Origin of the sequence: Gilliamella sp. WF3-4, assembly GCF_001690275.1 — a bacterium.
In the GTDB taxonomy this organism is placed as follows: domain Bacteria; phylum Pseudomonadota; class Gammaproteobacteria; order Enterobacterales; family Orbaceae; genus Gilliamella; species Gilliamella apicola_C.
This window is the reverse complement of the sequence record NZ_LZGW01000017.1, coordinates 1-230,686: the sequence shown is the minus strand read 5'-3', so window position 1 is coordinate 230,686 and position 230,686 is coordinate 1. Positions and strand designations below refer to the sequence as shown.

Here is a 230,686-nt window from a genome sequence, read left to right as displayed (position 1 = left end):
TTGTTCTAGTGTGAGTTTCCAATCATGCTCGCTCGGTGATCCTAAATCTAACCAAAGTTGCGGCTCAATAGTAGATTGAGTTAAGTAAGTAAGATCCAGACAAACATGACCAGATCTTACCTCTTTACTTAACGATAGCACCAAAAAACTAAAACGTTTAGCCGTAATATCATCATTTAGCTTCGCTTTATTGGTTAGAAAATATGCCAAATGAATATCCAGCAAACTAATTTGGCTGTCTTGTTTAAATTGGCTGAGCCACTGATTTAACATATTTTACGTCTATTATTAACTTATCTACAATCCAATTATATCGCTAACTTTATCTTTTGGATAAGTAAGTTTAAAGCTTAAATTAAGATTTTTATTTTCGTTTGGATTTAATTTAAATTGCCATATTAATGTGCCAGTCTTTTTATCATAATTTGCATCATCATATTTAGCATCATCAAGCACTACTGTCTTGTTTATAATATTCGGTAGCTGATCATAAACAATAATATCAATTGGTAGCGATTTGGCATTTTTTACATCAATGGTATAAGCATATTTTTGTGAAATATCATTACCAAATAACGAAGGTTTTGATGTTTCATTAATATTACGATTACGCGATATAAAAATGTTTTTATCTTTTCCTAAAGAGATATCCAATGTTTCTTTTAAATCTTTAGTAGTAATAAAACTCTCACCAATATAATTGCCATCAAAAAATACTGTCGATTTTCCAGGCAAAAGGTCTAATTTATCCCAATCAGTAATTTGTGCTTGTAAGTACACGCTACTATCTAATTTAGGAATGGCAATGTAATGATATTTTGCTTCAACTTCTTTGTTCTGTAACGTAAGGATATTACTTTGGGTATTCGATTTAATGGTATAGGGCAATTTAACCTCAAAGCGCGTGTTAATGCCTAAAGTATTGGTTAATGCATTATCATCAGGGCCAACGGATCTTGATACTTTTGCACTTATATCATCATGTTTAGAAAAAAAGAAGCCACCTTTTTCAGAATAGATATCAATATGCCAAGGCAATAAATCAGGCGCCGTTATTCCGTCACTTGGATTAGAAGTCGATAAACTAAAATCGATATTCTGCCAATTCAAGCCACTATTTTGATAAATATCTGCTTTATAAGTTAATTGTAACGGGGAGTTGATATCAGCAACACGCACATCATAAACTGGAACCCAACCAGCTTTATTGGTGACATAAGATAAAGTAACTGGTAATGTCATATCTTTGTCAGAATAAACCTTAACGATAATTGCACTGTTAGGACTGTTTGTTAATGCTTTTCGCTTATCAATTTTATCTTGACATTGCCTTATTTGGACATCTATCTGATCGACCTCTTTTTGACGTTTATTTTGTTCATTTAGTGTTGCGATTAAATTGGTTTTAATGAAATCTAAGGTATTTTTCATTCCACTTAAACTATCATTGTCACTTTTTACTAATAAATCTAAACGATTTCCTTGTAAAAGAGCAACTTGTTCAGATATGGCTTTTAATTGAATATCAGCCGTATCACGTTTTTCATGTAATTGCTGTAACTCTTCAAGTAAAGGCTTAATTTCGTCATTTTGTTTATCATTGTTAGAATAATCTTCATTTAATGACGTTGAGAGTACTTTTACATTAGCATTTTTACCAAATCCCACATTAATTGAATTAGCTCTAACACCATCAGCAATTCCAGTTAATGCAATTTCGCTTTCACCTTTAGTTAACGACACCGTTGACTGCCCTTGCAATTCAGCACCTTGCAAAAACAGGGTTATTTTATTGAGTGTTACATTATTGCTGGCAAAAACGCTACCAGAAGCGAATGCGATTAAAAAAGCAATTTGTTGAATTTTCATTTTCATTTTTCTCTTTTATAAAAAATTAATTTCACCTATTTTAATATCTCATGTTATCAGTTAATTAAGTTATAGCACAATTATTAATACTCAAAAGAGTATTTATTCTTTTTAATTTAATTGTTATAAATTGCCAATAACCTATATCAAAATAAATTATTTTTGTTTAATATATTGAACAAAGTGCAGAATTGATTTATATTGTGTTTAAGATAAAAAACAAAATATAAGGAGATCTTATGTGTGACTTCAGTTATTTAAAAACAGTAATAAAGCGAAAAAACATATCATTACAAACAGTTGCCGATGCCTGCCACATGACTAAAGGCTACCTAAGCCAGCTAATTAATAATAAAATTAAAAATCCAAGTGCACAAAAATTACAATCACTTCATCAATATTTACAAATTGAAGAATCAACCCAAAACAAAAAAGTGGGGGTTATTTTTGGTAAGTTTTATCCTTTACATACAGGACATATCTATCTCATTCAGCGCGCAATCAGCCAAGTGGATGAACTCTATGTCGTACTTTGTTCTGATACAACTCGTGATATGACACTATTTGAACAAAGTGCTATGTCCCGCCAACCAACAATTAACGATCGTATTCGCTGGTTACTGCAAACTTTTAAATATCAAAAAAATATCCACATTGAATTACTCGAAGAAGACGGTATTCCAGCTTATCCTAATGGTTGGCATGAATGGAGTGAGCGGGTAAAAAAATTATTTAAAACCAAAGGAATTAACCCTGATCTTGTGTATTCAAGCGAACCACAAGATGTTGCTATGTATAAAGATTTGTTTGATCTAGAAACCGTCTTAATTGATCCAAAACGACAATTTATGCAAATAAGTGGTACTCAAATCCGTCAAGCACCGCTAAAAAACTGGCAATACATACCAACCGAAGTTAGACCATTTTTTGTTAGAACCGTTGCCATTTTAGGAGGTGAATCTAGTGGTAAATCGACTTTAGTGAATAAACTAGCAAACGTATTTAACACAACCAGTGCATGGGAATATGGTCGGGATTATGTATTTTCTCAACTTGGCGGGGACGAACGCGCATTACAGTATGCTGACTACGATAAAATCGCATTAGGGCATGCACAATATATCGATTTTGCCATAAAACATGCCAATAAAATTTCATTTATTGATACCGATTTTGTGACAACTCAAGCTTTTTGTAAAAAATATGAAGGTAAAGAACATCCATTTTTACAAGCTATGATCAATAACTATCGTTTTGATTTAGTGATTTTACTTGGCAATAACACGCCATGGGTGGCTGACGGTTTACGTCATTTAGGCAGTCCAAAACAACGTAAAGATTTTCAAAAACTATTAATAACGTTATTAGAAAAAAATAATATCAAATATATAGAAATAGAATCGCCCGATTACGAAGAACGTTATTTACGTTGCATTGAACTAGTTAATCAACTTATTAATGATGAAGAGTAATGAATTATGAATAAATTAAGCAATCTTGCCATTTTAATTGGACGCAGTAAATTCTATCCATTTTTTTGTATATTATGTGTAACGCTAGCATTCTTATACACTGACCCATTTACTGAATTTGATTTACGCTATGCTACTTCTTACATAGGCGCTTTTTGCGGTCTGCTATGTGTTATCTTATTAGCAAAACGTAAAAACATGGGGAATGTATTAGGTATGTTTGCCGTAGTTGCAGAATGTTGTGCTAATGTTCTTGGCGGCAATATTGGTGCAGGACTACCGCCAGTCTACTATTTTTGTTCACACATCTATGGTTTATTCACTTGGAAAAAGAACCTTGATAATAATAAAAACGTTAAAGTTCGCTCACTCAATGAAACCACATTTTTATATACAATCATATTTCTTATTATTGCCGCTTTTATTAATATTTATTTAACGGATAAAATTGGTGCAACTAATACAACCTACCAACTAATAACTAACTGTTTTATATTTGGTCTAGGTATTGTTGCTCAATTATTATTGATGATGCGCTATGCGTTTAACTGGTATTTATGGGTTATATTAAATGTACTGGTAATTGGTTTAAATATCTATACCGACAATATCGTTATTGCAACACAATACTTAATTTACTTGTTTAATGCTATTTATGGAATCTGTGAATGGGAACGTTCTAAACTGAAACAATAAATATATTAGATATTGTCAAAAGATTTTAGGACCAAATGTGTTTCAAATAGAAAATAAATATTTTATTTCCTATTTGAAATGCAGACCTATTATTCTATATCACCTTTAATTAAAGGAACAAATATTACCTCACCCATATCTTTCACGATAAAATTATGTCCATCACGCTCAATTAATTGGAGAGTCTGTTTATTTTCACCAACAGGAATAACTAGCCGGCCTTTATCTGCTAATTGTTCTAATAAACATTGTGGTACTTCGGATGCGGCGGCAGTAACGATAATACCGTCAAATGGCCCTCGCTCTGGCCAACCTAACCAACCATCACCATGGCGTGTCGAAATATTATGAATATCAAGTTGTTTTAAACGGCGTTTAGTATTCCATTGCAAACTCTTGATACGTTCCAGCGAACAAACATGTTCAACTAATTTTGCCAAAACCGCAGTTTGATATCCCGATCCTGTACCAATTTCGAGCACTTTTGAGTGAGGCTCTAACCTTAATAATTCGGTCATCTTTGCTACAATATAGGGCTGAGAAATAGTTTGCCCATTACCTATTGGTAAGGGACAATTATCATAAGCTTGATGGGACAACGCCTCATCAACAAAATGTTCTCGAGGAATTGAAGCGATAGCATCTAAAACTCGCTCATCTTTTATTGCTTGTTGACGCAAAAATTTAATTAGGGACTGCATTTTTGGGCTTTGCATTTTGGCTACTCATTTTCTATTATTAATTCACGTATCACACTTGTTGCATAACAACCTGATGGCAAATAAAAATCAAGTTCAAGACTATGACAATCTAACCATTGCCAATTGAGTTGATCTGCTCGTAACAATAGTGAGCGCCTTGCTGTCTCAACGCGCTCTTTTTTAAATAGATCATAAAATTCAGACCAATTTTCTAAACATTCTTGTTCAAACTCCAACGCTTTAAATTGTGTACCTAGTGGTGAATCCCCCATCATTGGTGCTGTAACATTAATCTCACCGTTTTCTAAACGTGCTTGTAACAATGCTAGCTCATCTGTTTGTGCAACAAACCAACTACTGCGTTGTGCTAGTTGTAATATATCGCCATCAATAACAGTTTTATGAAGCTGTTGTCCAATTCGTTTACTCACAATGTCGTTAAAAATAGCACTTCTCGCTGCAGAGAGATAAAAACTTCTTTTTTTTCTATCTTTAACCGTAATAGCCCCTTTTGCCCAGTTTATAGCTTGGGTAATATTATTTTCACCACGGCCAAAGCGTTGCTCACCAAAATAATTAGGCACACCATGTTGTTTGATCAATGCTAATTTAGATTCGATTTCAGATTGAGCGGTTAAATCTCTTAAAATAATTTTAAAATAGTTACCTTTTAACGCCCCTATTTTTAATTTTTTATTATGCCGGGTAACTTTTAATATCTGACAATTTGCTAAATCAAATCCTGAGAAGTCTGGCGTTTGTTGACCTGGCATATGTAAGCTAAACCATTGCGTTGTTATCGCTTGACGATCTTTTAATCCTACATAACTCACTAACTTAGTTGAAATACCAACATATTTAGCTAACTGTTCAGCCACAAAAATAGTGTTACAATCACGTTTTTGCAAATAAACTAAAACATGCTCACCCTCACCAGTCAACTCAAAACCAAGATGTTCTGTAACGACAAAATCTTCGTATTGTTGCTTATATTGCCCTGTGGCTGTCGGTTTTCCATATAAATAATTAAGTTGTGTTAACACTTGTATTGCCTACTTTTAAATTTAATCTGTTTTAGTTTTTCGAGCTAATAATACTACTGCTTGGCAAGCAATGCCCTCTTTACGTCCCGTAAAGCCTAACTGCTCGGTTGTTGTTGCTTTTACACTAATTTGCTCAAAATGAACTTTTAAATCTTCAGCTATATTAACTCTCATTTGATCAACATGCGGTCTCATCTTGGGTTCTTGCGCAATGATAGTGGCATCTAAATTCACTAATTCATAACCTTTAACTTGAACAATACTGTACACATCTTTCAATAAGATCCGACTATCTATGCCTTTATATTTTGGATCTGTATCGGGAAATAGCTTACCAATATCGCCTAATGCTAATGCACCAATCAGCGCATCTGTTATTGCATGTAATAAAACATCGCCATCAGAATGAGCAATAAGTCCATATTGATAAGGAATTTTTACACCAGCAAGCGTAATTGGACCTTCACCACCAAACTTATGGACATCAAATCCATGACCTATTCTCATATTTTTACCTATTTAAAATTTGCTTAGTTAAATAAAAATTAGCCAACGCTAAATCTTCAGGACGCGTTATTTTTATATTGTCTCGACGACATTCAATTAATAAAGGATGCCCCCCACAATACTCAATAGCTGAAGCTTCATCAGTAATTGCGATATGGTTATTTAAAGCATGTTGTAAGCAAGATTTTAACTCACCAGCATTGAATAATTGAGGTGTTGCTGCGCCCCATAAATAAGTTCGATCTTCAGAGTAATCAATAATAGTGTCATTATCTTGGCATGCTCGTTTTATCGTATCGCTAATACGCATAGCCAAAATACCACCTTGCTTTTTATTAATCACCGTTTCTATCAAGCGAGATATGTCATCATGATCCACACAAGGTCTTGCGGCATCATGAACTAATGCCCATTGCTTATCATTTAATAATTGTAATCCAGCTAACACAGAATCAGCACGAGTTTTACCGCCTAAAGTGATACTAATGTTATCGTGCGAAGCTATTGAGAGCGAGCTAAAGATGTTATCCTCAGGGCTAATAACAACAATAACTTTCGCTATTTGAGGGTGTGTTAATAATTTATTTAGTGTGTGCTCTAAGATTGTTTTTGAATCGATTTTTAAATACTGTTTAGGGATTTGGCTATTCATGCGACAGCCAATTCCTGCAGCTGGCACAATAGCGATAATATTATTAAGATTATTCATGTTATGCATTATCGTTTTTTTGAATCTGAATCAATAATAATTCGATAAAAATATTCATTAGCTTTTACCATACCTAAATGACTGCGAGCCCTCTCCTCTATCGCTTCAGAACCACGTTGTAGATCGTTAATTTCAGCAAACATTTGCTCATTACGAGCCTTCAATTTCTCATTATCAGCCCGCAAACTGGCTAACATCTCTACATTATCTCGATAATCGTACACATTATTTTTGCCATACCATAAAGAATATTGGAGATAACCAAACACAACTAATAGTAATAAAGGGAGCTTCCATCTTATCATGAATGTAACGTTATCCTTTATCTATATACATTTAACGGGCTTTGGTAAGCCTGCAAGTTTAGTCGCTTGTTTAGCTGGGCCATCAGGAAATAACTTATACAAATAGCGACTATTACCCTTTTGTGCACCGAACTTCTTTTCCATCGCTTTAACTAACGCACGTATAGCTGGTGATGTTTTATATTCTAAGTAAAAATCACGGACAAATAAGATAACCTCCCAATGCGCATCAGTTAACTCAATACACTCATTAGCAGCCAGTTCAGGAACCAAATCAATAGTCCAATCCTGCCAGTTTTTTAAATAGCCTTTATCATCGGTTTCTATTTGCTCTAACATTTTTAACATACGCTAATTCATTTGCGTTTTATTATACTCAATTAATCAAAATCCAACACTAATTTTGAAAGAGAAAGCGCTATTATTGTATATTTTCTATATAATTTGATTGAATTTAAAGCAAACGATAAAAAATATTAAAATAGCTATTTACAAATAAGCAAGTCTACTTTAATATTCACAGCCATTGCGGAAGTGTGGCTGAGCGGTTGAAAGCACCGGTCTTGAAAACCGGCGAGGGGCGACCCTCCCAGAGTTCGAATCTCTGCGCTTCCGCCATCTTCTCTCAAGGCATAGAAGAAATCAATATCTAAAAAATCATATCAAATAAAACACCATGTTTTAATATTTTGTTAGAGACTGTCAAGTTAGCTTTTAATGGTAAATTGTAATTTGATAGCTATCTTCTAATTCAAACCCATGTTAGAAAATTAATTTGACAATATCCATACAAGGGATGGGTTAAATTGATAGCACCAAATCGTGTTAAAAAACTTCACTAAACTCTAAATAGAATTATTATCTAAGCACATTTGTACTATAATTGAGCTAATTTGTGCAGAATTTTTATTATTTTCTATCTAAAATAATTTCACTCTAATTTATGATAAGAGAAATAAAGTGAAAAAGATAATAATTTTTATTTTGTATTTAGTCAGTTTTAATACTTTCGCACAAAGCTTTAGCATACAAAGTAGTGATCTGTCCAAGAATGGTTTTACTAGTCAATATATTGCTAATGAATTTGGCTGTAAAGGTGAGAACATTTCACCTAGTCTTAGTTGGAACGATCCACCTCAAGGTACAAAAAGCTTCGTCATTACTATGTATGACCAAGATGCGCCAACTGGTTCTGGTTGGTGGCACTGGGTAGTCGCCAATATACCTGCGAATGTAAATTATATTGTAAGAAATGCAGGTAATAATACCTTGCTATTACCAAAAGGAAGCAAAGCTGTGCGCAATGATTTTGGTAATGTTTATTATGGGGGGCCATGCCCACCCAAAGGCACAAGTCATCGCTATATTTTTACTATTTATGCTTTAAGTATTGAACATATTAATGTTAGTGATTCAACATCCCCCGCATTAATAGGATTTATTGCAAATACGAATCTATTAGGTAAAGCGACAATAATGTACAATTATCAGCAATAAAATATTGCTAATAGGATATTTTTTGAATCAGGTAATAAAAAAATCACAGCAGCTTACTAAATTAGGTCAGTACTCACGAGTTTCACAAAGTTGTAATTATAAATTATCGCAGGTGAGAATAGTTGATCCAATGTTAATTCGCGTAGTTCAAGGATCAAAGGTTATCAGCTATAAAGGTGAAATTTATGAGATATTAGCAGGAGAATTATTAGTTGTTCCTGCTAACAGTCTTTTAGATATTACTAATCAAAATATTCAAAATAAAATTTATTTGGCCGACTGTTTTACTTGGCCACAAGAAATACTAAAACAGTATGAGTCTTTAAAAACCACACAGTCAACAGACTTTACCCATCAGATAAAAATCGTGCGATCTGTTCCCAATATTTTTAATGCATCAATAAATTATACAATCAGTATTATTCAAGATCCTCTCTCAAATTATGATTTGCTTTTACATCAATTTATACAATTATTACGATGCTTAGAAATAGTAAATATTAATTTTCCTATCTCAGTAAATGAAGGTCTTAAGCAGAAGCTGGAACGATTAATTTTAGGTGCTCCTACAAAAAAATGGCAATCAAAAGCAATTGCAAAACATTTTGCCATGAGTGAGTCAACATTAAGGCGACGCCTATCTGATGAAGGAACAAGTTTGTCTAATATACTGTTTGAGGCAAGAATGAGTTATGGATTAAAGCTACTACAAACCACTCATTTAAATATTACACAAATCGCACAAGAAGTTGGATATGATTCAGGATCTAGATTTGCAATTTATTTCCGTAAGCGGTTCGGTTTTTCACCAAAGCACATGAGAGATAGATAATTTTGAACCAGAGTGTTTTGTAATTCTTTGGTTGGCACCGTCAAATTAACTTTTTTCATAAAGCTAAATTTGATGATCATCACTCAGAACTTCGGTTTGACTTTGATTGAACACCATATTATTTTAGTCCATAGCAATCCAATATAGTCCACTTTTAAAAGGCAGAACAGAGTTATATAGATGAGATGAGGCGATTAATAAATAAATTATATTAAATCAATTATTTGAAATTAACTGGGATATTTTTATTTTCTCCTGTGCTTCTGTCATCTTCTTTAAGTTTACATTAGAAATAAATATATTAAAATCCAGTATACTATTTCACATTAGTTCTTATTATCTTGAATTGTCAATTACTTCTTTATTTGCCACTTTCTTACATACTAAATCTACCAATATAATCGCAAGTAGTAGCAAATAATCAAAGATGTGTTATTGATAGATTATCTGTATTAAGATTACTATAAAAAAATAGTTAACTTGACAGTATTGAACTGCCCGCTAGGATGGTGATAATTCAGGCTGAAAGCCCTACAAATAAACGCGTATTTTCCTTGTATTATTATTTTTATTCAATTGGTTATTATTTCTCATTGACTAGAAAAGGGTAATAACTTCATACTTAGTAAGGATTAAAATCTAGCAACTATAAAGATAGAGCTTGTTCAAAAACAGGTCAGGCAAAAGTAGAATATGAACCTGCTTTTGACTCATCAGAGCTAAGAAAAATGATTGCTGAACAGTATGAAAATGATAATCAATGGCCTTATGATCAGTGCGTGTTTTTTTATTATGAAAGTTTATTAAAAACCAATTTTGGCAATTATTTAAGAGTATCCATTGCCCATGTAAAAAATGAGGCTCTAGTCGCATAATGTGTTGTGGAAGTGACAGATCAAAAGTTTACTGCAATAAAAAAGCAAACTAGGCTGAAAACAGATGGAGCCCTCGTAATACATTGAAAAATTAACTTGATAACATAATAAAAAACCCTAGATAAACTAGGGTTTGATTAATAATTAGATGAATAAATCTAAATAATTAGTTATTTTTTCTTTGCTTTACCTTGATATTCATCATAATATTCTTCCGCCAATTTACGCATTGATAAGCCAATCGCTGCATATTGATATTCATTTAAGTTAGCTAACGATGCTCGAGCAGAAGGATGTTGTACAGCAAATCCTTTACCTGGTAATAGAACGACCCCCGCTTCGTCTGCTATTCTAAATAACATTTCAGACGGATTTTTATTTTTTAATATCCATTGAGCAAATTTATCGTCATATAATTCTCGGCAAATATGCTCAAGATCAACAAGTGTATAATAATCAACACTGTTTTCATCGGTGGTATGTTTAAGCCCCAAATGTTGGTAAAGTGATGCTGCACGGCGGCGGATAAGTGATTTTAATGCGTTTTTATAGCTTTGATCACTATCCATCATTTCACACAATGCAAATAAGACCATTTGTACTTGTTGTGGTGTTGAAAGACCGGCAGTGTGGTTTAATGCTACAGCACGGCTATCAGCCACTAAGCGATCGATAAATTTAAGATTTTCCGGATCAGTCGTAATTGAGCTATAACGTTTATTTAAGATCTGTTTAGTTTTGCTTGGTAATGCTTTAATAGTTTTATCTATCACATTATCATTAGCCGTTGCTATAACACCTAATCGCCAACCTGTCGCACCAAAGTATTTAGAAAAAGAATAAACTAAAATAGTATTTTGCGGACAGATTGCAAATAAAGATTGGAAATCATCGGCAAATGTACCATAAACGTCATCGGTCAAAATAATCAATTCAGGACGTTTTTTAACAATATCAGCGATAATTTTTAAGCTTTTATCGTCAATTTTAACTGACGGTGGATTAGATGGGTTAACAACAAAAAAGGCTTTAATTGCTGGATCTTCTAATTTACGCAATTCTGACTCAGGATATTGCCAATTTGAATTAGGATCAGAATTAATTAATACCTCAACCAATTGATAATCATTAAGTTCTGGAATTTCAAGATAAGGTGTGAATATAGGCGCACCAATAGCAATTTTATCACCTTTTTGGATTAATCCGTTTTCTTTCATGGAGTTAAAAATATAAGCCATGGCGGCTGTACCACCCTCAACGGCAAATAAATCGATATTATCACGATCTAGATATTGGGCCCCCATTTGCTGTAACACATAGGCTTTAACAATATCTTCACTAAAGTGAAGCATTCTATCAGGTACAGGATAATTACATCCTAAAATACCTTCTACCATTTCTTGTAAAAAAGCGTTTTCATCAAGCCCAAGTTGATCTCGGATGTAAGAAAAAGCTTTACCTAAAAATGCCACACCAGGGGTATTATAATTTTGACAAATAAAATGTTCAAAGCGTCCAGTTAATCCTGCTTTAATTGGCATACCGCCAACACCTTCATTTAAATATGAAAATGACATTTCGGATTCTTGAGTGGCAAACACACCTAATTGGAAAAATGCTTGACGAGGCCAAGTAGCCAAAAAGTTTGGATTACCTCTACCCGCATTTAACATCACCCGATCAGTATGGCTTTGTGCCAGTTTAATTAAGTTATCTTTTAATTCAAAAGGACTTAAATTAGCATATTGGCTATATTCTGTTTTGTTTTTCATACATTAGTACCCTTAATTTGATATATCAATTAAACAAAAGCAACAACTAATGGACCTAATAAAGTTAGGAAAACATTAGCTAAAGCGTAAGTAATAGCAAAAGAGTTAGTTGGCGTTGAATTGCCAGCTTTATTGAGCACTTCACCAAAAGCGGGGTTAGCACTTCGCGATCCTGCTAAAGCACCAGCAAATACTGCTGCGTTTTTATAGCCAAGCACATATTTTCCGAAATAAATGGCAAGTAGCATTGGTAGCAAAGTAACAACCACACCAATTAAAAATAGAGATAAACCTTGTTCTTCAATTGTATTAATTGCTTGAAGACCAGAACTTAATCCCACAACAGCAACAAATCCAGCTAAGCCAAAATCTTTTAAAAGTTGCACTGCACCAGTAGGAATATTACCGATAGTTTGGTGAACCGAACGATACCAACCAAATAATAATCCTGATAAAAGCGCTCCACCTCCAGCACCTAATGTGATAGGAATATTACTTACACGAATCACAATTAAGCCAATAATAAGGCCAACAACAAGCCCTAAACCATGGAATATCCAGTCAGTTTTTTCACTTTTGGTAATGGGTGCACCGATTTTGTCAATAACACGACGAAGATCACTATCAGCACCATAAATAGTAATAACATCACCAAGTTTTAAATAAATATCGTTATTAAGGGGAAGAGGTTGTCCATCACGATTAATCGCTAAAAGATAGATGCCATGTTTTAACTTCATCACTTCATCTGATTGAAGTACTTGAGTAAGATTTTCACCCTCATAACGGTTATTACGCATTTCAACATCTAACTTATTCATTACCACATCCATTCCAGATGCTGAATTCACTTCACTACCAAGTAGATCATGTGCTTTAATCATTGAATCACGATGACCCACAACAAGAATAATATCTTTCGACTTTAATACTGTTTCTGGCATTGCTTCAATGATTTTATTGCCACGTTTGATACGCTCAATACTAATGCCATTAATAGTTTGTTCAACTTGCGCCACTGTTTGATTAATTTTATTGGTAATACGATACAACCGACCACTAATATCAGATAAAGCTAGATTTTGATCAGAGCTTAATGAAAGCGAACCATGAAGTTGCTCAGCCTGTGCTTTTATTGCATCATCACCAATATCTTTACCCATGATTTTTGGCAGAATATTGACGCAGACAATAATGGCACCTAGTGAACCAAATATATAGGTCACAGCATAACCAATAGTTACATTTGCTTGCATTTTTCTTAATTCATCTGCGCTTAAACCTAATTGGCTTAATGCATCAGAGGCTGTGCCCATAATTGCCGATTGTGTCAAACCACCCGCAGCTAATCCAGCTGCAAGACCTTTGTCTAAATGGAATAATTTGGCTAGTACGATAACAGTCACAAAACTTGCAACTGCAATAAATAATGCTAAGAAGATTTCACGTAAGGTTTTTATACCAAGTGAACGGAAAAATTGCGGACCACTTTCATAACCCACTGCATAAATAAATAACGCAAAAAGAATCGCTTTAACACCAGCGTCAATAGTCACACCAAAAACGCTTAAAGCGACAGCAACAAGCAACGAACCAGCAACACCACCGAGTTGGAATTTGCCTATCCTAATGCCACCAATCAAATACCCTAAACTCAACGATAGAAATAATAAAATTTCGGGGGAATGTTTTAGTCCATCTAAAATCCAGTTTGAAAGCCATTGAAACATAATAATTGTCCTCAAGCGTAATGATTTATGAATTAAAAAAAGAAATGTAATAAGGTGGAGCTATATCCATCAAACTATATGAATATAGACTTATATTAAATTGCAATTAGATTAATAGATAGTCAGTTTTAACAATTAATATTATCGTTAGAAATTAGTAAAAAACTACTATTTTTATCAAATAATAAAGCGGATCATTGTTAAATATAAAACTAAGTGAAGTGAAATCAATTAAGAGCTTTTGTATTTTAAATAAAGTGTTACTTAAAATCGAACTATTTTATCACTCGTTTAATTAAAGGTAAGAGATCCTTAGACGTAAATCGATTCTGATGGGTATAAGCTCAACTTGTAAATTGAGCTTGATTTTCAGGCAATAAATCTGAATTGATGCTATTCTGTTTTATCGCCTATTCCATAAAAAATAATTAGCCCAAAATTGCTTTATTTTGTTCTAAAAATATTTTCTTGAATTTTAGCATCAAGATTATTTATCCAACGATTATAATTTCGATGAATTTGACCATGTCCATTTTTTAAGTTATTGCTAACCGAAACATAATTAATAGAATAGTTTTTTGCAGAATAAGGTATATTGACCACTACTTCAAATTTACGATTGAATAAACGTCCACGAATTGTATTACTATCTATCACATCCATTTTCCATGTACCAAAAGCTGCCCGACCATTAGTGGCAGAAGCTAAAATAGCTTTTTTTACTTGTTCTTTTGTTAGTCCATCTACCGAAGTGGTAATATTTTTAGGTTCTTGATATTTACCAGCACAGCCAATTAATAATGAAAATAGTAATGCACTAACGACATATTTTAAAAACTTCATTGTTTACTCCTCGTGTTTTGTTTGTTTATTGATTGCTAATTAATTTTTTTACAGATTAACAAAGTATGACCATAACTTAAATTATCAATATCCTTTTCAATATAAAATCCTGCATCGTGAAGACACTGATAAAATACTTTAGAATGATAAAAACGGCTATTACCATTTGCTAAACACGTAAAATATAAAGAAGTGGCATTCAAACTCAGTGCGCCAGCTTCAAAGCTCTGCCTATCCCAAAATAGATCCATAATACATAACACCGCATCATCTTTCATACTACGGTGAATCAATTTCAGAATATAGATAATTTGTTCAACACTGAAACAATCTAAAAATTGGCTCATCCACCAAAGATCAGCTTTATTCGGAAGCATTTTTGCTGTCAACAAATCAATAGGATAGCTATCAATACGCTCATCAAGACCTGCTTTATTAATGTTTTTTTTAGCAACAGTAATCTGCTCTGGTAGATCTAATAATGTAACTTTAAGATCTGTCGAGTGTTGGGCGCAATAAATTGCCCATTTACCCGTATTGCCGCCAACATCGTAAATATGTTTGGGATTTAATTGCTCAATATGAGAAAAAGCAATTGGAAACGAATGATCCGAATAAAAATGGTCAAATTCAAACCAACTTTTTTTAGCTTTTTCAGGCAATGATTGTAACGCAGGGTATATAGTTTTCCAGTCACCAAAAACTTTTAACCCTTCGGGAGTACCAGATTCTAAAGCATCTTGCAAATAGAACATACTTTGATAACAAATATCTTGAGTAAAATTAAGATTTACTTCTGTCATTTTATCGTGTAGTAGATAATGTCCAACTTTACCTAGGATATAATATTGATCACTTTTATAAATGACATGCATGCTTAATCCAATATCCAATAACAGCTCGATTGCATAGGAAGACAACGAAATTTTCTTTTCTATTTCCTCAAAAGTAATACCCTTTTTCCCTGCTTGATCTATGCACGTTAATATGCCTGTGTTTCTCATACTAACTATTGCTTGAAAAAAAATAGGATAAAATGCAATTTTTTGAGCTTCTGTTATTGCATCTAATGCGGTATACCTATCTCTATGATACCCATATCTTATAGTTTCTTGTTCAGTCAATCTCTTGCCTTTTTTTTAATTTAATGTATTGTATCAATATATTGCAAATTTATGTAAATTTGTTACAAATAATATTATAAAATATTGTTAAGTAAAGAACTAATTAAAAATTATTAACAAAATGAATTTTTCTTTTTCTATTGAAAATTGGTTTGCCTTATCTGCGGGATTATCTAATAAAGATGATTGGCTCTTATGGTCACAAAAAAATCAGCATGATTGGAGTTTACCAATACCTAAGTCAAATAGACTTCCTATGATGCAAGCCCGCCGTATGAGCAGTTCATCACGTTTAGCGGTTGAAGTTGGACTTGAGCTTGTAAATGATGGCAGTTTTAATTTAGCCATTTTTACTAGTCGCCATGGTGAATTAGAAAAAACGTATAAAATATTATCTGCACTTAGCCAGAACAGAGATATTTCTCCTACTGATTTTGCCCTATCTGTTCACAATACAACAGCTGGATTACTGACAATTATTGCGAATCAAACAATTCCTATCACTTCGTTATCGGCGCATAGTGATAGCTTTCAACAGGGTTTAATTGAAGCCTTACCTGTATTAAATCAGGGGAAGAAAAAAGTATTATTAATTGATTTTGATGGTATCATCCCTGAACCGTACCAGACTGATATCAAACAGTTACTGCCAATTTATGCTGTTGGGTACGTATTAACAACTGGTAGCGAAATCAATTGTCAAAGCATTGAAAAAACTTCTGAAGTTTATCACTCAGAGTATCCCCAATCTATCGCTTTTTTACACGCTTACTTAAATAAACATAAACAATTTATAGTACAAGGAAACGCTCAAGATTGGCAATGGACACTAAATTATTAACAAAAAAAAATACTTACAGTCTAAATCAGTATTGGCGCTTATTAATTACTGCTCTGGGATTTACGCTATTCGGTTTTTTTGGTCTTTTCATAATTTCACTATTATGGTTTACTTTGTTAAGATTATTTGTTTGGAACAAATATCAACGAAGTATTATTGCGCAAAGAAGTATTTGTCTTAGTTTTAAAGCTTTTGTTTGGATAATGAAATCACTAGGGGTCATCCATTATCAATTTGATGGACTTGAAAAATTAAAACAAGACAAAAGCTGTTTAATTGTAGCCAACCATCCTTCTTTGCTTGATGTTGTATTGCTAGTATCGGTTATGCCTCGTTGTGATTGTATAGTTAAAGGTGAGCTACTTAACAACATTTTTATCAGCCGTATAATAAAAACTGCAGGATACATTTTAAATGCTGAATCAGAAAAAATATTACCGCAGTGCAAACAAATATTAGCTAACGAAGGACGAATATTGATATTCCCTGAAGGTACTAGAAGTGTACCTAATAAACCAATTAAATTACAACGAGGTGCTGCTAATATAGCATTGCGTTGTCAAGTTGATATTCGTATCGTTCATATAAAATGCACTCCACCTTGTCTTATTAAGCAGCAAAAATGGTATAATATACCAGCAAAAAAAGCTTGCTTTAATATCACTATTGGAGAAAAAATTTCAATTACTGATTTTGCCAGCCCCAACACTACTGTGGCGGCAAGAAAATTAACAAGATATTTAACTTCAGTACTGACTGAAACGGCAACAAATTAATATTGCTTCGATAAAAAGGAAAACTAATGGAAAATTTACATAATGAAATTAAGACGCTCATCATTGATGTACTTAATTTGGAAGCTATCACGCCTGATGATATTGACTCTACGGCACCATTATTTGGTGAAGGATTAGGGCTAGATTCAATTGATGCGTTAGAACTTGGACTTGCTATTAAAAATAAATATGGAATTGTGCTCTCAGCTGAAAATGAAGAAACGAAAAAAGCATTTAGCTCAATTCAATCATTAGCCAATTTTATTTCATCACAAAAATCATAGGAGAATTATAGCATGGAAAAGCAACAAATTTTTGAGCAAATTCAATCCGCACTAGTACAGCTTTTTGAACTGCCAGCTGAAGATATTAAACCTGAATCTAAACTCTTTGAAGAATTAGATCTCGATAGTATTGATGCTGTTGATTTAGTTGTACATCTTCAAAAAAAGATTGGCAAAAAAGTGGATCCCGAAACATTTAAATCTGTCAGAACAGTACAAGATGTTGTTGAAGCTATTAATAATTTAGTTAATACTAAATAATGAATAGAAGTAAAGCTAAGTTAATAATAAATATTGTGACAAATATCTTATTTGTCGGTTATCCTTTTATTATTTACTTATCTTTACGCTACAACTGGGTTAATTTAGCTATTTTTTATTTAGCTATTTCATTTATTTTACGACTAATAACTTTACCCAAGCTATTTTCTAATATGCGTTGGATAGCGAAGCTTGTTGCGTGTGTAGGTTTATGTTTGGTGCTAATAAGTTGGTTGTGCGCTAAATACCAAATGCTCCTTTTTTATCCTGTATTAGTTAATGTCATTTTTTTTATTGTTTTTAGCTACTCATTATATCAACCACAAACGATAATAGAGAAATTTGCCAGATTAAAACACCAAAATTTACCTGAAAATGCTATTTGGTATACTCGAAAAGTAACATGGTGTTGGTGTTGTTTTTTTATTTTTAATGGAACAATAGCTTTAATAACTTGCCTACTAAATAATACGTATTGGTGGACTATTTATAACGGCTTAATTAGCTATATTTTGATTGGCGCCTTTATGGGGGGAGAATGGTTAATACGTCAGAAAGTACAACATTAATTTCGCTATCAAAACAACTATTAAGACCAAAACATGAAATTGTAGCATTTAGAAATAACCAACCATTGACCGTAGGCGAATTAAAAAAACAAGTTTTAAACATCACTCATGCATTAAATAATACACCCAAGAAGTTTTGGGCTTTATACATGCAAGATAGTTTTAATTTTGTTGCTGGATTATTAGCGCTTCTTTACTCGGGTAAACAACCTATTTTAGTAAATCCTCAATTAAAAGAAATGAATCAACACTACGACGCGCTATTAGTCGATGATATTCAATTTTCAAATCAACATTACCCAAATAAACAAATTGTTAACATAAATAAAATTGAAGAAAATGATATAATTTCAGAACATCGATTAATCGCCTCTGGTTTTAAACACCAGACATTAACACTATTTACTTCCGGATCGACAGGACTCCCCAAACCCATTGAGAAGTCAATTTCTCAACTCGAATTAGAGATTCATATCATTGAATCTAACTGGGGAAAATTTAAAAACAATCTATTTATTGCATCTGTTTCTCATGAACATATGTATGGTTTAACATTTAAAATAATGTTACCACTGAGTTGTAGAATTCCATTTGTTTGTGAACCAGTACTTTATCAAGAGCAGCTAGCCACTTATTATCACAATCGAATTATCTATATTACAACACCATCAATTATCAAGAATTTAGATGATAAATTACCTACAATAAATTGCGATAAAGTAGTTTCATCGGGTGGTAAACTTGCTTATGAAAATGCCTTATTATGTAAAAAAAGTTATGGCGTATTACCCAATGAAGTATATGGTTCAAGCGAAACAGGCGTTATTGCAACCCGACAACAAACCCAAGGTAATATGCCTTGGCAATTGTTTTCATCAATACGGATACAACATCAAAACTCAAAACAACCTTTATTAATTTCGCCTTTATTAACGCAACCAGAACCATTAAGTGATGAGATCAAGAAAATAGATGAAAACTTTTTCTACCTAAACGGGCGAATAGATAAGATTGTAAAAATATCTGAAAATAGAGTATCTTTGACATTTATTGAGAAACAACTTAATCAACTTAATGAAGTAGCCGAAAATATTGTTATTCCACTAGAACAAAATAATCGCACTATACTTGGAGCAATTATTGTACTATCTCATCCATACAAAAAAATATTACAACAATATAACCATTTCGAATTAATACAATATTTTCGACTTTTGTTAAAAGATGAATTATCATTGATCGAAATACCTAAAAAATGGCGATTTGTTGAATCTTTGCCAAAAAACACTCAAGGGAAAAGCGCTTATATTGATTTAAAAAAATTATTTGACGCTCAAAAAAGCAATGGATAAAAAGTTTGTAAAAGAAAAGACAATCAATATTAGCAAAACCTCGGTTGATATTGAACTAACTATCTCTCCTGATCTATTTTGGTTTGAAGGTCATTTCAAATCCCAACCTTTGTTACCAGGAGTGGCTCAACTTAACTGGGTAATTCATTACACAAAGAAATATTTTGATAAATCACTGAACTTACGGTCTGTTGATGTAATTAAATTTCAATGCCCAATTATTCCGAAAGATCGTTTGATGTTACGCCTAACATGGCATGAAAGCATAAAAAAATTAGAATTTACCTATACATTTATAACAAAAAACAACAGCAATAAAATAGCAAGCACAGGAAAGCTCACGTTATGTCATTAAAACAATTACCTTTAACTAACTATTGTTTTATTATACCTTGTTATAACCACAGTGAAGCTTTACCTACCGTTCTGAAAAATATTGAACCTTATCAGTTAACATGCATTTTAATTGATGATGGAAGCTCTTCAGATGCAGCATTTAAGCTGAAACAACTTTCAGCATTATACCCTTGGATAACGTTATTACAGTTAGCAACTAATCAAGGAAAAGGTGCAGCGGTTATGACTGGCCTTGAATACGCATTTAATCAAGGTTTCACTCATGCAATACAAATTGATGCAGATGGTCAGCATGATAGCCAATTTATTGAACTACTAATAGAAAAGTCAGAACTTAATCCCGATGCGTTAATATCAGGCTATCCAGTTTATGATAATTCAGTCCCTAAGCATCGATTAATAGCTAGATATATAACACATTTTTGGGTATGGGTTGAAACCTTATCATTTACCATCAAAGATAGCATGTGTGGATTCCGCGTATACCCAATAAAACAAACCGTTAGCCTTATAAAGCAGTTTAAGATAGGCAAAAGGATGGATTTCGATACAGATATCATGGTTAGATTATACTGGCAAGGTACCCCATCAATTTTCATACCAACACATGTCACTTACCCTAAAGATGGCGTATCACATTTCAACGCATTTAAAGACAATGTACGGATATCTTGGATGCATACTCGACTATTTTTTGAAATGATCCCACAGATACCTTCGCTATTAAAAAGAAATAAGCAGAAAACAAAAGATCAAAGACATTGGTCACAAACACCTGAAAGAAAAGGGCTATTTGGCATTAAGTTCATTTTAAAATTTTATCGAATTTTTGGGAGAAAATGTACGAAATTAATCATGTTTCCAGTTATCACCTATTTTTGGCTAACAGGTAAAACACAACGACAAGCATCTAGAGCCTATTTAGAAAGAATAAAGAATGACTATGAAAATATCCCTTATATCGAAAAAAAATGGCTAACAACTTTTCATCATTTTCAACGATTTGGAGAATCTCTTCTTGACAAAATAGCCAGTTGGCAAGGCGATATTAAACTTGATCAACTCTATTTTCCTAACAATCAGGAATGCTTAGATATTATGTCTGATAAACGTGGCATTATTTTGATTTGTTCGCACCTTGGTGATATAGAAGTATGTCGAGCACTTGCTGAGCTATCATATAATATCAAAATTAATGCGCTTGTTTTTACAAAACACGCTATGCGTTTTCAGCAAGTTTTAGAAGAGGCCAATCAAGCATCTACAATTAATTTGATTCAAATAGATACATTAGGGCCGGATACTGCAATTCTACTCAAAGAAAAATTAGATAATGGCGAATGGGTTGCGATTGTTGGCGATCGAACTTCAAGTAACCCATATCATAGAATATCTGATAATTCGATTTGCTGGGCCAATTTTTTAGGAGCGCCAGCGCCTTTTCCTAAAGGACCTTTTGTTTTATCTTCAGCTTTAGGAGTTCCTGTGTATTTAATTTGGGGATTAAAACCTAATGGGCGCTTTCAAGTCTATTTTGAACATTTTGCCGATAAAATTCAGCTACCAAGACAAAATCGTCAAGATGAATTAAATAAAATAATACAAGATTATGCAAAAAGATTGGAGCATTACTGCCTTATTTCGCCATTGGATTGGTTTAATTTTTATGATTTCTGGAAATTTAACCCACCAACACGAAATAACTCAACCAAAGACATAAATAAACATGAAAAATAATGATAAATATAGCTCAACCATTGAATATACCACTTCATTCCATGATACAGATGCAATGGGCGTGGTTTGGCATGGTAACTATTTAAAATTTTTTGAAAAGGCCAGAGAGGCTTTATTCAAAAAATTCAATTATGGATATAAGCAGATGATAGAATCTGGTTATCTATGGCCTATTGTAGATGCTCGAGTGAAATATATTGCCCCCACAATTGCTGAACAAGCATTGCAAATTACTGCAACTTTAAAAGAATACGAGCACCGTATAAAGATAAATTACACAATCATAGATAGTTTAACAGGAAAAAAAACCACATCTGGCTACACAATTCAAGTAGCAGTTTCGGCAACAACACAAGAAATGAGCTTTGTTACTCCCTCAATTTTCTTAAAACATTTTGGGTTATAAATATGAAAAAATACTTATCCGCTGTCATTACACTATTAGTTATGTGTTTTTCCACATTAACTTACGCCGTTACATTAGAAGATTTGCAACAACAATTCAGTAAACATAAAACTGTTCGTGCTAACTTTACACAAGATCGTTACATAAATGGGCTTACAGCACCACTACACTCAAGCGGTAAAATGATTATTTCAAAAGATTTAGGGTTATGGTGGCAACAACAAACTCCATTTACTATGACACTAAAAATGAATCAAACAAGAATGGAACAAAGCATTGAGGGGCAACAATCTCAAATTATTACAGCTGAAAGCCAACCCCAATTGTTTCAATTTAATCACTTATTAACCGCAATCTTTACTGCGGATAAACAAATGCTGGAAAATAATTTTGAAATAACACTGTCAGAACAAAATCAACAATGGACACTGACACTTTCTCCTAAAATTGCACCATTAAACAAAATTTTTAAACAAATTATATTAAATGGCAACATATACCTACAAACTATCACCATAGATGATAAGCAAAATGATAAAACTGTAATTGCATTTATAAATCACAAAACATCACCATTAACACAACATGAACAATTACTATTCAAATAATATAAAAAGACTTAAACAGATTGCCATTCTATGGGGAATTACTGTTATCTGTCTGCTCTTTTCTGTCGGCTATCTTATTTCAAACAGTAGAATTAATAGTAGCATTTTATCTTTACTGCCAAAAGAGCAGGCGAACCACGTACCAACTGAACTCATTAATGGTTTTCAAGATAGGCTTGATAAACAACTTGTTTGGCTAATAAAACCTGCTAATCCCGATAATTTAGAACCGATTAAATGGTGGTATCAACAATTAAAAAAGCACCCTATTTTTAGTCAAATTAATGGATATTTTGATGAACAATTTCAACAAAATTGGGGAAAGTTTGCTTACAAATATCGTTATCAGTTAATGGATAAAAAAACGATTAAAAGGCTAGAAACACATAAACAATTTGCTTGGATTCAAAGTCAAATATATTCGCCATTTAGCGGTATTAGCGCAACAGAATTAAATAAAGATCCATTATTACTTACCCGCGCCTCACAATTAAGCCAGCTTAGTAATACAGGCAATCTAACCATTAAAAATAATTGGTTAACAGGTCAAGATAAACAAGGTAATGTGTGGTACATGATTCACGCACAGCTGAAAGGATCTTCATTCGATATAAATAAATCACATCAAATTGTTACAGAGTTGGAGGCATTAGCTCAACAATTACAAAAAAATTATCCTGGCACAGAAATATTAAAAAGAGGGGTAATTTTTTATAGTGATAATGCAAGTATTGAAGCTAAAAAAGATATTTCAACAATTAGTGGCCTTTCTATTATCGGTATTATCATATTAATTATTGCAATATTTCGTTCAGTCACGCCTATTCTTCTTTCATTACTATCAATTTTAATTGGTATTATTTGCGGACTAGCCGCGGTATTGATGATATTTGGTGAAATTCATGTAATGACATTAGTCATGAGCACGAGTGTTATTGGAATAACTATTGATTATTCCTTACACTATTTAACAGAACGATTACTTCATGGCAACCATGAATCTTCCTATGATAGTTTAAAAAAATTAATATCTACCTTAGCTATAGCATTGTGCACTAGCTTTATTGCCTACCTGATTTTGTTAATTGCACCATTCCCTGGATTAAAACAACTATCTATTTTTGCTGTATTTGGTTTACTTGGTGCTTTTTTAACTGTCACGTGTTGGTACCCTTTTTTAATAAAAAAACTTCCTGTCCGTGAAAACGTCGGGGCTAGCTTCTTCACCTTTTGGCTTAAGCCGTGGGAAAATAAAAATGTGCAATGGATAACAGTATTGCTAGCTATAGTATTTATTGGCTATGGTGCCTATAATCTAAAAATTGATGATGATATCAGCAAACTACAAGCTTTACCTATCGATCTCCAGAAAGAAGAGCAAGATATAATAAATATTACACATCAATCTTCAGATCAAAAGTGGTTTATCGTATTTGGTGATACAGCAGAACAAACATTACAACGCCTTGAATCATTCTTACCTAAATTAGAACAAGCAAAACAAAAAGGTGTTTTTCAACAATACCAATCGATTAACCTCCCCTCAATAAAACAACAGCAACATAATGTTGCTTTGGTAGAGAAATATATGCCAGAAATTGTCTCTTCTCTACAACAAATGGGAATTAATATTAGATTACCTAGCACTGAAAACACAAACGTCTTTATCACACCAGAAATGTGGGTAAAAAGCGAAATTAGTCAGGGTCAAAATTTATTGTGGTTATCACTACCAAATGGAAAAAGTGCAACATTAATCCCAATTGGAAATATTAAGCGTATAAATGATATCCGTACATTATCGCATGTAGATGATGGCGTTTATTGGCTCGATCGCCATACTGAATTTAATACTATGTTTACCAATTATAGGGTTTATTTATCCCAGTTAATGGCTGGTGCAATTATTATTATTTGTGTGTGTTTCATTTTTTACAATCGTAAATATGGTTTGATTACAGCATTAAAAAGCACACTCCCTACTTTACTATCAGTTGGCGTTGCATTATCTGTACATGGCATAATTCATCAGCCATTAAATTTATTTTCAATGTTAGCACTCATTCTTGTCATTGGTATTGGAATTGATTATAGTCTTTTTCTAGGTAACGTTAAAAGCCAAACTAAGAGCGCCTTATTAGCAGTTACAATGGCTGCACTAACTACATTATTATCCTTCGGATTACTAATTATTAGCCATACAAATGCAATAAAAGGCTTTGGTATAGTGCTTACAAGTGGAATTTTTGCTGCCTTTTTATTTGCACCATTAGCAGTAAAAAATACAAAAATCATAAAAAAATCTACAAGACATTAACAATAGGTAATACTGGATGAAAAAATATTTAAGTTTAATAATGCTAATGCTAGCAATTTTAGCCTCTGGATGCGCAAACAATAGGCCATCGCAAGCGTGGCTTACTAAAGAAGTTAAAATTAATCTTCCTAAAGTAAATACACAACAAAATTATCATGATCAGCAACTATTGAAATTTAAATATAATAATATTGAAAACTCAATTATTTCTCTCGTTGATATTAATAATAATCATTTAAAAGTAATCGGCCTTTCTGCGCTAGGATTTAGGCTATTTGAAATCAATTATGATGGGAAACAAGTTACAACCAAACAGAATATTTTTGTTAAAGAACTACCACCACCAGAACAAGTATTATCAGACATTATGTTGAGCATTTTGCCTATCGATGAATGGCAAATAGTGTTACCACAAGGTTGGCAACTCATTGATAGCGAGTTACATAGAACATTACGCAATGATAAGCAAGAAATCATAATAGATATAACCTATATAGATAACCCATCAACAAAAATAAGAAAACCGATTCAAATTGAGCATCACATATTCGGTTATAAAATTGCAATACAAGGTATGGATACAAAATAAATGATTTATATTACGGCTTTTGGAGCAATCAATAATTTAGGTAATTCTTTAAGTGAAATTAGAAAAACGTTAACTAGGCAGTATTGTGCCCAGCACTATTTAGTTGAAGAGAACAACTGGTTACTAAACAATCAAAACACTTGGTTAGGTAAAGTTACAGCCGATTTACCTAATATACCTTCACATTTATCACAATATACAACACGAAATAACCGTTTACTATATGGCGCTTATTTACAAATTCAATCCGAGATCGATAACGCTATTTCTCGCTATGGAGATAAACGAATTGCAATTATTATAGGGACAAGTACCTCAGGAATCCATGAAGGAGATATGAATTTAAAAAACTACTTGCAAACACATGAGCATCTACCTGCATTTTCGTATAATCAACAAGAACTAGGGGATCCATCATGCTTTTTAACTGCTTTACTAGGCTTAAAAGGTCCCAGTTACACAATATCAACAGCTTGCACATCAAGTGCTAAGGCAATTATTAGTGGTAAAAAATTAATAGAATTAGGCATTATTGACGCAGCTATTGTCGGAGGAGCTGATAGCTTAAGTCGAATGCCAATTAATGGATTTAATGCACTAGAATCACTTTCAGCAACCCCATGCACACCTTTTTCTCAAAACCGAAATGGCATAAATATTGGGGAGGCAAGTGCTCTTTTTTTACTTACAAAAGATGAAACAAGCAATATTGCAATTTTAGGTACTGGGGAGTCATCCGATGCGTATCATATTTCATCGCCCCATCCAGAAGGGGTAGGAGCAGAAAAAGCAATGCAGATAGCGCTAGATGATGCAAAATTAACAATCAATAACATTGGCTATATCAACCTTCATGGTACAGCAACAATATTAAATGATCTTGCTGAAAGCAAAGCTGTTTATCGCTTATTCAATCAAAATTTACCGCCTTGTAGCTCAACTAAACATTTAACAGGGCATACATTAGGTAGCGCAGCAGCAACAGAATTAGCTATTAGCGCTCTATTACTTAAACAAGATATTTATTTACCACAACAAGATTTTTCAATCTCTCCATTTGATGAGACTCTAGATAAAATTAATCTCGTTACAAGCAGTATGCTATTGAATACCCCTGTTGTCATGTCAAATTCCTTTGCATTTGGTGGTAACAATGCATCTTTAATTATTGGAAAAATATAATGCAATATTACCCAGCTATTCATTATTTACCACATGAAAACCCTATGGTTATGGTTGAAAAGGTTCATTTAATTAATGATGAGCAATGTATCTGTAGTGTTCAAGTCAATAAAAATGGCATCTTGGCTCCTTTTCTAGATGAAAATAATACACTCCCCAATTTATACGCCATTGAATTAATGGCTCAAACCATTGGTGTATGGAATGGCTATCATGGAATAATTAATAATAGAAAACCACAATTAGGTATGTTATTGGGTGGAAGATCAATAAAAACATCATTATCTAGCTTTCCTCACTACAGCCATTTAATTATCCATGCAAATTTAGTTCTTTTTGATACCAAACTAGCTAATTTTGATTGCCAAATAAAGATAGGTGATCAATCTGTCGTTTCAGGGAAACTCAATGTTTATGAACCAGATAAAACTGAATTAGCCTTTCTATTTGGTGAAAAACGATTAGGAGAAGAAAATAAATGAAACGAACGATTTTAGTTACTGGCGCAAGTAAAGGAATTGGCAAAGCTATTGCTTACAAGCTATCACAAGATGGTTTTGCCATTGCTATCCATTACCATAATGATAAACAAGGCGCAATTGATACAAAAAAAGCTATTGAGCAATTAGGCGGATCTGCCCGATTAATACAATTTGATGTGAGCAACCGAGAACAATGCCAACAAATTATCGAGGCAGATATAGAACTTTATGGAGCCTATTATGGTGTTGTCAATAATGCAGGTATTATTCGCGATGGCGCCTTTCCCGCTTTAACAGAAGATGATTGGAATAGTGTTATTCATACCGATCTTGATAGTTTTTATAATGTATTACATCCTTGCATAATGCCAATGATAAGGCTTCGCAGTGGTGGAAGAATTATCATTATATCTTCAGTTTCGGGATTAGTTGGTAATCGTGGTCAAGTTAATTATAGTGCTGCAAAAGCAGGTCTAATTGGAGCAAGTAAAGCTCTTGCTCTAGAGCTTGCAAAACGTAAGATCACTGTAAATTGTATTGCGCCAGGCTTAATTGATACAGGTATCTTAGATATGGATCCTATTGCATTACAAGAAGCAATGAAAATGATTCCTTTAAAAAGAATGGGGCATGTTGAAGAGGTCGCCGGGCTAACAAGTTATTTAATGTCTGATATAGCGGGATATGTAACACGTCAAGTAATTTCAATCAATGGAGGGATGATATGATAAAAAGAGTTGTCATCACAGGAATGGGGGGCGTTACTGCATTTGGTAATGATTGGCTCAGGATACAAGAAAGATTAAAAAAGTTAGAAAATGCAGTGAGATATATGCCTGAGTGGGAAATCTATGATGGGTTACACACCAAATTAGGAGCTCCGATCGATAACTTCACTATTCCAGAGCATTATACGCGAAAAAAAATACGCTCTATGGGGAGAGTATCTTTATTATCAACAAAAGCAACAGAAATAGCTCTTGAAAAAGCAGGATTACTTGATGACCCGATTATTACAAATGGTGAAACAGGAATTGCTTTTGGTTCTTCTACAGGTAGTACACAACCTGTCGCTTCGTTTGCAACAATGCTCAATGAAAAACATACCAACAATATCACGGCGACAACATATGTACAAATGATGCCACATACTACCGCTGTCAATACTGGTTTGTTCTTTGGGTTAAAAGGACGAGTTATTACCACATCAAGCGCTTGTACATCAGGTAGCCAAGCTATAGGTTACGCTTATGAAGCAATTAAATATGGTATGCAAACAGCTATGGTTGCAGGTGGAGCAGAGGAACTATGCCCTTCTGAAGCAGCAGTTTTTGACACTTTATTTGCCACTAGTCAAAAAAATGACACACCAAAAAATTCCCCTCGTCCATTTGACAAAAATCGAGATGGCTTAGTTATTGGTGAAGGTGCTGGCGCGTTGATTCTTGAAGAGTATGAACATGCAAAAGCTCGAGGAGCAAAGATATATGGTGAAATAGTCGGCTTTATGACTAATTGTGACGCCAGCCATATTACTCAACCACGTACAGAAACAATGAAAATATGTATCGAAAAAGCATTAAAGCGAGCACATCTATCACCATCTGATATTGGTTATATCAGTGCCCACGGTACTGCAACCGATCGTGGAGATATCGCTGAAAGTAATGCGACCGCAGACATTTTTGGCAATCAAACACCAATTTCATCGTTAAAAAGCTATTTTGGACATACCCTTGGAGCTTGTGGCGCAGTAGAAGCTTGGCTAACACTTGAAATGATGAATTCAGGTTGGTTTAACCCAACTATTAACCTAAATAATGTTGATCCTGCATGTGGTGAACTTGACTATATTGTGGGAGCTGGTCGTAATTTAGACATTGAATATTTTCAAACCAACAATTTTGCATTTGGTGGAATAAATACTTCTATTATTATTAAACGATTTTAAACCAAGCAAATACAATAAAGATATATGGCAGCTAATTATAACTGCCTATGTCATTGTATATTTTAAATAAATCATAAACAATTTATTTAAATGATAAAAAAGTTATCACAACCCGTTTCCTTGCCTTAAAAACAGTCTTTCCACACCTTTTATTACATTTTTAGCTAACTTTTCAGATAGTTTTTGCCGACGTAAATAACTAACAGAGATAATTTTATGTGTATCTAAGTGAGATAAGATAAAGTCATCACTCGTACTGATTTCGTCAACTAAGCCTTTATCTTTAGCTTGAGTTGCAAACCAGTGCTCGCCAGTTGCAACTTGTTCGATATCAACATTTGGGCGGTATTCTTTAACAAAATCTTTAAATAAAAGATGGGTTTCTTCAAGCTCTTGTTTGAATTTTTGTCGACCTTCATCGGTGTTTTCACCAAACATGGTTAAAGTACGCTTATACGCACCTGCTGTTTGCAATTCAATATCCACATCATGCTTTTTAAGCAAGCGATTAAAGTTAGGAATTTGAGCAACTACCCCAATAGAGCCCACAATAGCAAATGGTGCGGCAATGATTTTTGACGCAGTACATGCCATCATATACCCTCCACTGGCTGCAACTTTATCGACGACAACCGTAAAAGGAATATTACGCTGTCTAAACCGTAACAACTGTGATGCCGCAAGCCCATAACCATGGACTACACCACCAGGGCTTTCAAGTTTTACTACAACTTCATCTTCTGGTTTAATAACAGCTAATACAGCGGTAATTTCTTGGCGTAATTCTTCAACTTCGTGCGCATCCATACTACCATTGAAAGACAATACAAATAATTTAGGTTTGACTTGTTGATCTATATCGTTTTCTGCCAACTTTGTTGCATTATCTAGCGCCGATTTTTCTTGGTTTTTGACTTGTTTCTTTTTTTGCTTAGCCGCTAATTTTGCCTGCTTTTTTTCACATTTTTTCTGTTTTTTAATATCTTTCATAAACAGTTTAGCTTCTAGCTCACCCATGCTTGACATTAGCATATCATCTTTGACTTGCTCGTATTCTTGACTAATATCTTTGACAGATAAACGTCCACCAACCGTTGCTGATTTACGACGTTGGCTTAATATAAAAATCAGTATTGCTAAAATGGCAATAACGACTGTCGCCGTCTCGGCTAAGAAAAGCGAATATTCGGAAAACCAATTCATTTAACTATTATCCTTTTATTGAATGTTTTTAATTATTATAACAAGATAATTACCAATTGTGCCGAAAATAAGTAAAGATAAAATTGTCTCTTTATTCGGCAATTCAAATTCTTTATACTGACATTCCAATTTATTGTTAGATGAGAACTTATATGCCATTACGCCCAATTACCGAAATAGCAAAACAATGCAATATCCCTGAAGAATTTGTCCTACCTTATGGCAAACATGTGGCAAAAATCGATTTGTCTATTCTAAAAGCGAATCAAAACAAGCCTAGTGGCAAATTGGTATTAGTTACCGCTATCACACCAACCCCACTCGGTGAAGGGAAAACGGTTAACACAATTGGATTAAGTGAAGGACTAAATTATATTGGTAAAACAGCAATTGCTTGTATTCGTCAACCCAGCTTAGGACCTGTATTTGGTGTCAAAGGCGGAGCTGCTGGTGGCGGTCAAGCTGAAGTATTACCGATGGAAACGTTAAATTTGCATTTAACGGGTGATATTCATGCAATTACTGCGGCTCACGACTTGGCGTCGGCAGCATTGGATTCGCGCCTTTATCATGAAGCGCGTTTAGGCGATGAATTTACTGCGCAGACTGGTTTACCTCGTCTAAATATTGATGAAAACCGCATTGTTTGGAAACGAGTAATTGATCATAATGATCGCTCGCTTCGCAAGATTACTGTTGGTGTTGGCGGTGGTGTTAATGGAATCACACGGCAAGATGGATTTGAAATTACCGCAGCATCAGAGCTTATGGCAATTTTAGCATTAGCCTCAGATTTACACGATATGCGTAAGCGCATTGGCCGCATAATTCTCGCTTATAATACTCAAGGCGAAGCGATTACCGCAGAACAACTTGAAGTTGCTGGTGCAATGACAGTCTTACTTAAGAACGCAATTAACCCAAATTTGATGCAAACCGTTGAACATACTCCTGTGCTTATTCATGCAGGACCTTTTGCTAATATTGCCCATGGTAACTCATCAGTCATTGCTGATCGCATTGCTTTACAACTTGCTGATTATGTTGTAACCGAAGCTGGATTTGGCTCAGATATGGGCATGGAAAAATTCTTCAATATTAAATATCGCCAAGCGGGTATTAAAGCTTCGTGTGTAGTGTTAGTTGCCACCGTGCGTAGCTTAAAATCAAACAGTGGTAAATATAACATCAAACCAGGACAAGCAATCCCGAAAGAAATTTCAGAATCAAATGTTGAATTACTTGAAATTGGTGCAGCTAATTTAGCGTGGCACATCAACAATGCTAAAAGTTATGGGCTACAAGTGATTGTTGCCATTAACCGTTTTCCACATGATAGCGAAGAAGAGTTGGCATTTTTACAAAAATATGCAATTGAGCATGGTGCATTTGCCTGTGAAGTAAGTGAAGTTTTCACTCAAGGTGGTAAAGGCGCAGAAAAACTAGCTAAGCATGTGATTAAAGCATGTGATACGCCAAACGAAATCAAACTACCTTATCCTGACAACATGCCTCTAGTAGATAAAATTCAAACTATGGTGAAAAAGTATGGTGCCAACAAAGCTAATTTATCGGCTACTGCACTTGAAAATATCAAAGAGATCGAAGCACTAAAACTGGACCAGTTGCCTCTTTGTATTGCTAAAACACCAATGTCAATTAGTGCTGATGCAAACCTAAAAAATGTACCTACCGATTTTGATGTCGATATTAGTCACTTAGCGATTTCAGCTGGGGCTGGTTTTATTCGTGTTTATGCTGGAAACGTGATGACCATGCCGGGATTAGGCACTAACCCTGCTTATCGGCAAATCGATATTGACAAAGATGGTAATATAGTAGGTTTAAGTTAATGCAAGAAATGATTATGCAAACTAAACAAGAATATAAAGCGTTTATTGATGAAGAAAACTGTATTGGTTGTGGCAAATGCATTCGTGTTTGTCCAACCGATGCCATTGTCGGCAGCAAGCAAGTATTGCACACCATTTTGCCACAATTATGTACCTCGTGCAGTAATTGTATTAATACCTGTCCAACAGACTGTATTACATTAAGCACACTAGGTACTGCATTGACTGAATCAGAGGAGTTAGTACTAACTCAGAAAAAACAACAACGTTTAAGCCATAACCAACTCGTACCGCCCACAATATTATTTCCTCGCGCAATGCCAGTTAATAATACCAATACAATTGCGCCAAAGGATCGTAAACAATCCATTGCTGATGCTATTGCCAGAGTTAAAGCCAAAAAAAACCTCGCTAAATAGCGAGGTTTTCATATTACGGTAAAACTACAACAATTAGTCTTTATTACCACTTCTAAACGCACGTTTGCGATCATTTTCAGTTAAATGACGTTTACGTAGACGAATAGATAATGGCGTTACTTCAACTAATTCATCATCATCAATAAACTCTAATGCTTGTTCTAATGACATTTTAATTGGTGGTGACAGTGTTGTTGCTTCATCTGTGCCTGATGCTCGCATATTGGTTAATTTTTTACCGGTTAGACAGTTAACAGTTAAATCGTTTGAGCGAGTATGAATACCAATAATTTGACCTTCATAAACTTCAGCACCATGACCTAGGAATAACTTACCACGGTCTTGCAAACCATAAAGCGCATAAGCCAAAGCTTTACCTGTACCGTTTGAAATCATTACACCGTTATTACGTTGACCTATTTCACCTGGGCGCACATCATCATAATGACTAAAGGTAGAATAAAGCAAGCCAGTACCTGATGTCATGGTCATAAATTCCGTTCTAAATCCAATAAGCCCACGGCTTGGAATAACGTAATCTAAACGTACACGGCCTTTACCATCTGGTAACATGTTTGTTAAGTCACCTTTACGTAAGCCAAGCGCTTCCATCACGGATCCTTGATGTTGTTCTTCAATATCAAGTGTAACTTGTTCAAATGGCTCTTGTTTTTTACCATCAATTTCTCTAAAGATAACTTTAGGACGAGAAACCCCTAATTCATAACCTTCGCGACGCATATTTTCAATTAACACTGACAAATGTAATTCACCACGACCAGACACTCTAAATGCATCAGGATCAGGGGTTTCTTCAACGCGCAACGCAACATTATGTACCAGTTCTTTATTTAAACGCTCAAGAATTTGGCGAGAAGTCACATACTTACCTTCTTTACCAGCAAATGGTGAGCTATTAACATTAAAGAACATAGTCACTGTTGGCTCATCAACAGTTAACGCTGGCAGAGCTTCAACGCAACTATTGTCACAAATTGTATCAGAGATACCGAGCTCACCAAGACCTGTTAATGCTATAATATCACCAGCCTCGGCAACTTCAGCTTCATAGCGTTGCAGACCTAAATGACCAAGCACTTGCCCCACTTTACCATTGCGTTTATTGCCTTCACTATCGACAATAGTCACTTGTTGATTTGGTTTAACACGACCACGTTTAATACGACCAATACCAATAACACCAACATAGTTGTTATAATCAAGTTGAGAAATTTGCATTTGGAATGGACCGTCTAAATCAACTTGTGGCGGTTCAACATGTTTAACGATCGCTTCAAATAACGGTGTCATATCTTCCACCATATTTTCATGATCTAAACCGGCTATACCCATTAAAGCTGAAGCATAAACAATAGGGAAATCTAACTGTTCATCAGTCGCCCCCAAGTTAACAAACAGATCAAAAACTTGGTCAACAACCCAATCAGGGCGTGCACCAGGACGATCGACTTTATTGATAACCACAATCGGTTTTAAACCATAAGCAAATGCTTTTTGCGTTACAAAGCGTGTTTGTGGCATCGGGCCATCCATTGCGTCAACAAGCAACAATACAGAGTCAACCATTGACATAACACGTTCAACTTCACCACCAAAATCAGCATGCCCAGGGGTGTCAACGATATTAATTCGGTAACCATTCCAATCAATAGCGGTGTTTTTCGCTAAAATGGTAATACCACGCTCTTTTTCAAGAGCATTAGAATCCATAATACGTTCGTTATCGTCACCGCGCAGATTATCTAGCGTACCCGACTGTTTTAATAATTTGTCAACCAAAGTTGTTTTACCATGGTCAACGTGAGCAATAATGGCAATATTTCTTAAATTTTCAATCACAATTAAAATTCCAATTAGGAGACATATTCTATAGGCGCGATATTGTACACCTTTTTAACCGAAATGTTGATCTATATCACAAAGTTTATTGAAAAGAGCTTGATAATTTGGTAAACCCAACAAAATATCAATTTCCATGTAAAAAATTTTAGCAAATGGCTACGTTTGAATGTAAAAATTGCTCAGCAAATTTATCTACCTTTTTCCAATCAGTATATTCAATAACTGGTTTTGTTACATCTGTATCACCTTTTCCTAACCACATAATAAAGCGGATCATATTACGATCAAACCAATTATATTGAGGATAATAAAGTGCACCAGCAAAAACCGCGGTAATAGTTGGCTTCCATGCTATTTTTGCCAGAAATTTTTTGGTATATAAATTGGTTTCTGGGGTATTTTTATTAGGTTTTCTAGCCACCATATTTACTCCAAAAAAACCAGATTTCATGGCATTCAATTGCTGATAATGTTCATCTATAAACGCTTTCATTACCTTACTATAAAACCCGTAACGAATTGAACTACCTAATAATACCGCTTGGTATTGTGTCAAATCGATTTTTGTATCGGGCAATAGTTCAATTACCTCACAATCACACTTACTATTAAGTTGCATGTTTATGCGCTGCATAATTTTAAAAGTTTGCTTTTCGTGTGTGGTATAAAGTAATAAAACTTTCATAATGGAACTCATGCATTACTTCCTTTTTTGTTAAACCCTTTGGTAAATATCAATATTACTTTTTTTATGATAAAAATTAAAAGATTGTGGGTGATTTCATTAAAAACTTTGATTATAGTATTAGGCTAATTTAACCTGAACGGAACTGATTATGGCAATTGCACCTCCAAAACTGAATGCGATTATTTTGGCGGCAGGAAAAGGCACACGGATGTATTCCAACCTACCTAAAGTTTTACATAAAATTGGCAATAAGCCGATGTTACAACATGTTATTGACACAGTTCAACAACTTAATACCAATTGCATCAATATTGTTTATGGCCATGGCAAAGCACAGCTTGAAGAGGCTCTTAAAGATCAGCATGTACAACTGATTTACCAAGCAGAACAACTTGGTACAGGCCATGCTGTTCAACAAGCTATCCCTCACATTCAAGATAACGAAGATATCCTAATTTTATATGGCGATACCCCCCTTATATCGACTCAAACACTGGAAACTTTAATTGCTAGCAAACCAAAGCAAGGTATAGCATTATTGACAGTAATCCTTGATGACCCAACTGGGTACGGGCGCATTGAGCGCAGCAACGGTAAAGTTGTTGCCATTGTCGAACAAAAAGATGCCACGCTTGAGCAACAAAAAATTAATGAAATTAATACAGGTATCATGTTTGTTAACGGCAAATTATTGAAAAATTGGCTATCACGGTTAACCAACAATAATGCGCAAAAAGAATTCTACTTAACAGATATTATTGCTTTTGCACACCAAGATGGTTATGAAATATTAACCTCACACCCAGTACAACAATTTGAAGTTGAAGGTGTTAATAATCGCCAACAATTAGCCACATTAGAACGACAATATCAACACCAACAAGCGCAAAACTTGTTACTAGCTGGTGTGACGCTACTTGATCCAAACCGTTTTGACTTACGAGGAACCCTCTTGCACGGCAAAGATGTTACGATTGATTGTAATGTGATCATTGAAGGTAACGTCAAACTTGGCAATAACGTATTTATTGGTGCAGGTTGTATCTTAAAAAATTGCACAATTGATGATCATTCAAACATTAGCCCATATAGCATTATTGAAGATTCAATTATTGCTAAACAGTGTACCATTGGCCCTTTTGCCCGTTTAAGGCCTGGCTCAAAGCTTGACGAGCAAGCTCATGTTGGCAACTTTGTTGAACTAAAAAAAGCGCACCTTGGCAAATTAACTAAAGCGGGACACTTAAGTTACCTTGGCGACAGCGAAATTGGCAATAATGTCAATATTGGCGCAGGCACTATCACCTGTAATTATGATGGTGCAAATAAATTTAAAACCGTTATTGAAGATGATGTGTTTGTCGGTTCGGACACACAATTAATTGCACCAGTAAAAGTCGGTAAAGGCGCAACCATTGCAGCTGGTACAACGGTTACCAACAATGTCAATGACAATGAATTGGTAGTAAGCCGAGTTAAACAAAAACAGCTTGCAAATTGGAAACGTCCAACGAAATTAATTAATGGGGAATAAAATATGTGTGGAATTGTGGGAGCTATTGCCAAATGTGATGTTGCAGAAATATTACTAGAAGGCCTAAAACGATTAGAATATCGTGGTTATGATTCTGCAGGTCTGGCAATCATTTCACCACAAAGTGTTTTACAACGTGTTCGCCGTGTTGGTAAAGTGCAAGCATTAAAAGATGCAATAGCACAATATCCAATAAAAGGCTCTATTGGCATTGCACATACTCGGTGGGCAACCCATGGTGAACCAGTTGAACATAACGCCCATCCACATGTATCTAGCTTTATTGCTGTCGTGCATAATGGAATTATTGAAAATTTTGAACCATTGCGTGAAAAGCTGATCGCCAAAGGCTACCAATTCCGTTCAGAAACCGATACCGAGGTTATTGCCCACTTAATTCATGACATTATATCAACCGAAGATTGTTCCTTATTTGACGCCGTGCAAAAAGCTATCCCGCAACTACGAGGGGCTTATGGCACAGTCATTATGGACACGCGCAATCCAGATATATTAGTTGCAACGCGCTCTGGCAGTCCTTTAGTTATTGGTTGTGGCGTAGGCGAGAACTTTATCGCATCAGATCAATTAGCGCTATTACCCGCCACCCGCCAATTTATCTATTTAGAAGAAGGTGATATTGCTCTTATCACTCACAATTCAATAACAATCTTAGACAAAAGCCATAATGAAGTAATCCGCCCATATATAGAATCTGATGCAAAATATGATGCGGGTAATAAAGCTGGCTATAGTCATTACATGCAAAAAGAGATCTACGAACAACCCAATGCAATTAAAAATACCCTTGAGGGTCGCATGACACATGGTAAAATCGATTTATCAGAACTGGGAGCTGAAGCAAAAAGTATCTTAAGACAAGTTGAGCATATACAAATTGTTGCCTGTGGCACGGCTTATAATGCGGGTATGGTAGCACGTTACTGGTTTGAAGCCTTAGCCGGTATACCGTGTGATGTCGAAATTGCCTCTGAATTTCGTTATCGTAAACCAGCTCGTCGCAAAAATAGCCTATTTATTACTCTTTCACAATCAGGTGAAACCGCTGACACATTAGCCGCATTGTGGCTAGCAAAAAAAATAGTTACTTAAGTACTCTTGCTATTTGTAATGTAGCAGCATCCACTCTTGTGCGTGAAGCGGATTTAGTATTATTAACTAAAGCTGGCGTTGAAATTGGCGTTGCATCAACCAAAGCCTTTACAACACAACTCACCGTATTATTATTACTAGTTGCTAAATTAGGACGTTTAAATAATATGGCAGAAAGCACTGAGCAGGCTATTGTGCATGCACTACAAATCTTACCCAATCGCATTGAACAAGTGCTGACGTTTGAATCAAAAATAAAAAAATTAGCTGAGCAATTTGTTGATAAGCATCATGCACTATTTTTAGGCCGTGGTGATGAATACCCAATAGCCATGGAAGCAGCATTAAAACTGAAAGAAATATCTTACCTTCACGCCGAAGCTTACGCCGCTGGCGAACTCAAACACGGTCCATTAGCATTGATTGACTCTGACATGCCTGTGATAGTTATAGCGCCAACTAACAAAATGCTAGAAAAACTCAAATCCAATATCGAAGAAGTCAAAGCTCGCGGTGGTAAACTGTATGTCTTTGCTGAACAAGGCGCAGGGTTTGTTAGTGATGACACCATGCAGATTATCAACCTACCCCATATCGAAGAATTCACCGCACCAATCTATTACACTGTGCCCACACAACTGCTAGCGTATCATGTTGCTTTGATCAAAGGTACCGATGTTGATCAGCCTCGAAATTTGGCAAAATCGGTAACAGTGGAATAATCATCATCCCCTTCTAAAATAGACAAATGTCACCTCTATGCTATAAATAAAAATCATAGAAGAACACATTATGATCAAAAATTCCATACAGCGCATCAAAATGCGCTTGATTATACTCATCTAATGTGCGTTTTTCATTAACTGAAATCACTAACCATTTAATTATAGATAAATCAACGCTTGATAAAAGGGTTAAGTTAAGCAAATCAATCCCAACAACACAAAAACGAGAACTAACTAGTGAGTAGCAAAAAATTATCACTCTAGAAAAAGAAATAAAAAAACGGGAAATGACAGATGAAATCTAAAAAACACAGGAATACTTCATCAACAATCCTAATTACGCTACCGTTAACTTTATTGATGATGTATACTTAATAATAAAGCTTCTTAATTAGTTAGCTTTGAGGCAATTGAAAATAAGCGATAATTTTCGCTTATTTTCATCTTTAAATACCTTTATAGCATTTATCGATCTTTCTATCAATCCTTTATCTGTGCTTTATTCAAAAACAGATAAGCAAGTGTGGCAACAACAAAATTACCGAATGCTGCTAATATCGTTACACCGTTAATACCAAAATGGATAAACAAAATAAATCCTGTTAAAAACGCTCCAGCGGCTGCACCAAAAGTATTAATAGCATAAAGATGTCCTGTTGTTTGACCAATGTTTTTCCAAAACTGTGCAATATAAGTGATTAAAATTGGCAATGTTGCTCCCATCAAGAGCGCTGGAACAAGCACCAATAAAAAATTAACAATGGCAACAACAATTAAATTGTAACTAATAAAAATATCACCCACAAATAAAATAAGTGGATAACTAATTATTCCAAATAAACCAATTCCAAATTCACTAAAACAAAAAAGCTGTAGTGCTTTATTTGGGTATTTATCAACAATTCTGCCACCACCAAGAGCTCCTAGGCCAAGTCCTAACATAAATGCCGATACAATAATTGCAACAGAATCAACATCTGAACCAAAAGCAGAATAAAGCACTCGTTGCCAAGCGACTTGATAAGTTAAACCACTCATTCCAGAAATAAAAAATAGCGTACTTAATAGTAATAATTGTTTTTTGCTTAACATAAACGGTTCCTTATTTCTCTTTCGTTGTAAAAATCCCATACTTGTATTCTGTTATCATGTTGTTATCAGTAATAACTTCTGTCTCTCTCCCTAAATTATAAAGTTTTTCAACTTCGTTTAAGCTTAATAGTTTTGCCTCTAATGTTTTTTTGTAAGCACCGTTTTCCAGTTGTTTAGATTCTTCATTAAACAACGGTCTACTATCTAAAACTAACTTATCAAGCCGAGCTTTAGCTACATTTTCATCAATTTTCATCATTGAATCAGAGGCATAAATAAAGCCCATTGGACCCCAATAAGCATGTTTAAATACCGATTGTGCTGTTTTTAATGTATCAAGTGAACGGGTACTGTTAAATGCCAAAATACCATTAGGATTTAATGAATGTTGTAGTATTTTCATCATTTCTTGCGATAATAAATTAGTTATACCTGAACGCCAATGGTAAGTCGTGTTCATAATGATTAAATCATATTTTTTATCACTATTGCGTTTAAGCCAACGTCGTCCATCATCAATATAAATATTTATTTTAGGATCATCTAATAATGGTGAGACCGTAGGATATTGCTTAATAATATCTAAATAACCTTTATTAATTTCAATAGCATCAATGGTTTCTAATGAAGGAAAGCTGGACAATGTTCGAGTCCATGCACCAGCGCTCATACCAATAACCAAAGCTGTTTTAGGGTTGGGATGAGCGGCCGCTAATAAGTAAAGGCGATTTAAGTCATTGATGTCATTATTTGGATCCATATTTATAATACCATCATACATATGATTGCCTAATACAATATTTTTCCTTCCATCGTTATCATCATTGACTATATGAATTACCCCGTAGCGATTTTCAATATAAGAGTTGATAGATATATTTTTTTTAAACGTATTTCTAAAAATATAATCAGTGTGTTTATCTACGAAACAAAAGCAAAAGCTACCAAGTACAGCAACAGCAATAACAGAAACGGCCGATTTTTTAATAATCATCAAAATGCCTAATAAAACACAAACGATACCAATGAAAATAAACATTGATGAAATGGACACATAATCAAGGAAAACACCACCAATTAATAAACTACCGAGTGTTGAACCAATAATATTAAAAAAATAAACTTTAGAAACTGATGCCCCTACATTACCATTAGCAATATTTGTACCTAAATGGTGTACGATTGGAAATAATATTGCCTTTAAAGCCGCAACAAGCAATATCAAAATACAAAATATCGCTAAACGAAATGAAATATTATCCGGTTGGTTTATATTTTGAATAATAAATGGAATTAATATATCGAGGGCACCTGCGAAGATTAAAACTCGCCCCCCAGTTAATAATAGATTAGAACTATATTTACAAATGATCTTCCCTCTCTGTGCCCCAAAAGCAATGCCTAATAAGAAAAAAACTAACACAATTGCAAAAGCATAAGGTGCACCACCCAAATTAAAGCTAACTATTCTAAACCATAGCATTTCTTGCCCTAAGCTCATAAGTCCAACTAAAAGCGAAATGCCCCAAGCAAAATATTTCATGTCAATGTTACCTCCCAACACTCCTTGAGTTTAAGTTTAATATTTAGTCAAATATTACTATTTATTTTTATTTAATCATCTTCTTCAGAAGAATTTTGCACTTAATTATTAAGCATTCAAATTAACCACAAATTGAATGATTATCATACCCTAAATTGATCATCTTTGCTAATGCTAGGTATTCTTTAATATTTTTTAATTTGATACTCACACACCAACCCATTTTCACCACTAATTGTCATGTTGATTAATTCTGAAGCGATTAATCTTTAAACATAACCAAATATCACTTTTATGGTATAAATAACAATCATAAAACAATACGTTGTGGTGAAATTTAGTGCAGACATTTGGAGGTATGGGCTATAATGGAACAAAAAGAGCAATAAATCGAGCATTATAAAAATTCTGCCAGAAAGCATATTGATTTTTCATTTTACAAAATGATAGCAAACAATAACCTTAATCCTTTTGCTACAAGCCTATTTCATGATACATCACCCAATACATTAAATAAGCAGTTTAATCCTGATAAACCCAATCATATTTGAGTAACCAATATCACTTATATCAAACTGTGAAGGTTAATTATATCTCTGTGTAATTATTGATTCGTTTAGAAGAAAAGTAATTAAGCGACAAACAACATACACTTAACCAAAGCATAAACAGCACTGAAAATTGTTGGGATAGTATGATCACTAAAAATTTTTTCAATATATTAGAAACACACTTTATTTATGATCGTAATTACAAAATTAAGAAAATACAAAAATAAAACACTATGCGAATATATTAAAATCTATTATAAACTAGCCTTTCAATATTTGGTTAATGCTCACTTCTGGTTAGAGCAATATGGAAAAAAGTATTACCTTAATAACACATTTATAGAGGTGAGCACTGCCTGATATTTTTGATAGAATTAAGTACAATCATTTATTTGCAACATTAATTAATAATAAAAAGGAATAAGAAATAATTATGAAAACATGTAAAATTATAAAAAATAATCAACGGCTAATTTTATTGCTAGTTTACACCGCTCTTAGTGCTATTTGGGCTTATATCGTTATAACAAAATCCGATATTCTGTTTAATAAATCTGTTTTTAAAAATCTACTATTTTATATAGACTGGATAACAACATTATGTTTTATTGTACTTGTGCACATAGGTGTTTATAATCGCCATTATTTTATTGTTGGGATTAGCACACTATTTCTATTCCTGTTTTTATCCGAAATTAGTTATTTCATTTATTATGGAGAAATAATATCAGTAGGTATACTTGATTCTATTGTCGAAAGTAATGCTAATGAAGCATTATCAATGTCTAAACAAGTTTTAGTCATAATAGTTCCCGCATTTATTGCAACTGCCCTTATTTTATTTATTTTTAGAAAAATAATTACTGTTAAATTTAAACCGATTATTCCTTTATTTTATTATATAATTAGTTTTTCTATGATAACATTGATTATAGCAAAAAACGCATCTTTCACTCGTGACTTTAAACGAGGTTACTATAAAAATAGTGCAACATTATTTCGTGTTACATATCCCGCTGCTGTAGGCAATTTATCCTACCTTTTAGCTAGTTTTGCATCAACAAACATCTATTCTAGTACAAATGAGATTGAAAAATTTAACGAAGCGATTCTTTTACCGCCAAATAAAACCGATAACGACTTAGTGGTATTAATCATGGGGGAAGCCTCATTAGTAACTCGATACAGCACCTATGGCTACCATAAACAAACAACGCCTTTTATGACCAATATTTTTAGCCAAAATGGTGCTTGTATTATTCAAAATAGCCACTCAGCAGCCGCTTTTACAAAGGATTCTTTACCATTAACTCTTTCATTTAATGTTCCAGAAAGCGATGATAATTTATTTAATAATAAGTCAATTATTGAAATGGCTAAATTCAATCATTACAAAACCTATTGGCTAGCCTCACCTGGTCAGGAGATTAAAAGTTCATTTGAAACTAAATATGGTTTTATTGCACGTAAGAGTGATGTTGTCGCTTTTGGTAAAAATACGCTTGATGTTTATTTAAGTCGGTTATTAGAGGATACGCTTCAAAAAGATAATTCACCGAAAAAATTCATTTTCGTACATTTACAAGGCAGCCATCAACCTTATGAAAATTATGATGAAATTGATAAGCAAGCTTTACCTGATGCTGAAAAATATGATCTGACCATCCATCACACGGATCGTACAGTGAAAGCGTTGTACGATGTTATTAACAAATACAGCCATAATTATACCTTAATTTATACCTCGGATCATGGCGAGATTGTTAATGTAGGGCATGGAATTGGTAATCACATTGACCAATTTTTAATTCCATTTATGTTTATATCAACAAATGATCGCTATAACTGTCAATTTATAGAGTCATTTCGAAGTCCAACCGGTTATTTAAGTGGATTGATGAATAAATATATTTTATCTAATCTTTTGGGATATGATGTTGATCAAACTATTTTGAATAAAGAAAAAAATAATGATCGTGTTTTTATGCCTAATGGCAGCGTTATGCCTTTTTTAAAAATTTCTAATGATGATTGATTGTTGCTATAACTTTTTTTGAAAAAGAAATAGCAATATCTACTATAAATTTTGTAGTATTGCGACTTTTTTTCTTATTAGTTATTAGTAATCAATGCGATAATAAAGTAAAGTTCTAATCTTTACTAAGCTCTGACATTAATGTTGGTTTGAATTGAACAAGTTCAGCCAACATTTTTTATATATAATTAATAGGGCAAGAAACGTTTGGTCATATGTCATTCCCACCTCCTGCTGTACAATAAATAATCATGCATCCAACCACATAATAATTATAATTTGAATAACGCAATCTAATATCACACTGTAATAAGCCTAAAGTGGCAAGAGACCGTTTTATTAGTTAATTTCAACGAACTTTTTGTGATATTAATGCCAATCATAAAATGATCTTAATACACAAACACTTCTTATCTTCTATCCTATTTGATGATAAAAAATAATGTATAACAACTCGAATGTTCTAAACACGCGCTATTCGCAATTAGCCATTTTATTTAATAACCGATTTTACTAATAACAGAAAAAGTGTGATTTAAATCACAAAAAATAAAAAATACCTAGGTTTAACTACGTGATATGCATCACATTTATCGATTATTTTTGATGAATTAAATAACTAAATCCTTCTACAATAATCACATAATAGTTATATCAATCAAGAAGGAAAGATTTATATTATGACAACCTCAAATATCAAATTGAAAGTTCAAAACTTTGGGCGTTTCTTAAGTAATATGGTAATGCCAAATATCGGTGCGTTTATTGCTTGGGGATTTATTACTGCTATATTTATTCCAACAGGCTGGTATCCAAGCGAAACTATTGCCAAGCTAGTTAGCCCTATGATTACTTATTTATTACCACTTTTGATTGGTTATACTGGGGGTAAATTAATTCACGGAGAACGTGGCGCAGTTGTTGGTGCAATCACAACAATGGGGGTCATTGTGGGCTCAGATATTCCGATGTTTTTAGGGGCAATGATAGTTGGTCCTTTAGGTGGTTGGGTAATTAAACAATTTGATAAAGTTGTCGATGGCAAAATCAAAAGTGGCTTTGAAATGTTAGTGAATAACTTTTCTGCTGGTATTATTGGTATGCTTTTAGCATTACTTTCATTTTTTGCAATTGGCCCTTCTGTCGTTGTAGCATCAAGTAAATTAACTATTGCTGTTAATTTTTTGGTTGAACACAATTTATTGCCTTTAACCTCTATCATTATTGAACCCGCTAAGATTCTTTTCTTAAATAACGCAATTAATCACGGCATATTCTCACCGTTAGGTATTCAACAAGCGGCTGAATATTCTCAATCGATTTTCTTTTTAATTGAAGCAAACCCTGGTCCTGGATTAGGGTTATTATTAGCCTATATGTTTTTTGGTAAAGGCTCAGCCAAAAGTTCAGCCAGTGGTGCAGCAATAATTCACTTTTTTGGTGGGATCCACGAGATTTACTTTCCATATGTATTAATGAATCCTCGCCTTATTATTGCAGTGATTTTAGGTGGAATGACAGGCGTATTTACTTTAACACTATTTGGTGCAGGGTTAAGCTCACCAGCATCACCAGGTTCAATCATTGCCGTTCTTGCCGTAACGCCGAAATCATCAATGCTTGGTGTCATTTTTTCTGTCATTGCGGCAACAATGGTTACGTTTATCACTTCAGCTATTTTATTAAAGACAACCAAAGAAGCAGACAAAAGCTTTGAAGATGCAAAATCCAATATCTCTGCAATGAAAAGCGAAGCAAAAGGCATGATGAACGGCACACTTGACCTTGCGAAAGTGAAAAAAATCATTGTGGCTTGTGATGCAGGAATGGGCTCAAGTGCTATGGGTGCAGGAGTATTACGCAAAAAAGTTCAAGATGCCAATTTGGATATTTTTGTCACTAATTTAGCGATTAATAATCTTCCAAACGATGTTGATATCGTTATTACGCATAAAGACTTAACTGATCGAGCCAAACAACATGCGCCAAACGCACATCATATTTCATTAACTAACTTTTTAGATAGCCAACTATATAGCCAGCTCGTAGTTGATCTTTTAAGCTCGCAAAATTCTAGCATAGCAGAAGAAAAAGCAATACTTGTAAACAATACATCCACAGATAATACCCCGCTCTTTAAATTATCAGAAAAAAATATCTTTTTAGGGTTGACCGCTAAAAATAAAGAAGAAGCGATTCGTTTTGCAGGTCAACAGTTAGTCGATAATGGTTATGTGAAACCGGACTACATAGAAGCCATGATTGAACGTGAACAACTTACATCAACTTACCTTGGTGAATCAATTGCTGTTCCTCATGGTACGATTGAAGCAAAAGATGATGTCATTACAACAGGAATTGTATTTTGCCAATACCCTTCAGGTGTGCAATTTGGTCACGAAGAAGACGATAAAGCAAAAATCGTGATCGGTATTGCTGCTCGCAATAATGAACACCTTGATGTAATAGCAAAACTGACTAATGCATTAGATGATGAAACAATTATTGCCAAACTAGCGACAACAAATAACGTTGAAGAAGTTTTAGCAATATTAAGCTAAACAATATTGATTAAATCCCGAAAATATGGGATTTAATTTTCTCTTTTTAAATTTAAACTCAAATAAAGGTTAATTATTATGCAAGCATTACATTTTGGCGCAGGTAACATTGGACGCGGTTTTATTGGTAAATTATTGTCAGATGCTGGTGTGCATGTTACGTTTGCCGATGTCAATCAACAAATTATTGATGATATCGCTAAACGTCATGAGTATCCAGTTAATGTTGTTGGCGAGCAATCGACAACCGAAATAGTTAAAAATGTTGACGCAATTAATAGCACATCAAGTGAAGTTATCGACCATATAGCAAAAGTTGACTTACTAACAACAGCCGTAGGACCGCAAATTCTAGCACGCATTGCCACCATCGTTGCACAAGGCATTATTGCTCGCCATAAGCAAGGTAATGCTAAACCGCTAAACATTATTGCTTGCGAAAATATGGTGAAAGGTACCCATCATTTTAAACAAGAAATTTTTAAAACATTACCAGTAGAGTTGCATGAATGGGTAAATACCCATATAGGTTTTGTGGATTCAGCGGTAGATCGCATTGTCCCACCAGCCACATCAAAAACAGGCGACATTTTAGAAGTAACGGTTGAAACATTTTCGGAATGGATCGTCGATGAAACACAGTTTATTGGCAAAATTCCACACATAAAAGGCATGGAGCCAGTAGATAATTTAATGGCATTTATTGAGCGCAAGTTATTTACTTTAAATACAGGCCATGCCATTACGGCTTATTTAGGGTTTTATCATAATATTGCAACGATTCGAGATGCTATTTTAGATGAACGCATTCGTTTAATCGTACGGGGTGCAATGGAAGAAAGCGGTCTAGTTCTTATCAAACGTTATAATTTCGATGATCAAAAACATATAGCCTATATCGAAAAAATCTTATCTCGTTTTGAAAATCCTTATTTACAAGATGATACAGCACGTGTGGGCCGTCAACCAATAAGAAAATTGGGCGTTAATGATCGTTTAATTAAACCATTACTTGGCACTTTTGAGTATCAAGTACAAAATACTAATTTATTGATTGGTATTGCCGCTGCGCTGAACTATCGTAATGATGACGATGAACAAGCCGTTGAACTTGCAGATCTTATTGCTAATAAAGGGGTAAAAGCCGCATTTACTGAAATTTCAGGTATTGAAAACAACAATATTATTGTTCAAAAGGTAGAAGAACTTTATACTGCAATGCAAAATCGTCAATTTGTATAAAAAAATGTCAGGAACGATATTACAAGAAGATACTATTTTAGAAAAACTCAACCAACAGGCTGATATTCACAGCTTGTTGGCTGTTGCAATTAATCTGATTAGTGATAGCGTTAACCATTTAATCCAAAAAGCCTTTCGTAAAGAACCGCACGCAATAAAATTTGTTATCCCCTCGTTAATGGGTAAAAATGGACCGTTGAATGATACCTCTGTTTGTTTAAAACTGTTATATGTGCTAGGTATTATTACACGCGAAGAGTTTGAAGATATTGAGCTACTCATGGCCATTTTAGATGAATTAGATAACGATGAAAAAAAATATACTTATCTTGATGATGAAATTTTAGGACCGATTAGCTTATTGCATGACATGGTTTTACCGCCTAATTGGGATCACAAGCAAGAGCATGAAAAAGCGGCAGGAATTGTAGATGGTTTAAAGTCATCTATGTATCAAAATCGTTATCAACAAATGATCCGCTCTGCATTAATCATCGCAATTACCGATCTCACTTTACGCATCAGTAATAAACAAAAATTAGATTACTTTCCATAACAATCGTTAATTGATATTAAGATTTTTATTTAATTTATAACATTTTTATATAAAAATTATTATGACAATGAAAACGAATTTGTATTTAATTTTACAAAAAATCATAATCAAAATATATAACTTACCCTTTTGTTTAAACGCTTTTGTCAAAAGCTAATAAATTTTGATTAACAAAAATAGATATAAGCGTTGCCTTTATTTCCCACTATTGCAATTAGTCGGTATAATGCCTGCAATTTTATTGTAAAGTGGATTATACATGAAAACGCTATTTGCCAGCACATCTCGTGGGCTTGAAGAGTTATTAAAAAAAGAGTTAGAACAAATAGGCTCACCCAACTGTAAAATTACCCAAGGTGGAGTTTATTTTGATGCTGATGAAAAAACATTATATCAATCATTATTATGGTCTCGTTTAGCCTCACGCATTTTGTTGCCAATAGCTGAATTTGATATTTATAGTGATTTAGATCTCTATTCTTGTGTATTTAATATTAAATGGACAGATATTTTTGCGGTCGATAACGCTTTTGTGATCAACTTTGTTGGTGTTAACGAATTTATTCGCAATAGTCAATATGGCGCACTTAAGATCAAAGATGCCATTGTTGATCACTTTTTACGCCATACTAACGAACGCCCCAATGTTGCTAAACAAGATCCAGATATTCGACTTCATGCGTATTTAAATAAAAACCGAGTCACCTTATCTTTAGATTTAAGTGGCAATAGCTTACATGAACGTGGTTATCGTCAGCAGACAGGGCAAGCACCATTAAAAGAAACCCTTGCTGCCGCCATTATTATGCGTTCAGGTTGGCTGAGTGATGAACCGTTGCTTGACCCCATGTGTGGCTCAGGCACGCTACTGATTGAAGCCGCTATGATGGCGTCAAAAATCCCACCAGGATTACAACGCAAACAATGGGGATTTTTTGCATGGAAAGGATTTAATCCAACGCTATGGAATGAGTTATTATTTTCAGCAAAACATAATGCCTGTAAACCCAATATTCCTTTTATTGGTTACGATAATAATCCTACCGTACTTGAGCGAGCCAAACAAAATGCAATCCAAGCCGGTGTGGGCGATTTAATTACCTTTGCTTTACAAGATGTAACACAACTTACTAATCCATTACCAATGCAAACAACAGGTATGATTATCAGTAATCCACCTTATGGCGAGCGGCTAGAAAGCGAGCCCGCACTTATTGCTTTACATACTGCTCTCGGTCGACAAATTAAACAACACTTTGGTGGTTGGCGATTATCACTATTTAGTGGTGCACCGCAACTATTAGATTGTTTACAAATGCGAGCAGATAGACAATTTAAAGCCAAAAATGGCCCTCTCGACTGTATACAAAAAAATTATGCCATTGCTAAGCGTGATGCTCAACAACCTATCACGAACCCAACGGTGCCGGCTGCCGACTTTGCAAATCGGTTACGCAAAAATAAACAAAAACTGGAAAAATGGGCTGCTCAAGAACAACTTGAATGTTATCGACTTTATGATGCAGATTTACCCGAATATAATGTTGCTATTGATCGCTATAAAGATAAAATAGTTATACAAGAATACGCCGCCCCTAAAAATATTGATCCACAAAAAACACGGCAACGGCTATTTGATATTATCAATGCCACCATGTCAGAGCTTAATCTGACTGCCGATCAACTAGTATTAAAAACCCGAGAAAAACAAAAAGGTAAACAACAATACCAAAAATTAGGGCAAAAGCAGGATTATTTTTTAGTCCATGAATACGCCATTAATCGCCAAAAAACCCAATTTTGGGTCAATATTACCGATTATTTAGATACAGGACTGTTTTTAGATCATCGCTTAGCACGCAAAATGATTGGTGAAATGAGTGCTAGCAAGGACTTTTTAAATCTATTTGCTTACACAGGGAGTGCAACTGTTTATGCAGGACTTGGTGGTGCTAAATCAACCACTACCGTTGATATGTCACGCACCTATTTAGAATGGGCAGATCGTAATTTAAAACAAAATGGTTTAACAGGTAAAAAGCACCGATTAATTCAGGCTGACTGTTTGCTTTATTTATCTCAATCCGATGAACAATTCGACTTAATTTTTATCGATCCGCCAACATTTTCGAATTCCAAACGTATGAATAATACCTTTGATGTGCAACGAGATCACCTAAAATTAATGGCGGATCTAAAACGCTTGCTAAAACCTAATGGCACTATCCTCTTTTCGAATAATAAACGTGGTTTTAAGATGGATAGCAGTGGTATGCAAAATCTAGGACTTACCTATCAAGAAATTACCAATAAAACGCTTTCGCTTGATTTTAAACGTAACAAGCAAATCCACTGCTGTTTTATTGTGAAGCATCAATAATTAACCGCCTACACGGCGGTTAATTCCGCCCCAAAAAACTTCAATAAAATCAATAGGTTTTCTGAACGTTTTTTACAGCGGTAACCATGCCTAAACAATGCAATATTGAACAATACATCACAAGCTAAATCTTTAAATCCTAGATTTGAATTATCATTACATATTGGCACTATGATATAAATAAAAATTATTTTATGGTTAGTTGCTCTTACGCATTAATTAGTTGTTTCTGTTACTACATATATCATAACGTCGCTCCTAAACCAAAATAAATCATTTTAATATTACCTTTCTATCTACAAAGTATTACTCTATCTGTGTTAAATCACTCGTTGTTGTTGCTGTGCGGCTGCCGTTTAAAGATTACGGTGAAATACAAAGTGCATAGCCAATTTGTTCTGTTATTGGTTCTGAAAATATCAATCCATAAGCATCAACTAAGTAGTAGTTATCATTCTTATGGCGATTATTCGACCAAAATTTTCTATAAATATGACGATCTAGCCTAAAAACATCAGAGCCCCATTCTGGAATGATTCCCCCTCCAAGTTGTACCTTAGAGAACCCTTCTTTGCCAGTAGGGTATCCTTGATGCCAATTTAGCTCAACATTTTTAACATTGGTTAATTCAGGTACAGTAGGAAGGCGGTACCCAATGCTTTCACAATACTCTCTACTTTCTTTAAATGTTCGTTTACCATCCTCTAATAAAATAAACCATTTGTTAATTGTAAAACTATATATAGGTTTAGTTTGCGCTTGATCAGCATAAATAATAAACGTTGTGGGAGAAAACGACGTATTTGGCTGCCCTGCTTTTGGTCCTAATAGCGTAATTGTCGCTTCATTAGGGTAATTTCCATAATATCTAAATTCTTCTGCTTTTCTAATAGTTAAATTAATAATTGAATCCTTAGGCTGCTTACTGTAGCTTAGTTCATGAGGAAAAGACCCTGCGACTGTTAAATTAAACGGAAATGAATCGCCTGCCGTGGTTGGAAAATTAGCTGAAGGGCTATTAATATTTTGAAGTTGATATCCTTTTTTTGCCCCTGACTCCCTATACAGATCGGACGCTACCCATTCATTACCTATATGCTCACTGTGTGGGGTTGGTTGAGTAAGTGGATATGCCCAACATGCATAAGGATTGGAAACAGCAGGCTTAATATGTAAAACCAATCGATCCTCAAATGCCCATGGATCATCATTCCACTCATCTTCCGTGACAGTTGCTCCAAATGATCTTCTAGATGGCACACCAAACTTACTCAAAACTGAAGAAATGCTAGATAGTAAAACCATTCTATAGCTATAACGACAAGGATCAATAAGGTCACTACGTTTATAGCTGCGCTCTCCCCACTCGGCCAAATCATCACTACCATAATCATCTGCTTCATCAAATATTTTTAGCGAAACCATACCGGCACCACTCAGAATTTCATCGCCATCATCATCAAAAAAATATTGTCTATCATAACGGCTATTAAATTCTATTTGTTGCCCATTATCTTCTGCCCACTCGGGTATTGGATAATTTTTGGGGATAATCGAATTAATATCGGCAAACGTTTTAATCGATTCAGGTAACAAAATAGGATTCTGTTGTGACGAAGTATTATTATCGAGTGTATATCGAAAAGTTTGATTACCAACTTGATAGCTCATCCAAAAAATATCATCAACGCCTAATATTTTAGTTTTCCCGCCATCAAAACTTAAATAAGGCGCAGTACCATTAATCACATTGGTAGTTTCGGCAACATGAATAACTTCTGAACTTAAGGCGATTGCTCTATTGACATAAGTCGTTAATAACAAGCTAATGCCAATAAATATTGGTGTTAATGAAAAAGACAACAATCTTGTCGTTTTAGAATAAAAGTCGAAAAGTATTTGTAGGTGAAAAACGCTTAAATTAGTTAATGTTTCTTTTATTTTTACCAATAATTTATGGCTGGCAACCAAACAACTATTCCTTAGCACGTTCTAAATCCTTTTCTACAACTTGTATTTACTTTAATTCGAGCTTTTCTATTATTAAATAGATAGAAAGTATAAGTAAATCGCTAGTATTTTGTAAACGTGTTTTTTTAAAATTTATTATAGTATATAAAAGCAAGCATAAATATTGTTGCTATTTTTCTAATTTCTGAGTGTCACTTAATTGGAAAGACAAAGGATACAAAGAATGTTTAGATTATCCCCTATCTTACTTAGCTGGAATCTTTAACAGTGATTTGGGCAAAACGATATATAATGCTAAAACCTACCTTATCATCAAACCCGAAGTTTTAGCACTCACGCCACGCTAGAGGCATTAGATCCTAAAAGATAAGTTGGGATATTAATCCACCAACACAAGCCTAAAATAATTAAATCTAGGGAAATTTCTTCCCAAAAGGGCAAGATCTTATCTGTTGAATGCTCAAACTTGATAGAAAATCATAAATTTCCACGAGATAAATTAACCGAATCAATAAGTTTTTCCAAGCATATCCCGTAACTTTATCTGTAAATTGACCAAAGAGCACAATGGGTAATGTATAAAAAAATAACTTTGGCATTAGCCAACTTAACTATCATAGTTCAATACTTTTCTTGGGTGGCTTTTTCTAATACTTGGCGTTTTTTTGATATTTTTAAAGTAAGCCTTAATCAGATAGAACGAACTACAAATTAACTCTTTTAGTTGACAAATATAAATATTTTGCTTTAATGATAATAAATATCATTATTAAATATAAATTGGCAATAAATCTATTACTATTATATTTGTCTGTATTTCCCAAGGATCGTTTTTGTATGAAAAAAGTAGTAGTATCGGCTTTACCCCTGTTTTTAATTAGTTATAACCCAACAGCATTATCCAGCCCAAATCAGATCGACCAACAGATAGCTGAAAAAAGCGAAGATGACAAAAAAGACGATGACGTCATTATTGTAACAGCGCCCTCAGCTAAATTATCAACCTCTCAAGCAATTGATTCAAATAAAATCAATCAATCAAATACGGGCGATGGTAATATCACGGATGTATTGAAAACTTTGCCTGCGATACAAATGTCGAATAGCAGTAACAACGGCATGACGCAAGGTGAAATTAAGCCTGCCGATATCTCGATTCATGGCAATACCAGCTATCAAAATAATTATCAATTAGATGGTGTAAGCTTTAATAATGATGTCGATCCAGTCGATCCAGGATTAGGCATAACCAATACGCGTGTTGATAGCGATGAACAAGGTCTTTATATTGATAGCCGCTTAATTAATGAAATTAAATTATATGACAATAATATCCCCGTTGAATATGGTGGATTTACAGGTGGTGTTGTAGATGTAATTAGCCGTCGTTGGAATCATGAAACTAATGGTAATATTTTTTATCGTAAAACCCAATCTTCATGGAATAAAACTCATGTCGATCCAGCGATTAAATTTGATAGTTCCGCCAATGATGCCAGTCATCCGAGTCGATTTCAACCTAAGTACAGTAAACAAAGTTTTGGCGGTTGGTTTGAAACAGGTCTTACTGACGATTTAGGTGTAATGTTTGCCGCATCAAGAAGAGAATCTGATATCTCTTCTGTCTCTTATCAAGGTCCATCATTATTATTAGATGGTGAAGATCTGATTGAAATTCGAAAAAACGGCGGTATGAAAAACCAAACACGTGTTTCAAATAACTATTCATCTAAATTTACTTGGTATGCAACAAACCAAACATCAGTAAATTTTTCTACCAATTATTCACAATATAACAATTACTCATTTGCCGCAACCGTTGCTAATTCTGGTTACAATACTAAGCATAATGGCTTAAGTATGGCCTTGCAATTACTGCATGAGTTTGATTTTGCCAAATTAGATTTGACAACAAGTTATCAAAAGCTAGAAGATAAAAGAACCAACGATCAAAACTATTTTATTACATTGGTTGATTATTCTGATTGGCGTAACCCCGTGCAATATCATTCGGGAGGCGTTGGTAATTTAACCACTAAACAAGATAATTGGGGATTAAAGACAAAACTTGATTTTAAACCAATTTCTTGGTTGGATACCACGCATGAACCCTCTATCGGATTCGAACTAGCAAAAACCAAAGCGCGTTATATTCGAAATGAAGATTTTTATCGTTACACCTATACTGGCACATGGGACGCCCTCCCTTGGCTCTCTTATGCCGATCATGCTTCGGTTTTCCAAGCTGGCCATTATCAAGCAAGTTACGATAATTACGCATTCTTTACCGATGACACGATCAAATACGGTCGCTTAACAGTCCGTCCTGGAATACGTATTGATTATGATAATTTTATTAAAGACGTCAACCTAGCACCAAGATTTGTGACAAGTTTAGACACCTTTGGTAACGGTAATACTGTATTAACTGCTGGAATCAACCGCTATTATGGCCGTACTATGATGGCTTATGCTTTATATGGTGCACAAAATGCGGGATTAAAGAACTGCTATTACTTTTGTACACCAGGACAAGTTGATGAAGATTGGATAAGCTCAACTGATTTTGAAGGGCTTAATTCGCTTTCTACACCTTATAATGATGAAATTAGTTTAGGTTTTGAGCAGGTTGTAAAAAACAGTCTATGGCAATTACAATATGTACATCGTGAAAGTTATGATGAAGTTCGCAGTCGCCCTAAATATGATAATGGTCGATCAAACATTCGAACCTTTGATAACTCTGGGCGCAGTACGCATGATACTTTGTCATTAGTGGTAAAAAATAGACTACCTATCGAATTTTATCACGCTGAACATACTGCATCGGCTTCAATCTCGTGGCAAAAAAGTGAAAGCAATACACCTAAAGAGCTAGGTTATGCGCATTATGATCCCGCAAATAATGTTCGCCATGATAAAGTTTGGTATAACGGTAGAATAATTAAAGCATCTGATTTACCTGCAACCGATTTTAATATTCCCGTTAAGATCAATTTCGAACTGACAAGCAAAATTCCAGACTATGATTTAACGTTTTACAACTTACTACAATGGCAAAGCCCGCGAAATCAAGCGGTTCGTTATAGTAACCAATATCACATCGATCCAAATACGGGGGATAAAATGGCAAAATACGAAAAAGAACGCTTTGCCAGTACGCTTCGTTGGGATGCTAAACTCGGTTGGGCGCCAACTTTTGCTAAAGGTGCTAATTTTTCTGTAGAAATTAATAATATTTTAAATAAAAAAAATGTTACCGATCGTTATGTTTATGGTGCTGATGCGGCAGGTAATGACAGAATTGTCAATGCTTATGCTCCTGGTCGCCAATTTTGGATTCAAGTTGGTTATGACTTCTAATTTACATAAAACGTTATACTTTTTTCGCAATAATATAAATTTTACTGCCGCATAAAAATGCAAAAAATTAAACAATTCTTATATTTAGTAAAGCCATTTTGGTGTTCTTCAGCATCAAAAATGGCTTGGTTATTATTACTTAGTGTTATCGCTTTAAGTTTATCTACTGTATGGTTTAATGTTAAATTAAACCAATGGAATGGAGATTTTTATAATGCACTACAAGCTTTAAACGAGCAAAATCTTTATCGTTTATTGGGCGATTTTATTATTCTTATTATTATGATGATTTTGGTCGTTGTGTACGCTGATTATTTACAAAAGAAGCTATTAATAATTTGGCGTTACCATATGACAGAAAAAATAACTAAGCAATGGTTATCCAAACATTCTCATCACTATCATCTTAAAATAAAACAAGTTGAACTTGATAACCCCGATCAACGTATTGCTGAAGATATCAATTTACTGATTAAACAATCACTAGATTTATTACTTTCATTTTTGCGTTCGTTTATGACATTAATCTCCTTTACTGCCATTTTATGGACACTATCTGGTGCTATTTCCTTTACCTTACTATCGATAGATATTCATATCCCTGGTTATATGGTTTTTGCTTGTGCTATCTATACATTATTAGGAATTATTTGTACTCATGCTATAGGTAAACCTTTACATAAAATTAATATCGAAAAACAGCAAAGCGAAGCTAATTACCGAGCGACATTGATTCATTGTTACCAATCTAGCGAAGCAATCGCTGGCCAACATGGTGAAAAACAAGAAACGACTAGGTTAAAAAACAAATTTACAACCATTATTCATAATTGGCAAAATTTGATGAATTATGAAAGAAATCTTTCATTTTTTAGTGTAGGTTACCAACAAGTATCTTCTTTAGCGCCGATTTTTTTTGCATTACCTGCTTTTATTGCTGGCTTAATTAATTTAGGTGGCTTGATGCAAATTCGACAAGCATTTATGCAGGTTTCCTCGGCATTAAGTTGGTTTATTTATGCATATCGAGATATTGCAATTTGGCAAGCGACAGTAACAAGGCTTTATCATTTCGTTCGGCTTTTAGATGAATTACCTGAAAATACAATTACTCAAACTACCCATAATGATACGCTACTTGATGCGCAGGTAATATTAAAAAGTGCAGATAATCAGCAAGTCCTATTATCGACTCATATCCAGTTAACTAAAGGCGATACGTTATTGGTTCAAGGACGTTCGGGTATAGGTAAATCAACACTATTAAAAACCATTAGTGGTTTTTGGACAAATTATCAAGGTATTATTCAACGTACAGATAATTATCTGTGGATCCCACAAAAAATACGCCTTAGTTACGATAGGTTGGATAATTTATTGGCTTACCCTGCTTGCTCAAAAAACTTTACACAACAAAAGTTGCTTGAAACATTATCATTAGTTGGGCTAGATAAATTGAGTCATGAGCTAGAAACCGAAAGTGATTGGGGGAACCGTTTATCAGGTGGTGAACAACAACGTTTAATGTTTGCTAGGGTGTTGCTTAACAAACCCGAACTAATCTTGTTAGATGAAGTAACTTCGGCACTGGATTTACCAAGTGTCTATCAACTTATTTCGCTATTACAGAAAAAATTACCAGAAAGCGCGATGATCTTTATTTCTCATCAACCAATACAAAATCATGTTAAACAAGTCATCAATTTAGATGATACGGCTATTTCACCAATACAAAAATTGGCACAGCAAAATGCCGAGTTTGAGACTGTGTTTATATCTAAGGTTTAAATTCGATGTTAAAAAATTTTTTATACTATATTTTCTTTTCCCTATTGCTTAGTTTTCCCCATTTATGCTGGTCAAATACGCTAATTGAATCCGATCCTACGATAGAAACTTATCAATTAGACAACGGGTTAACTGTCTATCTACAACCTCGCTCAAAAGCAGGATTAGAGTTAAGATTAATTGTGCACAGTGGCTCATTGCAAGAAAATGAAAATCAACTAGGCTTAGCTCACTTTGTTGAACACATGGCATTTAAGGGGACAAAAAATTTTCCTAATAAATCTAGTTTTAAATCGCTAGAAGAATATGGAATCCATTTGGGAACTCACATTAATGCCGCCACCAGCTTTAATTCAACGGTATATCGCTTATCGTTACCTACTAGTGAAGCTCTACAATTAGAAAAAGGATTAACCGTATTATCGGATTGGGCTTATCATATTTCATTTGAACAACAAGATTATGAAAGTGAACGCGATGTTATCATTGAAGAGTGGCGCTTACGGCAAGGCGTGGCTTACCGCATTAATACCCTCTTAGATGAACTACGTTATCATGGAAGTTTATACGCTAATCGAGCCCCAATTGGTTCGTTAGATATCATAAAAAACGCGCCCGTTCAGGAAGCAAAAACGTTCTATAACAATTGGTATCAGCCACAAAGAATGAGCTTAGTTGCAGTAGGAAATTTTGATACTAAATCAGCTAAACAATGGATTAATACACTTTTTGGTCAGCGTTCACGAGGTGATGCACCAGTTGATATTCCACAATTAAGAGCTTTTTCACCACAAAACGAGCCACTAGTTAAAGTTATCCTTGATCGCGAACAAGGGCAACGACTAATACAAATCGCATTACAACGTGATTTACCCACAGCTTTAAATACACCTCAAGGAATAAAAGAAGATATTTTTGATTTAGTCTGGCTAACGTTACTTAATCATCGGCTATCATTGTTAGTAGAAAATCAAATATTGCCTAGCGCTCAAATTAATCAACAAGGTATTTTATTTGATAACAAACGTATGCAATACCTTCTTTTTGCACAGCCAAAAGATCAACAGTATTTAGAGACAATGAGGCATCTGTTTTCCGAAGTACAACGTATGTCAACCAGCCCTGTATTAGAAATAGAATTGCAACAAGTTAAAAACCAAATTTTAACAAAATTAAAACAACAGGCAGAAAATGAAATTAACTATCAAAATGATTATTTAGCTAATCAATTAGTTAACAATATTACAAATAGTTTGCCTATACAAAATAAAACACAACAATTAACTCAAACAACACAAATATTAAAAACACTTAATGCAAGCGATCTGCAAAAAATAGTGGGTGAGCGACTAAACAGCGCTAATTTACGGATTGCAGTTATTGGTCCAGATAGTGATCAAAATTCGGTTAACGCCGAGCAAATCAAACAATTATGGCAAACGATTAGGCAAACTCAGTTAGGAAAGTTTCCATTTAAGAAAGAAGAAGTTAACCTTGATATCAAGCCTGCATTACAAGGAAAAATTACAGCAACCCACAATATTAGTGAAATCAATGCATATGAATGGCAATTAAGCAATGGGCTTCGAGTTATTGCACGCCCTGATAATACTTTATCAGGTGATGTTGAAATGTTATTACAGATCCCTGGGGGATTATCTCTTGATAGCGATCAACAATTAGGTATTATGCGTTGGTCACAAAGATTGGCGGAAGATAGTGGTTATGGAACGTATACTTCAGCAAAATTAAACCAATTTAGTCGGCAACACCAAGTTAGTGTTTCCCCTTATGCCGAACTGCTTTATCATGGTTTACGCGGAAAGGCACCGAATGATCAATTAGCATCATTATTTAAATTATTTTATTTGAAATTAACCGCCGCTAATTTTGCCCCCCAACAATTAGCCCAAACCAAACAACAATTAAGCTTAGCTTATTCCAAACAACCCGTTGAAAGGCAGTTTTTAGACTTAATCAATCAAAATGCCTTTAATCATGGTGATCGTTTGTTAGTTTCACCTGATGGTGCTTGGAGGGATTTTTCAGCAGATCAACTGAAGCAAAACTATTTACGTGCATTTGCTTTATCACCATCGGCCAATATTATTATTTCTGGACGTTTTAATATTGATGAAATTAAACCATTAGTTGAATATTGGTTTGCGGGTCTACCTACTACTGATAAAAAAGACGGATGGATAGATAACGGTATCATACCAATTCATCAATCAATGCAAAAAACATACCCTATGGCTAGTAGCGATAAATCGATGGTTAGTATACTTTACTCAGCGCAAAAACCATGGCAGCTACGTGATCAACTTAATCTTGAACTGATTGACTATATTATTAATTTAAGATTACGTTATTATGTTAGAGAGCAGGCCTCTGGCGTCTATACCATTATTTTTTCGCAGCAACTGATCAAATATCCGACTTCCTATTATTTAGCGAGGCTAAACTTTACGACTGCCCCTGACAAAGCCCATGCTATAACGGTGTTGGCTGATGAGGTAATTCAATCTGTAGCGCGTAATGGCGTGACTTTAGATGAGTTACAGCAAGCAAAGAAATCATGGTTACTTAATTACCAAGAAAAAAAGGCCAGTTCTACTTATTGGTTAACCGCAATGGCACAAACTGCGGCTGATGGCAGTCACTTTGATGAGTTAAATATGCCAGCCAATCTCATTGAAGCCATTACATTACAAGATACGAACCATTTAGCTACACAATTATTAGGTAAAAATCCAAAAATTTTCACTTTATTACCTAAAAAGGCCGATAATTCGAATCAATAAAATTATCAATTTAGTCAGGAATCAAAAGTAATAAACTAGCTAGCATATAGAGTATTACTTTTAGTTTCCTGATTTTACTGTATGGGTAAATTTACATTCCGATACGACTCAAAAATATAGAGCCATTTTGTGTTTAGCTATTGCTCAAACTGATAAAATTAAAAATTAGCACATAAATACGCCATAATGAGTTCACACTTGGTATAGAAAATTACGCTACATGTATTCAATAGGAAGCAAATATGATTTATGTGCCTTATTGGGTTGTTAGGCGTTATAGTTAATTATTCTTTGGTAATGAACGGCTTCTTTTCATTTATGGATACAATTAACTTGTTTTTTCTTGTTTTGTCTTTTCTTGTATTCAAATCCTCTTTTATTTTTATCATGAAGCATTGCCGACTCTTCACTATATTATTTTTGGGAAAGGCAAACTATATCCGTTATATCTCTATGCGAATATTAATACGGCATTCGTTAGCATATTCATGCTGGGTAATATTCGAGATATGATTACCCAGTAATAGATTTATTGTAAATAGTTGTCTACGTAAATGAAATCACCGCTAATATGCAACATATTGATTATATTTAAATTAAATAATTTCCAACTCTTTTAACGATAGTTTTATAAATGCATAAAAAATAGGTGCAAAGATTAAACCAATCACACCAAAAAGTGTTTCTAAAAATAACATCGCAATTAATAATTCACAGATGCCTGCATGAATTTTTGTTCCAACTATTTTGGCATTAAGTACATATTCCATTTTATGAATTAAAATTAAATAAACAATAATCGCCATCGCAACAGTGAATGATACTGTAAATGCAACAACAAAGATTAATGCGTTAACAATTAAGTTTCCAATAATTGGAATAAGTCCAAAAACAAATGTGGCTAAGACTAAACTTTTGCTAAACGGTAAATGAATACCAAACACAGGCAGAATAATAAATAACAAAATAGACGTCATTATTGTATTAAATAATGCAATCACAACTTGTGACATAGCAACATACTGGAATACGACAACTAATCGGTTTAAACTTGCTTTTAAGGCTTTAGTTAGTGGTCTTTGTACAACTTTGTTGTCATCAACGTTACGTTGATTTTCTTTATAACCAAGAATTAACCCAATAATCATTCCCACAATTAATATGATTAAATCGTGAAATACTTTTTTAATGATAGATTGTAGGTAGAATATATGATCTTTAAGATAAACCATTATCGTGGATTTAACTTCATCTAAATCATCTGGCAAATAATGAGTAATACTCGGTGGAAGACTATTTATTACATTGTTTACCACTAATTTCATATTTGTTAACGTTTCGGTAGGATGCTTAGCCATGTCAACAAACCAAGCAAATAAATACCAAAAACCACCAATAAAAATACCAATAATCAGAGTCGTTAGGACTAATACCGAAACTAATTTTGATCGATGGCTAAAGCGCATCATTTTTCGCGATAAGAAATCATCTAATTTCTGAGTTAAGGTATAAGTTAATAAACCTGCAATCACTGCAGGCATTAAATGAACTTGCATTAAAATAATGAAAAAAACAGAAAATAATGTAAGACAAAAAAGTCCTAATTTTTGATTATTATCAAGTATCATGGTCATTAATTCCTTTCAATAAATAGCCGATTAACTATTAATTTTTAACCTTAAATATTAACATATTCTTTTTTTGCTATTTGTGCTAAAAAAAATCGATAAAATTAAGGCGATTTAAAATAATTCTAAAATGTACTTCAAAACATAGCATTAAGTTCAAAAAGAAAGCGATTATAACAGAGGATAAATTATACGTCTGCTTTTTTGCTATAGTTAAATACACCATCCTTGTACAAAATGGCATTATATAACGATAAGGTGGAAAGACTATGTGAGAATGTTGTAGCGACCCTATCTTTACTCTATGATAAATATTGATTTATGTAGATAATAAATATGTTATCTACATAATATGGTTACTCTATTTTTCATGAAATCCTTTGCCATAAAAAACTAAACTACTGTTACCTCTTGGTACTGAGTAATGAAATTGCTGGCGTATAGTTTTATTCTGCTGATGTAAATTATTTTCATATTCAGCAAGTTTATGCACCAATAATAATTTCGCTAATCGCTTATTGGCATGTTGGCTTCGTTCGGTCTGTACTTTGACACTAATACCCGTTGCGATATGTGTTGCACGAACGGCAGATTCGGTTTTGTTGACATGCTGGCCACCAGCGCCCGATGATTTCATCGTCGTAAATTCAATAGTACTATCCATTATTTGTGAAGGGTTTTGTAAGCAGGTAATGCCTATAAACCAATTTTTACGTTTATGTGCTGGTCGATATGGGCTTTGGCAAATCCATTGTACGGTTCCAAGCCAACGCTGTATTAATTGATCACACTGTAAGCCTTCAATTGAAATAAGCACTGAACGGAAAGTATTGGGCTTATCGCCCAATACGCTTTCGACTATTTCGGTTGTTACTGATAATTTACTTGCTTCATTTAGAAATTGCGTTACGGCTTTCGCAACAGCTAAAGTGCATTCAGCAGGCCCTTTGGCAGATGAAAAAAAGAGCAATGCCATTAATGACCTCCTTGTGTTTTATAATTCAATATTGGAGTAAGTTGTGCGATCACTTTAACAATGTTTGCTTGTTGCATCGATTCAATTACACTCTCAATTGATTTATAAGCTTGTGGCGCCTCTTCAAAAATTAAGCTGCTATCTTCACAAATGACACGGCTCCCCAATTTGGTTCGTTTAAGTTCTTGCATTGAATAGCGGTTATCTAACTTGCCTTTACAGTCGGCCCGACGCCATTTACGCCCCGCACCATGGGCTAATGACATAAGAAGATTTTCATGCTGTATTGGCTTAACTAAATAACTATAATCCCCACGCGATCCGGGTACAATCACTAATTCATCTGTTGCTGAAGAGGCGCCTTTACGATGCAACCAATACGTCTGACCACTCAACATGACTTTTTCGAGAAAATTATGACAACCATTTAGCACTTCAACCCCTTGTGTATTTAGGTTTGCCATTAATCTTTCAGCGACAACTTGACGATTTAATCTAGCAAATGCTATTGCGTTATCGTGCTTAGCTAGATAGTCTAATGCTTCAGGACTGTTTTCAAGTAAACCTTGATTACCAAAACGCGATAATTGATTTTGTAAAATCGCATGACCTAATCCTCTTGAACCACTGTGCACTAATAAAAACAACTTCTTAGCATTGAGTTGGTAATCATTAAATAACGACTCATCACAAATTTTACTGACCTTTTGTAATTCAGCAAAATGGTTACCACCACCAATTGTACCAAGATTGTATTTATGATGAGTATTTGACTGATCAATATTACCAATTTGCCGTTCCAATTTATCAATACTCAATTTAGCTATATTGATTTCAGTTTGCCAAAAACCCATACCACAACCAATATCACTGCCAATTAAAGTTGGGTAGATGATTTCACGGCTTAAATAAGCAGCGCCAATAGGGTAGCCTTTTCCCGGATGAAGATCTGGCATGCCCACAACTTTAACCATATTCGGCAAATTAGCGGTTGCCAGTAGCTGTTCAATAGCCACGCCTTCAATCCATGTGTTTTTTGATGCAATATATGATGCTTTGTCAGATAGCACCTGTATAGAATTGTCCATATATCAATCCATATTAATCAATATTATTGTTATACCCTGATGATGTATAAAGACAAATTTTTTGAATAAATTACATGTAAAAAACGTTATAAATTAAAATAATACATATAAAATTCAGCTTTGCACTTAACATTGATTTGATCACAACAGTTAATTATTGTTAATCCAAAACAACGCTTACTTTAACAATGTAAAGCAAAATTATCTTTAAGTATTGGGTATAGGTTATATTGGCAGGCTAAGATCAGCAAAATGAATTGAAGTAAAAATGAGAAGTGTTACTACTTAATTATTTTGCGATAAGCCTGCAAAGGTTAGTTAAACAAATCATAATCAATTCTCCTTTGCAGTTAATAATGGTGCGTATCATAGTTATTTTTTTATAAGATGTAAATAGTAGGCGTGAAGAATTTTAATTAATAAAACAACATAAAAAGTAAAATTTTAGCCTTTTATCCTTGAGATAAAAATAGGAAGAACACTTGTCTGTAAGCTCTCGAGGCATAAAACCGTTTAAAATGATTTTACTCTTTTTAAAAGAGGTTATTTCGCAACCTCTTTTTCGATTTTTTGAAAATGATCAAGGACTATTATTTGATCACATAAAAGTTAACATCGCGAGTATCTCGAAGAGCATCAACGAATTTCCCCAATTCTTTACTGTAACTTTTCTCAGGATCGTTTTCTTCTGTACATTTTTCTTTTGAGCGATAACTTTTAGCCATTGCATCATTTGATGCCAAATTGTCGTATGGTTTTTTAAAATCACTACCTTTTAATGTCATAAGGTGATTCCAGTCATTTAATAGGCTTTCCATATATTGACGACCTGCTTCGCATTTTATGTTATTTAAGTCAATCTTAGGAATAACATATTGGCTTATCTCACTGAACTTTTTAGGATTGTAAGGGAAGCTAATGTCTTCTTTTTCATCTTCTTTTAAGAATTCAATAAAGTCGCTTTCACGATATAATTTTCTAAAACGTTCTTGATAAGATTGGTTTTTCTTCAATTTTAGGTCTTGGGTTATTTCTTTTGGAAAAGGTTGATCATAAGAATAATCCCAATGATATTGGCTGTGTTCAATAAATACATCATTGATTAATTTTGCTGGCAATTCTATTTCTTGCGCTTTACCATCAATAATGGCTGGAATGTTATTGATTTCTCTTTTTTCTCTTAAAATCTTTTCGTATTCTTCATCATTCAACTCAGACGTTGAATAGATGACTGTGTATAAATAATAGTTACTTTGTGTTGGGTTAATAAGACCTAATTTTCCAAATTGAGCCGGTTTTACAACAAAATTGAAGTCATCATTATTATACGATAAGGTATGTTTGCCGTATTCAAATGTATAATTAACACCCGATTTGGCTGGAATAGTTAATTCTTTACCATCAATAGTGACTTTTATTTCGTTAGCAGTAGGGTTGTCAATCCAACGCTCGATAGAACTAGGTTCAGAACAGCCAACAAGGATTAAACTGCAAATCCACAATAAAGAATATTTTATTTTTTTCATCATAATATTTTGTTATAAGTGTAAAAAGGAAGTAAATATTATCATCTTTATGAAAAAAACTAAATGTAATCAAATAAAATTAGTGTTATAAATAGGTATTTTGTTTGGTTGTTTATTAAATAACATTAGGAATAGAGAGATTTTTATGAAATTGATAGTCGATAATATGAATTGCCAGCATTGTGTGAAAATGATAACAAAAGCGATTAATGACATTGACCCAAACGCAAAAGTGACCGTTGATTTAACTAAGCGCCAAGTTGCTATCGAAAATAGTTCCATTACGCAAGAAGCCGCTATCACTGCGATTAATGAGGCTGATTATGAGTTTGTTGGAACTGCGAACTGACTATCTCTATATTTGATAGCACTAGGTTTCTTAGGCATCTTTGTTATGCTACCTTGCTGAAATTTTACCTTAAAAAAAGAAATAACAAAAAATTTGTTTAAAGTATCAGCATATTTTGGAAAATGCTAGAATGCGTTTATCTATTTATTAATAAGCTATTGTGAAAAGGATATAGACTATGAAAGGTAAAATATTGAGTGTTACTGTGGCTATTATGGCTTGGTTTAGTGCGGTTTTTTTTGTTAATGCTTATCAGATTGATTGCCCACAAAACATCAAAGTTAAAGAAGAAGTTGAAAACAGGCCTGATGGATGGGAGGTTTCTGATAAAGATAGCCTGAGTAGCTCTTTTCATAGCATGATTGTTTATTACGATAACCCTTCTAGAATGGGTGCTTTAAAACCAGCAAAAGGAACGGTTGCTGGTAAAAAACATGAGTTAATATGGGAAGTTAATTACCACACAGATGTTGAACCTTATTATGTTAGTTGCGCTTACAGTACAAGCAGAATTGAGCTAATAAAAAAAATTGATTCATCAATGAAAAGTTGCTGGGCTGACTATTTTGAAGATGAGCAAGGAAAAAGAGGGACACTTACCTGTAGCACAAGTGAGGCAAAGGACTTGCATTAGTTGAAATATGGGATTTGTTGTTATATGTATTGTTATATGTAATAGCCGATAACTCAAATCCCACTAAAATTTTAAACCCTAGTTTATTTTTTCAATACATTATTTTAATTTAAGTTTTAATGTTCTAATAATACTTTTCATAGAATTATATAAAACGTCTTAAATCAACTTAATGCTAATCATTTATTTGTTACCATCATTGATAAAAATAATGTGTAGGCTCAATACGTTTGCCAATGGTTAAATTAATTGCCCCTTGCAAATGTTTTATGGCTTCTTCTAGATTGCTACATTGGGGAAATAATACTGCACTTTTGGTAAAGTGTGTACAATCCGTATCGTGGATATTTTTAGTTTGAGTTTTGTATGATAGTGATGAGTCTTATTTTATGGTATAGGGCTTTTTTGGCGATATCTCCGTCATGCTACCTTGCTAAAAACTTACTCCAAAACAGAAATAATAAAAAACTCGTTTAATTTAGATAACATGGTGAAAATAGCTTAATGACTTATAAATAATTATAATTGTTTTTATTTAAGATATTAGCATGATTTTTTGAAATCTTAGAATGCTTTTATCTTTTTATTAATAGGTAATTGTTAGAAGGATAGATAATATGAAAAGGAAAATATTGAGTGTTACTCTAGCTATTATAGCTTGGTTTGGAGCGGTTTTTTTTGTTAATGCCTATCAAATTGATTGTCCACAAAACATCAAGGTTAAAGAAAAAGTTGAAAACAGGCCTAATGGATGGGAGGTTTCTGATGATATAAATAGTTTAACGGTATCGTTTAGTAGCATGATTGTTTATCACGGTAAACCTTCTAGAAAGGTCAGTTTAAAACCAGCAAAAGGATTAGTTGAAGGTAAGAAACATGAGTTAATATGGGAAGTCGATTTTAAAGCTGATGTTGAACCTTATTATGTTAGTTGCTCTTATAATGGCAGTAGAATTGAGCTAATAAAAAAAATTGATTTATCAATGAAAAGTTGTTGGGCTGATTATTTTGAAGATGAACAAGGAAAAAAAGGAACACTTACCTGTAGCACAAGTGAAGCAAAAGATTTGCATTAGTTGAAATATGGGATTTGTTGTTATATGTAATAGCTGACAACTTAAATCCCTTTTAGACTATTTATTGTGCTATCACCACCAACGGTAAAAATGGTGTGTTGGGCCAATTCCGTTACCAATATTTAAATTATCAGCATGGCTAATGGCTCCTTGCAAATAATTTTTAGCCTGCATTACGGCTTCTACTAAATTATATTTGGGTAATAATGCGGTAATTGCTGCAGATAGTGTGCAACCTGTTCCGTGAGTATTTTTAGTTTGAATTCGTGGAGAAGTTATTCTTATTACATTATCTTCGGTTATCAAATAATCAGGGCTTTGACTACCTAACAAATGCCCGCCTTTCATTAAAACCGCTTTGCAACCCAATTTGAGTAATTCATCCCCTTGCTTTTGCATATCATCTTCGTTTTTGGCCTCACCACAATCAAGTAGTGCTGCTGCTTCAGGAATATTAGGAGTAACAATGGTTGCTAAGGGTAATAATAACTCACGAATAGCAGTTATGGCATCAGATTTGAGCAAGGGATGTCCTCCTTTAGCTATCATTACAGTATCTAAGACGATAGCAGGAATAGAATTTGTGCTAAGAAGGTGGTGAACAGCTATAACTATCTCTTTATTCATTAGCATTCCCATTTTTACACTATTAATCTGAATATCTTGATATAGCGTATTGAATTGAGCTGCAACAAATTCAGGGGTAATAGCTAATACCGCATCAACCCCTCGTGTGCTTTGTGCCGTTAATGCAGTGATAACTGACATGCCATAAGCCCCGAGTGCCGAAAAAGTTTTTAAATCGGCTTGAATTCCTGCGCCACCGCTGGGATCTGACCCAGCAATGGTTAATGCAATTGTTGTCATAATGTATACCCTATTTAGCCTTCTTGATTTGAGTAATGAGCGATAACGTCGCTTGCTCAATATCTTGTTTACCACAAATAGCTGAAACCACAGCAACGCCGTCGATACCTGTTTGAATAACGTTAGTCACATTATTTTCATCAATACCGCCAATAGCTACAGCAGGACATTGCTTTAGTTCTATTAGTTCAATTAATTGTTCGGTTCCCAGTGCTACTGCTGCACCTTTTTTCGTTGCTGTTGGAAAGATAGGACCAATACCAATATAATCAACCTTATGCCATGGAACGCTATCAAGTTGCCGTCGATTAGCGATCGAAAATCCTAACCATTTATCTCTGCCAATTAATTGACGAGTAACATCAACAGGAAGATCACTTTGTCCAATATGTACACCATCGGCATCAACGGCTAAAGCAATATCGACATGATCATTAATAAACAGTGGTACGGGCGTTTCATTCAGCGCTTCTTTCAATGCTAATGCGGCATAATACCAATCTTTACCGCTAAACTTATGTTCAGATCTTAACTGTACTGCAGTTGCCCCATTAGAAACAGCAACTTTTGTGGTATTTACCATGCCACTAATACCACCACATAATAATGGATCAAGGATCAAATAAAGCGTTAAATCTAATTGCTTTTTCATCTTGTCCCTTATTGATGTAATGAATTAAATAGAGATAGTTGATCTAGTAATGATACCGCAAAGGTACCTAATCCTTGCTGTTTATTGGCACGTTGACCTGCTTTTTTCATCATAAAACAAGCTGAGGCGGTAGCTGATAAAGGATCTGGTGAATTGGCAATAAAAGCAGCTACCATAGCAGATAGTGCACAGCCTGTTCCTGTTACTTTTGTTAAAGCAATATCCCCACCAGTAATGCTATATAAGATGTTGCCGTTAGTGATATAATCAATATCCCCCGTCATTGCAACAATCGTTTGATATTTTTGTGCAAGTGCTTTGGCTGCATGTACAGCAGATGTCGTTGAGTTTTGACCATCAGGTCCTTTCGATGCTCCATTTTCACCATTTAGTACTAATATTTCTGATGCATTACCGCGTATGACTGTTGGCTTTAATGATAGTAATTGACGTACAATTTCAGTTCGATAATCAAGCGCCCCCCCCACAGCGACAGGATCAAGTACCCATGGAGTTTGTGTTTGCAAAGCTTGGGTTGTTGCTAATAACATACTTTTGGCTGTGCTACTGTTAATGGTGCCAATATTAATCAATAAACTATCCGCAATGGCGACAAATGATTCCACCTCTTGCTTGGCAATAATCATTGCTGGTGATGCGCCAATAGCGAGTAACACATTTGCGGTAAAATTTTGCACGACATCATTTGTAATACAATGCACTAATGGGTTTTGTTGTTTTACATGATGGATAAAAGGCGTTGCTTGTACTAATTGAAATGGCTTATTGTCTAACATATTTATTCCCTGTTATTTTAGAACTAAAATATTGGGAAGAATTTGCCAAATTAAAACTAAGACGGCTTAGACTTCCCTACGCTGGCATGATCCAGATCAGGTTCAACGGGTAAAATCTCAGTTTTTTGTCAAAACAAAAAACACCCCGAGTCAAAATTTACTCATTCATTATGAACTGACTATCAGTTTTTAACAAGCTATTGTAATAACTTTTCAATATCTGTTATTGCCTTTCTATCTGGCAAAAAGATGATTAGATGATCATTATCTTCTATCATCAAATCAGTATTAATAATAATCACATCTTCACCACGAACAACAGCTCCAATTGTTGCGCCTGAAGGTAGTTTTAAGCCATTAATATTTTTACCCACCAGTCTTGATGTATCATTATTGCCTTTGGCAACCACTTCGACAATTTCAGATTCGCCTTGCCTTAGCGAAACGACTTTAACCATACCAGTTTGTCTTACATGACTTAATAGTTCTGAAATGGTGGCATGTTGTGGCGATATTGCGATATCAATCACACTATCATTAATCAATTCAAGGTAGGCTTGGCGTTGAATTAGTACGATCACTTTTTTTGCGCCCATTCTTTTGGCAAGCATAGATGACATGATATTGGATTCATCGTCACCAGTGACTGCAATAAAAAGATCGGTAAGTTCGACTTGCTCTTGTGAAAGTAATTCTTGATCGGATGACTCACCATGCAACACTGTGGTATTAACCAGTTGCTCGGCAATGAGTTCGGCTCGCTCAGCATTGCGTTCAATTAACTTGACTTGGTAATCATTTTCCAAACGCTTTGCTAAAGCGACAGCAACACTACCACCACCACTAATAATGATTCGCTTATAAGGTTTTTCTAATCGTTGTAGTTCACTGGTTACAGCTTTGATATTAACTGGTGGCGTAATAAAATACACCATATCTCCCGCTTCAACCAAGGTTGAGCCAAGCGGACGAATAAAGCGGTTTTTACGATAAATAGCAACCACTCGCGCTTCAACATGAGGTAAATGTTCTTTGAGCTCGGATAATTCACTGCCAACTAAAGCACCGCCATAATAAGCCGTTACCGCCACTAGACACACTCGGTTATCATAAAAAGAAGCAAATTGCAATGAGCCAGGGTATTGAACTAATTGACTTATATGATTAGTGATAAGATTTTCTGGGGCAATAATATGATCGATATTAATACAGTCTTTATTGAAAAAAGGATAATTTTCATCATTATATTCAGGCGCTCTAATGCGAGCCACTTTTTGTGGAATACTAAATAAGACATGACCAATTTGGCAGGCCATCATATTGACTTCATCAGAGTTAGTTACAGCAACAAGCATATCGGCCGATTCAGCGCCAGCACTTTCTAATACCTGAGGATAGGATGATTTTCCACAAATTACCTGTAAATCAAAACGCTCTTGTAGCGATTGCAATCTATCATGATCTTCATCCACCACAGTAACATCGTTTTGTTTTTCGGTAACAAGATATTCCGCAAGTGCACTACCTGTTTGTCCTGCACCAAGAATAATAATCTTCATAACTAGCCTATATATTTAGATGGCTTTAACCATTATCCATTTACTTAGTATATTAAAGCCATTGCATATCATTCATTTTTTAGTCGCAATCTGTTATTGATTTTGCAATTATACAAACCCGATTGCATCATAGACTTTTTTCAACGTTGGCTCGGCTTTTGAACGTGCTTTCTCAGCCCCATCTTGCATGATTGAAAATAGATAATGCTCATCGTCACGATACTCACGATATTTAGCTTGCAAGGTAGTTAGCATGTCAATGACTTGCGTTGCAACTTCTGTTTTGAGGTGACCATACATTTTACCTTCAAACTCTTTTTCAAGCTCGGCAATAGGTTTACCTGTCACACCAGTTAAAATATCAAGTAGATTTGAAACACCAGCTTTATTTTTAAGATCATAGCGTACTACAGGTGGTTCATCAGAATCAGTCATCGCACGTTTAATTTTCTTCTCAATGTCTTTTGGATTTTCGAGTAACCCAATCACATTATTACGGTTTTCATCTGATTTAGACATTTTCTTAGCCGGCTCCTGCAATGACATAACGCGCGCACCAACCTTGGCAATAAAAGGTTCAGGAACAGTAAAAATATCACCATAAAGCGCATTAAAACGCATAGCAATATCACGGCATAGTTCAAGATGCTGTTTTTGATCATCACCAACAGGAACTAAGTTTGCTTGATAGAGTAAAATATCAGCAGCCATAAGCACAGGATAATCAAATAGCCCTGCATTGATATTTTCTGAATGGCGTGATGACTTATCCTTAAATTGCGTCATACGGCTGAGTTCACCAAAATAGGTGTAGCAATTTAAAGCCCAGCCTAACTCTGCATGTGCAGGCACATGCGATTGTACAAAAATAGTGCTTTTTTGTGGATCGATACCACAAGCTAAATAAAGCGCTAGTGTATCTAATGTGGCTTTACGTAATTTGTTTGGATCTTGACGTACGGTAATTGCATGCTGATTAACAATACAATAAACGCAATCATATTCGTTTTGCAAAGACACCCAATTTTTTAAAGCACCTAAGTAGTTGCCAAGTGTTAGTTCCCCTGATGGCTGAGCGCCACTAAATACAATCGGTTTACTCATAATTTATTCCTAATTTATACTCATTATTTTTTTGCATCAGTTTTTGGCTGAGGTAGAATTGTTAATATATCTTTAAAATCGTCAAATAAAAAATCGGGATTGCTAGTAGCAATTGAAACGCCATAGTTATAGCCATAGCTTAAGGCAACAGTTGGGCAGTTGGCATTTTGCGCAGCAGTGATATCGTTTTTCGAATCACCAACAAAAAGTAACTGATCGCTAAACAATCCAAATTTCGCCATTACTTGATACAAAGGCGCTGGGTGTGGTTTTAATTTAATCACATCTCCACCGCCAAGCACTAGCGAAAAGAACTCTTTTATACCTAGTGACGCTAGTAATGCAGGTAAAAATTGGGCTGGCTTATTGGTCACTAATGCAAGTGGATAATGATTATCATAAAGCACTTTTAAAGTTTCTTTAACATTCGGAAACAGCCTAGTTTCGGCATCAATGACTTTATCATAATGTTGGTTAAATAATATCTTGGCTTTGGCGAATAGTTCTTTTGATGGCTCAATACTAATGGCTTTAAAAACACGTTCTAGCATGACATCAATACCATTACCAACGAAATTTTTGATCTGCTCATTGCTGATGGTTGGTAAATTCAACTCCGCTAGCATATTTTGTGTCGCCAATGCTAGCCCTGGTACGCTATCAACTAATGTACCATCTAAATCGAATGCTATCGCTTGAATATTGTCTAGTTTATTCATGTATAACTCCTGCTAGCTCCTTACGCATTGCATCAATAACTGTTTTATAATTAGGCTGATTAAAGATCGCCGAACCAGCAACAAACATATCTGCACCTGCTTTAGCTATTTCAGCAATATTTTCTACTTTTACCCCACCGTCAATTTCTAAACGAATATTTAATCCTGATGCAATTATACGTTGTTTAACTTGTTGTAATTTTTTCAAGGTTGCGGGAATAAAAGATTGCCCCCCAAAGCCAGGATTAACGCTCATCAACAAAATAATATCAATTTTGTCCATGACATAATCTAAATAATCCAGTGGTGTGGCTGGATTTAGTACAATACCTGCCGTACAACCATGATCTTTAATTAATTGTAATGAACGATCTAAATGAATCGTCGCTTCTGGATGAATAGAGATATTAGTAGCACCAGCTTTAGCAAATGAGACTATTAGCTCTTCAACAGGAGATGCCATCAAATGCACATCAATAGGTGCGCTAATGCCATAATCTCGCAGTGCTTTACAAAACATCGCTCCCATTGTTAGATTAGGTACAAAATGGTTATCCATAACATCAAAATGGATAACATCGGCTCCAGCGTCAATGACCTTTTGTGCATCTTCACCAAGGCGCGCAAAATCAGCTGACAATATTGATGGAGCAATAATAAATTTTCTCATAACCTACCTCATGATAACTCATTTTATATTCAAGCCTGATTATGACTTTTTATAGAGCGCTAAAATCTCATCAATTTTTTTACGACCCTCACCTGCACAGCTAATTGAACGACGCATTTCTGCGCGATAAAGCTCGCTTGCTTTGCTATAAAGAGTCATTGTGTAATCAGTATAATGATTAGATACTAGCACGGGTATATTTTTTTTATATGCTATAGTTTCAGCCAATTTCGACAAGTTTTTATGTTCTTCAAATCCAAAAATATTTGAATAATAAGCTGTAAACCCTACTGATTGATTTGGGGATATGTAGGGCGGATCACAATAAATAACCGAATTTCTTTCTGCCTTCTTCATGACCTCATGATAAGGTGCGCAAATAAATTTCGCTTTTTGTGCTTTTTCTGCAAAAAAATAAAGTTCTTTTTCAGGAAAATAAATGGTTTTATAACGCCCAAATGGCACATTAAATAATCCACTATTGTTATAACGACATAGGCCGTTATAACAATGTCGGTTTAAATAAACAAATAATAATGATCTAAAATATCGATCTTTACTATGATTAAATACATCTCTAAGCTGATAAAACGCATCAGGTTGATTATTTTGAGTAGTAAAAAGCAATCTGAGATCACGAATAAATTGATCTGGAGTTGATTGTAACAAGGTATATAGTGAAATTAAGTCTTGATTGATATCCGCTAAAATATAGTTTTCGTAGTTTGTATTTAAAAACACAGAACCAGCTCCGACAAAAGGCTCAATCAATAGATCGCCTTCTGGAAGATACCGTTTGATTGTGTCCACAAGCTCATACTTTCCTCCAGCCCATTTTAAAAAGGCTCGTTGCTTCTTCAACGGATACTCCTATTTGTCGTTGATTGGATAAATAAACGATATTACTTATTATTTTTCTATTTTTTCTTTATTAACAACCGCACCCGATTTAACCCATGGTTTATCTTTTAAGAGTGCTGATGGTAAAGATTTAATAGCTTTACGTGCTTCATTAGCTGATGAATAATCACCTTTTACTAAAATAAACCACGTTCCTGAACTATATTCAGTTTTATATATATGGTAATTAGTTATATTGTTTTGTTTAATAAATTTTTTCAAACCCTCAACTGATTTGGATGCACTTAGCTGAATAACATAATGATCATTACTTATTTTAATTTTTTTTCCTAAATCAGTTTTTTCTTCTTTACGATTAACTGTTTTCTTATCATGATCATTATTATTTTTCTTAGTATTAGTTGATTGTGAAATATTTATATTATTAGAAATACCAGCGTTAGTTCTTCTATTTTGTGTTGTAATAGTATTAGAGTGTCCCTTAACCTCAGAATTTAGATTATCTATTGAGCTTAAACTATCATCTGTATTATCAGAACTTTCAGTTTGAGATCCATTAACAACCGCACCACTTTGTCCATTCGAAATCAAACTGTTAGTTTCTTCTGTTGCCGTAACATCATTAACGGTAGGTGGTGTTAATGCTGTTACTTCATTTTCGCGAGAAGAGTAAAAAATAGTCAAGCCAAGCAATAATAGAAAAATAATGGCTATCGAACCGAAGATAACTAACTTTTTCTTTGGAAAATTTTGAAGAAGGTTTAGCAACTTTAGTGAAGGCGTAGAGTCCTTACTCGGTTGCTCTGAAATATAACGGTCATCTTTATCTACACGCATACTTACTCCTTAACCTATAAAAAGGTTTATTACTTCATTAATAGCTATTACTTCCAAAATAAGTTGCTTAAATCTGTTCTATTTTATCAATAATATAACTGGCAACACCTTTGGCACTTTGTTCATCAGTTTTAATGGTAATATCGGCAATTTCTTCATAAAGAGGTTCACGTTCACCTGCAAGTTCTTCATAAAGCTCACGAGGTGTGTTACCGCCTTGCAGTAATGGACGACGTTTATCTTTTTGTGTTCTTGCCATTTGTTTTTCAATGGTTGTTTCAAGATAAACAACAATTCCACGCGCTGACAATCGATTGCGTGTCTCTTTTGATAAGACAGAACCACCACCAGTTGCCAGAACTACGCCCTGTTTTTCAGTCAATTCGTTAATGACTTTCTCTTCTCTGGCACGGAATCCCTCTTCTCCTTCTAGGTCAAAAATCCATGCAATATCGGCTCCAGTACGTTTCTCAATCTCTTGATCTGAGTCAAAAAAATCCATGCCTAACTGTTGCGCAATTTGTCGGCCTATTGTGCTTTTTCCTGCCCCCATAGGGCCAATTAGAAAGATATTTCGCTTTTCTGCCATTGTAGTTTCATCATCTATTAATTTTGGTTAAAATATACAACACAACATCAATTTGAATTGATTAAAAATCATGCAAAATTCAATTGTGTAACTTTTTCTTTGATCTCCGTCTAACGACAAAAATTTAGGTCGGTAATTATCTCAATAGATAGTACCTTTTGGCAATAGGTATTTATTAATAGTTTTAGCTAATACCAGCTTGATGCAAATCATGAATGTTTAAAGCACCGACTAATTCACCCTCATTGTTAACGACTGGTGCAGCGGTAATATTATGATCATTAAAGGATTTTAATGCTTCAACCGCTTTCCAATTATCAGGGATAAGGTATCCAGGGCTAGTCATAACATCCAAAATACTATCTTGTAATGTACCATTTTTCAATAATAACCGACGTAAATCGCCATCGGTAAATACTCCAATTATTTTATTATTATTCTGACAGATTGCAACTAAACCTACACCTGTTCGACTTAATTCTAGCATAGCCTCAAGAACCGTTGCTGTTTGTGGAACTTTAGGTATTCGATCGCCTGTTCGCATCACATCTCTGACATGATTAAGTAATTTAGCACCTAAACTACCTGCTGGGTGGGAACGAGCAAAATCTTCTTCTCTAAAACCTCGAGCTCGCATTACAGCAATCGCCAGCGCATCACCCATCAATAATGTGTTGGTTGAGCTTGATGTTGGCGCTAATCCCATTGGGCAGGCTTCTTTTTCTATCGAAATATTTAAAACAGCTTGAGCTGATTTAGCCAATGGTGAATCAACTCCGCCAGTAATTGCAATTACAGGTACATTCATTGCAGCGAGGATAGGCAGAATAATATTAAATTCTTTTGCCCGTCCGGAATAAGAGATTAAAATAGCCACATCATTGGCTGTTACCATGCCTAAATCGCCATGCAATGCTTCCGAAGGATGCATAAAAAAAGCGGGGCTGCCCGTGCTTGCTAACGATGCAGCAATTTTTTTTCCAATATGTCCTGATTTTCCAATACCTGAAACAACAACCTTACCTTTGGTGGTTAAGATAAGCTGGCATGCATTAATAAAATCTTTACCAAGCCGGTTAGGTAACTTTTCCGCTTCTTGTAACTCTAGTTCAAGAACTTCTCGACCATATTGTAATAATTTATCCATTTTCAATTAGCCTGTCGAATAAAAAAATCAGTGTCCGGTGAATGTATAATCGGTAAATAAAAGCAATCGATTATAAAAGTTATAATTGTTATCAGTTTAACAATTAACGAGCGAATATTCAAAAAAGAAAGTCTTTTTGTCAAAACCTTTCAGGTAAACAGGTGGTTGAAAGTAAATATGAGTTCATAACATTAGAGTAACTTAAAGTCCGAAAGCAACTTTAAGCAACTATTACGCCTAATGTAATTAAAATGTTACCGAATAATTTATCGAAAATAGATTGAATTTTAAAATAACGCCATTGTATTGTTTGATTTTGAAAAACAAACACCACAAAAGGCCACCAAAAAAAGGCTTCAATCCAAATGATAAATGCAATGATAAGTTTATCAATCATTGATGATTCAGCATCAAGCATTTGCGTAAAAATTGCCAGAAAAAATAACGTTGCTTTAGGGTTAAGTAGATTACATAAAAAACCTTGCATAAAAGCCAATTTTGCTGAAATTAGCTGCTTAGTTGGTTGGTTGTTTGCCAACTAAGCAAGTGGTCGCATTATGGGCAAATAATGCTTTAAAGCCAAGCCATATAAGGTAAGTGGCACCAGTATAGCGTAGCGTGTTATAGAGCAATGGAATGGTGCCAATCAGCACCGCAAGACCGGCAACGCAATAGCTAATATGAATCAAAATAGCCGTGATCACATCTAAACAAGTAAATAACGCTGTTTTTCGGCGATAATTTAAGCTGTTTTTAACACTAAAAAGAAATCAGACCCAGGCGAAATCATCCCTAAAAAACTGGTCGAGCCAACTAAAAGCAATGTATCACCCCCCATTTTCGGCACCTATTTAAATACCTGTGCTGAATTATTGATCGTTGCGATATTGGCTTTATTTTTTTCAATAAACTGTTTTTTATCAAAATTAGGGGCAGATAAATAGTCAGTTAGAAATTTGCCATTACTTGCAACTTGTGCCCCATTTAAAATTAAACGAGGCAAATCAATTTGGTAAATGGTTTGATCGGGTGTTTTTTGTAGATCTTGTATACTTGCGTTAGTTAATAGATAAAGCTTGCGCTCTTTTTGTGAAAGGCGATTAATGGTTGGCGTGCCAGATCCCATCATTAAATGATCTGGGAAAATATAAAATACAGTATTTTCTAATACCCCTTCATCTTTTAATTGTTGAATAAATAACCCTAAATTATGATCTAATGAAGCAGCAACAAAAGACATATTATCTGGTTTGGGTGAAATAATTGATTTCATTCTTTCGTCATCAAAACCATTTGGAGCATGAGTTGAAACGGTTGATACAAATAAGGCAAATGGTTGGTTATTTTGACGCATTTGTGTAATCTGTTTTTGCGCAACATCAAAAATATCTTTGTCATATAATCCAAATGGTGCTGCTGGGTATTGCCCAACGTAATTTTTTTCCGAAATGACTTGCATACCCAAAAGCTCAGCAGTATGCCCAATACCAGCAAAATCAGGGCTAGGCATCACATAACGGATTTGATATCCAGCTTGTTTTAGCACATCACCCAAACTAACTAAGTTTGTTTGGTTTGCACGCATTAATGGGGATGTTGTGTAACCGCCAATTAAAAATGGCATGCCTGTCATATAAGTATACATGGAAGCAGTCGTCCAAGTGCTTCCAGGGCTCATTGGCATATTGGTAAAAAAAGTATAATCTTGGCGAAGATGCCGTAAATTAGGTGTAATATCTTCAAAGTCGAGAAAACCTTGTTCAAACGATTCTAATGATAACACAATAATATTTTTACCTTGTTGACTAACAAGCTGGTTTTTATTGGTGTAATTAGTCATGTTGAGTGATTGCAATGCTTGCTCAAATGGTTCGCGCGGAGCACTAGTAACCTGATATATTTCATATAACCGGCTTAATGGTCCATTGTGGTAACTAATTGAAAATATAGCGATAACAGCGAGTAACGCACGAGGCAATAATCGGCATTTCCCTTTACACCAATTAGCGAGTTTTAATAGTAAAAAAATGAAAGAAAAAAAGACTACAATGACCAAAACTGCTTGCAATTTAAAAATAAATAGCCCTTCTATAATATCATTTATATTTAAATTCACATAAAACTGATAATCAATAAATCCACCACTAAAGTAGATAGAAGTTAGCTCCATTACAATAAAAATCGTTAATAAAGTTACGATTAAAAATTGCCATTTTTTCTTTTTAAAGAGCGAGGCAAAAACAATTGTGATAATAAAAAGAGGTAAAACAATGAATGTCGATAATGGCATAAGATTTGTTACTCAATTTCTCAAAAATCAATTTTGCTAAAGTATATACTCAATACATAAAAAAATAAAAATATCGGTTAATGCTGTTTAATTTATCACATTATCTTCATAGCCTAACTTGAAAAGTGCTAATGGCAAAAGCAGACTTTTCATATATCAAATGATAATTATTAGCATTTGATGTTGATAATTGAAACCGTTAGCAATAAGATATCGCCAATAATGTCAAATAATTAGGTATTACTATGTCGTGTTATGTACGAAAATTAGCTTTAATTCTATTATCATCGTTGATTCCTTTCGCGTTATGTTATGCCGATATTTCATTACCTAAGCCACAAATAAAAGATGGAATGAGCTTATTTGAAAGCTTAAAAAAACGTGCTTCAACATCTGGTGGCGGGTTTCCTACTGGTAAGATTTCTGATGAGGAACTTTCACAAGTGCTTTGGGCAGCAAGTGGGTTGAACCGAGGTAAAACAGGATGGACAGTACCAATGGTTAAAGGTAAGCCTCCTTATGTACGAATTTATATTGCTGGTGAAAAAGGCACTTTTTTATATGAGTGGGAAGGTCATTATTTAAGAGAAATTAATAATAAAGATATTCGCGCCGACATTGGTTTGCAAAATTTTACTAAGCGAGCCGCCTATTCATTAATTTTTGTGTCAGATGCTAATGTATTGGCTGATATAAATCCCGAAGAAAGTGCTCACTTTAATTATACTGCTGTTGGCGCAATGAGTCAGAATGCTTATTTAGCTGCGGCAGCATTGAAATTAAATGCTCGTTATATTCATTCCATCAAGTCAGATGCCATAATTCAAGCACTAGAATTGCCTGAAGATCGCAAGCCTCTTGGTATGCTGATATTAGGAAAATAAAAGGCAATTAAATAATTATGAAAAAATATTTAACACTGGTTTTATTATTTATTGCAAGCTTAATTGCTTTTGCGCCAACCTCTTATGCACAAGCAAAAAAGTATGAAAGTTGGAATGCCATTGTTGATGAAATGGATGAAATTTTAAATGATGCTTATGATATCTATTTCATGACAGATGCTGAACGTGCAAAAGCCCGCGTTAATGAAGCTTATTTTGGCTTTTATGAAAAACATGGTGTTGAGCGTGCTGTTATGTCTTATATTTCGGGCAAACGAGGCACTGATACTGAATACCAATTTGCTAAAATTAAACGATTAATGACAAATGGTGCTCCCAATAAAGTTGTTCGAGCAGAAATTGACACTATTTTAAAAATGTTGCATCAAGATGCTAACGAATTGGATGGTAAAAAAGAGAGTGGCTGGCGTGTTTTATTCGCATCGTTTATTATCATCTTTCGAGAAGGTCTTGAAGCTATTTTAGTGATTGCAGCAATATCAGCTTATTTAGTGCGTTCTGGTAATATTGCTATGCTCAAGGTGGTATATATGAGCGCAGTTGTTGCAGTTTTTGCCAGTATTTTAGCTGCTATTGCCCTTTATACTGTGTTTGATATCAGTGGTGCAAATCAAGAAATTATTGAAGGCGTCGCTATGCTTTTGGCAACGATAGTGTTATTTTTTATTAGTAATTGGATGTTTTCAAAGGCAGAAGCTGAGGTTTGGAAGAGTTATGTTGAAGGAAAAGTACAAACTGCTGTTTCATCTGGTAGTTGTTTAGCTTTAGGTTTCGCTGCTTTTCTAGCTGTTTTTCGGGAAGGAGCAGAAACAATCTTATTTTATCAAGCCATGATTACTGAAGCTAAAGAACACATACATATGGTTTGGTATGGACTTGTGATAGGAACGATTGTTCTTGCAATTATTTTTGTTGTTATTCGTTTTGGTACTATGAAGTTACCAATCAGACCTTTCTTTATAGGCACGAGTATTTTGATGTATATCATGGCGATAGCTTTTGCTGGAGGTGGAGTAAAAGAACTCCAAGAAGCAGATATTATTACTGTTACGCCTGTTGATTTTGTGCACTCTATTGAAGTATTAGGTATTTACCCAACAATCGAAACTTTATTACCACAAGTTGTTATGGTATTTATTGTGTTAGTGTCAGTTATGTATTACAAATTTCAATGCAACCATAAAAATAAAAAATGGTAAGCATGACTAATATTATTTAATTCAAACCATTTGGAATGTATGGTTAGAATATTGCATAAATATTATGAAAATAAAAAGTAGTCAAAAACAACGTGAAGGAGTTTTCAATGAAAAAATTAGTTTTATCAGCGAGTATTGCCTCAATGCTTGCTTTATCTTCATTTGTTCACGCAGCGGCGCCAACACCAGGTGAACAAAAAGGATTTGAGGAGTTTCCAATTGGTGATGAAGTCACTGTTGGCCCATTACACATTGGTGCTGTTTATTTTCAACCAGTGGATATGGAGCCAGCTAGTATGGGGGGGCTTCCTGCATCAAAATCAGATATGCATATTGAAGCGGATATCTCAGCTGCTGAAGGTAATAATTTAGGTTATGGTGTCGGTGATTTTGTACCTTATTTAACCGTTAAATATAAAATTCAAAAACAAGGCAGTGATAAAGCTATCGAAGGTAACTTTATGCCAATGAATGCATCGGATGGTCCTCATTATGGTAATAATATTAAGCTTGACGGTGCTGGTAAATATAAAGTTACATTTATTATTGAAAATCCAGAAAAGCAAGGTTATTTGTTACACGTAGATAAAGAAACAGGTGTCGAGGGGCGTTTTTGGAAAAAGCCAATCGAAGTTTCTTGGGACTTTGATTATATCCCGCGTGCATGGTAATTATTAGAAAAAACTAAGTATAATTATATTTAATAATTGATCATCAGTTATGGTGAGCTTGTGCTCACCAATAACATTTGGAATAGCTAGGCAATAAATATGCTTCAATATCTTATTAATATTACCGATAATACTTTCGTTCCTGTAATGATGATGGCACTATTAAGTGCAGCGATTGTAAAATCAACCTTTCCTTATGGTAAAAAGAATATTTTGTTCGGTTTTATATTGGGATTGATAGCATCATTGATTTATGCCATTTTAAAACGTAATACTGGCTTCGCGGTTCGTGAGTTTTATGATCTTGGAGTAATTACGCTTTGGGTTATAATTGCTATACCACTAATGGCTAGCATTTACTTACAAAAAACTATTGATAACTGCGTTGGCATAATCTTATTTTCACTCCTATTTACGCTTGGTATCGGCTCGATAAGTGCCCAGTTCTTACCCAATTTAATACTCTATCCATTCGAATTTTCAGTCGGGATGGATTCTATATTTAATAATGATTACTTGTTTAAATGGGTTGGTTATAGTTTTTCTTTGCTTGTTGTTTTGCTAACAGGATTATTTATTTACCGCGTCTGCGATCGCTTATCTGCTAAATTTGTTTTTGTCATTACTTCACTGTCTATCATTATTTTCACTATCCAAAACAGTATTAATATTCTACAAATTCTAATTGTTAGGCGCTTTATTTCATCACAACCATGGATGATGGAATTAGTCATTTTTATCCTTAGCCATGTTAATTGCTTCACTTTTATTTTTATGGCAATTGTGCTTGGTTTAGCTTTAATCTTGTTCATAAAGTCAAAAACCACCTCATTAGTAGGCAGCAACCCTGCTCAAATTCGCAAACTTAAAGCGCAATTGTGCAACGATAGAAGAAATGCGCTATTGATTATGGCAGGTTCGGCGATAACCGCTTATACCGTAACGCGTGCTCGTTATATTTTTGAAAAAGGAGTAGAACTTACACCAGCAGAACCAATATCGCCTAATAGTGATGGATTAATTGTTATTTCTCTTGATAAAGTCAATGATGGTAATTTACATCGTTATGGCTACCAAGCAACCGATGGTACCTTAGTTCGCTTTATTATCATAAAAAAAAGCGATAATGCTTATGGTGTTGGATTTGATGCTTGTGATATTTGTGGAGCAAGTGGTTATTACCAACGGGGTGATCAAGTGGTTTGTATTTTATGTGATGTAGTGATGAATATTGCCACAATTGGATTTCCTGGTGGTTGTAATCCTGTACCACTTAAATATGAAATTATTGATGGTAACATGGTGATCCGTCCTGCTAATCTTGAAGCAGAAAAAAGTCGTTTTAAATAAAAACGTATTAAAAGGAATTGGATAATGTTTAGCAGAATGTTAATAAGCGTGTTAGTTCGCCAAAAAAAGAAAGTCTTGCTTATTGCTTTAACTATCGCTTTAGGTGTTTCGCTTGCTACTGCTATGTTAAATGTAATGTTTGATGTTGGCGATAAAGTTAATCAAGAATTAAAAGCTTATGGTGCTAATTTAAACATTGTTCCTCGTGGTAATGCCATTATTAATGAAATGTATCAACTCGACAATAATGGTAGGCAACAGACATTACAATATATTAAGCAAGAAGATCTTGTGAAAATTAAAATGATTTTTTGGGCTTACAATATTGTTGATTTTGCGCCTTTTTTAACAACTCAAGCTATTTTTAACGATAAACCTGTTACAGTAGTTGGAACTTGGTTTAATAAACACCTTAATATACCGACAGGTGATCAAGTTGATACAGGTATATTAGCCATGAAGTCATGGTGGGCAATTGAAGGTAACACTATAACAGATGATAATATACAAGCCGTTATGGTAGGGGAATCTATTGCTAAACAGTGGAATTTAGAGCTAGGAGACTCAATCGATATCGTCTCACCTCAAACAAATAAAAAGATCACATTGAAAATTAATAATATTTTTCATAGTGGTGGAATTGAAGATACGCAGCTTTTTGTTTCGTTACCTGTGGCACAAGATCTTGCTAATAAAAAAGGATTGGTTGAACGAGTTGAAGTCAGCGCATTAACCACACCTGAAAACGAACTTGCCAGAAAAGCAGCACAAGATCCAAATAGCTTATCCAGAACAGAGTGGGATACATGGTATTGCACCGCTTATATCAGCTCAATTGCTTATCAATTGGAAGAGTTAATGCCCAATGTGCGTGTAAAGGCCATTATGCAGGTTGCCGAGTCTGAAGGCTCTATTTTACAAAAAACGCAATTATTAATGTTATTCCTCACTATCTTATCACTAGTTTGTTCTGCTCTAGCTATTTCGAATTTGGTAACAGCCAATGTAATAGAGCGAAGTACCGAAATTGGTTTATTAAAAGCGCTTGGCGCAACCAATACGGCTGTTGCTATGTTAATACTCACTGAAATTTTGATTATTGCCTTACTCGGCGGCATTTTGGGTTATTTTATTGGCCTTGGTTTTGCGCAAATTATAGGTTATACCGTATTTGGTTCATTTGTTGAACCTAAAATGATCATTGTTCCGTTAGTTATAATTATGGTTTGCCTAATCACTTTTTTAGGTAGCTTACCCGCATTACGTATTATGATGTTTTTACGCCCAACCGATGTGTTACATGGCCGATAAGATGAAAGGTAAGTATTATGATCAATAACAATAAACGCTTTATCATTAAAATGGTGCTGAGTTCGCTTATTCGCCGTTGTTCGCGCATCACTATTGCTTTACTTGGTGTTGCCATAGGTGCGACTGTACTGCTTGGTATGATTACACTTTGTTATGATATACCACGGCAAATGGGACAAGAATTCCGTTCTTATGGCGCCAATCTTCTATTATTGCCAACTAATAATCAACCAACTGTGGCAATAGCTGATGTCAATAAAGCGGTAAACCTTCTACCAAAAGATAAATTGCTTGGCGTCACGCCATTTCGTTATGATTTAATTCGTAGCAATCAGCAACCTTATACGATTGTGGGAACAGACTTTAAACAAATTACTAAAACCAGCCCCTATTGGCGTATTGAAGGAACATTACCGCAAAATTCACATGAAATACTTATTGGTACCGATATTGCTAATTTTGCAAAATTAACCGTTGGCAACACTATGCCCATTTTGGGCAAATCAAAACAAGATTCCCGTTTTGATGAAGAACTTAAAATTACGGGTATTGTTAAAACAGGACGGGCAGAAGATGGTTTTATCTTTATTGACTTGCATGCGCTAGAACAACTACTTGAAGAAAACGAACAAGCTGAAGTTATTGAAGTCAGTATTACTGCAACAGAATCTGAGTTACAACACTACATTGAAGTCATTAAAAACCAAATGACAACACTTGAGCCTCATTTAATTAAATGGGTAATAAAATCGGAATCTTCGGTATTAGGTAAACTATCTTCATTACTTTACTTAGTTACTTTTATCGTGCTGATACTTACCATGATTTGTGTTGCTACCACCATGATGACAGTGGTTATGGAGCGCCGTCAAGAAATTGGTCTTAAAAAAGCAATAGGCGCAAATAATATAAGTATTGCCAAAGAGTTTTTAGCTGAAGGATTAGTTTTAGGTGTCGTAGGAGGAATTATAGGTGCTATTTGCGGGCTTATTTTTGCTCAAATCATAAGCAGTAGTGTGTTTGGGCGCTCCGTTATTATTGAGTTTTATTTAATCCCAACCACGATTATTATTTCAACGATAGTAACAGTCATTGCATGTTTAATTCCAGTAAAACGTGCACTTGAAATAGAGCCTGCGTTAGTGTTGCGTGGCGAATAGGATATAAAGTATGAATATACTCGAAGTAAACAATGTGTCTAAGATTTATGGTTCGCTCCATGCGCTGTCTGAAGTGAATCTAACGGTTGAAGAAGGCAAATGGTTATCAATTATGGGACCATCAGGCAGTGGTAAAACCACTTTGATGAATATCATTGGTTGCATGGATAAGCCTTCATTGGGCTCAGTCATTTTGGATGGGCAAGATATTACTCAACTTTCTTTGCCCGAATTGACCGAAATTCGCCGAGATAAGATAGGACTAATATTTCAACAATTTCACTTAGTATCATATTTAACTGCTTTAGAAAATGTGATGGTTGCACAATATTATCACAGCATGGTTGATGAAAAAGAAGCTATGCAAGCATTAGAACGAGTTGGGCTTGCTGCACGAGCTAAACACTTACCAAGGCAGCTATCAGGCGGTGAACAGCAGCGTGTATGTATTGCCAGAGCATTGATTAATTACCCCAAATTAATTTTGGCCGATGAGCCAACTGGTAATCTAGATGAAAGTAATGAAACGATGGTCATGAATTTACTGCATCAGCTACACGAAGAAGGTAGCACAATAATAGTCGTTACTCACTCTCCAGAAGTGTCAAAACATGCTCAAACTACAGTAGTACTTGAGCACGGCAAAATTGCGCGTGTTATAAACAACTAATCAACAATGGGTTGTCGTATATGAAAAATCGTATTATTTCGTCAAGTATTTTTATCGTTATTGGTGTGTTAATTATTTTATTTCCATTATATATATTGCCAGTTTGTCCACCGCCTGAAGCTGTAACCACACCGATTGATACAATGAGTAGCACTAGTAGTGAGCTTGCGCATAGTGGGCACATGCATGCTAGTACAGGAAAAATCATGAAATGTTTTTGGACAGCCAGAGCTGAAATCGGTATTGGTTGTTTAGTGATAACTATTGGCACATTGCTATTAATTAGCAGTACTGCCTTTGTTCGCATGGGATTAAGTATGGCACTTGCCTGTATTTCGTTATTAGCCATAGCAATTCCAACCATTTTAATTGGCGTTTGCTCTAACGAAATGATGCGATGTAATATGGGGGCAAAACCAGCCTTAGTGTTATTATCTAGTTTATTATTTATTATTGCTATCATTAACACTTATTATTTAAATAAAAAGACTAAAAATCGACAATTTAACTTTTAAAGGCTAAACGCTTATTTATCTTTATTCGGCATAAAAAAAGATACTTTTTAATTACACCAGCAGGAAGTTAACATGCAAGAAAAACCGATCACTATGGCAAATTTAGCGTGGCGCAATATACAGCGACGACCATTTCGCAGTTGCTGTTTGATTATCATTATCATGCTTTTTTCTGCAACACTGTTTGGTGGTAGCGTGCTAATGAAAAACCTTAGCTTGGGTATTACTGGCATGGCTAATCGGTTAGGAGCTGATATTCTTATTGTCCCCCATGGTTATGAAAAAAATTTAGAAGTTGCCTTATTGCGTGGTGAACCGAGTAGTTTTTATTTAAAAGTTGATTTGATCGATAAGATAAAAGCAATCAAAGGCATCAATGCGATTTCGCCACAACTGTTTATTGCATCGCTAAATGCAGGTTGTTGTTCATCTAAAGTCCAATTAATTGGTTTTGATCAGCATAGTGATTTTGTGATTAAACCTTGGTTGCAATCACAACTCTCAGCGCCTCTTACTGACAATCAAGTCGTTGTCGGTTCAAAAATTAGTGCTAATGTAGGTAGTGAAATCATGTTTTTTAATCACCCATTTAAAATCGCTGCAAAAATGGATAGTACCGGTATGGGCTTCGACACGTCAGTATTTATGACCATGCAAGCAGCGCAATCATTAATGAAAGAAGCTAAGTTAATTGAGGGCGATATTGACCATTTTGCAGATTATGCTTCGTCAATTTTTATCAAAGTTAATTCTGATTATCAGTCTAAAGACATTGTTAATCAAATTATGCCTAAATATGCTATTGACTATAATATTGACTTTATCATGACTAAAGGCATGTTAAGCAATATATCTAAATGGTTAACCAGCTTTTCAACTATTGTTTATAGTCTATCGGCTATTTTTTGGATTCTGGCAATTATTGTGATCTTTGTTATTTTTTCATCTTCACTTAATGAACGAAAACGCGAAATCAGTTTATTACGAATATTAGGCGCTTCACGCCGTGATCTAGTCAAAATGTTGTTACGAGAATCTCTAATAATCAGTGCATTAGGTGGCATTGCCGGCATCGTAATCGCAACAGTGTTACTCTATGCATTTAGCCTATTAATTTGTCAATCAATCGGTTTGCCGTGTATGAATATTTCATTATTTGATGCACTATTATATGCAATAATAGTTTTTATTCTTACGTTAATCATTGCCCCGTTATCAAGTACCTATAGTGCATTATCTATGACTAAATTTGATACTTACAGTACGCTTAGAGAGGGCGAATAATGTTACTAAATGTTAAAAATCTACGTAAAGATTATTACCGTGGCAAAAAAACCTTTTCAGCAGTAAATAATGTCAGTTTTTCAATGAAAAAAAATGACTTTATTTGCATTATGGGTAAATCGGGTAGCGGTAAAACAACATTACTCAACATGATTGCAGGATTACTCACACCAACACAAGGCAAAATCACCATTAATGAAACCAACTTATTTGAACTTAATGATCAACAGGTATCGGCATTTCGCAATCAACATATTGGTTATATTCCACAAGGTAGTAGTTTACTCCCTAATTTAACCGCACTAGATAATATCCGCTTGCCTTTCTATTTAACTAAGCGTTCCAATGATAACAGCCTAAGTTACGCACAAAGCCTACTTAAAAAAGCTAAAATAAGTTATTTACAAGATGCTTATCCCGCCAATATGTCTGGTGGTGAAATGCGGAGAGTTGCTATTTTACGTGCATTAATTTGTCGTCCACAAATCATTATAGCTGACGAACCAACCAGTGATCTTGATGACGAAAGCTCGGCGGATATCATGCAACTATTAACCGAAATTAACCAGCAAGGCACAGCCTTATTAATTGTCACCCATGATAATGATGTAGCTAGTTATAGCCAAACAATTTTGAAAATGTCGGCTGGAAAATTTATTGATTAAATAAGTCGATTAACACAACGCTAAGTCAAAATGGGGGAATTTAACTTGTTTGCTTTACAACAATAGTGGATTACAACCCATTTCAATCATAATTTTATTTAGTTTTAACAGTGGTAACCCGACTAACGAATTAATATCATTACCTTCTAGTTTATCAAATAAGGTAATACCTAACTCATCACATTTAAAACTACCAGCGCATTGTAAAGGCATCTCTTTGCTAATGTAGGCATCAATTTCTGAATCAGTTAAATGTCGAAAGGTCACTTTAAACGGTTCGCAAATGGTGGTTTGTTGTTGAGTTTTGGTATTAATTACTGTCATACCAGTATAAAAATAGAAAGCTTTACTACTGCTTTGTCGAAGCTGTTTGCGGGCATTATCAACCGTATGCGGTTTACAAACAATATTACCGTCTAACACCCCCACCTGATCTGAACCAATAATTAAACTATTGGGATAGCTAGTAACTAATGATTGTGCTTTCATTTGGGCTAAACGAACGACTAACTGCTCGGCTGATTCGCCTTTAAGTGGCGTCTCGTCACAAATCGGTGGCACACATTCAAAAGGAATAGCTAATTTTTCAAGCACTTTTTTACGTGATTGAGATGTTGATGCTAAGATGATTCTCATTTTAATTTTCTCTTAAAATCCAAGCGGAAGGATGCGCATTAAAACCGATATAAGCATAATAATCAACTGACTGTGGTGCAGCCAGTAGAGTAATTGAACATGATTTACCAGTATTGTTTTTCACTTCTTGAATTAATTGCTTACCGATACCTTGTCGTTGGTAATTTTCATCCACTGCAAGATCTGCCAAATAAGTAATATAAACAAAATCAGTTAAACAACGCGCAATGCCAATCAATTTCTCATCATGCCAAGCGGTTATCACCAAATTAGCATTATCTAACATAGCTTGAAAGCGCGCAGTATCGGTAAGAGGACGACGTTCACCTAACGAACAATGACGATAAAGGGTAATTGCTTGTTTGAGTGTCGGTTTAACATCAGAACGATAAATGATGTGCCTCATATCATATACCTTTATTTGGGTTATGGCTCTTGTAATAACCAAAATTAGCAAGTTTACTTAGTTATTAACATTGGATTTAATTGCCATAGCACATTTAAAAAATATGTAATTCCAAATTTTAGCGTAGCTTTAAAATTTTATCGATCTTGTAAATAATTTTGTGTATTTGCTTATTGTTAACATATTGTAATATAAAAAACAGACAAATAAAAATGGATAAAAAATATTCATAATATCTACTAGCAAAATTAGCTAACAATAGAAAAACTCAAGACGACTTAGATAAGTTAATGGTTATTTTTAATAAACTGGCTATCGAAAAGCGCCTTAATTCAGAGATGGACGAATAGTTATGCCATGATAAATATCATAAAAAATTAGGCAGCCATCTGCGATCAGCGTAATGGCTACAACTAAAAGCTATGCTCATTGACGATGATGGTAAGTTGGAGCTACTCATCCCACAATGAGTCAATCGCCCAAAACTGGGAAAAAATACTAATTGATGATTTAATCAATTTTTCCCATACATCGGCTCGCTTATTTTAGTTGATAACTCAAATCTTTTTTAAAATAAGAGAATCTTAGCGAGCCGAAATAAAAACAACATGGCTTATTTTGGGCTTTCAGTGTTGTTGCATATTGATAAAAGGTAACTTTTGTTTATAAAAGTATTATAAACAAACAACAAAACTGCTAATTAATTTAGCTTCTTTATATAATCACCTTGAATTAGAAAAGGATTTATCAACATTTAAACAAATATTGTTATTTTTGATGTAACCACTCAGCGACTTGTTTAGCAAAATAGGTTAAAACACCATCTGCACCAGCGCGTTTAAAACAAAGTAAAGATTCCATAATTGCTAATTTTTCATCTAACCAACCGTTTTGGATTGCTGCTGTTAACATGGCATATTCCCCAGATACTTGATAAGCAAATGTGGGCACAGCGAAAGTTTCTTTCACTCTTCGAACTATATCAAGATAAGGCATGCCTGGTTTAACCATGACCATATCTGCACCCTCACTTAAATCTTGATAAATTTCTTGTAATGCTTCACTACTATTCGCTGGATCGAGTTGGTAAGTTTTTTTATTGCTGCCTTTTATATTTTTAGCAGAACCGACCGCATCGCGAAAAGGTCCATAAAAACTTGATGCATATTTTGCTGAATAAGCCATAATTTGCGTATTAACAAAGCCTTGTTTTTCTAGTTCATCACGTATTGCACCAATGCGTCCATCCATCATATCGCTTGGTGCTATAATGTCAGCACCTGCTTCTGCTTGCATTAACGCTTGTTTAGTAAGCGTTTGAACGGAAATATCATTTTGTACATATCCGTGTTCATCAATAATTCCATCTTGTCCATGTGTAGTATAAGGATCAAGAGCAACATCGGTGAGTATGCCTAGCTCTGGGAATTCTTTTTTTAATGCTCGGATAGCTTTTGGTACTAATCCATTTTCATTATACGCTTCTTGCGCTAGCAATGATTTTTTTATCGGATCAATAGCAGGAAATAATGAAAGGACAGGGATCCCTAATTTAACTACTTGTTCCGCTTCTTTTAATAATACATCAATACTCATTCGATTAACGTTTGGCATTGAACTTACCCGTTCAGTTGTATTATTCCCTTCAACAATAAAAACGGGATAAATTAGGTCATTAACTGTTAAGCTATGCTCAGCAACCATACGGCGACTAAAGTCATGAACTCGGTTACGACGTAAGCGGCGTTGTGGGTATTGACCTGTAAATGATGGCATGAAAAACTCCTGTTTATTCTTAATGAGATTTGATTTATTATCTGACGCTATATTTTGATTAGCAAATTAATTTGTAGTCTGATAATAATTCTATTTTTTACTTTACAACATATATCGATTAGGAGTAAAATTACGCACTAAATTTTAGTCCCTTGTGATATTAAACAAATTTGAGGTGAGAGGCACATGCCAGTAATTAAAGTACGTGAAAATGAACCTTTCGATGTAGCATTACGTCGTTTCAAACGTTCTTGTGAAAAAGCAGGAGTTTTAGCTGAAGTTCGTAATCGTGAATTTTACGAAAAACCAACCACTATTCGTAAACGAGCAAAAGCTGCAGCTGTTAAACGTCATGCTAAGAAATTAGAAAGAGAAAACGCTCGTCGCACTCGTCTATATTAATAGTTTTAAAATTATTTATACTGAAAATTGGAATTGATATTAAAATCAATTTGTTATCTTCTAATATAAAGAATTCTAACAAGCCGTATTTTTAATACGGCTTGTTGCCTTTCTGTAACAGCAAAATTGGTTAAAATTTATCATGAAAGGTTTTATTCCTCGCGATTTCACCTTAGATCTAATTGCTCGAACCAATATTTTGGATGTCATTAGCAAGCGCGTCAAAATGAAAAAAAAAGGGAATAATTATTTTGGTTGTTGCCCTTTTCATGATGAGAAAACCGCCTCTTTTTCACTTAATGAGAAAAAGCAGATTTATTATTGTTTTGGGTGCGGTGCCTCTGGATCTGTTGTTAATTTTTTAATGCAATATGAACGGTTATCTTTCCCTGAAGCTATTGAAGAATTAGCTAGCATGCAAGGTATTCAGGTACCTTATATTGATACTGATAATAGTCAAATAGATCAATCAAAGCATATCGAATCTAGAAATGTGCGCCGTGACTTGTATGCATTAATGGCTAAAATTACTAATTTTTATCAACAGCAATTGGCCTTGCCAACATCCATAGAAGCCCATAAATATCTTGAACAAAGAGGGCTTAATGCCGAAATTATCGCCAGATATAAAATTGGTTTTGTGCCTAATGAATGGCGATTAACATCACAAAATGTGGTTAAAACAAAAGCTGAAGCTGCACTTTATCAGCAAGCGGGTATGTTAGTAACCAATGATAGCCATAACCAATATGACCGTTTTCGCGGGCGAATCATGTTTCCTATTCGAGATAGGCAAGGAAATGTTATAGCATTTGGTGGGCGAACTATCATTAATGATCCTGCAAAATATATTAATTCGCCAGAAACTCCTATTTTTCATAAAGGTTTTCAGTTATATGGACTTTATGAAACACTTGAGGTTAATCGTAACCCTCAGCAACTTGTAGTGGTTGAGGGTTATATGGATGTGGTTTCGCTTGCTCAATATGGCATTGATTATGCTGTTGCCGCTTTAGGCACGGCAACATCAGAAGAACATATTAAATTACTGTTTAGAGCTACAGATTCGGTCATATTTTGTTATGATGGTGATAATGCTGGACGAAACGCTGCTTGGCGAGCTTTGAACGTTTTATTACCTTGTTTAATCGATGGAAAGAAAATTACCTTTGCTTTTTTACCTCAAGATGAAGATCCGGATACTTTTGTGCGTAAAGTTGGTAAAGAGGGTTTTGAAAAATATTTAAATGAAGCGCCAAATCTATCAAAATTTTTATTTGATGAGCTTTTAAAGCAAGTTGATTTAAAAACGGCTGAAGGAAAAGCGAAATTAAGTTCGCTAGCTTTACCGTTGCTTGATCAAATTAGAGCAAAAGCTTTCAGATTAAATTTATTACAAAAATTAGGTAATTATTTAGGTTTACTTGATGTTTCTCAACTAGAACAATTGTTAAATGAAAATCGTTCTAAAAAAGATGAAAAAGCCAATGAAAATACACCTAGAACACAAATAAAATTAACTACGATGCGCATTTTAATTGGTTTATTACTTCAATACCCAAATCTTGCTGAGCAAGTTTCTGATCTCAATGCAATTCGTCAAGTTAACATGGCTGGAATTGAGATTTTTATCGAATTGCTTGAATTATGCCAACGTTATCCCAATATAACAACAGCACAAATATTAACAGAATGCATAGACAGGCCGTTTTACAAACAGTTAAGCCGTTTATCAACATGGGAGCACCATTATCAAGATGATGAAATAAGCTCAACTTTTTCACATACTTTAAAAGAGTTGTATGATAATATACTCGCCCAAAGGCAAGATGAACTGATCGCAAAAGAGAGAGTCTCTGGCTTAAGTGCCGCAGAGAAAAAAGAATTGGCGACTTTAATACTTGTTTTATCAAGAAAAGACTAAATATATAGGCTATATGTAGACTCCAACTATTAGTCTACATATATAATATAGATGACCAAATAACTAAAGTGGATACCTTTTATGGAGCAAAATTCTCAATCACAGCTAAAACTCCTGATCATTCGAGGTAAGGAGCTAGGATATTTAACCTATGCTGATGTCAACGATCACTTGCCGGAAGAGATTATTGATTCAGATCAGATTGAAGATATTATCCAAATGATTAATGACATGGGGATTCAAGTGCTTGAAGAAGCCCCAGACTCTGATGAACTATTACTTTCAGATAATGTCCCTGATGAAGAGGCTGTTGAAGCTGCAACTGCCTTAGTATTATCTAATGTTGAATCAGAAATTGGTAGAACAACTGATCCTGTTCGTATGTATATGCGAGAAATGGGCGCGGTTGAACTACTAACACGCGAAGGCGAAATTGATATTGCTAAACGTATTGAAGATGGTATCAATCAAGTTCAAACTTCAGTATCAGAATATCCAGAAGCAATTACTTATCTTTTAGAGCAATATAATTTAATCGAAAGTGGCCAAGTTCGTTTATCTGATTTGATTACAGGCTTTGTTGACCCAAATGCTGAAGAAGTGACAGACGAATTGCCAGAAGATTTAGAAGTTAGTGAATCTGAAATTGAAATTGATGATAGTGACGATGAAAATGAGGATGAAGAAGGAGACTCTTCAACCGATGATGATGTTTCTATTGATCCTGAAGTTGCCAGAGCTAAATTTGCTGAATTAAAAGAGCAACACGATAAAACGTCTGATGCGATCAAAAAATATGGCCGAGCTCATAACAAAGCACAAAAAGAGATCGAAAATCTATCAGAAATATTCAAGCAATTTCGTTTAGTCGCTAAGCAGTTTGATATTCTCGTTAATAATATGCGCAGTATGATGGAGCGAGTCCGAGCACATGAACGCGTGATTATGAAGCTTTGTGTTGAACAATGCAAAATGCCGAAAAAACAGTTTATGACGTATTTTACCGGTAACGAAAATAACATGAGCTGGTATGAAAAAGCGCTCACAGCTAAAGGCGCATTTGCTGTAAGTTTGAAACAGTTTGAAGAACCAATCCAAGTTCAGGTTAACTTATTGCAACAAATCGAAACAGAAACTAGCCTATCTATTGAACAAATTAAAGATATTAATAGACGGATGTCTATTGGCGAGGCCAAAGCCCGCCGCGCTAAGAAAGAGATGGTGGAAGCTAACTTGCGTTTAGTTATTTCCATTGCAAAAAAATATACGAATCGTGGATTACAGTTCTTGGATCTTATCCAAGAAGGTAATATTGGTTTGATGAAAGCGGTCGATAAATTTGAATATCGTCGTGGTTATAAGTTCTCGACTTATGCGACTTGGTGGATAAGGCAAGCCATTACTCGTTCAATTGCTGACCAAGCAAGAACAATTCGTATTCCGGTACATATGATTGAAACAATCAATAAATTAAACCGTATTTCACGCCAAATGTTACAAGAAATTGGTCGTGAACCAACGCCTGAAGAGTTATCCGAACGAATGCAAATGCCAGAAGACAAAATTCGTAAGGTACTTAAGATTGCTAAAGAGCCAATCTCAATGGAAACACCAGTTGGGGACGATGAAGACTCGCATTTAGGTGATTTTATTGAGGATACCGCTCTTGAGCAACCGTTAGATGCAGCGACATCTGAAAGCTTGCGTAGTGCAACACGTGATATTTTATCAGGGCTAACGCCAAGAGAAGCGAAAGTATTACGTATGCGATTTGGTATAGATATGAATACAGACCATACGTTAGAAGAGGTGGGTAAACAATTTGATGTTACTCGTGAACGTATTCGTCAAATTGAAGCTAAAGCCTTGCGTAAGTTGCGCCATCCAAGCCGTTCCGATGTGCTTCGTAGTTTCTTAGAATAAAGTTATTACCTATAAAAATCGCCACAATCGTGGCGATTTTTTTTACTAATTAGACTAAAAGCAAAACTATGAATATCCTACAACGTTTTAAAATCGATCCATTTCTGTTAACGTTAATTTGTGTCGTAATTACAGCTAGTTTTTTACCATGTAAAGGGCAGACTAAAGTTTTTTTTGAAAATCTGACTACCTTTGCTATTGGCTTGCTCTTTTTTATGCACGGTGCCAAGCTTTCTTTCCAAGCGATTGTTATTGGTATAAAAAATTGGCGATTACATTTAGTTATTTTTATGACCACTTTTGTTATCTTTCCTGTTCTAGGAGTAATGATGCAAATATTGGTTCCCACTTTTTTACCGCAAAATCTTTATTTAGGTTTTGTTTATCTTTGTGTACTACCCGCAACTGTTCAATCCGCTATAGCCTTTACCTCCATAGCAAAAGGTAACGTTGCTGCGGCTATTTGTAGCGCCTCAGCGTCAACATTTTTAGGCGTATTTATTACCCCTATTTTGGTTGGCTTATTGATGCATACCCAAGCCTCGAATTCTATGAATATGCTAGATGCTATTATCTCTATCATGCTTAAACTTATGTTGCCATTTATACTGGGTCATTTATCAAGGCATTTCATTAGTAAATGGATGGATAAATATAAAAGTACCATTTCTAAAATTGATCGCCTCTCAATTTTATTAGTTGTATATGTTGCCTTTAGTGATGCCGTCGCAAATGGCATTTGGTCTCAAATTAGCTTTTTATCACTTTTAGAAATTATTTTTTACTCTATTATGTTATTAACTATTGTCTTGTTAATAACAACCTATGTTTCAAGATTACTTGGCTTTAGTAAAGAAGACGAAATTACTATTGTATTTTGTGGCTCGAAAAAAAGTTTAGCAAGTGGTATTCCAATGGCTAGTATTATTTTCCCAATGTCTATAACAGGGATAATCATTTTACCATTAATGATTTTTCATCAAGTTCAATTAATGGTTTGTGCCATTTTAGCGGAGCGTTATGCAAAACGAAAAATTTAAAATTTGTTTTGCTCATTACCCTATTCTCAAGGATAATAGGGGGGATATTAACAACAGAAAGATATATTATGTTACCTCTATTTGCTGAATTAGAATTTTCGACCATTCTATTTTTATTTTTGGCGCTGTTTTTTGTCCTTTTTTATGAAGCAATTAATGGATTTCATGACACAGCTAATGCCGTTGCGACTGTAATCTACACAAGAGCATTAAAAGAACAACTCGCTGTTTTTATGGCGGGCATGTTCAACTTTTTTGGTGTTCTACTTGGTGGACTGAGTGTTGCTTATGCTATAGTCCATCTATTGCCAACTGATTTATTACTTAATGTAAGTTCTGCTCATGGGCTTGCAATGGTTTTTTCTATTTTATTTGCAGCCATTATTTGGAATCTTGGAACATGGTATGTAGGTATTCCTGCATCAAGCTCACATACCCTAATTGGTTCGATTATTGGCGTGGCAATTGCTAACGCATTTATTATGGATACATCAATAATAAATGCCCTTAATATTCCTAAGATGATTCATATCTTTTTATCATTGATTGTCTCCCCTGCTGTTGGCCTTGTGATTGCAGGTCTAATGATATTTTTACTACGAAAATATTGGACTCGTAAAGGACAAAGTAAAAAAAGTAGTAAAAAACGCGAGCGAATATTTATGACGCCAGAGCAACGTGAAAAACTCTATGGCAAGAAGAAACCTCCTTTTTGGATTCGTATTATGCTCATTATCTCGGCTGCTGGCGTAAGTTTTTCTCATGGAGCCAATGACGGCCAGAAAGGTATTGGCTTATTGATGTTAGTGTTGATGGGCATAGCTCCAGCAGGGTTTATTGTTAACATGAGTGCATCTACCTATGATATTACAAATACTCGTAATGCTATTCACAATATTCAAGAGTATTTTGTTACCCATAATGACGATTTAACAACGATAATAGGTAAACAACCACTGTTAGATACGAGTGTTCCAGAAGGCGACTTGAATAAATATCATTGTGATTATTCGCGTTCATATACCACATTAGCGATTGCTAATAATTTATTCAATAAAATTAGTGATTATCAGTCACTTACGGTAGAACAACGTTCACAAACTAGACGTATATTACTCTGTTTATCTGACACGGTTTCGCATGTTGCTAAACAACCTAACGTGACACCAGAAGATAAACAATATTTAAAATCTTTGAATAATGATCTGCTTAAAACTGTCGAATATGCGCCTGTTTGGATTATCGTTGCCGTAGCTTCAGCATTGGCAGTTGGAACAATGATAGGATGGCGCCGTGTAGCTATTACTATTGGTGAAAAAATTGGTAAAAAAGGCATGACTTATGCTCAGGGAGTATCAGCACAAATCACAACAGCTTTATCAATTGGAATTGCAAGCTATACTGGCATGCCAGTATCAACAACCCAAGTTCTTTCTTCCTCAGTTGCTGGAACGATGATTGTTGATGGTGGTGGAGTACAAAGTAAAACAATCAAAAGTATCGCATTAACTTGGATTTTAACACTTCCAATTTCAATTTTGCTATCTGGATCACTTTTTTGGCTTGCTCAAAAATTAATTTAGGAGTAAAAATAGAGAACTGGTTTTCAATTTATTTGGGCTTTAAAAATAGGAAGGAGTAAAATATCATGGCTTATAAACATATATTAGTCGCAGTAGATTTATCACCTGAAAGTGAAGTTCTTGTCGAAAAAGCTGTTTCTATGGCTAGACCATATAATGCTCAAATATCATTGATTCATGTTGGTATTAATTATTCAGATCTTTATACTGGTTTGGTTGATATTAATATGAATGATATGAAAGACCGAATTACTCAAGATGCGCACGTTGCTTTAAATAAATTGGCCGACGATGCGGGTTATCCTATTGCTCATACTCTTTCAGGAAATGGAGAATTTGACCAAGTATTAATTGAAGCAATTCACGAATATGGCGCTGATCTTGTCGTGTGTGGCCATCATCAAGACTTTTGGAGTAAGTTAATGTCTTCTGCTCGTCAACTTATTAATAATACACATATCGATACATTGATTGTTCCATTGAAAGATGAAGAACCCGCAGAAGAACCTGCTACATGAAATATTAAATATCAACCCGCTTAATTAGCGGGTTTTTTTTAGGTATTAAATAAATATTTTGTAAAATCATTTCAAGAAATTATGTGCTTTACTCTATTTTTATTTGTATCTTTTTTGTTTATGCATATCACAGTTTATGGAAATATACGTAAACCGTTGTTTAACCGATAAGGAGGCTTATTATGAATATCGCTTTAGTTACAGGTGCTTCATCCGGATTTGGTCAAGCAATTTGTCGTAAGCTCGTTGCTGACGGCTATAAAGTGATTGGTGTTGCTCGACGTGGAGATAAGTTACAAAAATTAGCAGATGAATTAGGAATAAACTTTACCTTTTTAACTTTGGATGTTACAAAAAAAGATGCAATAGAATCAATATTGTTACAGCTTCCTAAAGCATTTCAACCTATCGATATTTTAATTAACAATGCAGGATTGGCTTTAGGATTAGAACCAGCTTACCAAGCTGATTTCAATGATTGGGAAACAATGATTCAAACTAATATAATGGGATTAATTCATTTAACTCATCAAATTTTACCTAGTATGGTTGAGCGCAACTTTGGTTACATTATTAATATTGGCTCAGTAGCTGGTACCTATGCTTATAAAGGTGGAAATGTATACGGTGCAACAAAAGCATTTGTAAAACAATTTAGCGCTAATTTACGCACTGATCTTTTAGGAAAAAAAATCAGAGTCACCAATATTGAACCAGGGTTATGTGGAGGCACTGAATTTTCTAATGTCAGGTTTCATGGCAATAATGATCAAGCAGCCGCTGTATACAAAGGTATTGATTATATAACACCAGAAGATATTGCAAATACCATTTCTTGGTTAGTTAATACGCCAGCACATTTTAATGTCAATTCACTAGAGATAATGCCAGTTGCTCAAGCTCCAGCAGGATTAGCACTTTACAAAGAAAGTGAGTAATTAAAACGTATTGACTGTGGAGGTAAATTATAAATGCTCGCTCCCTTTAATAATAAAAAATAGATTTGAAGAACAAAATAGGCTTGCACTTCTGCTTTAGGGTTGCTATTCTTTTTTCTTGTGGTTTTGATTGAGGTTAATCGTAATGGTATTTACTGAAGTAACTAAAACATTTGCGGCAAGTTTACCAGGCACAGACAGTTATGTAAAACTGCGTAACGCTATGCAAACATTAATTCAAGAAGATACAAAAAATGCAGCGGTCTATTTTTTGATTTTTGGATTTGCACGCACTTATGTCATGCTATATGAAGATCAGGAAATTTCACCAAAGTTTGCAGAAGACAATCAAAAGCTAATGTTATCGTATCTTAATATTCTTGATGAAGCGTTAAAAAAGCAAGATACTGAAAGTATCTATCAAGCATTGAATAAAGTTGTTAATGAGTACGAAAATAGCAAAAAGTTTTTTTAAAATTACAGCCTGACATGAAAATGTCAGGCTGTTTTGTTTTTAGCGTTTAAAAAATAAATTTAATTAGGAAAATGATGAAAATGATAATGATGATTTCAAACATTATTAGCACCTTAAGCACTATTATTCAATATAGGGCGGGTTAATTTTTCCTTGAAAATATAAAAAACCCGCCAAAATAGGCGGGTTTTTAGTTTTTATAAAAACAGGTTCAAAAACCATAAGAGTAAAGAAAGATAAAATTTTAATATTTTGATTTCTTATTACTACTTTTAAACCACTGATGTTTTTAGGTAAAAGGTATTTTGAATGGTAACAGGCATAAATTAGAACAATAAGTAAAGGTGTGATATGAAAGTTTTAAAATTTGGAGGAACATCTGTCGCTAACGCAGAACGTTTTTTACGCGTTGCAGAGATTATCGAAAATAATGCTAAACAAGAGCAAAACGCAACGGTTTTATCCGCACCAGCTAAAATTACTAATCATTTAGTTGCAATGGTAGAAAAAACGGTTGCTGGGCAGGATATACAAAATAATATCTGTGATGCTGAAAAAATCTTTGCTAATTTACTAGAAGGAATTGCAAAAGCACAACCTAATTTTGCTTATGAACAGATGAAGCGCTTTGCACTTGATGAATTAAACAATGTTAAGCAACTACTTAAGGGGATCGCTTTATTAGGCCAATGCCCTGATAGCATTAATGCATCAATTATCTGCCGTGGCGAAAAACTCTCTATTGCCATTATGGAAGAACTGCTTAAGGCTAAGGGGCATTTAGTTACTGTAATAAACCCAGTAGCAATGCTAATTGCTGAAGGCAACTATTTAGAATCAACCGTCGATATTGCAGAGTCTTCACGCCGACTTAGTGAAATGCATATTCCCCAAAATCATATAATTTTAATGCCTGGTTTTACTGCGGGTAATGATAAAGGTGAGCTCGTTGCTCTCGGGCGTAATGGTTCGGATTACTCTGCCTCGGTACTAGCTGCGTGTCTGCGTGCTAATAGTTGTGAAATATGGACTGATGTCGATGGTGTTTATACTTGTGATCCCCGTACTGTGCCTGATGCAAAACTCCTTAAGACTCTATCTTATCAAGAGGCAATGGAGCTTTCTTATTTTGGCGCCAAAGTTCTTCACCCAAGAACGATTTTACCTATTGCTCAATTTCAAATTCCTTGCTTAATTAAAAACACAAATAATCCTGATGCACCAGGTACATTAATCGGTGCCAATGTTGTTGATTCAACAACACCAGTAAAAGGCATTACTAATTTAAATAATATGGCAATGATTAACGTCTCTGGCCCTGGCTTAAAGGGCATGGTGGGTATGTCGGCTCGCGTTTTTTCTGCCATGTCTTATGCCGGCATTTCAGTGGTGCTTATTACCCAATCTTCATCAGAATATAGTATTAGTTTTTGTGTACCACAAACTGAGCTCAGCCGAGCTGAAGAGGCATTAAATGATGAATTTTTCCTGGAGCTAAAAGATGGTTTACTTGAACCTATTGAAGTCATTGAAAAACAAGCAATTATCTCAGTTGTCGGTGATGGTATGCGTACATTACGAGGCTTATCAGCTAACTTTTTTACAGCCCTAGCCAGAGCGAATATTAATATTGTCGCTATTGCACAAGGTTCATCTGAGCGCTCAATTTCTGTTGTGGTTGATAATGATGTTGCCATAATGGGCGTAAGAGTTGCTCACCAAATGTTATTTGGTACGGACAAAATGCTTGATGTATTTGTTATTGGTGTTGGTGGCGTTGGTGGTGCGCTTATTGATCAAATTAATCGTCAGCAAAAATGGCTAAAAAACAAACAGATCGATCTTCGTGTCTGTGGGCTATTTAATTCTAAACATAATATCCTTAACCGTGATGGTATTGATCTGACCAATTGGCGAGATCAAATCAGACAAAGTGAACATAGTTACACGTTAGACGGAATTATTGAGTTTGCTAAAAATAATCGATTACTCAACCCCATTCTAGTCGATTGTACATCAAGTAGTGAAGTATCTGATAAATATGCGGACTTTTTAGCTAATGGCTTTCATGTCGTCACGCCAAATAAGAAAGCCAATACCAGTTCAATGGCTTATTATTTGCGTTTACGCCAAGAAGCGGCAAAAAGTAAACGAAAATTCCAGTACGATACTAATGTTGGCGCTGGATTACCTGTTATTGAAAACTTACAAAATCTACTCAATGCAGGGGATGAGCTTATTAAATTTTCAGGTATATTGTCAGGTTCACTTTCTTTCATCTTTGGTAAACTTGATGAAGGCATGTTATTGTCTGAAGCAACTAAATTGGCTAAAGAGAAAGGTTTTACTGAACCTGATCCTCGTGATGATTTATCAGGCACTGACGTGGCGAGAAAACTATTAATTTTAGCTCGAGAAGCAGGATTACAATTAGAGCTTGATCAAATCAATGTCGAATCTGTTCTACCTGTTGAGTATACACAAGGTAGCCTTGATGAGTTTATGAAACAATTGCCACAATTGGATGCCGTGTTTAAAGAAAAATCAGAACAAGCCGCAAAAAAAGGCAAAGTTCTACGCTATGTTGGCAGTATAGAAAACAAGCAATGCCATGTTAAGATTGAAGCCGTTGATAGCGAAGATCCTCTTTATAAAGTCAAAAATGGTGAAAATGCCTTAGCTTTCTATACGCGTTATTACCAACCTATACCACTCGTATTACGAGGCTATGGCGCTGGTAATGATGTTACCGCTGCGGGTGTTTTTGCTGATATTTTACGTACCACATCAGGCAAAATAGGAGGCTAAATGAATCATAAATCTTTAACTGTTTATGCGCCTGCATCAATGGCTAATATTAGTGTTGGCTTTGATATATTAGGTGCAGCAATTAGCCCTATTAGTGGTGTGATGCTTGGCGATTGTATCACTGTTGAACCTGCTAGCAAATTTTTGTTAACTAGCAAAGGCTCATTTGTGAAAAACCTCCCCAATGATCCCAAAAACAATATTGTTTATCAATGCTGGCAGTATTTTTGTCAAGCAATGGGTAAAACATTGCCCGTCAGTATGACTCTTGAAAAAAATATGCCAATAGGTTCGGGATTAGGATCAAGTGCTTGCTCTGTGGTTGGCGCATTTGTTGCCTTAAATGAGTTTTTTGATAAACCATTTAATGAGTTTGAAATGCTTACAATGATGGGGAAGCTTGAAGGACGCATTTCGGGTAGCGTGCATTATGATAATGTGGCACCCTGCTATTTAGGTGGAATGCAACTTATCCTTGATGAAATAGGCATAATTAGCGAATCAATACCTCATTTTGAAGATTGGTATTGGGTGATGGCATACCCCGGTATTAAGGTTTCAACCGCTGAAGCACGAGCAATATTACCGGCTCAATATCAAAAAGCGGATTGCGTAGCACACGGTCGCTATGTGGGTGGTTTTTTGCATGCTTGTTATACCAAACAACCTAAATTGGCTTCGGCAATGCTTGTTGATAATATTGCTGAACCTTACCGCAAACAATTATTACCTAGCTTTGATGAAATACAAAAACGGGTCAAACAGCTCGGAGCTCTAGCATCGGGAATTTCTGGCTCAGGTCCAACAATGTTTGTCATTGCAGATCAACTTGAAACGGCACAACAAATTGAATTACTGCTTAAACATTGTTATTTACAAAATGATGAAGGCTTTACCCATATTTGTAAAATAGATCCCCTAGGCGCAAGAATTATTTAAGTTTATTTATTATAAAAACAGGACTAAATCTAAAAAATACGTTAACTTTTTACTGTTCAAGCTGATAGCAGTAAAAGTGAAAGATTAAAGATTAAAGATAACCGGAACATAATTATGAAATTATATAACTTAAAAGATCATTCAGAACAAGTTAGTTTTTCTCAAGCGGTACAACAAGGATTAGGAAAAGGCCAAGGCCTATTCTTTCCCCAAGAACTCCCTAAATTTTCCATAAACGAAATTGAATCATTATTAAATCTTGATTTTGTTACTCGTAGCGCCAAAATATTATCTGCTTTTATTGGTGATGAAATTAGCAGTGATGATATGTACAGACTAGTTAAAAATGCTTTTCAATTTCCTGCCCCCATAACATCCGTTGAAGCAGATATTGGCTCATTAGAGCTTTATCATGGTCCCACACTAGCATTTAAAGATTTTGGTGGGCGATTTATGGCACAAGCATTAGTTCAAGTAGCAGCAGATAAAAAAATCACTATTTTAACTGCGACATCTGGCGATACAGGCGCAGCTGTCGCCCATGCATTTTATCATTTGCCGAATATTCGGGCCGTTATTTTATACCCTGAAGGAAAAATCAGCCCATTACAAGAAAAACTCTTTTGTACACTTGGTGATAATATTCATACCATTGCCATCAAAAGTGATTTTGATGCCTGCCAAGCATTAGTGAAAAAGGCATTTGATGATGAAGAATTAAAAACTAAAATTGGTTTGAACTCTGCTAATTCGATCAATATCAGCCGATTACTCGCTCAAATATGTTACTATTTTGAAGCTTACGCTCAATTACCCCCCAAACAACGTGAGCAATTAGTTATTTCTGTTCCAAGTGGCAACTTTGGTGATTTAACCGCTGGGCTACTTGCAAAAACCATGGGCTTACCAATTAAGCGTTTTATTGCAGCAACTAATGCGAATGATACAGTACCTCGATATTTAGAAACTGGTAAATGGGAACCACATGCAACAATTGCAACGCTATCTAATGCAATGGATGTTAGTCAACCCAATAACTGGCCTAGAATTGAAGAAATTTATCAGCGTGAAGGTTGGGATCTTAAATCACTGGCTCATGCGGCGGTTTCTGATGAAGTTGCTAAACAAACCGTTTGTGAACTCGATCAAAAAGGCTATTTATCCGAACCACATGGCGCAATTGCTTATCGTGCTTTACGTGATCAGTTACAAAAGGGTGAATATGGCTTATTTTTAGGTACTGCGCACCCTGCTAAATTTAAAGAAGTCGTTGAAAATATTCTTGGCAAGCAAATTGCACTTCCTAACGCATTAGCTGAACGAGCAGATATGACACTACTTTCCCATTATATGCCGAATGATTTTACCAAATTACGTAATTTTTTAATGAAGCTAGAATGGTAAATTTTGTACTGCCGCCAAGAAATCGGCGGCATTTAATTCATTGAGTGATAATGCTCTCAATTGCCTTACTTTACCGCTTAGCTAATCTTACTCATTAAATAGCTCCCTTTATTCTTAACGCTAAAATATACATCTCATCAAGAATAGAAAATACTAATCAATCTTGTTTAAATCAAAATTTTGAGCTATTGTAATCTAAATTGTGTCATTATAAGGATATTATTATGTTTTGTCCGTTTTGTAATGCAAATGATACTAAGGTGATTGATTCTCGACTTGTTAGTGAAGGCTTTCAAGTACGTCGAAGACGACAATGTGTTGAATGTAATGAGCGTTTTACCACATTTGAAATTGCTGAATTAATTATGCCTAATGTCATTAAAAGTAATAAAGTTCGTGAGCCATTTAATGAAGATAAATTACGCAATGGTATAAAACGAGCTTTAGAAAAACGCCCTGTTAGCTTTGACTCGATTGAAGATGCTATTACACGTATAAAATCAAAAATTAGATCAACAGGCGAACGTGAAATACCAGCGAAATTAATTGGTCGTTACGTTATTGAAGAACTCAAAAAGCTTGATAAAATAGCTTATATCCGCTTTGCATCGGTCTATTTTAGTTTTGATGATATCGAACAATTTAGTAATGAAATTGCCAAATTACAACAGAAATAACACCCTAAATGATAATAAACGATAACGATTATTTTTATATGCAGCAAGCTATTGAGCTCGCTAAGTTGGGTCGTTTTACCACGTCACCTAATCCTAATGTCGGTTGCCTGATCGTAAAAAATAATCAGATTGTGGGCACGGGTTATCATCAAAAAGCAGGATTACCACATGCCGAAGTTTACGCACTTAACATGGCTGGAAAAGCCGCACAAGGTGCAACGGCTTACGTGACATTGGAACCTTGCAGTCATTTTGGGCGAACGCCTCCTTGTGCTGATGCCTTAATTAGATCGCAAATTAAACGTGTTGTGATTGCTATGCAAGATCCCAACCCCGATGTTTCAGGTAATGGAATTAAACGATTACGTGATGCGGGAATTGAGGTTATTGTTGGAGTATTAGCCGCTCAAGCTGAATCGCTTAATAAAGGTTTTTTAAAGCGAATGCGAACTGGATTGCCATATGTACAACTTAAACTAGCTGCCTCGCTAGACGGTAAAATCGCTATGGCATCAGGTGAAAGCAAATGGATAACATCAAGTATTGCAAGGCAAGATGTACAAAGATACAGAGCGCAAGCAAGTTGTATATTGAGCACTCGCATGACGGTGCAAACGGATAATGCGAGCTTAACAGTCAGGCATGCACAATTGCCTGATGACATAAAACAAATTTATCCTCCTGAAAATATTCGGCAACCCATACGAGTCATTATCGATAGTCAGAATCAACTAACAGGCGAAGAAAATATTTTTAAGCAACTGGGCGAAATATGGGTAGTGCGCAAACAAGATATTGCGATCAATAAACCCAACACTCAATTAATTATTGAATCTTCTCCCCAAAATCATATTGATTTAGTTCATTTACTAACACTTTTTGGAAAAAAAGGCATAAATTCCGTCTGGGTTGAAGCTGGTGCACACTTAGCTGGCGCACTAATAGAGCAAGACTTAGTTGATGAACTGATTATCTATTATGCGCCAAAATTACTTGGGCATAATTCGAAAGATATGTGTATATTGCCTAATTTACAAAAATTATCCATGGCACCCAACTTTCAGTTCGAATCGACTACGATGGTAGGTGAAGATCTGCGGGTTGTTTTAAAAAGAAGATGATTATATGGTTGATAAGACGCTTATTAAGACTATAGCAAATAGCTAAAATAGCCTTTAATAGCCAGTTAGTGCAAAGCAAATATTCGTTACAAAAAAGTTAGTATTCACATACGCCCAATATTTAAATATATCGGGCAGTGCATCATAAAATAGCCTTGTCGCAAAAGAAGTAATGTTATTATTTGCTATTATTTTTCAATAATAAAAACTTCAATAAAATCAATGGTTTTTCTGAATGATTTTTATACGTACTAGGTTTGTGTATTCTTTTATATTTCAAATGAAAAATAGGATGCACAATGCGTAAAAATCAGCTTAAAATTACTATTCTCCGCTCATAATTATATAGTTTGGTGACAATGTTAACATTCACCTTTAACAAAAATATAAAAACTAGATTAGCTAAATTAACAGCAACAACTAAAATCCGTCTTAATCCAGCTCCGATTTCTTCCGCCGTACTATTAATTGGTAAAACAACATTGTCATCATCTGTGAAACCGCCCCTTGCCTATCCCTCAAATTTTTCATGATAACTGGGATATATTGTTAAGACATCATATCTAATCTCGATATCCGAACTCAGCATGTTTTTAACTAAAGTTCATTTCGTTTTATAACCATATTTACTTATTAAATTCGCAACCCAAGTGTTATAACTTTTTGTATGTAACTGTCCCCTAAATGTAACTATCCCCCTAAAATAGTACAACTAAAAATAGAAAATTCTCTATGATAAAAGTAAAAAAAGATTTAATTATGAAAAAATGACTAAACATCAAATCGTATCTATTTGAAAAGAAGCTGAGGCATGCGTTCCCATTAAAGCACTATCCCGTAAATAGGGTGTGGACAATTTAACTTTTTATCAATGGTGGGAAAAATAGAGCGTATAGAAACTTGAAACATTAAACGTTTAAAAGAACTAGAGGCTGAAAATCGTAACCTTAAACATATTATTAGCGAACTATGAAAATTAAAAGAGTGCACTTGACAAAAGAAGCCATTTAAGACAATAACATGATAAAAACCTCGTTAATTTACTATGGTAAAGGCGAAGAGCAAAATATACCCCGTACGCAGTTATGACGTAAATACACATTAAAAAATTAGGAAAAACAATCACCTTGCACAACAATAGCTCCAACTGTTGTAATACTTTTTACTTTACCTCTAACTCAATTTGTAACATGATTACTGGATATTGAGATCGATTTTGATCTTCGTTTTTTGGGGAATTTATTGATTATTTTTTAACTTGTTAGCACAATTTTTTACTATATAATTAACTAGGTTAACCATATCATGGTTTATTAAATAATAGTAATAAATGGAATAAAAATGAAAAAAATCCTTCACACTGCATTTTTATTGTGCTTTGTATCGTTTTCAAGTTATGCCGATAACACTAAAAACCTTGCTACAACATCTTATAATACCGCAAACCAACCTACCCAGCCGATTTGTCAACTTAAGTTTGATAAAGAAAACATTAAACTCTGCACCGAGCTGACCGAAAAAGGTGATGCCATGGCCCAAAATACCTTAGGTGAAATCTTTTATACTATTAAACCTTGGTACGAAGCAGGGGATCACACTAAAGCACGACTATTATTTGAAAAAGCGGCTGCTCAGGGACTGGCTAAAGCACAATATAACTTAGGCTCAATGTATCGTGATGAGTTAAACAACTTTCCGCTTGCTTTAAGTTGGTTTGAAAAAGCCGCTGCACAAGGTAATGTTGATGCTCAAAATAGTATTGGTTATATTTACGAAAATGCATCGGGAGGTACCCCTCCTCGGCTATATACTTTTAATCAAAGCGGTAAAAATACAGACAAAAAAATCCCCAATATTAAAGCAAAGTTTGCAAAGTTTGATAATAACTTGCCTGTTGATTATTACCGACGTAGCATTTATCCATTGAGTGAATATGGTCAAGGACTAGAGCCTAATTTACAAAAAGCCATTGAATGGTACCAAAAAGCCGCCGACCAAGGGCATGCCCTAGCGCAAACTAATTTGGCCTATTTTTATCTGTTTGGTATCGGGGTCAATAAAGATGAAAGTCACGCCTTTAAACTCTATGAGCAAGCAGCAAACCAACAGTTTGTCCCAGCAATAAAAACGTTGGCGTTTATGTATATGCAAGGCTTAGGAACCAAAGCGGATGAATATAAAGCCTTTACTTTACTTGAGCAAGCCTACCAACTACAACCTGATGAAACCTTATGGGATTTTTTTTATAACGTAATGTATCGACATTATGGGTTAAAAACCACATTACAGCATAAAGATCAAAAAACTATTAGAATTAGCTATTACATTCTTGGAGAAGGTAGTGATGAAGATTTGATCTATGGATCCTTATATGGACTTAAAAGCTTCTACAATCTAGACATGCTGAATAGTTCACATCTGTTTATTTTAACGAAAAACCGAAGAAATACCTTAGATGTTTGGTTAGGCAAAGATACAGGCGATCTATTGAAATTAAAAGAACGTTACTTTATAAAAAAATCCATCCAAGGTTATTATAATACAATGACTTTACTAAGTTATTTTTATAAAGGAGAAGGCGGTGATATCCAAAAAGCGCTGTTATGGCGCAAATATGCATTAAAAATGGGACAAGTCAATAAACCAGAATTTTGGCCTGATTACCCACCTATTGAAGATAATGTAACGCAATAAATAACGGGCACCGCCCGTTTTTTTATTGTTGAGTCTGAAAAACAACAAAATCATCTATTTTAATACTTCTTGCTCAATTTGTAACATGATTGCAAGGTGTTGCGATTGATCTTGATCGCTTTGATCTTCGATTTTTTAAGGTATTTATTGTTTGTTTTTTAATTTGTTACCACCGATTTTTGCTATACAATTAGCGCGGTTAACCATATTAAAATTCATCAAAAATCGTTATAAATGGAATGAAAATGAAAAAAATCCCTTATGCGGTATTGGGGTTTGGTGTTGCCTTATTTGCGATGTCGGCTTTTGCCAAGGGCAATCATCATACCAATGCGCCCCAAACTCGCTTAATGTCTAGCGCCTCGGAGCAACCCACTTGCCAACTTTCACGTGATGAAGCAAACATGAAACTGTGCACTGAACTGGCTGAAAGTGGTGATGCCATTGCCCAAAATACCTTGGGCGAAATTTTTTACGGCGATAATTTGCTTTACCAAAAAGGGGATCACACTAAAGCGCGGCTATTATTTGAAAAAGCGGCCGCTCAGGGACTGGCTAAAGCACAATATAACTTAGGCTCAATGTACCGTGATGAGCTAAACAACTTTCCGATTGCTTTAAGTTGGTTTGAAAAAGCGGCTGCTCAAGGCAATGCCGATGCTCAAAATAGTATTGGTTATATTTACGAAAACGCATCAGGCGGTAAAGCGCCTCGATTGTATATTTTTGACGAAAATGGCAACAATATCGACCCTGAACTACCTAAAATCGCAGCACAATTTGCCCGATTCGACAAAATGAGCTTACCCATTGAATATTATCCCCGTGGAGTTTACCCCTTGAGTGAATATGGCCAAGGGGTCGAGCCTGATTTACAAAAAGCCATTGAATGGTACCAAAAAGCCGCCAACCAAGGGCATGCTTTAGCGCAAACCAATTTGGCTTACTTTTATCTGTTTGGTATTGGGGCTGATAAAAATGAAAATCATGCCTTTACGCTTTATGAACAAGCCGCTAAGCAACAATTTGTCCCTGCAATAAGGACATTAGCGTTTATGTATATGCAAGGCTTAGGCACCAAAGTCGATGAATATAAAGCCTTTACCTTACTTGAGCAAGCCTATCAATTGCACCCTGATGATAACTTATGGCATACCCTTAGGGTTATAATGTCTAATCAATATAAATTTAGAACACAATTAAAACATCAAACAATAAAATATCGTTCCCAATATAGTGCTCGTGAAAAGGTATGCGATGAAGATTGGATCTATGATCGCTTTCATTTTCTTAATGGGTTTTATAACCTAAATATGCAGAAAGGGTGGGAAATACACATTTATGCAAAATGGCCAAGAAACACCTTTGATGTATTACTGGGCAATACAGTTGGCGAACTGTCAAAGCTAAAAGAGCGTTATTTAACCAAAGAAGCCATTCAAGGCAACCACATTATCATAACGTCGTTAAGTCATTATTATAAACGCGAAGAGCAAGATATTCCCCGTGCGCAGTTATGGCGTAAATACGCGTTAAAAATGGGGGCGGTTAATCACCCTAATGAATGGTCTGGGTACCCACCGATAGAAGAAGATGAACTAAGAATGCATTAAAAGCGGATCATATCCGCTTTTAATTGTTTTTGTAACATGATTGCAAGATGTTGCGATTGATCTTGCTTGCTTTGATCTTCGATTTTTTAAGGTATTTATTGCTTGTTTTTTAATTTGTTACCACCAATTTTTGCTATACAATTAGCGCGGTTAACCATATTAAAATTCATCAAAAATCGTTATAAATGGAATGAAAATGAAAAAAATCCCTTATGCGGTATTGGGGTTTGGTGTTGCCTTATTTGTGATGTCGGCTTTTGCCAAGGGCAATCATCATACCAATGCGCCCCAAACTCGCTTGATGCCTAGCGCCTCGGAGCAACCCACTTGCCAACTTTCACGTGATGAAGCAAACATGAAACTGTGTACTGAACTGGCTGAAAGTGGTGATGCCATTGCCCAAAACACCTTGGGCGAAATTTTTTACGGCGATAATTTGCTTTACCAAAAAGGGGATCACACTAAAGCGCGGCTATTATTTGAAAAAGCGGCCGCTCAGGGACTGGCTAAAGCACAATATAACTTAGGCTCAATGTACCGTGATGAGTTAAACAACTTTCCAATTGCTTTAAGTTGGTTTGAAAAAGCCGCCGCTCAAGGCAATGTCGATGCTCAAAATAGTATTGGTTATATTTACGAAAACGCATCAGGCGGTAAAGCGCCTCGATTGTATATTTTTGACGAAAATGGCAACAATATCGACCCTGAACTACCTAAAATCGAAGCACAATTTGCCCGATTCGACAAAATGAGCTTACCCATTGAATATTATCCCCGTGGAGTTTACCCTTTGAGTGAATATGGCCAAGGGGTCGAGCCTGATTTACAAAAAGCCATTGAATGGTACCAAAAAGCCGCCAACCAAGGGCATGCTTTAGCGCAAACCAATTTGGCTTATTTTTATCTGTTTGGTATTGAGGTTGATAAAAATGAAAATCATGCCTTTACACTTTATGAACAAGCCGCTAAGCAACAGTTTGTCCCTGCAATAAGGACATTAGCGTTTATGTATATGCAAGGCTTAGGCACCAAAGTCGATGAATATAAAGCCTTTACCTTACTTGAGCAAGCCTATCAATTACAACCCGATGATAACTTATGGCAATTGATTGACGTAATAATGTCTAATCGATATGACTTTAATACTCAATTGAAGCGCCAAAAAACCAAATATCGCTCCCAATATAATAGTGCTCGTGAAAAGGTGAGCGATGAAGATTTGATCTATGATAATTTCTTTTACCTGAAAGATTTTTACAATTTAAATATGCTCTATGGTTCACGAATTATCGCTTTTACACTTTGGCCAAGAGACACCTTTGATATATTACTGGGCAATACGGTTGGCGAACAATCAACGTTAAAAGAGCGTTATTTAACCAAAAAAGCCATTCAAGGCAACCACATTATCATAACGTCGTTAAGTCACTATTATAAACGCGAAGAGCAAGATATTCCCCGTGCGCAGTTATGGCGTAAATATGCGTTAAAAATGGGGGCGGTTAATCACCCTAGCGAATGGTCAGGATACCCACCGATAGAAGAAGATGAACTAAGAATGCATTAAAAGCGGATCATATTCGCTTTTAATTGTTTTTGTAACATGATTGCAAGGTGTTGCGATTGATCTTGCTTGCTTTGATCTTCGATTTTTTCAGGTATTTATTGTTTGTTTTTTAATTTGTTACCACCGATTTTTGCTATACAATTAGCGTGGTTAACCATATTAAAATTCATCAAAAATCGTTATAAATGGAATGAAAATGAAAAAAATCCCTTATGCGGTATTGGGATTTGGTGTTGCCTTATTTGCGATGTTGGCTTTTGCCAAGGGCAATCATCATACCAATGCGACCCAAACTCGCTTGATGCCTAGCGCCTCGGAGCAACCCACTTGCCAACTTTCACGTGATGAAGCAAACATGAAACTCTGCACTGAACTGGCTGAAAGTGGTGATGCCATTGCCCAAAACACCTTGGGCGAAATTTTTTACGGCGATAATTTGCTTTACCAAAAAGGGGATCATACTAAAGCACGACTATTATTTGAAAAAGCGGCTGCTCAGGGACTGGCTAAAGCACAATATAACTTAGGCTCAATGTATCGTGATGAGTTAAACAACTTTCCAGTTGCTTTAAGTTGGTTTGAAAAAGCCGCCGCTCAAGGCAATGTCGATGCTCAAAATAGTATTGGTTATATTTACGAAAACGCATCAGGCGGTAAAGCGCCTCGATTGTATATTTTTGACGAAAATGGCAACAATATCGACCCTGAGCTACCTAAAATCGAAGCACAATTTGCCCGATTCGACAAAATGAGCTTACCCATTGAATATTATCCCCGTGGAGTTTACCCCTTGAGTGAATATGGCCAAGGGGTCGAGCCTGATTTACAAAAAGCCATTGAATGGTACCAAAAAGCCGCCAACCAAGGGCATGCCCTAGCGCAAACCAATTTGGCTTATTTTTATCTGTTTGGTATTGGGGTTGATAAAAATGAAAATCATGCCTTTACGCTTTATGAACAAGCAGCAAACCAACAGTTTGTCCCAGCAATAAGGACATTAGCGTTTATGTATATGCAAGGCTTAGGTACCAAAGTCGATGAATATAAAGCCTTTACCTTACTTGAGCAAGCCTATCAATTGCACCCTGATGATAACTTATGGCAATTGATTGATGTAATAATGTCTAATCGATATGACTTTAATACTCAATTGAAGCGCCAAAAAACCAAATATCGCTCTCAATATAGTGCTCGTGAAAAGGTATGCGATGAAGATTGGATCTATGATCGCTTTCATTTTCTTAATGGGTTTTATAACCTAAATATGCAGGAAGGGTGGGAAATACACATTTATGCAAAATGGCCAAGAAACACCTTTGATGTATTACTGGGCAATACAGTTGGCGAACTGTCAAAGCTAAAAGAGCGTTATTTAACCAAAGAAGCCATTCAAGGCAACCACATTATCATAACGTCGTTAAGTCATTATTATAAACGCGAAGAGCAAGATATTCCCCGTGCGCAATTATGGCGTAAATACGCGTTAAAAATGGGGGCGGTTAATCACCCTAATGAATGGTCTGGGTACCCACCGATAGAAGAAGATGAACTAAGAATGCATTAAAAGCGGGCTATACCCGCTGTTTATTAATAAAGCGATGATAAATCACCTTGTGCAACCATTAATCCAACCATTTTAATACTTCCTGCTCAATTTGTAACATAATGGCGGGGTGTTGCAATTGATCTTGATCGCTTTGATCTTCGGTTTTAGGGTGCGTTTGCGGCGCACTATTTGCTTGTTGAGTGGCAAAGATCGCATCGTCAAAAAAACCTTTTAATTCAGCAATGGCTGTAAAATGGTTAGCCTGTTGCGCGGCATTGGTAAATTTTTGCTCATCTCTTTTTTTGCCTAGTGCTGAAAATTTAAGATGAATTTGAATATCGTTATCTTTACAAATTTCATAAATCCATGTTAATAGTGCCGCTAACCCCCCAACCGCTCCAGCAACACGGAATAGTAATAATCGGCAGGCGCCTAAATTAAAGGCTTGTTGAAGCCCTTTGCGCAAGATTAGTTTCTGAATTTTTACACGGAACAGGGTTTGTACCCATTCATAACGGTACGATAACCCATATAACACATATAATCCACCAGCCGTCGTGTTTAGTCCACACGCTAACCCTCCCGACCAAGTGGCATATGAATTGCCATATTTGTAGTTGTCCTTAGCGCCTATCCCCATTTCAACCGCAGAGATAAAATAAGTTAACGCGGTAAACACGCCAAAGCCTGTTTTAGCATACCGAAAGCCCTTTATTGCCCTTGGGTTACGTGCCAAAATAGTTGATGCTACGGTGTCGGCAACGGCGGCTGCTAACGAACTAGTTGCCATGGCTTTTTCTAATAAAATGTCGGTATCGTTAGCAAATAGTGAAGGCTCTTTATTCATAATGTATCGCCAGTTATAGGCTTCGAACGCCCCTACTAAAAAACCTAACCTTGCGCTACGCAGATGAATTTGATTAGTGGTTAATTGTTGAGTTGCCTGTTCAGAAAAAATTTTAAACACCACATTAACTTGCTTTTTAAATAGGTGATCGAGCTCAACAAATTGTTCGGTAAAGCGTTTATCAAGCTGTTTAATGGCGCTGTTTAAACTGTCACGCAGTTCTTTTAAGGTTTTTTTTACTTGAGCAGGGTAAGTGCTAAGCAAAACATGCAAGCCACCACCCACAGGCACCCCCACAAAGCTTTGCGCTTTAAAGGTTTTATAAGTCGCCATAATTTGATATTTCATATGCGCATAAGTGACAGCCGTTTTCCAAACAACGCCAGATAGCGCCAAGGCAGCGGTTTCGGCAATCATTGCCCCCAAGCTGTATAAACAAGTGTTAATTGGTACACACATTGCCACCAGTTTATCATACAGTTTTAATGTGTAATTATTCATGGTGCCTGGGTTGTCGTAATTGCTAAACCAACGGGTAATAATGTTATGTTTACCAAAGCTGGTGTCAATCGCAATAGTAGTTAGCCCCTGTTTATTTTGCAGTTTCTTTAACTCCATGATATGTTCTAGCACTAGGTTGGCTTTGCGTAAATTAACGATATAGGTTGATATGTTGGATTTAATTGCTTCTGTAAGCGCATCTTCAGCATATTTTTCTTTTTTATTAGCATCTACTGCGTTATATATTTCTTTCAATACGTCCCAAGTTAACTGCCAATCATAACTGATTGTACGCCATAATAATGCCGCAATCGAGGTTCTAATATGGATATAGGTTTCGCCTTCAATACTAAATTGCTGGATATCTAATAGCTGTTCAATAAAGGCGTTGCCTTCTTCGGTTTGTTCTAATCCTTCAAAAGTGCGGTTAACCACTGCGGTAAAATAATAACCATTAAGGTTAATTTTCAGTAACTCTTGTTTTTGATGTTTTTTTATTTCTTCTTCTTTTAATGCAATATTCAATTCTTCTTCTATTTTAGTTTGGCATTTACCCCATACCGCACTGTTGTTGTCGAGCTCAATATTACGTTCGTACGATAGATCATTCACAAAGGTTAAATAATGGCTTTCTTTAATCCAATGAATAAGTTGCTTGGCTCGCTCACTGGCAATTTGCTTAATATGTTGGTTAAATTTTTTTTCCACATTTTCAAAATGGTGAGAAATCAAGCACCGTTTATATTTTTTAAACTCATTTTGTGTTTTTCTATAAAGAAGTGATTGATGTTCTTTTGCTTTGTCACAATACTCTTTTATCAATGCGTTATAAACTTTATCCAATAATTTGGCATCTTGCTTAATTTCTTCAATTGGGGCTTCATAACTAAACGAGGAATATTTTATAGCTTTAGCATAAATGCTGTTTTCTAGGTATTCTCCGTTAATTAGTTGATCGCTATACCAGGGGCTTTCATATATTGAAGGACCTTCACCAAAATAATTCAATTTTAAAAATTTCATAAATCGGTAATAGTATTCATGCCCAAGCGGTTTGCCATAAAAATACTCTTTAACCAATAAAATGTATGATTTGACTAATTGATAATAATCACGATTTATAGGTGCCTTAAGTCCATCTTCAGCTTTAGGCGTACCATATATCTTATTCATATTATCAATAATACCCCTTACTTTAAATTTACCTCCTATTTTATGTTTGTTATATTGCGAAATACTTTCATATTCTTTATCGCTTATATCTTTTAATTGTGATAATGAAAATGCTTCTTGGTAATCAATATCTGCTAACCTTTTACCATTTGCTGTCGCTAAATAGAGTTCGTCATTTGTAGGGGAAAACTTGAAATCTTCTTGCGCTACTTGATATTCGGAATAGGTTTCCACCACTTTCATCATCTCTTTAACATCTAATTCCATATCGGCTTCTTTGTTAAATTGACCCAAGTGACCAAAAATATCGGTATAGTAGTTGTTGAGATCGAGCGCTACCCCTATTGCATCATCCAATGCTAGCAACATTGGTTGCCCATGATCACCGCTATAACTTTGCATCGTGCTATGTAATTTTTGTACATATGAATCGTGCATTTCAGCTGAAAGCTGTTCCTCCGATTCATTGGTATTGGCTTTAAAAATCGCCCACGGTTGTTCAGTTGTGTTAATTTGGGTGATTTTTTGATAATCGTTATTTAATAAAATTGATTTTTTCTCATACAGCCACAGTGGTCCTTGCATAGCATTGACTGATTGGGCACTTTGATAAAATTCATGTTTTGTATCAGGCAAAGCATTTTTTTGGATAAAATCAAAATTAAAATCTAAAATATCAGTAATTGATCGTTCTGAGGCAATAGTGGCACTTTCTTGGTTATAGTTTTTATTTTGCCAAGCCTCAATATCTAATTCTTGCATACGTGGGGTTGGCGTTTTACGATATTCTTGCATCGCTTCAACAGTCCAAGGAAACTCACTATAAGCAATATAAACTTTACTGTAACGCGAAGGGTTCGGTATAGTAAGAAAAGCATTTAACGTAGGGTTACTTAATAAGTTTGGGCAGTGGTAGGATCCGTTTTCGTTCACATCAACCGATTTTGTCGACTGCATGCCATTTAATTTAGTAAACCGACCTTCATCATCAACACTATAAATTAACCAATAACGGTTTTCTAACTCCTCTTGTGCGGATTCACTTTGTGAGCTAGCGTCTTCATTAGAACTGTCTTCATTAGAACCGTCTGCGTCTGAAGGTAAATAAATATAAATAAACCCAGCTCTAATTCGGCGAACATGATACTGGTAATCCTTATTTAAGGAAACAGTGGTTACTCCGTCTAACTTTGCCCATGTTGGACAAGCACTTTTAATATAAGTAGGAACTACCGTATAACGGGTAGGAAAAATAGCCAGTCCTTCTCTTTGGCAATCACACTGTTTTTTTTCGCTTTGTTCACTCATGTCTAATCCTCATCAATCCCTTATTTTTCATTCAGTTCTTGTAAATATATTTGCCAATTATCTGATCTTATTTTATTCAATTCACCCAAAAGTCGATAATATTTACCAAGATCCGTACATTGCTTGATTTTACTTTCAATTTTGGGGTGACAATCAAAATCATGCCCCCATTTTAATGCCAATTTTGCCCATTCAAGTTTTAATTCTTTTTCGTGAATATTGTTATTCATTAAACGAATTAAACAAGGAGTAATTTTTTGTAATGATTGAATTTCATCAATATTTTTTGCTGGATGTTTTATTTGTTCTGAACGAATAATTTGATTATTAATTCCAATACAATCCAATTTTTGATGTTGATCGGTTGTGATCCATAAACTACCCATTAAGGAGAATTGTACGGGTTCGATCTGCTGTTTAATATTAAGGGTACCTTGTCGAGTTAGCATTGCCCATTTTTCAATATTGCCTAATAGTTTGTTTTGTTGTTTGCTGTCTAATATACTCATTAGCTGAAAAAAGACAGCGGGATCGTAGTATCGTAGCAGTATATTTTTATCTCTCCCTCGTTTTTGGATTGTGCGTAACCCTAAATCTTTGGCTATACTTTCGGTTTTTTTATGGGTAAATAACCAAGCACAATATTGCTGACCTGTCCCTACAGCAATCGATTGCGGAGCTAGCTGTTTGAGTGCTCGATCAAGCATAAAACTTAATACGGCTTGCTCGTATTTGTCTCTAAGATCCAGTTCTATTAGCCATGGACACTTTGTTTTTAATACTGATGGATGGCTTATGGGTACTTTATATAATCGAAGTTGATTATGAAAGTATTTCATAAAGGGCTCATCAATTGGAGTTAAAAATGGATCAAGCAGTGCTAAACAACGGTTTTTATAAACCTGCGACTCATCAACAAGTATTCGTGTTATTGCCAAGGCATTATCCGATAATTTATTTAAATCAATGGTTGTTTGTCCACATCTCAACATACTTTGACCTTTTTATTCGATATCGATTGTAGCTTGCTGATCGTTAGCCTGTTGATTTTGCGTATTTTGGCATTTTACTTCGTCGGCTAAATTATTTATGATTGACATATTATGTGCCCCCATCTTTTGCACCACATTACATTTAAGATAAATATTATCTTGCGTACCCAGTTCAATGCCTGCACTGCTGATTTTGATATAAGAGCCGCCACAGATTAGAGTCAGCGCTTTAGTAGCTGTTATCTGTGTTTCACCATCAACACTGTCTATTTTTATATCTTGCTTGGCTGCCATATTGAGGTTGGCATTTTGGGCTTGCACTGCAATATCGCCTTGGTTAGCAAATAGCTTCATGCCTAATTTATGGGCAAATAGCCCTATTGCGTCGCCAGATGATACGGTGATGTTTTTTAATGCGTTGATATCGGTTTGGTTTTCACTGGTTAGGGTTAAGCTATTACCTGTTGTCAGTTGGATGTTTTCTGGGCTGGTTAAGGCAATGCCTTCTTGCGCATAGGCCAGTAGGCCACTTTGAGTTAGCTCGCTTAAGTTGGCTTTAAGCTGGTCTTGACTGTCGGTATCCGCGCTGTGTGCGTCAGACTGGGTAGCGGCATTTTGTAGGGCTTTGGCAATCGATAAGGCATTTTCCAGTTGGTTTATTGCCGCTTGCATATCCAGTTGTTTGCCTTGGGCTTTCGGCTCGGTTTGGGTGGTTAAGTATAAGCCTTTGTTGGCAGCAATCGCCCCCCATTCATCCGTCCTCAGTTCAAAGCCTTCACCGCGTTGGCTTTTTTTATTATCGACCAAATGCCCCAAATTAAGCTGAGTTTTGCCGTATTCGGTGGCGAGTTTGATATGCTCTTGCCCGCGCTTATCATCCATGCGCAGTTTGTTGTTGGCCGGAGTGCGAATGACATTGCGGTGTTTGTTAATGGTGGTCACATGGTCAGGGTGGGCGCTGTCGTGCATTGCATGGGCAATATACGGCCTATCGGGATTGCCATTCATAAAGGCAATCGCCACTTCCGTGCCGTCAATTAACGGGAAGTGAAAACCATAAGTGTTACCCGAATAAGGTTTGGCTAAGCGTACCCATAGGCTTTCAGTACCCTTTTTCCATTCTTTTAAGTCAAAGTTGAATTTAACTCGGTAGCGCCCGTGAGTGTCAATATAGCCATAGGTGTCATTATCAGGGCTAGTGACCCGTGCAGGTAAGGTGCCACTGACTTGTGGCCAGCGTATGGGCGCTGGGCGATAAGGTTTTAAGGCTTGATAGGGAATGGCGGTAAAGGTGAGTGCATAGGCATCGGTACGGTTACCTTGTCCTTGCACACTTAAAATAATCACCCCTTCTTCAATCGATTTTAACGGACTGCCCGTGATGTTAATAAGTTGCCCTGGGGCTAATTGATAGCGATTGCTTTTACCCGTGAGGATTATTTGCTGGCTAATCGCCTGCTCATGACGAATGCGGGCATACCATTGACCGCTTTCAATGGCGTTATCTTGTTCAATACCGTCATCTTGCGGTGACGGGTTAGCGGTTTGTACTTGGTTGGGATTAGTGGCTTTATCATTTGGCTTGCTCTGCTGACCTTGTCCGCTTTTATAATGCTCTTCGTAACGGTAATCAGTGCCTTGCGTGGTGGTGGTTTTCGGTTGGGTGTTGATATCGGTGAGTAAATCGGCTTTGGCATCACGGTAGTTATAGTCTTGAACGGTCACTGAGGCCGGTACCACTTCGCTATGTAAGGTGATATCCCAAACACTTTCTATGCCCGTATCGGCCATACCACTCGGCGGTTTATAGTCGATATTGTCCACCTGTACATAGCCTTGTTCATAATCACTTAATACCATCACATCACAATCATGCTCGGCATGGGTTTCAAAGCGAAACCAGATACCGACATCGGCCAATAAGCGTTGAATAAATTCCAGGTCGCTTTCTTGCCACTGGGTGATAAACTCCCGTTCAGGGTAGCTGTCTTTGAGCGCTAACCGGTAATCAATGCCGGTAAAGCCGTGGCTGCGTAGTACTTCTTCAACCACACTGACCACGCTTTGATTTTGAAATATAGCACTATTTTTCCCCACAGCCAGCCGTGCTAAGCACGAAGATAACACAACTTGGTAATGAGCTTCATCTTTATTGACTGATAGCTGGCTAAATTCAGTGATGACCCCATGCAAGGTGCGTTTATTCGTCACGGCCGGCAAGTCGCTTAGTGAACGAATAGCGGAAGTTAATGGTTTGTTAATAACAGGATTAAAGCAGAAAGTCGATTTTTGATTAAGAAACGCATCGGGCGATAAGGTTTTGTCAGGGCTGGTAAAGGTAACCACATAATGCCAAGGTTGATTTAACTGCTCATCACCGTCAACATGCAAAACTGAAATCGGTGCGGTCAGCCCGTCAACGGTTAAGGTATAGCGATTATGGCTAACGCCCCCTAAACTATCAAGTAATCCACCCATTAATCCTTCACCTAATTGACCTAGCAGGCGATTAAGCTTGTTTTCCATGGCGTTTTCTCTCCTTTAAATGCAACTTATTAAAACTTTTAGTGATGTTATTTACAAAATGATTATGAATTATATATGATTGTTTTTCTATCTCAACAGATTATTGAAGTAATGTATATAACATTATCCAATAAACTTTCTATTTACCAATGTAAATGCTTTTAATATTAATAAGTTAATTATTTTGACAACTATATTGACACGCTAAAAGTTTGGTTGAAAAGAGATAAGATAACTTAATTTTAACCATTAAGTAGGTTTTGATCTTCGCCAAAATATTAGATAGTAATCGCCTCAATCAATTTGGCATTAAGGTAATATTGCTTTTCATATTGCTCTGACGATATTCAGCTATTATCGGAAAAACTAAATACCTATTAATAGGTGAACTTATTTACCGACCAATCACATTTCAATCCAATAAATCAATCATTACGACGAGGTATAACCCACCTTGGCTGAGTTTGATAAAGTGATATCAGTTATCCCCCGACTTGATAGGGTTTATCAGGATTAAGCAGTCTATTTTATGTATGGGGCAGTGCATCATAAAATAGCCTTGTCGCAAAAGAAGTAACGTTATTATTTACTATTATTTAGTAAAATAAAAAACTTCAATAAAATCAATAGCTTTTCTGAATGATTTTTATCATATTCGATTTGCCGTTCTTTCTGCTACATCATAGTCCTTTTTCCTTATATCATACATCAAGTTTAGTGCAACTAAACGTGCGCCTAACACCCAAATAGTTAGCTATTTTTAGCTAATAAGAGATGAATTTTAGATAAGGTATACTCCACCACCTGTTGTTGGAAATGGTGTTAAATGCTGTAGCATAATGGGTTCCTCTATGATTTTTATTTATATCATAGAGGTAGTATTTGTCGGTTTTTGGGATGAAAATCAAGTTCAACCTTATTGTATTGAAATGATCTTTTGACATGAAATAAAATAAATCTTTTAGCAACTACCTTGTAGTATTTCTAATAGATTTTCAGCGGTTTTAATCGTTTTAATACGATCGAGCGTATCTTCAGCAATTACAGCTTTTGTTAACTGTCGTAAAATATCGAGATGTTCATTAGCTTTCGCTGCGATGCCAATAACAACATAAGCTATGTTATCATCTTGATCCCAGAGTACCCCTTTTGGATAGTAAATTATTTTTAAGCCTGTTTTGATGACACTATCACGCTTATCAGTCGTTCCATGAGGAATGGCAATACCATTACCTAAAAATGTAGAGATTTGGGTATCTCGATCAAACATGGCTTGTGTATAATCATCTTTTACTAGACCTGCTTTTATCATCGCTTCTGATACTGATTGAATGGCATCTTGTTTAGAATAACGCCCGCTTATAATTCTAATATCATCGATAGTAAGTTTTAAATCGCTCATTTATTGTCCTTTTAGTTTTGATGCATCGAAAAATTATCGGTATATCAATTAGTTAATCATATCGTATTGTTAATTGTTAATTGTTAATTGTCTATTTTGGTGAATTCGAATTAAGCCTAATAATATGGCTCCGACAAGCACGCCAGTAAAAATACAAGCTACCCATAGAAAAGGTTTATTTACCAATGGAAGTACAAGAAAACCACCATGTGGTGCGGGAACTTGAATATGGCTTAAAAAAGTCAATACCGATGCGATGGCGGACGATAACATCATGACAGGAATGACACGTAATGGATCTTTAGCCGCAAAAGGAATCGCACCTTCAGTGATGTGTGTAGCACCTAAAATATAGTTTACAATTCCAGCTGCACGCTCTTCCTCAGTAAATGCTTTTCCACGAAATATCGTTGTTGAGAAAGCAATGACAAAAGGTGGCACAATACATGCGGCTGAAACTCCAGCCATAAAGTAAAAGTTACCTTCGCCTAGTAGCATAGTCCCTGTTACATAGGCGGCTTTATTTACTGGACCTCCAAAGTCAAAGGAACACATAGCACCAATGACTATGCCAAGTAAAACAGGATTAGCTGATTGTAATGATTCAAGAAATGATTTCATTGCATGGTTAACTGCTGCAATTGGGTCACCTAATAAGAACATGCCTGCACCAATCACAAAAACACCAATTAACGGCATGATAAAAATAGATTTTAGCCCTTCAAATGAACGAGGAAGTCTATCTAACCATTTTTTGACATATAGCATTAAGTAGCCTGCTGCAAAGCCTGCAATAATGCCACCTAAGAACCCTGCACCTGTAATATTGGCAATCAATCCGCCAACAAAACCTGCCACTAACCCTGGCCTACCTCCAATTGAGTAAGCAATAAAACCCGTAAAGATGGGTACCATAATACCAAATGCTTGCCCGCCTATTTTCATCAACAATGCGGCAAATTGATTATATTGTGCATTTGTCTCATCGGCCGAGTAAATCCCCCATAAAAATGAGAGTGCGATTAATACACCACCTGCGACAACAAAAGGCAGCATATTAGATACACCGCTCATTAGGTGTTTGTAAATTTGGCGACCAATTGACTCTTGTGTCACGGGTTGTTGATTTGAGGGTACCGATTTTTGTGTATTATTGGTAGCTCCGTTACGTAATGGCGCATTGCCTGAAATTATTTGCTCAATAAGCATTACAGCCTTATGAATACCATCTTTTACAGGAACCTCAATAACAGGCAAGCCATTAAAACGATCGGGATTGACATCTTTATCAGCGGCGATAATAACGCCGATAGCGTTCGCTATATCCTCATCTGTAATGGCATTATCTATCCCACCTGCGCCATTGGTTTCTACTTTAATTTCAACGCCTATTTTTTTAGCTGCGGATTTCAAAGCTTCTTCTGCCATATAAGTATGAGCGATACCGGTTGGGCAACCTGTTATAGCTAATATTTTTTTCATAATTATTCCCTCATTTTATTTGGGTAATTTCAATTTGATTCATATAAATATAGATCTTATCTAGCAAACCTAATCCATCTGATTCAGCAACATTCGCCCCCGTTGCCGATGCTTTTTTCATTGATCTTTCAATATTTTCCCTATCAGGCAACCATTCACTAAGAAAGGCTGCTAGTGACGCATCTCCAGCACAAGCGGAGCTGATTAATTTGATCTTTACAGCATTGCAAAACCAAATATGTGTTCCATTCGAAAAATAGAGCCCTTTAGCCCCCATAGTTAATAAAATATTTTGTGCACCTTGTGCGTGAATATTTTCTAATGCGGTAATAATTTGCGATGTCGTTTGGGTTTCAAAACCAAAAATTTCTTTGATTTCATCATCATTGGGTTTAATTAATAAAGGTTTATAAGCGAGTAAATCACTTAATATTGGATGGCTAATATCGAGGATGACTTGAATATTTTTGACTTTACATAGAGTTAAAATAGATAGGTAATATTCGGGTTCAATGTTATTTGGTAAGCTACCGCTAATAACTAAATAACAGTTACTGCTTAGTGATTTTATTAATCCTAGCAATTCTTGTTTTTTATTATCAGGTACAAAAGGGCCTTTACCCACCAATTTATATTCATTTTGCCCATCATTAATAAAAACATTGATACGTGTTATATCATCAATAAAACAAGGCTTTGTTTCAATCTGCATTTTTGTCAATTCATCAACGATATATTTTCCAGAAAATCCGCCAAAAAAACCTAATGCACAAGTCGGTTTTAGAAATTTGTGCAAGACAATTGAAACATTGACCGCTTTACCATTTGGGCTATATTGAGTATGCGATGTGCGGTTGACATAATTAGGATTAAACCCTTGGCAACGAATATTCATATCAATTGCGGTATTAAGTGTTAATGTATAGATCATCTTCCTAATTCCTCTATAACTTACCGGCACAACCACATGTGGCAATAATTTTCTTGATAATTTCTTTCATTGCCGCTTTAGCTGGTTTCATATAATGGCGAGGGTCATTAGCCTCAGGATATTCAATAAAGTATTGTTTTAAGGCATTTGAAAATGCCATTTTTAATTCGGTTGCAACATTGACTTTACAAATGCCACGTTTAATACATTCACGAACATCTTTATCAGGAACACCTGAAGCGCCATGTAACACGAGTGGAATATCAGTGATTGAGCGAATTTCGGATAGGCGATCAAAATCCAGTTTAGGTTCTGATTTATAAAGACCATGTGCAGTACCAATGGCGATAGCTAGCGAGTCAATTTGGGTTTTTTGTATAAATTCTAGTGCTTGTTTAGGACTGGTATATAAAGCATCTTTTGCATCCACAGCTAAATCATCTTCAACACCACCAAGACGCCCTAATTCAGCTTCAACACTAACATCATAACGGTGAGCATAATCTACTACACGTTTCACAATGGTAATATTTTCTTCAAATTGAAGATGTGAACCATCAATCATGACAGATCGAACACCAGCATTAATTTTATAAGCTATATCATCAAATTCTTCATGATGATCTAAGTGAACAGCTAAAGGGATGTTATGCTTTTTAGATAGCTCATGAGCAATAGCAATAATGTTTTCTGTTCCTGCATAACTATATGTGCCTGGTGTGCCTGCTAAAATAACGGTTGATTGCAATTCAGCGGCAGTTTTAACTACGACCTGTATAGTTTCTAGATTATGAATGTTAAAGGCTGGTACTGCATAGTGTTCTGTTTGTGCTTTTTTTAACATGTTGTGACTTGAAATAATAGACATATGACTTTCCCTTAATAATTTATTTTGACTTAATAGAGCAATTAACTTTCGTTTCGAAATTTATTTTTAATAATTATGCTTTCGAATTGTAAGTTATTCTAGTGGTAATCACGTGAGATAGATCACAAAAATCAATATTACTTTCAAAACGTAACAAAAATTATTTATAAATTTTCATTTTGATGGTTAACATGTATATATGAGATGTGCTTAGATAAAAGACGTATAAATCATTATTGGTATGATTTATAAGATAAAATGTAATGCGCTAGTTTAATATTGACCAAGCATTGGATTAATTCTATTATCACCAATCTTCATTTTATCTACGGTATAGGAAATAAAATTGGCTAGAGCATCTTCATCCCTATTAAAACGACGACTGCAAATTGCAGAAATTGTTCGTAAACAAGGCGAAGTTAAAGTTGATGAATTATCACAATTGCTTCAGGTATCGAATGTAACTATTCGTCAAGATTTAACTTACTTGGAGCAGCAAGGATATTTAAAGCGCTCTTTTGGTGGAGCAATTTATCTTGCTCAGGATGGAGGGGGAAGTCAGACAAGTGCCATTACACAAAATTATACGCAAAGTTTTAATGATAGCCATGATATTGAATTAGTCAAAACTTGCTTAAGTTATATTAATGATGGTGATACGTTGTTTTTAAGCCATGGTAATTTAATAAGAAAATTGATTCCGTTTTTACATTGCAAAAAATCATTAATACTGATTATGAATGATATTAGTAATGCAAAATTAGCAAAAGAATTTACGGATGCCGAAGTCATTCTTATTGGTGGCGTTTTACTTGAGGGTAATCTTTTACAGGATAACAAGATAATCAACCTTATATTAAATCAATTTCCTGTATCGCATTTTATTCTCGAAATAAGTGCCATCAATATGGGTAATCAATTAATTATTGAAAATTTAGAACAGGTTAAAACTTATCAACAAATAATGAAAAAAGCCGCACACAATATCGCTATTTTACCTCAAAGGCTGATTCATAATAATGATAATAATCTGGGAAAACTCGTTGATCTTGATATGGTTGTGTTATCAAGACCTGCTGTAACAGAGTATCATCAGCAACTCCTGGATGCCAATTTTGAGATACTTATTTCAAATAAATATTGTGTGACTTATCAAAACATACTGGAGAGATAATAATGCATTTGAAAATCTGCACAATTGGTGAGCTACTGGTTGAGTTCTTAGCCAAAGAACAAAATCAACGATTCAATCAAACAGGAGAGTTTATTGGTCCGTTTGTTAGTGGTGCTCCTGCAATATTTGCAGATCAAGTTGCAAAATTAGGTTTTCCCGTTGTTTTTTTTAGTTGTGTTGGTAAAGATGCATTTGGCAAGATGTGTATCAATCGGCTGAAACATGATGGTGTTATTATTGACGGTATCACCATGCATCATAAAGCCAATACTGGTAGTGCTTTTGTCACTTATAAAGATTCTAATGAAAGAGATTTTATTTTTAATATTCCAAATAGCGCATGTGGTTTACTTTCGTTTAATCATGTTAATGAAAGCTTATTAAAAGATTGTAATCATTTACATGTAATGGGCTCATCGCTTTATTCCTTTCGTGTGATTGATGCTATGCGTAAAGCATTAGATATCATCAAAAACAAAGAGGGAACAATTTCATTCGATCCAAACTTACGTAAAGAAATGTTTGATATACCAGAAATGGAGCAATCTTTTGATTACATAATGGAATATACCGATATATTTTTACCCAGTAAAAGCGAAGTTAATTATTTTTCAAATAATAATGATGAAAGTGAACAACAAATAATGATGAGATTGCTTAAAAAAGGGATTAAGCACATTGTGGTAAAAGGCGGTTGTAAAGGCGCTAATTATTATGGGCTTGACGAGCAAGGTTATTTACAAATGTTGCACGTTGATGGGTACACAGTCAACTCCGTTGACCCAACAGGAGCAGGAGATTGTTTTGGTGCCACGTTTGTTAGTTTAATGTTGGCAGGCTATTCAGTCGAAAAAGCATTGCAATATGCAAATGCAAGTGGTGCATTTGCTGTATCTAAAAAAGGTCCTATGGAAGGAACATCTTCATTGACTGAATTAAAGCAGTTCCTTTCTCACACTTTTATTAAATAATAATTAAAAGCAATGAAGTTATCAAAGTATAGGCAAAAAAAATCCCAATAACAAAGTTATTGGGAAAACATAAGGAATAGGAAAACAATGAAATAAATGCATTGTCGGGATACATTATGCCTTTATTTTTTAAAAATGTCTGTAAAGTTATGCGAATGATTGCTTAAATAGTTGGTACCTATTACGTTAAATAATCGTAAAGATAGGCTCTAATTGCCTTTGTCAGAAATTAATATTTAATTTAGCTATAAAAAGAACTCTAATAATGAGTTTAGAAATAGTTTTCCATGTTCAGTTATTTGCCAGTTTTGTTCGTCTTCAATTAAATAGCCTTTTTCAATGGCCATAGTTATTTGTTTCTCAACTATCTGTAATGATAAATGAGTCCGTTGTTCAAATTCGTATTTTGGCACTGGCTCAAATAGCCGAAATCGATTCATAAAAAACTCAAAAGGTAACTCTTGTTTTGGAACTTCATAATATTTATCCAAATAACGCCCTTCTAAATAACCTTTTGGATGGCGAGTTTTTACTGTACGAATAATTTTACCATCAGATTGGGTTAATTTGCCATGGGCGCCACAGCCAATCCCCAAATAGTCCCCAAATCGCCAATAATTTAAATTATGTTCGCATTGAAAACCTTTTTTAGCATAAGCAGAGGTTTCATATTGCTGGTAACCGTGTTTAGTTAATAATTGATGACCTTGTTGGTAAATTTCCCAAAGTTTATCGTCATCTGGTAAAACAGGCGGTTTTGAACTAAATAATGTATTGGGTTCAATGGTTAATTGATACCAAGATAAATGAGGTGGATCAATAGCAATAGCTTGTTTTAAATCATATATAGCATCATCAATACATTGACTTGGTAACCCATGCATTAAATCTAAATTAAAACTTCTTAAATTTAATGTTTGGGCTAATTTTCCTGCTGTGAATGCTTCTTTGGGATTATGTATTCTCCCTAATTTTACAAGCTTATCAGCTTGAAAGCTTTGTACACCAATGGATATTCGATTGATACCAGCTTGTTGATATCCATTAAACCTTTCTATATCAATAGAATTTGGATTGGCTTCAATAGTAATTTCAGCATCATTATCTACGGGAATGATCTTATTTATATTTGATAATAATTTATCAATGAGTTCAGCAGAAAACAGACTTGGAGTACCACCACCAATAAAGATCGAATGAATTAAGCGGTTTGAGCACAAAACAGCATCATGTTGTAAGTCTTTAATTAAATGTTCTATATAAGCTTCATAATTGGGGGCTTTTTTTATCGTATGCGAATTAAAATCACAATAAGGACATTTTTGTACGCACCATGGCATATGAATATACAAACTCATTGGAATTTTATACATAAACGCTGTCTTTCCTGAAACTTTTTGACAACAATAACCAGTATGTTGTTCTATTTTTTATAGTGTGGCATTTTACTTCAAAAAAGTAAAAAAAGCTTTTGGCATCTATTGTATTTTTATTATTAACTTAAAAAGCGTACAATTATTAATAATTTTCGGTATTAACTGTTGTTAAAATTTGTTATTTAGGAGTAAGTATGAGTATTTACAAAAATATTTTAGAAAATAGCTTATCAGGGGTCTCGCTAAGCTCATCGGTTAAGCAATTAACTTATGGCGAACTCCCTACTTTGGTGATTAACCATAAAACTTGTTGTGCAGCGGTGACATTACAAGGTGCACACTTGTTATTTTGGCAACCAATTAATGAGCAAACTCCTGTTATTTGGTTGAGCAACAAAACAAACTTTAAAAAAGGCGTGGCTATTCGCGGTGGTGTACCTGTTTGCTGGCCTTGGTTCGGTCAATCAGGAACGCCGTCTCACGGTTTTGCTCGTATTGTTGAATGGAATTTAGACTCTTGCACTGAAGATGAGCATGGTGTCGATCTCATTCTATCTCTCGTCAATAATCAACAGACAGCGCCTTATTGCAACAAACCTTTCACTGTATCATTAAACCTTCATTTAGGTAAGACCTGTGAAGTTGTTTTAAGTTGTTCTGGTGATTTTGATGTAACTAGCGCACTACATACTTATTTTGGTATCAATAATATTGAAGACGTTGTTGTCAAAGGACTAGGTGAAACCTATCAAGATCGATTAGCCGTTGAAAATAAACCTGCAAAAATAGGGCAATTGACTTTTAACCAAGAGGTTGATCGTATTTATACTAATGCTAGTGACCAAATAACTATCACAAATGGCATTCGAACAGTTCGATTAACTAATACTAATGTAAGTGATGTAGTAACATGGAATCCATGGGTAAATAAAGCTAAAACAATGAGTGACTTTGGTGATGACGAATATAAATCTATGGTTTGTGTCGAATCTGGTTGCATTACAACGCCATTGAAATTATCACCAAATAAAAAATCGACTTATGGTTTTAAAATAGAATTGATTTAAAAATTCACACTATACACGATAAGCACAACCAATGTTTTGCTCGATTGTAATATGATTATTTGATTGCGTTTATTGGGATAACACTCTATAATCTTGTGCACTTTATTAAAGTGCAAGTTTGATAGCCAACTACTGGGTCGCCTGTAATTGGTTTTATTTTAAATCATTAAGAGAAATAAATATGTTTACATTTAAAGCTGAAGTTAGAAAAGAGCATGGTAAGGGTGCGAGCCGCCGCCTGCGTCACGCTGGTAAATTCCCAGCCATTATTTATGGCGGTACTGAACCTGCAATCTCTGTGGTACTTGATCACAACCAAATTTTTAATATGCAAGAAAAACCAGAATTTTATTCTGAAGTATTGACTATTGAAGTTGACGGAAAAGCAACTAAAGTAAAAGTACAAGCAGTACAACGTCATGCGTTTAAACCAAAATTAGTTCATATGGATTTTGTTCGCGCATAATTTATTGATTGGAAAATTATCCAATTACTTGTTTTAAACAAAGGGTCACCGTGATGGTGACCTTTTTGTTTTCGAATCAATAAAGGCTAATGCCTATTGTTATGATTTATCCTGTACACTGACTACCCAACATAATAGAATGATTACATTATATCATCGTAGGAGAGAACCATGTCTGATATCCCAGCTTGCGATTTAGTTATTTTTGGTGCTAAAGGGGATTTGACAAGACGTAAATTACTACCGTCTTTATACCAATTAGAAAAATATGGAAAACTACCTGAACAAACCAAGATTTTAGGTGTAGGACGTGCTGATTGGGATCACGCTGCTTATTGTGAGGTAGCAAAAGATGCCCTAACCTCATTTATGCCAGAGCCATTAGACGATAGTATTTGGCAACGATTCAGCCAACGATTAAACTTTCATAAACTAGATGTTAATGATCGCGCTGGATTTGAAACACTGAAAAATAAACTTGATTCAAACAACCCTGCTATTTTTTATTTTGCAATGCATCCAGGGGCTTTTGGTACTATTTGCCAAGGCTTAGCTGCTGCGGGATTAAACCAATTACAAAATAGAATTGTAATGGAAAAACCGCTTGGAACCGATCTAAAATCATCTCGCGAAATTAATGATTCAGTGGCTAAATTCTTTAATGAATCGCAAGTTTATCGTATTGATCACTACTTAGGTAAGGAATCTGTATTAAACCTATTAGCTTTACGCTTTGCAAATACGGTGTTTGCGTCATTTTGGGATCGTAATTCTATTGATCATGTCGAAATTACTGTGGCTGAACAAGTTGGTATTGAAGGCCGCTGGGGATATTTTGACAAAGCAGGGCAAATGCGCGACATGGTACAAAATCATTTATTACAAATCTTAACGATGATTGCAATGTCACCACCAGCAAATCTTGAAGATGATAGTCTACGTAATGAAAAAATAGCCGTACTTAATGCGCTTAGACCAATTGATAAAACAAATATCCGTGAAAAAGTAGTTCGGGGTCAATATACAGCAGGCTTTGTTAATGGCGTTAATGTCCCAGGTTATTTAGAAGAAGATGGCGCAAATCAAAAAAGCAATACCGAGACATTTGTTGCCATTCGCGTTGACATTGATAACTGGCGTTGGGCAGGTGTTCCTTTTTATTTACGCACAGGCAAACGCTTACCAAGTAAATGTTCTGAAGTTGTTGTCTATTTCAAACCGTTACCGCTTAACCTTTTTAGCGAATCTTATCCAGAATTACCACAAAATAAATTGACTATTCGTCTACAACCTGATGAAGGTATGGATATTGAGATTCTAAATAAAGTACCAGGTTTAGATAGCACTCACAATTTGCAAACGACTAAACTTGATTTAAGTTTTAGCGAAACTTTTCATCAACAAAGTGCTGATGCCTATGAGCGTTTACTACTTGAAGTTATGCGTGGTCGCCAAGCATTATTTGTTCATCGTGATGAAGTTGAGGCAGCATGGAAATGGGTCGATTCAATTGTTAGAGCGTGGGAGTTAGACAATGAACAGCCAAAAACTTACCAAGCCGGAACTTGGGGACCTGTAGCATCAGTTGCATTGATTACTAAAGATGGGCATTCATGGCACGAATTCTAATAAAGGAAAATAAAATATGTTTACGTTAAATAAATATGAGAATAATCAGTTATTGATTGAAGATTTAACCTCACATATAGTCAACAAGTTAAAACAGGCGATTGAACAAAAAGGCCATGCTTCCATTGCTGTTTCAGGGGGTAAAACACCAATTCCACTTTTTGCTTTACTCAGCCAACAAGATATGGAGTGGAGCCGAGTTTTTATTACGTTAGTTGATGATAGATGGGTGGATAATACTGATGATGCCAGTAACGAAAAGCTTGTAATAGCTCATTTATTACAAAACAATGCAAAAGTGGCTAATTTTGTTGGCTTGAAGAATAATTGTGATAATCCATTTAATGGAGCAGAAATTACTGAAAAGATGCTAGATAAAATTCCAATGCCATTTGATGTAATAATTTTAGGCATGGGAGAAGATGGACACACTGCTTCATTATTTCCTGGTGCAGCTAATTTGGCAAGGGGTTTAGATATGAAATCCGGTCGAAAAGTTGTGGGTATGACACCATTAACCGCGCCACTTGATCGTATAACATTAACACTGCCAACTATTTTAAATAGTAAAAACATATACTTGCATTTAGTAGGAGAAAGCAAAATGCATGTGTTAGAACAAGCTGAAAAAGGTAATGATGTTAATCAAATGCCGATTCGTGCTATCTTGCAACAAGATAAAGTTAATGTCACTGCTTTTTGGGCTGCATCTTAAGTTTTTTACAGTTTTGTTTATCGACTTGCAGTGGTAATGAATTTTTACGATAAATTTTGCTTCCAAAGCACTGGATCAGTGGTGCTTTGGCCTTACCAATTAATCCCCTGAATACTCTTTTATTGGCTTTTCAGCTTGTTTTACTGTTTTTCTTTTTTTGGGATCTCTTAAATTGACTGTAACTATCGCACTGAGGTACTCGATTTATATCTATTTAATAATCTAGAACAAGCAAGAAAGGTAACCGAAGAATAGCTAACCATTTATAACACCGAAAGACCGCATGAGGCACTAAATAACATGACACCGATTGAATACAAAACACTAAAACAAGCAGCATGATTTTCTACGTGAGTTATGTACTAAGTTTGGGGTATTTATATTTACATTTACAGTACAAGGCAAGCCCCAAAACAAAGTGCATAAGTTTTAAAATAAACTTCATTTCTCCAGTTAATTTTCTACCTGATTTAGCTTGTTATCTATTTTTTCTATTTGTTGTTTTATTTGTTCTGTTAAACAACGGGTAATTTTATGGGTAAAGGTGGTCGCTTCATTATGGTAAACTGGTGGCGGTATCATTAAACAAGCTTTATTAATTTGCTTATCTATTACCTCAATAGAATCTTTGGGCTCGTTTTCTTTTGCTTGAAGTAATGCTAATTTTTTAACTAAAAGGTCATGATAATAGTTGTAAGATTCTATATTGCAAGTCGTATTATATTCATCTTGATAACAAGTTCTAAGTTTATCCGTTTCAAAATTTGATGGTTCAGATTTATCGGGCACTTCAAATTGATCTGGATAAATAATACGATATTTATAACCATCATCAAATAAAAATTCTTTAAGCTTAAATTGCAAATTTTCTTTATCAATTTGATAATATTTATATTTTACTGATTCTATATGTCTACTGTATTCATTTAATGATAATGTGTATACATCACTGTTATTAGAATCAATATAGTAATATTTTGAATGTAAATAAAAAGCTTGATGAGAATTATAAGCGTAGCTTGCTAACGTAATGGTATCTCTGATTTGTTGCTTATAAACAAGCGATAGATTCACTTCATAAACAATATCTTCAAGTGAATAATTAGGCTTATTACTAGGAATTTTGCTTTTTTTTCTATCCATAACTAATTCTAGGTCACCATCACGATATATGACCGTTCTTTTATCTATTAAATCATACAGCCTATTAAAATCGAACTCAGTAGTATTTAAAGGGCAACGGTTCCTATCAATTTCGCGTTGTTGATTGCTAAGCTTTTCCCAAAAATCTTCATGGCTATAACATTTGTTAATTAACTCATCGACATTAACTTCTTTTACAAATGAAGCCCCTGTATATTTTTTATCAATAGTAGAGAGCTGACTATAACAAAGCGGAGTATTAATAAATAATAACAAGCCAATACAATAAGATACTTTCATTATAAAAATTTGCCTTTAACTTTTGACCAATCTGTATAAATCAGATTATAAAACGGGTTTTCATTAATTTTATATAGCATTGATAATTTTTTCTTTCACTTTTTTAAACTCACCCGAAGTAGTCATTTGATATACCGATTTTTTGAGAAAATGAATATCACCATTTTTAAATTTAGGATCATTATCAATTAAGGTTTGTTCTATTTGATTTACTAAAATTTTGCCATTTGCCTGTATCTTAAAATCGCTCCACCATAATGCTTCGCCTTCAGCGCTTAATCGTGCATCTAAAACAATAGCATCAATAAAATGCCCTTTAGCATCATAACTATTTAATTGAAAAATAAATACAGGATTATCATTATCACCATAATACATATAGACTATTCCTTTATATACGATATTTTTGTAATTAAAGTAAACAGCCGGAAAATAAAAACTATTTTTATAAGTGAATCTTTGTAGTTTTGGGGTATATGAGTATTCTTTGAACTGAAACCGAAAAGGAATTTTTTCATTAGATAATAAGTGTAATGCACCTATTTCATCATCCCAATAATAGTATTTTTCTAAATCCCTAGAAGAATAAGGTAAGTCTATTTTTTGATAATGGCATAAATCATTTTTAAAATGATCAGCCATTGCCATGTTAAGGTAGCCAAATGTTATTAAATAAATAACAATAGGATAAGTAAAATATTTCACTTTTTGATTTCCTTCACTTTTTTCATATCATAAAATTGCACATGCAAATGATGATTGTGGTTATTTGTGTCCTTTGTTATATGGTTTGGAAATTTTTTAACTCCGTTTAAGGTATAACTCCAACCAAGCATATTGGTCCAACCAAATTTATATAATGCATCATTCCATTTATTTTGACGTTCCACATCTAATAATTCAGGATGGACATCAATGAAAAGACTAGTCCCTGCTCCTTTTGTTAAAATTCCATCTTTCTTTAAATATTTAAAATCACCATGATATCCATTACGATGAGATTTACTACTCCCTGACCCGCCTTTAATAGTACTAAAACCATTACAACTGATATCAGTAAAATTCACCTCTAACATTGCTCCCAAAAAACTTGCCAAGGTATCACCATTCATAAAATATCGTTGTTGGTCACTATCAACATTAAAACGGTATACTAAACCATATTGTGAGTAATCTTGAGATACATTTCTTAAATCAATAAGGTGAATATATTTGGTAAGACCATATCTTTGGTGTGGATAGAAATTATTTTGTATTTCAATATAATCATATATGCCTAATTGATGAATATTATTACGCTTATCATGATAAACATATTTATATTTTTGCTCATAACCTTCGAGTATTTCTTGTGGTATATGTTTTTCAATGTTTCCATCATGATAAATATGATAAGTAACTATGCCTATTGATTTGATGTTGAAATACCCTACCATCGCCACGGGATGAATAAACCACGCCTTCCCATCAGCATTCAGCGTGGCTGGTGGAGCTGAGTCTGTTGGGGTGGTTGTGGTATTGGTTGTCTCGCCATTTTCTGGAGGCGTGTCTTGGGGTTGATTCAACTTAGCTAAGCCTTTAGCAACATCATCCCACCATAACATTTTCTTGATTTTCTCTTTGGTCTTTTCCCAAGCTGTCACTTGTTTTTCTAACTGTTTAAGCAAAAAATAGATGTCCAATTGCCCTTTACTGAGCTTTTCTGTTGGGCTGTCTATATAGTCTGCTGGAAAACGTGCTATGCTTCTTCTTAGCTCTTCTAATCCTTTTTTGACTGATTTCTGTTCATCTGCTGCTAGTGTGTTTACATAGATATCACATTTTGCTTCATCCGCTTCTTTTAAATACGTTAATACATTTTTAGCATTTTCCGTCAGCTCGCTGTTTAATGCTTCCCATTTCGGCATTTTTCCTTCAGCATCAATTTTACTATACCATTCGCTTTCGTAATTGATTAATAAGCGACTTAATGCCGTAAATAGCATCGGTTTATCTGCAATACCTTTAAAACTCGCTTCTTTTATACTGGTATATATTTTTGTTTCAACATGGTATTGCTTATCAAGAATAGATAATGTTTCTTTTATTGTTGGTTTATATTGCGATAATGAATGGTTGTCTTTATTACGTTTTAACGATTTGTCTGCGTCAAGGTAGAGTTCTTTTAATGTGGACGTTTCTTTTATCTGCATAAAATCAAACCAATTCCAACAACTGACCCGCTTAGCACCTTCACCATTCACTAACACCCAACCACTTCTTTTTCGGTTTTTATCATCAAGCACATCGACTTTTAACCACAAGTTACCTTGGGCATCTATTGCTCGATTGTCGCTTAGCGATAACTTTGCATCATTCATCTCAACCCGTAATGCTGTGTGTACTAAAAATGGGGTATTTACATTACCACTCTCCATTTAGTTTGGTGCTACTTTTAAAATATTTTCCTTTAATTAATAATTTTCCTCTTGTCCAAAAACAATTGCTCACATCTATTGCAAGATAAAAATAACTATTTATTAATTTTCTTTTTCAGGAAGTAATTTTGCTTTCGTTGCAAAATAATATTCTCCGTTAGGAGCAGTAATTAATTCCCAAATTAAATTATCTTCTTGTAGTCTAATAATAGCTATACCATTTTTACCGCCAAAAGTACTATCAAAATGAACCTTAATTTGATTATTAATTAACTTAGATGCAAAAGGTATAGGGCAATCTATTTTATTACCATAATTAACAATAGAACATAATTTCCCTATTACTATTGTCAATTTTTAATTGTATAGAAAAAACACTATAAGATATTTCATTTTTTTCTAAATAGATTTCTTCAGCCCAAGTTTGTTCAATATTTAAAGCACAGGCATAATCTAAATGTAATAAAACAAACAAAACAAATAATATATTGCGCATAAAACTAGTCCTCTTTAATGACTAATTTAGTATAATATGCTTTCCTTATGTCAGTAATACGCGTTAATAATTTATTTTTATCAGAAATAGAATTTATAATAAGAGCTGTCGCTTCTCCCATTTTCCCATCAATAATATCGCCAATACCAACCTGCTGAATCAGCAGAATATGATAATTTATCAGAAATCCAGAAATAATTAATTACAACATCAATAACTGAAAATGAAGAATATTTTGCATAATTTTTCTTTCAAGTTAATTGCATCAATCCTCTGCATTTATATTTTGAAATTAAAATAGTCAATTAAAACTGTTTAACATCATTGGTTCAACAGAATTTTTTTCACATTTATAGTTATTTAAACGTTTTCCATTTTGGATTATTTGAATAGACTCATTTTTTGGTTGAGTATTTATCAAGTATTGAGTATTTTTATTAACAAAAGTTATTATATGAGCACTTCCATCTTGATTAGTTAATTCTTTTATTAATTCTAATTTTATATTTGATTTATTTCCAAATCGATACAGTAAATTATGAGTTACATAATTGTAGCAAATTGATAATTGATTATTACCAATTCGACAACCGAACGCATCTTTTTCATTCTGACTCTTTTTACAAAGAGTTGAATCTTTATAAAATATATTTTGATTATAAAGTGTGATAATATCTTCATATCCCATTGAAAGTAATTTAGTATAAAACTTATCTTGCCAAACTGTATCTATATTTGTTTTTAACAAATTCTTAGCTAAAAACAAAATAAAATAATCTGTATATGAAAGGGTAGCTTTGTTAATAAAAGAATCTTGTTTTTTTGATAAAATAGTTTCAATAAATTTATCAGTATTATCATCAATATTTTCAATTGAATAATCAGTAACCTGTCCAAGGGAAAAATCTAAGTATATTTCTCCTATTTTAATTAACTTCTTATTTTTACTTGTTAAATAAGTTATTTTAGCAGGGCTTTGCATACCACCAAATTTATCAAAAATGGATATAATTCCCAAATCTGAAATCTCAATTGAAGGATTCATCCCTCCTATATAAATATAATTATTTACATTTCCATCTATGTCCAAGTTCAAATCAATTTGCGAAATTATACCTTCTTCAGGTTTACTGAAACGGCAATATGTATATTTACCATTGAATTTATCGCCATTGATAAATTGCCCTTTAAGATCATTTGATTTTGTTTCACTACATATTTGAGCATATAAAGGAAAATTCAAATAAAACAAAATAATAAAAATAATTTTTTTTTTCATGTTAATTTTCCCTTTGTAATGTTGTATAGAAATCTTTTAAAGCTGTTTCAACTTCTTTTACTTTATTTTTGTTATTTTCATACCATTTACTATTAATCATTGCGCTTGTATCAAAAGAATAGTTATCAAACTTAATATCGTGATATAAAAGACAGTTCTTAATATTAAACTTATCGTATAAAGTGATAAGTGCCTTATTTCTTTCTACAACATGGTTATATCCACCATTTACAGCCATGGTAACTTTAAGAAAGTCATTATTTGCTGCAATGCTATTAATATTTCCCCACGCACTTCCATTTATCCAATACCAAAATGCAGATTTTATTGTAAAATCTAAAGTAGAACATACTATATCCGGGTTATCTTTAAGTGTGTTGTTATTAATATATTTACCGAAAGAGTCATAATTATAGTTATGGGTAATTTGAATAAGTCCTCTACCATGATAATTTGCGCCTCCTTTATAATTGTTCCAATGAGAAGGCGTTGAACCATCCTTATTTTTATATTCTTCTGCTGTTCTAAAAAAATCACTTTCACATAATATCTGCGATATAAAATGCGCTTTCTGAAGACAGCTAGTAACATTGTGTTGAGTAAAATACTTATTCAATTTTAAAAGAAACGTACTTAATGATGTATTTTTCAAATCGTTATTCATTTTATAAAATAATCCGTTACGCAAAATATCATTAGGCATTATTGATTTAAATTGATCTTCAGTTATATGCTTATTACACACACAACTTTCAAAATTAAAAATATGCATTGTTACAGGATGAATAAACCACGCCTTACCATTATCGCTAAGCGTGGCTGGTGGGGTGGTATCTGCAGGGGGAGTTGTGGTATCCGTTGTCTCGCCATTTTCTTGGGAGGTGTCATTTTGTTGGTTTAGCTTGGCTAAGCCTTTAGCAACATCATCCCACCATAACATTTTTTGATTTGTTCAGATATTATTCTTGCATAGTCAAATTAATGTACTTGTAAAGCCGACGAATGAACCCATTTAACAATTAACTTCTGGGTTTTAGTTAAATATCGAATTTGATAAAAATCGTCTCGGTACTGTAATAACTCTACCTTGTCATCTTCAATTAAATACATTTTAGTTTTTGAGTTTTCCAAAGCATCATCATATAAATAAGCCTGTTTAATAGCTATCTTTTTAATTATTGGTTTTCTATCAAGAAGATTATGCTCATTTGTCACCAATAAATAATTTAAATTTTTATTATAAATTTTACGCTGCACCATATCACAACCAATACATTGATCTTCTAATATTATTTGATAATATTTCTCCTTTTCTTTATAAAGTTTTTCATACCACTTTCCTCCATCAAGAAAACGATTAATTAATTGATCATTGGTTTTCTTATAATCACATAACTGAGAACCATCGCTTAAAATTTGTTTCCCTTTAGCTTGAATAATATGATTTTTTATTTCATAAAGCGAATAACACTTATTAGGTGTAGAATTATATTTTAATGTCATCAATAAATAATTTTGACCCAAAAATTTGTCAATTGATAAGATTGATTCATCAATTTCATCATTCAACTCCATGGGTACTTTAATTTGTTGACAATCAGAACTATTATCAAAACAATGATAAATTGATTGTTTTATTTTATTAAATTCTATACTTCCATATGAATGTGTCGTTAGGAAATAAAAAAATAATATTGATATTTTTACTAATTGCATATTATTGAATAATATTTAATTATTTAATTTACATTAATCATCTAATTCTTCTAGCTCCTGATTCTGTAATAACTTGTTATTTTTATATATACTTAATTGATTATCTCGAATAATGTAATAATAATCATTGTTTTGAAATTGATACCCTAATAAGCGATGAGATGAATAATGATTTATAGTTTCCCCTTTTAAAAATATATATAGCTGATCCTTCTTTCTCGTTCCTTCATAATAAACATTTTTACAGTCTAATTCCCCCTCTTCGCAACAATAGGATATTTTAATATTATATTTTAAAGAGTTATATTTAGTTGTATACAGACAAGAATGATTAAAATCATTAGCTAAACAAACAAAAGATAGTAATGGCATTATAATGAAAATTATTTTCATATTTCTTTATATTCTCCATCCAAATGACTATATGTAGTATATTTATTATTTTTAAATAAATAATATTCCGAACGTCTTCGATTATTAACGCCTTGATTAAATTTTCCTTGGGAGTTACTCCAAGATAACCATGCTTCCTCTAATGAATTATAAGTATAAGATCCTTTTGGATTATTTATCATTTTTACTACAGTTGAACTCTTAAATCCTCCAATGCCAATATTAAAAGAAAAAGCAACTAAAGCATCAAATTCATATTGATGAAGTGTTATTTTTATATTTTCGGAAACAACCTTAATATAACCTTTTAAATTTAAATCATTAGAAAGCAATTTTTCTGCTGTAGCTTCATTTATACCATTTTTATATAGTTCAAACTCTTCAGAAGATTTGATCAAATGCCCAATACCAATAGTAGCTCCTTTAGTATAATTTGTAATAGTTTTACCTGTTTGATCATCATACGGCTTCAATCTTAATCCTTCCCATTTTTTTAGAAATGCAATTCCTTTTTTGCTAAATTTGATTTCTTTATAAGCGGCTAGCTGCATAATAGTAACAGGATGAATAAACCACGCCTTGCCATCATCGCTAAGCGTGGCAGGTGGGGTGGTGTCTGTTGCGGTGGTTGTAGCAGTTGTGGCACTGGTTGCCTCGCCATTTTTTGGGGGCGTGTCGTTTTGTTGGTTTAACTTCGATAAGCCTTTAGCCACATCATCCCACCATAACATCTTTTTTATCTTCTCTTTGGTCTTTTCCCAAGCTGTTACTTGTTTTTCTAATGCTTCCATTTTGGCATAAGATTCAAACTGTTCTTTAGTCAGCTTTTTCGAGGGTGATTCTTTATAATCTGCAGGAAAACGGCTTATTTCTCGTCTTAGTGTTTCAAACCCTTTCGCTTCAGGGGAGTCCTTTGCTTTACCTACACGGCTTAAATATGCATCTAATTTTGCTTCGTCACCCGTTTGTAAATACGCTAATATATTTTTAGCATTTTCCGTCAGCTCGCTGTTTAACGCTTCCCATTTCGGCATTTTGCCTTCAGCATCAATTTCACTATACCATTCGCTTTCGTAATTGATTAATAAGCGACTTAATGCCGTAAATAGCATCGGTTTATCTGCAACACCTTTAAAACTCGCTTCTTTTATACTGGTATATATTTTTGTTTCAACATGGTATTGCTTATCAAGAATAGATAATGTTTCTTTTATTGTTGGTTTATATTGCGATAATGAATGGTTGTCTTTATTACGTTTTAACGATTTGTCTGCGTCAAGGTAGAGTTCTTTTAATGTGGCCGTTTCTTTTATCTGCATAAAATCAAACCAATCCCAACAACTGACCCGCTTAGCACCTTCACCATTCACTAACACCCAACCACTTCTTTTTCGGTTTTTATCATCAAGTACATCGACTTTTAACCACAAGTTACCTTGTGCGTCTATTGCTCGATTGTCGCTTAGTGATAACTTTGCATCATTCATCTCGACCTGTAATGCTGTGCCCACAATTAGTGTGCTACTGAGTATATTACTCGCTTGTAAAGGATGCTTAGTCCAAGCAGCCGTGTTTTCGGCTAAAGATAACTCCCCATTCGGTTTGGCTACTTTGGCAATAGCTGCTTCATTTTTTATCCATAATGTCTTTTTTTCTGTTTCTGATGAATAAATTTCAATCTGTAACCAAGCCACCTTCACATCTTGACTCATTACATTGATTTTGGTCTTTGCATACGGTTTACCCACTGTCGTATCCGATGCAGCTTCTTTTTCCAGTAGTTTGACCTGTTTAGCTATACCCAAAAAGGCTTTATCTCCCTCTGGGATTTTACTCGCTTCTGCTTGTGTTTGCGTGATATAGCTTGGCAAGTCTTCACAAGTGAAACATTCAACATGTAAATGAGGACAAAATTCTTTATCGTTTGAACCTTCACCTAATGGCAAGGTTTCAAGATTAGAATATTTGCTTTTGAGTATACCTTTATTTTGGTTATGACCAATATGTCCCACTAAATCACCCGCTTTAATCGGAAAGGGTTTCTCTAATACCACTACTTCGTTGTATTTTTTTCCTCTGACTATATTTTCAAGGCAATCATACCAAACTTTTTTCTTTTCTGCCGGTAACGGTAGTGTGGGGTTTCCATCTCTAACCACTTCCGTTAACTCAACATAATTTTTCGTTTTTTTCTCTCCTGATATTTTAACTTGTGTGCCCTCTGGTAGCATTGAGTAAAGTTTTTTATCGTTTTTATCCTTAAAGTCATTCCAGACTCTTAGACCTTTAGATTTAACTAAATTAGCGTTAAATTCTTTTTTTTCTTTCGCCAATGTTATATCCGTTTCACTACTCAATATTTCAAATTCTGATGTTGTTACTGCTTTGCCAGTATACACCCAACCTAAAATATCGACTTCTGTTCCTGTTTTATCACATTTGTATTTTATAGGTTTTAATTCAGGAATTGAAAAATACCCTTCGACAAAATTCGAAACAGCATACCATTCATATTTTTCATCATGCAAATCTAGATTTAAATTGACTTTTGTGCCTTTTTGTAACACGGCGCGTATATTTTTATTATTTGAATTATCGGGTTTTTCTCGAATATTTAACCCAGCTACGTAATCTAAGTCCTTATGCCCTACGCGAACACGATAAATATCCTGCTCCCAAAATGCGGGAGTTGGCTCGTTAGGATTTTTATCGTAATAGTTTGTATCAGCTAAATGCATATACAAACTATAAAAATAAAGACGGTGTCCCGGCTGTTTTTCTTTTGCTGGCTCTGTCGTGTTGGGTGTTGTCTCTGACGTTGTTGCCGCTTCAGATGAAGAGGATGTGTCGGTCGCTGTCTCTGTATTTGTCTGAGGGGTTGTAGGGGGTGTAGGCGTTGTTGTATCGGTACTATTACTTGGTGATTGCGCCTGATTAGTATCCGCCGCTGTCCCTTCTGTATTGGTGTTATTTTCGGTTGTATCGCTTTCTGATACTGGCGTTTCTTCTACATGCTCCATTTCAAGTAAGTGCCTAACCAGAACAAAACCCGTTGAGAAAAAAACAACTTCATCGCCTTTATCTATTTTTTGATAACGGTCATTAACCCGATAAGCGATAATCTCACCATCAGCAATACAATGCACTCTACGCTCTTTTTCATTCCCCAACTTTTTAAGAGCATTTAAATCAAAATGAACGCCACAGTGCATAAGCTTGTTTACACTGACAGGATAAAACCCCGTTGATGCCGACATTAATGCTTCGTAATAAGTATTGGCACTTAATTTTTCTTTTCCATTTACAATAACGGGATATTTCCATTTTTTTACTGCTGATAATGTCATTTTTTAGTTCCTTAACCTGAAAAATTAACATGGCCACTCTCTATTAATCGCCTAAGCGCGACATCAACATCACTTTTTGAGAATTTAAGTTTATTATCATCTATACGTGCCGGCCCCATCTTTTGCATCACATTACATTTAAGATACACATTATCTTGCGTGCCCAGTTCAATGCCGGCACTGCTGATTTTGATATAAGAGCCACCACAGATTAGGGTCAGCGCTTTAGTAGCTGTTATCTGTGTTTCACCATCAACACTGTCTATTTTTATATCTTGCTTAGCCGCCATATTGAGGTTGGCATTTTGGGCTTGCACTGCAATATCGCCTTGGTTGGCAAACAGTTTCATGCCTGATTTATGGGCAAATAGCCCTATTGCTTCGCCAGATGATACGGTGATGTTTTTTAATGCGGCGATATCGGTTTGGTTTTCACTGGTTAGGGTTAAGCTGTTGTTTGTTGTCAATTGGATGTTTTCTGGGCTGGTTAAGGCAATGCCTTCTTGCGCATAGGCCAGTAGGCCACTTTGGGTTAGCTCGCTTAAGTTGGCTTTAAGTTGGTCTTGACTGTCGGTATCGGCACTGTGTGCGTCGGACTGGGTAGCGGCATTTTGTAGCGCTTTGGCAATCGATAAGGCATTTTCAAGTTGGCTTATTGCCGCTTGCATATCCAGTTGTTTGCCTTGGGCTTTCGGCTCGGTTTGGGTGGTTAAGTATAAGCCTTTGTTGGCAGCAATCGCCCCCCATTCATCGGTTCTAAGTTCAAACCCTTCACCACGTTGTGCTTTTTTTTCGTTAACAAGGTGACCAAGGTTAAGTTGGCTTTTGCCGTATTCGGTGGCGAGTTTGATATGCTCTTGCCCGCGTTTATCATCCATGCGCAGTTTGTTGTTGGCGGGGGTGCGAATCACATTGCGGTGTTTGTTTACCGTAGTCACATGGTCAGGGTGGGCGCTGTCGTGCATGGCATGGGCAATATACGGCCTATCTGGATTGCCATTCATAAAGGCAATCGCCACTTCCGTGCCGTCAATTAATGGGAAGTGAAAACCATAGGTGTTACCCGAATAAGGTTTTGCTAAGCGTACCCATAGGCTTTCATTGCCCTTTTTCCACGCTTTTAAGTCAAAGTTGAATTTAACTCGGTAGCGCCCGTGAGTGTCAATATAGCCATAGGTGTCATTATCAGGGCTAGTCACTCGTGCGGGTAAGGTGCCACTAACTTGTGGCCAACGTATAGGCGCTGGGCGATAAGGTTTTAAGGCTTGATAGGGAATGGCGGTAAAGGTGAGTGCATAGGCATCAGTACGGTTACCTTGTCCTTGCACACTTAAAATGAGGATACCGTCATTAATATTCGTCAGCGGACTGCCGTTGATATTAATCCATTGACCGGGAGCAAGGTTATAGTGATTACTCTTACCTTTAATGATAATTTGCTGGCTAATCGCCTGCTCATGGCGAATACGTGCATACCACTGACCACTTTCAATCTGATTATCGTTTTGATTATCGTTATACTGGTTACTACCATTAGGATTACCATGGTTACCAACGCCATTGTTATTTGTGTTACTCGTTTGCGAGTTATCTTGTCCGTTGCTATTTAAGCCTTTATAGTGCTCGGCATAACGGTAATCCTTGCCATAGGTGGTGAGGACTTTGGGTTGGGTGTTTATTTCGCTCTGTAAGTCGGCTAGGGCATCACGGTAGTTATAGTCTTGAACGGTCACTGAGGCCGGTACCACTTCGCTATGTAAGGTGATATCCCAAACACTTTCCACACCCGTATCGGCCATGCCACTCGGCAGTTTATAGTCGATATTGGCCACTTGCGCATAGCCTTGTTCATAATCACTTAACACCATCACATCACAATCATGTTCGGCATGGGTTTCAAAGCGGAACCAGATACCGACATCGGCCAATAAGCGTTGAATAAATTCCAGGTCACTTTCTTGCCACTGGGTGATAAACTCCCGTTCAGGATAGCTGTCCTTGAGCGCTAACCGGTAATCAATGCCGGTAAAGCCGTGGCTGCGTAGCACTTCTTCAACCACACTGACCACACTTTGATTTTGAAATAGGGCACTATTTTTCCCTATCGCTAAGCGAGCTAATCGGGAAGATAACACGACTTGGTAATGGGCTTCATCTTTATTGACTGAGAGCTGGCTAAATTCAGTGATGACCCCATGCAAGGTGCGTTTATTCGTCACGGCGGGCAAGTCGCTTAGTGAACGAATAGCGGAAGTTAATGGCTTGTTAATAACAGGATTAAAGAAGAAAGTCGATTTTTGGTTAAGGAACGCATCGGGCGATAAGGTTTTATCAGGACAGGTAAAGGTAACCACATAACGCCAAGGTTGATTTAACTGCTCATCACCGTCAACATGCAAAACTGAAATTGGTGCGGTCAGCCCGTCAACGGTTAAGGTATAGCGGTTATGGCTAACCCCCCCTAAGCCGTCTATTAAATGGCTAAACTCGCCACCAAGTTGCCCCAAAAGGCGATTAAGTTCATTCGACATGTTTTGCTCTCCTATTATTCCTCATAATTTATTCCGTTTATTTTTATTTTAGTTATTATTTAATTTTACTGAGCGCAAAAAACAGACGGTTTAGCTAAAAAGTATACACCGCTTTAGTGTAAAATTTAATCTTTTTTTTTAAATTGTTAAATAAATGGTGTTTAATATTAATTGTTTATATTAGTTAAATCAGTCAGTGATAACCGTTTAATGCTTTGGCTGAATAAGGGATTTAAGCCATTTGATGCTTTATGAATAATGATTTATTAATCCCTTAAATTTAAAATGATTTTATACTGAAACGGTATAGATTCCTGAATATTTTTTACAAAAATCACTCTAATTTTGCGCCAATAAAATAGGAGGGAGTGATAATCATTATATAAATGAAAAATTTCCTCATTTGCCAATCCAGAAACGAAAGGAAAAGCAAAAAACGTGGTTTATCGTTGGATTTGTTCATTTTGAGGAAGAAAACCAATCATTTATAAATAATTAACCAACGGCCTATTATTTTGTGAGAATTTGTGGTAAAAAGTGGGGGTTAGTGGTAAAAATAGATTATTTAATTAACTTGATGATTTATATTAAATAAAAATTAACAAGAAATTTATAAATAATGGTGCCTTTATGTTTAGTGGTGCAATTTCAATCAATTTGGATAATAAAGGGCGGTTAGCTATTCCTACTCGCTACCGTGAATCTTTATCTAAAAGCATGGTTTGCACCATTGGCTTATACCACCCTTGTTTGACGCTTTATTCAATGTCTGAATGGCAAATGATCGAACAGCAACTTGCTACATTATCAACAATAGTTGAAGCTGAACGTAGAATTAAACGATTGTTATTGGGTTATGCAACTGAATGCATGATGGATAATTCGGGGCGAATTTTATTGCCATCTACACTACGGGCTTATGCAAAATTGGAAAGAAATACAATGCTTGTTGGTCAATCGAATAAATTCGAGATCTGGGATGAGACAATTTGGTATCAACAAATTCGTGATGATATTACTGCATTATCAACAGATATTGAAAACTTGTCAGATAATTTGAAAATTTTAACTATTTAATAAGAGCAAAAGATTGATGGATTATCAACATACAACGGTTTTATTAAACGAAGCTGTACAAGCATTAAATATAAAAAAAGATGGCATTTATGTTGATGGTACATTTGGGCGAGGTGGGCACTCTCGCTTAATACTTGAACAACTTGGTGCACAAGGACGATTGATTGCTATCGATCGTGATGAACGTGCTGAAGAAACTGCTTTAGAAATAATTGATCCTAGATTTACTTTTATTCGTGGTGAATTTTCAAATATATATGAGTATATTAATCAGTTAGCATTATTAGGTAAAATTGACGGTATTTTGTTAGACCTTGGTGTTTCATCACCACAACTTGATGATCCTGAAAGAGGATTCTCTTTTATGCGTGATGGACCTTTAGATATGCGAATGAATAACCAAAAAGGTTTAACTGCAAGTGAATGGTTACTAAACAGTGATGAAAACGATATTGCATGGGTGTTAAAAACATTTGGTGAAGAAAAATTTGCCAAACGTATTGCACATGCGATCGTCGAGCAAAATAAGATTTCACCCATTACTCGTACTCTGGAATTGGCTAAGTTAATTGAAAAAGCGACACCCAAAAAAGATAAAAATAAGCATCCTGCTACACGCAGTTTTCAAGCTATACGTATTTATATTAATAGTGAGCTAGAAGAAGTTGAGCAAGCATTAAATAGCAGTTTGTCGGTTCTTGCCAATCATGGCAGGCTTGCGGTTATTAGCTTTCATTCTTTAGAAGATAGAATTGTAAAGCAATTTATTAGCAAACAGAGTAAAGGCCCAGATTTACCCGCTCGATTACCATTAACAGAACAACAAATTCAACAATATGGCAGTGCTAGATTAAAATCACTCGGTAAAATTAAACCGAATACAATTGAAATTAATAATAACCCGCGCTCTCGAAGCGCAATATTAAGGGTAGCAGAAAGGAAACATGAATAGCCACCAACTCAATGATGCTTTTCGAGATAACATCTATATTGATAAAGATATTCAAAAAAAGCCAAATAAAAGCTTATTTGGCTTAATTATTGGCGATTTGTTTGGCCATCAAAAAATTTCATTATTATTACTTGTAATGATTATTATCTCTGCTGGTGCTGTATTAATAACAACGCAACAGGTTCGTAAACAGCTATTTGAGCGTGAGCAACTTTTATTAGAACAAGATGTATTAGAAAGTGAATGGCGGAACCTAATTATTGAAGAAAATGTACTTGCAGAGCCCAAGCGTATTGAAGAGAAAGCTAAGATTCAATTAGGTATGTCTTATGTAACACCACAAAATGAAACAGTTATTGTGATAAAGAGTAAATAATGAAGCCTGTTACTAAACATAAAAAAGATAAAACTAAAAAGGCAACAAAAACAAATAAGTTGAATAGTAAAAAGCAATTTTTTACTCCAAGCCGTTTTTATATTGTATATACTCTTATTATTTTTGCGATTATTAGTCTTATTGTTCGAATGGCATTATTACAAATTATTGAGCCAGACAAACTCATTGCTGAAGGTAATAAACGCTCGATACGTCATCAAGAAATGGATGCGCCAAGAGCAATGATAACTGACCGTCATGGCCGAGCATTAGCTGTAAGTGTGCCAATGTTTGATGTATGGGCAGATCCTAAAATCGTTGTACAAAAAGGCGGAGTTAAAGCAGATGATATCAGGTGGCAAGGTTTAGCTAAAACGTTGAATATTCCAATGTCGACACTAGAGCAAAAACTAGGTAATGCATCAATGCGATTTGTTTATTTATCTAGACAAGTAACACCAACTATATCTGATTATTTAAAAAAGCTAAAATTACCAGGGATATCATTTGCCAAAACATCCAAACGTTATTATCCTGCGGCAGAAAATATAGCTCAACTAATTGGTTTAACAGACATTGATGAAAATGGCGCTGAAAAGGGTTCTGAAGGCATTGAAAAAAGCTTTAATAAGTGGTTAATTGGTGAATCAGGGCAAAGAATTGTAAGGCGAGATCGAGTCGGTCGTGTTATTGAAGAATTAGAACGAACAGAAAGTGAAACAGCTGCAGACTTAACACTCAGCATAGACGAGCGTTTACAATCGTTGGTATATACCGAGCTTAGCCAAGCTGTTGAATTTAACAAAGCAGACAGTGGAACAGCAGTATTAGTTGATGTGCACACTGGCGAGATTTTAGCAATGGCAACCAGCCCATCTTATAACCCGAATAATCGTTCATCGCTTGATTATAATTTATTGAGAAATAGAGCTGTTACAGATGCGTTTGAACCAGGCTCGACTGTTAAACCTTTAGTAGTAATGGCTGCTTTAGAAAAGAAAATTGCCAATTTAAATACGATTATTGACACAAGACCATTTTATGTCAATCGCTATGAAATTAAAGATGTGTCATATCAAAAATCACTAAATTTGGCTGGTATATTAGAAAAATCCAGTAATGTTGGCGTAAGTAAACTTGCCTTACAAATGCAGCAAGGTGATCTTGTAGAATTCTATAGTCGTTTTGGGTTAGGCCAGCCAACAGAATTAGGTTTGGGTGGCGAAGTCAGTGGTTCAATTGCAGCGGATAGAACAAGAAAATGGGCTGATATTGAACGAGCTACATTTGCGTTTGGGTATGGGCTAAGAGTTACACCATTACAGTTAGCTAGGGCTTATGCGACTATCGGTAGTTATGGTATTTATCGACCAGTAACAATTTTAAAGGCCACCGAACCTGTTAAAGGCAAACGTGTTGTTTCTGAAAAAGATGCAAAAACAGTTGTTCAATTAATGGAAGCTGTAGCGGTTACTGGTGGCGGTACGAAGGCATCCGTCCCTGGTTACAGTGTTGCGGTTAAAACAGGAACTGCAAAAAAATTATCTGGTGGCCGGTATGTTAATCAATATCTGGCTTATACAGCAGGTATTGCCCCAGCAACAGGGCCAAAATATTCTCTTGTGGTTGTTATTGATAATCCTAAAGCTGGTCAGTATTATGGTGGCTCAGTCTCTGCCCCTGTTTTTAGTCGCATTATGGGAGGTGTTCTTAGAACAATGAATGTAAAACCAGATCGCCAAATTGATGGCCAAATGATTATTTATTAATAGGTGGAAAATAATGACTACAAGTTCTTTTTATACATTATTTGAGCTATTAGGTGGAGGTGAAAGTCGAAATCTAAAATTAGACAATTTTTCACTTAATCATTTGTGTATTGATAGCCGCAAAGTGAAAAAAAATGATGTATTTGTTGCTATCAAAGGGCATGCCGTTGACGGTCGAACATTTATTCCACAAGCTATTGCTGCTGGTGCTGCTGTTGTCTTGATCGAAACAAAAAGAAAATCAAATGACTTAAAAATTGATTATCTTAAGCAAAACAATAAATCTGTCATTCCACAAATAAGTGTTTTTCAACTTTCACAACGTTTATCATTAATTGCTAATGATTTTTATCATACCCCTTCAAAAAAATTATCCGTTATTGGTGTGACAGGAACGAATGGAAAAACAACCGTTAGCCAGCTTATTGCTCAATGTACAACATTATTGAATGAGAAAACAGCAATAATGGGGACTATTGGTAATGGCATTTATAATCAACTTGAACCATCTATCAATACGACGGCATCTGCAATAGATATACAAACATTATTAGCTAATTTTGTAAAAAAACAGGTGAAAATTGTAGCCATGGAGATTTCTTCTCATGGGCTTGCAATGGATCGTGTTAAAGGACTAAATTGTGCTGCCACCGTATTTACCAACCTAAGTCGCGATCATCTCGATTACCATAAAACCATGGGGAAGTACGCCAAAGCAAAATGGTCGCTATTTAGTCCTGATGAAAAAGAAAAACAAGTTTTAACCGCTGGCAAATCAATTATTAATTATGATGATAAATATGGAAAAAGATGGATTGAAAAGCTCACGCAAGTGACGGCTGTCTCATGCCAACCTAAATCATTACGACAATTAAAGGCCTTAAATATACCTTATGTTGGTGTTTCTATGATTGATTATCACGACAAAGGCGCCAAAATTTATATGGAGTCAAGTTGGGGAAACGCCATTATTAATAGTCGACTACTAGGTGAGTTTAACGTTTCTAATTTGTTATTAGCGATAGCTACACTTTTAACATTGAATTTTCCATTTTTTGCTGTAGTTAATATGGCCGCTTTTTTGAACCCCATTTGTGGGCGAATGGAGGTGTTACACGTAAAAAATAGTCCAACGGTTATTGTTGACTATGCGCATACTCCAGACGCATTACAAAAAGCCTTACAAGCAAGCCGAATACATTGTAAAGGTTCTTTATGGGTGATTTTTGGCTGTGGTGGAGATAGAGATATGGGTAAAAGGCCTTTAATGGCTAAAATAGCAGAACAATTTGCCGATAAGATTGTTCTGACAAATGACAATCCACGAACAGAAAACGAGATGAAAATTATTCATGACATTGAGCAAGGCTTAGTAAGTAAAAAAAATGTACAAGTTGTTACTGACAGAGTACAAGCGATAACCCAAACGCTTGCTCAAGCAAATATTAATGATGTGATATTGATTGCTGGAAAAGGGCATGAAGATTATCAAATTGTGGATAAAACTAAATATCATTACTCAGATCAAGAAACAGTCAAAAGACTTTTAGGAGTTGAAAGTCAATCATGATCCCATTAAAAATCGAACAATTAAAAAAAATTGTGGATGGTAAATTTTATCATATCCAAAACGAAAGTATTATGATTGATACTATTTGCACTGATTCACGAAAACTAACTGAAAAATCATTGTTTATCGCCTTAGTAGGTGATAGTTTTGATGGGCATGAATTTGCCCAACAAGCCATTCAAAATGGTGCTATTGCTGTGGTTGTCAATCGTAAACTCGATTGTCTAATACCGCAAATTGTCGTTGATGATACACGCCATGCATTAGGTAAAATTGCTTCATTTATTCGCCAGCAAAGTCAAGCAAAAATTGTCGCATTAACAGGCTCTTCTGGCAAAACTTCTGTTAAAGAGATGACAGCTGCAATTTTAGGCTTTTGTGGCCAAACACTTTATACTCAAGGGAATTTTAATAATGATATTGGTGTTCCACTTACCTTATTTCGTTTAACTCCCCAAGACAATTTTGCTGTAATAGAATTAGGTGCTAACCATATTGGCGAAATTGCTTATACTACAAATATTGTTAAGCCACAAAGTGCTTTAATTAATAATATTGCCGAAGCTCATATTGAGGGATTTGGCTCGCTTGAAGGTGTAGCAAAAGCTAAGGGTGAAATATTTCAAGGTTTGCCCAAAGATGGCATCGCTATTATTAATTTAGATAGTTGTTCAGATAAATGGTTTACTCAACTGATAAATAAAACAATTTGGACTTTCTCATTAGCTAATCCATCAGCTGATTTTTATGCCAGCAATATTACATATGCTCAAAACACTACTTTTATGTTACATACTCCTAAAGGCGAATGTGAAATTAAGTTACCACTAATTGGGCAACATAATATTTCAAATGCGATTGCAGCCTCCGCTTTGGCGATCTCTGTTGGTGCAACGTTCAACCAGATTCAGCAAGGTTTAGCCACTTTAAAACCAGTAAAAGGTCGGTTATTTCCAATCAAGCTAAATCAAACCCAATTAATTTGGGATGATACTTATAATGCCAATGTTGGTTCAATGTCTGCGGCAGTTAAAGTTTTGGCAAAGCAGCCTGGGTATCGAATTTTAGTGGTTGGTGATATGGGGGAATTAGGATGCGAAGCAGAAAAATATCATCGACAAATAGGTGAACTTGCTCATGATGAAAAACTGGATTGTGTCGTAAGTGTTGGCAAATTAAGTCAATTTATTAGCCAATATAGCGGGGTAGGTCACCATTTTAATAATAAACAAGATGCAGTAAATTATCTATTAATGTTATTACGTCAATATCCAACTTTAACTATGCTGGTTAAGGGGTCGCGTAGTGCCAAAATGGAAGAACTTATTGAAAAAATTCAAATTGAACAGCTGAAAATGAATCAGGATTAAAATTATGTTTGTGTGGATATCAGAATATTTAGTTAAACATTTTACCTTTTTTAATGTTATCTCTTATTTAACAGTAAGAGCCATTTTAGGTCTATTAACCTCGTTAGTTATTTCATTATTTATGGGACAAAAAGTTATTGATTGGTTACAAAAACTACAGATAGGACAGGTAATTCGTAATGATGGACCTGAATCCCATTTAAGTAAAAAAGGAACGCCAACTATGGGGGGGACGCTTATTTTAGCATCCATTTTATTATCGGTGTTGTTATGGGCAGATCTTCGTAATCCTTATATATGGATTACCTTATTTGTGTTAATGGGTTATGGCATTATTGGTTTTACTGATGATTATTTAAAAGTCATTCGTAAAAATAGTGCTGGTCTTATTGCCAGATGGAAATACTTTTGGCAATCAGTCATTGCGTTAATTGTCGCTTTTGGTCTTTATGTTTATGGAAAAGATAGCGCAGCAACAGTACTTGTTGTGCCATTTTTTAAAGATGTGATGCCTCAATTGGGTTTATGGTTTATCTTGTTAACTTATGTTGTTATTGTCGGTGCAGGTAATGCCGTTAATTTAACGGATGGACTTGATGGACTAGCCATTATGCCAACTGTTTTTGTTGCAGCTGGTTTTACTCTTGTCGCTTGGGCTACTGGCAATGTCAATTTTGCCGCCTATTTAAATATCCCTTATATTAAATTTAGTGGTGAATTGATGATTGTCTGCATGGCAATTATTGGCGCGGGACTTGGTTTTTTATGGTTTAACACATATCCTGCAATGGTTTTTATGGGCGACGTTGGCTCGTTAGCTTTAGGCGGGGTGTTTGGTATTATTGCTGTGTTATTACGACAAGAATTTTTATTACTCATTATGGGCGGGATCTTTGTTATCGAAACGCTCTCCGTTATTTTACAAGTTGGATCGTTTAAATTACGTGGTAAAAGAGTTTTCCGTATGGCACCCATTCATCATCACTATGAATTAAAAGGTTGGCCAGAACCGCGTGTTATTGTGCGTTTTTGGATAATTTCATTAATGTTAGTTGTAATAGGTTTATTAACATTGAAGTTACGTTAATAAACAATACTAGGATTGAATTATGGTTAGCTATCAAGGCAAAAAAGTCGTTATTGTTGGTTTAGGTATCACAGGTCTTTCATGTGTTAACTATTTTCTTGCTCAAAATGTTATACCTAAAGTTATCGATACTCGTTTATCCCCATCAGGCTTAGAGCAATTAGACAAACGCGTTGTTTATCATTTAGGTGAATTAAATATTGATTGGTTGCTAGATGCTGATTTAATCATTGCAAGCCCAGGCATTGCTTTAGCTACACCTGAACTACAATTAGCAGCTAAACAAGGGATTGAAATTATTGGGGATATAGAGCTATTTTGTCGCGAAATAAATCAACAAAATAATAAGCAGATCGTGGCAATCACTGGTGCAAATGGTAAAACGACTGTAACAACATTAGTTGGTGAAATCATTGCATCAACAGGCACTAAAGTTGCTGTTGGAGGAAATATTGGACAACCAGCATTATCGTTATTGAACCAAGATTACGATGTATATGTTCTTGAACTATCAAGTTTTCAGCTAGAAACAACTTATAGTTTACAAGCTACCGTTGCAACAATTTTAAATATTTCACAAGACCATATGGATCGCTATCCTTTTGGTCTAATGCAATATGTCGAGGCGAAGCAACGTATTTACCATAACGCTAAATATTGTGTGATTAATTATGATGATGAGCTAACTACTCCAACAAATAAACAAAGTAATTGTGTTTCATTTGGTGTGACTAAAGGCGATTATCATTTAGATCAACACTGTGAGCATCTTATAGCACAAGAGCAGGACGTATTAGCAACAAAAACCATGAAATTAACTGGGTGCCATAATTATCTTAATGCGCTTGCAGCTTTAGCAATAGCCGATAAATTAAAGATTCCACGAAAATCAAGCATAGCAACAATCGCATCATTCCATGGATTGCCTCACCGTTTTGAGTTAGTGTTGGAAAAAAATGGAGTGAAATGGATTAATGACTCTAAAGCAACTAATGTAGGTAGCACTGCAGCTGCTTTAAACAGTATTGTTTGCAAAGGAAAATTATTTTTATTACTAGGTGGAGATGGAAAATCAGCTGATTTTTCGCCACTTATTCCTTATTTACAAAATAGAAACCTGGAGATTTTCTGCTTTGGGCGAGATCGCTATTTACTAGGTAAACTAGCTGCCAATATAACAACAATCACCGAAACCATGGCGGAATCTGTAAAAATTATTGCTCAAAAAGTGGAGCCCAACGATGTGGTTTTACTTTCCCCTGCTTGTGCAAGTTTAGATCAGTTTAAAAATTATATTGAACGCGGAAAGCGATTTGCACAACTTGCTACACAATATGCTCAAGGAAATGAAAAATGACATTTTTTGGGCTAAAAAAACAAGTGAATCCACATGTCCCATTTGATAATCAATTACTTTGGACTGTGCTTGGTTTAATGATATTTGGTTTGATCATGGTGACATCGTCTTCAATGTCATTTAATGAAAGTAATCCGTTCTTTTATACACAACGAGAGCTTATTCAGTTAGGGTTATCGTTATTTTTAATGTTTATTACATTATATATTCCAATGCAACGTTGGCAACAGTTTGGGTCAATATTACTAATTATTGCTATTATTATGTTGATTGTTGTGCTAGGCATTGGTTCTTCGATTAATGGTGCATCTCGCTGGATACCTTTAGGTGTATTCAATTTTCAACCAGCCGAGCTTTCAAAATTAGCACTATTTTTATTTTTAGCGGGTTATTTATCGCGCAAATCCGACGAGGTACAAAGTGGATTTTGGGGCTTTTTTAAACCTATGGTTGTTATGGCAATACTCTCGGTATTGTTACTTAAACAACCCGATCTAGGCACTGTTATTGTTTTATTTATGGTGACTATTGGTATCTTATTTATTGCTGGAGCCCAATTGTGGCAATTTATTGCGATTTTACTAACGGGTGTTGGTACAGTGATTTGTTTGATTTTATATGAGTCTTACCGTTTAACACGGTTATTAACTTTTCTTGACCCTTGGCAAGATGCAACGGGTTCAGGCTATCAATTAGTTGCTTCATTAATGGCAATAGGTAATGGCGGCATTACTGGGCAAGGCATGGGAAATTCTATCTTAAAATTAGGCTATTTACCTGAATGCCATACTGATTTTATTTTTTCAATCATTTCAGAAGAGTATGGATATATAGGCGTAGTCGCTTTGTTGTCATTGCTTTTCTTTTTGACATTTAAGGCACTTGCAATTGGTTATCGTGCGCTTAATGATGGATCACTATTTTCAGGCTATTTAGCCTGTGAAATAGGTATCTGGTTTGGATTCCAAACATTTGTTAATGTTGGTGTTACATCGGGTATGTTACCAACTAAAGGATTAACATTACCATTTATTAGTTATGGTGGTTCAAGCCTTATTGTGATGAGTATTGCAGTTGCAATATTACTTAGGATAGATTTTGAATTTAGACAACAACAAGCGCAAGCAAGAATAAGGTTAATAAAATAATGAAAAAATTATTAGTTATGGCAGGGGGAACTGGTGGGCATGTTTTTCCCGGTATTGCTGTTGCGCATTATTTAATGAAGCAAGGCTGGCAAGTAAGATGGTTAGGCACCGCCGATAGAATGGAAGCACACCTAGTTCCTGAAAATGGCATTGATATTGATTTTATCGAAATATCAGGGCTACGCGGAAAAGGTGTTATCGCATTGTTAAAAGCACCTTATAAAATTTTAAGAGCCGTTTTACAGGCGCGGAAAATTTTAAAAAACTATTGCCCCGATGTAGTCCTTGGAATGGGAGGATATGTTTCAGGTCCTGGAGGGATCGCAGCAAAAACACTTGGCATCCCTATTGTTTTACATGAACAAAATGGTATAGCGGGTTTAACCAACAAGTGGCTAGCTAAAATTGCAACTAAAGTTTTGCAAGCATTCCCAACAGCTTTCCCTAAGGCCGAAGTTGTTGGCAATCCTGTGCGTAGTGAACTTTTAACTATTGCAAGACCTGAAGAAAGATTCAAAGATCGCCATGGGCCAATTAGAATATTGGTCATGGGGGGAAGCCAAGGCGCAAAAGTTATTAATGATATAGTGCCTCAAGCGATAACAAAATTATCAGATAAATATGTAATATGGCACCAAACTGGTAAAGGAATGTTAAATTCAGTCACTGAATCTTATCAAGATTGTAATATGAAAAATAACAAAGTGACTGAATTTATCTCTGATGTTGCTGAGGCATATAATTGGGCAGATCTTGTAATTTGTCGAAGTGGTGCATTAACCGTTAGTGAAATTGAAATTGTTGGTATCGGTGCTATTTTTGTTCCGTTTATGCATAAAGATCGCCAACAATTTTGGAATGCAAAATCATTAGCAGATATAGGCGCAGCTAACATCATAGAACAACCAGATTTTAGCGTTGAATCCTTATCAAAACTATTACTAAATCTGAATCGCGACAAACTAATTGAAATGGCGATTAAAGCTAAAAGTTTATCTATTGTAAATTCCACTGAAAAAGTGGCGCAAACCCTTAATTCAGTGATAAAATAGTAAACTTATAATATGAATTTATGTAATAATTCTGTTAAAAAAGTTTCAGGTTAGGTGTATGTTTGAGTCAATAAATTGTTTGAACTAAAAATAACAGATATAAAAATGTTCAATGATGATATGACGCTGTGCACTATGCAATGAAAAAATAATTAGGAGTTCAATAGTGAATACAAGGGAATTAGCAGAGTTAAGAGCAATTATTCCTGAAATGAAACGAGTAAAACATATTCACTTTGTGGGTATTGGTGGCGCGGGCATGGGTGGAATTGCCGAAGTTCTAGCTAATGAAGGGTACAACATTAGCGGTTCAGATATTGCTGAAAATGCTGTGACTCAACACCTAGAAATATTAGGAGCAAAGATCGTTATTGGTCATGCCGCTGAAAATGTTATTAACGCCAGTGTTGTCGTTATATCTTCGGCTATTTCGCAAGATAACATTGAAGTGGTTGCTGCCCGTGAGGCTCGTATACCAGTCATTCAACGCGCTGAAATGTTAGCTGAATTGATGCGTTTTCGATACGGCATTGCTATTGCTGGCACGCACGGTAAAACCACGACAACGGCAATGGTTACCACTATTTATGCTGAAGCTAAACTTGATCCAACCTTTGTTAATGGCGGTTTAGTTAAGGCAGCAGGAGTACATGCTAAGCTAGGTAGTAGTCGTTATTTTATTGCAGAAGCAGATGAAAGTGATGCTTCATTTCTTCATTTGCAACCAATGGTATCTATTGTAACTAATATCGAACCTGATCATATGGATACTTACCAAGGCAGTATTGAGAATCTTAAACAAACATTTATTTCGTTTTTACGAAACCTGCCATTTTATGGTTTAGCTATTATGTGTTATGACGATCCGATTAATCGTGAATTATTACCGATTGTAGGACGAAAAGTCATTACTTATGGATTTAGTGAAGAAGCTGATGTTGTTATTAAAGATTATCGCCAAGAAAAAGGAATAAGCTATTATACTGTTTGCCGTCCAGAGCGGCCAAATTTACAAATCGAGTTAAATGCACCAGGTAAACATAATGCCTTAAACTCAGTAGCTGCAATTATTGCTGCCACTGAAGATGGCATTGATGATGAATCGATTATAAATGCATTAGCTAAATTTGCAGGTACCAGTAGGCGTTTTGATTTATTAGGTGTTTTTCCTCATGCCGACGGTGGGGATATTATGATGGTTGATGATTATGGGCATCATCCAAGCGAGGTTAATGCAACAATCCAAGCGGCAAGAAATGGTTGGCCTGAACGACGGCTTGTGTTGTTATTTCAACCACACCGATATACGCGCACTCGCGATTTATTTGATGATTTTGCGCAAGTACTTTCTCAAGTTGATGCTCTTGTGATGTTAGATGTCTATCCTGCTGGAGAGCAACCCATTGCAGGGGCTGATAGTCGTTCTTTATGCCGAACAATTCGTAATCGAGGTAAAGTTGATCCCATTTATATCTCTGATTTAACTTTGTTGCCTGAAATTATGCAAGAAGTATTACAAGGTGGTGATTTATTAATTACACAAGGCGCTGGTAGTGTTGGTCGTATTGCTCGCCAATTAGCTAAAACTCAATTATCTTCAAAAGAGGATTTATAAAAATGGTTGATAAAGTTGCTGTATTATATGGTGGTACCTCTTCTGAGCGTGAAGTATCGCTTAAGTCAGGTAAAGCTGTATGTGCAGGATTATTGGCAAATGGTGTTGATGCACATCTTATTGATACTAAATATCACCCTATCACTAATTTAAAAGCGGAGGGTTACACAAAGGCTTTTGTTATCCTTCATGGACGTGGTGGTGAAGATGGTATTGCTCAAGCAATTTTGACTTATCAAAATATTCCTTATACGGGCAGTGATGTTTTGTCATCAGCATTAACCATGGATAAGTTAAAAACTAAATTGATCTGGAAATCGCTCAATTTACCTGTTGCTGATTACATCATGGTAGAAAAATCACAATCAATTGATACGGACTCTATTGTTAAACAACTTGGATTACCACTGTTTGTTAAACCAATTCATGAGGGTTCTAGTGTCGGTATGGCTCGTGTTAATGAAGAATCTGAATTAAAATCAGCCATTGATGCCGCTTTTAAATATGATAGTGCAGTAATGGTTGAGTCATTTTTAGCTGGTCCAGAATTTACAGTATCTATTGTCGGTGAAGAGGTTTTACCGTCAATTCACATAAAACCTACTACCAAGTTTTATGATTATGATGCCAAATATTTATCTGACACTACCCAGTATTTTTGTCCAAGCGGTTTACCTAATGACAAAGAGCAAGAAATTCAAAAATTAGCATTAGATGCTTATAAAGCGGTTGGTTGCAGGGGCTGGGGAAGAGTTGATATCATGTTTGATGCTAATCAAAAACCATTCCTACTTGAGGTAAACACTGCGCCAGGAATGACAGATCACAGCTTGGTACCTATGGCGGCAAAACAACATGGTTGGTCATTTAACGAACTTGTAGCCAAAATCTTAAATTTGGCAATTCTCTAATTGGCCTTATTTTATGAAACAAGTTCGGCAAGCAGCGCATAGAAGAGAAGAAAAAAATAAAAGGCGGTTGCTTATCTTTCGTAATACAGAACAATTTTTAGGTTTTTTGTTCTTTATTATGATTATTTTTATTAGCATTTGGGTGATTCAAAGCTTTAAGAATTGGATGGATGATCCCGAGCAAATGGTATTATCACAATTAACGTTAAGTGGGGAACACACCTATACAACTGAGGACGATCTTCGAAATGCGATTTTAGGATTAGGGTTGCCTAATACCTATATAGGACAAGATGTTAATGATATTCAACAAGAAATCATGCGATTTCCATGGGTTAAACAAACCAGTGTGCGAAAACAATGGCCTGATAGGCTAATTATTTATGTAGAAGAATATAAACCTGTACTTTATTGGAATGATCTATTTTTACTTGATAAAAATGGTAATGTATTTAGTGTACCTCTTGACCGTATTGCCGAATTACAATTACCAAGGCTATACGGTCCAGAGGGTAAGGCAAAAGCAGCTTTAGAAATTTATTTGAAATTAGAAGATATTTCTAAAAAATTAGCTAATAATGAGTTAGCATTACATATTAAATTCGCTATAACTGATGAACGCAATGCATGGCAATTGATGATAAAACAATGTATATCTGGTTTTTGCCTTGAAAATCAAGAAATAAAATTATTGTTAGGTAGTGAAAAAATTGAACAGCGATATCAACAATTTATTAAATTATTTCCAGAAATTCAATCAAGAGTGCCTGAAAATGAAAGAATAACGGTAGCTGATTTACGTTACGAAAATGGTATTTCAGTACAAAGAGAAAAAATAATGCTGTAAGGAATAAATTAAGGCTGAAGTATGAAAGCAACAGAAAAAAAATTGGTCGTTGGATTAGAGGTTGGCACATCCAAAGTGCTTGCTCTTGTTGGTGAAGTTCTTCCTGATGGTATTGTCAATATCATTGGCGTGGGGCACTGCCCATCAAAAGGTGTTGATAAAGGTGGTGTAAACGATCTTGAGTCTGTAGTGAAATCAATCCAACGAGCGGTTGATCAAGCTGAACTAATGGCTGATTGCCAAATATCCTCAGTATATTTAAGCCTTTCTGGTAAACATATCCGGTGCCAAAATGAAATAGGAATGGTGCCAATAGCCGACGAAGAAGTCACAGCAGAGGACGTAGATAATGTTGTTCATACAGCAAAATCAGTCAGAATTTTAGATGAACACCGTATTTTACACGTCATTGCACAAGAATATTCTATTGATTTACAAGAAGGTATTAAAAATCCCGTTGGTTTATCTGGAGTAAGGATGAAAGCCAAAGTTCACTTAATTACTTGTCATAATGATATGGCTAGAAATATTGTGAAAGCAGTTGAACGTTGCGGATTAAAAGTAGATCAGCTTATTTTTTCTGGATTAGCTTCCAGCTATGCAGTTTTAACTGATGATGAAAAAGAATTAGGTGTTTGCGTAATAGACATCGGTGGCGGTACAATGGATGTGACAGTCTATACTGATGGTGCATTACGTCATTCTGTTGTAATCCCTTATGCTGGCAATGTTGTTACCAGCGATATTGCATATGCGTTTGGCGCACCACCTATGGATGCAGAAAACATTAAGATTCGTTATGGGTGTGCTGTAGGTTCGTTAGTGGGTAAAGATGAGGTTATTGATGTCCCTAGTGTAGGAGGAAGGCCGTCTCGTTCATTGCAACGACAGACGCTTACCGATGTAATTGAACCACGCTATTCAGAACTTCTTGCGTTGGTACAAAAAGAGTTACTTGTATTACAAGAAGAACTTAAGAAACAAAATATTAAATATCAATTAGCAGCAGGTATTGTTTTAACTGGTGGCGCATCTCAAATAAAAGGAATGGTAGAATGCGCCGAAAAAGTATTTAAAAACCAAGTGCGTATTGGTCAGCCATTAAACATATCAGGATTAACCGATTATGTTCAAAAACCTTATTGTTCAACAACTATAGGGTTATTACATTATGGAAAACAAGATTTATTAAATGATGATGCTAAAGATAGCAATAAATCATCATTAAAAGGGATAGCTAAACGATTGACCGGATGGTTTAAAAAAGAATTTTAGCTAGTATATTTCAAGAACTTCGTGGACATTGTAGATGATTATCTGTACAATGTCCGCAGATCGTAAATTTGGAGATAAGTTATGTTTGAGCCTATGGTTGCAGATGCTGAGCCAGCAGCAGTCATTAAAGTTATTGGTGTCGGTGGTGGCGGTGGCAATGCTGTCGAGCATATGATTGCAGAGCATATTGAAGGTGTTGAGTTTTTTGCGGCAAATACAGATGCGCAAGCATTAAAAAGAATTAAGGTGGGTCAAACTATCCAGATTGGGACTAATGTTACTAAAGGACTTGGTGCTGGCGCTAATCCAGAAGTTGGTAGAAATTCTGCAGAGGAAGATCGCGAGGTCATCCGCAGTGCAATTGAAGGTGCTGACATGGTTTTTATCGCTGCTGGAATGGGCGGGGGCACAGGAACGGGTGCAGCTCCAGTCGTTGCCGAGATAGCAAAAGAATTAGGTATTTTAACGGTTGCTGTTGTTACTAAACCTTTTAGCTTTGAAGGTAAAAAACGTATGGCTTTTGCTGAACAGGGTATTTCTGAATTAGCAAAACATGTCGATTCACTGATCACTATTCCAAATGACAAATTATTAAAAGTATTAGGTCGTGGAGTTAAATTGCTTGATGCTTTTGCGGCAGCTAATGGCGTTTTAAAAGGTGCAGTACAAGGTATTGCTGAACTTATCACTAAACCAGGTCTTATCAATGTTGACTTTGCTGATGTAAGAACAGTGATGTCTGAAATGGGATATGCTATGATGGGCTCTGGTAGAGCTAGTGGCGATAACCGAGCCGAAGAGGCAGCAGAAATGGCAATTTCTAGTCCATTACTTGAAGATATTGATTTATCTGGTGCTCGTGGTGTATTAGTAAATGTAACTGCGGGGTTAGATATTGGTTTAGAAGAGTTTGAAACAGTAGGTAGCACAGTTAAAGCGTTCGCTTCTGACAATGCAACAGTCGTTGTTGGTACAACATTTGATCCAGATATGTCTGATGAGATTCGAGTAACAGTAGTTGCAACGGGTATTGGTATGGATAAACGACCAGAAGCTAAAATAGTTAAACCACCCGTGTCACACAATGATTTGTTTGGCCACAGCAATACATTAGGACAACAAGAAGAGAAATTAGCTAAGGTTGCTAATGAACCAACAGCTTCTCCGCTTGAGGATCATAAAATTTTAGATATTCCAGCTTTCATCCGTAAGCAAGCGAATTAGAATTGAACTTATTTGATTTTTTATTGTCAAAATCGATAGGAACAAACAAAAAAGTAGGTGTAAAGTGAAACAAAGAACATTAAAGAAAACCATTCAAGCAACTGGTGTTGGTTTACATACTGGCAAGAAAGTTACTTTGACATTACGCCCTGCGCCAGAAAATACAGGTATTATTTATCGTCGTACTGATTTGGATCCATATGTTGATTTTCCAGTGGATGCAAAATCAGTGCGAGATACCATGCTTTGTACCTGTTTAGTAAACGAAGATAATGTTCGCATTTCAACAGTTGAGCATATCAATGCTGCTTTAGCTGGGCTAGGTATTGATAATCTCATTATTGAAGTTAATGCTCCCGAAATTCCAATTATGGACGGTAGCGCAAGCCCTTTTGTTTATTTATTGCTTGATGCAGGTATTGCTGAACAAAATGCCTTGAAGAAGTTTTTGTGTGTAAAGGAAACTATTCGAGTTGAAAATGGTGATAAATGGGCCGAAATAAGACCTTATAATGGATTTAGATTAGATTTTACCATTGATTTTCATCATCCTGCTATTGATAACAGTTCACAACGTTATCAGTTGGATTTTTCATCTGAGTCTTTTATTCGCCAAATCAGCCGAGCTAGAACTTTTGGGTTTATGCGTGATATTGAAGCATTACAATCTAAAGGTTTATGCTTAGGTGGTAGCTTAGATTGTGCAATTGTGGTAGATGATTATAAAGTACTCAATGACGATGGTTTACGTTTTGATGATGAATTTGTTCGTCACAAAATGCTTGATACTATTGGCGATTTATACATGAGTGGCCATAATATGATTGGTGAAGTAGTTTGTTATAAATCAGGTCATGCATTGAATAATCAATTATTACAAGCATTATTGGCGAAACAAGATGCTTGGGAATATGTAACATTTACAGAAGAGCAAACGGTGCCACTCGTGTTAGGCACTCAACAGCTTGTTTTAGCGTAAAATCATAAATAGTTATATTTTATAAACGCTCCTATTAAAAATAGGAGCGTTTTTATTTTATATTTAAAGAGATACTAATATGAAAAATAGCCATTTTTTTGCCCATTTATCACGCCTAAAACTAATTAACCGTTGGCCTTTAATGCGTAATGTAAGAACAGAAAATGTATCAGAGCATAGCTTACAAGTTGCTTTTGTTGCACATGCTTTAGCTGTAATTAAAAATAAGAAATTTAATGGCGATGTAAACCCTGAACGCATCGCATTATTAGCAATGTATCATGATGTTTCAGAAGTAATAACTGGCGATTTACCGACGCCCACAAAATATTATAATCCGCAAATTACTGTTGAATATAAAAAAATTGAGAAAATAGCACAACACAAACTTCTTAATATGCTTCCTGAAGAGTTACAAGATGATTTTAAGACATTAATTGATGATGATTTTTATAGCGAAGCAGAAAAAAACATTGTAAAACAAGCTGATGCATTATGTGCTTATCTGAAAACAATTGAGGAATTAAGTGCGGGTAATAATGAATTTAAATTAGCAGAGCAACGTTTAAAAGAGACTTTATCTGAACGTAATAGCCCTGAAATGGACTACTTTTTAGATGTTTTTGTGCCAAGCTTTAGCTTATCATTAGACGAAATAACGATGTAAAATAACTTATTTACCCGCGTATTTTTATTTCGATCATGCTCTATAATTAAAATGGTTTTTTATATTTAGCATTCCATTTATAGTGGTCAAAAATAGATTCTCACAATAGTTATAAGTTATAATAAGCCCACTTGCTATTTGATTGTGATTAAATATTTTGGATGAAGATAACAAATATACACGTTTTTGATATCGACTCAAAGCAACCTGTAGACATCCAAAAGTAAATATTTTTACAGGCGACAGTTACCACAATGATATCTGTTTTTAGATAACTGATACAAATATATTTTAATAACTCTAACCCTGTAAGTTTTAGAATAAAAACATCAAGTAAAATTAAACCCACACAATTATCATGAGCAATGATACGCTGCAATAGGTTTTCTTAATTAGTTGAATCGCACAATTGAATATGCTCATTAAACGCATCAATGTTTGCTAACACTATAAAACCAATCTTACAATTATCTCCTTTCGCTAAATAACTTTTTTGAAATATACGTTGTGAGCTTTCTTCTAAAAGATTATCACCGTTATTAATGATTTCGATTTTATTTGGTGAAGAGATAAATTTAGTAGCGCTTTCAACTCGAGAGCGTAAACATTGTAAATATTAACAATACAACGCATATAAATATTTTATCAGCTAGAAATAAAGTGAAAACTAACAAAAGAAGCTAATAAGCTTAAATTTAAGTGTTACTTGATTAAAAGGTATTTCATTAAAATTCAATATCTTTTTCCACCACAATGGTTTGAATTGATATTCATTACAAAATCTGCTAATAACATTAGTTTATTGACAGATTATTACTAATGCAATTTAACAGACTAAATAATTTGCTTATTTTACTGCGTTATTTATGCTTTCAGTTACTAATTTAGCAATATTTGGCTCAAAAGCATTGAATAATATATATTCTACCGATACTTTATGAGCAGTCACAATACTTGCTTATATTTTTAAAATGATATTTTTAGCTTTTGCATCCAAAGATCCTTTAAAAATTCTGATAAATACTAATAGACTATTCATTTTATTTGGATAATCGCGCATCTAGCACTAATAATATAAGTATACATAGCTTTTTCTGCTTTGGAGTTGTTGAGTAATTAAGTAGGATTAAGATTGAAGTTAATAGTTTTAAACAGTAGAACGCTAAAATAGACTTAAACGCATATTGACCTAAAACTTTTTAAAAATAGCAATTAAAAATAACGTATTATTAGCGCAATAAACATTCTTGAATTTTATCAGCCTCTTTATTAAGTGCATCAATAACCAGATTCGGGTGAGCACTTTCAAGCGTTTTCACATTTTCAAATCCATCATTTACAACTGAACCTGTATATTGGTGAGCTTGTTTAATATTGCTAAATAGATAATGGATGTTATTTTGATGACGAGTTGCCGTTAGGATATAACTGATAAAATATTTAGTATGGTAAAGATAGTCAGTTACAGCATTAGCCACGACATGATTACCTTCAACTAATTTAATTGTGTCACCTCCGCTAACTGTGATTGCTTGCTGGCTCGGCACATTGTAATAAGGCCACCAAAGTGATCCAGAATAGTTTTCACTTGCTAATACCACTGGACCATTATCAAGTTCTTGCGCAATACATAAAGATAAAGAGGAGTGGAGGGCGGTAATTGGTCGTGATGTATTGTACTTATTTAATATATCAGCGCCTGACGAATTTTGAGCAATTTCAACACCGCTAGTCTGATAAATTGACAACATTTTTTGCGATGTGCAACTTGTTAGAATAGTTAAAACAGCCAAATAACCAATTAACTTTTTCATATCCCATCCTTTTTTGAATAAGCTCATCAATTCTAGCTTTTTGCATCCTAATTTACTAGTATTTATCAATAGTGAATACAAATTTAATTAAGGCTGAAGAAAAGGTTATTGATTAAGTATCTTTATAAGTGACAAAATTGCTCACAATAATAAGATAATTAATCTCCTTTACCACGGATTTTACGGGATAATCGTTTAAAACCATGAGTAAACTTTTTAATCGTCATAGCCCAAAAAGGCACCTTAATTATGATATTAAACCGTTCTTTTAATTCAATTGCATCATTGGCCTTAGTCAACCAAATAAACCCCGAATTAGTTAAATCAATGGCTTTGATTTTTCCTTCAGGCGTTAAAATAAAATTTCCACCATGCACATCATTAGAAACGAGATTATAACTGTGCAGCGTTTCTATGCACTCTTTTACTTGATCGCCATACTTTTTCATTTCATCCCATTTTAAAGAGCGACCTTCAATGAAGTTAAAAATCATATAATGGCGATTGGTTTTTTGGTCAAAAGCAACCAAATAAAGTTCATAAGCAATATCACACTTATCAAGCGATATTCTTGCCAGCTTACGAATTAAATTAAAATAAAAATCACCAGTAATTTTGGCTATCAAACGACGCTCTAAACGATGCTCAACGCCACCATCAATTTTAAAAATAAATTTGTCTTGCTTATGATTGATTAGATAAGTATATCGTTCAATTTTATCGCTTGGATCCAGTAACTCATGATGCCCTTCTTCTGCCAAAAATTGGTCAAAAAGCTCTAAATAATTGATTTCGTCATTTTGCACGTAAGCGAATTTTAAATTGCCACGTTGAACCTCAATAATTTTTGCAAAGTTATTCAAATTTATTATCCCAAAATACATCAAAAAATTTAGCTTATCTTAAACATTATCCGCGTTAAAGTAAATGGAACAGTAATGGGGACTCAGCAACATAGATTAATAACAACGATTTAGAATAATACATATTTGTTACTTAATAAAAAATGATATTATAGTGAAATTGTTTATTTATATTGCTGACATCTATGGCTAATAACGCTTCCCAATGGTTTTTATACATTATTAGAACAGCTAAACAATCACTTTATACTGGCATTACGACAGATATTACAAGGCGTTTTGAGCAACATAAAAATGGCAAAGGTTCTAAATATTTAAAAGCGCATCAAGATCTTAGCATTGTTTATCAAATTAGCGTGGGTGATAAATCCACAGCGCTAAAAATTGAGTATCGAATAAAACAGCTTTCTAAGCATAAAAAAGAGTGGTTGATTTTAAAGCAACCTAATTTTGAGCAGTTATTACAATCCCTTTCACTATAACGTAATAGAGTGTAATAAATTAAGTTTTCATAATATCAACCAAGCTTTTTATTTAATTTTTAGCCTTATATCATTGGTGCTAATTGTAGTGGTGGTGATTTGATAGCAGTAATTTGCTGTTTAAATTCAGTTAATTGCTGGTGCCAAAAATCATCATCAGTGAACCATGGAAAGGCGATTGGAAAAGCAGGATCTTGCCAACGCGCTATAACCCATGCTAAATGGTGAATCATTCTCATTGCTCTCAAAGGCTCAATAAGTTTTAATTGATGGTTATCAAAATGATAAAACTCTTGATACATCTCAATTAGCATATCTAATTGCAGACGTTGCTGTTTATGATCGCCATGTAGTAACATCCATAGATCTTGGATTGCAGGTCCATTGCGTGAGTCATCAAAATCAACAAACATCGCATTATCACGCCATAAAATATTGCCAGCATGGCAATCAGCATGTAAACGAATAGGTTGCCAATCATTGTGCCAATATTGTTCAACAGCTTTAATTAATTGCGCTAAAATTATTTTAAGATCGGATTGAACTTTATTGGGAATAAAGCGACAAGATAGCAAAACCTCTTGTGGATGATAAAGATATTCCTCTAACCCGATAGTTGGGCGATATGAAAAAGATTGTTTTGCACCTATTTGATGAATACGCCCGAGCAACATAGCAACAGACTCCATCTGCTCAATATTATCCATTTCATATTGCCGTCCGCCCATGCTTGGAAATAGGGAAAACAGGTAACCGTGGTATTCATGTAGCGTCGTATTATTAAATGTTAATGGCGTAATAACAGGAATTTCCGCATCGAATAACTGCTGGGTAAACTGATGTTCTTCAAGAATCTGAGCTCGACTCCAGCGATGAGGACGATAAAATTTAACAACATAACGGGTGTGATCTTCATCATGAAATTGATAGACTCGGTTTTCATAACTATTTAAGGCGGTAAGTCCTGAATCAAGACGAATCCCGATGGATCCCAAACTATCAATAATCAGATCAGGCGATAACGAGTTATATGAAAAAGGGGTATTATCCATTAAACTGTTACCTTTACTGTTGGCTAAACCATTCATCTAATTTTTGTTTTAAAGGCTCTAATCCCATGCGCTTAGGCGAGGAAAATGGCGCAACGATAATATCCCCTTGAAAAGGCAAAATGGCTTCTTTAACCATGTTAACTTGTTTTTTTTGTGCTCCAGAAGCAAGTTTATCGGCCTTAGTAAGTAATAACATGACAGGAATATTAACTGAAACCGCCCATTGAATCATCTGTTGGTCTAAATCTTTTAACGGATGCCTTATATCCATTAGGACAACTAACCCTTTCAGACTTTCACGTTTTTGTAGATATTCCCCTAAAGATTTTTGCCATTTACGTTTTATGGCTTCGGGAACTTGTGCATAACCATAACCTGGCAAATCAACTAAACGGCAATTTTCTTCAACCTCAAAAAGATTAATTAACTGAGTTCTTCCCGGTGTTTTACTTGTTCTGGCTAGCGTTTTTTGATTGGTTAATGTGTTAAGTGCACTGGATTTACCCGCATTAGATCTGCCAGCAAATGCCACCTCAACACCACTATCACTTGGTAAATGAGAAATATCAGGCGCACTTAAAATAAAATGAGTTTTTGCGTAATTTAATGGTCGAATTGTTGTCATAAAAAAATACCTTTAAGCGCACAACGGCACTTAATTGATTAAAATGCCGTTACTGTATAGAAAAACTCAAGCATTGACAACTTTTTCGACTGCTTTTGTCAAACGTGCCATCCCTTCTTTTATCTCATCTTCGGATATAATCAGCGATGGGGTAAAACGTAACACATTTGAGCCTGCATTTAAAATCATCACTTTAAACTCGGCCGCAACATTTAACAAATCACGGGCTTTATTATGAAATTCAGGTTGTAACTCAACACCTAATAATAAGCCTTTACCTCGATATTCTCGGAACAATTTGAATTTATCATTGATTAGCTCAAGTTCTTTAATAAATAAAGCTCGTCGAATTTGCACGCCTTCAAGTACTTCAGGAGAATTGATAATATCAAATGCTTCACAGGCCACAGCGCAGGCCAAAGGGTTACCGCCATAAGTTGTGCCATGTACGCCAGGATGCATAACAGAAGCAATTTCATTCGTTGTTAACATAGCACTAATTGGAAACCCACCACCTAATGCCTTAGCAGAGGTTAAAATATCAGGTTTTACATCATATTGCTGGTAAGTATATAAACGCCCTGTTCTCCCCATGCCACATTGGACCTCATCAAATACAAGTAGCGCTTGATATTCATCACACAGCTTACGTACCCCTTGTAAAAATTCAGGTGTTGCTGAGGCTAAACCGCCTTCACCTTGTACGGGCTCTAAAACAACAGCACAAGTATGGTCATCCATTACAGCCTTAACAGCATCCAAATCATTAAAAGGCACATGAATAATATCAGCAGGTTTTGGACCAAAGCCATCAGAATATTTAGCTTGCCCGCCAACCGACACTGTAAAAAATGTACGTCCATGAAATGATTGATAAAAGGCAATAATCTTAGTTTTATAAGGATTGTATTTTTGTATTGCGTAATAACGCGCTAATTTAAACGCCGCTTCATTAGCTTCTGCGCCTGAATTTGCAAAAAAAACACGATCAGCAAATGTGTTATCAATCAGTTTTTGCGCCAACTTTAACGAGGGTTCATTAGTAAAAACATTACTCACATGCCATAGCTTTTCACTTTGCACTTGTAGCGCTTTGACGAGTCTAGGATGACAATGCCCCAGCGCATTTACAGCTATCCCCCCCGCAAAATCTATATATTCTTCACCATGCTGATCCCAAACGCGACTACCGAAACCTTTTACAGGGATAAAATTTGCTGGTGCATAAACAGGTAAAATAACTTTATCGAATAGTTCACGGGTCATTTTTGGCTGCATGATTGAATCCTCATTTATTATTAAAGTAGTTTATGTCATTTTAAGTGAATTAATCGCGGTGTAAAGTAAATAATTATTCATTTATTTTATATTAATATTCATTTGATAACGATTTTAATTTAAAACTTCTACAATTATTTTCTTCTTATCTACAATTATTTTCAGGTATAATCAGCCATCGTTTGCTAATTGTACTTAAAAGAGATAAAAATGAGTCGTGTTATTTATTGCCATTATTTAAAAAAAGAAGCAGAAGGTTTAGATTTCCAACTATACCCAGGAGAGCTTGGCAAACGTATTTTTAATGAAATATCCAAACAAGCATGGCAAGAATGGCTTAAAAAACAAACTATGCTAATTAACGAACATAAACTCAATATGATGAATTCTGAGCACCGCAAAAAAATTGAAGGAGAAATGGTTAAGTTTCTATTTGAAGGCGGAGAGATTCTGATTGATGGATATAAACCCCAAAATTGAGATACAAAATGAAAAAAAACAAAAAAATCATTGCGTTATTTATTGCCACAAGCCTTTTAACTGGTTGCCCGAGTCAAAAATCGAATAATAACGATTATTACGCTAAAGATACTAATGCTTTCAATATTCTAATTAGCCAGTATGCCAATAACATTGAACAAATCTGGGGGCCAAAAGAAGTCCTTATTGCAGGTCCTAAAGACTATGTTCAATATGAAGATAATCTGCAAACACGTGTTCATATTAACTTTGTTTCGGGAGTGATCACAATCGAAACGCTGTCTGATTCACCAATAAATAATTTGAAAGAAGCGATAGTTTCAACATTACTGATGTCAGAGCCCGTCGATATTATTCGTCGTGATAAAATTAGCCGAGATTTATCCCAAGATCCATTTTTATACAATCAGGTATTAGATCAAGAGCACCAACCTATCCGTTGGAGTGGTAGAGCCAACAGCTTTGCTGATTATGTATTAGCGAATAATTTGAAACAGCGCAAATCAGGCTCACATCAAATTACTTATGTTGAAATTAAACTGGTTCCTAACCACATCAATCAACGAGCACGAAAATTTTTACCACTTGTCTCTGAAGCGTCTAATCGCCATTTGATTGATGAACGTTTGATTTTAGCTATTATGGAAGTTGAATCAGCATTTAACCCATATGCGGTTAGCCGCACTGATGCACTGGGACTCATGCAAGTACAACAACACACCGCTGGCCGTGATATTTTTAAATTACGTGGCAAATCAGGAGAGCCAAGCCGAAAATTCTTACTCGATCCTCGTAATAACGTTGACATGGGAACGGCCTATTTATCCTTGCTAAAAACCAAATATCTAGCAGGAATTAATAACCCAACATCATTGCGATATGCCATGATTACATCCTATAACGGTGGTGCTGGTAGTGTATTGTCTACTTTTGATAAAGATCGCAACAAAGCTATCCGTATTATAAACTCAATGACACCACAACAAGTTTATCAAAAATTAGTCACTTCTCATGTTTCTCAAGAATCACGCAACTATCTGATCAAGGTCAGTAGGATTTTAGAAAACAGATAAACACAATAGCATTCCCTCTTTACACGTAAACAATTTATACGTAAACAATAAAGAGGGAGGCTTAATGCTAAAAATACCAAACGCCCCCAAACAAGGCATTTTAGATCTTAAAAACACTTCAGAAAAGTAATTGATTTTATTAAAGTTTTTATTTTTATAAAAATCAACATTTTTACCCAAAAGGCTAACGCTGCGCCTTATTCGGCGTTAGAATGTGTTATCGACTGAACAAGATGCAGTTTTTTCAGAAACAATTCAGTCCATTGTCTTAAAACTCAGCAACAGAGCTGAATAGCCATAAGCTATATTCTACAACCATACGCAACCGTGCTAAATTTCGCCCTCTCCTGCTCGAACGTTATCATCAACCGTTAATTTTATTTGCAAACGGTAAAATCCTCAAAACAAAGCTATTGCAAAAAAACATGCCAAAACAGCAAAAAAATAGCAAAAAAAATAGTTAAAAAATAACGTAAAATCAGCTAATTACCATAAAAAACAAAACAAAAACCTCAATAAAATCAATCACTTTTCTGAACCGTTTTTAAGCGGTTATGCTTATTTTTAAAATAGCTAAGGTTATAATACGATTAATCACCGATAAACACTTTATATAAAAAAGATAATAATTTGATAGGTTGTTTTCATTTTGCATCTTTGTCTATTTATCGGTATAGTGACACCATTTTTATTGCTTGGTTATAAATCATAAAGACAATTTCATGTCTATTTATCAAAAATTTGTTATTATTGTTATTGTTGGAATGTTACAAATTCATTATTTGTATGCGGACGATAATAAGCAACTGCAATCTTTACGCCACTCTATTGAGGAGCAAGAAAAGCGTTTAGCCCAGCAAAAAAAAGAACGGTCAAAGCTTGTCAATGCACTTAAAGAGCAAGAAACCGAAATAGCTAAACTGCTAACTTCTGTGGAAAAAAATGATTTATCATTGAGAAAGCTTGATCAAGAGATTAATAGTTTAGTTAAGCAAATTGAGCAATTAACGATAAAACAAAAACAGCAACGGAGCGTATTAGCCAAACAACTTGAGAGTGCTTTTAAACTAGGTAATATGACAGGGTTAGAGCTGATTTTTTCCGGCGAGAAAAGTGAGCGTAATAATCGTATAATGACTTACTATGCTTATATTAATGATGCAAGGCAACAGCAAATCCAAGCTCTTGAAAATACGCAAGCTCAATTGACTGAAAAGCGCGCACAGTTAGAAAAAAAGCAATCTTCGCATAAAACATTACAAAGTAAGCAGAAAGAACAACAAGCAAAACTTGAAAAAAATCGAGAAAATCGACAAAGTACGATAACCGATCTTGATTCAGCGATGCAAGTTAATCAACAAAAATTAATGGATTTACGTAATAATGAAGCTAAGTTACAAGCTAAAATTGCCCAAGCAAAGCAAGAAAGCAAGCGCATAGCAGAAGAAGAAATAAAACAAGCAAAAAATATTGAAGAAAAACAAAAAAATAAAAGTTACATCCCTAATCCTGACGAGCAAGCTTTAATGGCACGTGTGAGTGGTATAGGAAAACCTCAACACCAATTTAATTGGCCAGTTAGTGGTAGTGTTGCACACAGGTTTGGTGAGCGGCTACAAGGGGAATTGTATTGGAAAGGAATGGTAATTAATGCTAAAGATGGTACTCAAGTTAAAGCCATTGCTGATGGTCGAGTTATTTTAGCCAGTTGGCTACAAGGTTATGGTTTTGTTGTAGCACTTGAGCATGGTAAAGGTGATATGAGTTTATATGGTTATAATCAACGCATGTTAGTTGAGGTAGGCGATAGGATCCTCCATGGGCAAGCTATAGCGCTAGTAGGATCCAGTGGCGGTCAACGCACCCCAGCGTTATATTTTGAAATTCGCCGTGATGGTAAGGCGCTTGATCCAAGCGGATGGTTAAAATAGTGCGTTGTTTTATAACTATTTTTATTATGATTGTCTTTGCGCTAAATACACACTCTGTTTGGGCGGCTAAGCTTGCGCTTGTTATTGATGATTTTGGTTATCGTCAGCATAATGAAGAGCAAGTTATTAGGCTTTCGCCTAATATCACTGTTGCTGTGTTACCTAACTCACCAAATGCTGCGCGTATAGCTAATATTGCTCACCAACATGGTAATGATGTAATAATTCATTTACCTATGGCACCACTTAGCAAACAGCGACTAGAAAAAGACACTTTATTTCCATCAATGGACGAAACGCAAATAAGTCGGATTGTAAATAATGCAATTGAGCGTGTGCCACATGCTATTGGTTTTAATAACCATATGGGCAGTTTGATGACAGCAGATCTTAACGGAATGACTAATGTGATGAAGGCATTAAGCGCGCATCCAATGTTTTTTTTAGATAGCAAAACAATTGGCCGAACACAAATAAAAAAGGCTGCTAGTTATTATGATGTTCCAGTGCTAGCGCGTGATGTATTTTTAGATGATGAACAAACTGAGCGAGCAATTAGCCGGCAATTTGATTTAGCCGTCAAATTAGCGCGTAAAAAAGGCGTTGCTATTGTTATTGGGCACCCACATCCACAAACGATTAATGTATTAAAAGCAAAACTTGCTAAGTTACCTGCGGATATTGAATTAGTTAAAGTTGGTAAATTAGTTACATCATCGCCTAATGCAACGCATTATCCAGCTAAATACCAAAGAATATTGAAAAATATTGCGGATAAATGCCAGAATATTATTGATAAATGCAAAGAACGATTTGAAGAATTATCAACCCATGCTACCGAGAATGAATAATCACGGTTTCTTTTCTAACGTTCGATGGCGAATTTGTACTTGTTTATTTTGTGCCTTAAAAAATTCAGCTAATTGTTCAACAATAAAGACCGAACGGTGTTGCCCTCCTGTACAGCCAATAGCAATGGTTAGATAACTGCGGTTATTTTTTTCTAACAGCGGTAGCCATTGATTTAAGTAATTAGCAGTTTGAGAGATGAAATTTGAGACTTCTTCATACCTTAATAAATAGTCTTTAACAGGTTTGTCTAATCCTGTTAGTGGACGCAAACTAACTTCCCAATGAGGGTTAGGTAAAAACCTAACATCAAACACAAAATCCGCATCAACAGGTAAACCATGTTTGAAGCCAAATGATTCAAAAATGATCGTTAATTCTCGTTCTTTTTTACCTAAAATACGCGATCTTAATATATCAGATAGTTCATGAACCGAAAGATTATCGGTATTAATAACTAGGCTTGCATGCGATTTTAACGGCTCTAGATATTTTTCTTCTAAATCGATGGCTTCTTCAAGAGAATATTGTTGATTAGTTAATGGGTGCGTACGTCGAGTTTCGCTATAGCGCCGAATTAAGGTATTTGGGCTACAATCAAAAAAAATAATTTCGGGTGTAACTGATGCGGGTAAGCGTTGAAAGATATCACTATTAAAATCAAATTGTTCAGGTAAATTTCGGATATCAATGCTAACAGCAACAGGGGTATTATTGTCTTTTAGTGAATTGGCTAATTGAGGTAATAAAACAACGGGGATATTATCAACACAATAAAATCCCATATCTTCAAGCGCTCGCAAGGCAACGGATTTGCCAGAACCAGAGCGACCACTTACTATCAGTAAAATCACAATATTAACTCCGATATCATTGATGCATTAAGTATATACTGTTTACTTATTAATATGCAATTTCGAGTATACATAATATAGTGAATAATTAATATTCAGTTTTAATTTTACTAATCAATTGTTTTAGTGCTTGACCTCGGTGCGATATTTGGCTTTTCTGTTCTTTGGTTAGTTGTGCCGCTGTACAACCCAATTCAGGCACATAAAAAAGCGGATCGTAACCAAATCCACCGTCGCCTTGTGCTTCAGTTAAGATTAAACCATGCCATTTTCCTAAGCAGATAATTGGTGTTGGATCATTTTCGTGGCGCATAAACACCAGTGCACAATAAAAGTAGGCCGTACGTTTTTCTTTGGGAACATTGTTTAATGCATCCAATAATTTTTGATTATTGCTTTGATCATTACCGTGTTCACCAGCATAACGCGCAGAATAAATTCCTGGTTGACCGCCAAGAGCATCTACCGATAAGCCAGAGTCATCAGCAATGGCCGGCAGTCCTGTTAATTTAGCGGTATGCCGTGCTTTTAAAATAGCATTTTCAATAAATGTTAAACCTGTTTCGTTAGCATCAGGTACATTAAATTGGCTTTGTGCAACAATATCAAAACCGGCATCAGCGAGTAACCGTTGCAATTCATTGACCTTGCCTTGATTATTAGTTGCTAACACAATTTTTTGCATTTTGACTTCCTTTATATTACTTGTTTATTCATTATTGACTTAAGCTAGTTGCAGCCCACGCTGGCTAATTTTATGTTGAATTTTTAAAAATCAGGTTCGCAACTAAATGTCATACTTTCACCTGTTTTAGGGTGATTAATCGTCAATAATTGAGCATGTAATAGTAGCCTTTTTGACATCGCAAAAGCATCAGGATGAGCATAGAATTTATCACCTAAAATGGGATGGCCGATGGCTTGCATGTGAACACGTAATTGGTGCGATCTGCCTGTAAATGGGAATAATTTTATGCGAGTTGTGTTGTCTGGATTTCTGGCTATCACTTGATATTCAGTTAACGCAGGTTTGCCATTTTCTAAATCAACCATTTGCCTTGGACGATTAGGCCAATCACAAATTAATGGTAACTCAACACGACCAACATCTTGCTCAAGATGTCCATGTACGACCGCGATATAAATTTTTTTAGGGATACGTTCTCGAAACTGTTTTTTTATTTCGCGATCAGCTAATTTTGACAGTGCAGCAACCATGATACCGCTGGTTGCCATATCAAGCCGGTGAACGGATTCGACATAGCTATATTTTTGTTGTAAACGATGAATAATGCTATCAATAAATTGTGGTTTATTGCCTGAAACTGACAAAATACCGGGTTGTTTATTGACAACCACGATATGGTCATCTTGATATAAAATGGACAGCCAAGGTTCGATAGGCGGGTGATATTCTAAAAGCATTTATATGTGACAATTCGTAAAATAAAATTGCCACACATTCTAACAAACTCAACAAAAAGTGCCAGTTTTATAAATAAAGTTACTTATTCCAAATTGAACCTTTTGGCGATGGAAATATCTGTGAAATTAATACAGCTAAACCAAAAATCAGGTAACAAGCAAAAATAATAATCATCCATTGTGACATTTCAATAGTTAAAAATGTCCAAATTTTATCGGCACAAGAGCCATAAGCTTTAAACATGCTAGGAAACAACGAGTCTAAGGGAAACCACGAAGGGAATTGAGCGTTAATTGAACAAGTATCACTTAAATTAGGTTCAAATTGTAAATGGGCATGAAATGTTGCTAGCAAAAAGCCTTTATAGGCGCTAACCATCCAAATTAAAATACCGATTAATCGAACAATAATGTTACGAGGAGCAATGAGCCCAACAATGCTAGCTAGCATAATGCCCAAAATAGCACAACGTTGGTAAATACAGAGTGTACAAGGTGCAAGCCCTAAGCTATGTTGAAAATAAAGTGCGGTTATTTCAAAAGCAAGCGTGGAAAAGAACAATAAGAACCAAGCAAATCTACCTTTTGAGTATTGATTAAGCAGTGATAACATACTATTTTATTCCTCCATATTCCGTTATAATCTTTCTTCTTTAATTATACTGAATATAATCTATCTTATTTTTTAATTACGATAGTGTAGTTTATTTTTTTATAATGTAAACGACTTTATTTATTGATAGCGGATTAATCATTTTCTATGGACTCAACAGTTCCACAAACAAAATTACAAGTCTCATTTGTTACTATTTCAGAAGAAAATGCGACACAGCGTATTGATAATTTTTTAATCACCTATTTAAAAGGTGTGCCAAAAAGTATGATTTATCGCATTTTAAGAAAAGGTGAAGTGCGTGTTAATAAAAAACGGATCAAACCTGAATATAAATTAAATATTGGCGATGAAATTCGTATCCCACCGGTTCGAATGACAGAAAAAGCCATGCCAGAAATTTCAACCAAGCTAAATAAAGTCGCCGATTTAGAAAAAGCGATTATCTATGAAGATGATGTCTTATTGGCGATTAACAAACCATCCGGTATTGCCGTACATGGTGGCAGTGGTTTAAGTTTTGGGGTAATTGAAGCATTACGAGCTTTAAGACCTGAAGCAAAGTTTTTAGAACTAGTGCATCGCATTGATCGCGAAACTTCAGGGGTGCTATTAATTGCTAAAAAACGCTCCGCATTAAAATCCTTACACGAACAATTACGCCTTAAACAAATGCAGAAAAACTATTTAGCTTTGGTTAAAGGTAATTGGTCTTCTGACTGCAAAGTCATACAAGCGCCATTGCTCAAAAATGTGTTAAAAAGCGGCGAGCGAGTCGTGAAAGTCGATAAAGACGGTAAGCCATCAGAAACACGTTTTAAAGTTGAAGAGCGGTTTGATTTTGCAACTTTAATAAAAGCAAGCCCCGTTACTGGGCGAACACATCAAATCCGCATTCATACACAATATGCTAACCATCCAATTGCTTTTGATGACCGCTATGGCGATAGACAATTTGATGCATTGTTAGCAGGAACAAAGCTTAATCGATTATTTTTACATGCAGCAAGTGTTAAATTTATTCATCCTAAAAGCTTACAAGAAATGCTATTAAATGCACCAATGGATGATACTTTACAGGCTTGTTTAGCCTATCTTAGAAAAGATAAATATAAGCGAACCGATTCTTAAAATAAACAAGGTAGTAAGTGCGAATGAAAGATATTAATTTATACTTAATTAGACATGGCCAAACGGAATGGAACATTAAAGATCAGATGCAAGGATCTCAAAATTCACCGTTAACCGAACAAGGCATTTTGGGTGCTAAAATAACAGGACAATATTTAAAAGATATTCCTTTTATGCAAGCGTACTCAAGCACACAACAACGTGCGATGGAAACACGCGATTATATTGTTAAAGAAAATAATCTTACTATTCCCACTTTTGAGCTTGCCGATCTGCGTGAAATGGATTTTGGCATTTGGGAAGGTAAACATGTCCCTCTGTTGAAAAAGACGTTTCCTGAATTTACGACTTATTTAACTGATCCAGCTAATTTCGACGCTTCAGTTAATCAAGGTGAAAATTATCTTGATATACTAACGCGTATGAAGCAAGGATTAAACACCATTGTTCAAAGCGCGACTCAAGATACGGGTAATATTTTGGTTGTGTCACATGGGACAGTATTACGAATTTTACTTTGTGTGTTAAATGGTGGCGATTGGCGTTTACATCGTGATGAAAATTATTTTCCTCGAATGCTAAATACTAGCATTAGCTTGGTTAATTATAAACAAAGCCATGAGCATCCTGAAGGAGCATTTACGGTAAAATTCTTCAATAATGTAGATCATTTGTCTTAAAAAATAACCTGATTTATCATTTTCTCGACTAATATTATTACAAAAATTAGTCGAGATATGATCATTAAAGCTTGTTATCGTTTATAAACAGCATAACGTTTTTGCAACTGTTTTAATTGATTAATTCTTGCATCGATTTTAGAAATCATTGTTTGATTGCCTTTGGTTTGATTTTTCGCATTTTGTAGTAATTGTATTGATTGTTGGAATTGACCTTCTAATGCAAGTAACTCTGCTTTAGCACTCATTTCTTGAGCCCTTGAACGTGATCCACCATAAGCTGTAACAAGTAAATCCCAACCATTAGTATCATCATTATGGTCAAAAGTGTAACGATGCAATAACGTGACGGCTTGTTGGTAATTTCTATTTTTTATATATGCATTAGCAAGATTCAATTGCAAAGCTGAGCTGTCTGGGGCTTTTTTTAATGCGGCTTGTAAGCGAGTAATGGCTGCATCGTTATTGTTGAGCGCCAAATCAATATCAGTCATTAAATCAATATACCAAATATTATTTGGATCGCGGTCTAATAAGGGTTGTAACTGCTGTTTTGCTTTTTGGTTATTAGCACTCAAGTTGTCAGCTAATGCGTTACCATAAATAACAGCTGTTTTAGTTTGTTCGTTATTGATCTTTTTGTAATCTTCAAGTAATCGTTTAGCAGCATTTTTATTTTTAGTTATTAAGATTGCTAATCGTGCTTTTGCTAAATAATAATTTAATGATGGCGATACACTTTTTTTACTGTATTGCATTGAGCGATTGCGAATATCCGTTAACCGACTATTGGGTAATGGGTGAGTAAGTAATATTTCAGGCGCTTTACTACTAAAACGGCTTTGATCAGCCAGCTTTTGTAAAAACTCCGATGAAGCATAAGGATCAAACCCTGCTTTGGCAAGCGTTCTTAAACCGACACGATCAGCTTCTTGCTCATTGCTTTGTGTAAAACTAATCATATTTTGAGTTGAACCTGCCATGGTGCTTGTCATCGCGGCCATGCCAGCTTCCGGATTCGCTAATGTTAGCAATAAAGAGCCTAACGTTGCCCCCCAAACATAAGGACTATTTCGACTTTGATTTTCCATCGCTCTGGCTAAATGCCGTTGGGTGACATGACCAATTTCATGAGCCATTACTGACGCTAGTTGACTTTCATTATCAGTATCTAATATTAATCGTGAGTGAATAACAACATTTCCCCCAAAAAAGGCAAATGCATTTAGCACATCACTTTTCATAATATAAAAATGGAAAGGCGTTTTTACTGATTCTGATTTAGAGACTAATTTCTTACCTAAATCATTAATATATTGGCTTAAAACAGGGTCGTTTATAATTGGAGCATCGGCTCGCAACATTCGCATATAATAATCGCCCATTTCCATTTCTTGGCCAATACTTAATGTTGTAGCAGCAGCGGTACCTATATCGGGTAGGTTAATATTATCAGCATAAACAATGGACGTGCTTTGTAATAATAACGAGGTAGATAGTGCAAATGCGATGGCTTTTTTTAACATTATTTCAACCCATTGATGTAAGATTTTTATTGATTTATTTTAGCCGAAAAAAAGAACAATATCACTTTGAATTTATACTCAACATTTTCTTTGTTAAGTATTTGTGGATGTTTATTTTTGAAAATTAAAAGTAGTTTTGTAAAAAAATCACCTTACGCTAGTCGTTAATTAGTATTGGCTTTATGGTAGCTAAATAATAACAATACAACAGTAATAAGCTAATTACTGTTGTATTGAGGGTAATGATTCCCAATTTTATTATGTTTTATAACTAGTTAGCAAGTTATCTTAATGTTAAGCTAGCTTGCAACGAGTTTTGATAAATTCAATAATATTATCAACTTTTACCATTTCTTTATCGCCACCAGCACGGTGTTTATATTCCACTTCGCCATTATCAAGATTACGCTCACCAATGACAATGGTATGAGGTATACCGATCAATTCAGCATCAGCAAACATAACACCAGGACGTTCTTTACGATCATCAAAAAGCACTTCAATGCCAGCTGCTTGCAAATCTGCGTAAAGCTTTTCGGCTGTCGCTTGCACTTTTTCTGATTTGTGCATATTCATTGGAATGATCACAACACTAAATGGCGCAATAGCTTCTGGCCAAATAATACCTCGATCATCATGGCATTGTTCAATAGCTGCCGCTACAATACGACTAACCCCAATACCATAGCATCCCATAATCATCACATGGTTTTGCCCATCTTCGCCTTGCACTGTCGCTTTCATAGCTTGTGAATATTTTGTGCCAAGTTGGAATATATGCCCAACTTCAATGCCACGTTTGATTTGTAATGTACCTTTGCCATCAGGACTCATATCGCCTTCAACCACATTACGGATATCTTCAATACGTGGTAGGGAAACATCACGCTCCCAATTAATGTTAAAATAGTGTTTGTGATCAATATTAGCGCCTGCGCCAAAATCGCTCATAACAGCAACATCACGATCGATAATAATTGGCATGTTTAAATTAATTGGACCTAATGAACCAGGACCGGCGTTAACTAAAGCACGAATTTCTTCTTCGGTTGCAAATTCAAGGGGTGAAGCAACGATATCAATTTTTTCTGCTTTGATTTCGTTTAAAGTATGATCGCCTCGAACTAATAATGCCACTAACTGATGACCGCTTTCTTTAGTTGCTTTTACCATTAGGGTTTTTACCGTTTTTTCAATTGGCAAATTAAACTGCTGAACTAATTCATCAATCGTTTTTGCATTGGGAGTATCAACTAGTTCCATCGCTTTAGTTGGCTCTGCACGTTGTTGTGTTGGTGCTAAAGCTTGCGCCATTTCAATATTAGCGGCATAATCTGATTCCGTTGAGAAAACAATATCATCTTCCCCACTATCCGCTAGCACTTGGAATTCATGAGACCAATTACCACCAATCGATCCAGTATCAGCACGTACTGCTCTAAAGTTTAAGCCTGCGCGTGTAAAAATAGCGCTATAGGCTTTATACATATCATCATAAGTTTCTTGTAATGATTCTTGTGAAGTATGGAAAGAATAAGCATCTTTCATAATAAATTCACGCGAACGCATCACCCCAAAGCGAGGACGCACTTCGTCACGGAATTTAGTTTGAATTTGATACACATTAAGAGGTAATTGTTTATATGAGCTAACTTCATTACGCAGTAAATCAGTAATCACTTCTTCATGAGTTGGACCTAATACAAAGTCACGGTCGCCACGATCTTTGATTCGTAATAGCTCAGGTCCATATTGTTCCCAACGACCGCTTTCTTGCCAAATATCAGCAGGCTGTACAACTGGCATTAATACTTCAATTGCGCCAGCTTTATTCATCTCTTCACGGACAATATTTTCTACTTTTTTAAGTACACGGTAACCAGTGGGAAGCCAAGTATATAACCCTGCGGCAACTTTACGGATCATACCGGCACGTAACATTAATTGATGGCTAATGACTTCTGCATCAGCAGGGGTTTCTTTTAACGTAGAAAGAAGATATTTACTGGTTCGCATACATTTATCCTAAAAAATAATTGATGTATTAAATATAATAAAAATGTAAGCTAGTTTAGCAGTACCTTGCATAACACTAAAGTAATTTTATTGGTAATTATTGTTAATAAAAAAATTAATAGTAAATTAACCTGTTATAAATAATAAAATAAAATCAATATGAAGAAATGATAGCGCCTATGTGAATAGGGGATTCTCTATGTTATTATCTTGGCGAATTAGAAAGTGAAGAATATCATTATGGTAAAGACTGTTCTATTTATAGGCAAATGATCCCATATGAAAATAATAATATTTATATCAATAATAGTATTTATATCAAAGTAGAGAATAGTTATATAGTTGGCAATGGCCTGATGCGAAAAGTTTATTTGAAGAAAAACCTGATTATATTTCTTTTGCGCGATTTACTGAAAGTAAGCTATATGTAAAGGATTTAGCAACAAATATAACATGCGTTTTTTATTTATGCTGATAATTTAATAAGAAAGTAAGTGGTTATAAAAATAATGAAATTAAAAATATCGCATATTATTTACCTGCTATTAGTCTTTGCTATACTCTATTACCCTGTGAAAATAACCAAATATCATTTAATGGATTTAAGTTATGATGAAATTTTAGATTTTGGCTGGCGAGGAGACGGGTGTAAAACTAAAGATGGTGATTGGGTAGATTCTATCAATTGTCCTTGTGGCACAGGATTGATAGAACCAGATGATTCTTATAAAATTAGTAAAGAAGGGTATTTTTATGACAATGATAAACTCTTTGGAAAAGCAACCCTCAAAAAAAAGCCAAGTTATTTTTCTGACGGTGGAATTTTAACAGGTGGTGAGTTAGAAATTGAGCATTTAGAGACAGGAATAACCTGTTATTATGACTCTGTTTTAGATTAATCGGTCATTGTGCCAATTTGATAATTAATACTTTGTAAAAAACGCTCAGTCGCTTACATTTCATGATTAAAATAATCGCCTAAAGACACACTTTCAGTAATGACCAACCCCCCCATTTTGATAAGCCGATATTTTCCAACCCACTATTAACTTTAGGTACTAAGCACAGTTAAACGTTTAATCTCAACAGACAACATTTTCCAAAATATTTGATTATCACCTTAACTTTCCTTTTTAATTTGCTTTCAGTTGTCACTAGTTTCGAACTTTTTGAATCAAAATTGATACTTTATTTATTTTTAATTTTACTAAGCATCAAAATAGATACCCACATAATATTGATTATATTTAATATTTTTTTATTTATGTGATAACGATCACTTTAGAAAGGTCGTTAAATTGATATCATATGTGCAGAATATTAATTAAGGAGTAGTACCCAATGAGTAAGTTAATGAATAACGAAAATGTTATCAGTTCAAACAATAAATCAACATTACCAAAATGGCGAAAAAGCGACACTTTATGGATGCTTAGTCTTTATGGCACCGCAATTGGTGCTGGAGTGCTTTTTCTACCCATTAATGCAGGTGTTGGTGGATTGATTCCATTATTAGTTATGTTGATTCTTGCCTTTCCAATGACATTTTTTGCCCACCGAGCTTTATGTAGATTTGTTCTATCAGGAAAAAACAGTAATGGCGATATTACTGTTGTTGTAGAAGAGTCTTTTGGGCGCACCGCAGGAATTTGGATAACGGTGCTGTATTTTTTTGCCATTTACCCAATATTATTGGTATATAGTGTTGGTATTACCAATACAGTAGACAGTTTTATGGTTAATCAACTAGGTATGCAGCCAATACCCCGTGCTTTGCTTTCGTTTGTTTTAGTTGCATTCTTAATGTCAATTGTTCATTTTGGTGAAGAGCTGATTGTTAAAGTGATGTCCGTTTTAGTTTTCCCTTTTATTGCGGTTTTAATGATGCTAGCTTTATTTTTAATCCCTGAATGGAATAGCAGTAATTTATCCTTTAGCCTTAATAGTGAAGGTGGACATAGTATATTAATGACACTTTGGCTGGTTATTCCCGTTATGGTCTTTGCGTTTAATCACTCTCCCATTATTTCCTCATTAGCTGTTGCTAAACGTAAAGAATATGGCAATATTTATGCAGAACCGAAATGTACTAAAATTATTGCTGCCAGTAACATAATGATGGTTGTGACTGTTATGTTTTTTGTTTTTAGTTGTGCTCTGTGCTTATCGCCAGCTGAACTTTTAGAAGCAAAAACACAAAATATCTCGACTTTATCTTATTTAGCTAATCGATTTAATTCGCCAGTTATTGAATACATTGGGCCACCAATTGCTTTTATTGCCATGGCTAAATCGTTTTTAGGTCACTATCTTGGTGGTAAAGAAGGCTTTAACGGTCTTGTGCAAAAAATATTACGTAGCCGCAACAAAACGATTTCAGAAAAGAAACTTGATAAACTAGCCATTGCATTTATGTTTGTAACAGCGTGGGGAATTGCAACAATTAATCCAAGCATTTTAGCGCTTATTGAATCACTTGGTGGACCTATTTTAGCTATATTATTGTTCTTAATGCCTATGTATGCAATTCATCAAATCCCAGCATTGGCAAAATATCGTGGAAAATTAAGTAATGTATTTATTGTTGTTATGGGATTAGTTGCAATTTCTGCGGCTATCTATAATTTATTATAAAGATTACCTAATAGGTAATAATCACCTATTTAATTAATGTATGTATGAAATCCATCAACATTCGTCGGTGGACAAAATAGTCTGTAGGTTATCCTACTAGTAAAATAAACAATGGGTACAATAAGCATTAACCACTAATGAGAATTAAAAACTTATTTTCGTAATCCCAAAATTGAGGTTATTTGTTGATACTTTTGTTTAGCATTTTATTAGCAAAGATAAATTTACAAAAATATAACTATGCCTATGATATTTATACTTGGCATTAAAAAGGAAAATTATGAGTTCAGTATTTGAAATATTTAAAATTGGTATTGGGCCTTCAAGTTCACATACAGTAGGACCAATGAGAGTGGGTAAAGCTTTTATAGATCAACTAATTAATAAACAAATGATGTCATCAGTGACAAAAATTGTGGCTGATGTTTATGGATCTTTGTCGCTAACAGGTAAAGGGCATCAAACAGATATTGCTATTGTTATGGGATTAGCGGGTGAAAAGCCTGATACTGTAAATATTGATAATATCCCAAATTTTATCGAAAAACTTAGCCAAACGCACCGTTTACCTATTTATAATCATTCCTACGAAATTGATTTCCCATTAGATAGTTGCATGGTATTTCATTCTAAATTTTTACCATTACATGAAAATGGTATGACTTTAAGTGCCTATAACGGTGATACCTTATTATTTCAAAAAACTTACTATTCTGTAGGTGGCGGTCAAATTGTTGAAGAAGAGCAATTCGGCCAGCAAGAGCAAGATGCAGTAAAACTGCCTTACCCATTTATTTCAGCTCAAGAATTATTAAAACATTGTGAAGATAATGCCTTATCAATTTCTAGCGTTATGATGAAAAATGAGTTGCAATTGCACACTTATGAAGAAATCGAAAATTATTTTTCTCGCGTTGGACAAACTATTTTGGAATGTATTAATCGTGGAATGAATACTGAAGGTTTATTACCTGGACCGCTTAAAGTTCCGCGTCGAGCATTTTCGTTATATCGTCAATTATCCACCACTAAAGACAAAATTATTAGTGACCCTATGGTAATTATTGATTGGGTAAATATGTTCGCACTTGCCGTTAGTGAAGAAAACGCAGCGGGTGGACGGGTGGTCACTGCACCAACAAATGGCGCATGCGGCATTATACCCGCTGTGCTTGCTTATTATGATAAGTTTATTAATCCAGTTACTCCTGATATTTATATTCGATTTTTCCTAACTTGTGGTGCAATAGGGCAACTTTATCAAATTAATGCATCCATTTCTGGTGCAGAAGTCGGGTGCCAAGGGGAAGTTGGCGTAGCTTGCTCTATGGCTGCTGCTGGACTTACTGAGCTGTTAGGTGGTAATCCTGAGCAAGTTTGCATGGCAGCAGAAATAGCAATGGAACATAATTTAGGATTAACTTGTGATCCAGTTGCAGGTCAAGTGCAAGTACCTTGTATCGAACGTAATGCTATTGCCGCGGTAAAATCGATAAATGCAACAAGAATGGCTCTAAGGCGAACAACTGCGGCAAAAGTATCTTTAGATAAAGTGATTCAAACTATGTATGAAACAGGAAAAGATATGAATGCAAAATACCGAGAAACATCACGCGGGGGGCTTGCCATCACCGTTCATTGTAGTTAAGTTGAAATTATTTGTTGTGTCAAATTCGCCGATTATACAATCGGCGAAACCTTAAATTATATTTCTTTGAATTATATTTTTTTAAATTATATTACTTTAAATTGTATTTTCTTAAATTGAACTTTCTTAAATTGCCTTTAATGTTTCCAGCGCATGGTATTGACTTTAGAACGCAAAAAATCATTCTCAACCAACACATCCACCTTTTCTTGTTTTATTGTACGGTATTTTCTTTTCCGCTTAAGTTGCTCCATTGATGTTTTATGAATCACTTCATTATAGGCAAGCAAATTATTCAGTTGATCCAGTTCATCTAACCCACGAAGAACCGCAATTAATGTTTGTAATGTAATGGATTCGCCTTGTTCAATGCGTTTTATTGTCGCAATACCGATTCGAGATTTGTTAGCCAGTTCTTGCTGAGATAAATTTTTTTCAATTCTTGCTATTTTTATTCTGCGACATAACATAGCAATCATTTCGGCAGTTTCATTCATAAAATATCTTTTAGGTATGATATGCCACAGTATGTGACATATCATCTACTGTTATTGAATTAATTGTTCGTTTTCATGAGCTTTGATTTGTTGCTTTTCTAAGCTTTCTAAGATCTTTTTATGGATGCCATTAAAGCCACCATTACTCATAATTAAAATGGCATCGGTTGGGCGAGCTGTTTTGGTTATCATTTCAACAAGTAAATCAATATCACCCGTCCAGTGAGCAGGTTGGATACAAGCATCAACAACATCGGCAACTAACCAAGGCAATTGTTCTGGTTGAAAGATAAAGATTTCGTCAGCACGACCTAGTGATGGTGCTAGTTCATCTTTAGATACGCCTAGCTTCATGGTATTTGAACGAGGTTCAAGAACGGCTAAAATGCGACGATTTGCACCAATTTTACTACGTAATGCCTCTAATGTTGCTAAAATTGCAGTTGGATGATGAGCAAAGTCGTCGTAGATTTCGATGTTATTTATTTCACCATAGAGTTCTAGCCGCCTTTTGGCATTGATAAATGAACTTAATGCTAAACAAGCATCGGCTGGATCAATGCCTACATTATGTGCTGCGGCGATTGCCATTAATGCATTATGCATATTATGTTCGCCCACTAAGGAATATTTCACTTCGCCTACTTTTGCATTGTTATAGTAAACTGCAAAATGGCTTGCGTCGTTATTTATGCGCTGTGCTAACCAGCCTGTTTCAGACTCAGTAAAAACTTGCTCGCTCCAGCAACCTTTTGCCAATACTTGTTTTAAATTTACATCTTCTTGTGGTGAAATAATTAACCCTTTGCTTGGCACTAAACGAACCAAATGATGGAATTGTTTTTGAATTGAGCTAAGATCATCAAAAATATCGGCATGATCAAATTCTAAATTGTTCATGATAAGTGTTTTAGGGCAGTAGTGCATGAACTTGGAACGTTTATCGAAGAATGAACAATCGTATTCATCAGCTTCAATCACAAAAAAATCCCCTTCTCCTAATCGGGCTGATACATCAAAATTACCCGGTACACCACCAATAACAAAACCTTGTTTATAATTTAATTTTTCTAAAATCCAATTGACCATACCCGCAGTTGTGGTTTTGCCATGTGTTCCAGCAACCGCAATAACCCAGCGATCGCGCAAAACGTTATCATGTAACCACTGTGGCGCAGAAATGTAAGGGATGTTATTATCTAAGACATATTCAACGCAAGGGTTACCTCTTGATAAGGCATTGCCGATGATGACTAAATCGGGTGTAGAGGCGAGTTGTGATGGATCATATCCTTCAATAATATCAATGTGCTCTTTTTGTAACAGTGTACTCATTGGTGGATAAACATTTTTATCTGAACCTGTTACTTTATGACCTAGCGAGCGGGCTATTAATGCAATCCCAGCCATAAATGTACCACAAATTCCAAGAATATGAATATGCATTTTGAATCCTTAACGTTGCGTAAATTTTATGTTGATGATGTTAGATAACCATCGTAATTAGATGTAAATTAAGCACAATTGTCAAATTATAATCCATTCTAATTGCTTAGGCGATAGGCCATAGATATTTTATCAGTAATTGTGGAGCTTGGTTACCCCGAAATTCATCTACATCCAGATGATAAACTAATTCTACTTTTTTTATCGACTGATCAGGCCATTGTTGTCGATTGACATTAAAACAGACACCTTCAATAAATGGACCACCATTTTGTGGCTCTAATACTAATTTAAGGTGTTTGTCTGCAATTAACCGTTGTTGATGAATAACAAATACGCCATCAAAAATAGGCGTATCAAACCCCTCGCCCCAAGGGCCAGATTTTTTTAACAATTTGGCGGTTGCGTAAGTAAAGTCTTGGCTATCTATTTCACCGTCTGTTTCAATAATATGTTCTAGTAAATCAGGATCGACTTGTGTATTTAAAAGTGCTTGCAAACAACGTGTAAAATACGCTAAATCTTTTTCGTGAATAGTTAAACCAACTGCCATTGAGTGCCCACCAAAGCTAACGATTAAATCAGGGTGTCGCTGATTTAATTCATCAAGTAGATCGCGTAAATGAACGCCTTTAATTGAGCGTCCAGAGCCTTTTAAAAAACCATCTTGGGTTGAAGCAAACGATATAACTGGTCGATGATATTTATCTTTCAAACGAGAAGATAATATACCAATAATACCTTGATGCCACTGTTGATGATAAAACACCAGTGCGTTAGGAATTGATATATTTTGCTCTTCAATTTCTTGAATAAACAATAAAGCTTCTTTATGCATTGTTTGTTCAATCAATTTTCTATCACAATTGAGATTATCAAGATCTACTGCTTTATTAATTGCTAAATCATAATTATCACAAAGTAATAATTCAACGCCTAAAGTCATATTATCCATTCTTCCCGCGGCATTTAATCGAGGCGCTATATAATAAGCTAAATCGGTTGATGTAATCGAAGCAGGATCTTTCTTAGCTATATGCAATAAGGCTTTAATACCTTCGCTACAATAACCAGATCGAATTCTGTTTATACCTTGGTGAACTAAAATACGATTATTATGATCAAGTTTAACCACATCAGCAACCGTACCTAAAGCAACTAAATCTAATAAATTCGTCACATTATATTCGGTTAACTTATTGTCCATGAACCAATTTTCTTGCCGTAATTTGGCTCGTAAAGCAAGCATGAAGTAAAAAGCCACACCCACTCCAGCTAAATGCTTAGAAGGAAACACGCAATTAGGTAAATTAGGATTGATTATAGCATCTGCATCAGGTAATCGTTCTGGACATAAATGGTGATCAGTAATAATCACTGGCAAATTTGACTGCTTGGCAAAATCGACAGCTTCAACAGCAGAAATACCGTTGTCAACAGTAATAATGAGTTGCGCATTTTTTAATAGCGCTTTTTTTACAATTGAAATACTTAGCCCATATCCATCATCAAAACGATCCGGAATAATATAATCAACAAATTGGCACCCCATATTTTTAAGGGCTTTAACGGTTAAAGCAGTACTAGTAGCACCATCAGTATCAAAATCGCCAACAATCATGATCCGTTGATTATTCTTCATTGCCAAATAAAGAATTTCAACTGCTTTGTTAATGCCATCTAATGTGTCGTAATTGTGCAAATTGCGTGTGGTATAGTCGAGCTCTTGCATACTAGTCACCCCACGTAATGCATAAACTCGCTGTAATAATAATGGAATATCCTCGGAAAATTCTGGAGATCCATCAGGTAATTTGCGATGTCTTAATTTATTTTTTTTCATATTTTGTATGCTAGCGCATTAGCGCTAACATTGAGTTTAATATTATATTTCAACAGCGGTAATTAGTTATTTACTTGTTTTTTTTATCTAAAACTTCAAGTAATTTATCTGCTGGTACATAACCAGAAACAAGCTCGCCATTAGGTAAAATAATTGCTGGTGTACCGCTAATTCCAAGTCGCTTCCCAACATTAAATTGTTGGGTAACGTAAGGAATCATACTACTAGCTGGTGAAATTTTATTGCCTTTATAAGCATTTTCAAACGCGGCTTTACGATCTTTCATGCTCCAAATAGATTGCATATTTTTACCAACATCACTTTTATCTCCTGCTCGAGGAAAGGCAAAATAGTGCACCGAAATACCTGCTTCTAAATATTTATCAATATTTTCGTGCAATAATTTACAGTAATGACAAGTGTAATCAGTAAAAACAGAAATGACATATCGTTCATTAGGCGCTTTGTAAACAATGGCATCTTTTGCAATTGTTTGCATTAGTTTAAGGTTATTACTGTTAGCAATATTTTCAAGATTGTCACCTTGAACATTATAAATAGGACCTTGAGTTAAATATTTGCCATCTTCTGTAACATAAAAAATACCATCAGGCGTAGAAACGCTTTTAAACCCTTGTATTGGGCTATTAGTAATTTTTAACTCTTTATTGTCGTAACCTAACTTATTTAAAGTTTTTGTTATATCAGCATTACTCGCTAATACTGAGGTTGAAATTAAAGCTAAAGCTAAACCTAATTTTTTCATTCAATTACCCTTATTTTTTTGAGTATTACGCTCGAGGATGATGTTTACTATGTAACTGTTTTAATCTTTCAGTTGCCACATGCGTATAAATTTGCGTCGTTGATAAACTACTGTGCCCAAGCAACATTTGCACAACACGCAAATCAGCACCGTGATTAAGCAGATGCGTTGCAAAGGCATGACGAAGCACATGAGGTGAAAGTGCTTCAATATTGATACCTGTTAATACGGCATAATATTTAATTCTATGCCAAAAGGTCTGACGTGTCATTTTTTTTCCTAATCGACTAGGAAAAAGAACATCAACAGGCCCTGTTTTTAGAAGATCATTTCTGCCATATTTAAAATAATATTCAAGCCAATAAACCGCTTCTTCACCCAGCGGTACTAAACGTTCCTTATTGCCTTTACCTATCACTCTTACAACACCTTGCCGTAGGCTAACATCACTAATTTCTAAATTCACTAATTCAGATACACGTAAACCGGTTGCATAAAGTACTTCAAGCATTGCTTTATCTCGAAGTTCAATCGGATCGTCTATGCTTGGCGATTCAAGTAATGCCTCCACTTGTGATTCGGTTAAATCTTTAGGTAATTTTTTGGGAAGCTTGGGGGATGATAATACCGCTGAAGGATCATCTGCACGATAGTTTTCTTGATATAAATATTGAAAAAAACGTTTAGTTGCACTAAGTAATCTTGCAGAACTACTTGCTTTATACCCATCTTGCACCCGTTGCATTAAAAATGCTTGTAGATTAACTGTTTGAGCAGACAAAAATGTGACATTTTGTTGTTGTAAAAACTGACTTAATGCCAGCAAATCTAACTTATAAGACGCAATGGTATTTTCAGCTAAATTCCTTTCTAACCATAAAGAATCTAAAAAATGTTCTATTAATATTTTATTTTGGGGCGGGGTGTCGTGATTCGACATCAATATCATCTCTACATTACATTTATTTTGACATTATATACTAACTGCCAATAAGTTGTAGATTTTGTCTATTTGTTATCTTTTAAACAGAGGTAGTTTATGATTTTTTTATTAATTACTATATACTGCACTTTTAGTTGTTTTTTGTACTATTTATATTAAAAGGCATTATGTTAAAACGAACTATTAATATTTTTATTGCGCTATTTGCAATCTCTATTATTGCCATGGAAACTTACATTTATTGGCATACTAAATTTCGTCCTTGGCAACCCGAATCTTCAATAGGGCGATTAATTTATTATTATAGTTTCTTTACAGTTTTATCAAATTTAATGTTAGCATTGAGTTGTTTTTGGCTAGCTATCAATCCTAACTGTCATCGATACAGTTTTAAAGTTATTCGTTTGAATGGATTGGCGGGTGTGATGATAACGACTATTGTATATAACCTAGTGTTAAGAAGCATCCATACACCGCCACCTAATGTATTATTGAAAATTGCGAATGAAAGTTTACATGTGATTATTCCTGTTTTGGGATTATTGAGCTGGTTTATTTTTGGACCATTTCGACGAATTAATTTAAAAGTCATTATGGGGGCGTCATTGTCAATGATTGGCTATGGTGTTTATATTTTTATTCGAGGCTACTATACCAATCTGTATCCATATCCTTTTATTAATGTTGTAAAGATTGGTTATTCCCAAGCACTATTTGCTGTAAGTAAGTTTTTTTTATTATTTTTGGGAATTGCCTTTTTATGTTGGTTGATTGATTACTTAAGGAGTAAAAATGAAACTGTATATTTATGAACATTGCCCTTTTTGTGTAAGAGCTAGAATGATTTTTGGTTTAAAAAACGTGCCAGTTGAACTACAGGTATTGCTTAGTGATGATTTTCAATCGCCAGAGCGTATGATTGGTGAAAAGATGGCGCCGATTTTACAGAAAGACGATGGCAGTTATCTGCCTGAAAGTTTAGATATTGTTGATTATGTCGATAACAATTATGCTGGCAATCCCATTTTAATTGGCGATAGATCAGCAAATATAGCTGAACTCATAAAGCAACTACAGCAATATGATTATAAGTTAGTGTGTCCACGATATATAAAATTAGGTTTAGCCGAGTTTGCGACACAAAGTGCTATTGATTATTTTGTTACTAGTAAAAAGGAAAAAATGGGATCATTTGATCAATGTATGGCACAAACCGATGCACTAGTCGCAGAGGTGTTAACGGTGTTAAATAAACTTGAATTGCTAATTATTTCACCAGAAGCATGTAATGGACAATTATCTTTAGATGATATCTGTTTGTTCCCCGTTTTACGAAATTTGACGTGTGTTAAAAGTCTAGTTTTTTCATCTAAGATTAAGGCCTATATTCAATCAATGGCAAAACGCAGTAAGGTTGATTTATTTTTCAGTAAAGCAATTTGATGATTTGTTATGTGTGGTAGGCTATTTTGATTTGATATTAAACCATATTAGTAAAACCATCTTAATAAAACTATAGCAACAGATTTATCGCTACATAACTTGCAATCATAGTAAAAGAGAACAGTAAAAATAGGAATAAAAACTGTTCTCTTTTTAGTTTGCTAATAACTTATTGCAATTAATTATTTTAAATGATTATGTTAATTACCTAATTTAACATCAATCACTTCAATATTATCTTTACCACCATAGATATCATACCAAGGAGTAGCATATTGTTTTAATATTTTGTTAAGATGCTCAACATTTTCGCGGCCAGTTTGATCTAACCAACGTTTTAATCCCTCTTTTCCACCATTTGCATAGGCTGCAACACCTTCAAACCATGTTGCTCGCCCACCAAGAATGCCACTATATTTAGCGCCATTTTCGCCGGCAAAAATGAGCTCTTGATGGAAAGTTTTTGTTGGCACACCAGCGCTTAAATAAATAAAAGGTCGTGTTGCTGCATCGCTAGCTTGTTTAAAGTAATCTGCGGCTTGCTTTTGAGTATAAACCACGACATTGTTGTCGTTAAAGCCTTCGACATTTTTAAAAAGTACAGGAACTTCGACTTTTAAAATATCGATGTAATATTGTTCTTTAGTAAACTCTTTAATGGTATTAATGACTTTTTGTGGTTTGATTTTTGCAAATTCAGGGCTTTTATCATCGGTTATCACATTATCATAAACAATAGGTTCAACAAAAACAGGAATATCCGCAGCTCTTGCTTCATTACCTAAACGCTCTAAAAATGCGTGCTTTTTATCTAAAATATCTTGAGGATCATCTGGATTATAATAAACCAATACTTTTGCAGCATCAGCCCCTTTTTTTATTAAGCGTTGTAATGAATCCTCGGGCAAAATATCGGGTAGGCGACCTGGTGTATTGGCATCATATCCCGTTTTTTCATATGACATGATTAATCCAGCATTGCTATTTTTTGCCGCCATGCCTTTAAAACCATATTCTTCATCTAACAAAATTGCGCTAACATATTTAGTTAATTCTTGAGAAACAAGCTCCTTAAATTCATACACCATATCAATATGATAACGATCTTTACCAACCGCAGATTCCATCATCTTAACCATTGAACCGCGTTGATCAATCGCTAATGCAGCAATCACGCCATCTTGGTTTGATAGCTGTTGCATACGTGTGAATTTACCACGAGAAATACATTTTCTAGCCATTTTATAGCCTCCATTTAGTTAGTTTTTTTATTATATTGCTTTTTTTTGGTTGTTTATTAATCATTTGTGCTAGTTAAAGCGATATCCTTAATTTAAGCCAATACCATTGTTATCTAATGACATTATGATTGAACTTAAGTTACCACTTGAGTAAATATCGCCTTTAAAAAATAGTTGACTTATTTTCAGCCTATATCAGTATGCTGCATATGTTTATAACAACCCCTTTTTATAACAACACCACCAATTTATTTTTTTCAAATTTCAATGAAAGGCTATGTTCAAGTATAAATTATTAAACAATGAATATTATTTAATAGAATTGTGAAACCACTCATATTTTTCAAAAATAATTCGTTTAGAATGAAAAGCAATTATGTTTTAACTTTAAAATTTATTTAGGAGAAAAAAATGAAGGCAGCAGTAATTAAGCAAGAATGCGATGGTCAAGTTGAAATTAAAGATATTCCAGTTCGCCCATTAGAAGCGGGAGAAGCATTAGTTGACGTTGAATATTGTGGTCTTTGTCATACTGATATCCATGTAGCATCGGGTGATTTTGGCAAAAAACCAGGCCGAGTTATTGGTCATGAGGGTGTGGGAATAGTGACTAAAATTGCTCCTGATGTAAAGAGCCTTAAAATTGGTGATAGAGTTAGTATTGCTTGGTTTCATGCTGGATGTGGTACTTGTGAATATTGTATTTCTGGTCATGAAACATTTTGTCGTAATGCGTTAAATTCTGGATACAGTGTTGATGGTGGTATGGCAGAGCAGTGTATTGTTAAAGCAGATTATGCGGTTAAAGTACCGGAAGGATTAGATCCCGCACAGGCAACAAGTATTACTTGCGCCGGCGTTACAACCTACAAAGGCATTAAAGTTGCCGATACCAAACCTGGGCAATGGCTTGCTGTATTTGGCATTGGAGGTTTAGGAACACTGGCTATTGAGTATGGTAAAAAAGTGTTTAACAATAAAGTGGTTGCAATTAGTAATAGCGATAGTCAATTAGAATTGTGTAAAAAGTTGGGGGCAGATTTAGTCATTAATCCTAAAAAAGTGGATGATGTAGGTGCTTATATTAAAGCGCACACTGAAGGCGGTGTACATGGTGCTGTTGTGACCTCAGTGACGAAAACAGCTTTCAATCAGGCTATTCATTCAGTACGCCCTTTAGGACGTGTTGTTGCCTTAGGTTTGCCTTCGGAAACTATGGACTTGAGTATTCCAAAAACAGTGCTTGATGGTATTCAAGTTTTAGGTTCACTGGTTGGTACTCGTGAAGATTTAGCCGAGGCATTTCGTTTCAGTGCTGAGGGTAAAGTAATACCAATGGTTGAAAAAAGACCATTGGAAGATATCAATGATATGATCGACGAAATGAAAGCAGGTAAAATTCGTGGACGTATGGTTGTGGATATGAAAATGAAGAAATAGAAATCACTTTTCAGTAATCTAGAGAATAAGAAGTCAGCTTCTAGCTGGCTTTTTATTTATGTTATCATTTTTATTTTTAGTGTTTTTAATGAGTTAAAATTAATCCTTCTTGTATTTTATAAATAAATCCCTATTATAAACAAATTTTGCTTATTGATAGATTCAAGGGGATCTTTATGTCAGATCACAATTTAGAAAATAACTTGCGGAAAGATCTTGGTTTAGTTTCTGCATTATCCCTGGTTGTTGGGATGGTTTTAGGCGCTGGTGCATTTATGAAACCACCTTCAGTATTGGAAGTTACTGGCGATTATCATTATGCTTTATTAGCTTGGATTATTGGTGGTGCTATTTCCATTTGTGGTGGATTAACGCTTTGTGAATTAGGCGTCATGTTCCCAAAAACTGGGGGCATGCTTGTTTATTTAGAAAAAATCTATGGCGCTAAAATCGCTCACCTTTATGGTTGGATGATGACAGTTATCTTTTCTCCAGCGTTAATTGGTGCATTAGTCGGTTATTTTAGTTCAGTATTTTGCTCATTATTTCAGATTGAAGACACATATAAAATGGCGGTAGGTGCAGGAGCATTAGGCTTTATTGCCTTTATTAATGCAATTGGTGTCAAAGAGGCAGGATATTTACAAACCATTGCAACGGCTTGTAAATTGATTCCGATATTACTACTGGCGGTATTTGGTCTTTGGAAAGGCAATGGGCAAGTCGCATTATTTGGTGCTAGTGGTCAAGGTATTGAAACATTTGCGCCTTTTGCTGTTGCTATCTTAGCTACATTATTTGCTTATGATGGTTGGGCACAGGTTGCATCGGTTGCAGGTGAAATTCATAATCCATCTAAAGTATTACCAAAAGCAATCATTTTTGGGATTATCTTTTTAGTGATTGTTTATGCTTGTATCAATATAGCATTCTTTAAAATCTTTCCTGTCAACGAAATGGTTTCATTAGGGCACGATGCCGCCGCGGTTGCTTCACAGCGAATGTTTGGGCATTCAGGAGGTAACTTAGTTGCTGTTGGTATTATGATCTCGATTTTGGGTGGTATTAATGGTTATATCATGACATTATCACGTACTATTTTTAGCATGGCAGAGCGTGGAACTATTGTTGGTGCACGTTATTTAAGTACAATAGATGAGGATAGCCGTTCTCCTGTTAATGCCATTTCAGTTCTTGTTATTTTTGCATTTTTATATTCAGTTTTGTTAGATGCCGATCGTTTATCTGAAATTTCTATGTTTTCGATTTGGGTATTTTATTTACTAACCTTTGTTGGTGTTATGATAGCCAGAAAAAAATACCCTAATATACCAAGATCTTACAAAGTCATTGGCTATCCAATTATCCCTATTTTAGCCATATTGGGCGCTGTTTATGTGATTTATGGTATGCTAGTTTATCAAACAGAAAATGGGCTGGCATCAATTGTGCTGACGTTAGTTGGTTTACCAATGTACTATTATTATCAACGAAAGAACAAACATAGCGAACTTTCAGTCGGCGAGGTGAAAAAGTACCGTGTAAAAACACAATATACCATTGCTATAGTAGCAATAAGTGTTGTTGCTATATTAATTATTTATGGAAGCATAATTAGTAAATAACAACCTTATTTCTGGTTAGATGATTTATTTAAGGGGGTTTATTTAAGGTTATTTATTTAAGGGAATTGCTTACTCATGTTTTTTAGTCGGTATAAAAGCAACAATAGATGTTTTTTAACTGAAAAGTGTGACTAAAAATAAGTTAAAATTAAGCCATAATGTCTTTGTTGTAAAATAGGGCTTAATTAAATGATGGGCTTTCTTAAAGATGCCTTTTCTGTGTTTTATATAGCCACTAATATAAATAGTGGCTATAGATACTTTAACTAATCCTTTGAATCAATTTTGGGTTTAGCTATGTAATTATAAATAACCAATATAGCAAAGATAGCAATAATAATGCTCATTATGATATCTTTGTTAAACCACTTAGCCATATTACCTAAGATAATTCCAACACCGCAAAAATCGACATCAGAGAAAGTCGTATTTGCAAAACCCAAAGATCCTAGCACAGGCAGTAGCATAACCGGCAAGAATGTGACTAATAGACCATTAGCAAATGCTCCGAGCATTGCCCCACGGCGTCCTCCCATTGCATTACCAAATACCCCCGCTGTTGCACCACAAAAGAAATGAGGAACAACGCCTGGTAATATCAGAACCAGATTTAATTGCCCTAAAACAAATAATCCAATTAATCCACCAAGAAAACTAAATAAAAAGCCGACGAGAACAGCATTTGGCGCATATGGAAAGACAACAGGACAATCAAGAGCGGGTTTTGCATTAGGTACCAATTTTTCTGAGAAGCCTGTAAATGCTGGCACAATTTCAGCGAGAATTAATCGCACACCTTGTAGAATGATAAACACACCAGCAGCAAATGTAATGGCCTCTATAATCGCATAAACTAAATAATTATCACCTTTACTTAGATTAGTTTCGACATAATCAGAGCCAGCGAATAGAGCTAGAATGAGATAAATAATCATCATAGTTAATGAAATTGAAATTGAGCTATCGCGTAAGAAACTTAGGTTTTTAGGTAAATTCATCTCTTCAGTTGAGCGTGAGTTTTTACCTACAACTTGTCCAAGCCAGCCAGCTAGCACATAACCTAAAGTACCAAAATGGCCAAATGCGACATCATCATTACCCGTAATTTTACGCATATGCGGTTGTGCCAAAGCAGGGAAAAAAGCCATGATAAGGCCAAGCACTAACGATCCAGTAAATACCAGTTGCCAGCCTTTAAATCCTGCAACGGTTAAAATAATACTAATCATACAGGCCATATAAAAGGTATGATGTCCTGTCAAAAAGATAAATTTTAAACGTGTAAAACGTGCAACTACGATATTAGCGACCATACCAAATGCCATAATTAATGCCGTTGCTGCACCATATTCATTTAATGCCATAGAAACTATAGCTTCATTATTAGGAATAATACCTTGTAATTTAAAAGCTTGCTCAAACATCATGCCGAGTGGCGTAATTGCACTGATAAGCACGCTTGCACCACCGCTTAATACCAAAAAACCTAAAATTGTTTTCACGGTTCCTTTTACGGTATCAGCAAATGATTTATGTTGGGCTATTAACCCAACCATGGCAATTAAACCCACCAATACGGCAGGTACTTTTAAAATATCAACAATAAATTTTACGATTTCCTGAATCATAGCAACACCTCATAGGTTGTTAATTCTTAGCAAGATGCTCAGCAAGTTTGGATTCTAGATCGTTGATATCAATAATATTGCTTAGTACCACTAATTTATCTGCCGGGATACCCGAACTGGCCGCTAAATCTTTGGTCATAACAAAAATATCGGCTTGATCGGGTGAGATAGATGCAAGATCGGCATGTGTTACTTCGGCATCAACATTTAATTTCTTAAGCACTTTTTTGATATTCATTTCAACCATAAAACTACTACCTAGACCTTGACCACAAACAGCCATAATTTTCATATTATTTATCCTTTTATAAAGTTTAATTAAATTTAATAACGATTGGTTACAGTTAAAATCTGATCGCAATGTTGAGCATTAAAAATGGCTTGCATATCATTTGATTCACCAAATAAGGTTGCCAATTGCGTTAATATTTCAATATGACTAGAACTATCAATTGCTGCTAATAACGTAATTAAATAAACTGGATCATTATCTGCCGAATTGAAATTTACCCCTTGTTTGACTAATAACATTGATAAGCCTAATTGGTTTACACCATGCTCTGGTCTGGCATGTGGCATTGCAATGCCAGGCGCTAACACATAATAAGGTCCAAGTGATTCGTGTAATTCAAAAATTTTTTCAATATAATTAGGAAAAATCGTATTGTTTGCTAATAATGGTGATGCGCAAAGCTGTATAGCTTCTTTCCAATCATTTACAGAATCAACAATATTCACAGTTTGCTGTGTTAAATAGTTAGCGAGCATTTTCTCTCCATTAAAATTCTGATAATTTATTGAAAAATTAGCATATAAATTAAAAATAGCCACAACTAAAATAATAGAAATGTGATAGCGCTATCATATTTGCATAAATTTTTATTTATTTTGTGATGTAGATAACATTTCTAATAAATTCATTAAAAATAATTATGTTGATAGAATAATATTATTAAAAAATTGAGTTTTAAAAGGTGGCTCACAATATTCATATTAATGGATAAGTCACTCATCACTGGCTTGCAGTTGTCAAAATTAGTCTTTTTTAAACGAACGGTTAGATTAAATTCAATTAGGATGAAATATGCAAAGCGCAAAAAAACGGAGGAATACAGGGCAGGTTACTTTATTTGACGTAGCGAAATATGCCGGTGTGGGCTCTATGACCGTGTCACGCGCCTTACGCACGCCAGAACGTGTTTCTGTTAAACTTCGCAAAAAGATTCAAATTGCTATCGATGCGTTAGGATATAAACCCAATGTTACCGCTAGCCAGTTAGCCTCGGCGTCATCTAGCCCAGTTATTGCAGTTATAACAACCAAAAACCACGATCATTCTGCGCAAATTTTGCTTGATGTGTTACAAGCAAATTTAATTAAACAAGGTTATACAATATTGTTTATTGAATCTGAGCATTATTATAACCGTGAACTAAAATTGTTAGATTCTTTACACAACCATAATCTCGAAGCAATATTGTTATTTTATGTCGAAAATGACGTTATTATTGAGAATGTTAATCTTAATAAAACGATACCTATTATGAATATTGGTAAGCAATATGATACAGCGGCAGATCTTTATATAGCGTTAGATAATAGTTTAGCAATGTATATGCTAACCGAACATATAATAAAAAAAGGCTATCAAAATATTGGGTTACTGTGTGCCAACCAACAAAATTATCTCTTTCAACAACGTTTACATGGTTGGCATAAGGCGATGTTGGATTATCATCTACCTACCCATCGAGTTATCAATGCTGCCAAGCCCGCTAATTTTAGTACAGGTAGCTTATTACTGCCTGACATCTTATTGAATTGGCCTGAAATCGATGCCTTAATTTGCACTACTGATGAATTAGCCTGTGGTGTGCTTTATGAGTGCCAACGACGGCATATCCGTGTGCCACATCAATTAGCAGTGAGTGGATTTGGTGATAACGAGTTTTGCCAAGTGAGTTTTCCACCTTTAACAACAGTCTCCTTACCTGCTGTAAAAATAGGGGAACATTTGGCGATGCAACTATTAAGTAAGTTAAAAGCTCAAACTCATTGCCATAAACCAGATTTATCAACGTTCGCCCCTATACTTCGTTTAAGAAACAGTACTTAGTTGCATTGAGTGCCAAGTTATATTAAATCCTAGGTTATATTAAATACTTAGCGGTCATGATATTTTGCATATACATCCAATCGACTAGTTAGCAAGGCTTAAAATAATGAAGCATGCATAGCAATCCCCAAACTGTGGTGGTGTGAAGTAGCGAGTATAAATTACCTTTCTATTTTCTTCACTTCACCGAGTTTAAAATTACACCTCATGTTTCAATCCAGAAAACAGCCAGAAAAACTTCAATAAAATCAATGGTTTTTCTGAATGATTTTTAAACTATAAAATCCTCAATCGCTAAATCACTAATCGGTTACTGATGGTTATGATTTAGCGCCAGAATATACCACGACAGCCATGCATGAAGTCAGAGATTTAGCACAAAGCCTACCCAAATCGAATGTGATAACAGTCGCTTATTTTATCCACAAAAAGCAAAACGCCCAAAATCACATAGCCCTCAAAATAAGCCATTTTGCACTGAAAAATCAGTCAGAAAAGCCATTGATTTTATTTAATTTTTTGTTGTAAAAATAAAAATGCAAAATCAAAATGGCTAGCTTTTTATAAAACTATAGCGATAAAAGGGAAAGTAGATTTTTTAATATGTCAGAAAGGAGATGGTCGGCGAGAGAGGATTCGAACCTCCGACCCACTGGTCCCAAACCAGTTGCGCTACCAAGCTGCGCTACTCGCCGTTAGGAAGCGCATAATACTGCGCTTCCTGAAAAGTGTCAATACTTATAGTAAAAAATATATAGCAAAAAATAGGCTTGAGATTTTATTTTGCTAACGGTGCTGGTGTTTTACCAATACGTTGATAAAATTCAACAACAAAATCCTCGTAACGTTTGTTAGTAACCGCCTCACGAATTTCAGCCATTAAGCGTTGATAATAACGTAAATTATGAATGGTATTTAAACGTGCACCTAAAATCTCACCACATTTATCTAAGTGATGAAGATACGATTTAGTGTAATTTTTACACGTATAGCAATCACAATGAGGATCAAGTGGTGTTGTGTCATCTTTATATTTAGCATTACGAATTTTAATCACACCATTGGTAACAAATAAGTGACCATTGCGGGCATTGCGGGTTGGCATCACACAGTCGAACATGTCAATACCACGACGTACGCCTTCGACTAAATCTTCAGGTTTCCCCACCCCCATTAAATAACGGGGTTTATCAGCGGGTAATTGTGGGCAAGTGCCTTCTAATATACGGTGCATATCAGCCTTGGGTTCACCAACCGCTAACCCGCCAACCGCGTAACCGTCAAAGCCTATTTCAGTTAATCCTTTAATTGAAATATCCCGTAATTCTTGATGAATACCACCTTGCACAATACCAAATAGTGCATTTTTGTTGCCTAATTCATCAAAGCGTTGTCGGCTGCGTTTAGCCCAACGTAAAGACATTTCCATTGATTTTTTGACATAATCCCAATCAGCAGGAAAGGGGGCACATTCATCAAAAATCATTACAATATCAGAACCCAGGTCGTATTGAATTTCCATTGAAATTTCAGGCGATAAGAAAATCGAATCGCCATTAATTGGATTACGAAAATGAACACCTTCTTCTTTGATTTTTCGAATATCGCCTAAACTAAAAACTTGAAACCCACCTGAATCGGTTAAAATAGGTCCTTTCCATTGCATAAAGTCGTGCAAATCACCATGTTTACGCATGATTTCTTGCCCTGGCCTTAGCCATAAGTGAAAAGTATTACCGAGTAATATTTGCGCACCTGTTGCAGCAACTTCTTCTGGTGTCATACCTTTTACCGTGCCATAAGTGCCTACAGGCATAAACGCTGGGGTTTCAACAGTGTATTCAACTCCACGGCGATCGAATTTCATTCGCCCACGACGAGCTAACCCGTCAGTATTATCTAGTTCAAATTTCATTTTTTGTTAACCTCTTGCGACCAAATAAACAGTTTGGCGCGAATTATTGTTATAATGCGTAATCGCATCATTAATTTGCGGAACCTAGTTTATCTTGCTTGACTAAAATAAACAATATTTGAAGGGGCTTTGAATCGTTTGAAACGTATTATTCTACTATTGTCAGGTTGGTCGATGTTTTTTCTCACTGGGTGTCAAATTCAAAGTAAAGCTTACCCCAAAGTGATTACTTCCGATCGGATTCAATTGTTATCTGAAAATGATATTTTTTCAATTAGTCAGATGGCTTGCCTTGAAACAGATAAGCGGGCAGTCATTCCTCCTGATTACCATGCTTTAAGCCAAAGACTCAATAAAATTGCTAAAACCCTGCCTAGCAAGGCTAATAATATTGAGATAAATTATCAAGTTTATATTAATACTGAACCTAATGCATGGTCTACCGCTAATGGTTGTATACGTGTAAATAGTGGTTTGATGAAATTATTGAATGATAATGAGTTACAGGCAGTACTTGCCCATGAGCAGGCTCATATCGCACTTAAACATGCTATTAGCTTGTTTAAGCAAGCGCCTTATATCGAATTTACTGATAAAATTGGCGAACTTGTTGTTATTGCTAAAGAAGACGTGGCTCAACAATATGAAATTGAAGCTGATAACTATGCTTTTGATTTATTAATAAGTAAAAACATAGATCCGATGAGTTTAGTTGACATGCTAGCCAAATTGCCTATTCACTCAACCAATAAACCAACATCACATCCTTCAAGAATAAAACGAATAAAGAATATTATTGCTAGGCTAAAGCGGTAAAAAGTGGTAAATAACTATTTGTGCGATCAGTTAAATAATAGCCAACTAGGTTTGCACTTAGCTCAATTTTATTTGGCTATTTATTTAACCGCTTTTTAAGATTTATTATCACGAAGCCGAAATAAACATAGCATCGCCGTAGCTAAAAAAACGATAGTTTTCTTTAACTGCATGCTGATAAGCATTCATGGTATTTTCGTAACCAGCAAAAGCAGAAACAAGCATAATCAAAGTTGATTCCGGTAGGTGAAAATTTGTGATAAGTGAGTCAATAACCTTAAACTGATAGCCTGGATAAATAAAAATTTGGGTATCGTCAAAAAAAGGAGCGATTTTTCCTGTCTTTTGTGCGGCACTTTCTAAAGCACGAACCGATGTAGTCCCTACTGCGATCACTTTATTGTTTCTGGCTTTGCATGCTAATACGGCATCGACAACCGAATCGGGGACTTGAGCATATTCTGAATGCATAATATGTGCCTCAATATTTTCAACTCTAACAGGCTGAAATGTTCCCGCTCCAACATGTAAAGTAACAAAAGCCATTTCAACGCCTTTTTGTTTTAATTTTTCTAATAAAGGTTTATCGAAATGAAGACCTGCTGTAGGTGCGGCAACCGCGCCAGGCACTTTACTATAGACTGTTTGATAAACTTCACGATCCTGTTCGTTGTCAGGACGATCGATGTAAGGTGGTAAAGGAATATGACCAATTTTATTCAAAATACTGAGCACATCATCAGGGAATTGTAATTCAAATAAAGCATCGTGGCGGGCTATCATGGTCACATTAATGTGTTCATTTTCACCTAATATTAACTCAGTTCCTTCTTTTGGTGATTTTGAGGCTTTAATATGCGCAAGAGCACGATTACCATCTAGTAATCTTTCGATTAATATTTCTATTTTACCTCCAGATGTTTTTTTCCCATACAAACGAGCAGGAATCACTTTAGTGTTATTAAAAATCAATAAATCACCTGGATTAATTTTATCGATAATATCAGTAAATACCTGATCTTCAATTTTACCTGTACGACTATCAAGAGATAGCAGTCGACATGCACTTCTGGTTGCTGAAGGGTGTTTGGCAATGAGCTCTTTTGGAAGCGAGAAGTCAAAATCTGATAGCTGCATAATTGTATTCCTCAAAAAATGAGGCATTAGTCTAAAGCTCTCATTATGTCTAAGCAAGTAATTATTTGTTGATTATTATAATAGTTGCGTTAAAATTCAAACGGTCTAACAGATGTTAGCCGATTACAAGTTATATTTAAATATAAGGAAAATAATATGAAAAAACATCAAAAAACATTGCTAGTTGCACTTCCTTTAGTTGCTGCAATGTCGCTAGTTGGTTGTAAAAACATGGGCGCAGATGACTTAGCTAGTCTTGGCATGAAAGGTTTAAAAGCTGCTACTCTAAGTGATAATGATGTGAAAGCATTAAGTCAACAATCATGTGCTCAAATGGATGCCGAATCTAGAATTGCACCTAAAAATAGTGCTTATACTAAACGATTAAATAAAATCGCTAAATCACTCGGTAATAATTTAAATGGAACACCTATTAACTATAAAGTATACATCACAAAAGATGTTAATGCATGGGCAATGGCTAATGGTTGTGTTCGTGTTTACAGTGGTTTAATGGACATGATGACTGATAACGAAATTCAAGGTGTTTTAGGTCACGAATTAGGTCACGTTGCTTTAGGTCATAGTAAAAAAGCTATACAAGTAGCTTATGCAACAGAAATGGCACTTGATGCAGCAGCATCATCAGGTAATGCAAAAATAGCTTCATTATCTAAATCTAAATTAGGTGCTTTAGCATCAGCAGTGATTAATGCTCAGTTCTCACAAAAACAAGAACAAGATGCGGATAACTATTCTTTCGATTATTTAGTTAAGAAGAAAATCAATCCAGCTGGTCTTGCAACGGCATTTGATAAGTTAGGTGGTGGTGATGCTTCAATCTTAAGTAGCCATCCGTCTTCAACAGCGCGTGCAGATAATATTCGTAAAAAACTTGCAGAGTTAAAAAAATAAGTTCTGTGATTGCATTATGAAAGCGTCATCCATGGCGCTTTTTTTATATCTAATTGATTGTTTTTGATAGCAATGATTTGGTGATGAATTTATTGTAAAATCCATCAACCAACAAGCAAAGGTTTAACAATAGCCTTTTAACAATAATCGTTTAACAATGACTTTTTTATTGTTTATAAGAAGATAAGAATTTAGCAAATCGTCCAATTGCATCTTCAAGGTCGCCTAAATATGGTAAAGCAACAATTCTAACGTGATCTGGCTTATGCCAATTAAAACCGGTTCCTTGTACAAGTAACACTTTTTCCTGTAACAAAAAGTCTAATACCAATTTTTGATCATTATGGATGTTAAATTTTTTCTGATCTAATTTGGGAAATAAATACAAAGCACCTTGTGGCTTAGTACATGAAACACCCGGAATATCGTTCAGTAGGCGCCACGCCAACATACATTGCTCATATAAGCGACCACCTGGCACAATAAATTCATTGATACTTTGATACCCACCAAGAGCCCCTTGAATCGCATGTTGTAATGGTACATTGGCGCATAAGCGCATGGAAGCAAGCATATTTAGACCTTCAATATAGCCTTTTACGTGATGCTTAGGACCACAAAGTGCCATCCATCCTTGTCTAAATCCCGCAACTCGATATGTTTTTGATAAACCGCTCATCGTAATAACAAATAAATCAGGCGCCAATGCAGCAATTGAATGATGTACGGCATCATCATATAAAATTTTGTCGTAAATTTCATCAGCGAAAATAATCAGATTATTTTGACGGGCGATTTCAGCAACCTCAAGCAATATTTCTTTACTATAAACAGCACCAGTTGGGTTATTGGGATTGATAATTACAATGCCTTTTGTTCTAGGTGTAATTTTTTGTTTGATATCATCTAAATCTGGTGACCAATTTGCTTCTTCATCGCACAAGTAATGAACCGCATTTCCGCCCGATAAACTCACTGCCGCAGTCCATAGTGGATAGTCAGGCATAGGTACCAGAATTTCATCACCACTATTAAGCAATGCTTGCATAGACTGGACGATTAATTCCGATACGCCGTTGCCAATGTAAATATCTTCAACATCTAAACTGTTAATACCTCTGGCTTGATAATGTTGCATAATTGCTTTGCGAGCAGAGTAAAGACCTTTTGAGTCACAATATCCTTGTGAAGAAGGTAAATTTCTAATGACATCAACTAACAATTCATCAGGAGCTGCAAAGCCAAAAGGGGCGGGATTTCCAATATTAAGTTTAAGGATTGTTTGACCTTCTTCTTCTAGCCTTTTAGCATGCTCAAGAATTGGTCCACGAATATCGTAACAAACGTGATCCAATTTGTTTGATTTTTGGAAATTTACCATAATATCGCCCTTTCTTTTTTATTGTGATCGTTTTTTAATGTAATGAAAAAAACAATCTACTCCTATTTAGATAATTTTTGAAGATGCTATTATAACTAGCTCAATAAATATTATTTAACTGTCTGAATTTTGTGCGGAGAGAGTTATGAAAACCATTTTAACCGTCATTGGTAAAGATCAAACCGGCATTATTGCCGGTATTAGTCAGAAATTATATGAATTAGATATTAATATTTTAGATGTCAGCCAAACAATTATGGATGAGTATTTTACGATGATTATGTTGCTTGACTTATCTAAAATCAATGTGGCCTTTGATGAGGTAAAAACGACATTGACGCAAACCGGTGAAAAACTAAAAGTTAAAGTCAACATTCAACGAGAAGAAATTTTTGATGCTATGCATCGTTTGTAATATCAATTCTCTATTTTTGTATAAAAGGATAGTACTAATGGAAACAAAACAGATCCTCGAAACCATTAAAATGATTGAGGAAGAAAAGCTTGATATTCGCACAATAACCATGGGTATTTCTCTCCTTGATTGTATTGATAGCGATGGCGAGAAAGCACGTCAAAAAATTTATAACAAAATTACGCTGTTAGCTAAACATTTGGTAAAAGTCGGTGAGGAGATTACCTCAGAATTTGGCATTCCCATTATCAATAAGCGTATTTCTGTCACACCCATATCGTTAATTGCTGGTGCAAGCGATGATAAAGATTATGTTGCATTTGCCAAAACACTTGATGAAGCCGCTAAAGCTGTTGGTGTTAACTTTATTGGCGGATTTTCGGCACTGGTACAAAAAGGTTATCACAAAGGTGATGAAATTTTAATTAATTCAATTCCACAAGCACTTGCACAAACAGAACGCGTTTGCGCATCAGTGAATGTTGGTTCTACACAAACAGGAATCAATATGGATGCAGTCAAGCAAATGGGGCATATTATTAAACAAGCAGCACAATTAACTGCCGATAACAGCAGTATGGCATGTGCGAAGTTAGTTGTATTTGCCAATGCCGTTGAAGATAATCCATTTATGGCAGGCGCTTTTCATGGCGTAGGTGAAGCTGATTGCGTCATCAATGTGGGTGTGAGTGGCCCAGGTGTTGTTAAGCGTGCGCTTGAAAAAGTCAAAGGGCAACCTTTTGACGTTGTTGCTGAAACCATAAAAAAAACAGCATTTAAAATTACTCGTATGGGGCAACTCGTTGGTAAAGAGGCTTCTGAGCGCTTAGGCGTTAAATTTGGCATCGTCGATTTATCGTTAGCTCCAACCCCTGCAATTGGTGATTCAGTTGCCCATATTTTAGAAGAAATGGGGCTAGAAGCAGTTGGCACTCATGGTACAACCGCAGCATTAGCTATGCTCAATGATGCAGTAAAAAAAGGCGGCGTCATGGCATGTGGTCATGTGGGTGGTTTAAGCGGAGCCTTTATTCCTGTTTCAGAAGATGCGGGTATGATTGATGCGGTAAATAATGGCGCTCTGAATCTTGAAAAACTAGAAGCAATGACTTGTGTTTGTTCTGTTGGACTAGATATGATTGCTATTCCAGGCGATACGCCAGCTGAAACCATTTCGGCAATCATTGCTGATGAAGCAGCAATAGGGGTGATTAATCATAAAACAACAGCAGTTCGAATTATTCCTGCTGTCGGTTTAAAAGTAGGCGATAACATTGAATTTGGTGGCTTACTAGGTCATGCGCCCATCATGCCAGTAAATAACTTTAGCTCATGTGATTTTATTCGCCGTGGTGGAAGAATACCTGCTCCAATTCATTCATTTAAAAACTAATAGATTAATTTTAAATAATTGATACCCCTACTCTGCCTGCACTAAAGCTGGCAGAGTATTAAACTTTTAATGCTAAACTTACTTAGCAATGGCAAAACGCGTTTCTTCAATAACATCTTCATTATTTCTAGATTCATTCCTTTTTCCTTCAACCTATCAATTTGAATGTATGGTAGCGCATTTCAGCGCTTCGTTTAGCAATACGCTCTTTACGCTTTACCGTAAGGTTAAGCTTTTATTCACCACCTGATGCTCCACGCCTATTAACAATTAAGATATAGCGATTATCATTAATATCCAAAGGCTTTAATTGGCCTTGCAATAAATCCATTATCTAAAAATTTTTTTACCGTTTGCGGCGAGCTATTTTTTAACAAATCGTGGCTATTGAACTCTCCCTATGATGCGCAATTTCATGGATATTATTTGGCATCAAATCCATTCGTCTCTTTTATCTTAATTCCCTACAATTGATGATATTAAATTAATGCTGCTTTAATTCGAGCAATAGCAAATACGCAATATTTTAGATGTTTGCTAATCACATAATGAGGGAGGATGAAATGGGAAATGAATCTAACAATCACATGTTTTTTGAAGATTTGATTCTTTTAGATAAAAACTTTCAAGATACTAATCAATTTTTTGATTTTACTTTTCCTATTTTAAAAAGTGGTGGTTATGTAAATCATTCCTTTTTAGACGCAATTAAACAACGAGAGTCTTTATTCCCTACCGCATTACCAACAGAACCTTATGTGGTAGCAATGCCACATACCGATGTTGAACATGTTATTAGGCCATTTATCTTCTTTATTCGAGCTAAAGGAACAATTCCATGGTATGAAATGGCAAACAATGACAACTTATTAAAAGCTAATTTTGTTTTTTTACTCGGCTTTAATCAAAAAAATGGGCATATTGATTTATTACAAACATTGATGTCCTGCTTTGTAAATCCCGTTTTTTTGAAAGCACTTTATCACGCAAAAACAACGCATGAAGTTTTTACATTATTGACATCGAATATAAATTTATAAGGAGGCATTATGAAAAAAGTTATTGTTGCATGTGGCAGTGGAGTTGCTACATCACAAACTGTCGCAAGTAAGGTCACTCGTTTACTAAAAGAGCGAAAGCTTGATGAGATAAAAGTAGAAGTTGTTGATCTTAAATCTGTAGATACTCACATCAAAAATAGTGCAGCTTACATTGCAATAACTAAAATTGAAAAACAGTATCCTATTCCCGTCATCAATGGTATTGCCTTTCTAACAGGAATAAATATGGAAGCGGAATTACAAAAAATTATCGATGCCTGTAAATAGGAGCACAAATATGGATTTTCTCGGAACAATTGTAAATTATATTTTAAATTTAGGTGCGCCAGTTTTTGTGCCGTTCATTATGTTAATTGCGGGTTTAATTGTGCGCATGAAATTTAGCGATGCCGCTTCAGCAGCAATTACGTTGGGTGTTGCATTTGTTGGCATGAGTATGTTGATTGGCTTTATGGTTAGTGCTATTGGTTCAGCTGCACAAACCATGATGGAACGAACAGGGATTGAACTAAGCATTATTGATGGCGGCTGGACTACCATGGCAAACGTATCTTGGGCTTGGCCGTATGCTTTTCTTATGTTCCCTTTGCAAGTGGGTATTAATATTTTAATGTTAGTACTAAAAAAAACCGATACCTTTAATGCTGACTTATGGAATGTGTGGGGGAAAATTTTTACCGCTTTTATTGTCACCGCTGTCGCCACGCCAATCTTAGGATCGATTATGGCTTTGGTCTTTGCTTTTATTACAGCTACTTTTCAGATCATATTAGAGCTTAATTCTGGTGATATTAATCAACATCGAATAGAAAAACTAACGGGTATTCCAGGTGTAACTTGTACTCATAGGATGCTATTTTTCAGTGCAATTTATTATCCATTTGATTTGCTTCTGCGCAAAATACCGATGTTAAATAAACCGATGGATGCAGCAGCATTACGTTCAAAAATTGGCGTTTTTGCTGAAAATCATGTAATTGGTTTTTTATTAGGAGCAACTTTTGGGATTATTGCTGGTTATGATGTTGCAGCTATCTTAATGCTTGGTGTGCAAGCTGCAACTGCGCTTATGTTATTCCCAATGATTTCTAAGTTATTTATGCAAGCACTATCACCAATTTCTGAAGCAATTAGTGATTATATGAATAAACGTTTTGCTGGACGTAAATTATTTGTTGGTTTGGATTGGCCGTTTATGGGTGGTTCAAGCGAAATTTGGTTTACCGTAATAGTTGCGATTCCTTTTACCTTAATTTGGGCCGTTATTTTACCTGGTAATAAAATTCTTCCTTTTGCGGGTATTATCAATGTGGCACTTATTGTTCCTGCTTATATCTTAACTAAAGGTAACACATTAAGAATGGTGATTTTAGCCATTATTGGAGTTCCTTTCTTCTTATTTGTTGGAACTCAATTTGCACCAATCATTACTGATTTAGGATTAACAACTAAAGCGATTGATATTCCATCTAATCAGTTAATTTCAAATAGTTCTATCGATGCACCTGTTTTTACCTATGCTTTTTCATTTATTTGGCAATGTTTGCAAGGCTATTTTGTTCCATTAATTTTAGCTATTTATTGGTGTATAGGTTATTTCTTTTATGCACGAGAATTGCGCAAAGAAGCTATACAAGACATAGCGAAATAATGAATAAATGGACGCTAACGTATTCGTTGAACATATTTTAAAGTACACCTGATGGTAATGTTAGTTACCATCAGACAATGAACAATAAGGTAGTTATGATATGGTTATCGATAAGCGAATTCATGCCATTTTAAAAACATTAGTTCATAATCCCAATATTAGTGGCGTTGAACTTCAATCTAAATTTGGGTTAACTCGTAAACAGCTTAGTTATACCATTAAGAAAATTAATAACTTTCTTGAATCATCTAATCTTGAATTAATTAAACGATTTAAAACTGGTAAGTTTAGTGTTCCTAAATTAGTGATCGAAACCTTTAGAGATGAGCCCGTATCGCTTGCTATTGGACGTTATATTTATTCTGAAGATGAACGAGTTCATTTACTACTCTTTTTTCTGTTAATTAGAACGGAAAGGATGTCGTTAATACATCTTTCTTCATCGCTTACTGTCAGTCAAAACACCGTTATCAATGATATCAAAAAAGTACAAGCAATGATTGTTCAATATCATTTACAAATCAACTATGACCGCGAGAATGGTTATCGTATTATCGGTAATGAAATTGACAAACGTTATTTGTTGCTAAAATTAATTCGTCGAATTATTAGTATGCCAATAGCTGACAAAATTTTTAGAGAAAATGAGATTATTACCCAAGGCCGCTTAGAACAAGTAGGACAGGTATTTAGCGAAATAGAAAAGAAATTAAAAATTGTTTTTACTGATGAGCAGTTGCAAGAGCTAACTTACTTTATTTGTTTTATGTTACAGCGCATAGAAACCGATAAAAAAATTGCGCTTTTGCCAGACAACTATACTGAAGTAGCCAATAGTCGTGATTTTCAATTATTGAAAAAACTCATTGAACGATTCGGTATTTGTGATCTTAATGAGCAAATTTTTTTAATGGTGTTAGTTCAAAGTTCTAATATACAAACGCTATCTGATAAATATTTTCATTTAGATGCGGTATTATTAGAAAGTGTTGTTGAAGTTGTTGATAGTTTCGAACAAATTAGTTGCATTACCTTTCAAGATAAAAGTGAGCTCATTGAGCGTATCTATCAGCATTGGAAACCTGCTTATTACCGTATTCGGTATCACATTACCAATATTAATAGTGTGTATGACATCGTATTGCAAGAGTTTGGTCATTTACATGAAATGGTAAGAAAAGTCATTTTCCCTTTCGAAAAAATTTTACATTGTAATATACCCGATGAAGAGGTCGCTTTTATTACCGTATTATTTGGTGGTTGGTTAACTCGCGAAGGTTTAATTAATCAAATTAAAACTAAAAAAGTAGCGATTTTTGTTTGTGAAAATAGTGCAACGGTTTCAACTTATCTTTATTTGACGTTACAAATACTACTTCCTGAATTGCATTTTTCTGATGCTATGTCTAAACGTGAGTTTGAGAAATATAACCACTATTACGATATTATTTTTTCAACTTCACATTTACTTACTGATAAATTGTTATTTATTGTTAATCCTTCACTCAATAATTTCCATAAAAATGCTTTTCGTAATCAAGTTATTCGGGCTTTACAAGGTATTGATCCTAGCATAATTCAGGTTGAAGAGCTTATGTTAATTATCGAAAAATACAGCTTTATCAAAGATCAAAAAGCATTACAAAAAGAATTAACCACTTATCTTTATAACGATGAAGTGCATGATAACCCTGTGCGAATAACGCACCAAGAGCCTCCTTCACTTGCTGATTTAATGGAAAAAGAGCATATCAATATTACACAAAAGAGGGATATAACATGGGAAAGTGCATTGGCTTTAGCTGCACAACCGCTGTTAAACGACCAATCCATAGAAAGTTGCTACCTTGAAAGAATGGTTAACAAAATCCAATTTGAACAACCTTACATTATGCTGGTAGATGGGCTAATTATTGCTCATGCAGGTATTGATGATGGTGTGAATAAAGTCGCTATGTCATTACTTAAGCTATCGGAAAGAATCAATATTTGCGGTTATATGCAGGCTGATTTAATTGTTGTTTTAGCAACAAATAATCCACAAAAACATCTTAAAGCACTTGCTCAATTGAATGAATTATTAGAGTTTCACGAAGGCGCAACTCGCATACGAAATGCCAAAAATAGCAATGAAATCTGGGAATTGTTTGCCAATTATCAATAAATAACTTGTCAAAATAGGAGCTATAAAATGTTAGAGATACAAAAACAATATGTTGTCGATATGGCTAAAAAATCAAGTGAGTGGGGACTATGCAAACATAAAGCGGGTAATTCTAGCGTACGAGATAAAGAGACAGGATATGTTCTTGTCACTCCTACAACAATTGATAAAAAATTATTAACAATACGGGATATTGTTGTAATGGATCTGGATGCAAATGTTATTGAAGCCGATTCAGGATTAAGACCAACCAGTGAGTGTTTAATGCATCTTGAGATTTATAAAGCTCGTCCAGATGTTTTTGCTATTTCACACACGCATTCTATTTTTGCAACATCATTTGCTGTATTAGCAAAACCTATTCCAGCCGTTGTTTATGAGTGTGCAATTCTTAATTTAAAAGATGCTGTGATCCCTGTTGCACCCTATGGGAGACCGGGTACACCAGACCTTTCAAATAGCGTTATAGAACCCATAAAACGAGCTGATGCCATTTTAATGGAAAAGCATGGTGCTATTGCCGTAGACAAAGATCCTTATGAAGCTGTATTAAAAGCTGCATATATTGAAGAAATGGCTGAAATATACTATCACGCTTTACTGATTAATGGCGGTAAAGATCCGGGTGGATTTCCGTCAGAGGAGTTACAGCGTTGGGCCTATCCTTCACAAATTAAATTTAAAAAATAATTTTTAGTCTATTTATTTTAATACGTTAATTGTAGGAAAACGCCGAGTTGTTTACACTTCATGGTTAAAATAATCCTCTAAAAACTCATAAGGCGTTTTCCCTGAAATCGCTTTATGCGGTTTAACGGTATTATAAAAATTAATAAAGCGTTTCAGTTTTTGTTTTCTATCTTGTGAATCGCTAAATATATGCTGATTATACCACATCGCAATTCAAAGTTCGTATCACTCTTTCGGCTTTCCCATTCGTTTGTGGGCAGGCGGGTTTGGTGAATTTTTGATTAATACGATGGCTATGGGACGTTTTAACAAATAAGTGTTCACTTTGTAAATACCCCAAACTTAGTACACAACTTACGTAGAAAATTAAGCTGCCTGTTTTAATGTTTTATATTCGAGCGGTGTCATGTTATTTAATGCCTCATGCGGTCTTTCGGTGTTATAAATCGTTAACCATTCTTCGGTTATTCTCCTTGCTTGTGCTAAGTTGTTAAAAAGATATAAATCGAGTACTTCAGTACGATAGGTGCGATTAAATCGTTCAATGTACCCGTTTTGATATGGGCTACCGGGCGCTATATAATCAATGGCTATATCATGTGATTTAGCCCAGTTTATAAAGGTTTTTCCTGTAAATTCTGGTCCATTATCGACGTGTATTTTTAATGGATAGCCATGGTATTCAGCCAGTTTATCTAAGTAACGGGTAACTCTCCCTGCCGGTAAGCTTACTGCAATATCAATACCTAACGCCTCACGATTAAAGTCATCGATGACATTGAATGTCCTAAAGCGACGTTGATTACAGCTACTATCACTCATAAAATCCATTGACCAACATTCACATTGTTTATTAGGAACCAATAGCTTTTCTGGTGTTCGTTGGGGGGTACGTTTTTTACGTTTAGCTCTAATATTAAGTTTTAACTCACAATACACCCGATAAACACGCTTATGATTCCATTTATAGCCGAGCTTTCTGATACGATTAAAGCATTTAGGAAAGCCCCAGCGTAAATGCCGGTCTGTGATAGCATTCAACACCGAAACAATCACCGAATCATCCTGTAACTTAGGTTGATAATAGTAAGCACAACAGCTTAAGCCAACAATGGCACAACTCATAGCAATAGTAACTGAATGATTTTGTTGTAGTTGCTGTGCCCACGTTTTACGTGCCCCAGTTGGCACTAAAGCTTTTTTATGATTTCTTCCTGAAGCTGGGATTTTAAGCTCAGTTCGGCAAACATCTGTTTAAGTTTACGGTTTTCGGCCTCAAGCTCCTTTAAACGTTTAATATCAGAGGTTTTCATACCACCGTATTTATCACGCCATTTATAGAAAGTTGAATTACCCATGCCCTATTTACGGCACAGTTCTTTAACGGGAATACCCGCTTCAGCTTCTTTTAAAATAGCGACGATTTGATGGTCAGTCATTTTTTTCATAATTAAATCCCCTTTACTTTTATCATAGAGAATTTTCTACTTTTTTGCTGTACTATTTTAGGGGATAGTTACACATTGTAACAATAAAAAATACTAAACAATATATTAAGGTAGCCGTTCAATGAGATATTTATATTTTTTCCTTACATTACTCTTTGTGTCATTTTTAGCCACTGGAGGGATCTTTGTCAAATTAAGTGAATTAGGACCTATTAGTACAGGTTTTTATAGGGTACTGTTTAGCATTCCAATACTATATCCTTTTTTTAAAATAGAAAAAAGGAATAAAGTGATCTGTAAAGATAAACTTTTACTCTATATTTCTGGAGGATTTCTAGCAGGGGATTTAATACTGTGGAATATATCTTTCTCATATACGACAGTCGCAAATGCAAATTTATTAGCAAATTTAGTCCCTTTTAGTATAGTGCCGGCCTGCTATTTTTTATATAAAGAAAAAATATCAAAAAAATTTTTACTAGGATTGTTTTTAGCTTTATTAGGGCTTTTTATCCTGATCACCGGTAAACAAAATACTAACGAAGGAAATGTCTTTGGTGATTTTCTTGCATTTATGACATCTATTTTTTATGCCTTATTTTTACTCATTGTTTACAAAGTAAGAACTAGAGTATCTAGCGTACAAGTTATGTATTATAGTGCCTTTGGCTCAGTTGTTGTCCTTTTATTAGCCAGTTTAATTATGGAGGGAGTTAGTTACCCTACAAGTTGGAGAGAACTATGGCCTCTTATTGGGTTAGCTATTTTTTCCCAAATACTAGGGCAAGGTGGCCTTAGCTATATTCTAGGAAAAATATCTGCTAGCCTTGCATCAATATTAGTTCTTATGCAGCCTGTTATTTCCGCATTATATGCTTATATTCTTTTTCATGAAAATCTATCTCTCCAAGAGATTCTAGGAATATTTATTGTTATAGTCGGGATTTTCTTTGCTAAAAATAAATGACTTTTTTATCCTTTTTTAAGACTGAATTCGGTACAATTTAGAATTCAGTTTTTACTTTTTGTAGTTGCTAAAGCGGATGGAAAATTAGTTACAACTTTCCATCAAAAATAATTCAAATAATTAGGGTGTATTGATCTTTCGTGATTGTTTTTTAGACGGCATGATGTGAGTTATAATAATTCTGCAAAAAACAACCCTAACTCGATTCATCATGCCAAGAACAATGCTAACAGATAAACGGTGGGAAAAGCTACTACAAATAATGAAAAATACCGGCCGAGTTTATAATAAATCCGAGCATCGGATGACGTTTGAAGGGATCCTTTTCCGAATGAGAACCGGTATTCCTTGGCGAGATTTGCCAGAAGAATTTGGTGGATGGAGCACCGTCTATAGGCGATTTAATTTGTGGTCTAAAAAGGAATATTAGTTGATATTTTCAAACATTTATCACAACTAGCGGATTTTGAATGGGTGTTCCTAGATGGCTCGATTATCAGGGCTCATCAACATAGTACAGGCGCTGCAACGGAGCATTCCGAGCAAATAGGTCAGAGCTGTGGCGGTCATTCAACTAAAATTCATCTTGCGGTTGATAGTGGTGGTTTGCCTATTTTTTTTGAGCTTTCTGAAGGACAACGACATGATATCACTTATGCAGAAAACCTAGTTGAAAAGCTCGATGAAGTGAATACAGTGATAGCCGATAAAGGTTATGACAGCGAGCCTTTTCGGTGCTTTGTTCGTCAAAAAGGCGGACGAACGGTGATTGCTAAACGTAATTATGGTAAGGATATAGATAAAAGCAGTATGGATAGGTGCCTTTATCGCTATCGTCATTTAGTCGAGAATGCCTTTGCTAGAATCAAGCAATATCGTTCAATATCAACTAGATACGATAAGTTAGAAAGGAATTATGCCAGTATGGTATCACTGGCATTTATGTTAATGTGGCTGCCAATGTATTGTTGAGTAATTTATGTACAGCAAAGATCAACAGCCCCTAGTCAATTAATAGAAAAATAGTGAATCAGTAAAAAATTTTATATTAAAAAATTAGATGTTGTTTGAATACTTAGACATTTTATCAATGATACTTAGAATATTATTTTATCGATATTGTGATGATGATGTCCGCCGATGATATCGGCGGATTTATTGTTTTATTGGGTTTGGATATATTCATTCATATATTTTAAGATATACGCCATTGAAGCCGCTCCCGGATCCATGTGACCAATTGCGCGTTCACCTAAATTTTTAGTTCGTCCAAATACAGCGATCATCTGTTTCGTTTTTTCTGCGCCTTCCATAGCAGATTGTGCGATTTTAGGTAGCGCATCGATTAACTTCGTAGATGTTAATTGACTTGCGGTTGTTGCGCTAGCGGCTAAGGCATCAACCATAGTCTTATCCCCTGGTTTGGCTTTTCCGCGTTGATAGACTGCCTGCCAACCTTCGTTAAGGAGTTTTGATAATACATCAGAATCAAACTCTGTTACGCCTGTAATACTTTTTCCGCCCGCTCTAAATAAAGTACCAAAAATAGCGCCAGAAGCTCCGCCCATACTTATCATTAACTTTGTGCCAATTTGTGTAAAAAAATCACCTATATTAGCTGGTTGAAATTTCTCGTCTTGTAGTAACACAATGATCGCTTCAAACCCTCGTTTGATACCGATACCATGATCACCATCACCGACTACTTGATCTAATGCGGTTAAAGTTGGCTCGCTTTCGACCATCTTTTCAGCAGTAAATAGCATCATTTTACGGACTTGTAGTAAATTCATTTTTATTTTCTCCATCCTAGTGTTTGGCAAGGTAAATCATAAAGGTGTCGTAATTCTTCATCTAATTTCAATAAGCTAATTGAAAAACCAGACATTTCAAGCGATGTGCAAAAATGACCGACAACAACATCGTGGCTAATTATGCCTCGTATACCAAGTTCAATGCCAACTTTGCGTGTTATGATGTACAACTCGGCGTTACTAAGCGCGCCTAAATTATTAATCAATACGCACACTCGATCGCCTTTTTTAAAAGGTAAATCATCACATAAATTGTCTATCATTTCTTTGACAACTTGATCAGATGAGGTAATCACTTGTCGGCGCAACCCTGCTTCTCCATGAATACCAATACCTATTTCAATCTCGTTATCCTCTAATTGAAAATTGAAATGACTTGATTGGGGTAGTGCACATCCATCTAGGGCAACACCTATAGTACGGACATTGCCATTTGCTTTTGATACTACTTGATAAAGATTATTAAGATCATATTTTTCAAATTGCGCAGCTGCACCAGCAATTTTGTATAAAAACATCAGGCCAGCAACACCTCGACGATCAGAAAGCTTAGATAATGGCGCAGAGGCAATGTCATCAGTTGCTCGAATCGTTTTGATTGTAATATTTTCTTCTGCTAATATTTCAGCTGAAATATCAAAGTTCATGCCATCACCAGAATAGTTGCCATATAAAAAAAGGACGCCTTTCCCTTTTTCTATAGCTTTGGTTACTTCAATAATTTGATCGGGCGATGGTGATGTAAAAACTTCTCCAAGTGCACAGCCATCAATACCTCCTTTACCGATAAAACCAGCAAAAGTCGGCTCGTGACCTGTGCCACCGCCTGATACAATGACAACTTGATCATTGGCAATATGGTTACCATAAACAGCACAATGCTCTGAAATTGCTGTTAGCTTTCCCTGATAAGCATAGATCAACCCTTGCATGACTTCTTGCCTTACATTATTGGGATCATTAAGCAGTTTTTTGGGGTTGCGCATTCTTTATTTCCTCTCTATTAATTATTGTTAACATTATTTATTGTAGGAAAAATTAATAACTCAAACGAATACAATTAATGACAAATAATATCCTACTTATTGCGCATCATCGGGATGATTTAGTTGATCTTTATGAGAGCTAGAAATTTAGTTGTTTATTCTTGAAAGAACATAATAGCACCAATACATATTAATAACTTGTTTATAAAAGAGGGTTGCAGTTATAATTTGTAAAGTTTTCAAAAAAGCTGATATTTGAGTATAACCATCATCAAGAATTATCTATGAATACAGAATCTTATCTTCAACGTTTTAGTGGCATTGCACGGCTTTATGGACAATCAGCTTTACAATGCTTTTCGCAAGCGCATATTTGTGTGATTGGTATTGGCGGCGTGGGTTCTTGGGTTGCTGAATCGCTAGCGCGTAGTGGCATTGGTCAAATCACCTTAATTGATATGGATGATGTTTGCGTTACAAATACTAACCGCCAAATTCATGCATTAAAATCCAATATCGGTAAAGCAAAGACATCGGTTATGGCTGAGCGAATTTTACAAATCAATCCTGAATGTGTTGTGAATGAAATTGATGATTTCATTAATGGAGATAATGTCAGTGAATATTTGGGCACAAAACAATCACCGCGTTATCACTATATTATTGATGCTATCGATAGTGTAAATGATAAAGCGGCTGTACTTGCATATTGTAAGCGACAGAAATTAACGGTGATTACCATCGGTGGAGCTGGTGGGCAAAAAGATCCTACTCAAATTAAAATTGCTGATTTAGCAAAAACAATTCAAGACCCATTAGCCGCTAAATTACGCGAAAAATTGAAAAATCATTATAAACTTAATAAGGACAGTAAAGGTAAATTTGCCATTCCATGTGTTTATTCTACCGAACAACTAACTTATCCAGCTAAAAATGGGCAAATATGTTTTACCAAAAGTGACGCAGACGGCCCTAAAAAAATGGACTGCGAATCAGGATTTGGGGCAATTACCACAGTCACAGCAACTTTTGGTTTTGTTGCTGTGAGTTATGTATTAAATAGATTATGTCATTTATGATTTATATTTTGAACTAAGCAAACAGCTTCTTTTTTATATATGAGTTACTTTCAATAACAACTATTTTTTATTAGAAATAGTTGTTTATCTGTTGCTATTTTTATTATTCAATTTTTTTCTCTTCTTAAAAATCATTGTTCTATTATTAAACTACTTTTTTGTTTAATATCTTATTGTATAAATTAAAAATCTGATTTAGGATAGTGCTAATTTCGTTTTGTTATTATGCTTAAGCATTAAATAGTTTCAAGGAAGACGCCAAACGATCCCGATTTATTTTTTAATTTCAAGGAGAAATCTATGGCAGTAACTAATATGAATGAGTTAAATGAGTTAATGGCTCGAGTGAAAAAAGCACAGGAGACTTATTCAACTTATACTCAAGAGCAAGTCGACAAAATCTTTGTAGCAGCCGCAACAGCCGCAGCGGCAGCACGTATCCCACTAGCACAACAGGCAGTTGCTGAGTCAGGAATGGGAATTGTTGAAGATAAAGTCATAAAGAACCTTTTTGCTGCAGAGTATATTTTAAACAAATTCCGTCACGATAAAACTTGTGGTATAGTGGCTGAAAATGAACCATTTGGTACTATTACTATAGCAGAACCACTTGGTATTATTTGTGGAATTGTTCCAACCACTAACCCTACTTCAACTGCGATTTTTAAATCATTAATTAGTTTAAAAACTCGTAACGCAATTGTATTTTCCCCTCATCCTCGAGCAAAAAAATCAACGATTGAAGCAGCTAGAATTGTATTAGATGCCGCAATTAAAGCTGGTGCACCAAAAGACATTATTGGTTGGATTGATGAACCATCCATTGAGTTATCAAATGCGTTAATGCATCACGATGATGTCTCGGCTATTTTAGCAACAGGTGGTCCGGGTATGGTAAAAGCAGCTTACAGCTCAGGCAAACCAGCATTAGGGGTTGGAGCGGGTAATACGCCAGTTGTTATTGACGAAACAGCAGATTTAAAACGTGCTGTGGCTTCTGTTCTTATGTCTAAGACATTCGATAATGGTATGATTTGTGCTTCAGAACAAGCAATTGTTGTGGTTGATTCTGTATATGATGAAGTGCGCAGTTTATTAACCCAATATGGCGCATATGTATTAAACGCTAAAGAAACTAAAGCAGTACAAGGTATTATCTTAAACGATAAAGGCGCGTTAAATGCTAATATTGTTGGTCAACCAGCGACCAAAATTGCTGAAATGGCCGGCTTCAAAGTTCCAGCTGGTTCGAAAGTACTTGTTGGCGAAGTGAATAAGGTTGACTTGTCTGAACCATTTGCTCATGAAAAACTTTCGCCAACACTTGCTATGTTTAAAGCTAAAGATTTTTCTGAAGCGGTTGATAAAGCGGAAAAATTAGTTGAAATGGGTGGGATGGGGCATACTTCTGTGCTTTATACTGATCAAGATAGCAACCGTGAACGTATTGCTTATTTTGGTAGTAAAATGAAAACTTGCCGTATTTTAATTAACCAACCAGCAGCTCATGGCGGTATTGGTGATTTGTATAACTTTGATTTGGCGCCATCTTTAACATTAGGGTGTGGCTCTTGGGGCGGTAACTCGGTATCTGAAAATGTTGGACCGAAGCATTTAATCAATAAGAAAACAATCGCTAAGAGAGCAGAAAATATGTTATGGCACAAATTACCAAGTTCTATCTATTTTAAACGTGGCTCGCTTCAAGTTGCTTTAAATGAAGTGATTGAGCAAGGCGCAAAACGTGTATTTTTGGTAACCGATAAATTTTTATTTAACAACGGTTACTCAAAACAAATCACTGATCAATTAGAAGCACAAGGTGTTATTTGTGAAACTTTCTTTGATGTTGAAGCTGATCCCACTTTAAGCGTTGTTCGTAAGGGTACGGACTCAATGCAATCATTCCAACCAGATATGATTATTGCGCTAGGTGGCGGTTCGCCAATGGATGCGGCTAAAATTATGTGGGTTTTATATGAGCACCCTGAAACAAAATTTGAAGAATTAGCATTACGTTTTATGGATATTCGTAAACGTGCTTGCCATTTCCCAAATATGGGTCAAAAAGCAAAATTAATTTGTGTCACAACAACATCGGGTACAGGCTCTGAAGTAACGCCATTTGCTGTTGTTACTGATGACGCAACTGGTCAAAAATATCCATTAGCGGATTATGCAATTACTCCGCATATGGCTATTGTTGATGCTAATTTAGTTATGAACATGCCAAGATCACTTTGTGCCGCCGGTGGTTATGATGCGGTTACTCATGCTTTAGAAGCTTATGTATCTGTGATGGCTAGTGAGTTTTCTGATGGGCAAGCGTTGCAAGCGCTAAGCATGCTTAAAACGTACCTACCTGCAAGTTATAGAGAGGGAGCTAAAAATCCTATTGCCAGAGAGAAAGTACATAGCGCAGCAACATTAGCTGGTGTTGCTTTCGCTCAAGCATTTTTAGGTGTTTGTCACTCTATGGCACACAAAATTGGTGCTGCATTCCATATTCCTCATGGTGTGGCTAATGCAATGTTAATTAGCAATGTGGTGCGGTTTAATGCAACGGATAAACCAACTAAACAAGGTACTTTTAGTCAATATGGTTATCCTAAAGCCATTAGCCGTTATGCAGAAATCGCTGATCATTTAGGTTTAACCTTAGCTACTGACAAAGATGAAAAGAAAGTCGAGAAATTAATTGGTTGGTTAGATCAACTAAGAAAAGATCTTGATATTCCATTTTCTATTAAAGAATTTGGCGTGGATGAAAATACTTTCTTAGCACAAGTTGATCAACTAGCGATTGATGCTTTTGATGACCAATGTACAGGTGCAAACCCACGTTATCCTTTAATTGCAGAATTAAAACAAATTTTGCTTGATACCTATTATGGACGTGCATATCAAGACAATGGCGATATTAGCGAAGATGTTGCTATCAATACCGCCGCTAAAGGTGTACAAACGTCTAAAAAAAAAACTAACTTCAAAAAATTAATATAAATTAATTTATTGATTTATTGATTAAAAAAAGACCTGAAATAGCTCATATTTCAGGTCTTTTTTATGTTTTTGATTTTTTTTTAATCAAACAAAATAAAATTTGTTTTTTTTGCTTGCAAGGTTGAGTGTTCTAGTACATAATGCGCAGCACTTAGGCCGGCTTAGCTCAGTAGGTAGAGCAACTGACTTGTAATCAGTAGGTCGCCAGTTCGATTCCGGCAGCCGGCACCATTTTCCTAAGTAGACAAATTTATAAAGATTCGGGGTGGGGTTCCCGAGCGGCCAAAGGGAGCAGACTGTAAATCTGCCGTGTCACACTTCGAAGGTTCGAATCCTTCCCCCACCACCATCATCTAATATTAGCAATAGCTAATTGAAGCATTTAGGTAGCCGAGTTTGAACATGCGGGCATCGTATAATGGCTATTACCTCAGCCTTCCAAGCTGATGATGCGGGTTCGATTCCCGCTGCCCGCTCCAATTGCTGATATAGCTCAGTTGGTAGAGCGCACCCTTGGTAAGGGTGAGGTCGGCAGTTCAAATCTGCCTATCAGCACCATTCTTGTTATTCTCCTAAACTTCTAAAAATATCAAATTTGACTGCTTTTAATGCTTGTCACTAGATAGCTTTATCTGTTATTATTCAGAGCTAATTTTAAGTTAGTATTATGTTGATATTAAATATGATACTTGGTTAATGTGGTGAATCGCCACCGATTTGTATTACATTTGAGGGACAATCGATGTCTAAAGAAAAATTTGAACGTACAAAACCCCACGTTAACGTTGGTACAATCGGCCACGTTGACCATGGTAAAACAACTTTAACTGCAGCAATTACTTCTGTTCTTGCTAAAAAATACGGCGGTCAAGCTCGTGCATTCGATCAAATCGATAACGCACCAGAAGAAAAAGCACGTGGTATCACCATCAATACTTCACACGTTGAATACGATACACCAACTCGCCACTATGCGCACGTAGACTGCCCAGGCCATGCTGACTATGTTAAAAACATGATCACTGGTGCGGCACAAATGGACGGTGCTATCTTAGTAGTAGCAGCAACTGATGGTCCTATGCCACAAACTCGTGAGCACATCCTTTTAGGTCGTCAAGTAGGTGTTCCTTACATCATCGTATTCTTAAACAAATGTGATATGGTTGATGACGAAGAGTTATTAGAATTAGTTGAAATGGAAGTACGTGAACTTCTATCTCAATACGATTTCCCAGGTGATGACACACCAGTTATCCGTGGTTCAGCGCTTAAAGCATTAGAAGGCGAAGCAGCGTGGGAAGACAAAATTGTTGAATTAGCTGAAGCATTAGACAGCTACATCCCAGAGCCAGAGCGTGATATTGACAAACCATTCCTATTACCAATTGAAGACGTATTCTCAATTTCAGGTCGTGGTACAGTAGTAACTGGTCGTGTTGAACGCGGTATCATCAAAGTGGGTGAAGAAGTTGAAATCGTTGGTATCAAACCAACAACTAAAAC

The 230,686-nt window shown here is 35.1% G+C and carries 193 protein-coding genes, 6 tRNA genes, 4 pseudogenes and 1 riboswitch (1 of these 204 cut by a window edge); of the genes and pseudogenes, 120 read left to right on the top strand and 83 right to left on the bottom strand.

What is annotated here, in order from left to right; all coding sequences use genetic code 11:
- On the bottom strand, positions 1 to 273 hold the 5' end (the start) of the coding sequence (gene recD, locus A9G47_RS04395) for an exodeoxyribonuclease V subunit alpha (RefSeq protein WP_065587757.1). Its footprint begins 1,578 nt before the window's first position; only the first 273 of its 1,851 coding nucleotides appear in the window; the start codon lies at positions 271 to 273; its stop codon lies off the left edge, out of view.
- A 24-nt stretch (positions 274 to 297) separates the two neighbouring features.
- Entirely contained in the window at positions 298 to 1,869 is a 1,572-nt protein-coding gene (locus A9G47_RS04390; RefSeq protein WP_176700653.1) for a DUF4139 domain-containing protein, read from the bottom strand.
- Positions 1,870 to 2,108: 239 nt separating this feature from the next.
- Here A9G47_RS04390 and nadR point away from each other — a divergent pair, with 239 nt between their 5' ends.
- Complete coding sequence (gene nadR, locus A9G47_RS04385) at positions 2,109 to 3,341, top strand: multifunctional transcriptional regulator/nicotinamide-nucleotide adenylyltransferase/ribosylnicotinamide kinase NadR (protein ID WP_065567916.1); 1,233 nt, start codon at positions 2,109 to 2,111, stop codon at positions 3,339 to 3,341.
- Between the two features lie 6 nt (positions 3,342 to 3,347).
- Positions 3,348 to 4,037, top strand: coding sequence for a nicotinamide riboside transporter PnuC (gene pnuC, locus A9G47_RS04380; protein WP_065567915.1), 690 nt, complete (start codon positions 3,348 to 3,350; stop codon positions 4,035 to 4,037).
- A gap of 89 nt (positions 4,038 to 4,126) precedes the next feature.
- On the opposite strand, the gene A9G47_RS04375 is transcribed toward pnuC, so the two are convergent.
- The 6 genes from A9G47_RS04375 to A9G47_RS04350 are packed head-to-tail and all read right to left on the bottom strand — an operon-like array spanning position 4,127 to position 7,650.
- Positions 4,127 to 4,753 (bottom strand): protein-L-isoaspartate(D-aspartate) O-methyltransferase, encoded by a 627-nt coding sequence (locus A9G47_RS04375; RefSeq protein WP_065580121.1) that lies wholly within the window; start codon positions 4,751 to 4,753, stop codon positions 4,127 to 4,129.
- 5 nt (positions 4,754 to 4,758) lie between these two features.
- Positions 4,759 to 5,787: a tRNA pseudouridine(13) synthase TruD gene (truD, locus tag A9G47_RS04370; RefSeq protein WP_065642272.1), complete on the bottom strand. Its 1,029-nt coding sequence runs from the start codon at positions 5,785 to 5,787 to the stop codon at positions 4,759 to 4,761.
- A 15-nt stretch (positions 5,788 to 5,802) separates the two neighbouring features.
- On the bottom strand, positions 5,803 to 6,288 hold the full coding sequence (gene ispF / locus A9G47_RS04365) for a 2-C-methyl-D-erythritol 2,4-cyclodiphosphate synthase (protein ID WP_065567912.1): 486 nt from the start codon (positions 6,286 to 6,288) through the stop codon (positions 5,803 to 5,805).
- Positions 6,289 to 6,292: 4 nt separating this feature from the next.
- Positions 6,293 to 7,006, bottom strand: a complete 714-nt coding sequence (gene ispD / locus A9G47_RS04360; RefSeq protein ID WP_065567911.1) for a 2-C-methyl-D-erythritol 4-phosphate cytidylyltransferase — start codon at positions 7,004 to 7,006, stop codon at positions 6,293 to 6,295.
- On the bottom strand, positions 7,006 to 7,302 hold the full coding sequence (ftsB, locus tag A9G47_RS04355) for a cell division protein FtsB (protein WP_065567910.1): 297 nt from the start codon (positions 7,300 to 7,302) through the stop codon (positions 7,006 to 7,008). The genes ispD and ftsB overlap by 1 nt, the downstream gene beginning before the upstream one ends.
- A 21-nt stretch (positions 7,303 to 7,323) precedes the next feature.
- Positions 7,324 to 7,650, bottom strand: a complete 327-nt coding sequence (locus A9G47_RS04350) for a TusE/DsrC/DsvC family sulfur relay protein (protein WP_442903037.1) — start codon at positions 7,648 to 7,650, stop codon at positions 7,324 to 7,326.
- 182 nt (positions 7,651 to 7,832) lie between these two features.
- On the opposite strand from A9G47_RS04350, the gene A9G47_RS04345 reads away from it, so the two are divergent.
- The 3 genes from A9G47_RS04345 (at position 7,833) to A9G47_RS04335 (ending at position 9,631) form a co-directional block, all read left to right on the top strand.
- Positions 7,833 to 7,920 (top strand) — tRNA-Ser (locus A9G47_RS04345).
- Positions 7,921 to 8,262: 342 nt separating this feature from the next.
- Positions 8,263 to 8,799 (top strand): YbhB/YbcL family Raf kinase inhibitor-like protein, encoded by a 537-nt coding sequence (locus A9G47_RS04340; RefSeq protein WP_065642271.1) that lies wholly within the window; start codon positions 8,263 to 8,265, stop codon positions 8,797 to 8,799.
- A 22-nt stretch (positions 8,800 to 8,821) separates the two neighbouring features.
- Positions 8,822 to 9,631, top strand: a complete 810-nt coding sequence (locus tag A9G47_RS04335; RefSeq protein ID WP_065642270.1) for a helix-turn-helix domain-containing protein — start codon at positions 8,822 to 8,824, stop codon at positions 9,629 to 9,631.
- Between the two features lie 1,045 nt (positions 9,632 to 10,676).
- Here the strand turns inward: A9G47_RS04335 and A9G47_RS04330 are convergent.
- The 4 genes from A9G47_RS04330 to A9G47_RS04315 form a co-directional block, all read right to left on the bottom strand.
- Positions 10,677 to 12,278, bottom strand: a complete 1,602-nt coding sequence (locus A9G47_RS04330) for a bifunctional aspartate transaminase/aspartate 4-decarboxylase (protein ID WP_065642269.1) — start codon at positions 12,276 to 12,278, stop codon at positions 10,677 to 10,679.
- Positions 12,279 to 12,307: 29 nt separating this feature from the next.
- Positions 12,308 to 14,008 (bottom strand): aspartate-alanine antiporter, encoded by a 1,701-nt coding sequence (aspT, locus tag A9G47_RS04325; RefSeq protein ID WP_065642268.1) that lies wholly within the window; start codon positions 14,006 to 14,008, stop codon positions 12,308 to 12,310.
- Between the two features lie 444 nt (positions 14,009 to 14,452).
- Complete coding sequence (locus A9G47_RS04320; protein WP_065642267.1) at positions 14,453 to 14,851, bottom strand: hypothetical protein; 399 nt, start codon at positions 14,849 to 14,851, stop codon at positions 14,453 to 14,455.
- 35 nt (positions 14,852 to 14,886) lie between these two features.
- Positions 14,887 to 15,975 carry a class I SAM-dependent methyltransferase gene (locus tag A9G47_RS04315; RefSeq protein ID WP_255309199.1) on the bottom strand — a complete coding sequence of 363 codons (1,089 nt, stop codon included), beginning with the start codon at positions 15,973 to 15,975 and terminating at the stop codon, positions 14,887 to 14,889.
- Between the two features lie 121 nt (positions 15,976 to 16,096).
- Here A9G47_RS04315 and A9G47_RS04310 point away from each other — a divergent pair, with 121 nt between their 5' ends.
- Genes A9G47_RS04310 through A9G47_RS04235 form a run of 16 tightly spaced genes read left to right on the top strand, consistent with a single transcriptional unit; the run spans position 16,097 to position 29,687 of the window.
- A complete protein-coding gene (locus tag A9G47_RS04310; RefSeq protein ID WP_065642266.1) occupies positions 16,097 to 16,816 on the top strand; it encodes a beta-ketoacyl synthase chain length factor in 720 nt (239 codons plus the stop codon).
- Entirely contained in the window at positions 16,798 to 17,592 is a 795-nt protein-coding gene (locus A9G47_RS04305; RefSeq protein ID WP_065642265.1) for a lysophospholipid acyltransferase family protein, read from the top strand. The genes A9G47_RS04310 and A9G47_RS04305 overlap by 19 nt, the downstream gene beginning before the upstream one ends.
- 26 nt (positions 17,593 to 17,618) lie before the next feature.
- Positions 17,619 to 17,876, top strand: a complete 258-nt coding sequence (locus tag A9G47_RS04300; RefSeq protein ID WP_065642264.1) for a phosphopantetheine-binding protein — start codon at positions 17,619 to 17,621, stop codon at positions 17,874 to 17,876.
- A 12-nt stretch (positions 17,877 to 17,888) separates the two neighbouring features.
- On the top strand, positions 17,889 to 18,137 hold the full coding sequence (locus A9G47_RS04295) for an acyl carrier protein (protein ID WP_065642263.1): 249 nt from the start codon (positions 17,889 to 17,891) through the stop codon (positions 18,135 to 18,137).
- Entirely contained in the window at positions 18,137 to 18,706 is a 570-nt protein-coding gene (locus tag A9G47_RS04290; RefSeq protein ID WP_065642262.1) for a hypothetical protein, read from the top strand. The genes A9G47_RS04295 and A9G47_RS04290 overlap by 1 nt, the downstream gene beginning before the upstream one ends.
- Entirely contained in the window at positions 18,676 to 20,058 is a 1,383-nt protein-coding gene (locus A9G47_RS04285; RefSeq protein WP_065642261.1) for an AMP-binding protein, read from the top strand. Before A9G47_RS04290 ends, A9G47_RS04285 begins: the two co-directional genes overlap by 31 nt.
- Positions 20,051 to 20,413 (top strand): ApeI family dehydratase, encoded by a 363-nt coding sequence (locus A9G47_RS04280; RefSeq protein ID WP_065642260.1) that lies wholly within the window; start codon positions 20,051 to 20,053, stop codon positions 20,411 to 20,413. Before A9G47_RS04285 ends, A9G47_RS04280 begins: the two co-directional genes overlap by 8 nt.
- Positions 20,404 to 22,152: a glycosyltransferase family 2 protein gene (locus A9G47_RS04275; RefSeq protein ID WP_065642259.1), complete on the top strand. Its 1,749-nt coding sequence runs from the start codon at positions 20,404 to 20,406 to the stop codon at positions 22,150 to 22,152. The genes A9G47_RS04280 and A9G47_RS04275 overlap by 10 nt, the downstream gene beginning before the upstream one ends.
- A complete protein-coding gene (locus A9G47_RS04270; protein ID WP_141674809.1) occupies positions 22,136 to 22,558 on the top strand; it encodes an acyl-CoA thioesterase in 423 nt (140 codons plus the stop codon). Before A9G47_RS04275 ends, A9G47_RS04270 begins: the two co-directional genes overlap by 17 nt.
- Before the next feature lie 2 nt (positions 22,559 to 22,560).
- Positions 22,561 to 23,166: an outer membrane lipoprotein carrier protein LolA gene (locus tag A9G47_RS04265; protein ID WP_065642257.1), complete on the top strand. Its 606-nt coding sequence runs from the start codon at positions 22,561 to 22,563 to the stop codon at positions 23,164 to 23,166.
- Entirely contained in the window at positions 23,144 to 25,483 is a 2,340-nt protein-coding gene (locus A9G47_RS04260) for an MMPL family transporter (RefSeq protein WP_065642256.1), read from the top strand. Before A9G47_RS04265 ends, A9G47_RS04260 begins: the two co-directional genes overlap by 23 nt.
- A 16-nt stretch (positions 25,484 to 25,499) precedes the next feature.
- Entirely contained in the window at positions 25,500 to 26,072 is a 573-nt protein-coding gene (locus A9G47_RS04255) for a DUF3261 domain-containing protein (protein WP_065642255.1), read from the top strand.
- Entirely contained in the window at positions 26,073 to 27,254 is a 1,182-nt protein-coding gene (locus A9G47_RS04250) for a beta-ketoacyl-[acyl-carrier-protein] synthase family protein (RefSeq protein WP_065642254.1), read from the top strand.
- The gene (locus tag A9G47_RS04245; RefSeq protein WP_065642253.1) at positions 27,254 to 27,736 is read left to right on the top strand and encodes an ApeP family dehydratase; all 483 of its coding nucleotides are present in this window, start codon (positions 27,254 to 27,256) and stop codon (positions 27,734 to 27,736) included. The genes A9G47_RS04250 and A9G47_RS04245 overlap by 1 nt, the downstream gene beginning before the upstream one ends.
- A complete protein-coding gene (locus A9G47_RS04240) occupies positions 27,733 to 28,464 on the top strand; it encodes a 3-ketoacyl-ACP reductase FabG2 (RefSeq protein ID WP_065642252.1) in 732 nt (243 codons plus the stop codon). The genes A9G47_RS04245 and A9G47_RS04240 overlap by 4 nt, the downstream gene beginning before the upstream one ends.
- On the top strand, positions 28,461 to 29,687 hold the full coding sequence (locus tag A9G47_RS04235; protein ID WP_065642251.1) for a beta-ketoacyl-ACP synthase: 1,227 nt from the start codon (positions 28,461 to 28,463) through the stop codon (positions 29,685 to 29,687). Before A9G47_RS04240 ends, A9G47_RS04235 begins: the two co-directional genes overlap by 4 nt.
- Positions 29,688 to 29,792: 105 nt before the next feature.
- Here the strand turns inward: A9G47_RS04235 and sohB are convergent, their stop codons facing one another.
- The gene (gene sohB, locus A9G47_RS04230; RefSeq protein WP_065642250.1) at positions 29,793 to 30,890 is read right to left on the bottom strand and encodes a protease SohB; all 1,098 of its coding nucleotides are present in this window, start codon (positions 30,888 to 30,890) and stop codon (positions 29,793 to 29,795) included.
- Positions 30,891 to 31,042: 152 nt separating this feature from the next.
- On the opposite strand from sohB, the gene A9G47_RS04225 reads away from it, so the two are divergent.
- Positions 31,043 to 32,743 (top strand): formate--tetrahydrofolate ligase, encoded by a 1,701-nt coding sequence (locus A9G47_RS04225; protein WP_218057422.1) that lies wholly within the window; start codon positions 31,043 to 31,045, stop codon positions 32,741 to 32,743.
- A complete protein-coding gene (locus A9G47_RS04220; protein WP_065642248.1) occupies positions 32,743 to 33,162 on the top strand; it encodes an RnfABCDGE type electron transport complex subunit B in 420 nt (139 codons plus the stop codon). The genes A9G47_RS04225 and A9G47_RS04220 overlap by 1 nt, the downstream gene beginning before the upstream one ends.
- A 33-nt stretch (positions 33,163 to 33,195) precedes the next feature.
- Here A9G47_RS04220 and typA read toward each other — a convergent pair whose 3' ends face one another.
- Both typA and hemG read right to left on the bottom strand, forming a co-directional pair.
- Entirely contained in the window at positions 33,196 to 35,022 is a 1,827-nt protein-coding gene (gene typA / locus A9G47_RS04215; protein ID WP_065642247.1) for a ribosome-dependent GTPase TypA, read from the bottom strand.
- Between the two features lie 148 nt (positions 35,023 to 35,170).
- The gene (hemG, locus tag A9G47_RS04210; protein WP_065567972.1) at positions 35,171 to 35,710 is read right to left on the bottom strand and encodes a menaquinone-dependent protoporphyrinogen IX dehydrogenase; all 540 of its coding nucleotides are present in this window, start codon (positions 35,708 to 35,710) and stop codon (positions 35,171 to 35,173) included.
- 151 nt (positions 35,711 to 35,861) lie between these two features.
- Between hemG and glmU the strand changes: the two genes are divergently transcribed.
- Together glmU and glmS are read left to right on the top strand one after the other, a co-directional pair.
- Positions 35,862 to 37,247, top strand: coding sequence for a bifunctional UDP-N-acetylglucosamine diphosphorylase/glucosamine-1-phosphate N-acetyltransferase GlmU (gene glmU / locus A9G47_RS04205; RefSeq protein ID WP_065642246.1), 1,386 nt, complete (start codon positions 35,862 to 35,864; stop codon positions 37,245 to 37,247).
- Positions 37,248 to 37,250: 3 nt separating this feature from the next.
- Positions 37,251 to 39,082: pseudogene (gene glmS, locus A9G47_RS14860) on the top strand (glutamine--fructose-6-phosphate transaminase (isomerizing)).
- Positions 39,083 to 39,565: 483 nt separating this feature from the next.
- On the opposite strand, the gene A9G47_RS04195 reads toward glmS, so the two are convergent.
- A complete protein-coding gene (locus tag A9G47_RS04195) occupies positions 39,566 to 40,177 on the bottom strand; it encodes a fused MFS/spermidine synthase (RefSeq protein ID WP_065588892.1) in 612 nt (203 codons plus the stop codon).
- A gap of 10 nt (positions 40,178 to 40,187) precedes the next feature.
- Positions 40,188 to 41,720 carry a fused MFS/spermidine synthase gene (locus A9G47_RS04190; RefSeq protein ID WP_065642245.1) on the bottom strand — a complete coding sequence of 511 codons (1,533 nt, stop codon included), beginning with the start codon at positions 41,718 to 41,720 and terminating at the stop codon, positions 40,188 to 40,190.
- A 984-nt stretch (positions 41,721 to 42,704) separates the two neighbouring features.
- On the opposite strand from A9G47_RS04190, the gene A9G47_RS04185 reads away from it, so the two are divergent.
- The 5 genes from A9G47_RS04185 (at position 42,705) to rlmKL (ending at position 51,045) form a co-directional block, all read left to right on the top strand.
- Complete coding sequence (locus tag A9G47_RS04185; protein WP_065642244.1) at positions 42,705 to 44,306, top strand: sulfatase-like hydrolase/transferase; 1,602 nt, start codon at positions 42,705 to 42,707, stop codon at positions 44,304 to 44,306.
- 680 nt (positions 44,307 to 44,986) lie between these two features.
- Positions 44,987 to 46,867, top strand: a complete 1,881-nt coding sequence (locus A9G47_RS04180) for a PTS mannitol transporter subunit IICBA (RefSeq protein ID WP_065642243.1) — start codon at positions 44,987 to 44,989, stop codon at positions 46,865 to 46,867.
- A 78-nt stretch (positions 46,868 to 46,945) separates the two neighbouring features.
- Complete coding sequence (locus A9G47_RS04175; RefSeq protein WP_065642242.1) at positions 46,946 to 48,109, top strand: mannitol-1-phosphate 5-dehydrogenase; 1,164 nt, start codon at positions 46,946 to 46,948, stop codon at positions 48,107 to 48,109.
- A gap of 4 nt (positions 48,110 to 48,113) precedes the next feature.
- Positions 48,114 to 48,665, top strand: a complete 552-nt coding sequence (locus A9G47_RS04170) for an MltR family transcriptional regulator (RefSeq protein ID WP_065567971.1) — start codon at positions 48,114 to 48,116, stop codon at positions 48,663 to 48,665.
- A gap of 259 nt (positions 48,666 to 48,924) precedes the next feature.
- On the top strand, positions 48,925 to 51,045 hold the full coding sequence (gene rlmKL, locus A9G47_RS04165) for a bifunctional 23S rRNA (guanine(2069)-N(7))-methyltransferase RlmK/23S rRNA (guanine(2445)-N(2))-methyltransferase RlmL (protein ID WP_065642241.1): 2,121 nt from the start codon (positions 48,925 to 48,927) through the stop codon (positions 51,043 to 51,045).
- Positions 51,046 to 51,408: 363 nt separating this feature from the next.
- Here the strand turns inward: rlmKL and A9G47_RS04160 are convergent, their stop codons facing one another.
- Positions 51,409 to 53,034, bottom strand: coding sequence for a hypothetical protein (locus tag A9G47_RS04160; RefSeq protein WP_141674808.1), 1,626 nt, complete (start codon positions 53,032 to 53,034; stop codon positions 51,409 to 51,411).
- Between the two features lie 819 nt (positions 53,035 to 53,853).
- On the opposite strand from A9G47_RS04160, the gene A9G47_RS04155 reads away from it, so the two are divergent.
- From A9G47_RS04155 to A9G47_RS04145, 3 genes are read left to right on the top strand one after another with little or no spacing between them, the layout of a single operon-like run.
- Positions 53,854 to 56,379 carry a TonB-dependent receptor plug domain-containing protein gene (locus A9G47_RS04155; protein ID WP_081303526.1) on the top strand — a complete coding sequence of 842 codons (2,526 nt, stop codon included), beginning with the start codon at positions 53,854 to 53,856 and terminating at the stop codon, positions 56,377 to 56,379.
- A gap of 57 nt (positions 56,380 to 56,436) precedes the next feature.
- Complete coding sequence (locus tag A9G47_RS04150) at positions 56,437 to 58,167, top strand: ABC transporter ATP-binding protein/permease (RefSeq protein WP_065642239.1); 1,731 nt, start codon at positions 56,437 to 56,439, stop codon at positions 58,165 to 58,167.
- Between the two features lie 5 nt (positions 58,168 to 58,172).
- Positions 58,173 to 60,971 (top strand): M16 family metallopeptidase, encoded by a 2,799-nt coding sequence (locus A9G47_RS04145; protein ID WP_065642238.1) that lies wholly within the window; start codon positions 58,173 to 58,175, stop codon positions 60,969 to 60,971.
- A 596-nt stretch (positions 60,972 to 61,567) separates the two neighbouring features.
- Here the strand turns inward: A9G47_RS04145 and A9G47_RS04140 are convergent.
- The 4 genes from A9G47_RS04140 to A9G47_RS04125 all read right to left on the bottom strand — a co-directional run bounded on the left by A9G47_RS04140 (position 61,568) and on the right by A9G47_RS04125 (position 66,192).
- Positions 61,568 to 62,605 (bottom strand): AI-2E family transporter, encoded by a 1,038-nt coding sequence (locus A9G47_RS04140; protein ID WP_081303525.1) that lies wholly within the window; start codon positions 62,603 to 62,605, stop codon positions 61,568 to 61,570.
- Positions 62,606 to 62,960: 355 nt separating this feature from the next.
- Positions 62,961 to 63,575, bottom strand: a complete 615-nt coding sequence (gene prfH, locus A9G47_RS04135; RefSeq protein ID WP_065642237.1) for a peptide chain release factor H — start codon at positions 63,573 to 63,575, stop codon at positions 62,961 to 62,963.
- Complete coding sequence (locus A9G47_RS04130; protein WP_065580528.1) at positions 63,575 to 64,663, bottom strand: RNA ligase RtcB family protein; 1,089 nt, start codon at positions 64,661 to 64,663, stop codon at positions 63,575 to 63,577. Before A9G47_RS04130 ends, prfH begins: the two co-directional genes overlap by 1 nt.
- 590 nt (positions 64,664 to 65,253) lie before the next feature.
- Positions 65,254 to 66,192: a hypothetical protein gene (locus A9G47_RS04125; protein ID WP_065567886.1), complete on the bottom strand. Its 939-nt coding sequence runs from the start codon at positions 66,190 to 66,192 to the stop codon at positions 65,254 to 65,256.
- Positions 66,193 to 66,334: 142 nt separating this feature from the next.
- Between A9G47_RS04125 and A9G47_RS04120 the strand changes: the two genes are divergently transcribed.
- The 3 genes from A9G47_RS04120 to A9G47_RS04110 all read left to right on the top strand — a co-directional run bounded on the left by A9G47_RS04120 (position 66,335) and on the right by A9G47_RS04110 (position 68,248).
- The gene (locus A9G47_RS04120) at positions 66,335 to 66,538 is read left to right on the top strand and encodes a heavy-metal-associated domain-containing protein (protein ID WP_065642236.1); all 204 of its coding nucleotides are present in this window, start codon (positions 66,335 to 66,337) and stop codon (positions 66,536 to 66,538) included.
- A gap of 178 nt (positions 66,539 to 66,716) precedes the next feature.
- Positions 66,717 to 67,172, top strand: coding sequence for an STY0301 family protein (locus tag A9G47_RS04115; protein WP_065580526.1), 456 nt, complete (start codon positions 66,717 to 66,719; stop codon positions 67,170 to 67,172).
- Positions 67,173 to 67,789: 617 nt separating this feature from the next.
- On the top strand, positions 67,790 to 68,248 hold the full coding sequence (locus A9G47_RS04110; RefSeq protein WP_065642235.1) for an STY0301 family protein: 459 nt from the start codon (positions 67,790 to 67,792) through the stop codon (positions 68,246 to 68,248).
- A 72-nt stretch (positions 68,249 to 68,320) separates the two neighbouring features.
- Here A9G47_RS04110 and thiD read toward each other — a convergent pair whose 3' ends face one another.
- From thiD to A9G47_RS04045, 13 genes and pseudogenes are all read right to left on the bottom strand, one after another.
- The gene (gene thiD, locus A9G47_RS04105) at positions 68,321 to 69,115 is read right to left on the bottom strand and encodes a bifunctional hydroxymethylpyrimidine kinase/phosphomethylpyrimidine kinase (protein ID WP_065642234.1); all 795 of its coding nucleotides are present in this window, start codon (positions 69,113 to 69,115) and stop codon (positions 68,321 to 68,323) included.
- Between the two features lie 10 nt (positions 69,116 to 69,125).
- Positions 69,126 to 69,767 (bottom strand): thiamine phosphate synthase, encoded by a 642-nt coding sequence (thiE, locus tag A9G47_RS04100; protein WP_065642233.1) that lies wholly within the window; start codon positions 69,765 to 69,767, stop codon positions 69,126 to 69,128.
- A gap of 8 nt (positions 69,768 to 69,775) precedes the next feature.
- A complete protein-coding gene (thiM, locus tag A9G47_RS04095) occupies positions 69,776 to 70,564 on the bottom strand; it encodes a hydroxyethylthiazole kinase (RefSeq protein ID WP_065642232.1) in 789 nt (262 codons plus the stop codon).
- A 56-nt stretch (positions 70,565 to 70,620) separates the two neighbouring features.
- A riboswitch (TPP riboswitch) is annotated at positions 70,621 to 70,722 on the bottom strand.
- 39 nt (positions 70,723 to 70,761) lie between these two features.
- Positions 70,762 to 72,123 carry a Trk system potassium transporter TrkA gene (trkA, locus tag A9G47_RS04090; protein WP_065567879.1) on the bottom strand — a complete coding sequence of 454 codons (1,362 nt, stop codon included), beginning with the start codon at positions 72,121 to 72,123 and terminating at the stop codon, positions 70,762 to 70,764.
- A 108-nt stretch (positions 72,124 to 72,231) separates the two neighbouring features.
- Complete coding sequence (trpS, locus tag A9G47_RS04085) at positions 72,232 to 73,227, bottom strand: tryptophan--tRNA ligase (protein WP_065580712.1); 996 nt, start codon at positions 73,225 to 73,227, stop codon at positions 72,232 to 72,234.
- A 23-nt stretch (positions 73,228 to 73,250) separates the two neighbouring features.
- Positions 73,251 to 73,946: a phosphoglycolate phosphatase gene (locus A9G47_RS04080; protein WP_065580713.1), complete on the bottom strand. Its 696-nt coding sequence runs from the start codon at positions 73,944 to 73,946 to the stop codon at positions 73,251 to 73,253.
- Positions 73,939 to 74,616, bottom strand: a complete 678-nt coding sequence (gene rpe / locus A9G47_RS04075; RefSeq protein ID WP_065567876.1) for a ribulose-phosphate 3-epimerase — start codon at positions 74,614 to 74,616, stop codon at positions 73,939 to 73,941. The genes A9G47_RS04080 and rpe overlap by 8 nt, the downstream gene beginning before the upstream one ends.
- Before the next feature lie 39 nt (positions 74,617 to 74,655).
- Positions 74,656 to 75,477: a Dam family site-specific DNA-(adenine-N6)-methyltransferase gene (locus tag A9G47_RS04070; protein WP_065567875.1), complete on the bottom strand. Its 822-nt coding sequence runs from the start codon at positions 75,475 to 75,477 to the stop codon at positions 74,656 to 74,658.
- Between the two features lie 48 nt (positions 75,478 to 75,525).
- Positions 75,526 to 76,314: an SPOR domain-containing protein gene (locus tag A9G47_RS04065; protein ID WP_065642231.1), complete on the bottom strand. Its 789-nt coding sequence runs from the start codon at positions 76,312 to 76,314 to the stop codon at positions 75,526 to 75,528.
- A 67-nt stretch (positions 76,315 to 76,381) separates the two neighbouring features.
- A complete protein-coding gene (aroK, locus tag A9G47_RS04060) occupies positions 76,382 to 76,903 on the bottom strand; it encodes a shikimate kinase AroK (protein ID WP_065567873.1) in 522 nt (173 codons plus the stop codon).
- Between the two features lie 184 nt (positions 76,904 to 77,087).
- Entirely contained in the window at positions 77,088 to 78,050 is a 963-nt protein-coding gene (gene gutQ, locus A9G47_RS04055) for an arabinose-5-phosphate isomerase GutQ (RefSeq protein WP_065642230.1), read from the bottom strand.
- A 220-nt stretch (positions 78,051 to 78,270) separates the two neighbouring features.
- A pseudogene (locus tag A9G47_RS14855) lies at positions 78,271 to 78,888 on the bottom strand (LysE family transporter).
- Positions 78,889 to 78,897: 9 nt separating this feature from the next.
- Positions 78,898 to 80,340 carry an LTA synthase family protein gene (locus A9G47_RS04045; RefSeq protein WP_065642229.1) on the bottom strand — a complete coding sequence of 481 codons (1,443 nt, stop codon included), beginning with the start codon at positions 80,338 to 80,340 and terminating at the stop codon, positions 78,898 to 78,900.
- Between the two features lie 245 nt (positions 80,341 to 80,585).
- Here A9G47_RS04045 and A9G47_RS04040 point away from each other — a divergent pair, with 245 nt between their 5' ends.
- The 10 genes from A9G47_RS04040 (at position 80,586) to A9G47_RS03995 (ending at position 90,070) form a co-directional block, all read left to right on the top strand.
- Complete coding sequence (locus A9G47_RS04040; protein WP_065642228.1) at positions 80,586 to 81,224, top strand: nitroreductase family protein; 639 nt, start codon at positions 80,586 to 80,588, stop codon at positions 81,222 to 81,224.
- Positions 81,225 to 81,241: 17 nt separating this feature from the next.
- Positions 81,242 to 82,444, top strand: a complete 1,203-nt coding sequence (locus A9G47_RS04035) for an FTR1 family iron permease (protein ID WP_065642227.1) — start codon at positions 81,242 to 81,244, stop codon at positions 82,442 to 82,444.
- Positions 82,445 to 82,587: 143 nt separating this feature from the next.
- Entirely contained in the window at positions 82,588 to 83,115 is a 528-nt protein-coding gene (locus A9G47_RS04030) for an iron transporter (RefSeq protein ID WP_442903230.1), read from the top strand.
- A 99-nt stretch (positions 83,116 to 83,214) separates the two neighbouring features.
- A complete protein-coding gene (locus A9G47_RS04025) occupies positions 83,215 to 84,465 on the top strand; it encodes a Fe-S-containing protein (RefSeq protein ID WP_065642225.1) in 1,251 nt (416 codons plus the stop codon).
- Between the two features lie 24 nt (positions 84,466 to 84,489).
- Positions 84,490 to 85,776 carry an ABC transporter permease gene (locus A9G47_RS04020; protein ID WP_065642224.1) on the top strand — a complete coding sequence of 429 codons (1,287 nt, stop codon included), beginning with the start codon at positions 84,490 to 84,492 and terminating at the stop codon, positions 85,774 to 85,776.
- Positions 85,777 to 85,793: 17 nt separating this feature from the next.
- Complete coding sequence (locus A9G47_RS04015; RefSeq protein ID WP_065567865.1) at positions 85,794 to 86,936, top strand: ABC transporter permease; 1,143 nt, start codon at positions 85,794 to 85,796, stop codon at positions 86,934 to 86,936.
- A gap of 10 nt (positions 86,937 to 86,946) precedes the next feature.
- Positions 86,947 to 87,606: an ABC transporter ATP-binding protein gene (locus A9G47_RS04010; protein WP_065567864.1), complete on the top strand. Its 660-nt coding sequence runs from the start codon at positions 86,947 to 86,949 to the stop codon at positions 87,604 to 87,606.
- Positions 87,607 to 87,626: 20 nt separating this feature from the next.
- A complete protein-coding gene (locus A9G47_RS04005; protein ID WP_065567863.1) occupies positions 87,627 to 88,121 on the top strand; it encodes a DUF4418 family protein in 495 nt (164 codons plus the stop codon).
- Positions 88,122 to 88,193: 72 nt separating this feature from the next.
- Complete coding sequence (locus tag A9G47_RS04000; protein ID WP_065642223.1) at positions 88,194 to 89,405, top strand: ABC transporter permease; 1,212 nt, start codon at positions 88,194 to 88,196, stop codon at positions 89,403 to 89,405.
- A complete protein-coding gene (locus tag A9G47_RS03995; RefSeq protein WP_065642222.1) occupies positions 89,405 to 90,070 on the top strand; it encodes an ABC transporter ATP-binding protein in 666 nt (221 codons plus the stop codon). The genes A9G47_RS04000 and A9G47_RS03995 overlap by 1 nt, the downstream gene beginning before the upstream one ends.
- A 54-nt stretch (positions 90,071 to 90,124) precedes the next feature.
- Here the strand turns inward: A9G47_RS03995 and A9G47_RS03990 are convergent, their stop codons facing one another.
- The 3 genes from A9G47_RS03990 to hemB form a co-directional block, all read right to left on the bottom strand.
- Positions 90,125 to 90,706 carry a Maf family protein gene (locus A9G47_RS03990; RefSeq protein WP_065567860.1) on the bottom strand — a complete coding sequence of 194 codons (582 nt, stop codon included), beginning with the start codon at positions 90,704 to 90,706 and terminating at the stop codon, positions 90,125 to 90,127.
- 1 nt (position 90,707) lies between these two features.
- A complete protein-coding gene (locus tag A9G47_RS03985) occupies positions 90,708 to 91,112 on the bottom strand; it encodes a GNAT family N-acetyltransferase (protein ID WP_065567859.1) in 405 nt (134 codons plus the stop codon).
- A gap of 768 nt (positions 91,113 to 91,880) precedes the next feature.
- Positions 91,881 to 92,888 (bottom strand): porphobilinogen synthase, encoded by a 1,008-nt coding sequence (hemB, locus tag A9G47_RS03980; RefSeq protein ID WP_065567858.1) that lies wholly within the window; start codon positions 92,886 to 92,888, stop codon positions 91,881 to 91,883.
- Positions 92,889 to 93,074: 186 nt separating this feature from the next.
- On the opposite strand from hemB, the gene rpsU reads away from it, so the two are divergent.
- The 17 genes from rpsU (at position 93,075) to A9G47_RS03895 (ending at position 116,078) form a co-directional block, all read left to right on the top strand.
- Entirely contained in the window at positions 93,075 to 93,290 is a 216-nt protein-coding gene (gene rpsU / locus A9G47_RS03975) for a 30S ribosomal protein S21 (RefSeq protein WP_034882800.1), read from the top strand.
- Positions 93,291 to 93,432: 142 nt separating this feature from the next.
- Positions 93,433 to 95,214 (top strand): DNA primase, encoded by a 1,782-nt coding sequence (gene dnaG / locus A9G47_RS03970; protein ID WP_065642221.1) that lies wholly within the window; start codon positions 93,433 to 93,435, stop codon positions 95,212 to 95,214.
- A gap of 81 nt (positions 95,215 to 95,295) precedes the next feature.
- On the top strand, positions 95,296 to 97,137 hold the full coding sequence (rpoD, locus tag A9G47_RS03965; RefSeq protein ID WP_065567856.1) for an RNA polymerase sigma factor RpoD: 1,842 nt from the start codon (positions 95,296 to 95,298) through the stop codon (positions 97,135 to 97,137).
- Positions 97,138 to 97,205: 68 nt separating this feature from the next.
- Positions 97,206 to 98,177 carry a bile acid:sodium symporter family protein gene (locus tag A9G47_RS03960; protein WP_065642220.1) on the top strand — a complete coding sequence of 324 codons (972 nt, stop codon included), beginning with the start codon at positions 97,206 to 97,208 and terminating at the stop codon, positions 98,175 to 98,177.
- A gap of 68 nt (positions 98,178 to 98,245) precedes the next feature.
- Positions 98,246 to 99,760 (top strand): inorganic phosphate transporter PitA, encoded by a 1,515-nt coding sequence (pitA, locus tag A9G47_RS03955; protein ID WP_065567854.1) that lies wholly within the window; start codon positions 98,246 to 98,248, stop codon positions 99,758 to 99,760.
- Between the two features lie 65 nt (positions 99,761 to 99,825).
- Entirely contained in the window at positions 99,826 to 100,278 is a 453-nt protein-coding gene (gene uspA, locus A9G47_RS03950) for a universal stress protein UspA (RefSeq protein ID WP_065567853.1), read from the top strand.
- A gap of 182 nt (positions 100,279 to 100,460) precedes the next feature.
- Positions 100,461 to 101,216 (top strand): SDR family NAD(P)-dependent oxidoreductase, encoded by a 756-nt coding sequence (locus tag A9G47_RS03945; RefSeq protein ID WP_065567852.1) that lies wholly within the window; start codon positions 100,461 to 100,463, stop codon positions 101,214 to 101,216.
- A gap of 145 nt (positions 101,217 to 101,361) precedes the next feature.
- On the top strand, positions 101,362 to 101,691 hold the full coding sequence (locus A9G47_RS03940) for a hypothetical protein (protein ID WP_065567851.1): 330 nt from the start codon (positions 101,362 to 101,364) through the stop codon (positions 101,689 to 101,691).
- Between the two features lie 351 nt (positions 101,692 to 102,042).
- Positions 102,043 to 104,499, top strand: a complete 2,457-nt coding sequence (thrA, locus tag A9G47_RS03935) for a bifunctional aspartate kinase/homoserine dehydrogenase I (RefSeq protein ID WP_065642219.1) — start codon at positions 102,043 to 102,045, stop codon at positions 104,497 to 104,499.
- The gene (gene thrB, locus A9G47_RS03930; RefSeq protein ID WP_065567849.1) at positions 104,500 to 105,438 is read left to right on the top strand and encodes a homoserine kinase; all 939 of its coding nucleotides are present in this window, start codon (positions 104,500 to 104,502) and stop codon (positions 105,436 to 105,438) included.
- Positions 105,439 to 105,552: 114 nt separating this feature from the next.
- On the top strand, positions 105,553 to 106,842 hold the full coding sequence (thrC, locus tag A9G47_RS03925) for a threonine synthase (protein WP_065642218.1): 1,290 nt from the start codon (positions 105,553 to 105,555) through the stop codon (positions 106,840 to 106,842).
- Between the two features lie 224 nt (positions 106,843 to 107,066).
- Positions 107,067 to 107,519 carry a transcriptional regulator NrdR gene (nrdR, locus tag A9G47_RS03920; protein WP_065567847.1) on the top strand — a complete coding sequence of 151 codons (453 nt, stop codon included), beginning with the start codon at positions 107,067 to 107,069 and terminating at the stop codon, positions 107,517 to 107,519.
- Positions 107,520 to 107,527: 8 nt separating this feature from the next.
- Complete coding sequence (gene ribD / locus A9G47_RS03915; RefSeq protein WP_065642217.1) at positions 107,528 to 108,640, top strand: bifunctional diaminohydroxyphosphoribosylaminopyrimidine deaminase/5-amino-6-(5-phosphoribosylamino)uracil reductase RibD; 1,113 nt, start codon at positions 107,528 to 107,530, stop codon at positions 108,638 to 108,640.
- A 1,341-nt stretch (positions 108,641 to 109,981) separates the two neighbouring features.
- On the top strand, positions 109,982 to 111,334 hold the full coding sequence (locus tag A9G47_RS03910) for a tetratricopeptide repeat protein (RefSeq protein WP_065642216.1): 1,353 nt from the start codon (positions 109,982 to 109,984) through the stop codon (positions 111,332 to 111,334).
- Between the two features lie 245 nt (positions 111,335 to 111,579).
- The gene (locus A9G47_RS03905; protein WP_065642215.1) at positions 111,580 to 112,947 is read left to right on the top strand and encodes a tetratricopeptide repeat protein; all 1,368 of its coding nucleotides are present in this window, start codon (positions 111,580 to 111,582) and stop codon (positions 112,945 to 112,947) included.
- A gap of 196 nt (positions 112,948 to 113,143) precedes the next feature.
- Positions 113,144 to 114,514, top strand: coding sequence for a tetratricopeptide repeat protein (locus A9G47_RS03900; RefSeq protein WP_065642214.1), 1,371 nt, complete (start codon positions 113,144 to 113,146; stop codon positions 114,512 to 114,514).
- 196 nt (positions 114,515 to 114,710) lie between these two features.
- Entirely contained in the window at positions 114,711 to 116,078 is a 1,368-nt protein-coding gene (locus A9G47_RS03895; RefSeq protein WP_065642213.1) for a tetratricopeptide repeat protein, read from the top strand.
- Between the two features lie 58 nt (positions 116,079 to 116,136).
- On the opposite strand, the gene A9G47_RS03890 is transcribed toward A9G47_RS03895, so the two are convergent.
- The 7 genes from A9G47_RS03890 to A9G47_RS03860 all read right to left on the bottom strand — a co-directional run bounded on the left by A9G47_RS03890 (position 116,137) and on the right by A9G47_RS03860 (position 128,090).
- The gene (locus tag A9G47_RS03890; RefSeq protein ID WP_065642212.1) at positions 116,137 to 119,889 is read right to left on the bottom strand and encodes a T6SS effector BTH_I2691 family protein; all 3,753 of its coding nucleotides are present in this window, start codon (positions 119,887 to 119,889) and stop codon (positions 116,137 to 116,139) included.
- Between the two features lie 20 nt (positions 119,890 to 119,909).
- Positions 119,910 to 120,881: a DUF4123 domain-containing protein gene (locus A9G47_RS03885; protein WP_065580733.1), complete on the bottom strand. Its 972-nt coding sequence runs from the start codon at positions 120,879 to 120,881 to the stop codon at positions 119,910 to 119,912.
- 12 nt (positions 120,882 to 120,893) lie between these two features.
- A complete protein-coding gene (locus tag A9G47_RS03880) occupies positions 120,894 to 123,407 on the bottom strand; it encodes a type VI secretion system Vgr family protein (RefSeq protein WP_065642211.1) in 2,514 nt (837 codons plus the stop codon).
- A 961-nt stretch (positions 123,408 to 124,368) separates the two neighbouring features.
- A complete protein-coding gene (locus A9G47_RS03875) occupies positions 124,369 to 124,809 on the bottom strand; it encodes a PTS sugar transporter subunit IIA (RefSeq protein ID WP_065642210.1) in 441 nt (146 codons plus the stop codon).
- A gap of 69 nt (positions 124,810 to 124,878) precedes the next feature.
- Entirely contained in the window at positions 124,879 to 126,291 is a 1,413-nt protein-coding gene (locus A9G47_RS03870) for a PTS fructose transporter subunit IIC (RefSeq protein WP_065642209.1), read from the bottom strand.
- Positions 126,292 to 126,301: 10 nt separating this feature from the next.
- Entirely contained in the window at positions 126,302 to 127,222 is a 921-nt protein-coding gene (locus A9G47_RS03865) for a 1-phosphofructokinase family hexose kinase (RefSeq protein ID WP_065642208.1), read from the bottom strand.
- Positions 127,223 to 127,235: 13 nt separating this feature from the next.
- A complete protein-coding gene (locus A9G47_RS03860) occupies positions 127,236 to 128,090 on the bottom strand; it encodes a tagatose bisphosphate family class II aldolase (protein WP_065642207.1) in 855 nt (284 codons plus the stop codon).
- 346 nt (positions 128,091 to 128,436) lie between these two features.
- Between A9G47_RS03860 and A9G47_RS03855 the strand changes: the two genes are divergently transcribed.
- Complete coding sequence (locus tag A9G47_RS03855; protein WP_065567994.1) at positions 128,437 to 129,264, top strand: DeoR/GlpR family DNA-binding transcription regulator; 828 nt, start codon at positions 128,437 to 128,439, stop codon at positions 129,262 to 129,264.
- A gap of 2 nt (positions 129,265 to 129,266) precedes the next feature.
- The gene (locus A9G47_RS03850; protein WP_065642206.1) at positions 129,267 to 130,235 is read left to right on the top strand and encodes a sugar kinase; all 969 of its coding nucleotides are present in this window, start codon (positions 129,267 to 129,269) and stop codon (positions 130,233 to 130,235) included.
- Positions 130,236 to 130,480: 245 nt separating this feature from the next.
- On the opposite strand, the gene hemW is transcribed toward A9G47_RS03850, so the two are convergent.
- On the bottom strand, positions 130,481 to 131,608 hold the full coding sequence (gene hemW, locus A9G47_RS03845; protein ID WP_065642205.1) for a radical SAM family heme chaperone HemW: 1,128 nt from the start codon (positions 131,606 to 131,608) through the stop codon (positions 130,481 to 130,483).
- 197 nt (positions 131,609 to 131,805) lie between these two features.
- Between hemW and A9G47_RS03840 the strand changes: the two genes are divergently transcribed.
- The 5 genes and pseudogenes from A9G47_RS03840 to A9G47_RS14590 form a co-directional block, all read left to right on the top strand.
- Positions 131,806 to 132,678, top strand: a complete 873-nt coding sequence (locus tag A9G47_RS03840) for a D-hexose-6-phosphate mutarotase (protein ID WP_065567997.1) — start codon at positions 131,806 to 131,808, stop codon at positions 132,676 to 132,678.
- Positions 132,679 to 132,859: 181 nt separating this feature from the next.
- A complete protein-coding gene (gene rplY / locus A9G47_RS03835) occupies positions 132,860 to 133,144 on the top strand; it encodes a 50S ribosomal protein L25 (RefSeq protein WP_065567998.1) in 285 nt (94 codons plus the stop codon).
- Between the two features lie 171 nt (positions 133,145 to 133,315).
- Complete coding sequence (gene zwf, locus A9G47_RS03830; protein WP_065567999.1) at positions 133,316 to 134,773, top strand: glucose-6-phosphate dehydrogenase; 1,458 nt, start codon at positions 133,316 to 133,318, stop codon at positions 134,771 to 134,773.
- Between the two features lie 16 nt (positions 134,774 to 134,789).
- Positions 134,790 to 135,488, top strand: coding sequence for a 6-phosphogluconolactonase (gene pgl, locus A9G47_RS03825; protein ID WP_065642204.1), 699 nt, complete (start codon positions 134,790 to 134,792; stop codon positions 135,486 to 135,488).
- Positions 135,489 to 135,671: 183 nt separating this feature from the next.
- A pseudogene (locus tag A9G47_RS14590) lies at positions 135,672 to 135,830 on the top strand (integrase core domain-containing protein); the annotation flags it as partial.
- 111 nt (positions 135,831 to 135,941) lie between these two features.
- On the opposite strand, the gene A9G47_RS03820 reads toward A9G47_RS14590, so the two are convergent.
- The 9 genes from A9G47_RS03820 to A9G47_RS03770 all read right to left on the bottom strand — a co-directional run bounded on the left by A9G47_RS03820 (position 135,942) and on the right by A9G47_RS03770 (position 149,110).
- Entirely contained in the window at positions 135,942 to 136,931 is a 990-nt protein-coding gene (locus A9G47_RS03820) for a hypothetical protein (RefSeq protein ID WP_065642203.1), read from the bottom strand.
- Between the two features lie 69 nt (positions 136,932 to 137,000).
- Entirely contained in the window at positions 137,001 to 137,636 is a 636-nt protein-coding gene (locus A9G47_RS03815) for a hypothetical protein (protein WP_065642202.1), read from the bottom strand.
- Positions 137,633 to 139,348, bottom strand: a complete 1,716-nt coding sequence (locus A9G47_RS03810) for a hypothetical protein (RefSeq protein WP_065642201.1) — start codon at positions 139,346 to 139,348, stop codon at positions 137,633 to 137,635. Before A9G47_RS03810 ends, A9G47_RS03815 begins: the two co-directional genes overlap by 4 nt.
- Positions 139,349 to 139,450: 102 nt before the next feature.
- Positions 139,451 to 139,702, bottom strand: a complete 252-nt coding sequence (locus A9G47_RS03805; protein WP_065642200.1) for a hypothetical protein — start codon at positions 139,700 to 139,702, stop codon at positions 139,451 to 139,453.
- A gap of 443 nt (positions 139,703 to 140,145) precedes the next feature.
- Complete coding sequence (locus A9G47_RS03795; protein ID WP_065580431.1) at positions 140,146 to 141,123, bottom strand: hypothetical protein; 978 nt, start codon at positions 141,121 to 141,123, stop codon at positions 140,146 to 140,148.
- A 1-nt stretch (position 141,124) separates the two neighbouring features.
- The gene (locus tag A9G47_RS03790) at positions 141,125 to 142,063 is read right to left on the bottom strand and encodes a glycoside hydrolase family 19 protein (protein WP_065642198.1); all 939 of its coding nucleotides are present in this window, start codon (positions 142,061 to 142,063) and stop codon (positions 141,125 to 141,127) included.
- Between the two features lie 38 nt (positions 142,064 to 142,101).
- Positions 142,102 to 142,839, bottom strand: coding sequence for a hypothetical protein (locus tag A9G47_RS03785; RefSeq protein ID WP_065566065.1), 738 nt, complete (start codon positions 142,837 to 142,839; stop codon positions 142,102 to 142,104).
- Positions 142,840 to 143,228: 389 nt separating this feature from the next.
- Positions 143,229 to 146,579, bottom strand: a complete 3,351-nt coding sequence (locus A9G47_RS03775; protein WP_065642197.1) for a lysozyme — start codon at positions 146,577 to 146,579, stop codon at positions 143,229 to 143,231.
- An 11-nt stretch (positions 146,580 to 146,590) separates the two neighbouring features.
- Positions 146,591 to 149,110, bottom strand: a complete 2,520-nt coding sequence (locus A9G47_RS03770) for a type VI secretion system Vgr family protein (RefSeq protein ID WP_065642196.1) — start codon at positions 149,108 to 149,110, stop codon at positions 146,591 to 146,593.
- 630 nt (positions 149,111 to 149,740) lie between these two features.
- Between A9G47_RS03770 and mraZ the strand changes: the two genes are divergently transcribed.
- The 17 genes from mraZ to yfbR all read left to right on the top strand — a co-directional run bounded on the left by mraZ (position 149,741) and on the right by yfbR (position 168,386).
- Positions 149,741 to 150,187, top strand: coding sequence for a division/cell wall cluster transcriptional repressor MraZ (gene mraZ, locus A9G47_RS03765; protein ID WP_065642195.1), 447 nt, complete (start codon positions 149,741 to 149,743; stop codon positions 150,185 to 150,187).
- 16 nt (positions 150,188 to 150,203) lie between these two features.
- On the top strand, positions 150,204 to 151,139 hold the full coding sequence (gene rsmH, locus A9G47_RS03760; RefSeq protein WP_065642194.1) for a 16S rRNA (cytosine(1402)-N(4))-methyltransferase RsmH: 936 nt from the start codon (positions 150,204 to 150,206) through the stop codon (positions 151,137 to 151,139).
- Positions 151,132 to 151,515 (top strand): cell division protein FtsL, encoded by a 384-nt coding sequence (gene ftsL / locus A9G47_RS03755; protein ID WP_081297831.1) that lies wholly within the window; start codon positions 151,132 to 151,134, stop codon positions 151,513 to 151,515. Before rsmH ends, ftsL begins: the two co-directional genes overlap by 8 nt.
- Positions 151,515 to 153,284 carry a peptidoglycan glycosyltransferase FtsI gene (ftsI, locus tag A9G47_RS03750; RefSeq protein WP_065566557.1) on the top strand — a complete coding sequence of 590 codons (1,770 nt, stop codon included), beginning with the start codon at positions 151,515 to 151,517 and terminating at the stop codon, positions 153,282 to 153,284. The genes ftsL and ftsI overlap by 1 nt, the downstream gene beginning before the upstream one ends.
- A 13-nt stretch (positions 153,285 to 153,297) precedes the next feature.
- Positions 153,298 to 154,854 (top strand): UDP-N-acetylmuramoyl-L-alanyl-D-glutamate--2,6-diaminopimelate ligase, encoded by a 1,557-nt coding sequence (gene murE, locus A9G47_RS03745; RefSeq protein ID WP_065642193.1) that lies wholly within the window; start codon positions 153,298 to 153,300, stop codon positions 154,852 to 154,854.
- Positions 154,851 to 156,224 carry a UDP-N-acetylmuramoyl-tripeptide--D-alanyl-D-alanine ligase gene (murF, locus tag A9G47_RS03740; protein WP_065566555.1) on the top strand — a complete coding sequence of 458 codons (1,374 nt, stop codon included), beginning with the start codon at positions 154,851 to 154,853 and terminating at the stop codon, positions 156,222 to 156,224. Before murE ends, murF begins: the two co-directional genes overlap by 4 nt.
- A 4-nt stretch (positions 156,225 to 156,228) precedes the next feature.
- A complete protein-coding gene (gene mraY, locus A9G47_RS03735; RefSeq protein ID WP_065566554.1) occupies positions 156,229 to 157,311 on the top strand; it encodes a phospho-N-acetylmuramoyl-pentapeptide-transferase in 1,083 nt (360 codons plus the stop codon).
- 22 nt (positions 157,312 to 157,333) lie between these two features.
- On the top strand, positions 157,334 to 158,668 hold the full coding sequence (gene murD / locus A9G47_RS03730) for a UDP-N-acetylmuramoyl-L-alanine--D-glutamate ligase (RefSeq protein WP_065566553.1): 1,335 nt from the start codon (positions 157,334 to 157,336) through the stop codon (positions 158,666 to 158,668).
- Positions 158,665 to 159,816, top strand: coding sequence for a cell division protein FtsW (ftsW, locus tag A9G47_RS03725; RefSeq protein WP_065566552.1), 1,152 nt, complete (start codon positions 158,665 to 158,667; stop codon positions 159,814 to 159,816). Before murD ends, ftsW begins: the two co-directional genes overlap by 4 nt.
- Complete coding sequence (gene murG / locus A9G47_RS03720) at positions 159,816 to 160,868, top strand: undecaprenyldiphospho-muramoylpentapeptide beta-N-acetylglucosaminyltransferase (protein ID WP_065642192.1); 1,053 nt, start codon at positions 159,816 to 159,818, stop codon at positions 160,866 to 160,868. Before ftsW ends, murG begins: the two co-directional genes overlap by 1 nt.
- A 166-nt stretch (positions 160,869 to 161,034) precedes the next feature.
- Entirely contained in the window at positions 161,035 to 162,483 is a 1,449-nt protein-coding gene (murC, locus tag A9G47_RS03715; protein ID WP_065642191.1) for a UDP-N-acetylmuramate--L-alanine ligase, read from the top strand.
- A 2-nt stretch (positions 162,484 to 162,485) separates the two neighbouring features.
- Positions 162,486 to 163,394 carry a D-alanine--D-alanine ligase gene (locus A9G47_RS03710; RefSeq protein WP_065566549.1) on the top strand — a complete coding sequence of 303 codons (909 nt, stop codon included), beginning with the start codon at positions 162,486 to 162,488 and terminating at the stop codon, positions 163,392 to 163,394.
- Between the two features lie 13 nt (positions 163,395 to 163,407).
- Complete coding sequence (locus A9G47_RS03705) at positions 163,408 to 164,241, top strand: FtsQ-type POTRA domain-containing protein (RefSeq protein WP_065566548.1); 834 nt, start codon at positions 163,408 to 163,410, stop codon at positions 164,239 to 164,241.
- A 21-nt stretch (positions 164,242 to 164,262) separates the two neighbouring features.
- A complete protein-coding gene (gene ftsA / locus A9G47_RS03700; protein WP_065566547.1) occupies positions 164,263 to 165,516 on the top strand; it encodes a cell division protein FtsA in 1,254 nt (417 codons plus the stop codon).
- An 81-nt stretch (positions 165,517 to 165,597) separates the two neighbouring features.
- Positions 165,598 to 166,740, top strand: coding sequence for a cell division protein FtsZ (ftsZ, locus tag A9G47_RS03695; protein ID WP_065566546.1), 1,143 nt, complete (start codon positions 165,598 to 165,600; stop codon positions 166,738 to 166,740).
- A 64-nt stretch (positions 166,741 to 166,804) separates the two neighbouring features.
- Positions 166,805 to 167,719 carry a UDP-3-O-acyl-N-acetylglucosamine deacetylase gene (gene lpxC, locus A9G47_RS03690; RefSeq protein WP_141674677.1) on the top strand — a complete coding sequence of 305 codons (915 nt, stop codon included), beginning with the start codon at positions 166,805 to 166,807 and terminating at the stop codon, positions 167,717 to 167,719.
- Positions 167,720 to 167,798: 79 nt separating this feature from the next.
- Positions 167,799 to 168,386, top strand: a complete 588-nt coding sequence (gene yfbR / locus A9G47_RS03685; protein ID WP_065579759.1) for a 5'-deoxynucleotidase — start codon at positions 167,799 to 167,801, stop codon at positions 168,384 to 168,386.
- Positions 168,387 to 169,615: 1,229 nt separating this feature from the next.
- Here the strand turns inward: yfbR and A9G47_RS03680 are convergent.
- A complete protein-coding gene (locus tag A9G47_RS03680; RefSeq protein ID WP_065642190.1) occupies positions 169,616 to 170,200 on the bottom strand; it encodes a hypothetical protein in 585 nt (194 codons plus the stop codon).
- A 158-nt stretch (positions 170,201 to 170,358) separates the two neighbouring features.
- On the bottom strand, positions 170,359 to 171,063 hold the full coding sequence (locus tag A9G47_RS03675) for a lipopolysaccharide core heptose(II) kinase RfaY (RefSeq protein WP_176700652.1): 705 nt from the start codon (positions 171,061 to 171,063) through the stop codon (positions 170,359 to 170,361).
- Positions 171,064 to 171,248: 185 nt separating this feature from the next.
- Here A9G47_RS03675 and A9G47_RS03670 point away from each other — a divergent pair, with 185 nt between their 5' ends.
- Positions 171,249 to 171,545: a GIY-YIG nuclease family protein gene (locus tag A9G47_RS03670; RefSeq protein WP_065566541.1), complete on the top strand. Its 297-nt coding sequence runs from the start codon at positions 171,249 to 171,251 to the stop codon at positions 171,543 to 171,545.
- Between the two features lie 65 nt (positions 171,546 to 171,610).
- Here the strand turns inward: A9G47_RS03670 and A9G47_RS03665 are convergent, their stop codons facing one another.
- From A9G47_RS03665 to A9G47_RS03655, 3 genes are all read right to left on the bottom strand, one after another.
- The gene (locus tag A9G47_RS03665; protein WP_065566562.1) at positions 171,611 to 172,597 is read right to left on the bottom strand and encodes a serine/threonine protein kinase; all 987 of its coding nucleotides are present in this window, start codon (positions 172,595 to 172,597) and stop codon (positions 171,611 to 171,613) included.
- A gap of 13 nt (positions 172,598 to 172,610) precedes the next feature.
- Positions 172,611 to 173,222, bottom strand: a complete 612-nt coding sequence (gene yihA, locus A9G47_RS03660) for a ribosome biogenesis GTP-binding protein YihA/YsxC (RefSeq protein WP_065566540.1) — start codon at positions 173,220 to 173,222, stop codon at positions 172,611 to 172,613.
- A 66-nt stretch (positions 173,223 to 173,288) separates the two neighbouring features.
- Positions 173,289 to 174,500 (bottom strand): aspartate aminotransferase family protein, encoded by a 1,212-nt coding sequence (locus A9G47_RS03655; protein ID WP_065642188.1) that lies wholly within the window; start codon positions 174,498 to 174,500, stop codon positions 173,289 to 173,291.
- Positions 174,501 to 174,710: 210 nt separating this feature from the next.
- On the opposite strand from A9G47_RS03655, the gene A9G47_RS03650 reads away from it, so the two are divergent.
- The 4 genes from A9G47_RS03650 (at position 174,711) to A9G47_RS03635 (ending at position 178,835) form a co-directional block, all read left to right on the top strand.
- A complete protein-coding gene (locus tag A9G47_RS03650) occupies positions 174,711 to 174,980 on the top strand; it encodes an oxidative damage protection protein (RefSeq protein ID WP_065642187.1) in 270 nt (89 codons plus the stop codon).
- An 8-nt stretch (positions 174,981 to 174,988) separates the two neighbouring features.
- A complete protein-coding gene (gene mltC / locus A9G47_RS03645; RefSeq protein WP_065642186.1) occupies positions 174,989 to 176,053 on the top strand; it encodes a membrane-bound lytic murein transglycosylase MltC in 1,065 nt (354 codons plus the stop codon).
- A 722-nt stretch (positions 176,054 to 176,775) separates the two neighbouring features.
- On the top strand, positions 176,776 to 177,984 hold the full coding sequence (gene envC, locus A9G47_RS03640) for a murein hydrolase activator EnvC (protein ID WP_065642185.1): 1,209 nt from the start codon (positions 176,776 to 176,778) through the stop codon (positions 177,982 to 177,984).
- A complete protein-coding gene (locus tag A9G47_RS03635; RefSeq protein WP_065566535.1) occupies positions 177,972 to 178,835 on the top strand; it encodes a divergent polysaccharide deacetylase family protein in 864 nt (287 codons plus the stop codon). Before envC ends, A9G47_RS03635 begins: the two co-directional genes overlap by 13 nt.
- Here the strand turns inward: A9G47_RS03635 and rapZ are convergent, their stop codons facing one another.
- The 4 genes from rapZ to dsbB all read right to left on the bottom strand — a co-directional run bounded on the left by rapZ (position 178,836) and on the right by dsbB (position 181,725).
- Positions 178,836 to 179,687 (bottom strand): RNase adapter RapZ, encoded by an 852-nt coding sequence (gene rapZ / locus A9G47_RS03630; RefSeq protein WP_065566534.1) that lies wholly within the window; start codon positions 179,685 to 179,687, stop codon positions 178,836 to 178,838.
- Positions 179,688 to 179,775: 88 nt separating this feature from the next.
- Positions 179,776 to 180,372: an XTP/dITP diphosphatase gene (locus A9G47_RS03625; RefSeq protein WP_065566533.1), complete on the bottom strand. Its 597-nt coding sequence runs from the start codon at positions 180,370 to 180,372 to the stop codon at positions 179,776 to 179,778.
- Positions 180,373 to 180,455: 83 nt separating this feature from the next.
- Complete coding sequence (gene rluA / locus A9G47_RS03620) at positions 180,456 to 181,112, bottom strand: bifunctional tRNA pseudouridine(32) synthase/23S rRNA pseudouridine(746) synthase RluA (RefSeq protein WP_065566532.1); 657 nt, start codon at positions 181,110 to 181,112, stop codon at positions 180,456 to 180,458.
- A 79-nt stretch (positions 181,113 to 181,191) separates the two neighbouring features.
- Positions 181,192 to 181,725 carry a disulfide bond formation protein DsbB gene (dsbB, locus tag A9G47_RS03615; protein ID WP_065566531.1) on the bottom strand — a complete coding sequence of 178 codons (534 nt, stop codon included), beginning with the start codon at positions 181,723 to 181,725 and terminating at the stop codon, positions 181,192 to 181,194.
- A 147-nt stretch (positions 181,726 to 181,872) separates the two neighbouring features.
- Between dsbB and rluC the strand changes: the two genes are divergently transcribed.
- Positions 181,873 to 182,856: a 23S rRNA pseudouridine(955/2504/2580) synthase RluC gene (gene rluC, locus A9G47_RS03610; protein ID WP_065579769.1), complete on the top strand. Its 984-nt coding sequence runs from the start codon at positions 181,873 to 181,875 to the stop codon at positions 182,854 to 182,856.
- A 23-nt stretch (positions 182,857 to 182,879) separates the two neighbouring features.
- Positions 182,880 to 183,536 carry a histidine phosphatase family protein gene (locus A9G47_RS03605; RefSeq protein WP_065566529.1) on the top strand — a complete coding sequence of 219 codons (657 nt, stop codon included), beginning with the start codon at positions 182,880 to 182,882 and terminating at the stop codon, positions 183,534 to 183,536.
- A 74-nt stretch (positions 183,537 to 183,610) separates the two neighbouring features.
- Here A9G47_RS03605 and A9G47_RS03600 read toward each other — a convergent pair whose 3' ends face one another.
- Together A9G47_RS03600 and proS are read right to left on the bottom strand one after the other, a co-directional pair.
- On the bottom strand, positions 183,611 to 185,062 hold the full coding sequence (locus A9G47_RS03600; RefSeq protein ID WP_065642184.1) for a beta-barrel assembly-enhancing protease: 1,452 nt from the start codon (positions 185,060 to 185,062) through the stop codon (positions 183,611 to 183,613).
- Between the two features lie 294 nt (positions 185,063 to 185,356).
- Positions 185,357 to 187,078: a proline--tRNA ligase gene (gene proS / locus A9G47_RS03595; protein ID WP_065566527.1), complete on the bottom strand. Its 1,722-nt coding sequence runs from the start codon at positions 187,076 to 187,078 to the stop codon at positions 185,357 to 185,359.
- A 509-nt stretch (positions 187,079 to 187,587) separates the two neighbouring features.
- On the opposite strand from proS, the gene A9G47_RS03590 reads away from it, so the two are divergent.
- From A9G47_RS03590 to A9G47_RS03580, 3 genes are all read left to right on the top strand, one after another.
- Complete coding sequence (locus tag A9G47_RS03590) at positions 187,588 to 187,977, top strand: hypothetical protein (RefSeq protein ID WP_065642183.1); 390 nt, start codon at positions 187,588 to 187,590, stop codon at positions 187,975 to 187,977.
- Positions 187,978 to 188,431: 454 nt separating this feature from the next.
- Positions 188,432 to 189,712, top strand: a complete 1,281-nt coding sequence (locus A9G47_RS03585) for a serine/threonine transporter (RefSeq protein WP_065579806.1) — start codon at positions 188,432 to 188,434, stop codon at positions 189,710 to 189,712.
- Positions 189,713 to 189,992: 280 nt separating this feature from the next.
- Positions 189,993 to 191,360 (top strand): L-serine ammonia-lyase, encoded by a 1,368-nt coding sequence (locus A9G47_RS03580; protein ID WP_065642182.1) that lies wholly within the window; start codon positions 189,993 to 189,995, stop codon positions 191,358 to 191,360.
- A gap of 137 nt (positions 191,361 to 191,497) precedes the next feature.
- On the opposite strand, the gene A9G47_RS03575 is transcribed toward A9G47_RS03580, so the two are convergent.
- From A9G47_RS03575 to xerD, 5 genes are all read right to left on the bottom strand, one after another.
- The gene (locus A9G47_RS03575; RefSeq protein WP_065642181.1) at positions 191,498 to 191,857 is read right to left on the bottom strand and encodes a helix-turn-helix domain-containing protein; all 360 of its coding nucleotides are present in this window, start codon (positions 191,855 to 191,857) and stop codon (positions 191,498 to 191,500) included.
- Positions 191,858 to 191,908: 51 nt separating this feature from the next.
- Positions 191,909 to 193,303: a UDP-N-acetylmuramate:L-alanyl-gamma-D-glutamyl-meso-diaminopimelate ligase gene (gene mpl / locus A9G47_RS03570; RefSeq protein ID WP_065642180.1), complete on the bottom strand. Its 1,395-nt coding sequence runs from the start codon at positions 193,301 to 193,303 to the stop codon at positions 191,909 to 191,911.
- A 106-nt stretch (positions 193,304 to 193,409) separates the two neighbouring features.
- Positions 193,410 to 195,146: a single-stranded-DNA-specific exonuclease RecJ gene (gene recJ / locus A9G47_RS03565; protein ID WP_065642179.1), complete on the bottom strand. Its 1,737-nt coding sequence runs from the start codon at positions 195,144 to 195,146 to the stop codon at positions 193,410 to 193,412.
- 70 nt (positions 195,147 to 195,216) lie between these two features.
- Positions 195,217 to 195,912, bottom strand: coding sequence for a bifunctional protein-disulfide isomerase/oxidoreductase DsbC (dsbC, locus tag A9G47_RS03560; RefSeq protein WP_065566520.1), 696 nt, complete (start codon positions 195,910 to 195,912; stop codon positions 195,217 to 195,219).
- A 25-nt stretch (positions 195,913 to 195,937) separates the two neighbouring features.
- A complete protein-coding gene (gene xerD / locus A9G47_RS03555; RefSeq protein ID WP_065566519.1) occupies positions 195,938 to 196,852 on the bottom strand; it encodes a site-specific tyrosine recombinase XerD in 915 nt (304 codons plus the stop codon).
- Between the two features lie 170 nt (positions 196,853 to 197,022).
- On the opposite strand from xerD, the gene A9G47_RS03550 reads away from it, so the two are divergent.
- Positions 197,023 to 197,667 carry a Pr6Pr family membrane protein gene (locus tag A9G47_RS03550; RefSeq protein WP_065566518.1) on the top strand — a complete coding sequence of 215 codons (645 nt, stop codon included), beginning with the start codon at positions 197,023 to 197,025 and terminating at the stop codon, positions 197,665 to 197,667.
- Positions 197,648 to 198,298, top strand: coding sequence for a glutaredoxin 2 (gene grxB / locus A9G47_RS03545; protein ID WP_065642178.1), 651 nt, complete (start codon positions 197,648 to 197,650; stop codon positions 198,296 to 198,298). The genes A9G47_RS03550 and grxB overlap by 20 nt, the downstream gene beginning before the upstream one ends.
- A 200-nt stretch (positions 198,299 to 198,498) precedes the next feature.
- Here grxB and A9G47_RS03540 read toward each other — a convergent pair whose 3' ends face one another.
- On the bottom strand, positions 198,499 to 199,539 hold the full coding sequence (locus tag A9G47_RS03540) for a tagatose 1,6-diphosphate aldolase (RefSeq protein WP_065579779.1): 1,041 nt from the start codon (positions 199,537 to 199,539) through the stop codon (positions 198,499 to 198,501).
- 411 nt (positions 199,540 to 199,950) lie between these two features.
- Here A9G47_RS03540 and adhP point away from each other — a divergent pair, with 411 nt between their 5' ends.
- Positions 199,951 to 200,979, top strand: a complete 1,029-nt coding sequence (adhP, locus tag A9G47_RS03535) for an alcohol dehydrogenase AdhP (RefSeq protein WP_065566515.1) — start codon at positions 199,951 to 199,953, stop codon at positions 200,977 to 200,979.
- Between the two features lie 176 nt (positions 200,980 to 201,155).
- Entirely contained in the window at positions 201,156 to 202,604 is a 1,449-nt protein-coding gene (locus A9G47_RS03530; protein ID WP_065642177.1) for an APC family permease, read from the top strand.
- 266 nt (positions 202,605 to 202,870) lie between these two features.
- Here A9G47_RS03530 and A9G47_RS03525 read toward each other — a convergent pair whose 3' ends face one another.
- The 3 genes from A9G47_RS03525 to A9G47_RS03515 are packed head-to-tail and all read right to left on the bottom strand — an operon-like array spanning position 202,871 to position 205,000.
- Positions 202,871 to 204,232: a PTS ascorbate transporter subunit IIC gene (locus A9G47_RS03525; protein ID WP_065579782.1), complete on the bottom strand. Its 1,362-nt coding sequence runs from the start codon at positions 204,230 to 204,232 to the stop codon at positions 202,871 to 202,873.
- A gap of 19 nt (positions 204,233 to 204,251) precedes the next feature.
- Complete coding sequence (locus A9G47_RS03520; protein ID WP_065566512.1) at positions 204,252 to 204,524, bottom strand: PTS sugar transporter subunit IIB; 273 nt, start codon at positions 204,522 to 204,524, stop codon at positions 204,252 to 204,254.
- Positions 204,525 to 204,556: 32 nt separating this feature from the next.
- On the bottom strand, positions 204,557 to 205,000 hold the full coding sequence (locus tag A9G47_RS03515) for a PTS sugar transporter subunit IIA (RefSeq protein ID WP_065642176.1): 444 nt from the start codon (positions 204,998 to 205,000) through the stop codon (positions 204,557 to 204,559).
- 316 nt (positions 205,001 to 205,316) lie between these two features.
- Here A9G47_RS03515 and A9G47_RS03510 point away from each other — a divergent pair, with 316 nt between their 5' ends.
- Positions 205,317 to 206,348, top strand: coding sequence for a LacI family DNA-binding transcriptional regulator (locus A9G47_RS03510; RefSeq protein ID WP_065566510.1), 1,032 nt, complete (start codon positions 205,317 to 205,319; stop codon positions 206,346 to 206,348).
- A 618-nt stretch (positions 206,349 to 206,966) separates the two neighbouring features.
- Here A9G47_RS03510 and A9G47_RS03505 read toward each other — a convergent pair.
- Both A9G47_RS03505 and tgt read right to left on the bottom strand, forming a co-directional pair.
- Positions 206,967 to 207,043, bottom strand: a tRNA-Pro gene (locus A9G47_RS03505).
- An 83-nt stretch (positions 207,044 to 207,126) separates the two neighbouring features.
- The gene (gene tgt / locus A9G47_RS03500) at positions 207,127 to 208,263 is read right to left on the bottom strand and encodes a tRNA guanosine(34) transglycosylase Tgt (protein ID WP_065642175.1); all 1,137 of its coding nucleotides are present in this window, start codon (positions 208,261 to 208,263) and stop codon (positions 207,127 to 207,129) included.
- Positions 208,264 to 208,401: 138 nt separating this feature from the next.
- Between tgt and A9G47_RS03495 the strand changes: the two genes are divergently transcribed.
- Positions 208,402 to 209,079 carry a M48 family metalloprotease gene (locus A9G47_RS03495; RefSeq protein ID WP_141674806.1) on the top strand — a complete coding sequence of 226 codons (678 nt, stop codon included), beginning with the start codon at positions 208,402 to 208,404 and terminating at the stop codon, positions 209,077 to 209,079.
- Positions 209,080 to 209,187: 108 nt separating this feature from the next.
- Here A9G47_RS03495 and queA read toward each other — a convergent pair whose 3' ends face one another.
- A complete protein-coding gene (queA, locus tag A9G47_RS03490; RefSeq protein ID WP_065566507.1) occupies positions 209,188 to 210,216 on the bottom strand; it encodes a tRNA preQ1(34) S-adenosylmethionine ribosyltransferase-isomerase QueA in 1,029 nt (342 codons plus the stop codon).
- Between the two features lie 156 nt (positions 210,217 to 210,372).
- Here queA and A9G47_RS03485 point away from each other — a divergent pair, with 156 nt between their 5' ends.
- Positions 210,373 to 211,131 (top strand): M48 family metallopeptidase, encoded by a 759-nt coding sequence (locus tag A9G47_RS03485; protein ID WP_065566506.1) that lies wholly within the window; start codon positions 210,373 to 210,375, stop codon positions 211,129 to 211,131.
- A 166-nt stretch (positions 211,132 to 211,297) separates the two neighbouring features.
- Here A9G47_RS03485 and A9G47_RS03480 read toward each other — a convergent pair whose 3' ends face one another.
- A complete protein-coding gene (locus A9G47_RS03480) occupies positions 211,298 to 212,512 on the bottom strand; it encodes a pyridoxal phosphate-dependent aminotransferase (RefSeq protein ID WP_065566505.1) in 1,215 nt (404 codons plus the stop codon).
- Positions 212,513 to 212,657: 145 nt separating this feature from the next.
- On the opposite strand from A9G47_RS03480, the gene A9G47_RS03475 reads away from it, so the two are divergent.
- From A9G47_RS03475 to A9G47_RS03445, 7 genes are all read left to right on the top strand, one after another.
- A complete protein-coding gene (locus A9G47_RS03475) occupies positions 212,658 to 212,927 on the top strand; it encodes an ACT domain-containing protein (RefSeq protein ID WP_065566504.1) in 270 nt (89 codons plus the stop codon).
- A 37-nt stretch (positions 212,928 to 212,964) separates the two neighbouring features.
- Entirely contained in the window at positions 212,965 to 214,320 is a 1,356-nt protein-coding gene (locus A9G47_RS03470) for a PFL family protein (protein ID WP_065566503.1), read from the top strand.
- A gap of 563 nt (positions 214,321 to 214,883) precedes the next feature.
- Entirely contained in the window at positions 214,884 to 215,360 is a 477-nt protein-coding gene (locus tag A9G47_RS03465) for a PTS sugar transporter subunit IIA (protein ID WP_065566502.1), read from the top strand.
- Between the two features lie 9 nt (positions 215,361 to 215,369).
- Entirely contained in the window at positions 215,370 to 215,648 is a 279-nt protein-coding gene (locus A9G47_RS03460) for a PTS sugar transporter subunit IIB (protein WP_065579786.1), read from the top strand.
- A gap of 10 nt (positions 215,649 to 215,658) precedes the next feature.
- Entirely contained in the window at positions 215,659 to 217,032 is a 1,374-nt protein-coding gene (locus A9G47_RS03455; protein WP_065642173.1) for a PTS galactitol transporter subunit IIC, read from the top strand.
- Between the two features lie 100 nt (positions 217,033 to 217,132).
- A complete protein-coding gene (locus tag A9G47_RS03450; protein WP_065642172.1) occupies positions 217,133 to 219,196 on the top strand; it encodes a BglG family transcription antiterminator in 2,064 nt (687 codons plus the stop codon).
- Between the two features lie 27 nt (positions 219,197 to 219,223).
- On the top strand, positions 219,224 to 219,886 hold the full coding sequence (locus A9G47_RS03445) for a class II aldolase/adducin family protein (protein WP_065642171.1): 663 nt from the start codon (positions 219,224 to 219,226) through the stop codon (positions 219,884 to 219,886).
- Between the two features lie 51 nt (positions 219,887 to 219,937).
- On the opposite strand, the gene A9G47_RS14850 is transcribed toward A9G47_RS03445, so the two are convergent.
- Both A9G47_RS14850 and A9G47_RS03435 read right to left on the bottom strand, forming a co-directional pair.
- Entirely contained in the window at positions 219,938 to 220,093 is a 156-nt protein-coding gene (locus A9G47_RS14850; protein WP_141673618.1) for an integrase core domain-containing protein, read from the bottom strand.
- Between the two features lie 159 nt (positions 220,094 to 220,252).
- A pseudogene (locus A9G47_RS03435) lies at positions 220,253 to 221,334 on the bottom strand (IS3 family transposase).
- 121 nt (positions 221,335 to 221,455) lie between these two features.
- On the opposite strand from A9G47_RS03435, the gene A9G47_RS03425 reads away from it, so the two are divergent.
- Entirely contained in the window at positions 221,456 to 222,301 is an 846-nt protein-coding gene (locus A9G47_RS03425) for a DMT family transporter (RefSeq protein ID WP_065566497.1), read from the top strand.
- A 211-nt stretch (positions 222,302 to 222,512) separates the two neighbouring features.
- A protein-coding gene (locus tag A9G47_RS03420; protein ID WP_141674805.1) for an IS5 family transposase occupies positions 222,513 to 223,273 on the top strand; the annotation gives its coding sequence in 2 pieces (ribosomal slippage) (positions 222,513 to 222,717 and positions 222,717 to 223,273; 762 coding nt in all).
- A 191-nt stretch (positions 223,274 to 223,464) separates the two neighbouring features.
- On the opposite strand, the gene dhaL is transcribed toward A9G47_RS03420, so the two are convergent.
- Both dhaL and A9G47_RS03410 read right to left on the bottom strand, forming a co-directional pair.
- The gene (gene dhaL, locus A9G47_RS03415) at positions 223,465 to 224,094 is read right to left on the bottom strand and encodes a dihydroxyacetone kinase subunit DhaL (RefSeq protein WP_065642170.1); all 630 of its coding nucleotides are present in this window, start codon (positions 224,092 to 224,094) and stop codon (positions 223,465 to 223,467) included.
- A 2-nt stretch (positions 224,095 to 224,096) separates the two neighbouring features.
- A complete protein-coding gene (locus A9G47_RS03410) occupies positions 224,097 to 225,101 on the bottom strand; it encodes a dihydroxyacetone kinase subunit DhaK (RefSeq protein ID WP_065589021.1) in 1,005 nt (334 codons plus the stop codon).
- A 284-nt stretch (positions 225,102 to 225,385) separates the two neighbouring features.
- Between A9G47_RS03410 and tcdA the strand changes: the two genes are divergently transcribed.
- The 7 genes from tcdA to A9G47_RS03375 form a co-directional block, all read left to right on the top strand.
- Entirely contained in the window at positions 225,386 to 226,180 is a 795-nt protein-coding gene (tcdA, locus tag A9G47_RS03405) for a tRNA cyclic N6-threonylcarbamoyladenosine(37) synthase TcdA (protein ID WP_065642169.1), read from the top strand.
- 300 nt (positions 226,181 to 226,480) lie between these two features.
- A complete protein-coding gene (gene adhE, locus A9G47_RS03400) occupies positions 226,481 to 229,183 on the top strand; it encodes a bifunctional acetaldehyde-CoA/alcohol dehydrogenase (protein ID WP_065642168.1) in 2,703 nt (900 codons plus the stop codon).
- 155 nt (positions 229,184 to 229,338) lie between these two features.
- Positions 229,339 to 229,414: transfer RNA gene (locus A9G47_RS03395), tRNA-Thr, on the top strand.
- Between the two features lie 33 nt (positions 229,415 to 229,447).
- Positions 229,448 to 229,532: transfer RNA gene (locus tag A9G47_RS03390), tRNA-Tyr, on the top strand.
- Positions 229,533 to 229,587: 55 nt separating this feature from the next.
- A tRNA-Gly gene (locus A9G47_RS03385) sits at positions 229,588 to 229,662 on the top strand.
- Between the two features lie 3 nt (positions 229,663 to 229,665).
- Positions 229,666 to 229,741, top strand: a tRNA-Thr gene (locus A9G47_RS03380).
- 184 nt (positions 229,742 to 229,925) lie between these two features.
- The coding region (locus A9G47_RS03375) for an elongation factor Tu (protein ID WP_141674804.1) at positions 229,926 to 230,686 on the top strand (761 nt) is incomplete at its 3' end.

Coding starts and splice junctions, on each gene's coding strand:
- A9G47_RS04390 (WP_176700653.1), bottom strand. CDS start 1,869: ATGAAAATTCAACAAATTGCTTTTTTAATCGCATTCGCTTCTGGTAGC.
- nadR (WP_065567916.1), top strand. CDS start 2,109: ATGTGTGACTTCAGTTATTTAAAAACAGTAATAAAGCGAAAAAACATA.
- pnuC (WP_065567915.1), top strand. CDS start 3,348: ATGAATAAATTAAGCAATCTTGCCATTTTAATTGGACGCAGTAAATTC.
- A9G47_RS04375 (WP_065580121.1), bottom strand. CDS start 4,753: ATGCAAAGCCCAAAAATGCAGTCCCTAATTAAATTTTTGCGTCAACAA.
- ispF (WP_065567912.1), bottom strand. CDS start 6,288: ATGAGAATAGGTCATGGATTTGATGTCCATAAGTTTGGTGGTGAAGGT.
- ispD (WP_065567911.1), bottom strand. CDS start 7,006: ATGCATAACATGAATAATCTTAATAATATTATCGCTATTGTGCCAGCT.
- ftsB (WP_065567910.1), bottom strand. CDS start 7,302: ATGATAAGATGGAAGCTCCCTTTATTACTATTAGTTGTGTTTGGTTAT.
- A9G47_RS04350 (WP_442903037.1), bottom strand. CDS start 7,650: ATGTTAAAAATGTTAGAGCAAATAGAAACCGATGATAAAGGCTATTTA.
- A9G47_RS04330 (WP_065642269.1), bottom strand. CDS start 12,278: ATGAAAAACAAAACAGAATATAGCCAATATGCTAATTTAAGTCCTTTT.
- aspT (WP_065642268.1), bottom strand. CDS start 14,008: ATGTTTCAATGGCTTTCAAACTGGATTTTAGATGGACTAAAACATTCC.
- A9G47_RS04320 (WP_065642267.1), bottom strand. CDS start 14,851: ATGAAGTTTTTAAAATATGTCGTTAGTGCATTACTATTTTCATTATTA.
- A9G47_RS04310 (WP_065642266.1), top strand. CDS start 16,097: ATGAATTTTTCTTTTTCTATTGAAAATTGGTTTGCCTTATCTGCGGGA.
- A9G47_RS04305 (WP_065642265.1), top strand. CDS start 16,798: ATGGACACTAAATTATTAACAAAAAAAAATACTTACAGTCTAAATCAG.
- A9G47_RS04300 (WP_065642264.1), top strand. CDS start 17,619: ATGGAAAATTTACATAATGAAATTAAGACGCTCATCATTGATGTACTT.
- A9G47_RS04295 (WP_065642263.1), top strand. CDS start 17,889: ATGGAAAAGCAACAAATTTTTGAGCAAATTCAATCCGCACTAGTACAG.
- A9G47_RS04290 (WP_065642262.1), top strand. CDS start 18,137: ATGAATAGAAGTAAAGCTAAGTTAATAATAAATATTGTGACAAATATC.
- A9G47_RS04285 (WP_065642261.1), top strand. CDS start 18,676: ATGGTTAATACGTCAGAAAGTACAACATTAATTTCGCTATCAAAACAA.
- A9G47_RS04280 (WP_065642260.1), top strand. CDS start 20,051: ATGGATAAAAAGTTTGTAAAAGAAAAGACAATCAATATTAGCAAAACC.
- A9G47_RS04275 (WP_065642259.1), top strand. CDS start 20,404: ATGTCATTAAAACAATTACCTTTAACTAACTATTGTTTTATTATACCT.
- A9G47_RS04265 (WP_065642257.1), top strand. CDS start 22,561: ATGAAAAAATACTTATCCGCTGTCATTACACTATTAGTTATGTGTTTT.
- A9G47_RS04260 (WP_065642256.1), top strand. CDS start 23,144: ATGAACAATTACTATTCAAATAATATAAAAAGACTTAAACAGATTGCC.
- A9G47_RS04255 (WP_065642255.1), top strand. CDS start 25,500: ATGAAAAAATATTTAAGTTTAATAATGCTAATGCTAGCAATTTTAGCC.
- A9G47_RS04250 (WP_065642254.1), top strand. CDS start 26,073: ATGATTTATATTACGGCTTTTGGAGCAATCAATAATTTAGGTAATTCT.
- A9G47_RS04245 (WP_065642253.1), top strand. CDS start 27,254: ATGCAATATTACCCAGCTATTCATTATTTACCACATGAAAACCCTATG.
- A9G47_RS04240 (WP_065642252.1), top strand. CDS start 27,733: ATGAAACGAACGATTTTAGTTACTGGCGCAAGTAAAGGAATTGGCAAA.
- A9G47_RS04235 (WP_065642251.1), top strand. CDS start 28,461: ATGATAAAAAGAGTTGTCATCACAGGAATGGGGGGCGTTACTGCATTT.
- sohB (WP_065642250.1), bottom strand. CDS start 30,890: ATGAATTGGTTTTCCGAATATTCGCTTTTCTTAGCCGAGACGGCGACA.
- A9G47_RS04225 (WP_218057422.1), top strand. CDS start 31,043: ATGCCATTACGCCCAATTACCGAAATAGCAAAACAATGCAATATCCCT.
- A9G47_RS04220 (WP_065642248.1), top strand. CDS start 32,743: ATGCAAGAAATGATTATGCAAACTAAACAAGAATATAAAGCGTTTATT.
- hemG (WP_065567972.1), bottom strand. CDS start 35,710: ATGAAAGTTTTATTACTTTATACCACACACGAAAAGCAAACTTTTAAA.
- glmU (WP_065642246.1), top strand. CDS start 35,862: ATGGCAATTGCACCTCCAAAACTGAATGCGATTATTTTGGCGGCAGGA.
- A9G47_RS04195 (WP_065588892.1), bottom strand. CDS start 40,177: ATGTTAAGCAAAAAACAATTATTACTATTAAGTACGCTATTTTTTATT.
- A9G47_RS04190 (WP_065642245.1), bottom strand. CDS start 41,720: ATGAAATATTTTGCTTGGGGCATTTCGCTTTTAGTTGGACTTATGAGC.
- A9G47_RS04185 (WP_065642244.1), top strand. CDS start 42,705: ATGAAAACATGTAAAATTATAAAAAATAATCAACGGCTAATTTTATTG.
- A9G47_RS04180 (WP_065642243.1), top strand. CDS start 44,987: ATGACAACCTCAAATATCAAATTGAAAGTTCAAAACTTTGGGCGTTTC.
- A9G47_RS04175 (WP_065642242.1), top strand. CDS start 46,946: ATGCAAGCATTACATTTTGGCGCAGGTAACATTGGACGCGGTTTTATT.
- A9G47_RS04170 (WP_065567971.1), top strand. CDS start 48,114: ATGTCAGGAACGATATTACAAGAAGATACTATTTTAGAAAAACTCAAC.
- rlmKL (WP_065642241.1), top strand. CDS start 48,925: ATGAAAACGCTATTTGCCAGCACATCTCGTGGGCTTGAAGAGTTATTA.
- A9G47_RS04155 (WP_081303526.1), top strand. CDS start 53,854: ATGAAAAAAGTAGTAGTATCGGCTTTACCCCTGTTTTTAATTAGTTAT.
- A9G47_RS04150 (WP_065642239.1), top strand. CDS start 56,437: ATGCAAAAAATTAAACAATTCTTATATTTAGTAAAGCCATTTTGGTGT.
- A9G47_RS04145 (WP_065642238.1), top strand. CDS start 58,173: ATGTTAAAAAATTTTTTATACTATATTTTCTTTTCCCTATTGCTTAGT.
- A9G47_RS04140 (WP_081303525.1), bottom strand. CDS start 62,605: ATGACCATGATACTTGATAATAATCAAAAATTAGGACTTTTTTGTCTT.
- prfH (WP_065642237.1), bottom strand. CDS start 63,575: ATGGCATTGCTCTTTTTTTCATCTGCCAAAGGGCCTGCTGAATGCACT.
- A9G47_RS04130 (WP_065580528.1), bottom strand. CDS start 64,663: ATGGACAATTCTATACAGGTGCTATCTGACAAAGCATCATATATTGCA.
- A9G47_RS04125 (WP_065567886.1), bottom strand. CDS start 66,192: ATGATGAAAAAAATAAAATATTCTTTATTGTGGATTTGCAGTTTAATC.
- A9G47_RS04120 (WP_065642236.1), top strand. CDS start 66,335: ATGAAATTGATAGTCGATAATATGAATTGCCAGCATTGTGTGAAAATG.
- A9G47_RS04115 (WP_065580526.1), top strand. CDS start 66,717: ATGAAAGGTAAAATATTGAGTGTTACTGTGGCTATTATGGCTTGGTTT.
- A9G47_RS04110 (WP_065642235.1), top strand. CDS start 67,790: ATGAAAAGGAAAATATTGAGTGTTACTCTAGCTATTATAGCTTGGTTT.
- thiD (WP_065642234.1), bottom strand. CDS start 69,115: ATGACAACAATTGCATTAACCATTGCTGGGTCAGATCCCAGCGGTGGC.
- thiE (WP_065642233.1), bottom strand. CDS start 69,767: ATGAAAAAGCAATTAGATTTAACGCTTTATTTGATCCTTGATCCATTA.
- thiM (WP_065642232.1), bottom strand. CDS start 70,564: ATGTTAGACAATAAGCCATTTCAATTAGTACAAGCAACGCCTTTTATC.
- trkA (WP_065567879.1), bottom strand. CDS start 72,123: ATGAAGATTATTATTCTTGGTGCAGGACAAACAGGTAGTGCACTTGCG.
- trpS (WP_065580712.1), bottom strand. CDS start 73,227: ATGAGTAAACCGATTGTATTTAGTGGCGCTCAGCCATCAGGGGAACTA.
- A9G47_RS04080 (WP_065580713.1), bottom strand. CDS start 73,946: ATGAATAAACTAGACAATATTCAAGCGATAGCATTCGATTTAGATGGT.
- rpe (WP_065567876.1), bottom strand. CDS start 74,616: ATGAGAAAATTTATTATTGCTCCATCAATATTGTCAGCTGATTTTGCG.
- A9G47_RS04065 (WP_065642231.1), bottom strand. CDS start 76,314: ATGCGTGTAGATAAAGATGACCGTTATATTTCAGAGCAACCGAGTAAG.
- aroK (WP_065567873.1), bottom strand. CDS start 76,903: ATGGCAGAAAAGCGAAATATCTTTCTAATTGGCCCTATGGGGGCAGGA.
- gutQ (WP_065642230.1), bottom strand. CDS start 78,050: ATGGATAAATTATTACAATATGGTCGAGAAGTTCTTGAACTAGAGTTA.
- A9G47_RS04045 (WP_065642229.1), bottom strand. CDS start 80,340: ATGCCATTATCGACATTCATTGTTTTACCTCTTTTTATTATCACAATT.
- A9G47_RS04040 (WP_065642228.1), top strand. CDS start 80,586: ATGTCGTGTTATGTACGAAAATTAGCTTTAATTCTATTATCATCGTTG.
- A9G47_RS04035 (WP_065642227.1), top strand. CDS start 81,242: ATGAAAAAATATTTAACACTGGTTTTATTATTTATTGCAAGCTTAATT.
- A9G47_RS04030 (WP_442903230.1), top strand. CDS start 82,588: ATGCTTGCTTTATCTTCATTTGTTCACGCAGCGGCGCCAACACCAGGT.
- A9G47_RS04025 (WP_065642225.1), top strand. CDS start 83,215: ATGCTTCAATATCTTATTAATATTACCGATAATACTTTCGTTCCTGTA.
- A9G47_RS04020 (WP_065642224.1), top strand. CDS start 84,490: ATGTTTAGCAGAATGTTAATAAGCGTGTTAGTTCGCCAAAAAAAGAAA.
- A9G47_RS04015 (WP_065567865.1), top strand. CDS start 85,794: ATGATCAATAACAATAAACGCTTTATCATTAAAATGGTGCTGAGTTCG.
- A9G47_RS04010 (WP_065567864.1), top strand. CDS start 86,947: ATGAATATACTCGAAGTAAACAATGTGTCTAAGATTTATGGTTCGCTC.
- A9G47_RS04005 (WP_065567863.1), top strand. CDS start 87,627: ATGAAAAATCGTATTATTTCGTCAAGTATTTTTATCGTTATTGGTGTG.
- A9G47_RS04000 (WP_065642223.1), top strand. CDS start 88,194: ATGCAAGAAAAACCGATCACTATGGCAAATTTAGCGTGGCGCAATATA.
- A9G47_RS03995 (WP_065642222.1), top strand. CDS start 89,405: ATGTTACTAAATGTTAAAAATCTACGTAAAGATTATTACCGTGGCAAA.
- A9G47_RS03990 (WP_065567860.1), bottom strand. CDS start 90,706: ATGAGAATCATCTTAGCATCAACATCTCAATCACGTAAAAAAGTGCTT.
- A9G47_RS03985 (WP_065567859.1), bottom strand. CDS start 91,112: ATGAGGCACATCATTTATCGTTCTGATGTTAAACCGACACTCAAACAA.
- hemB (WP_065567858.1), bottom strand. CDS start 92,888: ATGCCATCATTTACAGGTCAATACCCACAACGCCGCTTACGTCGTAAC.
- rpsU (WP_034882800.1), top strand. CDS start 93,075: ATGCCAGTAATTAAAGTACGTGAAAATGAACCTTTCGATGTAGCATTA.
- dnaG (WP_065642221.1), top strand. CDS start 93,433: ATGAAAGGTTTTATTCCTCGCGATTTCACCTTAGATCTAATTGCTCGA.
- rpoD (WP_065567856.1), top strand. CDS start 95,296: ATGGAGCAAAATTCTCAATCACAGCTAAAACTCCTGATCATTCGAGGT.
- A9G47_RS03960 (WP_065642220.1), top strand. CDS start 97,206: ATGAATATCCTACAACGTTTTAAAATCGATCCATTTCTGTTAACGTTA.
- pitA (WP_065567854.1), top strand. CDS start 98,246: ATGTTACCTCTATTTGCTGAATTAGAATTTTCGACCATTCTATTTTTA.
- uspA (WP_065567853.1), top strand. CDS start 99,826: ATGGCTTATAAACATATATTAGTCGCAGTAGATTTATCACCTGAAAGT.
- A9G47_RS03945 (WP_065567852.1), top strand. CDS start 100,461: ATGAATATCGCTTTAGTTACAGGTGCTTCATCCGGATTTGGTCAAGCA.
- A9G47_RS03940 (WP_065567851.1), top strand. CDS start 101,362: ATGGTATTTACTGAAGTAACTAAAACATTTGCGGCAAGTTTACCAGGC.
- thrA (WP_065642219.1), top strand. CDS start 102,043: ATGAAAGTTTTAAAATTTGGAGGAACATCTGTCGCTAACGCAGAACGT.
- thrB (WP_065567849.1), top strand. CDS start 104,500: ATGAATCATAAATCTTTAACTGTTTATGCGCCTGCATCAATGGCTAAT.
- thrC (WP_065642218.1), top strand. CDS start 105,553: ATGAAATTATATAACTTAAAAGATCATTCAGAACAAGTTAGTTTTTCT.
- nrdR (WP_065567847.1), top strand. CDS start 107,067: ATGTTTTGTCCGTTTTGTAATGCAAATGATACTAAGGTGATTGATTCT.
- ribD (WP_065642217.1), top strand. CDS start 107,528: ATGATAATAAACGATAACGATTATTTTTATATGCAGCAAGCTATTGAG.
- A9G47_RS03910 (WP_065642216.1), top strand. CDS start 109,982: ATGAAAAAAATCCTTCACACTGCATTTTTATTGTGCTTTGTATCGTTT.
- A9G47_RS03905 (WP_065642215.1), top strand. CDS start 111,580: ATGAAAAAAATCCCTTATGCGGTATTGGGGTTTGGTGTTGCCTTATTT.
- A9G47_RS03900 (WP_065642214.1), top strand. CDS start 113,144: ATGAAAAAAATCCCTTATGCGGTATTGGGGTTTGGTGTTGCCTTATTT.
- A9G47_RS03895 (WP_065642213.1), top strand. CDS start 114,711: ATGAAAAAAATCCCTTATGCGGTATTGGGATTTGGTGTTGCCTTATTT.
- A9G47_RS03890 (WP_065642212.1), bottom strand. CDS start 119,889: ATGAGTGAACAAAGCGAAAAAAAACAGTGTGATTGCCAAAGAGAAGGA.
- A9G47_RS03885 (WP_065580733.1), bottom strand. CDS start 120,881: ATGTTGAGATGTGGACAAACAACCATTGATTTAAATAAATTATCGGAT.
- A9G47_RS03880 (WP_065642211.1), bottom strand. CDS start 123,407: ATGGAAAACAAGCTTAATCGCCTGCTAGGTCAATTAGGTGAAGGATTA.
- A9G47_RS03875 (WP_065642210.1), bottom strand. CDS start 124,809: ATGAGCGATTTAAAACTTACTATCGATGATATTAGAATTATAAGCGGG.
- A9G47_RS03870 (WP_065642209.1), bottom strand. CDS start 126,291: ATGAAAAAAATATTAGCTATAACAGGTTGCCCAACCGGTATCGCTCAT.
- A9G47_RS03865 (WP_065642208.1), bottom strand. CDS start 127,222: ATGATCTATACATTAACACTTAATACCGCAATTGATATGAATATTCGT.
- A9G47_RS03860 (WP_065642207.1), bottom strand. CDS start 128,090: ATGTCTATTATTTCAAGTCACAACATGTTAAAAAAAGCACAAACAGAA.
- A9G47_RS03850 (WP_065642206.1), top strand. CDS start 129,267: ATGCATTTGAAAATCTGCACAATTGGTGAGCTACTGGTTGAGTTCTTA.
- hemW (WP_065642205.1), bottom strand. CDS start 131,608: ATGTATAAAATTCCAATGAGTTTGTATATTCATATGCCATGGTGCGTA.
- A9G47_RS03840 (WP_065567997.1), top strand. CDS start 131,806: ATGAGTATTTACAAAAATATTTTAGAAAATAGCTTATCAGGGGTCTCG.
- rplY (WP_065567998.1), top strand. CDS start 132,860: ATGTTTACATTTAAAGCTGAAGTTAGAAAAGAGCATGGTAAGGGTGCG.
- zwf (WP_065567999.1), top strand. CDS start 133,316: ATGTCTGATATCCCAGCTTGCGATTTAGTTATTTTTGGTGCTAAAGGG.
- pgl (WP_065642204.1), top strand. CDS start 134,790: ATGTTTACGTTAAATAAATATGAGAATAATCAGTTATTGATTGAAGAT.
- A9G47_RS03820 (WP_065642203.1), bottom strand. CDS start 136,931: ATGAAAGTATCTTATTGTATTGGCTTGTTATTATTTATTAATACTCCG.
- A9G47_RS03810 (WP_065642201.1), bottom strand. CDS start 139,348: ATGGAGAGTGGTAATGTAAATACCCCATTTTTAGTACACACAGCATTA.
- A9G47_RS03795 (WP_065580431.1), bottom strand. CDS start 141,123: ATGAAAAAAAAAATTATTTTTATTATTTTGTTTTATTTGAATTTTCCT.
- A9G47_RS03790 (WP_065642198.1), bottom strand. CDS start 142,063: ATGTTATGGTGGGATGATGTTGCTAAAGGCTTAGCCAAGCTAAACCAA.
- A9G47_RS03785 (WP_065566065.1), bottom strand. CDS start 142,839: ATGCAATTAGTAAAAATATCAATATTATTTTTTTATTTCCTAACGACA.
- A9G47_RS03775 (WP_065642197.1), bottom strand. CDS start 146,579: ATGACATTATCAGCAGTAAAAAAATGGAAATATCCCGTTATTGTAAAT.
- A9G47_RS03770 (WP_065642196.1), bottom strand. CDS start 149,110: ATGTCGAATGAACTTAATCGCCTTTTGGGGCAACTTGGTGGCGAGTTT.
- mraZ (WP_065642195.1), top strand. CDS start 149,741: ATGTTTAGTGGTGCAATTTCAATCAATTTGGATAATAAAGGGCGGTTA.
- rsmH (WP_065642194.1), top strand. CDS start 150,204: ATGGATTATCAACATACAACGGTTTTATTAAACGAAGCTGTACAAGCA.
- ftsL (WP_081297831.1), top strand. CDS start 151,132: ATGAATAGCCACCAACTCAATGATGCTTTTCGAGATAACATCTATATT.
- ftsI (WP_065566557.1), top strand. CDS start 151,515: ATGAAGCCTGTTACTAAACATAAAAAAGATAAAACTAAAAAGGCAACA.
- murE (WP_065642193.1), top strand. CDS start 153,298: ATGACTACAAGTTCTTTTTATACATTATTTGAGCTATTAGGTGGAGGT.
- murF (WP_065566555.1), top strand. CDS start 154,851: ATGATCCCATTAAAAATCGAACAATTAAAAAAAATTGTGGATGGTAAA.
- mraY (WP_065566554.1), top strand. CDS start 156,229: ATGTTTGTGTGGATATCAGAATATTTAGTTAAACATTTTACCTTTTTT.
- murD (WP_065566553.1), top strand. CDS start 157,334: ATGGTTAGCTATCAAGGCAAAAAAGTCGTTATTGTTGGTTTAGGTATC.
- ftsW (WP_065566552.1), top strand. CDS start 158,665: ATGACATTTTTTGGGCTAAAAAAACAAGTGAATCCACATGTCCCATTT.
- murG (WP_065642192.1), top strand. CDS start 159,816: ATGAAAAAATTATTAGTTATGGCAGGGGGAACTGGTGGGCATGTTTTT.
- A9G47_RS03710 (WP_065566549.1), top strand. CDS start 162,486: ATGGTTGATAAAGTTGCTGTATTATATGGTGGTACCTCTTCTGAGCGT.
- A9G47_RS03705 (WP_065566548.1), top strand. CDS start 163,408: ATGAAACAAGTTCGGCAAGCAGCGCATAGAAGAGAAGAAAAAAATAAA.
- ftsA (WP_065566547.1), top strand. CDS start 164,263: ATGAAAGCAACAGAAAAAAAATTGGTCGTTGGATTAGAGGTTGGCACA.
- ftsZ (WP_065566546.1), top strand. CDS start 165,598: ATGTTTGAGCCTATGGTTGCAGATGCTGAGCCAGCAGCAGTCATTAAA.
- yfbR (WP_065579759.1), top strand. CDS start 167,799: ATGAAAAATAGCCATTTTTTTGCCCATTTATCACGCCTAAAACTAATT.
- A9G47_RS03680 (WP_065642190.1), bottom strand. CDS start 170,200: ATGAAAAAGTTAATTGGTTATTTGGCTGTTTTAACTATTCTAACAAGT.
- A9G47_RS03670 (WP_065566541.1), top strand. CDS start 171,249: ATGGCTAATAACGCTTCCCAATGGTTTTTATACATTATTAGAACAGCT.
- A9G47_RS03665 (WP_065566562.1), bottom strand. CDS start 172,597: ATGGATAATACCCCTTTTTCATATAACTCGTTATCGCCTGATCTGATT.
- yihA (WP_065566540.1), bottom strand. CDS start 173,222: ATGACAACAATTCGACCATTAAATTACGCAAAAACTCATTTTATTTTA.
- A9G47_RS03655 (WP_065642188.1), bottom strand. CDS start 174,500: ATGCAGCCAAAAATGACCCGTGAACTATTCGATAAAGTTATTTTACCT.
- A9G47_RS03650 (WP_065642187.1), top strand. CDS start 174,711: ATGAGTCGTGTTATTTATTGCCATTATTTAAAAAAAGAAGCAGAAGGT.
- mltC (WP_065642186.1), top strand. CDS start 174,989: ATGAAAAAAAACAAAAAAATCATTGCGTTATTTATTGCCACAAGCCTT.
- envC (WP_065642185.1), top strand. CDS start 176,776: ATGTCTATTTATCAAAAATTTGTTATTATTGTTATTGTTGGAATGTTA.
- A9G47_RS03635 (WP_065566535.1), top strand. CDS start 177,972: ATGGTTAAAATAGTGCGTTGTTTTATAACTATTTTTATTATGATTGTC.
- A9G47_RS03625 (WP_065566533.1), bottom strand. CDS start 180,372: ATGCAAAAAATTGTGTTAGCAACTAATAATCAAGGCAAGGTCAATGAA.
- rluA (WP_065566532.1), bottom strand. CDS start 181,112: ATGCTTTTAGAATATCACCCGCCTATCGAACCTTGGCTGTCCATTTTA.
- dsbB (WP_065566531.1), bottom strand. CDS start 181,725: ATGTTATCACTGCTTAATCAATACTCAAAAGGTAGATTTGCTTGGTTC.
- rluC (WP_065579769.1), top strand. CDS start 181,873: ATGGACTCAACAGTTCCACAAACAAAATTACAAGTCTCATTTGTTACT.
- A9G47_RS03605 (WP_065566529.1), top strand. CDS start 182,880: ATGAAAGATATTAATTTATACTTAATTAGACATGGCCAAACGGAATGG.
- A9G47_RS03600 (WP_065642184.1), bottom strand. CDS start 185,062: ATGTTAAAAAAAGCCATCGCATTTGCACTATCTACCTCGTTATTATTA.
- proS (WP_065566527.1), bottom strand. CDS start 187,078: ATGCGAACCAGTAAATATCTTCTTTCTACGTTAAAAGAAACCCCTGCT.
- A9G47_RS03590 (WP_065642183.1), top strand. CDS start 187,588: ATGAAATTAAAAATATCGCATATTATTTACCTGCTATTAGTCTTTGCT.
- A9G47_RS03585 (WP_065579806.1), top strand. CDS start 188,432: ATGAATAACGAAAATGTTATCAGTTCAAACAATAAATCAACATTACCA.
- A9G47_RS03580 (WP_065642182.1), top strand. CDS start 189,993: ATGAGTTCAGTATTTGAAATATTTAAAATTGGTATTGGGCCTTCAAGT.
- A9G47_RS03575 (WP_065642181.1), bottom strand. CDS start 191,857: ATGAATGAAACTGCCGAAATGATTGCTATGTTATGTCGCAGAATAAAA.
- mpl (WP_065642180.1), bottom strand. CDS start 193,303: ATGCATATTCATATTCTTGGAATTTGTGGTACATTTATGGCTGGGATT.
- recJ (WP_065642179.1), bottom strand. CDS start 195,146: ATGAAAAAAAATAAATTAAGACATCGCAAATTACCTGATGGATCTCCA.
- dsbC (WP_065566520.1), bottom strand. CDS start 195,912: ATGAAAAAATTAGGTTTAGCTTTAGCTTTAATTTCAACCTCAGTATTA.
- xerD (WP_065566519.1), bottom strand. CDS start 196,852: ATGTCGAATCACGACACCCCGCCCCAAAATAAAATATTAATAGAACAT.
- A9G47_RS03550 (WP_065566518.1), top strand. CDS start 197,023: ATGTTAAAACGAACTATTAATATTTTTATTGCGCTATTTGCAATCTCT.
- grxB (WP_065642178.1), top strand. CDS start 197,648: ATGAAACTGTATATTTATGAACATTGCCCTTTTTGTGTAAGAGCTAGA.
- A9G47_RS03540 (WP_065579779.1), bottom strand. CDS start 199,539: ATGGCTAGAAAATGTATTTCTCGTGGTAAATTCACACGTATGCAACAG.
- adhP (WP_065566515.1), top strand. CDS start 199,951: ATGAAGGCAGCAGTAATTAAGCAAGAATGCGATGGTCAAGTTGAAATT.
- A9G47_RS03530 (WP_065642177.1), top strand. CDS start 201,156: ATGTCAGATCACAATTTAGAAAATAACTTGCGGAAAGATCTTGGTTTA.
- A9G47_RS03525 (WP_065579782.1), bottom strand. CDS start 204,232: ATGATTCAGGAAATCGTAAAATTTATTGTTGATATTTTAAAAGTACCT.
- A9G47_RS03520 (WP_065566512.1), bottom strand. CDS start 204,524: ATGAAAATTATGGCTGTTTGTGGTCAAGGTCTAGGTAGTAGTTTTATG.
- A9G47_RS03515 (WP_065642176.1), bottom strand. CDS start 205,000: ATGCTCGCTAACTATTTAACACAGCAAACTGTGAATATTGTTGATTCT.
- A9G47_RS03510 (WP_065566510.1), top strand. CDS start 205,317: ATGCAAAGCGCAAAAAAACGGAGGAATACAGGGCAGGTTACTTTATTT.
- tgt (WP_065642175.1), bottom strand. CDS start 208,263: ATGAAATTTGAACTAGATAATACTGACGGGTTAGCTCGTCGTGGGCGA.
- queA (WP_065566507.1), bottom strand. CDS start 210,216: ATGCAGCTATCAGATTTTGACTTCTCGCTTCCAAAAGAGCTCATTGCC.
- A9G47_RS03485 (WP_065566506.1), top strand. CDS start 210,373: ATGAAAAAACATCAAAAAACATTGCTAGTTGCACTTCCTTTAGTTGCT.
- A9G47_RS03480 (WP_065566505.1), bottom strand. CDS start 212,512: ATGGTAAATTTCCAAAAATCAAACAAATTGGATCACGTTTGTTACGAT.
- A9G47_RS03475 (WP_065566504.1), top strand. CDS start 212,658: ATGAAAACCATTTTAACCGTCATTGGTAAAGATCAAACCGGCATTATT.
- A9G47_RS03470 (WP_065566503.1), top strand. CDS start 212,965: ATGGAAACAAAACAGATCCTCGAAACCATTAAAATGATTGAGGAAGAA.
- A9G47_RS03465 (WP_065566502.1), top strand. CDS start 214,884: ATGGGAAATGAATCTAACAATCACATGTTTTTTGAAGATTTGATTCTT.
- A9G47_RS03460 (WP_065579786.1), top strand. CDS start 215,370: ATGAAAAAAGTTATTGTTGCATGTGGCAGTGGAGTTGCTACATCACAA.
- A9G47_RS03455 (WP_065642173.1), top strand. CDS start 215,659: ATGGATTTTCTCGGAACAATTGTAAATTATATTTTAAATTTAGGTGCG.
- A9G47_RS03450 (WP_065642172.1), top strand. CDS start 217,133: ATGGTTATCGATAAGCGAATTCATGCCATTTTAAAAACATTAGTTCAT.
- A9G47_RS03445 (WP_065642171.1), top strand. CDS start 219,224: ATGTTAGAGATACAAAAACAATATGTTGTCGATATGGCTAAAAAATCA.
- A9G47_RS14850 (WP_141673618.1), bottom strand. CDS start 220,093: ATGTGGTATAATCAGCATATATTTAGCGATTCACAAGATAGAAAACAA.
- A9G47_RS03425 (WP_065566497.1), top strand. CDS start 221,456: ATGAGATATTTATATTTTTTCCTTACATTACTCTTTGTGTCATTTTTA.
- dhaL (WP_065642170.1), bottom strand. CDS start 224,094: ATGAATTTACTACAAGTCCGTAAAATGATGCTATTTACTGCTGAAAAG.
- A9G47_RS03410 (WP_065589021.1), bottom strand. CDS start 225,101: ATGCGCAACCCCAAAAAACTGCTTAATGATCCCAATAATGTAAGGCAA.
- tcdA (WP_065642169.1), top strand. CDS start 225,386: ATGAATACAGAATCTTATCTTCAACGTTTTAGTGGCATTGCACGGCTT.
- adhE (WP_065642168.1), top strand. CDS start 226,481: ATGGCAGTAACTAATATGAATGAGTTAAATGAGTTAATGGCTCGAGTG.